The 230686-nt window shown below is 44.8% G+C and carries 227 protein-coding genes, 11 tRNA genes and 3 pseudogenes (1 of these 241 cut by a window edge); 93 read left to right on the forward strand and 148 right to left on the reverse strand.

From position 1 onward, the window contains the following. Window positions 1-306: 306 nt before the first annotated feature. Genes B9T34_RS09975 through B9T34_RS09985 form a run of 3 tightly spaced genes read right to left on the reverse strand, consistent with a single transcriptional unit; the run spans window position 307 to window position 3139 of the window. Entirely contained in the window at window positions 307-1380 is a 1074-nt protein-coding gene (locus tag B9T34_RS09975) for a DUF6670 family protein (protein ID WP_086213008.1), read from the reverse strand. A gap of 18 nt (window positions 1381-1398) precedes the next feature. Further along, on the reverse strand, window positions 1399-2232 hold the full coding sequence (gene pssA / locus B9T34_RS09980) for a CDP-diacylglycerol--serine O-phosphatidyltransferase (RefSeq protein WP_086213009.1): 834 nt from the start codon (window positions 2230-2232) through the stop codon (window positions 1399-1401). A gap of 49 nt (window positions 2233-2281) precedes the next feature. Beyond that, window positions 2282-3139 carry a 23S rRNA (adenine(2030)-N(6))-methyltransferase RlmJ gene (locus tag B9T34_RS09985; protein ID WP_086213010.1) on the reverse strand — a complete coding sequence of 286 codons (858 nt, stop codon included), beginning with the start codon at window positions 3137-3139 and terminating at the stop codon, window positions 2282-2284. Between the two features lie 114 nt (window positions 3140-3253). On the opposite strand from B9T34_RS09985, the gene B9T34_RS09990 reads away from it, so the two are divergent. Together B9T34_RS09990 and B9T34_RS09995 are read left to right on the forward strand one after the other, a co-directional pair. Further along, complete coding sequence (locus tag B9T34_RS09990; protein WP_086213011.1) at window positions 3254-3856, forward strand: 2OG-Fe(II) oxygenase; 603 nt, start codon at window positions 3254-3256, stop codon at window positions 3854-3856. 58 nt (window positions 3857-3914) lie between these two features. Next, window positions 3915-4442: a hypothetical protein gene (locus tag B9T34_RS09995; protein WP_086213012.1), complete on the forward strand. Its 528-nt coding sequence runs from the start codon at window positions 3915-3917 to the stop codon at window positions 4440-4442. Between the two features lie 92 nt (window positions 4443-4534). Here B9T34_RS09995 and B9T34_RS10000 read toward each other — a convergent pair whose 3' ends face one another. From B9T34_RS10000 to B9T34_RS10020, 5 genes are all read right to left on the reverse strand, one after another. Further along, window positions 4535-4792 carry a DUF2789 family protein gene (locus tag B9T34_RS10000; protein WP_086213013.1) on the reverse strand — a complete coding sequence of 86 codons (258 nt, stop codon included), beginning with the start codon at window positions 4790-4792 and terminating at the stop codon, window positions 4535-4537. A 106-nt stretch (window positions 4793-4898) separates the two neighbouring features. After that, window positions 4899-5159, reverse strand: coding sequence for a DUF2789 family protein (locus B9T34_RS10005; protein WP_086213014.1), 261 nt, complete (start codon window positions 5157-5159; stop codon window positions 4899-4901). Between the two features lie 215 nt (window positions 5160-5374). Continuing rightward, window positions 5375-6361 (reverse strand): malate dehydrogenase, encoded by a 987-nt coding sequence (locus B9T34_RS10010; protein ID WP_005012874.1) that lies wholly within the window; start codon window positions 6359-6361, stop codon window positions 5375-5377. Between the two features lie 169 nt (window positions 6362-6530). Next, window positions 6531-7181 (reverse strand): ribonuclease T2 family protein, encoded by a 651-nt coding sequence (locus B9T34_RS10015; protein WP_086213015.1) that lies wholly within the window; start codon window positions 7179-7181, stop codon window positions 6531-6533. Window positions 7182-7225: 44 nt separating this feature from the next. Then, on the reverse strand, window positions 7226-9184 hold the full coding sequence (locus tag B9T34_RS10020) for a lytic transglycosylase domain-containing protein (RefSeq protein ID WP_086213016.1): 1959 nt from the start codon (window positions 9182-9184) through the stop codon (window positions 7226-7228). 311 nt (window positions 9185-9495) lie between these two features. On the opposite strand from B9T34_RS10020, the gene miaB reads away from it, so the two are divergent. The 5 genes from miaB (at window position 9496) to B9T34_RS10045 (ending at window position 13623) form a co-directional block, all read left to right on the forward strand. Beyond that, window positions 9496-10953, forward strand: a complete 1458-nt coding sequence (gene miaB / locus B9T34_RS10025; RefSeq protein WP_086213017.1) for a tRNA (N6-isopentenyl adenosine(37)-C2)-methylthiotransferase MiaB — start codon at window positions 9496-9498, stop codon at window positions 10951-10953. A gap of 37 nt (window positions 10954-10990) precedes the next feature. After that, window positions 10991-12079 (forward strand): PhoH family protein, encoded by a 1089-nt coding sequence (locus B9T34_RS10030; RefSeq protein ID WP_086213018.1) that lies wholly within the window; start codon window positions 10991-10993, stop codon window positions 12077-12079. 9 nt (window positions 12080-12088) lie between these two features. After that, complete coding sequence (gene ybeY, locus B9T34_RS10035) at window positions 12089-12574, forward strand: rRNA maturation RNase YbeY (RefSeq protein ID WP_086213019.1); 486 nt, start codon at window positions 12089-12091, stop codon at window positions 12572-12574. Window positions 12575-12675: 101 nt separating this feature from the next. Further along, window positions 12676-13011: an antibiotic biosynthesis monooxygenase family protein gene (locus B9T34_RS10040; protein WP_086213216.1), complete on the forward strand. Its 336-nt coding sequence runs from the start codon at window positions 12676-12678 to the stop codon at window positions 13009-13011. Between the two features lie 195 nt (window positions 13012-13206). Continuing rightward, window positions 13207-13623, forward strand: a complete 417-nt coding sequence (locus B9T34_RS10045; protein ID WP_171265185.1) for a hypothetical protein — start codon at window positions 13207-13209, stop codon at window positions 13621-13623. Between the two features lie 41 nt (window positions 13624-13664). Here the strand turns inward: B9T34_RS10045 and B9T34_RS10050 are convergent, their stop codons facing one another. Next, window positions 13665-14543: an energy transducer TonB gene (locus B9T34_RS10050; protein WP_171265186.1), complete on the reverse strand. Its 879-nt coding sequence runs from the start codon at window positions 14541-14543 to the stop codon at window positions 13665-13667. A 239-nt stretch (window positions 14544-14782) separates the two neighbouring features. Between B9T34_RS10050 and B9T34_RS10055 the strand changes: the two genes are divergently transcribed. From B9T34_RS10055 to B9T34_RS10070, 4 genes are all read left to right on the forward strand, one after another. Next, window positions 14783-15466 (forward strand): hypothetical protein, encoded by a 684-nt coding sequence (locus B9T34_RS10055; RefSeq protein ID WP_086213021.1) that lies wholly within the window; start codon window positions 14783-14785, stop codon window positions 15464-15466. A gap of 184 nt (window positions 15467-15650) precedes the next feature. Beyond that, on the forward strand, window positions 15651-16364 hold the full coding sequence (locus B9T34_RS10060; RefSeq protein WP_086213022.1) for a DUF3108 domain-containing protein: 714 nt from the start codon (window positions 15651-15653) through the stop codon (window positions 16362-16364). A gap of 89 nt (window positions 16365-16453) precedes the next feature. Continuing rightward, window positions 16454-17029: a xanthine phosphoribosyltransferase gene (locus B9T34_RS10065; RefSeq protein WP_086213023.1), complete on the forward strand. Its 576-nt coding sequence runs from the start codon at window positions 16454-16456 to the stop codon at window positions 17027-17029. A gap of 254 nt (window positions 17030-17283) precedes the next feature. Continuing rightward, a complete protein-coding gene (locus tag B9T34_RS10070) occupies window positions 17284-17694 on the forward strand; it encodes a hypothetical protein (protein ID WP_086213024.1) in 411 nt (136 codons plus the stop codon). Between the two features lie 72 nt (window positions 17695-17766). On the opposite strand, the gene B9T34_RS18735 is transcribed toward B9T34_RS10070, so the two are convergent. Continuing rightward, window positions 17767-17946: a hypothetical protein gene (locus B9T34_RS18735; RefSeq protein WP_139841263.1), complete on the reverse strand. Its 180-nt coding sequence runs from the start codon at window positions 17944-17946 to the stop codon at window positions 17767-17769. A 383-nt stretch (window positions 17947-18329) separates the two neighbouring features. After that, window positions 18330-18920 (reverse strand): NAD(P)H:quinone oxidoreductase, encoded by a 591-nt coding sequence (wrbA, locus tag B9T34_RS10080; protein WP_086213026.1) that lies wholly within the window; start codon window positions 18918-18920, stop codon window positions 18330-18332. Window positions 18921-19035: 115 nt separating this feature from the next. Here wrbA and B9T34_RS10085 point away from each other — a divergent pair, with 115 nt between their 5' ends. Continuing rightward, complete coding sequence (locus B9T34_RS10085; RefSeq protein WP_086213027.1) at window positions 19036-20286, forward strand: YihY family inner membrane protein; 1251 nt, start codon at window positions 19036-19038, stop codon at window positions 20284-20286. A gap of 90 nt (window positions 20287-20376) precedes the next feature. Here B9T34_RS10085 and B9T34_RS10090 read toward each other — a convergent pair whose 3' ends face one another. Both B9T34_RS10090 and B9T34_RS10095 read right to left on the reverse strand, forming a co-directional pair. Then, a complete protein-coding gene (locus B9T34_RS10090; RefSeq protein ID WP_086213218.1) occupies window positions 20377-21303 on the reverse strand; it encodes a DMT family transporter in 927 nt (308 codons plus the stop codon). Between the two features lie 120 nt (window positions 21304-21423). Continuing rightward, window positions 21424-22353 carry a DMT family transporter gene (locus tag B9T34_RS10095; protein ID WP_171265179.1) on the reverse strand — a complete coding sequence of 310 codons (930 nt, stop codon included), beginning with the start codon at window positions 22351-22353 and terminating at the stop codon, window positions 21424-21426. Between the two features lie 102 nt (window positions 22354-22455). On the opposite strand from B9T34_RS10095, the gene B9T34_RS10100 reads away from it, so the two are divergent. Together B9T34_RS10100 and B9T34_RS10105 are read left to right on the forward strand one after the other, a co-directional pair. After that, window positions 22456-23265 carry an AraC family transcriptional regulator gene (locus B9T34_RS10100; RefSeq protein ID WP_086213028.1) on the forward strand — a complete coding sequence of 270 codons (810 nt, stop codon included), beginning with the start codon at window positions 22456-22458 and terminating at the stop codon, window positions 23263-23265. A 77-nt stretch (window positions 23266-23342) separates the two neighbouring features. Further along, window positions 23343-24185 carry a tetratricopeptide repeat protein gene (locus B9T34_RS10105; protein WP_086213029.1) on the forward strand — a complete coding sequence of 281 codons (843 nt, stop codon included), beginning with the start codon at window positions 23343-23345 and terminating at the stop codon, window positions 24183-24185. Window positions 24186-24263: 78 nt separating this feature from the next. Here B9T34_RS10105 and B9T34_RS10110 read toward each other — a convergent pair whose 3' ends face one another. Together B9T34_RS10110 and B9T34_RS10115 are read right to left on the reverse strand one after the other, a co-directional pair. Beyond that, entirely contained in the window at window positions 24264-24902 is a 639-nt protein-coding gene (locus B9T34_RS10110; RefSeq protein WP_086213030.1) for a fumarylacetoacetate hydrolase family protein, read from the reverse strand. 26 nt (window positions 24903-24928) lie between these two features. After that, window positions 24929-25426 carry a YcxB family protein gene (locus tag B9T34_RS10115; RefSeq protein ID WP_086213031.1) on the reverse strand — a complete coding sequence of 166 codons (498 nt, stop codon included), beginning with the start codon at window positions 25424-25426 and terminating at the stop codon, window positions 24929-24931. A 164-nt stretch (window positions 25427-25590) separates the two neighbouring features. On the opposite strand from B9T34_RS10115, the gene B9T34_RS10120 reads away from it, so the two are divergent. After that, entirely contained in the window at window positions 25591-26901 is a 1311-nt protein-coding gene (locus B9T34_RS10120; RefSeq protein ID WP_086213032.1) for a hypothetical protein, read from the forward strand. Between the two features lie 172 nt (window positions 26902-27073). On the opposite strand, the gene B9T34_RS10125 is transcribed toward B9T34_RS10120, so the two are convergent. The 4 genes from B9T34_RS10125 to B9T34_RS10140 form a co-directional block, all read right to left on the reverse strand. Beyond that, a tRNA-Arg gene (locus B9T34_RS10125) sits at window positions 27074-27150 on the reverse strand. Between the two features lie 351 nt (window positions 27151-27501). Next, a tRNA-Arg gene (locus B9T34_RS10130) sits at window positions 27502-27578 on the reverse strand. Between the two features lie 48 nt (window positions 27579-27626). Then, window positions 27627-27703: transfer RNA gene (locus B9T34_RS10135), tRNA-Arg, on the reverse strand. Window positions 27704-27717: 14 nt separating this feature from the next. Then, a tRNA-Ser gene (locus B9T34_RS10140) sits at window positions 27718-27807 on the reverse strand. 265 nt (window positions 27808-28072) lie between these two features. Between B9T34_RS10140 and rnr the strand changes: the two genes are divergently transcribed. The 5 genes from rnr to B9T34_RS10165 all read left to right on the forward strand — a co-directional run bounded on the left by rnr (window position 28073) and on the right by B9T34_RS10165 (window position 34363). Further along, window positions 28073-30505 carry a ribonuclease R gene (rnr, locus tag B9T34_RS10145; protein ID WP_213034161.1) on the forward strand — a complete coding sequence of 811 codons (2433 nt, stop codon included), beginning with the start codon at window positions 28073-28075 and terminating at the stop codon, window positions 30503-30505. Between the two features lie 187 nt (window positions 30506-30692). Then, entirely contained in the window at window positions 30693-32732 is a 2040-nt protein-coding gene (locus tag B9T34_RS10150; RefSeq protein ID WP_086213034.1) for a M3 family metallopeptidase, read from the forward strand. A 40-nt stretch (window positions 32733-32772) separates the two neighbouring features. Beyond that, entirely contained in the window at window positions 32773-32982 is a 210-nt protein-coding gene (locus tag B9T34_RS10155) for a YheV family putative zinc ribbon protein (RefSeq protein WP_171265187.1), read from the forward strand. 15 nt (window positions 32983-32997) lie between these two features. Further along, complete coding sequence (locus tag B9T34_RS10160; protein WP_086213036.1) at window positions 32998-33429, forward strand: hypothetical protein; 432 nt, start codon at window positions 32998-33000, stop codon at window positions 33427-33429. Window positions 33430-33487: 58 nt separating this feature from the next. Then, window positions 33488-34363, forward strand: coding sequence for a DMT family transporter (locus B9T34_RS10165; protein ID WP_086213037.1), 876 nt, complete (start codon window positions 33488-33490; stop codon window positions 34361-34363). A 64-nt stretch (window positions 34364-34427) separates the two neighbouring features. Here B9T34_RS10165 and B9T34_RS10170 read toward each other — a convergent pair whose 3' ends face one another. From B9T34_RS10170 to B9T34_RS10190, 5 genes are all read right to left on the reverse strand, one after another. After that, on the reverse strand, window positions 34428-36626 hold the full coding sequence (locus tag B9T34_RS10170) for a TRAP transporter large permease subunit (RefSeq protein WP_086213038.1): 2199 nt from the start codon (window positions 36624-36626) through the stop codon (window positions 34428-34430). A 226-nt stretch (window positions 36627-36852) separates the two neighbouring features. Beyond that, the gene (rrtA, locus tag B9T34_RS10175) at window positions 36853-37437 is read right to left on the reverse strand and encodes a rhombosortase (RefSeq protein ID WP_086213039.1); all 585 of its coding nucleotides are present in this window, start codon (window positions 37435-37437) and stop codon (window positions 36853-36855) included. A 69-nt stretch (window positions 37438-37506) separates the two neighbouring features. Next, the gene (locus B9T34_RS10180) at window positions 37507-38550 is read right to left on the reverse strand and encodes a hypothetical protein (protein ID WP_086213040.1); all 1044 of its coding nucleotides are present in this window, start codon (window positions 38548-38550) and stop codon (window positions 37507-37509) included. A gap of 518 nt (window positions 38551-39068) precedes the next feature. Beyond that, window positions 39069-39452, reverse strand: coding sequence for a protein YgfX (locus B9T34_RS10185; RefSeq protein WP_086213041.1), 384 nt, complete (start codon window positions 39450-39452; stop codon window positions 39069-39071). Then, a complete protein-coding gene (locus tag B9T34_RS10190; RefSeq protein WP_086213042.1) occupies window positions 39445-39702 on the reverse strand; it encodes a succinate dehydrogenase assembly factor 2 in 258 nt (85 codons plus the stop codon). The genes B9T34_RS10185 and B9T34_RS10190 overlap by 8 nt, the downstream gene beginning before the upstream one ends. Window positions 39703-39888: 186 nt before the next feature. Between B9T34_RS10190 and B9T34_RS10195 the strand changes: the two genes are divergently transcribed. Next, entirely contained in the window at window positions 39889-41061 is a 1173-nt protein-coding gene (locus tag B9T34_RS10195; RefSeq protein WP_086213043.1) for an acyl-CoA dehydrogenase family protein, read from the forward strand. Window positions 41062-41116: 55 nt separating this feature from the next. Here B9T34_RS10195 and B9T34_RS18740 read toward each other — a convergent pair. The 31 genes and pseudogenes from B9T34_RS18740 to B9T34_RS10350 form a co-directional block, all read right to left on the reverse strand. Next, a pseudogene (locus B9T34_RS18740) lies at window positions 41117-41902 on the reverse strand (alpha/beta fold hydrolase). Window positions 41903-42040: 138 nt separating this feature from the next. Continuing rightward, complete coding sequence (locus B9T34_RS10205; RefSeq protein ID WP_086213044.1) at window positions 42041-43531, reverse strand: flavin-containing monooxygenase; 1491 nt, start codon at window positions 43529-43531, stop codon at window positions 42041-42043. Window positions 43532-43730: 199 nt separating this feature from the next. Next, the gene (rplQ, locus tag B9T34_RS10210) at window positions 43731-44096 is read right to left on the reverse strand and encodes a 50S ribosomal protein L17 (protein ID WP_005012953.1); all 366 of its coding nucleotides are present in this window, start codon (window positions 44094-44096) and stop codon (window positions 43731-43733) included. An 18-nt stretch (window positions 44097-44114) separates the two neighbouring features. Beyond that, complete coding sequence (locus B9T34_RS10215; RefSeq protein WP_086213045.1) at window positions 44115-45122, reverse strand: DNA-directed RNA polymerase subunit alpha; 1008 nt, start codon at window positions 45120-45122, stop codon at window positions 44115-44117. Between the two features lie 17 nt (window positions 45123-45139). Further along, entirely contained in the window at window positions 45140-45766 is a 627-nt protein-coding gene (gene rpsD / locus B9T34_RS10220) for a 30S ribosomal protein S4 (RefSeq protein ID WP_086213046.1), read from the reverse strand. Between the two features lie 12 nt (window positions 45767-45778). Beyond that, window positions 45779-46165: a 30S ribosomal protein S11 gene (gene rpsK / locus B9T34_RS10225; RefSeq protein ID WP_001040166.1), complete on the reverse strand. Its 387-nt coding sequence runs from the start codon at window positions 46163-46165 to the stop codon at window positions 45779-45781. Window positions 46166-46184: 19 nt separating this feature from the next. Next, entirely contained in the window at window positions 46185-46541 is a 357-nt protein-coding gene (rpsM, locus tag B9T34_RS10230) for a 30S ribosomal protein S13 (RefSeq protein ID WP_086189595.1), read from the reverse strand. Window positions 46542-46648: 107 nt separating this feature from the next. Next, the gene (gene rpmJ, locus B9T34_RS10235) at window positions 46649-46765 is read right to left on the reverse strand and encodes a 50S ribosomal protein L36 (protein ID WP_000867907.1); all 117 of its coding nucleotides are present in this window, start codon (window positions 46763-46765) and stop codon (window positions 46649-46651) included. A gap of 20 nt (window positions 46766-46785) precedes the next feature. Continuing rightward, on the reverse strand, window positions 46786-48105 hold the full coding sequence (secY, locus tag B9T34_RS10240) for a preprotein translocase subunit SecY (RefSeq protein ID WP_171265189.1): 1320 nt from the start codon (window positions 48103-48105) through the stop codon (window positions 46786-46788). Window positions 48106-48150: 45 nt separating this feature from the next. Continuing rightward, the gene (gene rplO / locus B9T34_RS10245) at window positions 48151-48591 is read right to left on the reverse strand and encodes a 50S ribosomal protein L15 (protein WP_081406805.1); all 441 of its coding nucleotides are present in this window, start codon (window positions 48589-48591) and stop codon (window positions 48151-48153) included. A gap of 3 nt (window positions 48592-48594) precedes the next feature. Then, the gene (gene rpmD, locus B9T34_RS10250; RefSeq protein ID WP_004786899.1) at window positions 48595-48771 is read right to left on the reverse strand and encodes a 50S ribosomal protein L30; all 177 of its coding nucleotides are present in this window, start codon (window positions 48769-48771) and stop codon (window positions 48595-48597) included. A 6-nt stretch (window positions 48772-48777) separates the two neighbouring features. Then, window positions 48778-49275 carry a 30S ribosomal protein S5 gene (rpsE, locus tag B9T34_RS10255; protein ID WP_005012962.1) on the reverse strand — a complete coding sequence of 166 codons (498 nt, stop codon included), beginning with the start codon at window positions 49273-49275 and terminating at the stop codon, window positions 48778-48780. Window positions 49276-49277: 2 nt separating this feature from the next. Then, entirely contained in the window at window positions 49278-49628 is a 351-nt protein-coding gene (gene rplR, locus B9T34_RS10260; protein WP_005012963.1) for a 50S ribosomal protein L18, read from the reverse strand. 14 nt (window positions 49629-49642) lie between these two features. Continuing rightward, the gene (gene rplF / locus B9T34_RS10265) at window positions 49643-50176 is read right to left on the reverse strand and encodes a 50S ribosomal protein L6 (RefSeq protein WP_086213048.1); all 534 of its coding nucleotides are present in this window, start codon (window positions 50174-50176) and stop codon (window positions 49643-49645) included. A gap of 13 nt (window positions 50177-50189) precedes the next feature. Then, window positions 50190-50585 (reverse strand): 30S ribosomal protein S8, encoded by a 396-nt coding sequence (rpsH, locus tag B9T34_RS10270; RefSeq protein WP_078189273.1) that lies wholly within the window; start codon window positions 50583-50585, stop codon window positions 50190-50192. Between the two features lie 12 nt (window positions 50586-50597). Next, the gene (gene rpsN, locus B9T34_RS10275) at window positions 50598-50903 is read right to left on the reverse strand and encodes a 30S ribosomal protein S14 (RefSeq protein WP_086213049.1); all 306 of its coding nucleotides are present in this window, start codon (window positions 50901-50903) and stop codon (window positions 50598-50600) included. Between the two features lie 9 nt (window positions 50904-50912). After that, entirely contained in the window at window positions 50913-51449 is a 537-nt protein-coding gene (gene rplE, locus B9T34_RS10280) for a 50S ribosomal protein L5 (protein ID WP_005012973.1), read from the reverse strand. A gap of 16 nt (window positions 51450-51465) precedes the next feature. Further along, the gene (gene rplX, locus B9T34_RS10285; protein ID WP_086213050.1) at window positions 51466-51783 is read right to left on the reverse strand and encodes a 50S ribosomal protein L24; all 318 of its coding nucleotides are present in this window, start codon (window positions 51781-51783) and stop codon (window positions 51466-51468) included. Window positions 51784-51792: 9 nt separating this feature from the next. After that, the gene (gene rplN, locus B9T34_RS10290) at window positions 51793-52161 is read right to left on the reverse strand and encodes a 50S ribosomal protein L14 (protein WP_004657680.1); all 369 of its coding nucleotides are present in this window, start codon (window positions 52159-52161) and stop codon (window positions 51793-51795) included. Between the two features lie 89 nt (window positions 52162-52250). Beyond that, complete coding sequence (rpsQ, locus tag B9T34_RS10295) at window positions 52251-52508, reverse strand: 30S ribosomal protein S17 (RefSeq protein WP_086213051.1); 258 nt, start codon at window positions 52506-52508, stop codon at window positions 52251-52253. Then, a complete protein-coding gene (gene rpmC, locus B9T34_RS10300) occupies window positions 52505-52702 on the reverse strand; it encodes a 50S ribosomal protein L29 (protein ID WP_004650482.1) in 198 nt (65 codons plus the stop codon). The genes rpsQ and rpmC overlap by 4 nt, the downstream gene beginning before the upstream one ends. After that, window positions 52702-53115, reverse strand: coding sequence for a 50S ribosomal protein L16 (gene rplP, locus B9T34_RS10305; RefSeq protein ID WP_086213052.1), 414 nt, complete (start codon window positions 53113-53115; stop codon window positions 52702-52704). Before rplP ends, rpmC begins: the two co-directional genes overlap by 1 nt. After that, a pseudogene (rpsC, locus tag B9T34_RS10310) lies at window positions 53055-53871 on the reverse strand (30S ribosomal protein S3). Before rpsC ends, rplP begins: the two are co-directional and overlap by 61 nt. Window position 53872: 1 nt before the next feature. Continuing rightward, window positions 53873-54202 (reverse strand): 50S ribosomal protein L22, encoded by a 330-nt coding sequence (rplV, locus tag B9T34_RS10315; protein WP_067762914.1) that lies wholly within the window; start codon window positions 54200-54202, stop codon window positions 53873-53875. Window positions 54203-54211: 9 nt separating this feature from the next. Further along, on the reverse strand, window positions 54212-54487 hold the full coding sequence (gene rpsS / locus B9T34_RS10320) for a 30S ribosomal protein S19 (protein WP_004281508.1): 276 nt from the start codon (window positions 54485-54487) through the stop codon (window positions 54212-54214). A 19-nt stretch (window positions 54488-54506) separates the two neighbouring features. Continuing rightward, the gene (rplB, locus tag B9T34_RS10325) at window positions 54507-55331 is read right to left on the reverse strand and encodes a 50S ribosomal protein L2 (RefSeq protein WP_086213053.1); all 825 of its coding nucleotides are present in this window, start codon (window positions 55329-55331) and stop codon (window positions 54507-54509) included. A gap of 11 nt (window positions 55332-55342) precedes the next feature. After that, on the reverse strand, window positions 55343-55663 hold the full coding sequence (rplW, locus tag B9T34_RS10330; protein ID WP_086213054.1) for a 50S ribosomal protein L23: 321 nt from the start codon (window positions 55661-55663) through the stop codon (window positions 55343-55345). Beyond that, a complete protein-coding gene (gene rplD, locus B9T34_RS10335; RefSeq protein WP_005012993.1) occupies window positions 55660-56262 on the reverse strand; it encodes a 50S ribosomal protein L4 in 603 nt (200 codons plus the stop codon). The genes rplW and rplD overlap by 4 nt, the downstream gene beginning before the upstream one ends. 11 nt (window positions 56263-56273) lie before the next feature. Next, window positions 56274-56912, reverse strand: a complete 639-nt coding sequence (gene rplC / locus B9T34_RS10340) for a 50S ribosomal protein L3 (RefSeq protein ID WP_086213055.1) — start codon at window positions 56910-56912, stop codon at window positions 56274-56276. Window positions 56913-56976: 64 nt separating this feature from the next. Then, window positions 56977-57288 (reverse strand): 30S ribosomal protein S10, encoded by a 312-nt coding sequence (gene rpsJ, locus B9T34_RS10345; RefSeq protein ID WP_004725677.1) that lies wholly within the window; start codon window positions 57286-57288, stop codon window positions 56977-56979. 270 nt (window positions 57289-57558) lie between these two features. Further along, on the reverse strand, window positions 57559-58296 hold the full coding sequence (locus tag B9T34_RS10350) for a type 1 glutamine amidotransferase (protein WP_086213056.1): 738 nt from the start codon (window positions 58294-58296) through the stop codon (window positions 57559-57561). A gap of 160 nt (window positions 58297-58456) precedes the next feature. On the opposite strand from B9T34_RS10350, the gene B9T34_RS10355 reads away from it, so the two are divergent. The 7 genes from B9T34_RS10355 to B9T34_RS10385 all read left to right on the forward strand — a co-directional run bounded on the left by B9T34_RS10355 (window position 58457) and on the right by B9T34_RS10385 (window position 65349). Continuing rightward, window positions 58457-59659: a PLP-dependent transferase gene (locus B9T34_RS10355; RefSeq protein ID WP_086213057.1), complete on the forward strand. Its 1203-nt coding sequence runs from the start codon at window positions 58457-58459 to the stop codon at window positions 59657-59659. A 22-nt stretch (window positions 59660-59681) separates the two neighbouring features. Beyond that, entirely contained in the window at window positions 59682-61265 is a 1584-nt protein-coding gene (locus tag B9T34_RS10360) for a helicase HerA-like domain-containing protein (protein WP_086213058.1), read from the forward strand. A 145-nt stretch (window positions 61266-61410) separates the two neighbouring features. Further along, the gene (locus B9T34_RS10365) at window positions 61411-62169 is read left to right on the forward strand and encodes a globin domain-containing protein (RefSeq protein ID WP_086213059.1); all 759 of its coding nucleotides are present in this window, start codon (window positions 61411-61413) and stop codon (window positions 62167-62169) included. A gap of 90 nt (window positions 62170-62259) precedes the next feature. Beyond that, complete coding sequence (locus B9T34_RS10370; protein WP_086213060.1) at window positions 62260-62703, forward strand: RrF2 family transcriptional regulator; 444 nt, start codon at window positions 62260-62262, stop codon at window positions 62701-62703. Window positions 62704-62815: 112 nt separating this feature from the next. Further along, window positions 62816-63706 (forward strand): ribosome biogenesis GTP-binding protein YihA/YsxC, encoded by an 891-nt coding sequence (gene yihA / locus B9T34_RS10375; protein WP_086213061.1) that lies wholly within the window; start codon window positions 62816-62818, stop codon window positions 63704-63706. A gap of 140 nt (window positions 63707-63846) precedes the next feature. Next, complete coding sequence (locus B9T34_RS10380) at window positions 63847-64791, forward strand: metal-dependent hydrolase (protein ID WP_086213062.1); 945 nt, start codon at window positions 63847-63849, stop codon at window positions 64789-64791. Window positions 64792-64935: 144 nt separating this feature from the next. Then, window positions 64936-65349, forward strand: a complete 414-nt coding sequence (locus B9T34_RS10385; RefSeq protein WP_086213063.1) for a VOC family protein — start codon at window positions 64936-64938, stop codon at window positions 65347-65349. A gap of 26 nt (window positions 65350-65375) precedes the next feature. Here B9T34_RS10385 and B9T34_RS10390 read toward each other — a convergent pair whose 3' ends face one another. Beyond that, window positions 65376-66623 (reverse strand): dicarboxylate/amino acid:cation symporter, encoded by a 1248-nt coding sequence (locus B9T34_RS10390; RefSeq protein WP_086213064.1) that lies wholly within the window; start codon window positions 66621-66623, stop codon window positions 65376-65378. Window positions 66624-66997: 374 nt separating this feature from the next. After that, window positions 66998-67870 carry an acyl-CoA thioesterase gene (locus tag B9T34_RS10395; RefSeq protein WP_086213065.1) on the reverse strand — a complete coding sequence of 291 codons (873 nt, stop codon included), beginning with the start codon at window positions 67868-67870 and terminating at the stop codon, window positions 66998-67000. 303 nt (window positions 67871-68173) lie between these two features. Here B9T34_RS10395 and plsB point away from each other — a divergent pair, with 303 nt between their 5' ends. Beyond that, complete coding sequence (plsB, locus tag B9T34_RS10400) at window positions 68174-70747, forward strand: glycerol-3-phosphate 1-O-acyltransferase PlsB (protein WP_086213066.1); 2574 nt, start codon at window positions 68174-68176, stop codon at window positions 70745-70747. A gap of 601 nt (window positions 70748-71348) precedes the next feature. Here the strand turns inward: plsB and B9T34_RS10405 are convergent. Next, the gene (locus B9T34_RS10405) at window positions 71349-72122 is read right to left on the reverse strand and encodes an NAD(P)H-binding protein (RefSeq protein ID WP_086213067.1); all 774 of its coding nucleotides are present in this window, start codon (window positions 72120-72122) and stop codon (window positions 71349-71351) included. A gap of 50 nt (window positions 72123-72172) precedes the next feature. Here B9T34_RS10405 and recG point away from each other — a divergent pair, with 50 nt between their 5' ends. Continuing rightward, on the forward strand, window positions 72173-74218 hold the full coding sequence (gene recG, locus B9T34_RS10410; protein WP_086213068.1) for an ATP-dependent DNA helicase RecG: 2046 nt from the start codon (window positions 72173-72175) through the stop codon (window positions 74216-74218). Between the two features lie 21 nt (window positions 74219-74239). Here the strand turns inward: recG and B9T34_RS10415 are convergent, their stop codons facing one another. Beyond that, window positions 74240-75004, reverse strand: coding sequence for a DUF4184 family protein (locus B9T34_RS10415; RefSeq protein WP_086213069.1), 765 nt, complete (start codon window positions 75002-75004; stop codon window positions 74240-74242). 104 nt (window positions 75005-75108) lie between these two features. On the opposite strand from B9T34_RS10415, the gene B9T34_RS10420 reads away from it, so the two are divergent. Beyond that, window positions 75109-75741, forward strand: coding sequence for a ComF family protein (locus B9T34_RS10420; protein ID WP_086213070.1), 633 nt, complete (start codon window positions 75109-75111; stop codon window positions 75739-75741). 25 nt (window positions 75742-75766) lie between these two features. Here B9T34_RS10420 and B9T34_RS10425 read toward each other — a convergent pair whose 3' ends face one another. Then, on the reverse strand, window positions 75767-76162 hold the full coding sequence (locus tag B9T34_RS10425; protein WP_086213071.1) for an NUDIX hydrolase: 396 nt from the start codon (window positions 76160-76162) through the stop codon (window positions 75767-75769). Then, window positions 76159-76758, reverse strand: a complete 600-nt coding sequence (locus B9T34_RS10430; RefSeq protein ID WP_086213072.1) for a TIGR00730 family Rossman fold protein — start codon at window positions 76756-76758, stop codon at window positions 76159-76161. Before B9T34_RS10430 ends, B9T34_RS10425 begins: the two co-directional genes overlap by 4 nt. A gap of 154 nt (window positions 76759-76912) precedes the next feature. Between B9T34_RS10430 and B9T34_RS10435 the strand changes: the two genes are divergently transcribed. Then, entirely contained in the window at window positions 76913-77926 is a 1014-nt protein-coding gene (locus tag B9T34_RS10435) for a CorA family divalent cation transporter (RefSeq protein ID WP_086213073.1), read from the forward strand. Window positions 77927-78154: 228 nt separating this feature from the next. On the opposite strand, the gene B9T34_RS10440 is transcribed toward B9T34_RS10435, so the two are convergent. The 9 genes from B9T34_RS10440 to dxs all read right to left on the reverse strand — a co-directional run bounded on the left by B9T34_RS10440 (window position 78155) and on the right by dxs (window position 87185). After that, entirely contained in the window at window positions 78155-78442 is a 288-nt protein-coding gene (locus tag B9T34_RS10440) for an STAS domain-containing protein (protein WP_086213074.1), read from the reverse strand. Between the two features lie 12 nt (window positions 78443-78454). Further along, window positions 78455-79090: an MlaC/ttg2D family ABC transporter substrate-binding protein gene (locus tag B9T34_RS10445; RefSeq protein WP_086213075.1), complete on the reverse strand. Its 636-nt coding sequence runs from the start codon at window positions 79088-79090 to the stop codon at window positions 78455-78457. 18 nt (window positions 79091-79108) lie between these two features. Next, complete coding sequence (locus tag B9T34_RS10450; protein WP_086213076.1) at window positions 79109-79792, reverse strand: outer membrane lipid asymmetry maintenance protein MlaD; 684 nt, start codon at window positions 79790-79792, stop codon at window positions 79109-79111. Then, complete coding sequence (gene mlaE, locus B9T34_RS10455) at window positions 79792-80571, reverse strand: lipid asymmetry maintenance ABC transporter permease subunit MlaE (protein WP_086213077.1); 780 nt, start codon at window positions 80569-80571, stop codon at window positions 79792-79794. The genes B9T34_RS10450 and mlaE overlap by 1 nt, the downstream gene beginning before the upstream one ends. After that, window positions 80568-81386, reverse strand: coding sequence for an ABC transporter ATP-binding protein (locus tag B9T34_RS10460; protein ID WP_086213078.1), 819 nt, complete (start codon window positions 81384-81386; stop codon window positions 80568-80570). Before B9T34_RS10460 ends, mlaE begins: the two co-directional genes overlap by 4 nt. A gap of 145 nt (window positions 81387-81531) precedes the next feature. After that, window positions 81532-81654 carry a hypothetical protein gene (locus B9T34_RS19145; protein ID WP_265733482.1) on the reverse strand — a complete coding sequence of 41 codons (123 nt, stop codon included), beginning with the start codon at window positions 81652-81654 and terminating at the stop codon, window positions 81532-81534. A 108-nt stretch (window positions 81655-81762) separates the two neighbouring features. Further along, entirely contained in the window at window positions 81763-83658 is a 1896-nt protein-coding gene (locus B9T34_RS10465) for a DEAD/DEAH box helicase (RefSeq protein ID WP_086213079.1), read from the reverse strand. A 672-nt stretch (window positions 83659-84330) separates the two neighbouring features. Beyond that, on the reverse strand, window positions 84331-85161 hold the full coding sequence (locus tag B9T34_RS10470) for an inositol monophosphatase family protein (protein ID WP_086213080.1): 831 nt from the start codon (window positions 85159-85161) through the stop codon (window positions 84331-84333). A gap of 116 nt (window positions 85162-85277) precedes the next feature. After that, window positions 85278-87185: a 1-deoxy-D-xylulose-5-phosphate synthase gene (gene dxs / locus B9T34_RS10475; RefSeq protein WP_086213081.1), complete on the reverse strand. Its 1908-nt coding sequence runs from the start codon at window positions 87183-87185 to the stop codon at window positions 85278-85280. A 308-nt stretch (window positions 87186-87493) separates the two neighbouring features. Here dxs and ribA point away from each other — a divergent pair, with 308 nt between their 5' ends. Continuing rightward, a complete protein-coding gene (ribA, locus tag B9T34_RS10480; protein WP_086213220.1) occupies window positions 87494-88096 on the forward strand; it encodes a GTP cyclohydrolase II in 603 nt (200 codons plus the stop codon). 94 nt (window positions 88097-88190) lie between these two features. On the opposite strand, the gene hemN is transcribed toward ribA, so the two are convergent. Then, window positions 88191-89561, reverse strand: coding sequence for an oxygen-independent coproporphyrinogen III oxidase (gene hemN / locus B9T34_RS10485; RefSeq protein WP_086213082.1), 1371 nt, complete (start codon window positions 89559-89561; stop codon window positions 88191-88193). A 225-nt stretch (window positions 89562-89786) separates the two neighbouring features. Here hemN and hemF point away from each other — a divergent pair, with 225 nt between their 5' ends. From hemF to aroE, 3 genes are all read left to right on the forward strand, one after another. Continuing rightward, complete coding sequence (hemF, locus tag B9T34_RS10490) at window positions 89787-90728, forward strand: oxygen-dependent coproporphyrinogen oxidase (protein WP_086213083.1); 942 nt, start codon at window positions 89787-89789, stop codon at window positions 90726-90728. 373 nt (window positions 90729-91101) lie between these two features. Beyond that, window positions 91102-91308, forward strand: coding sequence for a hypothetical protein (locus B9T34_RS10495; RefSeq protein WP_086213084.1), 207 nt, complete (start codon window positions 91102-91104; stop codon window positions 91306-91308). A 107-nt stretch (window positions 91309-91415) separates the two neighbouring features. After that, window positions 91416-92204 (forward strand): shikimate dehydrogenase, encoded by a 789-nt coding sequence (gene aroE / locus B9T34_RS10500; RefSeq protein ID WP_086213085.1) that lies wholly within the window; start codon window positions 91416-91418, stop codon window positions 92202-92204. Window positions 92205-92272: 68 nt separating this feature from the next. Here the strand turns inward: aroE and B9T34_RS10505 are convergent, their stop codons facing one another. Further along, window positions 92273-94753, reverse strand: coding sequence for a hypothetical protein (locus B9T34_RS10505; RefSeq protein WP_086213086.1), 2481 nt, complete (start codon window positions 94751-94753; stop codon window positions 92273-92275). A gap of 228 nt (window positions 94754-94981) precedes the next feature. Here B9T34_RS10505 and B9T34_RS10510 point away from each other — a divergent pair, with 228 nt between their 5' ends. From B9T34_RS10510 to B9T34_RS10520, 3 genes are all read left to right on the forward strand, one after another. After that, on the forward strand, window positions 94982-96805 hold the full coding sequence (locus B9T34_RS10510) for an acyl-CoA dehydrogenase C-terminal domain-containing protein (RefSeq protein ID WP_086213087.1): 1824 nt from the start codon (window positions 94982-94984) through the stop codon (window positions 96803-96805). Window positions 96806-97095: 290 nt separating this feature from the next. After that, window positions 97096-98142 carry an alpha/beta hydrolase gene (locus B9T34_RS10515; protein ID WP_228147439.1) on the forward strand — a complete coding sequence of 349 codons (1047 nt, stop codon included), beginning with the start codon at window positions 97096-97098 and terminating at the stop codon, window positions 98140-98142. A 186-nt stretch (window positions 98143-98328) separates the two neighbouring features. Continuing rightward, a complete protein-coding gene (locus B9T34_RS10520) occupies window positions 98329-99504 on the forward strand; it encodes a multidrug effflux MFS transporter (RefSeq protein WP_086213089.1) in 1176 nt (391 codons plus the stop codon). A gap of 106 nt (window positions 99505-99610) precedes the next feature. Here B9T34_RS10520 and B9T34_RS10525 read toward each other — a convergent pair whose 3' ends face one another. Continuing rightward, window positions 99611-99985 carry a hypothetical protein gene (locus tag B9T34_RS10525; RefSeq protein ID WP_086213090.1) on the reverse strand — a complete coding sequence of 125 codons (375 nt, stop codon included), beginning with the start codon at window positions 99983-99985 and terminating at the stop codon, window positions 99611-99613. 199 nt (window positions 99986-100184) lie between these two features. After that, a complete protein-coding gene (gene hemW / locus B9T34_RS10530; protein ID WP_086213091.1) occupies window positions 100185-101339 on the reverse strand; it encodes a radical SAM family heme chaperone HemW in 1155 nt (384 codons plus the stop codon). Window positions 101340-101459: 120 nt separating this feature from the next. Between hemW and B9T34_RS10535 the strand changes: the two genes are divergently transcribed. Further along, window positions 101460-101921: a DMT family transporter gene (locus tag B9T34_RS10535; RefSeq protein WP_171265191.1), complete on the forward strand. Its 462-nt coding sequence runs from the start codon at window positions 101460-101462 to the stop codon at window positions 101919-101921. Between the two features lie 98 nt (window positions 101922-102019). Further along, the gene (locus tag B9T34_RS10540) at window positions 102020-103315 is read left to right on the forward strand and encodes an MATE family efflux transporter (protein WP_171265192.1); all 1296 of its coding nucleotides are present in this window, start codon (window positions 102020-102022) and stop codon (window positions 103313-103315) included. Window positions 103316-103400: 85 nt separating this feature from the next. On the opposite strand, the gene B9T34_RS10545 is transcribed toward B9T34_RS10540, so the two are convergent. Next, window positions 103401-103613 (reverse strand): DUF1737 domain-containing protein, encoded by a 213-nt coding sequence (locus B9T34_RS10545; protein ID WP_086213094.1) that lies wholly within the window; start codon window positions 103611-103613, stop codon window positions 103401-103403. A gap of 209 nt (window positions 103614-103822) precedes the next feature. Here B9T34_RS10545 and B9T34_RS10550 point away from each other — a divergent pair, with 209 nt between their 5' ends. Both B9T34_RS10550 and B9T34_RS10555 read left to right on the forward strand, forming a co-directional pair. Continuing rightward, window positions 103823-105121, forward strand: a complete 1299-nt coding sequence (locus B9T34_RS10550) for an ABC1 kinase family protein (protein WP_086213095.1) — start codon at window positions 103823-103825, stop codon at window positions 105119-105121. 109 nt (window positions 105122-105230) lie between these two features. Then, window positions 105231-105485 carry a type B 50S ribosomal protein L31 gene (locus B9T34_RS10555; RefSeq protein ID WP_086213096.1) on the forward strand — a complete coding sequence of 85 codons (255 nt, stop codon included), beginning with the start codon at window positions 105231-105233 and terminating at the stop codon, window positions 105483-105485. Window positions 105486-105641: 156 nt separating this feature from the next. Here B9T34_RS10555 and crcB read toward each other — a convergent pair whose 3' ends face one another. Continuing rightward, window positions 105642-106019 carry a fluoride efflux transporter CrcB gene (gene crcB / locus B9T34_RS10560; protein WP_086213097.1) on the reverse strand — a complete coding sequence of 126 codons (378 nt, stop codon included), beginning with the start codon at window positions 106017-106019 and terminating at the stop codon, window positions 105642-105644. A gap of 155 nt (window positions 106020-106174) precedes the next feature. Between crcB and B9T34_RS10565 the strand changes: the two genes are divergently transcribed. After that, the gene (locus B9T34_RS10565) at window positions 106175-106507 is read left to right on the forward strand and encodes a HopJ type III effector protein (RefSeq protein ID WP_086213098.1); all 333 of its coding nucleotides are present in this window, start codon (window positions 106175-106177) and stop codon (window positions 106505-106507) included. Between the two features lie 235 nt (window positions 106508-106742). Here B9T34_RS10565 and B9T34_RS10570 read toward each other — a convergent pair whose 3' ends face one another. After that, complete coding sequence (locus B9T34_RS10570) at window positions 106743-107144, reverse strand: protease inhibitor I42 family protein (protein WP_228147440.1); 402 nt, start codon at window positions 107142-107144, stop codon at window positions 106743-106745. Between the two features lie 39 nt (window positions 107145-107183). Then, window positions 107184-107744, reverse strand: a complete 561-nt coding sequence (locus B9T34_RS10575) for a hypothetical protein (RefSeq protein ID WP_086213100.1) — start codon at window positions 107742-107744, stop codon at window positions 107184-107186. A gap of 264 nt (window positions 107745-108008) precedes the next feature. Between B9T34_RS10575 and B9T34_RS10580 the strand changes: the two genes are divergently transcribed. Next, window positions 108009-108632 carry a class I SAM-dependent methyltransferase gene (locus B9T34_RS10580; protein ID WP_086213101.1) on the forward strand — a complete coding sequence of 208 codons (624 nt, stop codon included), beginning with the start codon at window positions 108009-108011 and terminating at the stop codon, window positions 108630-108632. A 35-nt stretch (window positions 108633-108667) separates the two neighbouring features. On the opposite strand, the gene B9T34_RS10585 is transcribed toward B9T34_RS10580, so the two are convergent. Both B9T34_RS10585 and B9T34_RS10590 read right to left on the reverse strand, forming a co-directional pair. Next, window positions 108668-109261, reverse strand: a complete 594-nt coding sequence (locus tag B9T34_RS10585) for a hypothetical protein (protein ID WP_086213102.1) — start codon at window positions 109259-109261, stop codon at window positions 108668-108670. Between the two features lie 23 nt (window positions 109262-109284). Further along, window positions 109285-109755, reverse strand: coding sequence for a Holliday junction resolvase-like protein (locus tag B9T34_RS10590; protein ID WP_086213103.1), 471 nt, complete (start codon window positions 109753-109755; stop codon window positions 109285-109287). Window positions 109756-109876: 121 nt separating this feature from the next. Between B9T34_RS10590 and B9T34_RS10595 the strand changes: the two genes are divergently transcribed. The 5 genes from B9T34_RS10595 to B9T34_RS10615 all read left to right on the forward strand — a co-directional run bounded on the left by B9T34_RS10595 (window position 109877) and on the right by B9T34_RS10615 (window position 115293). Then, entirely contained in the window at window positions 109877-110521 is a 645-nt protein-coding gene (locus B9T34_RS10595) for a ParA family protein (RefSeq protein ID WP_086213104.1), read from the forward strand. A gap of 123 nt (window positions 110522-110644) precedes the next feature. Next, window positions 110645-111775, forward strand: a complete 1131-nt coding sequence (locus tag B9T34_RS10600; RefSeq protein WP_416202712.1) for an AI-2E family transporter — start codon at window positions 110645-110647, stop codon at window positions 111773-111775. 112 nt (window positions 111776-111887) lie between these two features. Further along, window positions 111888-112448 (forward strand): superoxide dismutase family protein, encoded by a 561-nt coding sequence (gene sodC / locus B9T34_RS10605; RefSeq protein ID WP_086213106.1) that lies wholly within the window; start codon window positions 111888-111890, stop codon window positions 112446-112448. Window positions 112449-112696: 248 nt separating this feature from the next. Continuing rightward, window positions 112697-114847, forward strand: coding sequence for a YccS family putative transporter (yccS, locus tag B9T34_RS10610; protein WP_086213107.1), 2151 nt, complete (start codon window positions 112697-112699; stop codon window positions 114845-114847). A 146-nt stretch (window positions 114848-114993) separates the two neighbouring features. Next, window positions 114994-115293 carry a DUF3817 domain-containing protein gene (locus B9T34_RS10615; protein ID WP_086213108.1) on the forward strand — a complete coding sequence of 100 codons (300 nt, stop codon included), beginning with the start codon at window positions 114994-114996 and terminating at the stop codon, window positions 115291-115293. A 60-nt stretch (window positions 115294-115353) separates the two neighbouring features. Here the strand turns inward: B9T34_RS10615 and B9T34_RS10620 are convergent, their stop codons facing one another. Together B9T34_RS10620 and B9T34_RS10625 are read right to left on the reverse strand one after the other, a co-directional pair. Further along, on the reverse strand, window positions 115354-116583 hold the full coding sequence (locus tag B9T34_RS10620) for an MFS transporter (RefSeq protein WP_086213109.1): 1230 nt from the start codon (window positions 116581-116583) through the stop codon (window positions 115354-115356). A 250-nt stretch (window positions 116584-116833) separates the two neighbouring features. Continuing rightward, window positions 116834-117730, reverse strand: coding sequence for a pirin family protein (locus tag B9T34_RS10625; RefSeq protein WP_086213110.1), 897 nt, complete (start codon window positions 117728-117730; stop codon window positions 116834-116836). Window positions 117731-117972: 242 nt separating this feature from the next. Here B9T34_RS10625 and B9T34_RS10630 point away from each other — a divergent pair, with 242 nt between their 5' ends. Continuing rightward, window positions 117973-119328: a CAP domain-containing protein gene (locus B9T34_RS10630; RefSeq protein WP_086213111.1), complete on the forward strand. Its 1356-nt coding sequence runs from the start codon at window positions 117973-117975 to the stop codon at window positions 119326-119328. 162 nt (window positions 119329-119490) lie between these two features. On the opposite strand, the pseudogene B9T34_RS10635 reads toward B9T34_RS10630, so the two are convergent. After that, window positions 119491-119715: pseudogene (locus B9T34_RS10635) on the reverse strand (pirin family protein); the annotation flags it as partial. 95 nt (window positions 119716-119810) lie between these two features. Here B9T34_RS10635 and B9T34_RS10640 point away from each other — a divergent pair. Further along, window positions 119811-120662 (forward strand): RNA helicase, encoded by an 852-nt coding sequence (locus B9T34_RS10640; RefSeq protein ID WP_139841265.1) that lies wholly within the window; start codon window positions 119811-119813, stop codon window positions 120660-120662. 84 nt (window positions 120663-120746) lie between these two features. On the opposite strand, the gene B9T34_RS10645 is transcribed toward B9T34_RS10640, so the two are convergent. Both B9T34_RS10645 and B9T34_RS10650 read right to left on the reverse strand, forming a co-directional pair. Then, on the reverse strand, window positions 120747-121118 hold the full coding sequence (locus tag B9T34_RS10645) for a hypothetical protein (protein ID WP_086213114.1): 372 nt from the start codon (window positions 121116-121118) through the stop codon (window positions 120747-120749). A gap of 144 nt (window positions 121119-121262) precedes the next feature. Continuing rightward, window positions 121263-122672, reverse strand: coding sequence for an FAD-binding oxidoreductase (locus B9T34_RS10650; RefSeq protein ID WP_086213115.1), 1410 nt, complete (start codon window positions 122670-122672; stop codon window positions 121263-121265). A gap of 350 nt (window positions 122673-123022) precedes the next feature. Here B9T34_RS10650 and serA point away from each other — a divergent pair, with 350 nt between their 5' ends. Further along, on the forward strand, window positions 123023-124255 hold the full coding sequence (gene serA, locus B9T34_RS10655) for a phosphoglycerate dehydrogenase (protein WP_086213116.1): 1233 nt from the start codon (window positions 123023-123025) through the stop codon (window positions 124253-124255). A 109-nt stretch (window positions 124256-124364) separates the two neighbouring features. Continuing rightward, the gene (locus B9T34_RS10660; RefSeq protein WP_086213117.1) at window positions 124365-125231 is read left to right on the forward strand and encodes an EamA family transporter; all 867 of its coding nucleotides are present in this window, start codon (window positions 124365-124367) and stop codon (window positions 125229-125231) included. A gap of 62 nt (window positions 125232-125293) precedes the next feature. Here the strand turns inward: B9T34_RS10660 and B9T34_RS10665 are convergent, their stop codons facing one another. Continuing rightward, entirely contained in the window at window positions 125294-127090 is a 1797-nt protein-coding gene (locus tag B9T34_RS10665) for a hypothetical protein (protein WP_086213118.1), read from the reverse strand. Window positions 127091-127277: 187 nt separating this feature from the next. Here B9T34_RS10665 and B9T34_RS10670 point away from each other — a divergent pair, with 187 nt between their 5' ends. After that, window positions 127278-128153: an EamA family transporter gene (locus tag B9T34_RS10670; protein WP_086213119.1), complete on the forward strand. Its 876-nt coding sequence runs from the start codon at window positions 127278-127280 to the stop codon at window positions 128151-128153. A gap of 54 nt (window positions 128154-128207) precedes the next feature. On the opposite strand, the gene B9T34_RS10675 is transcribed toward B9T34_RS10670, so the two are convergent. The 3 genes from B9T34_RS10675 to truB all read right to left on the reverse strand — a co-directional run bounded on the left by B9T34_RS10675 (window position 128208) and on the right by truB (window position 130515). Continuing rightward, a complete protein-coding gene (locus tag B9T34_RS10675) occupies window positions 128208-128669 on the reverse strand; it encodes a hemerythrin domain-containing protein (protein ID WP_086213221.1) in 462 nt (153 codons plus the stop codon). Window positions 128670-128796: 127 nt separating this feature from the next. Next, window positions 128797-129570 carry a sulfite exporter TauE/SafE family protein gene (locus B9T34_RS10680; RefSeq protein ID WP_086213120.1) on the reverse strand — a complete coding sequence of 258 codons (774 nt, stop codon included), beginning with the start codon at window positions 129568-129570 and terminating at the stop codon, window positions 128797-128799. Window positions 129571-129609: 39 nt separating this feature from the next. Next, window positions 129610-130515: a tRNA pseudouridine(55) synthase TruB gene (gene truB, locus B9T34_RS10685; protein ID WP_086213222.1), complete on the reverse strand. Its 906-nt coding sequence runs from the start codon at window positions 130513-130515 to the stop codon at window positions 129610-129612. A 140-nt stretch (window positions 130516-130655) separates the two neighbouring features. On the opposite strand from truB, the gene B9T34_RS10690 reads away from it, so the two are divergent. The 3 genes from B9T34_RS10690 to B9T34_RS10700 all read left to right on the forward strand — a co-directional run bounded on the left by B9T34_RS10690 (window position 130656) and on the right by B9T34_RS10700 (window position 134267). Then, the gene (locus B9T34_RS10690; RefSeq protein ID WP_086213121.1) at window positions 130656-131684 is read left to right on the forward strand and encodes a lipase secretion chaperone; all 1029 of its coding nucleotides are present in this window, start codon (window positions 130656-130658) and stop codon (window positions 131682-131684) included. 448 nt (window positions 131685-132132) lie between these two features. Continuing rightward, window positions 132133-133092 (forward strand): esterase/lipase family protein, encoded by a 960-nt coding sequence (locus B9T34_RS10695; RefSeq protein ID WP_086213223.1) that lies wholly within the window; start codon window positions 132133-132135, stop codon window positions 133090-133092. A gap of 206 nt (window positions 133093-133298) precedes the next feature. After that, complete coding sequence (locus B9T34_RS10700) at window positions 133299-134267, forward strand: esterase/lipase family protein (RefSeq protein ID WP_086213122.1); 969 nt, start codon at window positions 133299-133301, stop codon at window positions 134265-134267. Between the two features lie 533 nt (window positions 134268-134800). Here the strand turns inward: B9T34_RS10700 and rplS are convergent. The 12 genes from rplS to ispH all read right to left on the reverse strand — a co-directional run bounded on the left by rplS (window position 134801) and on the right by ispH (window position 146129). Next, a complete protein-coding gene (gene rplS / locus B9T34_RS10705; protein ID WP_086213123.1) occupies window positions 134801-135175 on the reverse strand; it encodes a 50S ribosomal protein L19 in 375 nt (124 codons plus the stop codon). Window positions 135176-135372: 197 nt separating this feature from the next. Further along, on the reverse strand, window positions 135373-136116 hold the full coding sequence (gene trmD, locus B9T34_RS10710) for a tRNA (guanosine(37)-N1)-methyltransferase TrmD (protein WP_086213124.1): 744 nt from the start codon (window positions 136114-136116) through the stop codon (window positions 135373-135375). A gap of 42 nt (window positions 136117-136158) precedes the next feature. Next, window positions 136159-136707 carry a ribosome maturation factor RimM gene (rimM, locus tag B9T34_RS10715; RefSeq protein WP_086213125.1) on the reverse strand — a complete coding sequence of 183 codons (549 nt, stop codon included), beginning with the start codon at window positions 136705-136707 and terminating at the stop codon, window positions 136159-136161. Between the two features lie 30 nt (window positions 136708-136737). Continuing rightward, a complete protein-coding gene (rpsP, locus tag B9T34_RS10720; RefSeq protein WP_086213126.1) occupies window positions 136738-136995 on the reverse strand; it encodes a 30S ribosomal protein S16 in 258 nt (85 codons plus the stop codon). A 138-nt stretch (window positions 136996-137133) separates the two neighbouring features. Then, entirely contained in the window at window positions 137134-137592 is a 459-nt protein-coding gene (locus B9T34_RS10725; RefSeq protein ID WP_086213127.1) for a type IV pilin protein, read from the reverse strand. Between the two features lies 1 nt (window position 137593). Next, a complete protein-coding gene (locus B9T34_RS10730; protein WP_086213128.1) occupies window positions 137594-138094 on the reverse strand; it encodes a type IV pilin protein in 501 nt (166 codons plus the stop codon). 11 nt (window positions 138095-138105) lie between these two features. Continuing rightward, window positions 138106-142215, reverse strand: coding sequence for a PilC/PilY family type IV pilus protein (locus tag B9T34_RS10735; RefSeq protein WP_086213129.1), 4110 nt, complete (start codon window positions 142213-142215; stop codon window positions 138106-138108). 25 nt (window positions 142216-142240) lie between these two features. Next, window positions 142241-143050 carry a hypothetical protein gene (locus B9T34_RS10740; RefSeq protein ID WP_086213130.1) on the reverse strand — a complete coding sequence of 270 codons (810 nt, stop codon included), beginning with the start codon at window positions 143048-143050 and terminating at the stop codon, window positions 142241-142243. Next, window positions 143050-144021, reverse strand: coding sequence for a PilW family protein (locus tag B9T34_RS10745; protein ID WP_086213131.1), 972 nt, complete (start codon window positions 144019-144021; stop codon window positions 143050-143052). Before B9T34_RS10745 ends, B9T34_RS10740 begins: the two co-directional genes overlap by 1 nt. Further along, window positions 144021-144530, reverse strand: a complete 510-nt coding sequence (gene pilV / locus B9T34_RS10750; RefSeq protein ID WP_171265180.1) for a type IV pilus modification protein PilV — start codon at window positions 144528-144530, stop codon at window positions 144021-144023. The genes B9T34_RS10745 and pilV overlap by 1 nt, the downstream gene beginning before the upstream one ends. Beyond that, a complete protein-coding gene (locus B9T34_RS10755; protein WP_086213133.1) occupies window positions 144527-145018 on the reverse strand; it encodes a GspH/FimT family pseudopilin in 492 nt (163 codons plus the stop codon). The genes pilV and B9T34_RS10755 overlap by 4 nt, the downstream gene beginning before the upstream one ends. Before the next feature lie 160 nt (window positions 145019-145178). After that, on the reverse strand, window positions 145179-146129 hold the full coding sequence (gene ispH / locus B9T34_RS10760; RefSeq protein WP_086213134.1) for a 4-hydroxy-3-methylbut-2-enyl diphosphate reductase: 951 nt from the start codon (window positions 146127-146129) through the stop codon (window positions 145179-145181). Between the two features lie 134 nt (window positions 146130-146263). Here ispH and gmk point away from each other — a divergent pair, with 134 nt between their 5' ends. The 8 genes from gmk to B9T34_RS10800 all read left to right on the forward strand — a co-directional run bounded on the left by gmk (window position 146264) and on the right by B9T34_RS10800 (window position 152951). Continuing rightward, the gene (gmk, locus tag B9T34_RS10765; RefSeq protein WP_086213135.1) at window positions 146264-146890 is read left to right on the forward strand and encodes a guanylate kinase; all 627 of its coding nucleotides are present in this window, start codon (window positions 146264-146266) and stop codon (window positions 146888-146890) included. A 76-nt stretch (window positions 146891-146966) separates the two neighbouring features. Further along, window positions 146967-147248: a DNA-directed RNA polymerase subunit omega gene (gene rpoZ / locus B9T34_RS10770; protein WP_004809957.1), complete on the forward strand. Its 282-nt coding sequence runs from the start codon at window positions 146967-146969 to the stop codon at window positions 147246-147248. Between the two features lie 216 nt (window positions 147249-147464). Beyond that, window positions 147465-149570 (forward strand): RelA/SpoT family protein, encoded by a 2106-nt coding sequence (locus tag B9T34_RS10775; RefSeq protein ID WP_086213136.1) that lies wholly within the window; start codon window positions 147465-147467, stop codon window positions 149568-149570. Between the two features lie 71 nt (window positions 149571-149641). After that, window positions 149642-150025 carry a RidA family protein gene (locus tag B9T34_RS10780; RefSeq protein ID WP_086213137.1) on the forward strand — a complete coding sequence of 128 codons (384 nt, stop codon included), beginning with the start codon at window positions 149642-149644 and terminating at the stop codon, window positions 150023-150025. A gap of 156 nt (window positions 150026-150181) precedes the next feature. After that, window positions 150182-150376, forward strand: a complete 195-nt coding sequence (locus tag B9T34_RS10785) for a bacterioferritin-associated ferredoxin (RefSeq protein ID WP_086213138.1) — start codon at window positions 150182-150184, stop codon at window positions 150374-150376. A 232-nt stretch (window positions 150377-150608) separates the two neighbouring features. Continuing rightward, entirely contained in the window at window positions 150609-151073 is a 465-nt protein-coding gene (bfr, locus tag B9T34_RS10790) for a heteropolymeric bacterioferritin subunit Bfr (RefSeq protein WP_086213139.1), read from the forward strand. A 219-nt stretch (window positions 151074-151292) separates the two neighbouring features. Then, window positions 151293-151739: a pilin gene (locus B9T34_RS10795; protein WP_086213140.1), complete on the forward strand. Its 447-nt coding sequence runs from the start codon at window positions 151293-151295 to the stop codon at window positions 151737-151739. Between the two features lie 48 nt (window positions 151740-151787). Further along, entirely contained in the window at window positions 151788-152951 is a 1164-nt protein-coding gene (locus B9T34_RS10800; protein WP_086213141.1) for an O-antigen ligase family protein, read from the forward strand. On the opposite strand, the gene B9T34_RS18940 is transcribed toward B9T34_RS10800, so the two are convergent. From B9T34_RS18940 to B9T34_RS10880, 16 genes are all read right to left on the reverse strand, one after another. Continuing rightward, window positions 152944-154323, reverse strand: coding sequence for a sulfatase-like hydrolase/transferase (locus B9T34_RS18940; RefSeq protein WP_086213142.1), 1380 nt, complete (start codon window positions 154321-154323; stop codon window positions 152944-152946). The genes B9T34_RS10800 and B9T34_RS18940 overlap by 8 nt on opposite strands. A gap of 60 nt (window positions 154324-154383) precedes the next feature. Further along, window positions 154384-154851 carry a pilin gene (locus B9T34_RS10810; RefSeq protein ID WP_086213143.1) on the reverse strand — a complete coding sequence of 156 codons (468 nt, stop codon included), beginning with the start codon at window positions 154849-154851 and terminating at the stop codon, window positions 154384-154386. 202 nt (window positions 154852-155053) lie between these two features. After that, window positions 155054-155614 (reverse strand): TPM domain-containing protein, encoded by a 561-nt coding sequence (locus B9T34_RS10815; protein ID WP_086213144.1) that lies wholly within the window; start codon window positions 155612-155614, stop codon window positions 155054-155056. Beyond that, a complete protein-coding gene (locus B9T34_RS10820) occupies window positions 155608-156615 on the reverse strand; it encodes a TPM domain-containing protein (RefSeq protein ID WP_228147442.1) in 1008 nt (335 codons plus the stop codon). Before B9T34_RS10820 ends, B9T34_RS10815 begins: the two co-directional genes overlap by 7 nt. Window positions 156616-156730: 115 nt before the next feature. After that, window positions 156731-157321, reverse strand: coding sequence for a LemA family protein (locus B9T34_RS10825; protein ID WP_086213146.1), 591 nt, complete (start codon window positions 157319-157321; stop codon window positions 156731-156733). 138 nt (window positions 157322-157459) lie between these two features. Further along, complete coding sequence (locus B9T34_RS10830; protein WP_086213147.1) at window positions 157460-158344, reverse strand: metal-dependent hydrolase; 885 nt, start codon at window positions 158342-158344, stop codon at window positions 157460-157462. A gap of 222 nt (window positions 158345-158566) precedes the next feature. Beyond that, window positions 158567-159988, reverse strand: a complete 1422-nt coding sequence (locus tag B9T34_RS10835; protein ID WP_086213148.1) for an FAD-dependent oxidoreductase — start codon at window positions 159986-159988, stop codon at window positions 158567-158569. A 99-nt stretch (window positions 159989-160087) separates the two neighbouring features. After that, window positions 160088-164563: a glutamate synthase large subunit gene (gene gltB, locus B9T34_RS10840; protein WP_171265181.1), complete on the reverse strand. Its 4476-nt coding sequence runs from the start codon at window positions 164561-164563 to the stop codon at window positions 160088-160090. Between the two features lie 443 nt (window positions 164564-165006). Further along, a complete protein-coding gene (locus B9T34_RS10845; RefSeq protein ID WP_171265195.1) occupies window positions 165007-165852 on the reverse strand; it encodes a hypothetical protein in 846 nt (281 codons plus the stop codon). A gap of 14 nt (window positions 165853-165866) precedes the next feature. Further along, the gene (gene aroB / locus B9T34_RS10850; protein WP_086213151.1) at window positions 165867-166946 is read right to left on the reverse strand and encodes a 3-dehydroquinate synthase; all 1080 of its coding nucleotides are present in this window, start codon (window positions 166944-166946) and stop codon (window positions 165867-165869) included. A gap of 17 nt (window positions 166947-166963) precedes the next feature. Further along, on the reverse strand, window positions 166964-167509 hold the full coding sequence (gene aroK / locus B9T34_RS10855; RefSeq protein ID WP_086213152.1) for a shikimate kinase AroK: 546 nt from the start codon (window positions 167507-167509) through the stop codon (window positions 166964-166966). Between the two features lie 36 nt (window positions 167510-167545). Beyond that, window positions 167546-169657 carry a type IV pilus secretin PilQ family protein gene (gene pilQ / locus B9T34_RS10860; RefSeq protein ID WP_171265197.1) on the reverse strand — a complete coding sequence of 704 codons (2112 nt, stop codon included), beginning with the start codon at window positions 169655-169657 and terminating at the stop codon, window positions 167546-167548. A 67-nt stretch (window positions 169658-169724) separates the two neighbouring features. Next, on the reverse strand, window positions 169725-170252 hold the full coding sequence (locus tag B9T34_RS10865; RefSeq protein ID WP_086213154.1) for a pilus assembly protein PilP: 528 nt from the start codon (window positions 170250-170252) through the stop codon (window positions 169725-169727). Next, window positions 170252-170986, reverse strand: a complete 735-nt coding sequence (locus B9T34_RS10870; protein ID WP_086213155.1) for a type 4a pilus biogenesis protein PilO — start codon at window positions 170984-170986, stop codon at window positions 170252-170254. The genes B9T34_RS10865 and B9T34_RS10870 overlap by 1 nt, the downstream gene beginning before the upstream one ends. Then, the gene (locus B9T34_RS10875; RefSeq protein WP_086213156.1) at window positions 170983-171660 is read right to left on the reverse strand and encodes a PilN domain-containing protein; all 678 of its coding nucleotides are present in this window, start codon (window positions 171658-171660) and stop codon (window positions 170983-170985) included. Before B9T34_RS10875 ends, B9T34_RS10870 begins: the two co-directional genes overlap by 4 nt. Next, on the reverse strand, window positions 171660-172718 hold the full coding sequence (locus tag B9T34_RS10880; RefSeq protein WP_086213157.1) for a pilus assembly protein PilM: 1059 nt from the start codon (window positions 172716-172718) through the stop codon (window positions 171660-171662). Before B9T34_RS10880 ends, B9T34_RS10875 begins: the two co-directional genes overlap by 1 nt. Window positions 172719-172874: 156 nt before the next feature. Here B9T34_RS10880 and ponA point away from each other — a divergent pair, with 156 nt between their 5' ends. Continuing rightward, complete coding sequence (ponA, locus tag B9T34_RS10885) at window positions 172875-175397, forward strand: penicillin-binding protein PBP1a (RefSeq protein ID WP_086213158.1); 2523 nt, start codon at window positions 172875-172877, stop codon at window positions 175395-175397. A gap of 68 nt (window positions 175398-175465) precedes the next feature. Here ponA and B9T34_RS10890 read toward each other — a convergent pair whose 3' ends face one another. The 9 genes from B9T34_RS10890 to B9T34_RS10930 form a co-directional block, all read right to left on the reverse strand. Further along, window positions 175466-176269 carry a putative RNA methyltransferase gene (locus B9T34_RS10890; protein ID WP_086213159.1) on the reverse strand — a complete coding sequence of 268 codons (804 nt, stop codon included), beginning with the start codon at window positions 176267-176269 and terminating at the stop codon, window positions 175466-175468. Window positions 176270-176337: 68 nt separating this feature from the next. Next, window positions 176338-177456 carry a phospho-N-acetylmuramoyl-pentapeptide-transferase gene (gene mraY / locus B9T34_RS10895; RefSeq protein ID WP_086213160.1) on the reverse strand — a complete coding sequence of 373 codons (1119 nt, stop codon included), beginning with the start codon at window positions 177454-177456 and terminating at the stop codon, window positions 176338-176340. Then, window positions 177457-178866 (reverse strand): UDP-N-acetylmuramoyl-tripeptide--D-alanyl-D-alanine ligase, encoded by a 1410-nt coding sequence (locus B9T34_RS10900; RefSeq protein ID WP_086213161.1) that lies wholly within the window; start codon window positions 178864-178866, stop codon window positions 177457-177459. An 8-nt stretch (window positions 178867-178874) separates the two neighbouring features. Further along, entirely contained in the window at window positions 178875-180371 is a 1497-nt protein-coding gene (locus B9T34_RS10905; RefSeq protein ID WP_086213162.1) for a UDP-N-acetylmuramoyl-L-alanyl-D-glutamate--2,6-diaminopimelate ligase, read from the reverse strand. An 11-nt stretch (window positions 180372-180382) separates the two neighbouring features. Beyond that, on the reverse strand, window positions 180383-182209 hold the full coding sequence (gene ftsI, locus B9T34_RS10910; RefSeq protein ID WP_086213163.1) for a penicillin-binding protein PBP3: 1827 nt from the start codon (window positions 182207-182209) through the stop codon (window positions 180383-180385). Between the two features lie 13 nt (window positions 182210-182222). Then, window positions 182223-182555, reverse strand: coding sequence for a cell division protein FtsL (gene ftsL / locus B9T34_RS10915; RefSeq protein ID WP_086213164.1), 333 nt, complete (start codon window positions 182553-182555; stop codon window positions 182223-182225). Window positions 182556-182565: 10 nt separating this feature from the next. Beyond that, window positions 182566-183477 carry a 16S rRNA (cytosine(1402)-N(4))-methyltransferase RsmH gene (gene rsmH / locus B9T34_RS10920; protein WP_086213165.1) on the reverse strand — a complete coding sequence of 304 codons (912 nt, stop codon included), beginning with the start codon at window positions 183475-183477 and terminating at the stop codon, window positions 182566-182568. A 324-nt stretch (window positions 183478-183801) separates the two neighbouring features. After that, on the reverse strand, window positions 183802-184821 hold the full coding sequence (locus tag B9T34_RS10925; RefSeq protein ID WP_086213166.1) for a sulfate ABC transporter substrate-binding protein: 1020 nt from the start codon (window positions 184819-184821) through the stop codon (window positions 183802-183804). Between the two features lie 243 nt (window positions 184822-185064). Next, window positions 185065-186069: a sulfate ABC transporter substrate-binding protein gene (locus tag B9T34_RS10930; protein ID WP_086213167.1), complete on the reverse strand. Its 1005-nt coding sequence runs from the start codon at window positions 186067-186069 to the stop codon at window positions 185065-185067. A gap of 380 nt (window positions 186070-186449) precedes the next feature. Between B9T34_RS10930 and B9T34_RS10935 the strand changes: the two genes are divergently transcribed. The 5 genes from B9T34_RS10935 to B9T34_RS10955 all read left to right on the forward strand — a co-directional run bounded on the left by B9T34_RS10935 (window position 186450) and on the right by B9T34_RS10955 (window position 189140). Next, window positions 186450-186749: a hypothetical protein gene (locus tag B9T34_RS10935; protein WP_086213168.1), complete on the forward strand. Its 300-nt coding sequence runs from the start codon at window positions 186450-186452 to the stop codon at window positions 186747-186749. A gap of 129 nt (window positions 186750-186878) precedes the next feature. Further along, window positions 186879-188387 carry a glutamate--tRNA ligase gene (gene gltX / locus B9T34_RS10940; RefSeq protein WP_086213169.1) on the forward strand — a complete coding sequence of 503 codons (1509 nt, stop codon included), beginning with the start codon at window positions 186879-186881 and terminating at the stop codon, window positions 188385-188387. Window positions 188388-188444: 57 nt separating this feature from the next. Beyond that, a tRNA-Ala gene (locus tag B9T34_RS10945) sits at window positions 188445-188520 on the forward strand. 30 nt (window positions 188521-188550) lie between these two features. Next, window positions 188551-188626: transfer RNA gene (locus tag B9T34_RS10950), tRNA-Glu, on the forward strand. Between the two features lie 172 nt (window positions 188627-188798). After that, window positions 188799-189140 (forward strand): hypothetical protein, encoded by a 342-nt coding sequence (locus B9T34_RS10955; protein WP_086213170.1) that lies wholly within the window; start codon window positions 188799-188801, stop codon window positions 189138-189140. Between the two features lie 28 nt (window positions 189141-189168). Here B9T34_RS10955 and B9T34_RS10960 read toward each other — a convergent pair whose 3' ends face one another. Continuing rightward, complete coding sequence (locus B9T34_RS10960; RefSeq protein ID WP_086213171.1) at window positions 189169-190128, reverse strand: cation diffusion facilitator family transporter; 960 nt, start codon at window positions 190126-190128, stop codon at window positions 189169-189171. Between the two features lie 396 nt (window positions 190129-190524). Here B9T34_RS10960 and B9T34_RS10965 point away from each other — a divergent pair, with 396 nt between their 5' ends. After that, the gene (locus B9T34_RS10965) at window positions 190525-190938 is read left to right on the forward strand and encodes a tetratricopeptide repeat protein (RefSeq protein ID WP_086213172.1); all 414 of its coding nucleotides are present in this window, start codon (window positions 190525-190527) and stop codon (window positions 190936-190938) included. Between the two features lie 59 nt (window positions 190939-190997). Here the strand turns inward: B9T34_RS10965 and ettA are convergent, their stop codons facing one another. Beyond that, complete coding sequence (gene ettA / locus B9T34_RS10970; protein WP_086213173.1) at window positions 190998-192659, reverse strand: energy-dependent translational throttle protein EttA; 1662 nt, start codon at window positions 192657-192659, stop codon at window positions 190998-191000. Between the two features lie 330 nt (window positions 192660-192989). Here ettA and B9T34_RS10975 point away from each other — a divergent pair, with 330 nt between their 5' ends. From B9T34_RS10975 to B9T34_RS11025, 11 genes are all read left to right on the forward strand, one after another. Then, on the forward strand, window positions 192990-194267 hold the full coding sequence (locus B9T34_RS10975) for an O-acetylhomoserine aminocarboxypropyltransferase/cysteine synthase family protein (protein WP_086213174.1): 1278 nt from the start codon (window positions 192990-192992) through the stop codon (window positions 194265-194267). A gap of 310 nt (window positions 194268-194577) precedes the next feature. After that, complete coding sequence (locus B9T34_RS10980; RefSeq protein WP_086213175.1) at window positions 194578-195465, forward strand: SDR family NAD(P)-dependent oxidoreductase; 888 nt, start codon at window positions 194578-194580, stop codon at window positions 195463-195465. A 212-nt stretch (window positions 195466-195677) separates the two neighbouring features. Beyond that, window positions 195678-196460 (forward strand): bifunctional phosphoribosyl-AMP cyclohydrolase/phosphoribosyl-ATP diphosphatase HisIE, encoded by a 783-nt coding sequence (gene hisIE, locus B9T34_RS10985; protein WP_086213224.1) that lies wholly within the window; start codon window positions 195678-195680, stop codon window positions 196458-196460. Window positions 196461-196474: 14 nt separating this feature from the next. Next, entirely contained in the window at window positions 196475-197977 is a 1503-nt protein-coding gene (locus B9T34_RS10990; protein ID WP_086213176.1) for a UvrD-helicase domain-containing protein, read from the forward strand. Window positions 197978-198023: 46 nt separating this feature from the next. Beyond that, window positions 198024-199451, forward strand: a complete 1428-nt coding sequence (locus tag B9T34_RS10995; RefSeq protein WP_086213177.1) for an AAA family ATPase — start codon at window positions 198024-198026, stop codon at window positions 199449-199451. Between the two features lie 318 nt (window positions 199452-199769). Then, window positions 199770-202607, forward strand: a complete 2838-nt coding sequence (locus B9T34_RS11000) for a monovalent cation/H+ antiporter subunit A (protein WP_086213178.1) — start codon at window positions 199770-199772, stop codon at window positions 202605-202607. Window positions 202608-202610: 3 nt separating this feature from the next. Next, window positions 202611-202976 (forward strand): Na+/H+ antiporter subunit C, encoded by a 366-nt coding sequence (locus B9T34_RS11005; RefSeq protein WP_086213179.1) that lies wholly within the window; start codon window positions 202611-202613, stop codon window positions 202974-202976. Next, window positions 202976-204784: a monovalent cation/H+ antiporter subunit D gene (locus B9T34_RS11010; RefSeq protein ID WP_086213180.1), complete on the forward strand. Its 1809-nt coding sequence runs from the start codon at window positions 202976-202978 to the stop codon at window positions 204782-204784. Before B9T34_RS11005 ends, B9T34_RS11010 begins: the two co-directional genes overlap by 1 nt. Continuing rightward, entirely contained in the window at window positions 204785-205306 is a 522-nt protein-coding gene (locus B9T34_RS11015; protein WP_086213181.1) for a Na+/H+ antiporter subunit E, read from the forward strand. It abuts the gene before it with no gap. Next, the gene (locus tag B9T34_RS11020) at window positions 205303-205578 is read left to right on the forward strand and encodes a monovalent cation/H+ antiporter subunit F (RefSeq protein ID WP_086213182.1); all 276 of its coding nucleotides are present in this window, start codon (window positions 205303-205305) and stop codon (window positions 205576-205578) included. Before B9T34_RS11015 ends, B9T34_RS11020 begins: the two co-directional genes overlap by 4 nt. An 11-nt stretch (window positions 205579-205589) precedes the next feature. After that, complete coding sequence (locus tag B9T34_RS11025; RefSeq protein ID WP_086213183.1) at window positions 205590-205988, forward strand: Na+/H+ antiporter subunit G; 399 nt, start codon at window positions 205590-205592, stop codon at window positions 205986-205988. A gap of 70 nt (window positions 205989-206058) precedes the next feature. On the opposite strand, the gene B9T34_RS11030 is transcribed toward B9T34_RS11025, so the two are convergent. From B9T34_RS11030 to tpiA, 11 genes are all read right to left on the reverse strand, one after another. Further along, window positions 206059-206463, reverse strand: a complete 405-nt coding sequence (locus B9T34_RS11030) for a ribosome-binding factor A (protein ID WP_086213184.1) — start codon at window positions 206461-206463, stop codon at window positions 206059-206061. Continuing rightward, entirely contained in the window at window positions 206463-209156 is a 2694-nt protein-coding gene (gene infB, locus B9T34_RS11035; RefSeq protein WP_086213185.1) for a translation initiation factor IF-2, read from the reverse strand. Before infB ends, B9T34_RS11030 begins: the two co-directional genes overlap by 1 nt. Before the next feature lie 10 nt (window positions 209157-209166). Further along, on the reverse strand, window positions 209167-210651 hold the full coding sequence (nusA, locus tag B9T34_RS11040) for a transcription termination factor NusA (RefSeq protein ID WP_086213186.1): 1485 nt from the start codon (window positions 210649-210651) through the stop codon (window positions 209167-209169). Between the two features lie 35 nt (window positions 210652-210686). Next, the gene (rimP, locus tag B9T34_RS11045; RefSeq protein ID WP_086213187.1) at window positions 210687-211211 is read right to left on the reverse strand and encodes a ribosome maturation factor RimP; all 525 of its coding nucleotides are present in this window, start codon (window positions 211209-211211) and stop codon (window positions 210687-210689) included. Window positions 211212-211425: 214 nt separating this feature from the next. Beyond that, a tRNA-Met gene (locus B9T34_RS11050) sits at window positions 211426-211502 on the reverse strand. Window positions 211503-211591: 89 nt separating this feature from the next. Then, a tRNA-Met gene (locus tag B9T34_RS11055) sits at window positions 211592-211668 on the reverse strand. 69 nt (window positions 211669-211737) lie between these two features. After that, window positions 211738-211814: transfer RNA gene (locus B9T34_RS11060), tRNA-Met, on the reverse strand. A 70-nt stretch (window positions 211815-211884) separates the two neighbouring features. Further along, window positions 211885-211961, reverse strand: a tRNA-Met gene (locus B9T34_RS11065). Between the two features lie 48 nt (window positions 211962-212009). Next, window positions 212010-212094, reverse strand: a tRNA-Leu gene (locus B9T34_RS11070). Between the two features lie 53 nt (window positions 212095-212147). Beyond that, on the reverse strand, window positions 212148-212477 hold the full coding sequence (secG, locus tag B9T34_RS11075) for a preprotein translocase subunit SecG (RefSeq protein ID WP_086213188.1): 330 nt from the start codon (window positions 212475-212477) through the stop codon (window positions 212148-212150). A gap of 13 nt (window positions 212478-212490) precedes the next feature. Beyond that, window positions 212491-213282: a triose-phosphate isomerase gene (gene tpiA / locus B9T34_RS11080; protein WP_086213189.1), complete on the reverse strand. Its 792-nt coding sequence runs from the start codon at window positions 213280-213282 to the stop codon at window positions 212491-212493. A 277-nt stretch (window positions 213283-213559) separates the two neighbouring features. Between tpiA and pilB the strand changes: the two genes are divergently transcribed. Genes pilB through coaE form a run of 4 tightly spaced genes read left to right on the forward strand, consistent with a single transcriptional unit; the run spans window position 213560 to window position 218012 of the window. Further along, complete coding sequence (gene pilB / locus B9T34_RS11085; RefSeq protein ID WP_086213190.1) at window positions 213560-215272, forward strand: type IV-A pilus assembly ATPase PilB; 1713 nt, start codon at window positions 213560-213562, stop codon at window positions 215270-215272. 35 nt (window positions 215273-215307) lie between these two features. Continuing rightward, window positions 215308-216534 (forward strand): type II secretion system F family protein, encoded by a 1227-nt coding sequence (locus tag B9T34_RS11090; RefSeq protein WP_086213191.1) that lies wholly within the window; start codon window positions 215308-215310, stop codon window positions 216532-216534. Next, complete coding sequence (locus tag B9T34_RS11095) at window positions 216534-217394, forward strand: prepilin peptidase (RefSeq protein ID WP_086213192.1); 861 nt, start codon at window positions 216534-216536, stop codon at window positions 217392-217394. Before B9T34_RS11090 ends, B9T34_RS11095 begins: the two co-directional genes overlap by 1 nt. A gap of 9 nt (window positions 217395-217403) precedes the next feature. Then, the gene (coaE, locus tag B9T34_RS11100; protein ID WP_086213193.1) at window positions 217404-218012 is read left to right on the forward strand and encodes a dephospho-CoA kinase; all 609 of its coding nucleotides are present in this window, start codon (window positions 217404-217406) and stop codon (window positions 218010-218012) included. A 55-nt stretch (window positions 218013-218067) separates the two neighbouring features. On the opposite strand, the gene B9T34_RS11105 is transcribed toward coaE, so the two are convergent. From B9T34_RS11105 to B9T34_RS11115, 3 genes are all read right to left on the reverse strand, one after another. Further along, window positions 218068-218949, reverse strand: coding sequence for a DMT family transporter (locus B9T34_RS11105; RefSeq protein WP_086213194.1), 882 nt, complete (start codon window positions 218947-218949; stop codon window positions 218068-218070). 28 nt (window positions 218950-218977) lie between these two features. Continuing rightward, window positions 218978-219727: a 23S rRNA (guanosine(2251)-2'-O)-methyltransferase RlmB gene (rlmB, locus tag B9T34_RS11110; protein WP_086213195.1), complete on the reverse strand. Its 750-nt coding sequence runs from the start codon at window positions 219725-219727 to the stop codon at window positions 218978-218980. 140 nt (window positions 219728-219867) lie between these two features. Next, complete coding sequence (locus B9T34_RS11115) at window positions 219868-220191, reverse strand: pyrimidine/purine nucleoside phosphorylase (RefSeq protein ID WP_086213196.1); 324 nt, start codon at window positions 220189-220191, stop codon at window positions 219868-219870. 571 nt (window positions 220192-220762) lie between these two features. Here B9T34_RS11115 and recN point away from each other — a divergent pair. Beyond that, entirely contained in the window at window positions 220763-222430 is a 1668-nt protein-coding gene (gene recN / locus B9T34_RS11120) for a DNA repair protein RecN (protein ID WP_086213197.1), read from the forward strand. A 68-nt stretch (window positions 222431-222498) separates the two neighbouring features. On the opposite strand, the gene B9T34_RS11125 is transcribed toward recN, so the two are convergent. Further along, window positions 222499-222756: a hypothetical protein gene (locus tag B9T34_RS11125; RefSeq protein WP_171265182.1), complete on the reverse strand. Its 258-nt coding sequence runs from the start codon at window positions 222754-222756 to the stop codon at window positions 222499-222501. A gap of 141 nt (window positions 222757-222897) precedes the next feature. Continuing rightward, window positions 222898-223224 carry a hypothetical protein gene (locus B9T34_RS11130; RefSeq protein ID WP_086213199.1) on the reverse strand — a complete coding sequence of 109 codons (327 nt, stop codon included), beginning with the start codon at window positions 223222-223224 and terminating at the stop codon, window positions 222898-222900. A gap of 285 nt (window positions 223225-223509) precedes the next feature. Here B9T34_RS11130 and B9T34_RS11135 point away from each other — a divergent pair, with 285 nt between their 5' ends. Beyond that, a complete protein-coding gene (locus B9T34_RS11135; protein ID WP_086213200.1) occupies window positions 223510-224064 on the forward strand; it encodes a YqgE/AlgH family protein in 555 nt (184 codons plus the stop codon). Next, complete coding sequence (gene ruvX / locus B9T34_RS11140) at window positions 224057-224500, forward strand: Holliday junction resolvase RuvX (protein ID WP_086213201.1); 444 nt, start codon at window positions 224057-224059, stop codon at window positions 224498-224500. The genes B9T34_RS11135 and ruvX overlap by 8 nt, the downstream gene beginning before the upstream one ends. A gap of 77 nt (window positions 224501-224577) precedes the next feature. Here the strand turns inward: ruvX and B9T34_RS11145 are convergent, their stop codons facing one another. From B9T34_RS11145 to B9T34_RS11155, 3 genes are read right to left on the reverse strand one after another with little or no spacing between them, the layout of a single operon-like run. Beyond that, window positions 224578-225585: an HlyD family secretion protein gene (locus tag B9T34_RS11145; RefSeq protein WP_086213202.1), complete on the reverse strand. Its 1008-nt coding sequence runs from the start codon at window positions 225583-225585 to the stop codon at window positions 224578-224580. A gap of 24 nt (window positions 225586-225609) precedes the next feature. Next, complete coding sequence (locus B9T34_RS11150) at window positions 225610-225813, reverse strand: DUF1656 domain-containing protein (RefSeq protein WP_086213203.1); 204 nt, start codon at window positions 225811-225813, stop codon at window positions 225610-225612. Next, a complete protein-coding gene (locus B9T34_RS11155) occupies window positions 225806-227905 on the reverse strand; it encodes an FUSC family protein (RefSeq protein WP_086213204.1) in 2100 nt (699 codons plus the stop codon). The genes B9T34_RS11150 and B9T34_RS11155 overlap by 8 nt, the downstream gene beginning before the upstream one ends. Before the next feature lie 463 nt (window positions 227906-228368). Between B9T34_RS11155 and B9T34_RS11160 the strand changes: the two genes are divergently transcribed. Beyond that, window positions 228369-229163 (forward strand): IclR family transcriptional regulator, encoded by a 795-nt coding sequence (locus tag B9T34_RS11160; protein WP_086213205.1) that lies wholly within the window; start codon window positions 228369-228371, stop codon window positions 229161-229163. A 168-nt stretch (window positions 229164-229331) separates the two neighbouring features. Here B9T34_RS11160 and B9T34_RS11165 read toward each other — a convergent pair whose 3' ends face one another. Further along, entirely contained in the window at window positions 229332-229955 is a 624-nt protein-coding gene (locus tag B9T34_RS11165) for an alpha-ketoglutarate-dependent dioxygenase AlkB family protein (RefSeq protein WP_086213206.1), read from the reverse strand. 133 nt (window positions 229956-230088) lie between these two features. On the opposite strand from B9T34_RS11165, the gene B9T34_RS11170 reads away from it, so the two are divergent. After that, a protein-coding gene (locus tag B9T34_RS11170) for an ABC transporter ATP-binding protein (RefSeq protein WP_086213225.1) crosses the window boundary here: on the forward strand, window positions 230089-230686 show its 5' portion. It continues 1205 nt past the right edge of the window; only the first 598 of its 1803 coding nucleotides appear in the window; it begins with the start codon at window positions 230089-230091; its stop codon lies beyond the right edge, outside the window.

The raw sequence follows: 230686 nt of genomic DNA on the forward strand, positions 1-230686 counted from the left end.
ACACAAGTTGTTCTTCATAATCTCTTAATGATCTTCTTGCTGATTCGTCACCAGCAAGCTAGGTCGGCTATATTACTCTAAATCTCTTCAAAGTCAACTGGTAATTCAAATTATTTTAAACTTTCTTTCTAAAACCCAATCTTAACACTTCGTGCTAAGTTGCTGTTTTATCAGAAGTTTTAATCTTCATCACCGCCGATGGATGTGCATTCTACAGCATTTCACATCAGGCGCAACCCCATTTTATTAATTATTTTAAAATAATGCATCACTTGTTTATTTATTCCTCAAAAATGCTGTTTTTTTCTATTTTTTTAGAAAAATTGGGGCAGAATCATTCAATTCATCAAAGAATTTTTCTTTTTTATTTTTCTCTTGCCAATTTAAAGACCGGCAATCGATATATTCACAATAACCGCTCTCGCCCTCTTCTAATTCATCATTTATTTTGACTTGATAACTGAAACTGCCTGCATAACCCGCCCCTACACCAAATTTATAGTCACCACGGCTTTTGGCTGTAATACAAATTTTAATTTTTTCATTATGAATAATCCATTCAAATTCGCGAGGCAGGTACATTCTTTTGTAATGCGGTGTTGTCACAGCTGGATATAGGCGCTGGATATGAAAATGCACACCTTCATCACTCATCCATACATGCTGTTGCTGCAGATCTTTTAAATACACACGAGATTGCAGGATCCGGTTTAACCGATCTCTAGTTTGCATCACGATCAACTGACGCTTTCCGCTTAGATTAATAATTTGAGCAGTATAAAATGCGATAGGCAAAAAAGAAAAACTCATGACTCGCGCATATTCCAAAGAACCGAGTTGCTGTATATCGCTGCGTTGCCCTTTATACGTTAACTCTCCCGAGCACTCACATAATTGCGACCAGTACTCTGCGAGATTCATGCGCAATTTATTGTAATAGCACAGTGCGCCTGCGCTTTTAATTTGCAAATTAAAACTCAGCTCGCTGTCTATACGCTGCAGGTTAAAATTTGGAAAACTTCCGTTAAACGCTTCCCGATCTTGAAATTGAAATGAGTGTTTTTCGAAAGCGCAATCGCTTGAGATATTATAACTGCTGAATTGGCCCGCCATACGCATACTGCTGCTGCACATGACTATAGCGGTGTCATTGCTGGCTTTTTTATTTTTTTCTGATCCAAATATAGCTGCGCTCGGACAGCCAATAACACTGATAAAGTTTAAATAATGCAGCGGGGCGGGAAGATTTGGGATTTTTAAACCAAGAAGAATGGTTTTATATTGCGAATTTGGCGCATGTAAAGGCAAATTGCATGAAAGCTTGGCTGGAGTTTGATTCAGCTGTTTTGATTGATCTAAGAAACCTTTCAACAACTGCATATCAAACTCCTTACATGATTATGCTGCCGTATGTTTTCGTGCCAAGAAGGTGGTCACAAAACCGGATAAAGCATAAATGATGGACAAGACCAAAATACCGACTGGAATATTGTATGTCACTGCAGCCAAAATAAAGACGATGATCGGCAGTACGGCAAACGGCACACGCTTACGGTCTACAGTTTTAAATGAATAATACTTAATATTGGAAATCATCAATAAACCAACAGCAACGATTACTGCTGCATTGACTGCCTGAATGCCTGCATCTTTTAAATCAAAGACTGCCGGAAAGTCACGCGCAACCAGTACCAATGAAATAATCATGACTGCCGCCAGCGGACTTGCCACACCAATAAAATAGCGCTTATCCACCACACCGATTTGCACATTAAAACGCGCTAAACGAAACGCTGCGCAAGCGGTATAAACAAAACAAGCTGCTAAACCGATACGGCCTAAATCATGCAAGCTCCAGCTGTACATTAAAATCGCAGGCGCCACACCAAAGGCCAGCAAATCTGATAATGAATCAAATTGCTCACCAAAAGGGCTTTGCGCACCAATGGCGCGGGCAACACGGCCATCTAAACCATCAAATAATGCTGCAATAAAGATGGCATAGACCGCTTGGGTATAGTCGCCATTCATACTGGCAATAATCGAATAGAATCCTGACAGCAAGGCTGCTGTCGTGATCAGGTTTGGCCACAGATAGATGCCGCGTCGTTTGACCTTCTGGCCTTCATGGGTATGCTCCTCTTCTTCCACTTCAAAAGTGATGCCATCAAAAGTACTTTCGTCTTTCGATTTAGAAGATACTTCCCCTTCAGGTTTAGTAATATTTGTCATTCTTCGATCCTAACTGTGACCTTTTTTATCTTACTATTTTAAAAACGGCTTATTCGCCAACCAGCCAGCGCACTGCTGCATGTCCGCCATTTTCGTTCATGCGCAAATGCGGGAATAGCCATTGCAATGCTTCATCCGCATCTTCAGAGAACTTCCAAGGCGGGTTGATAACCAATAAACCGCAGCCATTTAGGCCAACTGGAGTATCGTCAGGCCATACGCAGATTTCGCAAACCAATTGACGGCGAATACCCGTCTTGAACATTTTCTTCTCAAAACGCTCAATCATGGCGCGGTCTTTAATTGGATACCAAACTGCAAAAACGCCTGTTGGCCATTTTTTATAAGCCGCTACCAGCAATTCTACCAACTGCGGGAAATCTTTACGTTCCAATTCGTAAGGCGGATCAATCATCACCAAGCCGCGCTTTTCTTTTGGCGGAATCACACCCAGCAAACCTTCATACGCATCACGCTCATGCAGGCCTGCACGCTTGTCAAAAATATTGTGGCGCAATTGCTGAAATACATCGCGCTGCATTTCAAAAATCGTCGCCTTATCAATTTCACGCATGCCTTCTAAAGCAAACCATGGTGAGCCTGGATAAGCGCCCTTACCGAAGTTTTCACGCATTTTTTCAACAATTTTCAGATACTGCTGCACGCCTTCAGGCGCATTGCGCTTAATAGAATCATCTAATTTGACCAATCGATGAATACCGTGCAAAAACTCACCTGACTTTTGCGCTTCTGCGGTAGATAAATCGTATTTACCTGCACCACCATGCGTATCTACATAGCGATATGGTTTATCTTTTGCATTAAGTCGCGCCAATAACTGAAGCAGCAACACGTGCTTCATGACATCGGCAAAGTTGCCTGCATGGAAGTGGTGACGGTAATTCATGTTTCTTTAATTCCTGATATCAACGGCTATTTTAGCATGAAAAATAGTTTCATTCCGATGCTTATCTTGCTCTAGAATAACGGACCTTTTTTCTGTTCTTTTTACGGTTCGTGTATGGATGGTATTTTACTCCCAAAGTCTTGGAACGTTGATCTAATCTTAAATGATTTAGATCAACACGGTTTCGCCATGATTGACGATGCCTATACAGCAGAATATGTGCATACGCTTTCTGAAGAATGCATTTCACATTTAAATCAGTTCCGTGACGCAGCCATTCAAAACGGCGTGGTCAGCAATATCCGAAGCGATCACATTCTTTGGCTCAATGAAGAACTGAATATTGCCCAGCAGCATATCCAATATTTAAACGCCCTTTCAGCACATCTGAATCAGGCGTTTTTTTTGGGCATTCAAGAAGCTGAAGCGCATTTCGCCTGCTATAACGCAGGAGAATTTTATGCCCTGCACCGTGATAATCCGCAAGGCAAAAATGGGCGGATGATTTCCACAGTCTATTATCTGCATGAAGATTGGCAATCCGATTGGGGCGGCCAGCTCAGACTGCAGGATAAAAATGGCGAATGGCATATTATTGAGCCCAAGCCAAACCGTATTGCCATTTTCCAAAGTGATTTGCTGCATGAAGTGCTGCAAGCCAAACATCAGCGCTTATCCATCACCGCTTGGCTGCGCAGCGGAAATTCCATCTGGTAGGCTTTAAATTTCTTTATTCATCCTCATATAACTGTCATTGCAAAAGAGGAAGCCTTTCATGACTGACCGTATCAAACCTATCATCCAGCGTATTGGTGAGACAGATCAGCTGTATTTGCAAGGCAATACTCCTGAATTGGCGCTGGAGCGCGCTGACTTGCGCCTGGAATTAGTGATGCTGAGCCAGTTGCGCCAAGAACAGATTCATTTTCTGCAAGAAGCTGTAGTTCTGCTAGAACAAGGCCGCATTGAATTTGAAGAAATGCCGCTTCGCCTGTATGTGGATTTATCTCTGCATTTGGCCAAAGCCTACATGATTTATTTTGAAATTACCCGTGAAGCGCGATTTGCCACCATCACACAGCAGATTTTAAAGCCTATGACGCATGATGATTTCGGAGATATTTATTTCTTCTTGGCCTATGCATCTGCGGCGAAAAATGAGCCATCACTTGCGCGTCATTGGCTGAAAAAATACAGCGCCACACAAGCTTTTGATTTGCAAATGCTGCGCGGACACTCCGCTTTCTTCGCATACCGCGAAGAGGTTTGGTTTAACAGCATGCTGCACAGCAAACTGCATTAATCGCCACTGCGGAAAGGCGCACAATAAAAATGCCTCTAATAAAGAGGCATTTTTATTGTCTAGTCATTTATACAAAATGAGAAAAAACCGCATTATGCTGTTTGCAACTTATAAGCATCCAAATGCAGCTGCTGATTCAATTCATCAATCCAGATTGCCCAGTCATCATCCTGAACCAAATGACTGATCAGAAAGTCACGCTGCGCTTTATTCCAAAAAGGCGCGTCATGCAAATTTTGACTTGCAGAAAGCTGATGGGTGCGCACATATAATTCGATGGCCGCAGGACTGCTGGCTAACCCCAACTGAGAAAATAATAAAGCTAAGGATGGTGTATTTTGATTGAGCATCTCGCCCTCCTTATCAACTAATTTGTCATATATTATTCAATTAACTTATATGATGTTGATAAAAAAACCTAGCTTTATTTGCTAGGTTTGTTGTTTCAATTTGTGTTTATAAATTACAAGATCCCATCAGCTTATGTTCTTTATGCAACTGCTCATTCAATATATCCACCACCATGGCCCAGTCATCATCTTTTTTCCAATGACTGATAATAAAATCATGCTGTGATTTGCTCCAAAAGGCCGCTTCGTGCAGAGGAATATCCATTGTGAGCTGATGGTTTTCAATAAACTGATCAATGGCTTCGGGGCTGGAATCTAATCCCAGCTGATCAAAAAAAAGTTCTAAGGTCGGTTGCTGATCAAACATGGCATTTCTCCTCAAGCAGGTCTTTTGCAAACAGTTTTTTACAATGCTGGCTGAATCATCTATTTCTTTATCTTTGCCTGAGCGCCTTGCTTTGTCAGTTGCAAGACCATCTCAGCATGTTATTTTTTGTTTATATTTTAATCACTATAATCTATTCAGGCATAAAAAAGCACCCCAAAAGGAGTGCTTTTCAAACTTAATCTAGAAAGATTAAATTATTTGATCATGTCAGCAACTGCTGCACGTTCTTCTTCCAACTCGTTTAGAGTGAAGTTGATACGCTCACGGCTGAATTCGTCGATTTCAAGACCTTGAACGATTTTGTATTCGCCGTTTTCAGTTGTAACAGGGAAACCGAACATAACGCCTTCAGGAATACCGTAAGAACCGTCAGAAGGAATACCCATAGTTACCCATTTGCCGTTCGTGCCAAGAGCCCAATCGCGCATATGGTCGATTGCAGCATTAGCAGCAGACGCAGCAGAAGACAAACCGCGCGCTTCGATGATCGCCGCGCCGCGTTTACCAACTGTAGGAAGGAACACATCTTTGTTCCAAGCTGCATCGTTGATTTTGTCTTTTAAGCTTTCGCCGTTTACAGTCGCGAAACGGTAGTCAGCATACATTGTTGGAGAGTGGTTGCCCCAAACTGTCATCGTTTCGATATCAGAAACTGCAACACCCGCTTTTTGAGCAAGCTGAGTCAACGCACGGTTGTGGTCTAGACGAAGCATAGCTGTGAAGTTTTTCGCTGGAAGATCTGGAGCAGATTTCATAGCGATGTAAGCGTTAGTGTTTGCAGGGTTGCCTACAACAAGAACTTTAACGTCACGGCTAGCAACTTCGTTCAGCGCTTGACCTTGACCAATGAAGATTTCACCATTCACTTTAAGCAAGTCAGCACGTTCCATACCAGGACCGCGTGGACGTGAACCAACCAATAACGCATAGTCAGCATCTTTGAATGCAACTTTAGGATCGTCAGTGCCGATCATGCCTTCCAACAATGGGAATGCGCAGTCGTCAAGTTCCATCATTACGCCTTTAAGCGCAGCTTGAGCTTTCTCAAAAGGAACTTCGAGCAATTGCAAAATAACTGGTTGATCTTTACCTAGCATTTCACCGCTTGCGATACGGAATAATAGGCTGTAACCAATTTGACCTGCGGCGCCAGTAACGGCAACACGAACTGCTTGCTTCATCTAATTATCTCCAATTGAGGATATTCAATGCGATTAAATAGTTAGTCCATTTAATCTAATAATCATAAACGCCGAAGATTGTACTCCAATCCTTTGACACTTGCATGTAAAAGAGAATGCTTTTCAACAAAAGTATGATAGGAAATATAAATAAAATATCTTTAAACGTTCAGAAAGAACCCTTAATTATGAAAGAAGCTGGACAGCTGCCGGTGATATTTGCAGCACATGGCGTGTAAAGGCCATTATTTTTGTAGCAGATTTTAATATCAGTCAAAATATTGCCTGCATAAGAAGACTGGCAGCTGAATTGCACACCATTGACCGGCAACCCTGGATTTAGGCGGATCATTTTGGTTTTTAATGCCACATACTGCATCTGGCGGGTTTCTTGGCTGGTTAATTCTTCTGGAATTTTCAGCTTTTCCGCGTAGTTGATTATGGTTCGGAAATACTGACTGGCGTTCATGGGCACGCAGCCGCCAATTTGGCGCCATAAGGCATTGCGCGCGCTTTCATCTGGCATGACCCGCGCCACAACCTTGGCTTGAATAGGCGATAATTTTACCGAACTGCCGGTGGAGCAATCCTGTTTAGCCGTTTCAGGATAGAGTCCTGTGATATTCAGCGAATAGCCTTCCATGCATTTACGCTTTTTATTGCGCTGCGGGTCTAAAGAACATGCTGCCGGAACCAGCTGCACATTCATCATATAAGCATGCGCAGCTGGTGCAGCATAAACAGCAGATGAAACAAAATTGCCAGCTAGCGCAATACACGGCGCCAGCCATAATGTTTTGATCTTACTCTTCAGCTGCATTCATCATTCCCCAATCATTCACTCAGCAGACAGATGTTTTTCCTTTATTGCGCGTTGCGCATTGGTATCACTTGCATCCGTTTGCCAATAGACTGTGCGCCCTGCCCCAGTAATACCCCATAATGCGTTGCATTGGTCATGACATGTTTCACATAATCACGCGTTTCAGTCAATGGAATTGTTTCAGCATATTGATCTGGATCGATGTTTTGACCTTCCGGCTGCCAGCGGCGCGCGCGGTTTGGACCAGCATTATAGCCAGCAGTTGCCAGCACGGGACTATTGCTGAGCTGGCTTTGAATCATCGATAAATAGTACGTGCCATAGCGGATATTGGTATTCATATCGGAGAGCGCTGCTGGGTTATAAGTTTCACCCATTTGCCGCGCGACCAGTTTTGCAGTATCCGGCATGATCTGCATAAGGCCGCCCGCACCGACATGTGAACGCGCAGTAGTCACAAAACGGCTTTCCTGACGCATTAACCCATAAGCCCAAGCGGGATCTATACCTGCATTTCGGCTATGGCTTACTACATAAGCCTGATGCGGCATGGCATAGCGCAAGCTGTAATTATGCTGTTTGACGGTTCTGTCTGCGGCGTAAATTGCGCGGTCATACCAGCCCATATCTGTTGCACGCTTAGCTGCGGCCAACAGTAAACCATCATCTTTTTTCAGATAAGCCTGACGCACCGCCCAGTTCCATTCACGATTGATATAATTGTCTGGCGCATTCACATCACGCAGGGCAAAAGCGCGGCGGAAATGAATATCCTGGCTTAAACGCTGTGCGTCTGCATTGCTTGGCTGCGCATTATTCGGCACACTGCTGTAACTTTGCCCCAAATGATCTTTGGCAAGCAAATTGTGGTAATCGTCACCTTGCGCCAAACGCTTAAAGATCTCTTGCGCGGTCTTTTGGGACGCCCCATCACTGCGCTTTTCATAGCCGCGCGCCAGCCAATACTGCCAGCGGTCTTCCTGACGCTGCGTCACACTCATGCTGTCAATGGCGCGGATTAAGCTTTCCCAAGAGCTGAAACGAATGGCTTGGCGGGCATAAATTTCCGCCTCTTCAGGACTGAACGGCAAGCCATAGCTGGCATCAAGAAAACTTAACACTTCGCGGTTGAAATTATTCTTCATCACCGTGGTGCCGCCCACATACCCCACTGCCCGATACAGAGCGCGCTGCACATCTGCTGGCACACCGTCCGCTGCACGCTTAGCGGAAGCCATTGCAGAATTTAAATCACTGTCCGCCAAACGGCCTACTGCATAAATCAAATACGCATGGTCTTCCTTGCTGATTTTAGGCGCCGACCATAAATAATTCATGGGATTCGACTGAATGCTGTTCAGCTGCGCCAAGGACAGATTCATATTAATGCTTTGCGCTGTGGCAATGGCTTGACCTGACTGCCCTGCTCGCAATTGTCCCCACAGGCGCATCTGGCGGTCCTGTTCTGTCAGCAAAGGACTGGACAGCATCAGGCGCCCAAGGCCTGTACAGGATTCTGGCTGTGCATTGGTGGTCAGCCAGACTTCTTTATATTCGGCATAAATCAGCGGATCACCCGATTTGGCGCGGACCTGCGCAACGGCGCAATTTTCTGCCTGATCAGCATTGGTCACATACTGCAATACCGGCTGCGCTGATGCGAAATCCGCCATTTTGACTTTTTCTTCGACATAGTCTGCCGCTAATTTTTCCGCCATAGCCGACTGCGGATAACGCTGGGCAAAGTTCACAATCTGAGCAGCGGGCTGTGAACCCAAATTGCTGTTTAATATCCAATACTCGGGGTAATAGCCCAAAGCGTCATTTTGCATAGAATATTGGTACTGCTGCAGCATCGGGATATTGCTGGAATTGGCAGCGCGCAGCGCCTCATTAAATTGTTCATCCCCTGCATGCACTGAATAAGATGCACTGGCAGAAACTGCGCTCAACGCAAGCAGCTGATAATATTTATTGAGTTTCCAGACTTTTTTTAACATCCATTTGCCTTCTTTATTTCACTTTTAGCATTCATTGCAGCACGCCAATCATTATTCAGCTAGTTTAATAACTCTCAGCCAGCTGTATTGTTGTGTTATGTAACCTTATGATTAAACAATATTAATTTTCAAACATTTTTACTTCATAAATCAATCTTTAATGCTTCTCATTTTAGGCTGTAAGTTTATATCGAATTACTGCTAAAATACGCGCCTTCCATAAATTATAGATATTAATTGCTGCAAGTCGCTGCATTTATCGCTTGCCTGCAAAGCAATAATATTTTCCGTTTAATCCTTTAGGAGCCTACATGACGGTTCAAACCTTCATTCCGAATGGTGCCAAAGCTGCCTCAGAAAACACTGTTACCCAGCCACAGCACACCCCTGCCAAAGATGCTGCAGTCAAAAAGCTGTACATCGAAACACAAGGGTGTCAGATGAATGAATATGACAGTCACCGTATGGCAGACCTTTTAGGCGATTCACACGGCTATGTGCTAACCAAAGATCCCAAAGATGCTGATATTCTGCTGATGAATACCTGCTCCATCCGTGAAAAAGCGCAGGAAAAAGTTTTTTCTGAATTGGGCCGCTGGCGCAAGCTGAAAGATAAAAATCCAGACCTGATTATTGGTGTAGGCGGCTGTGTTGCATCACAAGAAGGCGACAATATTCAAAAGCGCGCCAACTATGTTGACATGATTTTTGGCCCGCAAACCCTGCACCGCCTGCCGCAAATGCTGGATCAGCATTTTGAGCAAATTGAAAAACCGAAAAAAGAAAAAATTAAACTGGTGGATATTTCATTCCCGGACATTGAAAAATTCGACTTTTTGCCTGAACCGCGTGTTGAAGGCTATAAAGCGTTTGTTTCAATTATGGAAGGCTGTTCGAAATACTGCTCATTCTGTGTCGTGCCATACACCCGCGGCGAAGAAGTATCGCGCCCGCTGGATGATGTGCTGGCAGAAATTGCAACTTTAGCGGAAAAAGGCGTGCGTGAAATTTCCCTGCTGGGCCAAAACGTAAATGGCTACCGCGGCGAAACTTTTGACGGCGAAATCTGCACTTTTGCCGATCTGCTGCGCTTAGTGGCGGAAATTCCGGGCATTGGCCGCCTGCGCTACACCACGTCTCACCCGCTTGAATTTAACGATGACTTGATTCAATGCTACCGCGACTTGCCGCAAATGGTTTCACATCTGCATCTGCCAGTTCAAAGCGGTTCGAATGATGTGCTGCAGGCGATGAAGCGCAACCACACGATTGATGTCTATATCGAAAAAATTGCAAAACTGCGCAAAGTGCGTCCAGACATGCATTTATCTTCAGATTTCATTATTGGTTTCCCTGGTGAAACTGATGAGAATTTTGAAGAAACCTATCAGTTTATTAAAGATATGGACTTTGACCACTCTTACAGCTTTGTCTATTCAAAACGTCCAGGCACGCCCGCTTCAGAACTTGAAGATACAACACCGGACGATGTGAAAAAAGAACGTTTAGCCAAAGTGCAAAAGTGGATTAAACGCTCAAGCATTGATAAGACTGATGCCATGCTGGGCAGTATCCAGCGCGTACTGGTCGAAAAAGTTTCGGATAAAGATCCAAACCTCTTAGTCGGCACCGCAGACAACACCCGCTATGTCACTTTTGTCGGTGACGCCGATTGGGTTGGACGCTTTGCAGAGATTGAAATCACCGAAATAAAAACTTTGAATTTAGTTTACGGCGAGCTATTGAATCTTGAACCTGACGTGGCGTAATGTAAGAGCTGAACTCAAGACAACTTAAGGAATTCTCTTGACTGCAGCGATTCGGCGTACAGTAACTTTTCCTGGTGTTTCACTTGACCGTTTGCAAAGCATGCTTGGCGCATATAACGGTCATTTGAAACAAATCGAACAACGTTTAGATGTCAAAATTTCCCATCGCGGCGATGCTTTTTTTGTCGATGGTGAAATAGATGCGGTAGAGAGAGCAGAAGGACTTTTGCACCGTCTGCACGAAGAGTCTGAAACCACCAATCAAATCAGCGCGGATACCTTGCACTTAATGATACAAGGCAGCCAGACTGACCGTGAACTGCAGGAAGATGCTGAAGGCCAAGAACATACGGGCTTAGAAGACATTTACCTGCAAACCCGCAAAGGCCGCATTAACCCGCGCGGCGCCAACCAAAAACGCTATGTGCAGCGCATTTTGCAAAGCGATATTTCCTTCGGTATTGGCCCTGCCGGTACAGGTAAAACCTATCTTGCCGTAGCGGCTGCAGTCGATATGCTGGAGCGCAACGAAATTCAGCGCATTCTGCTGGTTCGTCCTGCGGTTGAAGCCGGTGAAAAACTCGGTTTCCTGCCCGGTGATTTAAGCCAGAAAATTGATCCGTATTTGCGTCCGCTATACGACGCTTTATATGAAATGCTCGGTTTTGAAAAAGTTGCTAAGCTGATTGAACGTCAAGTGATTGAGGTTGCACCCCTCGCCTATATGCGCGGACGCACCTTAAACCATTCTTTCGTGATTTTGGATGAAGCGCAGAACACCACACCGGAACAAATGAAAATGTTCCTGACCCGTTTAGGCTTTGGCTCACGTGCAGTCATCACAGGCGATATTACACAGGTCGATTTGCCGCGCGGTCAGCAGTCTGGCTTATCGCATGCCCTGCGTGTGATTGAAAAAATCAAAGAAATCCATATTACCCGTTTCCATTCCCGAGATGTGGTGCGTCATCAGTTGGTACAGAAAATTGTTGAAGCCTATGAGGGATGGGACAGTGAACAGCAGCGTTTAAGCGCTGCAGCCCGTGCAGAACGCAAAGCGCTTCAAGAGGCATTAATTGCCGACAATGATGCAAAAGCCGATGCACAAAATGATGAACAGAATTAAGGATTCATTTTGAAACTGAGCCTCACCCTGCAGCAGGACTTTCAAGCGCCTGAGCTGGTGCTGAAACGCGCCTATATCAAAAAGACGCTGGAAACCGCTTTACGCTATATCGGCACTCAAAGCGACTGCGAAATCGGCATTGCCTGTGTAGGCAATGAAGAAAGTCATAAGCTAAATATGGAATACCGTAAAAAAGACAAGCCGACCAATGTGCTGTCTTTTCCAAGCGATCTTCCAGATGAAATGGCTGAAATTTTAGATGTCTTCCCCATTGGCGATTTAGTGATTTGCATCCCAGTGGTATTGCAGGAAGCGCTTGAACAGCAGAAAACCCCGATTGAGCATTTCACCCACATGCTGGTGCATGGCGCGCTGCATCTGATGGGCTACGATCATGAAACGTCTGAAGAAGATGCCGAAGAAATGGAAGCTCTAGAAATCGAAATTCTAAAGAAACTCGGTTTTGATAACCCCTATACGGTTATAGAAGATTAAAAGCCAAAAATTTAAAAGCGGACTCTGGTCCGCTTTTTTATATCTGTAAAATGTTTAAACAGTATCTTGCTCAACACAATAATCATAACGGTAGATTCATCATGAAATATGTAGTCATTTTCAAAGCCAGAATTAAACACTTTGATGAACACTATGCGCAAACAGCACAATTATTGCGTGAAAAAGCTTTAACAGAATTTCATTGCCAGCACTTTGAGGCACTCTGTGAAAATGATCAAGAAATTGCGCTGTCTTATTGGAATCAGCTGGAAGACATTCAAGCATGGCATGCCGATGCAGAACACATTGCAGCACAGCAGCTGGGCAAAGCGCAATGGTATGCGCATTTCAGTGTAGAGGTCTGTGAAGTACAGCGCCGCTATAGCAGTCCTAGCGCAAAACAATATATAAGCAAATTGAGCACTGGTCATGAATAACGGCAGACCCATTGCAATTAAGCGAACAGACTCAAATGATGCACACATACATTTGCAATTTCATGCTGTTCCGCAGCTGGAATACTCTTACAGCTGGCAGAATTTATGCTAAAAATAGTCAGAACAGCTGCGTGCTAGGAGTAATTCCTGATGAATCGGTTTGTATCAGCAAAAGTATTTGGAGAAAAAGTCAGCCTGAAATACATGCTTGCGCCCCTGCTCTTAACAGCATGCTGTTTTTCTATATCCCTGCATGCAGAAACACCTACACCGTGCCCAGAAACGCCGTTCACGCAAACAGATCAAGCTTGGTCTGGGCATTACTATTTAGAAGGCGTCATGGAAGTCGGTTCTGAACTGCTGCTGGAGCCGAACGGCAAGTTTAAATGGTATTTGGCTGTAGGCGCTTTAGACCAATATGCCGAAGGCACGTGGTGGAAAAATGGGAAGTGTATCGGCTTAAAAGCCGCGCCTAAATTTCTCCCCTATCTACAGATTTTCCCAACTCAGCTTAGTCTTTCAGAAAAAAATCTAGAACCGATTTGGATGGATGGCCGCCAGCAAGGGCGCTATGTGTTAGCCCAGCGTGAAAACGGCGCAGATACTGAATAGTCAGTGCAGCCAGCACAAAGTATAGCTGCAATGTTGTTCTCTTAATGCACCTCAAACTCAGCTTCGGCTGGGTCAAAACGCCAAGTACGCACAATGCGCAGCTCCGAGATATCTTTCATTTTGGCATCAAAGCTGCCAAAAGGCGCAGCTTTGCGGACCGATGTTTTAGCGGCATCATCCAGCATGTCATGCCCAGAGCTTTCAATTAAGCGGATTGCGCGGATACCGCCGCTGCTGTTCAGAATCACCATTAACCTCACTTCGCCTGCTAGACGCTGCTGCTTAGCGGCATCTGGGTAATAGCGGTTGCCGTAAAACTCCACCTTTTGACGGAATTTTTCCATATACGCTGCGGTGTTATCCTGTTTGGCCTGAATACCATCTATGGTCTTTATTTTCTGCTGGCGGCTAAAGTTTTGCTGGCGCTGCAGATACTGCGCTTCAATACTGGCAATCATCGCAGCCTTCGCCTGATATTGACTCTGCATTTCTTCCGCCAGTTTTTTGCGCTGATTTTCCTCCGCCTGCTTTTGCCAGCTCAGCGTGGTCATCAGCACTTTTTCTTCAAAATTCAGCTCGCGCTTTTGCTGCATTTTTTCCAGCGTTTCCTGACGGGCTTCCCCTGTCGAGGTATCAACCATAGGTGCAGGCATATCTGTCGCCATACGGTGCGATTCTCGGAATTTACCAGAACCTTGCTGATCATCCTGCGCTAAAAAATCTGCATGTTCGACTTTGATGTCACTTGGCCGTAAGCTCACCGCGATTTCTTTCGTTGAAATATCGCTTTCCTGCGGCATCGCAAATTGCAGCGTTAAGACAGTCAGATGCAAAACCGCAGCCAAGCCTAATGCACCGGTAAAAATCGGGTCTTTCCACCAGTCTTGTATTAAAGGCTTTAAGGTCATTTTTTTCAGCATCACATTTTTACGACAATTTGCCGAATTCCCCAAACACTCGAAATGAGTATAAAATAAAACACCGTTTTCATTTTTCAACGAAACCGCCAAGTCCATCATTAAATGACTTGGATGCACTTAAAATCCTAAAAATGCTGCAGTTTATTTTGCTAAACTGCAAGCTCAGAACCCTGTATTTTTGCACAATTCGACAAGATACATCAAAATTTTAATTACGCTCTTTTGCTGGGATAGTCTATATGCAAGCGATCATTTCCAATATTTCTAGACGAATCCGTCAAGTCTATCAAAAGGCGGAAGGGTTTATTGAAGATGAACGCGAATTTCCGCTATCTCAAGTTTTCTTAAATGCAACCTTTCAGCGCTTTGTCACCGATAACGTCAAAATGCTGCAGGACCTGCATGCAGACTTGCATGATGACTGGCTGCGCCTCTATGCCACACTGAACTATAACGGTTTGGATATTACACTTTCTGTCGATTTAAAATTGGTGCAGATGGAGTTGAACAAAGATATCCAGCTGATTGTTTTTGAACAAATCAGCGACACGCAGATCATCAATGCCAAATACCCGAATTTCATCTATAAACTAGGGGTAAAACTGGCATTATTCTTCTACCAAAAAATACTCAATGATGATCCGCTGGGCATGATTTTAGAAAAGCTTAAAGTCATTAAAGTTAAAGATGATCTGCTGCATTTAGACCTGAACCGCTGGCTGGGCAAAAATCGCTCTATTATTGACACGCTGAGCAAAGTGCATGTGAACCATGCTGTATTGCGTGAAGCCGAGCTGGTGGTGATGGGCAATGTCAATATTGCCGCACTATTCAGTAAAATGGCGCAGGAAAAAATCGAAGCTTGGGATGACAGCAATTTGGAAGATGATCAAGTTACACCGATTAAACAAAAAAAGAAATAAGCATAAACTGTGCAGAAGATGAAACAGTAAACATAAAAAGCAGCAGTAAATATACATTTACAGGCGCTTTTAAACTTTCATCTTCATAATCTGCGCGCATACTAACAGCCAATGTGAAACAACGCGCTGATGCATACATGCCAGCCGCATAATCTCACAACCACTTCATAGGAATAATGTACTTATGGCTAAATTCGCTATTAAATCACTCGGTTTTGCTGCAGGGGTAAGCACTGCACTGCTGTTTACTGGATTCGCAAGCCAAGCGTTTGCCATGAGTCCATTCCAAGCAAATTACCAGTTTAGCTACAACGGTAAAAATATGGGTTCTGCAACCCGGACTTTAAGCAAATCCGGCAATAACTGGTCTTATGTTTTTGTCGCTAAAGCCGGCGGTATTGCTTCAGCAACGGAAAGCAGTAATTTCAGCCTGAACGGCAGCAATATTACGTCTGGCAGCTTTAAACGCACCAGCAAGATTTTAGTGCATAACAACACCATGAGCATTAACTTCAACCCAAGCGCAAAAACCATCAATACCAAAAAAGATGACAAAGCGCGTTCATTTGCATGGAAAGCAGGTGTATTGGATGAACTGAATGCTGAATTGCAAATTCGTGAAGATTTGAAAAATGGCGGACTAAAAGCCAATTATGCGATTGCTGACGCCAAAGAAGTCGAAGCGCGCAAATTTGTCAAACAAGGCGCAGAAAAGGTTAAAACCAGCTACGGTACCTTTGACACTGTAAAAGTAGTCATGAAGCATGATAAACCAGGCCGTGAAACAGTGTTCTGGCTTGCGCCTAAATTGGATTATGCGCCAGTCAAAGTCAGCCATCTTGACGGTAAAACCTCTTATGGCTTGCTCTTAACGGGCTATAAAGGTGCAACAAATTAATTGATTTGATCAATTTCGCTTGCATTTTTCTCGGTGCTTTTTAAAATACGCCTTTGCTTTAAAAAGCACCTGCCCTTGAGGATTCTCCCGTGTACGCACTAGAACAGAAAATCTTAGCTGAAGGTATCGTTCTATCTGAAGAAGTTCTGAAAGTCGATTCTTTCTTAAACCACCAAATTGATCCCGTAATGATGCAGCAAATTGGTCAAGAATTTGCGCGCCTTTTTAAAGATGCTGGCATCACTAAAATTATTACCATTGAAGCGTCGGGTATTGCGCCTGCGGTCATGGCTGGTTTAGAACTTGGCGTTCCGGTAATTTTCGCCCGTAAATATCAATCTTTGACTTTAAAAGATGATTTGTACCGCTCAAAAGTATTTTCGTTCACGAAGCAAATTGAAAGCACGATTGCCATTTCTAAAAAGCACATCGATGCATCAGACAAAGTTTTAGTGATTGATGACTTCTTAGCCAATGGTCAAGCAGCTTTGGGCTTAGCAGACCTCATTCATCAAGCAGAAGCGAGCGTGATCGGTATTGGCATCGTGATTGAAAAATCATTCCAGCCAGGCCGTCAAATCTTGCTAGATAAAGGTTACCGCGTTGAATCATTAGCGCGTGTTAAATCTTTAGAAAATAAAACTGTTGAATTTGTCCGTGACTAAGGGCAAATCCGCAGTCAAAAAAGAGCGCACATGCGCTCTTTTTTTAGGCCTTAAAATTGCTTAAGCGCCATTAACATCGGACACATGCTGTGCATAATCATTTGAAAATTTTAAATTAGGTAAAATTATTACAAAAATGTCATCTTTCAGCACTTCTGTTTAAAGCAAAAAACGTTAAGGTACAGACATCATCGGCAATAAAGCTTAATCTTGAACAGCTTTATGCGATTTTTCCCAAGGACAGGCAACAGTCTATGACTACACATTCTTCAATTGCACCCCAAAATATCATTTGCCCGAAATGCGGTTCTGCAGAAGTTGTAAAACGCGACCATGAGCAAAACCTGCAAAAAATTGGCGGGGTCCTGCTCAGCGGCGCAGGTACAGCGGCAGGCACGGTCGGCGGTGCGGCATCTGGCGCTTCTATTGGCGCAATGATTGGCGCAGCAGCTGGGCCGCTCGGTGTGATTATGGGCGGTACAGTCGGCACTTTTGTCGGTGCAATCAGCGTGGGCATAACTGGCGGTTTTTTAGGGCACCGTTTTGGTAAAAAAGCAGGTGTCATTGTCGACCAAAATGTCTTCTTAGATTACCAATGCCAAAAATGCAAACACCGTTTTAATGAACAGCACGGCGCTGAAAATAATACAGAGCAGCAAAAATAACTCTGTAGGTCTTCTTCGACCCTCATAAAAAAGAGCGCATCAGCGCTCTTTTTTCATCTTAAACTTCAAGCACTATTGCGCATTGAGTGCAGCAAATTTTTCAGCAGCTTCCACTCTTTCCTTTTGCATAGACATTTCCTGCTTTTTCTCTTGAGGAAAATCTACCGTGTGCATTACAGGCATACTAAAGCCCGCTGAAGACATCATGATAGCGCCGCAAACCATAACCGTACGAAATTTTAAAGAAACCATCTATTACCCCTTCGGAAAAATAAAAAAAACAGAATCATCCGCACACACAAAATGGATGATTCCTAAAAAAGCAGCCTCTGAGGACTGTAAAAAAAGCGTGACCATTAAAATTGAAATCGAAGCTTTTGAATATCACTGTAAATTGGTATTTTTTTGATCAAACCATTTAATTTAATATTTTTAATCATATATTTAGCATTATCCAAAAACATAAAAAAAAGCGGGAAAAGTACAAAGTTATGCACTTTTCCCGCTCATTCCCTGCAAAGTTTGAACTGCGGCCCGAGGTGACAGCTAAAAACTCAAAATCAGCATCTGGATTGTTCTGCATTGAGCAATCTATAAAAATTATGTTTTAGGCACTATTGTTCCGCCGTAGCTATTCAATTCAGCTTTTGCACCAGCTCAGCCAAGCGTTTGCCCTGCGCTTCACAGAGTATTTTTTCATCCTGACTCAAAGACAGATCATGGCGCGGACCGCTGACATGGCTGGCGCCATAGGGCGTACCGCCGCTTTTCGTATTGGACAGCGCCGGCACTGCATTGCTTAGCCCCATAATCATCATGCCGTGATGAAACAGCGGCGGCAGCATCGTCAGCAGCGTGCTTTCCTGCCCGCCATGCATTGAACCTGACGCTGTGAATACACAGGCAGGCTTGCCATGCAAAGCGCCATTCAACCATAAACTGGTGGTCTGATCTAAAAAGTATTTCATTTCAGAGGCCATATTGCCAAACCGGGTTGGCGAGCCTAAAGCCAAGCCAGCGCAATTGCCCAGATCATCCAAAGTGCAGTAAATATCGCCGTCTTCTGGAATGCTGGGCGCCGCTTCAGTCACAACAGCAGCAATATTGGGCACTGTTCTGATTTTGACTGCAACACCTGCGGCTTCCACACCATTGGCAATCAAATGCGCCATTTCTTTGGTCGAACCATATTTGCTGTAATAAAGTACAAGAACGTAAGGCTGCATCATTTTGAATAAATAATATGAAAAAAGAAAACTATACGGTATTTTTCCGTTTTTTTGGGTAAGCTAGGTCAGGAAAATTGAGAAAAGATGATTAAAAGAATAGAGACATACACGCATGATAGAAACCTATTTAAGAAAACTCCCCTTTTATGACAAAAAATGGTTTCAGTTTGTCTTATTTGTTATTCGACGTTTTGAGACTGACCGCTGCCGTGAACAGGCTGGTTCATTAACCTATACCACCCTATTTGCTGTCGTTCCGATGCTGACGGTATTTTTGGTCATCATCTCATCAATCAAAGCGCTGGAACCCGCCCGCCAGCAATTGCAGCAGCTGATTTACAGTAATTTCCTGCCTAAGACCACCATTGCCTTTGATAAAGCCCTGAATGCATTTACCGACAAATCCAGCAATTTAACTGTCATTGGTGTTTTGTTCCTGTTCATTACCACGGTGATGATGCTGACCAGTATTGAAACCGTTTTCAACCGGATTTGGCGGGTCACAGAAACCCGCGGCGGCATCCTTGGCTTTATGCGCTATTGGACCATTATTTCCTTAGGCCCAATCCTGCTGGGCAGCGCTTTTGTCATTTCTTCGGCTGTGGCCTCTTTAAATGTGCTGAGCAATAACTTTGCCGGCTATGAGCTGGACGGCGCTTTCATCTTTTGGCTGATTTCTTTTTCACTGACCGTACTGGGCTTTTTCATTCTGAACTGGACCATTCCCAACCGTGAAGTTCCAATCAAAGCTGCTTTTTTGGCAGGCCTCTTCAGCGCCACGGTCTTTGAAATGCTGAAGCACCTGTTCAGTTTTGTCATGTCTAATTTTACCAGCTATGAAATTGTATACGGCGCATTTGCTGCCGTGCCGATTTTCCTGCTGTGGATTTTCCTATCGTGGAATATTGTCCTGATTGGCGTTGAGATCAGTTTTGCGCTCACTGCATTTAATGCCGACACCCATATGCGCCGCAAACGCCATGCCGTGATCATGCTGCTAGACTTGCTGGAGCTGTTCTATCAAAAGCAGCAAAATGGCCAAACCGTAACGGAAGCTGAGGCTTTAGATGTACTGGGACGTGAAGAAATCGGCCGCTGGCCTTCTTATGTGCAGCTGCTGGAAAAGCAGAGTTTAATTAAGCGCACCGATGACAACAATTACGTGCTGCTGCGCAATTTGGCACAAGTCGATTTTTGGAGCTTCTATATTCAGCTGCCCTATACTTTACCGCGCCGTGATGACGTCAATCACGCTGCGGATGATAAATGGCTGGAACGGATTGGCCCTGCGCTGATTGAATCAGATGATTATCTCGCCGCTAAACTGGCCATTCCGCTCGCGAATATTTTTGAAGGAAAATAAGCGCGCTTTTGAATCAGCAGCGCAATATTTATAAAAGGTCATGCAGTCATGGCCTTTTATTTTAATCCAGCGTTAATGGCGGTTTTAGGTCTAGGCTTTTTGAATTAATGCTTTTTTAGATTTACGGCCTGAAAGGCTGACCACCAGCACACCCGCCATCACCATGATGGTTCCAATCATAAAATTGCGCTCAATTGGGTCATTTAAAATCAGCACGCCAAACGCTATACCAAACAGCGGCGTCAAAAAGGAAAAAACACCTAAACGTGAAGCTAAATAGCGCTTTAACAGCCAAAACCAGATTAAATAACTGGCAAATGAAATCAGTACCGCATGAAACACTAAGCTGGCAATCGTTACAGCAGTCCAATGAATTTCACTCTGCCCCATCAAAAAAGCCATGGGCAGTAAAAAAATAAAGCCGCCCATCAGCTGGTAAAACAAGGTCTGTGTTGCGGGCGCTTCTGAAAGATTGGTCATGCGGACCGCCAGCGTGGTGGCCGCCCAAAAAACACCCGCACCCAATGCCAGCATATCTCCGAGCAGCATGCTGTTTAAGTCTTGCGCGGCATGGCTGCCCCGTCCAGCAAAAGTCACCACAATGCCTAAGAAAGCCAAAAAGATTCCGCTCCACTGCATGAGCGTCAAACGTTCTGCTGGCAATTTCCAATGCAGGCCCAAAGCCACAAAAATGGGCGCGGTGTACAGCAGCACAACCGTATGTGAAGCGGAGGTAAAGCGCAGCGCTTCACCGATTAAATAAAATTCCAAAGCAAACAGCACCGCCACCAAACCGCCAGAAAAACGGTACTGACGGCCCCACAGCGACTGGCCTTGCGCCAATTTAATCAGCGGAAAGACCAACAATGCAGATAAGCCTGAACGCAGCGCCAATTGCATAATAGGAGCAATATCTGCCGCCGCGAGTTTAATAACAACTTGCTGCAGCCCCCATAGAATGCATAAAAAGAACATAATTGAGGATGCTTTTGCATCCAGCGCCTGCCGAGTCTGCACCTGATTCACACTGCAATTTTTCAAAAACGCTACCTTAGCATTTTGCTGTGGAAAACACTTGAGTTATCCACAATTTTAAGCATCATTTTTAGTGCGAAAGCAGAAGGCGAAAATAAAATATTAGATCGATTCAGGCCAATGCAACAGCCGCTTAATCCACAGATGCAGACTAACTATCATCACCCCTGCCATCACCAATGCAGTGCCGAAAATGAAATTCAGTTCAATCTGCTCATTCAGAAAAATGACACCAAAGGCCATGCCAAAAATTGGGGTTAAAAAAGAAAACACCCCTAAGCCATTGGCCAAATATTTACGCAGCAGCCAGAACCACAACATGAGACTGAAAAAAGACATGATCAGCACATGAAATACCATGCTGCCAATAGCGACAGCAGTCCAGTGGATTACGGTCTGTCCTGTAAAATAGGCAACAGGCATCAAAAACAAAAAACCGCCTGCCAATTGATAAAAGAGGGTTTGCGTGGCTGGCGCATCGGATAGTTTCGTTAAGCGCAATGAAATAGTGGTCAGCGCCCACATTACACCTGCCAGCAAGGCCAAAAGATCGCCCCACAGCGCCTGTGAAATCCAAGGGCCTGCCTGCTGTTCACGCCCCATAAAGGACAGCACGATACCGCAAAAAGCGATCGCAATTCCCAACCATTGCACGGCATACAACTTTTCTGATGGCAGCTTCCAATGCAGCCCTAAAGCCACAAAAATGGGGGCGGTATACAGCAGCACAACGGTATGAAATGCCGTGGTATAGCGCAGCGCTTCCGCCACACATAAAAATTCAGCCGAAAATAAAAAGGCCAGCCAAATGCCCGGCAGCAAATAATCCTTGCTGTATAAATGCGAACCTTTGACCAGCTGTATCAGCGGCAGCACCAAAATAGCCGACAGCCCAGAGCGGATGGCAATCTGCATGACAGGTGATATATCAGGCGCAGCCAATTTCAACACCACCTGCTGTATGCCCCAAATCATGCACAAAATAATCATTAAACCAGATGCCTGCACATCCAGCGCCTTACGCTGCTCCACAATATGTACTCTGCCCTAAATCGAAAGCACACTATAAAACTGGCATAAATGAAAGATATAATTTAAAACAGACAAAAGGTCTTTTTATTCAGGCAAAATATCATGCCGCATCATCTTAAACACGGCGCTGTACAGCTGACACAGCTGCCAACCAATGACGATATTGTCCGTCCGCTTTGGATCAGTTTCAGAGATGATCCAGCGTTGTCGGTCTATCCCGAACATGGACATGCTTGGGGCGAGTTTATTTATGCATTTAACGGCGTGATGGAAGTGAATATTAATGACATCGACTATTTAACTCCGCCGCCTTACGGCATTTGGCTGCCGCCCAATCTGCAGCACAGCGGTTTGAACCGTACAGCCGTTTCACATGGCACCTTGTATATTCACGAACAGCTGTGCAGCCAAATGCCTCAACAGGCGGGTATTTTACTCAGCTCCAACTTAGTCAAAGCCATCTTTGAACATTTGCAGCAGCAGACCTTTCCTGAAGATTCGCCTGAGCATCAGCGCCTGCTGCAAGTCCTGCTCGATCAGCTGCAGCAGGCACAGCTGGTCAGCAGTTATTTGCCGCATGCCAACCACCCTGCTTTGGTGCAAATCTTGGACTATTTACATCAGAATCCAGCGGACAACAGTGCGCTGCATGTCCTTGCACTGCAGGCCAATATGTCTGAACGCACATTGGCGCGTTATTGTCTAAAAGAACTGGGGATGTCACTGAATGAATGGCGCCAGCGCCTAAAAGTGATTAAAGCCATGAGCATGCTGACTGAAGGAAAAAAAGTCGAAAGTATTGCGCTGGATTTAGGCTATGCCAATGCTTCAGCGTTTATTAATATGTTTAAGCGCTGGATGAACCTGACACCGGACCAGTTTAGGAAACTAAATCAACCATTAAATTGCTGATATTGAAATAATAATTTTATTGACAGTAAGCTAAGAAAAAATATGATACTTAGATAGACTCATATCCCAGATAAATAATGATTAATAATAAAAATTCAGCATTCAATTTAGGCATGCTTTTTATATTCCTGTATGTTTTAACTGCTTGCAGTTCAGTTGAAGAGCAGGCTTTTAAAACAGCTCTCAAAGAAGCTAAAGCTGGACAGGATACAGCTCAACTTCAGCTCGCCCAATATTATCAATCAGGTCAAGGTACAGAAAAAAATCCCGCTCAAAGCCTATATTGGTATGAGCAAGCCGCCTTACAGGGTAATGCCAATGCTTTTCAACAATTAAGACAGCTTGCATTAGCTGGAAACCATGCAGCAGATCTTTTTCTGTCTGATTTACTGGATAATGGCAATGCCTTGCTGGCCAATTGGATTTATCAGCAGGCATTAGCGGGCGACTCCCAAGCTCAATATGCTTTAGCCTGGATGTATGATATGGGAATAGGCCGGATTGAAGATCCATATTTAGCCATGAAATGGTATGAAAAATCAGCAGCGCAGCAAAATTCTCTAGCGGAATATATTTATAAAAAACGTTTAAAGCGCGGTACAGTGTTGCCTCATCATAAATACCCAAATACCATTTACGGTGGAGTAAAACCTTACCCTATCTTTTCTAGCAAAATTGAGAATGCTTACCTGTACCATATTAATGATAGCGCTGTAAAAACACCGCGTGCATGGGATATTTCCGGCGCCTATATCAGCAACAAACATTTGATTAAAAATGATAAAACACTATATTTAACGCCTGACGAATATGCAGATATGTTTGGCAGAGCATCTGACAGCAACCCAGCACGTCAAACCAGCACCACACGGCATGTCAATGTGCATCAAGCTGGTACTGATTCTGCATCGTTACACTAATAGTATTAGTTTCTAAATTCATTGCATAAAAAAAGACCACCTTAGGGCAGTCTTTTAAAATCTTAGATGAGCTTGTTCTTACTTCACAAAAGTGGTCCAAACATAGTCCTGATTTTTACCTTTAAGGGTCATTTTCAGCTGTTCACCTGACTGCAATGCTGCAACGCCCGCTGGCGTACCTGTCATCACGACATCACCCGCTTCTAAGGTGAATGATTGACTGATGTCCGCCAGCAGATAGCCGATGTCAAAAATCAAATGAGAGGTATCCCCCGTTTGACGCAGCGCATCGTTCACATGCAGCGTGTAATGCACATCATTCCAATCACTGACCACATCTTCCGTGTTAATCCAATCCGACAAAATACATGAACCGTCATAGGCTTTTGAACGTTCCCACGGCTGGCCTTTTTTCTTCAAGTCATCCTGCTGATCACGCAAAGTCAAATCTAAACCGAGAGTCACAGCACCCACAGCCTGCAATGCCTTCTGCGAGTCAGTCTCGGCCTTTAATCGCTGGTCAATGCGCAGGCATAATTCACTTTCATAATGGCAGCTGCCAAGCGCTTTGTTCCAGTCTATGCCTTCTGCCAAAGTCGTCAGCGCACTAGGCGGCTTAATAAATAATACAGGACGATCCGGGATCGCATTGCCCAGTTCTCTCGCATGGTCAGCATAGCTGCGGCCCACACATACAATTTTAGATGGACGTGTCATGGTCTTCCTTTCCTGTCTTATTCAAATTACTTTTTAAATGTATTTTCAAATACCGCCTGATCTGCAGGATTTTCAAAAGCGCGCTTAGGCACAATGACCACCGTGCGGTTTTTCATTTCCAGCATATAGGTCAATTTGCCTGCAGCAAATTTTGCTACATCAGCATAACTAAACACGTTTGTACGGCCATTGGCATGCAGTTCACCGTGATCCTGATACAGATCAATCCCCTGCTCACTTTTACCAAATTGATATTTTACAAATTGACGCTTAAACATCATTGGCAAGAACCAATAGCGCATCAAAATCTGCATAATCAGGAAAAAGGCGCCCAGCCCAACGTAATAGCGGCCAACGCTGTCAAAACCTAAGGAAAAACCCCAGATAATCAGTGCAATACTAATGGCAGGTGTAATAAATCGGGAAAATTGCTTTTTGCCAAAGGTCGCAAGCGCAAAGCCATCCTGCGATTCTTCTAAATTTAAAAAATAACGCAGCGATAATGCAGGTTGAGTGTCAGACATACGCGTAGTAGCACATCATTGATATAAATTGAGCTAAATCTTACACCAAAATCCGCCATTTCCTTATTCTTTTTCCGTTGCCGTTTAACACATTTGAGCTATCTATTGCTCAGAAAATCAGCTACAAATGCAGCAAATAAAAAAATGCATAAACAGGATGTGATATGTGCAGAGCAATAAAAACAATATTGGCTTATTTGACTGTACTCAGCTTCTGCAGCCTAGGCATGACTTTAGAGGCCAGCTTTGTACAATGGAATCCGCAAATTCCCAGCAGCATTAGCCCATTTCAAAACAATCCGCAGCGCTTAGCCGCCTTTACCGGCAATAATATTGCTATTTATGCGCATCCTGCCCAGTCTATTTACCTGCCGACCATGAAAGCCAATTGGAAAGTGACAGGAAAATACTATAGCGCTGCCGTTGTTGTTCCCACCAATAGCAAAAATGTGGCGCGCTTACTGCAGAATTACACGAATTACGCAGGTTTATTTCCCACTTTAAAGCAAGCCAAAATCTTGGAGCAGCAAGGCAATCTGTCTAAAGTCAAATATTCCATTCATATTCCCACACCCATTCCAGTACTGAATTTCCGTGAATCGGTCACAATGCAGCATCAGCAAGACGGCAACAGCATCAGCACTTTAGTTCTGGATGCGCCTATTCCGTTTGGTTCTGGCAAATGGGAGTGGTTTGATCTGGGTGATAATCAAACACTGATCACCATTACCCAATGGGGCGACCTGAATCAGCCCAAAGGTTTTTTATTCAAGAAAATACTCGGCGCTTTGCCTGAAGCTAAACTCGGCATGCCTGCAGGCACCAATGGGTTCTTGCTTGAAGCCCTGCAGCGCCGCTTTAAAAGCAGTGCGGCCCAGTCCGCATCATCCGCTTTGCCCGCGACCAGCTTATCTTCAGAACAAATACAGCAAGTCACAGCGCTCAGCCAAAAATCACATGAACCCGTCAGCTTTATTTTGCCTGCGCAAAAAATTCAATATGCCAACAAATATGAAGTGATGCGTTTCAGCACCAGCTATCAATACTACACGCAAACGCCGGAGCAGCTGCAGCAATGGCTGGCAGCACCTGCATTTCAGAAGCTATTTCCCAATCAAATCAAAGCATTCACGATTAAAAAACTGAATCAGCGCCAATTGGATGCCGACTACCGCATTTCGGTGGGCTTAGGCGTGATTAATATTCCTTTCGATTTTAAAATGCGCTTCGATTATCCCAATGCCCAGCAAACACAGTTTTATGCCACAGGCGGCGATTTAAAATTAATGCGCGGCGCGATGTCTCTGAGCGCGCTTAAACAAGGCAGCCTGCTGAATATTACCAGCGCCATGAAAATAGATGACGATGCGCCCCTGCTGCTGCGGGCTATGCGCAGTATGCCCTATCACGAAATGCTGCCCGCAGTTGGCGGCAATACGGTCTTTGCATTAAAGGTAAAACAAAAAGCTGGATAACTGGATAACTGGATAACTGGATAACTGGATAACTGGATAACTGGATAACTGGATAACTGGATAACTGGATAACTGGATAACTGGATAACTTTAATATTTATTTTCGATAGCTCCAGTAAATTTCAGACACAAAAAAACCGCAGCATGTGCGGTTTTTCAGTCTTAATCAAGTTGGTGCGCTCAGAGAGATTCGAACTCCCGACCCCTTAGTTCGTAGCCAAGTGCTCTATCCAGCTGAGCTATGAGCGCGACGTCTTGATGGAGTGCATTATACGTGATTTATATTTTTTGTTAAGTACTTATTTTGATATTTCTAATCAAGCGGACAGTATTTAAACATATTGAGTATTGCTTGCTGTTTTAAGCATCAATTTCACTATTATTTGCCTTGATCCGCTGTATTAATAGCTTATTTATCTAAATCATCCCAGAGCCAAAGCCGCACTTTTCAATATTTGATTCAGATCAAATGCAAAGCTCACCTGCATTCAGCACATCGCTGTGTTAACAAGAATAGTCTTACTTATCCAAAAATTTATTGCAAAGCCGCTGAATTTCAGGCACAAAAAAACCGCAGCATGTGCGGTTAATTGTTCAAGTTGGTGCGCTCAGAGAGATTCGAACTCCCGACCCCTTAGTTCGTAGCCAAGTGCTCTATCCAGCTGAGCTATGAGCGCATTACTTGTGTGCCAATTCAGGCGATACGTTACATACAGTTTACTTATTGGTGCGCTCAGAGAGATTCGAACTCCCGACCCCTTAGTTCGTAGCCAAGTGCTCTATCCAGCTGAGCTATGAGCGCGACATAAGTAAAGTTGGCGGTGAGAGAGGGATTCGAACCCTCGATACAGTTACCCGTATGCGTCCTTAGCAGGGACGTGGTTTCAGCCACTCACCCATCTCACCGTAACGTGCCGCCATAATACAAACTTAACTGCAGTGGTGCAAGCAATGCCTATGGTTTTTTTTCATTTTTTTGTTCAATTAAATACTTTTTAAACGATTTCCCTGAACTTTGAGCATAAATAGAGAAAAAACACATATTTGCCGTCTATTAATTCAGCAATCGTCGTAAAATCTAAGCTTAAAACACAATATTGCAATCATTTACGTGCAGTCTGTGACTGCATGTCTTATGCTAAACCTAATCTTCTGACTTGAAGCCAAAGACATTATGAAAAATTGGGTCGATCCTGAAGCAAAAGCTGAAGCCGAACGTTACGAAAATCCAATTCCCAGCCGCAAGCTGATTTTGGAAACCATTGAACAGCGTGAAACTGCGCTGTCGCATGCTGATCTTGTCGAACTTTTTGAAATTGCCGATCAAAAAAGCATTGATGCCCTGAGCCATCGCTTAATTGCGATGGTGCGTGACGGACAGCTGATGAAAGACGGCTTTAAATTTCAGTTGGCTGAAGAGCAGCCGACCCATGAAGCAACGGTTTACATTAATAGTAAAGGTTTAGGGACAGCCAATATTTCAGGTCAAGATGATCTGCTGCTGCCTGAACGAGAGTTGCGTCAAGTCTTCAATGGCGACCGCGTCAAAGTCCGTAAAACCTCTGTCGACCGTAAAGGCAAAGCATGGGGCTTCATTACCGAAGTGCTGCAGCACCGTGTAAAAGAAATTATCGGCAAAGTGTCGGAGCATGAAGGTGAATACTTTATTCAGCCCTCCAATCCCAATGCCCATCAGCCCATTACTCTAGAAAAAGAGCTGATTGAGCATGCCAAAGTCAATTTGGGTGATTCCATCCGCGTGGCGATTGACACCTACCCAACCAAAGATGAATTTGCAGCTGGCCACATTGTGCAGTCGATGGCGGATAAAGCCGATACCGAAATTATTATTCCGCAAACCATCTTAGAATTTGGTTTGCCTTATGAGTTTCCAGAAGCGGTCACAAAAGAAGCCGAAAGCTTTAAAGAGCCTTCTGAAAAAGACCGCGAAGGCCGCATCGATTTACGCGACTTGCCTTTAGTCACGATTGATGGTGAAGATGCCCGCGACTTTGATGATGCAGTTTATGCAGAAAAACGTGCAGGCGGCGGATACCGTGTGGTAGTTGCCATTGCCGATGTCAGCCATTATGTTCGCGTGGGCAAGCCTTTGGATGATGAAGCGCAAGACCGCGGTACATCGGTATATTTCCCGCATTTTGTCCTGCCGATGCTGCCGGAAGCGCTCTCTAATGGCTTATGTTCTCTAAATCCGCACCTTGACCGTCTGTGTATGGTGTGCGATTTGAAACTCTCACGCGCTGGCCGTGTGACAAGTTTTGAATTCTACCCTTCAGTCATGCATTCCAAAGCGCGTCTGACCTATACCCAAGTTGCACAGTATTTTGACGGTGACAGCCAAGCAGTGCCTGAAGACCGCGATGTGCGTAAGTCACTGAATACGCTGTTCCAGCTGTATCAAGTGCTGAAAGGCTTGCGTGCAGAACGTCATGCCATGGAATTTGAAACTGTTGAAACCTACATGACTTTTGATGAACTGGGCGGAATTAAAGAAATTCTGCCGCGTTCACGCAATGAAGCGCATAAGCTGATTGAAGAGTGCATGCTGCTGGCCAATGTCGCTGCTGCGGAATATGCATTGAAAAATGAAATTCCAATGCTGTACCGTGTGCATGAGCCGCCAGAGTTTTCACGCATTCAAAAAGTCCGTGATTTTGTCAAGCTGCTGGGCATGAATTTCCCAGAACAGCCTACACAGGCAGATTATCAAGCCGTTATTGAAGCAACCAAAGACCGCATTGATGCGCCAAGCATTCATGCAGTGCTATTGCGTTCAATGATGCAGGCCTATTACGGCGCCAACAATGCAGGCCACTTTGGCTTGGCCTATGAAGCGTATACGCACTTTACCTCGCCAATCCGCCGCTACCCAGATTTACTGCTGCACCGTGCGATTAAAGCGCAGCTGCAGAAAAAGCCTTATCCACTGTCTGGCGCATCGCTGGATGATGCCGGCCAGCATTTCTCTGCGACTGAACGCCGTGCAGATGAAGCATCGCGCTCCGTGACTGCATGGCTAAAATGCCATTATATGAAGCAGCATTTGGGCGAAGAATTTGTCGGCACCATTTCAGCTGTAGCTGAATTTGGCTTATTCGTGACCTTAAAAGACTTGTATGTAGACGGCATGGTGCATGTCAGCCAATTAGGCGATGACTTCTTTGTCTTTGACCAAGCAAGCCAAAGCTTAGTCGGTCAAAATCACGGCCAGACGTTCAGCTTAGGTGATGAAGTCAAAGTAAAAGTCGCTGCGGTTAATCTTGAAGAGCGCAAAATTGACTTTGAACTGCTGCAGCAGCTGACACATGCAGGCCGCGCAGTGCGCAGCCGCGCTCCGCGTGTGGCGAAGCCTGTACAGCGTGAAGCGAAGGATGAGGTTTACGCTGAGCGTGAAAAAAGCAAAAGCAGCGAAGATGGAGAACGTCCCAATCGAAAGAAAAAGTCAAAATCCAGCCCCAGCGCCTACGGTGCAAAGTCTACTAAAAAACCTGCAGCAAAATCTGAAGCAAAGGCTAAAGATAAGCTAAAGAAAAAAGCCAAACTGAAAAAGAAAAAGGCGAATGCAAAAGCCAAGACTGAGTAATTGCTATCACCTTTAAAAGAGCGCTTCGGCGCTCTTTTTTTGTCGCGGCAATAAATTCCAGCCCCAATCAATATCGATAAACCTAAACATAGGCTCCTTCTACGTTTAATTTGTACCTTTCCCTTGATTTCCTAGCCTTTCAGCCTTACATCTACAGATAACATAGGAAATTTACGGCATTACAATCATGACATTAGAAAAGGCAACACTGCCTGTTCCCCAGTTTGATCAAATCACATTAGAAAAGCTGAAAATACAAATTGAACAAGCCATTGCTCAAGGTGAAGCATTCCTTAAAGCATTGACTGCTGTCCCTGATAGCATTCAGGCCCAGCTGCATACTCTAGAAACAGTAGATACACTCGAAAATAATATGAGTGAATCCTGGGGCGTGCTGTCACATCTAAATGCCGTCATGAACAATGCAGAGACGCGTGAAGTGCATCAAGCGCTTTTGCCAGCGCTCAGTGAATACTACACAGCGCTTGGCCAGCACGCTGCACTGTATCAAACTTATCAGCAGGTGCATGACAACAGTATTTTCAGCACCCTGCCAGCAGCACAGCAAAGCGCCGTTAAACTCGCACTGCGTGACTTTAAATTGTCTGGCGTTGCCTTAGAAGGCGAAACCAAAAAGCGCTATGCGGAGATTTCTTCACGCTTATCTCAATTGTCTTCTGACTTTTCCAATCATGTTTTAGATGCAACACAAGCCTATTTCAAACCTTTGAATGAAGAACAGCTCGCGGGCTTACCGCAAAGCAGCATCGACCTGTTAAAACAATACGGCCAGCAGCGCGAATTGCAGCAGCCTGTTGCCACCTTAGACATTCCGTCGTATTTGGCCATTCTGACCTATGCAGCCGACCGTGAACTGCGTGAAGAACTGTATAAAGCCTATACTACCAAAGCGTCTGAATTGGGCGGACATCCTGAATTTGACAACACAGCAGTGATGGAAGAAATTTTAAGCCTGCGTCAGGAAATGGCTCAGCTGCTTGGTTTCAATAACTATGCAGAATTGTCACTGGCCAGCAAAATGGCGCCCGATGTAGAGACTGTCAGCCAATTCCTTGTAGATTTGGCAGAACATGCACGCGCCCCAGCAGAACAAGAAATTGCAGAATTGAAAGCGATTGCCGCGGCAGATGGCATCAATGAATTGCAGCCATGGGATACAGGCTACTACAGCGAAAAGCTGAAAATGCAGCAGTTCAATCTATCTCAAGAAGCTTTAAAACCGTATTTTCCAGCACCCAAAATCCTGCAAGGCCTGTTCAGCATTGTAAACCGCTTATATGGCATCAATATTGTGGAACGTGAAGCGCCTGTGTGGCATTCAGATGCCCGCTATTTCGAACTAGAAGATCAAGGCACAGTCGTCGGCGGTTTTTACTTTGACCTGTATGCGCGCAGTGGAAAACGCGGCGGCGCATGGATGAGCGGCTTCCGTTCACGCATGCAGACAGCCAGCGGCCTGCAAAAACCGATTTGCTATATGGTCTGCAACTTTACTCCGCCTGTGGGCGATCAGCCTGCACTGCTCACACACGATGAAGTCAACACCCTGTTCCATGAGTTTGGCCATGGCTTGCACCATATGCTGACCGAAGTCGATAACATTGCCGTAGCTGGAACGCATGGCGTAGCTTGGGATGCAGTAGAACTTCCGAGCCAGTTTATGGAATTTTGGACTTGGGATAAAGACAGCCTTGACCTCTTGAGTGAGCATATTGAAAGCAAGCAGCCGTTGCCGAATGATCTGCTCAAAGCGCTGCTGGATGCGCGCCATTTCCAATCCGGCATGCAAAGCCTGCGTCAAATTGAATTTGCCTTGTTTGATTTGAATATTCACAAGAAAACACCCGCTTTAAATGCCCTTCAGATTCAAGCGGAACTGAATGATATTCGTGAAAAATATGCGGTAGCGCCAAATGTCAGCTACAACCGTTTCCAGCATGGCTTCAGCCATATTTTCGCAGGCGGCTATGCTGCAGGCTATTATTCTTACAAATGGGCAGAAGTTTTAGCGAGCGATGCCTTCGACCGTTTTGAAAAGGAAGGCATCTTCAATACACAGACAGGAAAAGAGTTTCGGCAGTTTATTCTAGCAGTTGGCGGAAAAGATACAGCGCTTGACGCATTTATCAATTTCCGCGGACGCGAGCCAAAAATAGATGCGTTACTTCGTCATCAAGGTTGGACGAACCCCTCAAAAAACGTCTAAACTAGGAGCCTTAGTTTGATTTAGGGTAAGTATGATGACCATAAAACGCCGTTTCATTGCTGGTGCAAAATGTCCAAAATGTCAGGCGTTAGATCGAGTTGTTATGCTGACCTCAGGTGACGATGAGTGGATTGAATGCATCGACTGCGGTTATAGTGAAAACCGCCCGACGCATGTGGAAGAGCCGGAAGTTCCAGCTGTGCCAGATGATATCGGTGTCATTCAGTTCAAGCCGCGTCAGCAGAAATAACGCCAAGGCTTTTATATGACTGAAGATCAAAGACGCAACCCCAAAATTATGGTTGGGATTGCTGGGGGACTCATTGCTGTTATTGCACTGTTCTTAGTTTATCAGTGGATGATTGCATCCAATGCTGAGAATTCTGCACAGCCTCAGGCTGAACCCGTACCTGTTCAGGCGGCCGCGCCAGCAGAAACAGCGGCTCCGCCTGCAGCGCCGTCGGAAGCATCTACCTCAGTTGCGCCCAAATTGGTCGAAGACAATATTATTGATACGCCAGTTCCTGAGGAGTCTTCTTTGGCTAAAGAAGAAATTGCGAAGCTCGATGACATTCAAACACAGTTGAATGAACAGGAAAATACGCTGAAAGCGCAGCATGCAGACGCTGATCAGTTGATTAAACTGAAAGAAGAGCAAATTAAAACGCTCGAAGCGCAAATGGCGGCACAGCAATAAGGTTTTAAATTCAAAATAGGCTAGAATATCCACAGATTTCTAGCCTATTTTTTTTCGTATGCAGCCTGCTTCAGACCAGATTCATCTCCCCAAAGCGATCGCCTTTCTCACCTTGTCTGCACTGCTGTTTTCGATTATGGGTGTTTGCATCCGTCTGGCATCGCATACGGTAGATAATGCAACCATCGTGTTTTTCCGCAATTTTGTTGGCCTTTTCATTTTCTTGCCGTTCATTTTCCAAAAAGGCACAGCTTTTTTTAAAACAGATAAGCTTTGGATGCATACTTGGCGCGCCATTGTCGGCTTAGTGGCAATGTACGGCTTTTTCTATGCGATAGCTCACCTGAAGCTCTCCAATGCCATGGTGTTCACCTACTCTTCCCCCATCTTTATTCCCTTGATTGCCTGGCTATTTTTAAAAGAAAAAATTACCCGCTCAATGCTGCTGGCAGCCGGCATCGGACTTATTGGGGTGCTCTGTGTCGCTAAACCGGATGCAGGTTTATTTAATCTACTGTCTGCCATTGGCTTAGGCGCAAGCTTTTTAGCCGCCATGGTTTTTGTCACGGTTCGCGCCTTAACATCGAGCGAACCGCCTGAACGCATTGTGTTTTATTTCTGCTTTTTTGGCACACTGATTTCAATGATCCCTATGTTCTGGTCATGGCGGATCTTTACATGGTCCGAACTAGGACTGCTCATCAGTGCAGGCGTACTGGCGAATATCAGCCAACTGTTCATGTCCAATGCCTACAAACTTGCTCCTGCAGGGCAAATTGGCCCAGTCAACTATATTGCGATTATTTTTGCGGGCACATGGGGCTATCTGATGTGGCATGAAATTCCAGATACTTACAGCCTTATTGGCTTTAGCTTTATTTTAGGCGCCATCCTGCTATGCAGCCCGATGCTGCAAAAGCGTTTAAATGGCTAAACACCAAAGCGGTATCCTGCATAAAAAAAGCGCCCGGAGGCGCTTTTCATGTTTAGATCAGAGCTTAATGGTACCAGCCGAACATTTTAAAAATATACGGCGCGTAGGTCACAACCAGCAGCGATGGGAACAGAACCAAAATTGGCAGAATCCAGCGCTCATAACGGTAGTAGAAGTTGGTATACATTTCCTTCGCTTCTGCATCTGCCGCACGGACTTCTTCGTCCCCCACCGATAAACGCGTCAGCAAGTGATTCAGCGCAACTGGCGGCGACACATAGCCCAACTCGAATGCAACCAATACGATCATCCAGAAATGAATTGGATGTATGCCGTTTTCGTAAGCCACTGGCGCAATCGTTGCCGCGACAAGAATAACCGCGCCAAATGGATCTGTGGTCATACCGACAATTGCCAGCAGCAAAGCAATAAATGCCAAGGAAATATAAATATTGCCCAAATGCGTCGGCAGCAATTCCACCACTTCCGTGCGCTCAATTAAGCCGCCCACACTCGCTGACAATGCCATCAGGATAATCAGCGCGCCAATATGGCCGACAGTTTCAGAAGAAGCGAACCAAATTGAACTGCCAAATCCGCGGCGGTTTGCGCCATGCCCGCCATGACTGCGCATAAACTCAGAGCTGGCTTCGTGCTGCAGCGTAATGGCAGCATGCCTATCAATCGGCTCTTTGCTGAAACGGTCTGCAAACCAGCGGTCAAACAAAATATAGACAATCAGCAGAATCGGCAGAATCACTGGCGCTGTGAATTCATCCATTTTGGTGTCTAGGCCATACTGGTAAAAAGCAATCACAATGAATGTCAGAACAATATAGGGAATGACTGGAATAAATGCTTTCAGCATGCCCGGCACAGCCACTTTCGGTGAATTCACGCGGAAGCGCGTTTCTGCCAAAAACAGTGAAATCCCTAAGAAAATAAATGCAGTGAGCCAGAAGACATAAATACCGTGGTCGAACAGCTCATCAGAAGTGACATGGCGGCTGTCCAACATCGAGATCAAAATAATCAACAAACATGGGCGGATCACCACACCTAAAGAGCCAGACATCGCAGACACAGCCAAAGCAAACTGGCGGCGCGAGCCTGAGTTCCACACTTCCTTATAGATAATGGCGCCAGCAGCAACAACGAAGATACCCGATGCACCTGTGTACGCCGTCGGTATGGCAGCTGCGATCAAAATCAGCCAAGTCAGCGTTTCAGGCGCCAGATTCCAAGGGCGCAGAATTCCTAGGAATAAATCCATAATGCGCGTTTGCGTCAGCAGCATACCCGCCCAGATAAACAGCGCCAAGTTCAAGAAGATGCCTGAGAACTCAACCAGCTGTCCAAGGTAGATCCCTTGCCCCATTGGATAATCCATGAAGAAGGTAAATGCCACGCCCGTAATGATCGCCATATACGCATACAAGGGTACGCTCAGCAGCGCCAGTCCAATATTGCCAGATCCTTCCTGTTTGACTGCCGGCGTTCTGAAAAACTGCACAATACTGATCAGCATGACAATACTGAACAAGGCCAGCCATAGCCAGTAGACCGCCAATGTTTCAGTGGTCGACTTCACTCCGGAATTCAATACAGAGTTAAATTGGCTGTAAACAGAATAGGTCAGCAGTCCATTACCAATCGCCATGAACAGCGCATAAACCCGAAAGTCCAGCTTACTGGTTGGCGCGCGCAGGCCAATATGGTGAAATTTGACAGATGCTGTGATTGCGGAGAATAAGACCATCACCAGCAGAATCAGCACTCGGTTTTCAGAACCGAATTTAAAGATGCCGAAGAAGGTTGTTTCTACTGTACGGTAAGTCCGGATACTCGGATGATCATCCAAATATTTTTTGGCTTTATCGTAGAACTGGAATTTTTCTTCACATTGCTGCACGCCTGCCATCACTGAGGCGCGAACATCGGCTTCAGAGGACGTCCCGAAAATATCGGAAAATTCATCATTGGCATTCTGTTTCATTTGTGTCTGCACCAGCGCATCTACATTGGGATGGCGGTCACATTCAGGCTTGGCAGGTTCTGCACGCAGGAAGGAATATTGCATGCCTATCGCTTCATTGCCGTACAGGCGTTCACCTGTCCGCAAAAGCTGGCCATGAATCATCTCACCCGTGCCAATAATGAGCGTCAGCAGCAATAAAATTAAAACTACGAAGGTCGAAATCCACTCGTTCCATATGTAACTTAACAGACCTAGCCCGGATCTGCTGTGTTCATTATTTTGCATGAGTTGTCCTATTTTTATTTTTGGATACAACACTCTTAACAGCGCCGCATCCTTGTCCTATCGGCTGGAAAAGATCCTTTCTTCTCGCCTCTTACATTCTTATTCCTAGCAATTTGCATTACTTTCATGTTTTTGAACATGACAATATGTATTTTCTTTTTGGTTTTAAATGTCAACTTAGTCAAATAACATAAGAAAACATACAATAATTTATACACTTAAAATTTTATTGCTGCACATAGTGCCCTGCACAATAATCAATCAGCAAATACAGCCCTGCTGCGCCAATCCCCCAAATCACCCCCAGCAAATGCGCTTCGACCAGTACTGGGCTACCAATCAGCTGCGCTGTGCCCATGCTGCCGACTGTATTCTCCCAAATCAGTTTGGATAAAATCAGAAACAGCACCAGGGCTGCAAAATTGCGCTCCCGCTTATACATTAAATGCACGCAGGCAACAGCGGTATATATGCCGTGCAAAACGCCAGACAACCCCGCATAGGCCTCAATATCCGGTAAAAAATAATAAAAACTGAGACTGATTAAAGGCGGCAGAACCAGCAATAACGCTGTGAAATGCCATATGGATGCGCGGGGAAAAATGAATGGCAGGCACATAAAGGCCAGCATATTTAAAAAATAATGAATCCAGCCGACATGCACCCAATGCCCTGTCCATAACCGCCATGGCTCCGCGAATAAAACAGGATGCAGATAAAAAAAGGATTCTTTGTACACTTGCAGGCAAGCGCATATGGAGAAAACTGCAGCTAAAAAAACGATTTTTCGAATCAGATAGTGATCTTTCATACGCACTCCCTGTGTGCGGCCCGATGCTGCATGCCTAAATCAAATCCTCAAGCATGCAGCAGCACGGGTTTATTCACTCTTTCCGTCAAATAGCTCATCCAGATCAGATGAATTGCTGGACTCATCCCAGAACTGCTCCATACCGTCATCTGCGGTGCGCACGCCTGTATGTTCGGTCCAGTAGCGGTCAGAAATACCTTTCACCATGGATGCCGCCATGCTGTCAATTAACTTGAATTGCGGATTCACGGGCTTTTCTTCGCTGCGCGCTTGAGCAAAGGTTCTTAAAGCATCACGGATTTTGGCATCATCCCCGCTGGCTTGCGCTGCGACGGCATACATGGCATGAGACAGACGTACCCCTTTTTTCTCACCAATTTGCGTAGACTGCTTCAGCGTTTGATATGGATCTGGCTTACCGTCTCCAGCGCCTGGCAGCAGGGTCCAAATGACGGCACGGGTCGCCTCAGGAGCGCCCCAGAATTTTTCATTGTTCAGGCAGGTCATGCCGCGTTCTACAACAGCAGCAATGTCTTTTGGCACATTGACTGCACCGCCTGAATTAATATCATTGGTCATGGCTTGCAGGCCGCTGAGCATGCCAAGCAAGTACACGGTCTGCTCAATATCACTGTTCATTTTCGGGCAGCTTTCACCTAAGCCTTTTTTATATTTCTTTTCATAGCGGCTTTGGAACAGCTGGTAGCCTGCATATTGGCGCTCAGAAGCTAAAGCGGCCCAGCGTTTCTGTTCAATGCGGGCATCTTGAGCCTCAGACACTTGGTTGGCTTTAGATGCGCGTAAATAGCGCAGCTCTGCATCCAACGCTTTTTGCTCGGCGCAAATGCCGGCAGCTGAATACATCAGCACGGCTACACGGGTCGGATCTGCCCCCATATCTTTGGTCGCCATAATGGCTGGGGTTAAAGATGTTCCTGAGTTGCACACCATTTCAGCATCTTCCATCGCTAAAATTGGCGGCACAATATGGTTCTCTGTAAATCCTAGCGCGACATTAGCGCCTGTTTTCACAACTTGCGAACATCCGCTTAATAATGTTGTTGTTATTGCTATTGCTGCCACACCTTGGCATATTTTTTGGACGCTCGACATTTTCCTGTCCTCTATAATTGTGTTTATGTCCATGCTGACAAACATATCAGAAGCAATTTCTGAATTAAAGAGCATTTACTCTATTTTCAGTCTGAACTTTGCCATGTATTTGAACAGGTGAAATTGACTGTATTTGAGGAATTGCCAAATTTTGGGCAAAAAAAAGCAGCATTGCGACGGTTCGGCACATGCTGCTTATTAACTGGGTAAGTGTGCAAACACTTAGTGATTCTGTGCAATTTTTTCCTTCAGCACTGTTCCTAGCCGTCCTACAACAATCGCTAAAATGATTGCTGCTACCAGAAACATCCAAGTTGGGTAATCCATCTCGATCTCCGCTTGCTGTTGGTAGAGTTAATGTACCGAAAAGATTTTATCCGCTGCTTAAATATTGTCTAACAATCGATACTTTTTGCCAATAATAATGATTTTTGTCTGACAAAGGATTTAGTAATACACCCTATCCATTTGTTTATTATTATTTTTATAATTTTACTTTTATTTGAAGTGTTAGACAATCAGATCATTTTTGCCAACACTTTAAACGATTTCCATTGCCGGAACGGCATTTGATCGCACCAGACAATGATCGGCTTGGTCCGCGCATGCTGGAAATACACCACAATATACGCCTGATGATCAATGATGTGGCTGATTTGCACTCGGTGCTTTGCGCCCGATGCAGACAGCGTCCATTCTTTGCCGTCTAAATAATCCAAACTGCTGATCTGCGGTTTTTTTCGATAAAACAGCGCATAGATGATACAGCCCAAACAGAAGAAAACACCCCAAAGCGCTAAAGGCAGCAGCGCATACAAGACTGCCATCAGCACAGCAAATACACATAAATGGAACATTAATGCTAAATAACTGTGCTTTAGCTGAAAACTGCTCTTATCCATGTACGTAGTGCTTTAACTTCTGGATAAAAGTCTTTAATTCAGGACGCGGCGGTTCGCTAACTTCCATAAACCAATCCAGCAGATCAGGATCTTCCTGCTCTACCAGCTCTGCAAACATTTGTTTTTCAGCAGCATCTGCCTGTAAATAATAATTTTTTACATAGGGATCAAAATATACATCAATTTCTTTTAAACCGCGGCGTGCGCGATAGACCACCTTGCGTTCTTCTAAAGTGATTTCGTCACTCATTGCATACCCCAATTATTTTAAATCTCACACATTTTACCCGATCCTGAGCCTGCATTGTTAGCCTCTATAAGGCAAATTGGCGAAATCCTTCAGCAATTCTGCGCGTTTTGAACGTTCAGCTCATTGCTGCGTTCTTGAACATCTTATAATTTAACAATATATCTATAATAACCAAGGAAGATCACCATGCAGTCAGGCGCGATTCGCCCTATTCCCAATATGCTGCCGCGTAAATTATTTAATCAGGAACATGACGCATTCCGCGAAACTGTACGCAAATTTTATGAAAAAGAAGTCGTACCCAATATTGCGAAATATGAAACACAGCAGCATGTAGACCGTAATTTATGGAATAAGGCTGGAGAATTGGGCTTACTTTGCAGCACCATGCCTGAAGCCTATGGCGGCTATGGGGTAGACCGCTTATACAGCATGATTCTGATTGAAGAACAAGCCTATGCCATGGACTCAGCAACCGGTTTTTCTCTGCATTCAGATATTGTCGCAAATTACATCAACAACTTTGGCAATGAACAGCAAAAACAGCATTGGCTGCCCAAAATGGCATCCGGCGAAGCGGTCACCGCCATTGCCATGACCGAACCAGGTACAGGCTCCGACCTGCAAGCTGTGCGCACCACTGCTGTGTTAGAGGGTGATGATTATGTGATTAACGGCTCTAAAATTTTCATTACCAATGGCTATCTATGCGATATGGCGATTGTGGTCTGTAAAACAGGCAATAATGAAAAAGGCTCTGCGAATTTATCCCTGATCATTGTAGAGGCTGACCGTGCAGGGTTTAGCAAAGGGAAACCGCTGAATAAAATTGGCATGAAAGGCCAAGATACCTGCGAATTATTTTTCGACAATGTCCGTGTTCCGAAAGAAAATCTTTTGGGCATGGAAGGTATGGGCTTTATGATGCTGATGAAAGAGCTGGCTTGGGAGCGCATGCTGGTCGCCATTATCTGCCAAGCGGGTGCAGAAGCCGCTTTTGCGCATACCGTGCAATACACCAAAGACCGCAAGGCTTTTGGTAAAAGTGTAGCCAGTTTTCAAAATACCCGCTTCAAGCTGGCGGAACTGCGCACAGAAATTGATTTCTGCCGCTGCTACCTTGACCGCTGTATGGAGCTGCAGCTGAGTGACAGTTTGGGCATTGATGCCGCCGCCGCAGCCAAGTATAAAATTTCAGACATGTTTTCAAAAGTGGTCGATGAATGCCTTCAGCTGCATGGCGGTTATGGCTATATGCTGGAATACCCTATTGCCCGTGCTTATATCGATAACCGTGCAAACCGTATTTATGCCGGCACCAATGAAATTATGAAAGAACTGATTTCTCGAAGTTTATAAAACTGCCGCTTTAAATTCTAAAAGCCTTCATTCGAAGGCTTTTTTTACATCACAATTATCGCAGATGTGCTAAAAACTCAGCAATGTGCTGAAGAACCAATTCAGGATTTTCTTTATGCGGCATGTGGTGCAATCCAGCCAAAATATGCAGTTCAGATTTGCCATGTGTTTGCTCAGAAAAAGCCCGTGCTTGCGATTCCGTTGCATATTCATCCAGCTCACCATGCAAGACTAAATTCGGACATTTAACACGAGATAGCTGCTCGCTGAGATTCCATGCTGCAAATTGAGAATCGCACCACGTTTCAGTCCAAGCATCGAGTACCCACTGCGCTTTAGCCCCATGATATTTCTCTAAACGCGCCAATTGACCGGGTGCTTTAAACGCTTCTTTCGCCTCGCGTATCCCCAGCACAGTGAGATCTTCCAGCATAGACTGCGCCGAAATAGTCACCAGCCCTTTACATGTTGCATAATCCGCTGCGATACAAGCAGACATGCCGCCACCCACACTATGCCCCATAACAATAAATTGATCGATCGCCAATAATTCAAACACAGCCGCAAACACGGTTTGAGACTCTTGCGCAATGAAATCCAAAGATGGCAGCTAAGTCAACGCAGAAGATTGGCCAAAACCAGCACGGTCATATGCGTGAACAGTACGGCCCGTTGCCTGCGCCAGCTGTTCTGGGAAATCCCGCCACAAATCCACACTGCCTAATGAATCATGCAGCAAAATGATGGGCGCCTGCTCAGCATGCGGCAGAATCCAAGATTTTAAATAAATATCGCCATAAGCTGTATGCAACACAGAAGACTCAATCCTTAATGTCATCATATTTCCCTAATCAAAGCGATGTTCAATAGCACAAACATTCTGACAAATTCGAAGCATAAATACCTGACCTGCAGGGTCATATATTTTAATTCTATAAATAAAAAAGGGAGCCGAAGCTCCCTTAAAAAAGAATCAAGATTAAGACGCTAGTCGAGGCTTAGCAGCAGCCTTAGAAGACTTTTTTTTGAATTTCAAAATTGCATCCTCAAAACTGGCCTTTTTCAGATTTTTACGGTCAGCCAAATAGTTATTGGTTACATGCCAAGGACCGCTTCTGCCCTGCTTTGGCATAACATCGGCAGCACGTGCAATATAGCCTGAACTTAAGCTGCCCATTACCGTGTCTTGCTCAATTTGTGTCGCATCACCTTCAGCAAGCACTTCATCATATTGATTTGCATCCATATGGTTCAGCAAGCGGCAAATATATTCTGAAGCAATATCCACTTTGAGCGTCCAAGATGCATTGATGTAGCCAATAATCATTGCCATATTTGGAACATCACTCACCATAATGCCTTGATACAGCATATGCTTGGAAGTATTTAATGGCTTACCATCTACCGTACCTTGAATGCCGCCAAGAATTTGAATATTCAGACCTGTTGCAGAGACAATAATATCTGCTTCTAAATGCTTGCCTGATTTCAGCTGAATTCCATTTTCAGTAAAACGTTCAATTTGATCTGTTTCAACACTGGCGCGGCCTTCACGCAGAATCTTAAATAAATCGCCATCTGGCACTACACAAAGACGCTGATCCCATGGATTGTAGCTAGGCGTAAAATGCTTCATATCCACTTTACCTTTCAGCTGCATTTCTATGGATTTAAGCAGAAATTTACGCAGCAATTTCGGCTGTTTTTGCGCCACAGCATAAACCGCGCGCTGTACACCAATGTTGCGTGCACGCGTTAATTTATAAGCAACATCTTCAGGAAGCACTTTACGCATCTTATCGTAAATCATATCTACAGATGGAATCGATGCAATGTAGGTTGGCGAACGCTGCAGCATGGTCACATGCCCTGCCCCGCCCTTAGCTAATGCGGGCACCAGAGTAATCGCCGTTGCGCCACTGCCAATAATGACTACTTTCTTGCCGCTGTAGTCTAAATTTTCAGGCCAATGCTGAGGGTGAATAAATTGACCCTTAAATTCTGACTGATTTGAAAATTCAGGCTGGAAACCTTGATCATAATTATAATAGCCAGTACAGCCCACAACGAAATTCGCTAGCCATGTTTCTTGTTCTTGTCTGCTGTTCTCGATGACAACCTGCCATTTACGGCTTTTAGAATCATAATTTGCTGAAAGTACACGATGCTGAAAATGAATTTTACTCTTAAGCTGGAACTCATCGACCACCTCAGCTAAATAGCCTTTAATAGATGCACCGTCAGCCAATACGCTGGCTTTTTGCCAAGGCTTAAAGTTAAAGCCAAAAGTCGACATATCCGAATCAGAACGGATACCCGGATATTTAAATAAATCCCAAGTCCCGCCAAAACTTTCGCGGCGTTCAATAATCTCAAAAGATCTTTGCGGACAATTTTTAGAAAGATGAGCCGCAATACCAATACCCGATATGCCGGCGCCTACAATAAGAATATCAACGTTCTTTTCCATGTTGTTCTTTTAACCTGCTTCAAATTCATGAAATTATTAAAACACAAATTTGACAATACACAATGTCAAGTTTGCATTAATCAGATCAAAATTCTTGTCATCTGAGGACAATTTCTTAAATTGTCTAACAATCAGGCATTAAAAAAGGCTGGTTTTTCAACCAGCCTTTTAGAACAACAAATGTCATTCTTGAGCGAAATTAGTTAACTTCGCGATCTACAAGCTCAACGTAAGCCATCGGCGCAGCATCACCTGCACGGAAGCCCGCTTTAAGAACACGTAGATAACCGCCGTTACGTTCTTTGTAACGAGGGCCAAGAACGGTAAATAATTTACCGACAGTTGCTGCTGAACGAGTACGAGCAAACGCTAAACGGCGGTTTGCTACAGAATCGACTTTAGCTAAAGTGATTAAAGGCTCAGCTACACGACGCAACTCTTTTGCTTTAGGCACAGTTGTTTTAATCAACTCGTGCTCGAACAAAGAGTTAGCCATGTTTTGGAACATCGCTTTACGATGACTGCTTGTACGGCCTAATTTCACACCACTATTACGATGACGCATGGTGATAGTCCTACTTAATTAACGGCTGCGGTAGGCAAAGCGGTCGTCCATGCGTAAACTAGCTGGTGGCCAGTTCTCTAAACGCATGCCGAGCTGCAAGCCCTTCGAAGCTAGAACATCTTTAATCTCAGTCAACGATTTTTTACCTAGGTTAGGAGTTTTTAACAACTCAACTTCAGTACGCTGAACAAGATCGCCAATGTAGTAAATATTTTCTGCTTTCAAACAGTTAGCAGAACGAACAGTAAGCTCTAGATCATCTACTGGACGAAGCAAGATTGGGTCAACTTCTTCACGAGGTTCTTGAGCAACTGGCGCTTGATCTTTCTGAAGGTCAACGAAGATCGCAATTTGCTGCTGCAAAATAGTAGCAGCTTTGCGGATCGCTTCTTCAGGATCTACAGTACCGTTTGTTTCAAGATCAATGACCAATTTGTCAAGGTCAGTACGCTGTTCAACACGAGCATTTTCAACTGTGTAAGAAACGCGTTTGATTGGGCTGTAAGACGCATCCAACTGCAGGCGGCCCACTGGGCGAGTTTCGCCCTCTGGGAAGCGTGAGTCAGAAGTCTCATAGCCGCGGCCTTGAGCAACTTTCAGGCGCATCTTAAGATTGCCTGAAGCACTTAACGTGCCGATCACATGTTCAGGGTTAACCACTTCAACATTATGCGGTAAACGAAGGTCAGCGGCAGTTACATCGCCAGGACCTTGTTTTTCCAATGTCAAATAAGCTTCATTTTGATCGAACAGCTTAATAGACAATCCTTTCAGGTTCAGCAAGAGCTCGACGATGTCCTGCTGCAAGCCTTCCAAAGTACTGTACTCGTGCTCGACACCTTCAATTTCAACTTCAACCACGGCAGCGCCAGGTAAAGAAGAAAGTAGGATGCGACGTAAAGCATTACCTAGAGTATGACCAAAGCCACGCTCTAAAGGTTCTAGAATAACTTTTGCCGAGGTCCCGCTTGCCGCTTCGACTTTAATCGCTTGCGGTGTTAGAAACTCATTTGCAGTACGCGTCATTATTGCTACCTCAAGGATTATTTAGAATACAATTCTACAATCAAGCTTTCGTTGATTTCAGCAGGTAAATCAGAACGATCTGGTGCAGCTTTAAATGTACCTTCCAATTTAGAATGGTCAATTTCCATCCAAGAAGGAATCCCACGTTGAGCAGCTAATTCAATAGCGTTTTTGATACGCAATTGTTGTTTAGCGCCTTCGTGAACTGCAATCACGTCACCAGCTTTAACTTGGATAGACGCGATGTTAACGCGACGGCCATTTAAAGTGATAGAACGGTGAGATACAAGCTGACGAGCTTCTGCACGTGTAGAACCAAAACCCATGCGATAAACAACGTTATCTAGGCGGCTTTCAAGCAATTTCAACAGGTTCTCACCAGTTGCGCCTTTAACACGAGCAGCTTCTTTATAGTAGTTACTAAATTGACGTTCTAAAACACCGTACATACGACGTACTTTTTGTTTTTCACGTAATTGTAGTGAATACTCAGATTGTTTACCACCACGAGCTCCGCCGTGTTGGCCAGGAGCTTTAGCAGCTTTTTTAGTTTTGACGTCAAATGGTTTAACGCCAGATTTTAATTGCAGGTCTGTCCCTTCGCGGCGAGAGAGTTTGCATTTTGGACCAATATAACGAGCCATGAATGTTTCTCCTTACACGCGACGTTTTTTAGGTGGACGGCAACCGTTGTGCGGGATTGGCGTCACATCGGTAATGCTGTTAATTTTATAACCCACTGCACCTAAAGCACGAACCGCAGATTCACGACCTGGACCAGGACCTTTTACAAGGACGTCCAAGTTTTTCAAACCGTAGTCTAAAGCAGCTTTACCAGCAACTTCAGCAGCTACCTGAGCAGCAAACGGAGTTGATTTACGTGATCCACGGAAGCCTTGTCCACCAGAGGTAGCCCAAGCCAGTGCATTACCTTGACGATCGGTAATAGTCACAATGGTGTTATTAAAAGAAGCGTGAATGTGTGCAACACCTTCAGAGACGGTACGAGTGACCTTCTTGCGTGTGCGAGTATCTTTAGCCATCTTTTAGCTTCCAGAAATCTTATTTCTTAATTGGTTTGCGCGGACCTTTACGGGTACGTGCGTTAGTTTTGGTGCGTTGACCGCGGACAGGCAAGCTGCGACGATGACGAAGACCGCGGTAGCAGCCTAAATCCATTAAACGTTTAATGTTCATGGAAATTTCGCGACGTAAGTCACCTTCGGTAGGAACCTTAGCAACTTCTGCACGAATCGCATCAAGCTGAGCGTCATCTAGTTCACGGATCTTAGTAGTAGTAGCGATACCTACAGCAGCTAAGATATTCTTAGCAGTGTGGCGGCCAACACCAAAGATGTACGTGAGAGAGATAACAGCATGCTTGTTATCCGGAATGTTTACACCGGCAATACGAGCCATTCAATTTTCTCCAAAAAGGCAGTTAAGACAATCAACCGCCCCACAAAAATCTTGAGGGGCGGATAATAACCTAATTAGCCTACTGAAATCAACAGGTCTTGATCAGATTAACCTTGACGCTGCTTATGACGAGGTTCTGCGCTGCAAATTACGCGAATAACCCCATTACGACGGATAACTTTACAGCTACCACAAATTTTCTTTACAGAAGCTTGTACTTTCATGATGAAACCTCTAAGTGCGCTTATCCCTTAGGATGAGCAGTCGTTTTTCTCATTAATGATTGATTGTCATATTGATGCGAAGTCAAATGGGCTTGAAGCTGAGCCATAAAGTCCATTACAACTACCACAACGATCAGTAAAGATGTTCCGCCCAAGCTGAATGGAATCCCAAACGAGCTTTGCAGAATCATCGGCATTAAACAGATGATTGTGATATAAATCGCGCCGATAAACGTCAAACGATTGAGAATATGATCTAAGTAACGAGCAGTTTGCTCTCCTGGACGAATACCTGGCACATATGCTCCGCTGCGTTTAAGATTTTCTGATACTTCTTTCGGGCTGAAAACCAGCGCAGTATAGAAATAACAGAAGAAAATAATCAACGCACCGAACAGCACCAAATATAAAGGCTGACCAGGTGACAATACGAGTGCCAAATCTTGCAGGCCACGCTTAATAAAACCAGCATTCGGATCAGCGCTTCCCACCCATTGACCTAAGCTCGCAGGGAACAAAAGCAATGAGCTGGCAAAAATTGCCGGAATTACACCCGCCATATTAATTTTTAATGGCAAATGTGACTGCTGAGCTGAAAACACGCGGCGGCCTTGCTGTTTTTGCGCATAATTTACTGGAATACGACGCTGCGCTTTCTCAATAAATACAATGGCAGCCAAAACAGCTAAAGATAATAAGCCAAAGATTGCCAAGCCGATTAAGCTTGTTTGGCCATTATCTGTAGATGATAAAGATTGCAGAACCAAGTTCGGCAAACCAGCAACAATACCGGCAAAGATGATCATGGAAATACCATTACCCACTCCGCGCTCAGTAATTTGCTCACCCAGCCACATCAGAAACATCGTACCTGCAACCAGTGAAGTAACAGCCGGAACGTAAAAAGCCAGACCAGAACTCAGAGTAATCCCCTGACTGATAAGGCCTGCACACATCCCTACTGCCTGCACCAATGCAAGAAACAGTGTACCTTGACGCGTATACTGATTAATTTTGCGCTTGCCTTGCTCACCCTCTTTTTTCAAAGCTTCGAGTGAAGGAACAACTGTAGACATCAGCTGTACAATAATAGACGCTGAAATATACGGCATGATCCCGAGTGCAAGAATCGACATGCGCTCTAATGCACCGCCGGAAAACATGTTAAACAAACCAAGGATTGTACCTTGGTTTGCATTAAACAAGTTTTCAAGGGCCGCATTATTAATGCCCGGTACCGGAATATGCGCTCCTAGCCGAAAAACCAGCAATGCACCAATGAGAAACATCATTCGGCGAATTATTTCACGGTATTTCACATGAAATGGCTGGCCTTTCATCATATTAACATGACCTGTAGAACTAGGAGTCATAGACACTGGGGATTACTCCTCGACTTTACCGCCAGCAGCTTCAACAGCAGCTTTAGCGCCTTTAGTCAATGCAACACCTTGAACAGTGAAAGCACGAGTAATTTCACCAGAAAGTACGATACGCGCACGCAACATATCTTTACGTACAACGTTAGCAGCTTTTAAAGTTTCAAGTGAAACAATATCACCTTCAACTTTAGCAAGTTCTGATAAACGTACTTCAGCAGTTTTCAAAGCCAACTGGCTAGTGAAACCGAATTTAGGCAAACGGCGATATAGCGCAGTTTGACCGCCTTCGAAACCAGGACGTGTACCACCGCTCTTACGTGAGTTTTGACCTTTGACACCACGGCCACCAGTCTTACCAACGCCAGAACCGATACCACGGCCTAGACGAAGGTTGTCACGCTTAGCGCCTTCTGCTGGCGCAATTGTATTTAAACGCAGAGTCATGGCTTATTCCTCTACACTAACCATATAGTAGACTTGGTTGATCATACCGCGGTTAGAAGGTGTATCTTGAACTTCTACAGTATGACCAATACGACGCAGACCTAAACCTTTAAGGCTAAGCTTGTGATTTTTCAAGCGGTGCGATGCAGATTTAGTCTGGGTAACTTTAATCGTTTTCATGATTGATTACCCTTGAATTTGTTCTACAGAAAGACCGCGTTTAGCAGCAACTTTCTCTGGAGAAGTCATATCGCGCAGACCGTTAAAAGTCGCGTTTACAACGTTCGCAGCGTTTGTAGAACCATAACATTTTGTCAACACGTTACGCACGCCAACAGCTTCTAAAACTGCACGCATAGCGCCACCAGCGATTACACCAGTACCTTCAGAAGCAGGCTGCATGTAAACACGGCTAGCACCGTGACGAGCATTGATAGGATGCTGAACAGTACCGTCAACAAGATCAACAGTAATCATGTTGCGACGAGCAGCTTCAAGCGCTTTAGAAATAGCAGCTGGAACTTCACGCGCTTTACCGCGACCAAAACCTACGCGACCATTACCGTCACCCACAACAGTCAATGCTGTGAAAGAGAAGATACGACCACCCTTAACAACTTTGGCTACACGATCAACGGCAACCAGCTTTTCAACAAGACCTTCGTTTTGTTCAACTTTAGCCATGATTAGAACTCCAAGCCGTTTTCACGAGCAGCATCAGCCAAGGCTTTGATACGACCATGATATTTAAAACCAGAACGGTCAAATGCAACTTTAGTAACGCCAGCTGCTTTAGCACGTTCTGCGATTAAAGCACCTACTTTTTGAGCTGCTTCAACATTACCAGTTGTACCAGCACGTAGAGTAGCGTCTAAAGTAGAAGCTTGCGCTAATACTTTGCCACCATCTGCTGAAATAACTTGAGCATAGATGTGACGCGGAGTGCGGTTTACACACAAACGAGTCGCACCCAATGCACGGATGTGCAAGCGTGTGCTTTTCGCACGACGCAAACGGGTTTGTTTCTTTTCGTTCATAAGAACCTCGCGCCTTATTTCTTCTTAGCTTCTTTACGAAGTACAACTTCGTCAGAATAACGAACACCTTTGCCTTTATACGGCTCTGGCGGACGGTAACCACGGATTTCTGCAGCAACTTGACCTAATTTAGCTTTATCAGCTGATTTAAGTACAATTTCAGTTGCAGTTGGAGTTTCAGCAGTTACACCTTCAGGAAGGTTGTAGTCAATTGGATGTGAAAAACCAAGGTTAAGGTTAACAATGTTACCTTTAACCGCAGCTTTATAACCAACACCAATCAGTTGCAACTTACGTTCGAAACCTTCACTAACACCTTTCACAAGGTTGTTAAGAACAGCGCGAGCAGTACCAGCTTGCATCCAAGAATCGCGAGATTCTTTTACAGGAGCAATTTGAAGATTACCTTCTTCCTGTTTTAGCTCGACCAGCGCATGCAGGTTGAAAGACAAAGTACCTTTACTGCCTTTCACTTCGACCTGCCGGCCGTTCTGAGTAACTGTTACACCATTAGGTACAGTTACTGGGGCTTTAGCCACACGAGACATGAGGAATCACCTATTAAGAAACAAAAGCAATAACTTCACCACCGATACCTGCAGCACGTGCAGCGCGATCAGTCATGATGCCTTTGCTTGTAGAAACAATTGCAATACCCAAACCTTGCTTAACGCTAGGAAGTGCATCTTTACCGCGGTATTGGCGAAGGCCTGGACGGCTAACGCGTTTAACGGTATCGATTACTGGCTTGCCTTCGAAATATTTTAAAGTAATCGTTAAAGTCGCTTTGCCTTCATTGTCAGCAACAGCTACATCAGCGATATAACCTTCTTGTTGAAGAACGTTTGCAATAGCAACCTTCAACTTAGAATTAGGCATAGAAACTGTTTGTTTCTTTGCCATTTGTGCGTTACGAACACGTGTTAGCATGTCGGCAACGGTATCTTGCATACTCATCTATAGCGCTCCTTACCAGCTTGCCTTAACAACGCCCGGTACATCACCTTGCATTACTGTTTCACGTAATTTGTTACGGCTTAGGCCGAACTTACGGAAGTAACCATGTGGACGACCAGTTAGACCGCAACGGTTACGCAGACGTACTGGAGATGCATTACGCGGTAATGCTTGAAATTTCATCATCGCTTCGAAACGTTCTTCGTCTGATGCATTTACATTTGCAATCGTTGCTTTTAATTCAGCACGTTTTGCAGCGTATTTAGCAACAGTTTTTTCGCGTTTCAATTCGCGATTAATCATGCCTTTCTTAGCCATATCGACCTCTTATTTGAACGGGAAGCCGAATGCACGCATAAGCGCACGGCCTTCGTCATCGGTGCGAGCAGTCGTAGTAATGGTAATATCCATACCACGAATACGATCAATCTTATCAAAATCGATTTCAGGGAACATGATCTGTTCCTTCAAACCCATTGAGTAGTTACCACGGCCATCAAATGATTTCGCAGAAAAACCGCGGAAGTCACGAATACGTGGGATCGCAATAGAGATCAAACGATCTAAGAATTCATACATACGTTCGCCACGTAAAGTAACTTTACAGCCGATCGGCCAACCATCACGGATTTTAAAACCAGCGATAGATTTGCGAGCTAATGTAAGAACTGGTTTTTGACCAGCAATCGCTTGCATATCAGCAAGAGCACCATCAAGGAGTTTTTTGTCAGCAGAAGCTGCGCCAACACCCATGTTGATCGTGATTTTAGTGATGCGAGGAATCTCCATCACATTTTTAACGGCTAAAGTCTCTTGTAACTGAGCTTTTAGTTCGTCGTTGTAACGTGTTTTAAGTCTGGCCATTGCCTATTTCAACCTATTACTTCGCTACCGCCACTGATTCACCATTTGATTTGTAAACGCGAGTTTTCACGCCTTCAATCGTCTGGTAACCAACACGGTCAGCCTTTTGGGTTGCAGCATTAAAAATTGCCACGTTTGAGATGTGAAGCGAAGCTTCTTGTGTAACTACAGCGCCTTCAGCACCTGTTGCACGGTTCGGCTTTTGATGCTTCTTAACTAAGTTCAAGCCTTCAACAAGAACTCGGTCATTAGAAACAGACAAAACAGTACCTTGTTTGCCTTTTTCTTTACCTGCGATCACAATTACTTGATCGCCCTTTTTAATCTTAGCCATGATCGCCTCTTATAGAACTTCAGGAGCCAGTGAAATAATTTTCATGAACTGTTCAGTACGAAGTTCACGAGTCACAGGTCCGAAAATACGAGTTGCAATCGGCGCTTTGTTGTTGTTCAAAATAACAGCTGCGTTATCGTCGAAACGGATAACAGAACCATCTGGACGACGGATGCCGAACTTTGTACGTACAACAACAGCATTCATCACGTCACCTTTTTTAACACGTGCGCGTGGAATAGCTTCTTTTACAGTAACTTTAATAATGTCGCCAACAGAAGCATAACGACGATGTGAGCCACCAAGTACTTTAATACATTGTACGCGGCGGGCACCACTGTTGTCTGCTACGTCGAGCATACTTTCGGTTTGAATCATTGCCCTACTCCAAAACCGAGCATCACCGGTCGCAATTTCGAAAGGCTCAAAGAGTACTCGAAATTAACCGATGATGCAAGAACGTTTAATTACTCAGCAGCTGCTTCAACAACTTCAACTAATGTCCAAGACTTAGTTTTAGAAATTGGGCGGCTTTCTTTGATAGTTACAACATCGCCAGTTTTAGCTGTGTTGTTCTCATCATGAGCGTGTAATTTAGTTGAACGGCGGATTAATTTGCCATACAACGGGTGTTGAACTCGGCGTTCGATAAGCACAACAATAGACTTGTCCATTTTGTCGCTTACTACTTTGCCGGTTAACGTGCGGACTGTATTTTCACTCATTGTCCGTTCCCCTGTTTTTCGGTAAGGAGGGTCTTAATACGAGCAATAGTTTTGCGAGTAAGCGCAACTTCGTGCGATTTACCCAATTGACCAGTTGCTTTCGCCATACGAAGACGGAATTGGTTTAGCTGTTGCTCATCAAGCAAAGCTGTCAACTCTTCTACCGACTTTTCACGTAGATCTTTAGTTTTCATTACATTACCGTCCGAGTCACGATAGTGGTTTTAAACGGAAGTTTAGCAGCTGCAAGCGTAAACGCTTCACGAGCCAATTCTTCGTTAACACCATCAATTTCGTACAAGACTTTACCTGGTTTGATTTGGCAAACCCAGTATTCCACAGAACCTTTACCTTTACCCATACGAACTTCTAATGGTTTAGCAGTAATTGGCTTGTCTGGGAAAACACGGATAAAGATCTTACCACCACGTTTAATACGACGGCTGATTGTACGACGCGCTGCTTCAATTTGACGCGCTGTCATTTGACCGCGCTCAAGTGATTTAAGAGCAATAGTACCGAAAGATACTGAGCTGCCGCGATGCGCTAGGCCAGTGTTACGGCCTTTTTGCACTTTACGGAATTTAGTACGCTTAGGTTGCAACATGGATTATTCTCCTTTTTCAGCAGAACGATCATTGCGACGACCACGACGCTCTTGACCTTCACCACGACCGCGACCGCGTTTAGCTGGACGTTCTTCAGCAGGAGCAGGGTTCATGACTTGTTTCATGCCACCTAGTATCTCGCCACGGAATACCCAAACTTTAACACCGATCGTACCGTAAGTAGTTTCAGCACGCATAGTAGCATAGTCGATATCAGCACGAAGCGTATGAAGAGGCACACGGCCTTCACGATACCACTCAGTACGAGCAATCTCAGCACCGCCAAGACGGCCTGAAACTTCAACTTTAATACCTTTTGCACCAGCACGCATAGAGTTTTGTACCGCACGCTTCATAGCGCGACGGAACATAACGCGTTTTTCCAATTGAGAAGCAATAGCCTCAGCAACTAGACGAGCGTCCAAGTCAGGGCGATCAATTTCATTGATGCTAACTTGCGCAGGGACACCCATAATGGCTGTTAATTCGCGTTGTAATTTCTCAATGTCTTCGCCTTTTTTACCGATAACGATACCAGGACGAGCAGTGCTAATTGTAATTTTAGCAGCGCCAGTAGGACGTTCGATAAGAATATTGCTGATCATTGCGTTCTTAAGTTTTTTAGTTAAAAACTCACGAACTTGCAAATCTTTAAGCAAGTATTCAGCGTATTGTTTCGGACTCGCATACCAGTTGGCGTTATGACGTTTTACAACACCAAGGCGGATACCGATTGGATGAACCTTCTGACCCATATCAAACCCCTACCTTAACGGTAATGTGACAAGTACGCTTAGTAATACGATCTGCACGGCCTTTAGCACGCGGCAAAATACGTTTAAGGCTAGTGCCTTCATCAACGTAGATCGTAGAAACTTTAAGGTCGTCTACATCTAAACTGTTATTATGTTCAGCGTTTGCAATCGCAGATTCCAATGCTTTTTTTACCAAAACTGCAGCTTTTTTATTGCTGAAATTTAGGATGTTAAGCGCGTGAGCAACTGATTTGCCACGGATTAAATCTGCAACCAAACGAGTTTTTTGTGCCGAGATAGCGGCACCGCGTAATTTAGCAGTAACTTCCATCATAGCACCTTAACGTTTAGACTTCTTGTCAACACCGTGACCACGATAGGTACGAGTTGGCGCGAATTCACCTAGTTTATGACCAACCATATGTTCAGATACGATCACTGGAACATGGTTACGGCCATTATGGACAGAAATTGTTAAACCAACAAAATCCGGGAGGATCATCGAACGACGCGACCAAGTTTTGATCGGCTTACGGTTATTAGCCGCGATAGCCGCTTCAACCTTAGCGAACAAGTGCGCATCGACGAATGGGCCTTTTTTCAGAGAACGAGGCATTGTCAGATTCCTTTACTTGTTACTTAACGCGACGGTCGCGAATGATCATCTTAGTCGTACGCTTATTGGTACGTGTCTTGTACCCTTTAGCTTTTTGACCCCATGGACTTACAGGTTGAATACCTTTATTACGCCCTTCACCACCACCATGTGGATGGTCAACTGGGTTCATTGCCATACCGCGAACAGTAGGACGAACGCCACGCCAGCGTGATGCACCTGCTTTACCAAGTGAACGAAGGTTGCTTTCTGAGTTAGAAACTTCGCCTAACACAGCACGGCATTCAACGTGTACTTTACGCATTTCGCCTGAACGCAGACGAATAATTGCATAAGAACCGTCACGACCCAACAATTGAGCAGAAGTACCAGCAGAACGTACTAATTGTGCGCCTTTACCGATTTTAAGCTCGATGTTGTGAAGAGTAGAACCGATCGGCATATTGCGAAGTGGCAAGCAGTTACCTGGACGAATTGGAGCATCGTTACCAGACTGAACTGAATCACCAGCGCGAAGGCCTTTAGGTGCAATAATATAGCGACGCTCACCGTCAGCATAAAGCACAAGTGCGATATGTGAAGTACGGTTAGGATCGTATTCAATACGTTCAACTACAGCAGGGATGCCGTCTTTGTTACGTTTGAAGTCAACGATACGGTAGTGCTGTTTATGACCACCACCAACGTGACGAGTCGTAATGTGACCATTGTTATTACGGCCGCCAGTACGCTTTTTAGCTTCAACCAACGGAGAGTACGGTGCGCCTTTGTGAAGATGGTCGTGAACGACTTTCTCTACAAAGCGGCGGCCCGGAGACGTTGGCTTACATTTTTGAATAGGCATAATTTCCGTCCTTATTCCGCTGCGTTTTCAGCGGTATCGCCCAAGTCAGCCATTTCAACATCTTGGCCAGCTTTCAGGGTGACGTATGCTTTTTTAACATCAGAACGGCGTCCTAATGTTTTACCAAAGCGCTTAGTCTTACCTTTAGTGATCGTTGTGTTAACTTTAACAACTTGAACACCAAACAGTTGCTCTACTGCTTTTTTGATTTCAAGCTTGTTTGCATCAAGTGCAACTTTAAAAACTTGAACACCAGCAGCTTCGCCTAAAACTTGTGCTTTCTCTGAGAATACAGGTCCTTGCAGGACTTGATAGATACGTTCGTTGTTCATCCGAGTTCTACCTCAATTTTCTTAGCAGCAGCTACAGACATAACAACTTTGTCAAACGCAATCAAGCTAACAGGATCAATTGCAGCAGCATCAACCACATCAACGTGTGGAATGTTGCGAGCAGCAAGATACAAGTTCTCATCAACAGCATCTGTAACGATTAATGCGCGAGTGGCATTTAAGTCGTTAAGTTTTGCAAGCAATTCTTTAGTTTTTGGAGCTGCAACAGCAAACTCTTCAACTAAAACTAAGCGATCTTGACGAACAAGTTCAGCTAGGATGCATTGCATAGCACCGCGGTACATTTTACGGTTAACTTTTTGAGACCAGTCTTGTGGACGAGCAGCAAAAGTTTTACCGCCGCCAACCCAGATTGGGCTACGAATAGAACCAGCACGTGCGCGGCCAGTACCTTTTTGACGGAATGGCTTTTTGCCGCCGCCAGATACATCGCCACGAGATTTTTGAGCTTTAGAACCTTGACGACCGCCAGCTAAGTAAGCTGTAACAACTTGGTGTACAAGAGCTTCGTTAAACTCACGCCCGAAAGCAACTTCAGACAATTCAACAGCAGAGCCGGAAACAGTATTTAAATTCACGTTATTTCCCCTCAGGCCTTGATCGTAGGACGAACAGTTACGTCACCACCGGTAGCACCAGGAACTGCGCCTTTAACAACAAGAACTGAACGTTCTGCGTCAATAGAAACAATCTCAAGACCCTGTGTAGTTACGCGTTCAGCACCTAAATGGCCAGCCATTTTTTTGCCTTTAAATACGCGACCAGGAGTCTGGTTTTGACCAGTAGAACCTAAAACACGGTGAGAAAGTGAGTTACCGTGAGTAGCATCTTGAGTACGGAAGTTCCAACGCTTAACACCGCCTTGAAAACCTTTACCTTTAGATGTACCAGTTACGTCAACAATTTGACCAACTGTGAACAAGTCAACAGTTAAAGTACCACCAACTTCACGACCTTCAAGATCAGCTTCTGTAGCGCGGAATTCTTGAACTAAACGGCCAGCAGCAACACCAGCTTTCGCAAAGTGGCCTTTCTGAGCGTTAGTTACGCGAGATTCGCGACGTTCACCAGTAGTGATTTGAATTGCTTGATAACCATCAGTTTCAAGCGTTTTGATTTGAGTGATGCGGTTTGGATCAACCTCAATCACTGTAACAGGTACAGAAACACCAGCATCTGTAAAGATACGTGTCATACCGCACTTGCGACCGACTAAACCAATAGCCATGTGCATAAACCTCTAAAAAAGCGACTTAATTAACTTTTAAAGTTCGTTAATTAACCCGAAAGCCTTAACCCAATGCGATCTGAACATCAACACCAGCTGCAAGATCCAACTTCATCAACGCATCTACAGTTTTGTCTGTAGGTTGAACGATGTCGATCAAACGCTTGTAAGTACGGATTTCGTACTGGTCACGCGCATCTTTGTTTACGTGTGGTGATGTTAAAACGTTAAAACGCTCGATGCGAGTTGGCATCGGGATTGGACCGCAAACTTGTGCGCCAGTGCGTTTTGCTGTTTCTACGATTTCTTGAGAAGATTGATCAATTAAACGGTGATCAAAAGACTTAAGACGGATACGAATTCTCTGGTTAGACATACCAGTTAACTCCAAGCCAAAATATAAAGAATCACTCATGACGCATCCCACCCCACCAAATATGGAGCAAGTGTCAAGAGCAGTGAAATATCACTAAGGTCATGATCGATGCCACGACTGTCACGATAGTTAAGCTGCTTACTCGCAGTTAACCCCCTTTCAATAAAGGGTCGCTCATTATATCCATTGTTTAATGCATAAGCAAATATCTTTTCTTTTTTTTAGCCTTTTTTTGTATTTGCTCACGCCTCAACATTGTTTGCTTTTTGATCAATACGCCGTTTTCCTTAAAACGTACTCAATTGCATTATTGAGCAATTGATTTCCCTGCAAAAATTTCTCCTTTGGCGTCTTCTTCAGCTCCGCTTCATTCTGCACATGCGCCCCGTTAAATAGCGCCAACTCTTCATCATCCTCTAAGAATAGGGCAAGGCTTTCTGGGGTGATTTCAGGATGAAACTGGAATCCCAATACATTTTTGCCGATTTGATACATTTGATTGCGGCAGACCTCATTCTCTGCCAAATGGACCGCCCCTTTGGGAATTTCAAAGGTTTCTGAATGCCACTGCATCACATTGAAATGCTCGGGCAGTTCAAAGCAGCCGTCAGGGATATAATTCATTTTGCGCACTGACGTCCACCCCAGCTCCTGCTGCGCATTTTTACTGACTGCCGCTCCCAATGCATTGGCAATCATCTGTCCGCCCAAGCATAAGCCAATCGCAGGCTTCCCCAATGCCAAATACCGCCTGAGCCAGCGCTTTTCAATTTTCAGCCATGGATAGTTGGCTTCATCATTTACACTCATTGTCCCGCCCATAATAATCAAAAGATCTACATCTTCCACATTTGGCAATGCTTCTATGTCGAGGGCTAAATCCAAAGGCAATGCAAAAAACTCTGTTGCTGTAATTTGCGCATTCATTTCTTTTAAATATGCAAAACAGCTTCCGAACCCTTCACCAGCAATATGCTGAAAATAATGCACTTTCAAATGCGACTTCATGCGCCATACCTATTGTTGTAGCTATAGCCATGCTTTTGCAAAATTGAAGCCAACTTTGCGTTTTGCATACCTCTATTAAACAATTCATACAATTTGTGGCGAAATACAGCGCAATAACTTAATCTTCAACTCAAGATAGACCCCATTTTAGAGCTTTGCTGTGAAAAAAAACCGCCAAACCGCATTGATTCATGCACCACGAAAAGCCCCTCAATATATATCGACTGTTCAGCCTCCCTTATTTCGTGCATCAACCATTATTTTTGAAAGTACTGATGCCCTATTTAATCGCCATTGGACAGACCGCTACGACTACAGCTACGGAACACATGGCACACCCACAACCTTCACTTTAGGCGATCAAATTGCGCAGCTGGAAGGCGGTGAATACAGCCTGCTGGCGCCCAGCGGCTTGTCTGCTATCAATCTGGTGAATTCATGCCTTTTAGCGCATGGCGATGAAGTTTGGGTTGCAAACAATATTTATGGGCCAAACATGGAGCATTTGCGCAACCTGCAAACGCGTTACGGCATAGACGTGAAGGTATATAACCCTATTGATGCCTCCACTTTCCAGCCTTCTGATAAAGCCAAATTGATTTGGCTGGAAGCTGCAGGCTCAATCACGCTAGAGTTTCCTGACCTGACACAATTGGTGAAGAAAGCGCAGGCACATCAGGTTTTAACAGTCTTAGATAATACTTGGGGCGCTGGCCTAGCTTTTAATGCCTTCGATTTTGGCGCCGAACATTTAAGCGTCGATATTACGGTTCATGCGCTGACCAAATATCCAAGCGGCGGCGGCGACATCCTGATGGGTTCAGTGGTCACCCGCGATCAAAAACTGCATCATCAATTATTCCGCATGCATGCCATTCAAGGCATTGCTATTTCTGGCGACGATGCCGCACAAGTGCAGCGCAGCCTAGCCTCTATGCAAGTCCGTTATGAACATCAATCTCAAAGCGCTTTGACGCTTATGCAATGGCTGAAGCAGCAGCCCGAATTCGCTCAGGTGCTGCATCCAGCTGATTCTGCTTCTGCGGGCCATACCTATTGGGAAGAGATTTGTACAAATGGCCACAGCGCTGGCTTGGTCAGCGTGATTTTCCAGCCTGAATATGACCTAAAAGCCGTCCGCGCTTTCTGCGACCGTTTAAGTTTATTTAAACTGGGTTTCAGCTGGGGCGGGCCTATCAGCCTCGTTATGCTCTACGATTTAAAAGGCATGCGCGCACTGGAGCATACACATTTACAACAAGGATTATTGGTCCGCTTCTGCATAGGGCTGGAACATCCACAAGATTTAATTCAAGATATAGAAAACGCGTTAAAACAATTGAAAATACTGCAAAACGAATAAATCAGAAAGAATAGGAAAATTTATGGGCACACCAATCGTCATTGCCAAAAAGACCGCCAATACGCAGCAGGATATTGTGCTGCATTCACAATTTGCCAACCGTCACGGCCTGATTGCCGGCGCAACGGGAACGGGGAAAACCGTGACCTTAAAAGTATTGGCGGAAAGTTTTTCCCGCATTGGTGTGCCCGTGTTTTTAGCCGATGCCAAAGGCGATGTGTCCAGTCTTGCGAAGGCAGGTGAAAGCAATGCTAAATTTGATGAGCGTATTAAAAGCTTAAATATAGAGTCCATTCCCTTTGCCGCCTCTCCCGTGGTGTTTTGGGATTTATTTGGACAGCAGGGTCATCCGATTCGCACCACAGTCTCTGAAATTGGGCCGCTGCTTCTGGCGCAAATGCTGAATCTGAATGATACGCAGGAAGGCGTGCTGTCTGCAGTGTTCCGTATTGCGGATGATCAAGGGCTTTTGCTGATTGACTTTAAAGATTTAAAAGCCATGATCAGCTATGTAACTGAGCATGCCGCAGAATTTAAAGCGGAATACGGCAACCTGTCTCCCGCCAGTTTGGGCGCCATTCAGCGCAATTTATTGGCGCTGGCAGATCAAGGCGGCGACCAGTTCTTTGGCGAACCCAGCTTAAATATTCTTGATTTTATTCAAACCGATAGCCAAGGCCGCGGCAACATTAACCTGCTTGCGGCAGATAAGCTGATGAACACACCAAAACTGTATGCCACTTTTTTGCTGTGGATGCTGTCAGAACTGTTTGAACAGCTGCCGGAAGTCGGCGATATGGACAAACCTAAATTGGTCTTTTTCTTTGATGAAGCGCATTTGCTGTTTGACAATGCCAGCGCAGCACTGCAGGAAAAAATTGAACAGGTGGTGCGTCTAATTCGCTCTAAAGGCGTCGGTATTTATTTTGTCACGCAAAACCCGCTGGATTTACCGGAAAGTGTTTTAGGTCAGCTGGGTAACCGTGTGCAGCATGCGCTGCGTGCATTTACACCTAAAGATCAAAAAGCAGTAAAAATTGCAGCAGACACCTTCCGCGCCAATCCTGAATTTAAGGTCGATCAGGCCATTACCGAACTGGGTGTGGGTGAAGCTCTAATCAGCTGTCTAGATGAACAAGGCACACCGCAAATCGTAGAACGCGGATGGGTCATGCCGCCCTACTCTTCATTTAGCCCCATCACACTAGAAGAGCGCAAAGCTTTAATGGCGCAAAGCATTGTTGCTGGAATTTATGAGCAGCACTTAGACCGTGAGAGCGCCTTTGAACTGCTGCAGCAAAAAGTCGCTGACCGGCAGCAGCAAGCGGTTCAAGCCGAACAAGATAAAGTGCAGGCCAAAGAGCAAGAAATTTTCGCAAAACAGCAGGCCAAAGAACAAGCCGCACTCGAAAAAGCCCAAGCCAAGGAACAGGAGCGCATTGCGCGTGAACAGGCCAAAGAAGCTGAACGTTCGGCTAAGCAGCGCGAAAAGCTGATTCAGGATACCGTTGGCACTTTTGCCAAAAGCGCTGCCCGCAGCTTAGGCGGCAGTACAGGTCAAAAAATTGTCCGCGGATTGCTCGGTTCACTGTTCGGCAGCAAATAATCTAAAAGTTCAATCAATTTGATTAAAATTATGGGATATTTTTATATCCCATAATTTTTTTAAGGTTTTATTAAAAGATGTATTGTGAATACACATTTAAAGATGTATTTTAAATACATCTTATAGCTTACATAGAAGTTTCAGCATGACTCCTCAACACATCGAACTTGTTAAATCGACCGTTCCTGTACTGCGTGAAAATGGCGTTGCATTAACCAGCTATTTCTACAACCGTATGCTGAACAATAATCCAGATCTTAAAAACGTGTTCAACCTTGACCACCAAAGCACTGGACGTCAGCCGCGCGCGCTGGCTGCCGCAGTTTTAGCATATGCTGAACACATTGAAAATCCAAGCGTATTGGCAAAAGCGATCGAACACATCACCACTAAACATGTAAGCTTGGACATTAAGCCTGAGCAATATTCAATTGTTGGCGAGAACCTGCTGCACTCGATCAGCGAAGTGCTGAATGTACCGATGGAATCAGATTTAATTGCAGCCTGGAAAGCGGCTTACCTTCAGCTGGCAGATATTTTGATTGGTGTTGAAAAAGCCAAATACGAAGCGCTTGCTGCTGAAAATGGCGGCTGGGCTGGCTGGCGCGGGTTCAGCATCAGCAATGTTGAAGAAACTGAAGCTGGCAAACGCTTCACACTGGCAGCACAAGATGGTCAAGCGGTAACTGCTGCAGAGGCAGGTCAATATATTTCAGTAAAAGTGAAAGTACCGGGCCACGGCATTGAACAGCCGCAGCAATATAAATTCGCTGCAGCGCAAGGCAACAACCAGTTTGTTTTTGATGTTAAACCTGAAGAAAACCATACTGAATACTCTGTATCCAACATTCTGCTCAGCCACTATAAAGCAGGCGATGCCGTTCAGGTTTCTGCACCGCTTTAAACTGAATGACAGGCGTCTGTGTAGCTTGAACGTTCCTTTCAAGGCACTTTCAAGCTACACTAAACGCCTGTTCCCAGCATTATTTCAAACATGCAGCTGAATAAATTTACCGATTATGCCCTGCGTCTGCTGATGTACATTGCTCAGCCTAAAGCGCTGCCCTACACCATTGCAGAAATTGCAGAAGATCTACAGGTCTCGCAAAATCATTTGGTGAAAATTGTGCATTTTATGGCAAAGCAGGATTGGCTGATTACCACTCGCGGCAAAGGCGGCGGCATTCGTCTTAATCCGCAAGCGCTGAATTATAAATTAGGGGAAATTGTGCGCATTTTACAGCGCGAAACTCCAATCGTAGAATGTAACACCCCACCCTGTGTATTGCGCAGCAACTGCGGACTGAAAGGCATTTTAGACCAAGCGGTAGAACAGTTTTATCAAAGCCTTGACCAATATACGCTGGCTGATGTGCTGAGCACGCCGCCATCATCAAAATACACCACACAATCCCCCATTCAGATGATCAATCTCTAAATCCGCAGCGCGCATTTTCCGAATGTTCTGCCGATCTGAACGATCAAAGTTCGCTTGCCCGAACGACTTCCTTTATAATAGCTGCTTGTAGATCAGTCATTGAAGTTAAGTTATGCATCAGCACAGAGGAAAATCTCGAAACAGTAAAACGGCCAACGCGCCAAAGCAAAAGATCAGCTATGAGAAAAAAGTTGATCCTGCTATTACTGAATACTCTGTACGCGCATTAAACTGGTTGCGCAGAGCTGAGTTCTTAATGAGTGCGCCAAAACTTAATTTGTGCGTCGAAGATACCGGTTATGAAATTGCCTTTGCCGGACGTTCAAATGCAGGAAAGTCCAGCGCAATTAATGCCTTGACCAACCAAAAGCAATTGGCTCGCGCGTCTAAACGCCCTGGCCGCACCCAAATGATCAACTTTTTCAGCTTAGGCAATCCAGATCAGCGCTTGGTCGATTTACCAGGCTATGGCTATGCCGCCGTGCCGGAAGCCATGAAAATTGTTTGGCAAAAAGAGCTGGAAAATTACCTGATTCACCGTGAAAGCCTGCAAGGCCTCGTCCTGCTCATGGATATCCGCCATCCCTTGCAGCACTTTGACATTATGATGCTGGAATGGGCGTATTCACGTAAATTGTTCGTGCATGTGCTGCTGACTAAATCAGACAAGCTAAACCGCGGACCTGCATCTAAAGCGCTGCAGGAAGTGAAAGCGCAGCTGAAAAAAATGAAACTGCAGTTTTCCATTCAGCTGTTTTCATCGCTGAATAAAGAAGGCTTACAGGAACTGGCCAGCGTAATGGGCGGACGCCTCAATTTCACGCTGGAACAAGCTGTACAGTTCGATTTGGACAGCATTCCTGATGCTGAAGCGGATGATGACGATACTGACGAGTTTGATGCTGATGCTGAACTTTTTGATTCCGAAGAAGCCTTGGATTTTGAAGACGCTGCGCCGCTGGAAACAGGAAATTCAGCTGAGCCCAACGAAGGCAAATCTTGATGTGATGTGTTTTGTCAGACAAAAAGCATCATGAAAAGATAGTGAAATGTCCTGTATTGCTAATCACAATGCAGGATTTTTTTTCCATACTGATCCTATGAAAAATGTGAATTGACTCGCACAACAATAAGGACAGTATGATGACGCTTCTCTCCCGCCTAAAAAAATCTAAAATCGGCTCATCTATCCGCTACAGCATTCGGCCGCGAAAAGTAAAATTTGAATGGACAGACACCCCGATTGACTGGGTGCCTAATCAGCCTTTTGTCAGCTATTTCATTAATGAAATTAATATGATTTTGCCTGCAGGCGAATTTTGGTTTTGCCGTCTGTACAACAAGGTGCTGCCGCAAATCAGCGATGAAAAGCTCAAAGAAGATGTGCAGGCGTTTATCCGTCAGGAAGCCATGCATGCGCAGGCACATAACTCCGCCAACAAAGAATATTTAACTGTGCGTGACATTGATGTGCAGCGCAACTTAGACCTCATGAATTTTCTGTTTAACAAAATGCTGGCAGATGAACCGCTGGGCCTAAAAATCCCCAAAGCGCTGGATCATCAATGGGATTTATTCCGCTTAGGCATTATTGCCACGGTTGAGCATATGACTTGTGTGATGGGAAAATATGCGCTGTATAACACCGAATGGGAAAAATTAGGCGCTGATCCCGCCATGCTGGATCTAGTGAAATGGCACGGCGCAGAAGAAATTGAACACCGCACCGTAGCGTTTGATTTATATCGCCATTTAGGCGGCGGTTACTTAGCCCGCTATTATCTGAGTGTGGTGGTGATTATTGCCGTCCTTGGCTTATGGGTAGATGGCGCAGCGCATATTATGAAACAGGACCCGCGCTTTAAGTCGATGCAGCCAGCGGTATATAAGCCATGGATCTGGCGTGAATGGTATGCCGTCGCTCAGCGTGACAATAAGTTGCTGCCTAGCCCGCTATGGCTTGTTTCACAGCAGCTGGGCTACCTAATGCCTTGGTATGACCCTGTACACGAAGCAAAAACAGAAGATGCTGTTGCCTACTTAGATAACTCTCCGGCGGCCAAACGCGCCGCGCTGAAAGTCGCTTAAGCCTCTACGGACTAATTTAAAAAGCAGGATTAAACCCTGCTTTTTTTGTACTTGAATCATCCATAAAATTTGAAACAGACTCAGTGCAACAGGTTTGCCTAAACCCGCTATGATGGCGTATTAAATAAAAATCAAGGAGCGCCCATGCACCCGCACATCACCGTCATTACCCTTGCTGTTCAGGACTTGAATGCCGCATATCATTTTTATCATCATGGGCTAGGACTGGCGAGCCAAGGCATTATTGGGACAGAGTTTGAATACGGCGCGGTGGCCTTTTTTGATTTGCAGCAGGGTTTAAAACTGGCACTTTGGCCGCAGAACAGCTTGAGCCATGATACTGGTTTAGTGGCAACCGCTTTTTGTAGCACACAAATGTCTTTGGGCCATAATGTTGCAAGTCCTGCCGAAGTTGATCAGCTTATGCAGCAAGCAATACAGGCAGGGGCTAAAGCAATAAAACCTGCACAGCACACCTTCTATGGCGGCTATGCAGGCTACTTTCAGGACTTAGACGGGCACCTTTGGGAAATTACCTACAATCCACAATTCGATTAAAGGCCTGAGCTCAATTAAAAATGCATTTAATCCGACAAAACAGGTTCATCTAAATCTTTGGTATGGCGGTCCACCACCACACTAATCATCATATCGCCCTGCACATTCACCACGGTCCGCACAGTATCCAGCAGACGGTCAATCGGCAGTAAAATCGCAATGGCTTCGGCTGGCAAGCCCACAGACTGAAGCACCATAATCATGGTGACCATGCCTGCACTTGGAATACCCGGCGCGCCCAGTGAGGCAATCATGGCTGTGGCGCAAACCACCAGCTGCTGACCCAAGCTTAAATCCAAGCCCATTAAATTGGCAATAAACAGCGCAGCGGCCGCTTCATACAGCGCCGTGCCATCCATGTTCAGCTGTGTGCCCAGCGGAATCACAAAACCTGCAGTTTGCGGGCGCACACCTAGGTTTTCCTGTGCGCATTTCATCGACAGCGGCATCGTGGCTGAGCTGGAACTGGTGGCAAATGCAGTGATGAGCGCCGCACGTGTGCCTTTAAAGAAAGTGATTGGATTCATTTTGCCAAAAATCCACAGCAGCAGCGGCAGTACCACGACTCCATGAAAAATTGTGGTTCCCGTGACCACGGCAGCAAACTCCGCCAAGCGGCTGAGCACCGTAATGTCTTCAGTGGCAATCAGCTTGGCCAGCAAGGCAAAAATACCCAGCGGCGCCAGCTTCATCACCCAGCCAATCATCAGCATCATAATGTCGAAGAACTGCTGGCTCAGTTTGCGCACGCTGCGGAATTTATCTCCACCCTTCACCAGCGCCGCGCCAATGAATAAAGCAAAGACCACCACCGCCAGCACATTGCCTTCTGCGAAAGCCTTAAATGGATTAATTAAGGTATTTTGAATAAAATTGGTAAAAAACGAGGCTGGCGTTAAGGTATCAGGCGTTTGATGCTGGTTCATTGCATCCTGAAACATCACAATATCCACACCCTTCCCGACTTGAAAGAGATGTGCGCAGGCAAGGCCAAGAATCAACGCCAATGTAGTGGTGGTAACACAGCAGGCTAAGGTAATTTTCCATGTGCGGCTCAGCTGACCGCCCGCCTGCAAATTGGATACCCCGACTACAATCGAACTGAAAATCAGCGGAATCAGCAGCATTTTCAACAGGCCAATAAAGACACTGCTGACGATGCCTATACCATACAGGCTGGCATCAAAGAACTGTGTTTGCGGAAAAAGATTCAGTAAAAAACCGAAGGCCACACCCAAGATTGCGGCAATTAAAATCTGTGTATTCAAGCTCATGGCAAACTGCTTTTTATGTCTTCCTGCAGGCACTATGCCATGCCAAACCTGCAGAATCGAGATTTTTTTGTCACATGCTCTGCATTAATCACGCAAAGCAAATCACCGCAATGGATTTAATTTAGCCAATTCGAATTCTAAATGGCATAAAACCTGCTTTTAAAATACCATCCATGTTCAATAGAAAAGGCTTTTCATGGCAAAAATCGCACTCGCGCTGGCATTGCTCAATATAGGCGCAATCATTAAATATACCGGCTGGCTGTCATAACGCTTCAGTCCAAATCGCTTTGTTCCAAATACTGATATAGATTCAAGCCATAAAAAAGCCGAAATCTTTTCCGGCTTTTCATTTACAAATGAAGGATTTGGCTTTATTGGGTTTCAATCTCACGCAGACGGATTAAGCCTTCCTGTGTGGTGCTGCAGACCAATTCGCCATTTTGCCACATCCTGCCAAAATTCAGGCCGCGTGAATTTACACTCACTGTAGCATCCATGTCATACAGCATCCACTCATCTACACGGAATGGCTTATGAAAATACATGGCATGGTCAATACTGGCGCATTGCAGGCTTGGCGATAAATAGCTTAGGCCATGCGGACGCAATGCTGTGGTCATGAGGGTAAAGTCTGAATAAAATGCAGCGATCGCCTGATGCAGGGAAACGTCATCCACTTCTGGCGCAATCGCATCATGCGTACGCAGGTAGTGCGCATAGTTGGGCGCTTCCGGCTGCGGCTGATACGGGTTGCTTGGATCAATCGGACGGATTTCAATATGACGGTCACGCATGAAACTGGCGCGGACATTTTCCGGCACAAAAGACATGATCTGCTGCTTTAATTCCGCCTCATTTTTCAATGTTTCCGGTGCAGGCAATTCAGGTTCTGAAATTTGATAATTCAGCCCCTCTTCCGGCCCCGCAAAGGAAATCATTGCGGTAAAAATCGTGCGGCCATGCTGAATAGCGCGAACCTGACGGCTGGCGAAGCTTTTGCCATCGCGCAGGCGCTCTACTTCATAGATAATCGGTGCATTAATATCGCCACCAAACAAGAAATAGGCATGCAGTGAATGTGCTGGACGGTCCGTGGTATAAGATGCAGCTCTTAAGGCCTGCCCGAGCACCTGACCGCCAAAAACACGCTTGCCGACTAAATTGCGGCTTTGCCCGCGGAAAATATTTTCCTCCAGCTTCTCTAAGCTGAGTAACTCGACCAGTTCCTGTGTTAAGGCGTTCATAAGCAACCTATTTCAATGAATGTGGGATAGCCCGAAGCAGGCAGAAAGTGCAGAAATGCAGGATCAGAATTTCTAAATGCAATTATAATGCATAAATCTTGACTAAATCCCTAAAGTTTTACTGACTGGCCTGTCACGGCGCATTTTTTGAAAAAATTGCTCAAAAAATGCTTTTTAACGATAAAATCTTACACTTAAGCAGTGATTTGTCAGAAAATGACTGGCTGTTTTTCAGTACAATTACACAAAATAACCGGCTGCCAGATTTGCAAATACATTTAGGCCGTTTCATTAGGAGTTTGTATGTCCAAAAGTGGTTTTGGTCAAATATATAGAAAGCTTTCCAGCAAGCTGCTTGACCTTGTCGTAACACCGCACGTTCTGGGAGAAGTTCCTGCTGAACCGGCAGTCATTACTCAGAGCGATGACCATACAAGCTGTCCTCATAAAATTGTGTGCTATGTACTGCTGAACCATTCACGCAGCAATGCTTTGGTGGTCGATGGCGAAACCCGCCGCTTAAAACTTCATCCGGCATTGAATGCGCTGAATTTAGGCCAGCATAGCGAAAAAGCTTCCGTGCTTTTTTTACAGCACCGTGATGAAAACAATCTGCTGAATCCGCCGCCGCATGCCTTTCCGCCGCGTTTATTGCGCCTGATTGAAGCCCTAGAAAAGCAGCCTGAATTAGATATTGAACTGATTCCAGTGACCCTGCTGTGGGGCCGTGATCCTGAAAAAGAAGATTCTTGGCTCAAACTGCTGTTTACCGACACCTGGTCTACACCAAGCAAAATTAAACAGCTGGTGAATATTGGCCTGCATGGCCGCCAAACTTATATTGAGTTTCACCAAGGCCAGTCCTTACGCGACCTCATTGCATTTGCCAAAAATACGCATCCAAATTCATCGCCTGCAACCTATATTGCCAGCACATTGAATGACTACTTAGATGCACAACGCGAAGTGGTCTTGGGTCCGGATTTATCTGACCGCCGCAATGTCATGCATGGCCTGATCAAAGCGCCCGATGTGCAGGATTCGATCCGCCGTGAAAGTATCCGCAGCAAAATCAGCATGGTCGAAGCAGAGCGTCGCGCGATTGGCTATTTGAACGAAATTGTTTCAGATTATTCGCACTCTACCGTGCGCTTTGCCGATGTGGCCCTGACCCGCTTATGGACGCAGCTGTATGACGGCGTCGAAGTGCATAACTTCAGCACCGTGCGTGAGCTGGCCAAAGATTACGAGATTATCTATACCCCATGCCACCGCAGCCATATTGACTATTTATTGCTGTCTTATGTGATTTATAAACGCGGCCTCATGGTGCCGTACATTGCGGCAGGCGATAACCTGAATATGCCATTCGTGGGGCAAATCCTTCGCGGTGGCGGCGCGTTCTTTATCCGCAGGACGTTCCGCGGTAATGGCCTATACACCACAGTGTTTAAAGAATATCTGTACAGCATTTTGTCGCGCAACACGCCGATTGAATACTTCATTGAGGGCGGACGCTCGCGTACTGGCCGTCTATTGCCGCCCAAAACCGGCATGCTGGCCATGACTGTACACGGCCACCTGCGCGGCCGCGCTAAACCGATTGTGTTCCTGCCAACCTATGTGGGCTATGAACGCTTGATGGAAGGCGCAACCTATGTCGGCGAAATGAACGGCAAACCTAAAGAAGGCGAATCAGTTTTTGGCATTTTGAAAACCTTGCGTAAAATCGAGCGCATTTTTGGCAAAGTGCATGTGAACTTTGGCGAACCGGTATTTTTAGATGACATGCTGAAACAGCATGGTGCAGAAAACATTACGGTAGAAAGCAACGATGCGCCGATTCCGCAGGAAGTTTCTGATGCAGTCAACAGCTCAGCGCATGCGATTTTAGAAAACATTAACCGCGCAGCTGTAATCAATCCGGTTTCTTTATTGTCGCTCATATTATTGGCAACACCAAAGCATACGCTGGATGAAGAAATCTGTGTGAAACAGCTGGACACTTACCGCAATCTATTGACTGCCCTGCCGTATGATGCACGCATGCAAGTAACGCCGTTATCGGGCAAAGAAATTATTGCCTATGGCTTGAAGCTGAAACTGATTAAGCGTGTGAAGCATGTCTTGGGCGATATTATTGCCATTGCTGATAATCAAGCCATTTTGCTGACCTATTTCCGCAACAACATTCTGCATGCATTTGTATTGCCATCATTAATTGCTGCTTTGGTTGAACATAACGGTACGATCAGCCGCGGCGATTTGATCAATGTGATCCGCACACTGTATCCATTCTTAAAAGCAGAACTGTTCTTAAAATGGAAAGATGATGAGCTGAAAGATCAGATCTGCGCTTATGCCAATGCTTTGGTTCAAGCCAAGCTGATTTCTGAAGATGCTGAAGGCAATCTGCTGTCACCTTTGCCGAACAGTGAAAATCACAATCAGCTGGTGGTGCTGGCAGCACCTGTAATGCAAAGCCTAGAGCGTTACTACATGACACTGGCGCTTATTACCCAGCGCGGTTCAGGCAATATCTCGACCCGTCAGGTCGAAGAGCTCAGCCATTTAGTCGGTCAGCGCCTCTCTGTGCTGTATGAGTTCAACTCACCAGAATTCTTTGATAAAGCACTGTTCCAAAGCTTTATTAAAGTACTGACTGAGCAAGGCTACATTAGCAAAAATGAAGAAGGCTCGATTGTTTTTGATGACAGCTTTAAAAACGTTGCGCAATACGCCAACTTGGTCTTGGATGATGTGACGCTGCAAATGCTGCAGCACATTACCACTTTCAGTGATGAAGAGCTGAAAGAGACTTTAGATAAAGTGGCCGCGGAACAAGCTAAGAAACGTTTAAAGCGTAAGAAGAAGTAATCGTAAAACCCTTCCTTCTTGCGTATCTGATGCAGGAAGAAGGTTAAAATGAGGGGCGAGTTTTTAACTTGCCCCTTTTTATTTACTTGGAAGGAAATGGATATTTCTATTTTGGATTTACATAGGGATTTCGTATAAAGATTTTATGCTAAATAATTAAACATTTCCTATGCCATAGCTTTTATCAAAGAATGAAAACTTTGTTCTATATTTTCTATTTCGAATGGAAAAGAAAGACAAATAAAAATTCGATCTTCTTTAGCCGAATCAAAAGCTTTGATGGATACAGTTCTTGTTGAATAATAATCCACAATCCCTTCTTTATTATTAATTTCTATAGCAAATCGAACTCAATTTCCAAAGTCTGAATTTTAAAAAAAGGATGTAGTAATATTTGAGCTTTTAGGTAATTGAAATTTAACTTTTTCCTCGAAATATACAATCCAGTTAATCATTCTCTTGTCTTCGTACTGATTCGGTTCTAACAACCTATTTTGTTCATTTCAAATCCATAATTTATATAAATCCAGTTCAGCGTTAGCCGCACTGGAACGAGGCATATATAAATTTTTTGCTGTACCCCTAATTTTTACAGCACATATCAAAAACAATCATGCTCTAACTGAAAGCCAGTTTCCAGCATGCGCTCCGCAAAAATCCGTTTCCCTGTTTCGCTATTACTTTGCAGCACCAACTCAGGCAAACCTAACTCACGTTGCAGCTCTAAAATCCGCTCATGAAGCGGCTGCGGATAATTATTGGTACAAATATATGATTTTTCTGTATGTTCCACGTGAAGCATAAATACCAAGAAACGCGCCAAATCGTCTATATGTATGCGGTTTGACCATTGAATATTCGGATAGCTTTTTGTCATCTCTGCCAGCTTCTGCATTCGGGCTGATGCACTGCTATAAATCCCAGTCGGGCGGATAATCACGCACTGTGCAGGAAAAGCGGTTTGATATAGCTGCTCCATCTGCAACAGCAGCCTGCCCTGCTCATCACTTGGCAAAGCTACCGTGTCATCATCCACACGCTCACCGGCATTTTCACCATAGACCCGCGTAGACGACACCACTATTATTCTTCGAATCGGATGCGTTTTTAAAGCTTGAGCAATAGGCTGAACGCTATCCACATAGGTCTGCTGATATGCCTCGACAGTGGACTCATTGGGCGATAGCAATACATACACTGCATCTACAGGCGCTATGCCGCTTAAATCCAGCTGATGCACGTCCTGAATCAGATGATTGGCATACGCATCGGTTTTTGGGCTTTGACTGATTGTGGTAATTTGGTGCCCTGCTGCAAATAACAGTTTTGCCGCGCGCTGAGATGTTTTACCATAACCTATAAATAAAATATGCATTTAGCACCTAATCACAGACTTAACATCTGTCCAAAACAGACTGAGGGGAAATGGCTGCCGTTCATCAACTGCAAGGCGTAGGAAACGCTGCTGCCGCATTGCTTGAAAAACTGAATGTTTTCACCACCGACGACTTACTGTTTCATTTGCCGCGTGACTATGAAGACCGCAGCACCATTATACCCATGAATCAGCTGACCGTTGGTCGCAGTTATTTGCTCGAAGGCATTGTCAAAGGTGTCGACTTTCCGCCGGGTAAACGCAAATCGATGGCCGTGCTGCTGGATGACGACACAGGCAAAGTCACCTTGCGTTTTTACCATATTTATAAAGGGATTACCGACCGTGCCAAACTGGGCGCCCGCCTGCGGGTGTTTGGTGAAGTCCGTGTCGGTGCGCGCGGGCTGGAAATGTACCATCCTGAACTGCAGCTGATTACAGAACACACGCCGCTGCCGCAAACCCAGCTGACTGCAATCTACCCAGCAACCGACGGACTCACCCAGCCTAAACTGCGTGAATATGTGAAGCAGGCTTTAGAAAATCACAGTGATGACCTGCCTGAACTGCTGCCGCAAAAATTTACCAATGGCTATGCGCTGAAACAAGCGCTGGACTATATTCACCATCCGCCTGTAAATGCCAATATGCTGCAGCTGACGCAAGGCTCACACCCTGCCCAGCAGCGTTTAATTTTTGAAGAATTGGTCGCGCATCAAGTGAGTTTACTCACCCGCCGCGCTTATATTCAGCAAATAGAAGCGCCTTCATTCAGCCCCAGTAAAACTTTCGCCAAAGCCCTGCTTGGCAGCCTGCCCTTTGAAATGACCGGCGCGCAAAAGCGGGTTTCAAAAGAAATCGCCAAAGATTTAAAACAAAACAAACCTATGCTGCGTTTAGTTCAAGGTGATGTTGGCGCGGGTAAAACACTGGTTGCAGGTGTGGCTGCCTGTCATGCCTTAGAGGAAGGCTGGCAAGTCGCACTGATGGCCCCCACTGAAATTTTGGCGGAGCAGCATTATCTGAATTTTAAAAAATGGTTTGAGCCTTTGGGCCTGACGGTGTCTTGGCTTTCAGGAAAGCAAAAAGGCAAAGCCCGAACCGCCGCTGAGCAGAGCATACAAGACGGCAGCGCGAATTTAGTGGTCGGAACCCACGCGCTGTTTCAAGAGAATGTCGCTTTTGCCAAACTTGGCTTAGTGATTATTGATGAACAGCACCGCTTTGGTGTCGATCAGCGTTTGGCGCTGCGCAATAAAGGCCTCAACGGCATGACGCCGCATCAGCTGGTCATGACCGCAACCCCAATTCCCCGCACACTGGCCATGTCAGCTTATGGCGATCTTGATACTTCGGTGGTTGATGAACTGCCGCCGGGCCGTACCCCCATTCAAACCGTGACTATTCCGTTAGACCGCCGTGAAGAAGTTCTACAGCGCATTGCCACCAACTGTGCCGAAGACAAACAGGCTTATTGGGTCTGTACCTTGGTCGAACAATCAGAAACCTTAGATGCTCAGGCAGCAGAAGCCACTTTTGCCGAAATTAAAGAACGCTTCCCAGAACTGAATATTGGACTGGTGCACGGCAAAATGAAGGCGGATGAAAAGCAGGCCGTGATGCAGCAGTTTAAAAATAATGAACTGCAATTATTGATTGCGACCACCGTGATTGAAGTGGGAGTAGATGTGCCCAATGCATCCATTATGGTGATTGAAAACGCTGAACGTTTGGGCTTGTCTCAGCTGCATCAGCTGCGGGGTCGCGTGGGACGGGGCGCCAAAGCCAGCTTCTGTGCCCTGCTGTATAAAAGCCCGCTGTCGCAAAATGGGCAGGAACGCCTGCGCATCATGCGCGAAACCAATGACGGATTTATCATTGCTGAAAAAGATTTGGAAATCCGCGGCCCCGGTGAGCTGCTTGGAACCAAGCAAACTGGTGATATGGGCTTTCGAGTGGCTAAGCTTGAACGTGATGATCATCTGCTGAATCAAGCGCATTTTGTGGCGCAGCAAATTTTAAAGGAATACCCGAAAAATGCTGATGCCCTGCTGAAACGCTGGCTGCCGGAAGCGCCAAGATATGCGTATGTGTAAAAGAAGATCAGCTTTAATATATTAGGGCTTTAATTTCATCACTTTAAAGCCCAAAGATACAGCCAATATACTCCAGAACAAACAGGCAATCCCAACAACAAGATAATGGATGAGCGATTGAATTGAGATGGCATCAAACTGCACTTTCCAGCCAAATAACCCTATAAAACACAATAAAGTCATTCCCCAATATAGAATCATTCGCTGAAGTTGATGCTGCTGTTCATTTTGACAATTTGGAGATGGATGTTTAGGCAGTTTATAAATGCAAATCATCACAATCAGCAGACCCAGCACTCCACTCAAATATTGCAAAATCTTGAATACTGGAATATTGAATTGACCGAAATGAATGACTTGCTGTAATAAAGGGCTAAGCTGCACAACAAATCCCGACTTGTGCGTAAATGCATCCCAGAGAATATGCGTCAAAATACCCAAAATTAAAGAAACGACCACCTTCCAAAAATTATTGAGCAGATACTTCAACCCATTGAGGTTTTGAAAAACGATGAAGCGCTGCTTGAGAAAGCGAGGCAGATATTCAATGAATGGATCACGAATTACTGTATGGATCAAAAAGGCTAAAATAAGCCCCAAAGGAACATCAACCAAAAATATGCCAATAAAATGATGCCCCATATCGCCTTGCATATTCATTCTTAAAAAATATTCAAAATCAGGCGCCATACATCCTAAAATTAAGCCTGTATAAGATAACTTTTGTTCCTTTAACCATGGTTTAAAGAGCAATGTCGCGGCGGTATGAGAAAAAGTAAAAGGCATGGTCTGGTTTTACACGTTTAATTAAATTGTTTTTTATAAGGAATTAATTGATCTCACGATCACACTATGCAACATTAATATCAAAATTAAAATAAGAATAAAATATGCGCCAATTGATCCATCAGCTCACCCAAAAAGGCTTACAGTACATTTCACCCTGCGTGCTCTGCGGCATCGATGCTCAGCGAAATTACAGCTTATGTAAAGACTGCTGGAATAACCTGCCTTGGATGAAAGAGCCTGTGCTGAGGCAAGAGATGCAAATTTTATCCGCCTGCCGCTATGACTATCCCCTAGACCGCATCATCCAGCAGTTTAAGTATCAGCAGCAATTGCAGTATCAAACTGCGCTGACAGGCCTGCTATGTAGATTGAAATATCCAAAAGTGCAAGCCATTGTCCCCATGCCCATCTCTTTGGAAAAACTGGCTGAACGAGGCTACAATCAATCATTGCAGATTGCCAAAGGTTTAGCTGCGCATTTGCAGCTTCCTATTTGGCAGCCTGTACAGCGGCTGAAACAGTATTCACAAAAAGGCCTCAGCCGTTTAGAACGCCTGCAGGATATCGATCAGCAGTTTGTGCCGCGTGATGATCTTAAAATCCGTTACCGCAAAGTGCTGATTGTCGATGATGTGGTGACCACGGGCAGCTCTATTCATGCTTTAAAGCAATGCTTAGAGCAGCTGGGCTGCAGGCAGATCTATGCGGTTTGCCTAGCTGCCGCCCAAAACTAAAGCAGAAAACCGAAACGGCGGCTATCTACGCGGTCAGATTTGCCTTGCACCACGGAATAACCACTTCCGTCGTCAGCGGCGCCAAAGCGGTTTCTGCATCATCCAAGTCGACCCATTTCATTTCCGCAATTTCCGCCTGTACAGCAGGCGCACGATCCAAAGTGACATGGTAGACATAGCTCACCAGCAGATGATCTGGCTCATTTGCAGTCCGCGTTTCAAAACGGCCTAAGTAATGCTGAATTGTTGCGGTACAGCCAATCTCTTCCTCAATTTCCCGCAAAATAGTCTGTTCAGGCGGCTCATTGAGTTCCAGCTTGCCGCCCACTTGCATAAAACATGCGGTATTACGCTTACGCACCACAAGCATCTGCTGCTGTTCATTCACTACAATGCCTGCAGCCACGGTAATCACTTTCATATATTTTTCACTAAAGTCTGCTTTTCTTGCGCCATTCCCCATTTTGGCTGCGGCGGCACATAGGTTTCGAATTGCGACAGAATATCGTCCAAATCATTCGATGCAATGAGACTGCTGCTGAAACGCTGATGCGTAAAACCTTTGTCTGCAGTCAACTGAATAAACTTGAGCAAATCATCATAAAAACCTGCGACATTAAAAAAAGCGCAAGGCTTCAAATGGATGCCCAGCTGCGCCCATGTCCACTGCTCAAAAATTTCTTCCAGTGTGCCTGCGCCGCCTGGAATCGCAATAAAGCCATCGGACAACTCAGACATTTTGGTTTTACGGTCATGCATATCATCCACAATATGCAATTCAGTCAAATGCGGATGCGCCAGCTCACGGTCGACCAGCTGCTTAGGAATTACGCCAATCACCTTGCCGCCCGCCTGCAGCGCGCTGTCAGCGACCATACCCATCAAGCCTGAACGGCCGCCGCCATAGACCAATGTGATTTGATGTTTTGCCAGTGTCTGGCCTACTAATTCAGCTGTTTTTAAAAAAATGGGATCTGTTCCTAAGGCAGAACCGCAGAAAATAGCTATAGATTTCATGTTCAATTACCCTGTTATTCAATTGTCATGCCGCTAAAATAAACTACATCAAGTTTTTTTAATAAATTAACCATTCGAACAGTGTATTTATTGAAATCCTTGTCTAAAATACACGCATTCATTTACACATACTGCGCAAAGGAGAAAAGACGGCATGCTTGAAGCCTTTTACGCCACAGAGCGCGGTAGCTTAGAAGATGCCACCATTAATGGTGATTTTGATTTACATCCTGAATTGGTCTGGCTCGATCTCATTGCGCCCTCTCAAGAAGAACAGCAATGGATTCTGGACGCCTATGATCAAAATCTGCCAACATTAAAATCACTGGAAGACATTTCGTCTTCAGCACGATTCTACCGTGATGATGACGGCATTTTGCATATCAGTACGTATTTTTTAACGAAAAATAAAAACTTTCAGGTCGATGGCGAAACAGAAGAAAATTCCAGCATTCTTGCCACGGTGCAAACAGTTGCATTCATTCTGCATAAAGAGCGCTTATTTACCCTGCGCGGTGAAAAGCTGGTGGCTTTCCGCGCCTTTCGCGCGCGCGCGCGCCGCAATGACTATGAAATTGACTATAAAGATCCAACCTGGATTTTGCTTGGCCTGCTGGAAGCTAAACTGGATGAGCTTGCGGATATCTTAGAAGATGTCCACAAGGACTTAGAAAAATACTCTACAGAAGTGCTGAACAACCGCCACCGTGAAATGATTTTAGATTTGGATGACATGATCACGCGCCTTGCGCAATTGGAAGATATGCTCGGTAAAGCGCAGCTGTGTCTGATTGACTTGCGCCGCGTGCTGACCTTCCTGTCGCGTCCGCGCGCTTTAGGCAGCCATATTTTCGATGCAGATATTCGAGAGCTCAGTGAAGATGTGCGCTCACTGGTCGAACATGACGCCTTCTTGTTCCAAAAAGTGCGATTCCTGCTGGATACAACCTCAGGCTTCATTAATACCGAACAGAACGATACGATCCGCCGATTCTCTATTTTGCCCAGCATGCTTGCGCCGCCGATGCTGATTGCCAGTATCTATGGCATGAACACGGACGTGCTCCCCTTTGCGCATGGCACCACCAGCTTTATTATTGTCAGCTTGATTCTCATCGCATTCTTGGTGGGGCCAATGGTTTATTTCCGCTGGAAAAAATGGATTTGAATTGGGTTTGAACACCACCTTCTACCCAATTCCAGAACCGTGTTGATTCTATGGTAGTAGATCAGCTTTACTAGGGTAATAAATTCTATCCCAATACGCTGAAACCGAAATACCAGTAAAAACTTTGCTATACACAACCTCTCCCTAACCCTCTCCTAAAAGGAGAGGGAAATTTTGGAGTAATAAAAAAGCGCCCGAAGGCGCTTTCTTTTACAGACAACAATTATATTAAATCAGCTGCAGGTCATGTTCTAAGTGGCAAGCTTGAATGATCTTCATCATTTTTTCAGGCACCGCCTTAAACTGCAGCCCTTGTGCATTTGGCGTCTGGCGCAGCCAGCGCACCAGTACCGCCAGTGCCAGCGTACTGCCTTGCTCCAATTGCGCTAAATTCACCACAATTGGAAATTGCTGCTGAGCCTGAATGGCCTTCAAACCGCTCTGGTAGTACTGCTCAGCATTGCTGTAATCAATTTTTCCAGAAAGCTGCAATTCCTGCTGATCAAATTTAATCATATAAGGCCTGTCTTATTTTTTCTTATCAACCGCTGCTTCAGCATCCGGTTTGAAGTTTGCAATCGCTTTGTCTAAGTTGCCGCCGTTGCGTTTAACTGTCGCGGCGAACTGGTTGCGGAACTGCAAGCCAAGATCAATCCCAGACACGTTAATGTTGCGGATTTTCCACTGTGAACCTTTATCTGCCAACTGGAAAGATACTGGAATTTTTTCGCCATTGTTGTTGAAATCAATGGTCACAACAGGGTTTTTGCTGCCCGTGTCTTTATAAGGACGCATGCTGTAAGTTTGATTGCTGAACTTCGCAAATGCGCTGCCGTAATTTTCAATTAAAGTTTCACGGAAGTTCTTTTCAAACTGAGCGCGCTGCGCCGCTGAGCTGTATTGGTTCGTCGCATAAGTGCCCATCACAATGCGGGTAAATGCTTGCGAATCAATATACGGATCAAGGTTTTGACGAATAATCGCTTTTACCGCAGCAGGGTTATTCTGCAGTTTATTATGGTCTGCTTTCAGGCGTGAAATTAAGCCATCCGCCACTTTTTTAACAAAAGCCGGAGGTGCTTCAGACGGTGCAGCGAATGCAGTACCTGCAATCATTGTTGAAAGGATGCTTGCTGTAAGCGTCTGTTTAAATAAAGTATTCACGCAAAATCTCCTCAAAAATTATTCAGTAAATGCAGGTTCTGCATCTGCTGGCGCTGCAGATGCTTCGTCAGATTGCTCTGATGCACTGCTGTTATTTTCTGACGATTTGCCGGCACCACCCGTTACAAATTTCGTCACTAAATCTTCAATTTCCATCGTACCTTGGGTATTGGCTATGCGGTCACCGCGTTTTAGATAATTCAAGCCGCCGCCCGGTATGATTTTTAAATATTTCTCGCCCAATAAGCCATTGGTCGCAACCATAATGTAAGCATCTTCATCAATGTTAGTGATGGATTTCATGTTATCTAATAGCTGCTTTTCCATTGCTTTTTGTTGCGCTGGATCTGCTGCAGTATAGTCACTGCTGTAGCGCAGTTCTTCTAATGCATCTTTCTGAACTTGCTTCAATTGTTCGGGATTAAATGTGGTCAGCCCGCCATCTAATGAAATATGCACCGTTGCTAAACGGGTCACTGGATCTAAAGTAATCGCATCGACCTGCCCGATTTTCACACCGCTCATCGCCACTTTCGCACGCGGCTTAATGCCGTTGACATTTTCAAATACGGCTGTCATTTCATACGGGTCTTTCATGGTGTTGCCCACTAAGCCGCTGACGCGCATTGCTAAGAAAAACAATGCAATACCGAATAAGATTACGAATATACCGACGGCCAGTTCACTTGCACGTGATTTCATTAAACACCTCCAAACATGACCGCAGTCAACACAAAATCAAAACCTAATACACACAGCGACGAATACACCACAGTCCGAGTGGTTGATGTCGCAATTCCTTCAGAGGTCGGCTCACAGGCATAGCCTTGATAGACCGCGATCCCCGTGCAAATAAATGCAAACACAAAACTTTTAATAATGGTGCCGTTAAACACATCTTTATAAAACTGTACGGCATTTTCCATGCCGCTCCAGTAAGAGCCTTCATCTGCGCCAAGGAAATCCACCCCGACCATTTTGCCGCCCATAATGCCTACCGCAGCAAAAATCACTGACAGCATCGGCAAGCTGAAAATACCTGCCCATAAACGCGGTGAAATCACCCGTTTTAATGGATCGACACCAATCATCTCCATACTGGACAGCTGCTCAGTTGCTTTCATTAAGCCAATTTCAGCAGTCAAAGCGGAACCGGCACGGCCAGCGAAAAGCAAAGCCGCAACAACAGGCGCCAACTCACGCAGCAAGGTTAATGACACCGCAGCGCCCAGCATCGCTTCACTGCCAAAGGTCACCAAAATGCTGTACATCTGCAGGCCCAGCACCGCGCCAATAAATAAGCCTGACACCACAATAATCAGCAGTGACATCACACCGACACGATACATCTGGTAAATGAACAGCTGAACACCCAGCCAAGTTGGCAAAGAAAACAGCACCTGCAGCAGCATCAGCGCTGCTGTGCCTATACCGCGCACGCGCTCTATCACGCGGCGGCCTAATGAAGCAATCGCATTCATTGATTCACCTCATGACTTAAATACGGCTGATGACTGAATTGATAATCGACAGGGCCTTCAACTGAACCCGTCAGGAATTGGCGGACAAATGGCGAAGCATGTGTTTTCAGCTGTTCAGGCGTACCTTCACCCTGCACTTTGCCTTCGGCAACCACATAGATATAGTCTGCAATTGACAATGTTTCCGCCACATCATGCGAAACAATAATGGTGGTTAAGTCCAAAGCTTCACGCAACGAACGGATCAGGCGGGTTAATACCCCCATCACGATCGGGTCTTGTCCGGCAAAGGGCTCATCATACATAATCAGTTCTGGATCCAATGCAATTGCACGCGCCAAAGCGACCCGGCGGTTCATCCCGCCTGACAGCTCAGAAGGCATCATTTGCTCTGAACCGCGCAATCCGACTGATTCCAGTTTCAGCGCCACCATCTCGGCAATTAAATGCTCTGGGAGTTTAGTGTGCGCGCGTATTGGAAAAGCGACATTTTCATAAACAGACATATCGGTAAACAAAGCGCCGCTTTGAAACAGCATGCCCATTCGCGCGCGCGCGGCAAAAAGTTCTGCACGCGACATCAATGCAATGTTTTTTCCATCCAGCAGTATTTCACCCTGATCAGGGGTCAGTTGACCGCCAATCAAACGCAATAAAGTCGTTTTACCTGTACCGGAAGGTCCCATTATGGCCGTAATCTGTCCGCGGCGGATTGTTAAACTGACATTGTCGTAAATGACGCGCTCGCCCCGCTTAAAGCTCAAATTTTTCACTTCAATCAGTGATTGAGCCTGCTGGGGTATTTGGTTATTCATAGCTGAGCGTTTTCCTGCATTTTTTCAGCATGCATACTATAAAGGATTAGCGTATAAAATGTTACCACCGCAAACGATAAGTTGCGCTGGAATGCGGCTGTATTTTGTTTATTTTTTCCGCAGAATTTAATACTTTATATGAAGTTCAGTTAAAGTTGTTATACAGGTAATAAATAATATTGCAAATCAGCAGCGCCAAACCAATACAGCGCAGCGCCAGCGAAATACCTGTTTTTTTTAATTCAATAGATTCAGTATCCATAATCATCAAAAAACTCAAAAAATATGAACCAGTATACATTTTATTCTATAAAGTGTGCAATAAAAAAAGCCAGTGTTTCCACTGGCTTTTTTACTTTAAAGCTAAATTCTAGACTTAGTCATTAAATTTACGGCGCGGACGGTCCGCATTGAATTCACGCTTTGGACGGTCTTCGCCGCCAAAAGTACGCTTCGGACGATCTTCACCGCCAAAAGTACGTTTTGGACGATCATCAAAAGAACGCTGCGGACGGTCACCGAAACCGCCTTCACGGCGCGGAGCTGGACGGTCGCCAAAATCACGCTTTGGACGGTCGCCGAAGCTGCCTTCACGGCGCGGTTTGTAATCTACGCTGTTGCCACGGTTGTCATCATTCGAATTAAAACGCGGTTTATCGTTGAACCCACCTTCACGGCGCGGCGCTGGACGGTCACCGAAATCACGCTTTGGACGGTCATCGAAAGAACGCTGCGGACGGTCACCAAAACCGCCTTCACGGCGCGGAGCTGGACGGTCGCCAAAATCACGCTTTGGACGGTCATCGAAAGAGCGTTGCGGACGGTCACCGAAACCGCCTTCACGGCGCGGACGATCTGAATTAAATTCGCGGCGCGGACGATCTTCGCCACCACCAAATGATGGACGATCACCACGAGGTTTATCATCGTAGCTGCGACGTGGACGATCATCACCGCCTTCACGGCGTTTGAAGTTTGATTCACCTTCAAAACGACGACCGCCGCCAAAACCGCCACGACCGCCATCACGACCACCGCCGTTACGACCACGACCACCGCCATCACGACCGCGACCGCCGCCATCACGACTACCGCGTGCAGGAGGTGGAGATGGCTCAAGGCCTTCAATTTCAGATACTTCTAAACGAGCATCTAGGTAATCTTCTAGCGCACGGATTTTACCGCGTTCACGGTAAGTCGCTAAAGTGATTGCTTTACCAGTACGGCCAGCACGGCCAGTACGGCCAATACGGTGTACGTAGTCTTCGTTCTTCATTGGAAGGCCGAAGTTAATTACGTGAGAGATCGTTGGTACGTCAAGACCACGTGCAGCTACGTCAGTAGCAACAAGGATTTTTGCGCGGCCTTCACGGATGCTGCGTAAACGGCGGTTACGTACAGTTTGCGGCATAGCACCGTGAAGCGCTACAACAGAAAGACCAGCTTCTGCAAGCTCTTCAGCCAGCATGTCTGTATCTTCTTGAGTTGAAGCGAATACAACTGCTTGATCTACGTCTTCTTCATTCAACCAATGCGTCAGCAATTTTTTCTTGTGCTCGAAACCATCAGTCCAATGCAAAGTTTGCGTAATATCAGTATTTGTAGAATGACCAGTTTCGATCGCAATACGTTCTGGATCATTCATCATGCGTTCAGCAAGATTAATAATACGCGGCGCAAAAGTTGCAGAGAACATTAAAGTTTGCTTGCGGTTTGCAGCCAAATCGCTGATTGCTTCAAGGTCTTCAGAGAAACCTAGGTCAAGCATGCGGTCAGCTTCATCCACGATCAAAGCATCAACATTGTCTAGCTTGATTTGACGGCGGTTTACAAGGTCAAGTAAACGGCCTGGAGTCGCAACAACAACTTGCGCGCCTTTTAATTGTTGGATTTGCTTACCAAAAGGCATACCGCCCATGATTGCAGCAACACGAACACCTTTCATGTGACGTACAAGAGCGATTGCATCTTGACATACTTGCTGTGCAAGTTCACGAGTAGGAGAAATAACAAGAATATTCGGTTGAGTTACTGCTTTCATACGGTCTTTAAATGAAACCAAAGTTTCTTGGCCAGCTAAACCGTTTAAAGTTGGAAGTAAGAAAGCAGCTGTTTTACCAGAACCTGTTTGGCTTGATACAAGAAGGTCTTTACCTTCTAAAGCAGCAGGAATTGACTGCTCTTGAACAGGAGTGGGAGCGGTAAAACCTAGCGTCTCAAGTGCTTGTTGAAGAGACAGGTCTAAAGAAAAATCAGCAAAAGTTTTGCTCATAGAGATATTCACCCTAATGTGGGTGCTCCATTAAATATATGGTCTGATGGACATCGGCAAAAAGCGGCACAGCAATAAACGCTGAAAATATAGAGTCAGCGGCGATCCGAGAACGACGATGCGTATAACGCACACATGATTACAGCCGCAACCTGAAGGAATCGCTTAAGCGATTGGGTGGGGCGCGAAAAATTGTCCTCTCTTTGGACCGGACGCGCATACACAATATAGAAGAGAATGTTCAGGTAATGAACGAATTAAGTGCGTGGGCGGATTATAGCAGGATATTTAATAATGTCACGAAGTTTTATTGTTTTTTCCTGTTTCTATCCTAAACAGGCGTGCGATTGCATGATAAATAGCTAAAAGACCTCATTATTTTATAATTCCATTATTTTTTATTATCCTCAAGAAGCATCCGTCCCGACATCGCATAGCCATATAGAAAATAACATTTGAGCCAGCAATACTTTTAGCGCAGGCTGCTAAATGAATGATCACGCTGCATCCAGATCATATAAATGACTGACTGCGTCAATTAAAACCCCTGCTGGTCCTGAATTAGGATTCGAGTTAATACACTCCGCCTATACAATAATTATGTTCAATAGCATAAAAAACCCTCAATAATGAGGGTTCCTTATAAACTCGAACTGCGTCGCAGGCAAAGGCTTATTTAGCCGCTTCGCCCCAAGCAGGTACAACTGCTTGCATTAACGGTTTCAGCATTTTCATAGAACAAGCGATCACTTGACCGTTTTCCATAGAATCTGAACCGCCGCGCGCATCAACCACTGTACCGCCCGCTTCTTTCACGATTAATTCGCCCGCTGCGATATCCCAAGGCTTTAAGCCAAGTTCAAAGTAGCCATCTAAACGGCCCGCTGCAACATAAGCCAAATCCAGCGCTGCAGAACCTGAACGGCGGTATTGCGCGCCTGCTTCAGTAACATTCAGCAATGAATTAAAATGATTTTTTGCATAAGAGACAACTTCACCATTGCGCACTTTACGGAACGCATGGCCTACACCCATAAAGGTATTGTCTAAGCTGTCTTTAACATTCACACGAATACGGCGCTGGTTCAACATTGCACCGCGGCCGCGGCTTGCAGAGAATAATTCATCTTTTACAGGGTCATAAATGACACCGTGCTGTGTTACACCTTTGTGCTGTACAGCAATAGATACGCAGAAATGAGGGAAACCATTAATAAAGTTCAGTGTGCCATCAAGCGGATCGATCACCCAGCACCAATCTGCATCATGACCTTTGCCTTCTTGAAAACCAAACTCTTCGCCTAGGAAGCTGTGGTTTTTATAGCTTTTGCGCAGTGTATCGATTGTCAGCTGCTCAATGTAGCGGTCTACACGAGTGACTGGGCCATCGATACCTTTTTCTTCGACTTGCAGATCGAGTTTATGACGATTTTGATGCGCTTTTAAAAGCTCTTGACCAACTAATTGAGCCGCACGCGCAGCCATCACCACCATAGGTTCCATTGAACACCCACTACAAATTTGAAGACACTGATAAAGAATAATGCATAAAAGCCCAGATATTTTAGCAAATATCTGGGCTTTTAGGGAAAAAAATGTTTCTAAAATTTATGGCCAGCTTAGCGCGCGATGTGCAGCGCCTTTTGCCAAGCCTGTTCGATTGAATTTTCAATGCCTTTAGCATCCAATCCTGCTTGCTGCAGCATCTGTCCATGCGTCGCCTGATGCAGGAACTCATCGTTCAAGCCTAAATTGCACATTGGCTTCACAATTTGCGCTTTGGCTAAATATTCATTCACCGCACTGCCCGCGCCGCCCATCACTGCATGTTCTTCTACAGTAATAAATAGCACAGTGCTGTCCGCAATCGATTCAATCAACTGCTCATCCAAGGGTTTGACGTAGCGCATATTTACCACGCGCACCGCTACATCATGCTGAGCCGCAAAGGCTTCAGCCGCCTGCAGCGATGCTTGAACACGGCTGCCAAAGGCCAACACAGATACATATTCATCATGCTGTTCATTGAATACAGCAATGGTTTCCGCTTTACCAATTTCCATCGCTGTCATTTGGTTTTGGATTATCACACCTAAGCCATTGCCTCGCGGATAGCGCACAGCTGCTGGCCCCTTATGCAAATATGCGGTATGCAGCATTTGGCGGCATTCATTCTCGTCTTTTGGCGCCATAATCACAATATTGGGAATCGTGCGCATGTAAGCATAATCATAAGCGCCAGCATGCGTTGGCCCGTCTTCACCGACCAGTCCAGCACGGTCAATACCGAAAGTGACATCCAGATTCTGCAAAGCGACATCATGCACAAGCTGATCATAGCCGCGCTGCAGGAAGGTTGAATAAATCGCAACAACAGGTTTTAGACCTTCACATGCCATCCCCGCTGCCAAAGTCACCGCATGCTGTTCTGCAATCGCCACATCAAAATAGCGTTCAGGGAATTGCTGAGCAAACTTTACCATGCCTGAGCCTTCGCACATGGCCGGGGTAATCGCAATTAAACGCTCGTCTTGCGCCGCTTCATCACATAGCCACTGACCAAATACATCTGAATATTTAGGCGCAGTATTGACTGCTGCAGGCGCATTGATTTTGCTGATGGCGTGATATTTGATTTGATCTGCTTCGGCTGGCGCAAAGCCTTTGCCTTTTTTGGTATAAATATGAATTAAACGCGGGCCTGAACGCTTTTTCAGCGCCTCAAAAACTTGTGTCAGCTGGCGTACATCGTGACCGTCAAATGGCCCGAAATAATCAAAGCCCACTGCTTTAAATAAGTTATCTGCCGCATCAGTCGCAGAACTGTGCAGGCGGGAATTATAATTCCACTCCGGATAAGGCTGAACAAAAGCTTCACCATCTTCAGAGATATTAATCGATTCACCGCGCTCCCACAGCGCAGCCAAGTGCTTCGCAAAACCGCCAGTGCTGCATGAAATCGACATATCATTGTCGTTCAGCACCACCATCAAGTCTGCATTGTGCGCAACAGCATCGTTCATCGCCTCAAAAGCCATGCCTGCGGTCATTGCGCCGTCACCGACAATCGCAACTACATCGCATGGGTCTTTTTGATAACGGCGCGCAAGAGACATGCCTAGACCAGCAGAAATAGCAGTCGACGAATGGCCAACACCAAAAGTGTCAAATTCTGATTCTTCACGTGCTGGGAATGCAGCTAAACCATCTTTAGAGCGGATGGTTACCAGCTGTTCACGGCGCCCAGTCAGCGCTTTATGCGGATAAGCCTGATGACCCACATCCCAAATTAATCGGTCATGCGGGGTATTAAAGCTATAGTGCAAAGCGACGGTCAGCTCAATCACGCCAAGGTTGGCGCCAAAGTGCCCGCCGCTTTGTCCAGCTGCATACAAAATGAATTGACGCAGTTCATCCGCCACCTGCTCAAGCTGGCTGCGCTCAAGCAAACGGAGCTGCTGCGGATGATCAATCGTATCCAGCAGCGGTGTATTCGGACGATGAGACGGTATTTCTGTATACAGCATAATATGGCAAAGCCTTCTAAAGCCTGGCAATTCCTAAGCTAGGTCAAATGGATATCCGATCATACTGTCGGATTGTATCACCTGCAATCAGCCATATTTCTAGCGTTGCAATTTTGAACAGCAGTCAAAACTGGGTGTTTGTAGAGTGTTGCAGATTATCCTGAATAATCTGACTATTTATCAACTATTATCGTTCGCTTTATACAAAAAAGAAAATGTTCTGCATAAATTCATCGTTGCTATTCTACCAATGTCCAAGCATTACGCTATACTTTAGTCAATTTATGAACGAAGAAACGGGTTTAACAGTGCCTATAGAGTTTGTCGCAACATCGAGATTACCTACTGCATTTGGCGAATTTAACATTACAGTATTCCAAGATCCTGAAACTGGCGAAGAACATGTGGCACTCTCTAAAGGTCTGGAAAAAGCCCCAGAAGGCCCTGTCTTGGTCCGCATTCACTCGGAATGCTTGACTGGCGATGCCTTTGCATCATTAAAATGCGACTGCGGTCCGCAATTGCAGGCCACGCAAAAACTGATTAATGAAGCAGGACAAGGCGTAATTTTATACCTGCGCCAAGAAGGCCGAGGCATTGGTTTAACCAATAAAATCCGCGCTTATGCTTTGCAGGATCAGGGCCATGATACCGTGGACGCCAACTTAATGCTGAACCTGCCAGCTGATGCGCGCCGCTATGATATGTGCAATATCATGCTGGATCATTTGCACATTAAAGACGTTCGCCTGATTACCAACAATCCCCTAAAGATTAAAGCGCTGACTGATCTGGGTGTAAATGTTGTAGATCGCGTTGCCTTGACCGTTGGTCTAAATCCATTCAATGAAGCCTATTTAAAAACCAAACATGAGCGCATGTCGCATATGTATGATAAGGATGATTTTTAAAAGTCCTCGAAATTCTCCATAAATTAATCCCTCCAAACCTCCCTTTACAAAGGGAGGCTTTTCCCCTCTTTGATAAAGAGGGGTTCGGGGAGATTCAAATCGTCATAGAAAAAATCCGGCTCTGCGGCATTTTACGTTTTAAATGCAAGTCAAACGCCATGCAGGTATTGCGTACAAACGGTTTGCCCTGTTCAGTCACCTGAATATTTTTCTCATGAATCTGCAGCAAACCATCCTGCTGCATCTCTGCCAGCTGTTCCAGCACTTGCCCTAATTCAGGGAAAGCCTGCGATGGCTCATGCCATGACGTTTGAAAGCTGCACATCAAATTTAAAATATGCTTACGGATCACCAAGTCTTCTGCAGACAACACATGCCCGCGGTAGACCGGGATTTCGTTCTGCTCCAAACGCACATAATAATCTTCTAATTTCTTTTCATTTTGTGCAAAACTGTACCAGCTGTCGCTGATGGATGACATGCCCAGCCCAATCATTACTTGAGTTTTTGAGGCGGTATAACCCATAAAGTTGCGGTGCAGGCTGCCCTCTGCAAAGGCTTTGGCCATTTCGTCGGATGGCAGCGCAAAATGATCCATCCCAATTTCATGGTAGCCATGCGCCAGCAGCTGCGCTTTGCCCTCTTCATAGCATTGGCGTTTCATTTCATCTTTAGGCACATCGGCATCTTTAAAGCCGCGCTGGCCATTGCCTTTGATCCACGGCACATGTGCATAGCTGTAAAAGGCCAAGCGGTCTGGCATCAGACGCTTGGTCTGATCAATGGTGTGCAGCACATCCTGCAAGCTTTGAAATGGCAAGCCAAAGACTAAATCATGCGAAATAGAGGTATAGCCAATTTCGCGCGCCCACTGCGTTACGCGCTCTACATTGTCATAAGGCTGAATGCGGTGAATGGCTTTTTGCACCGTTTCATTGTAGTCCTGCACCCCATAACTGACACGGCGGAAACCCAAGTCGTACAGCGCCTGCAAATGCTCACGGCTGGTATTATTGGGATGCCCCTCAAAACTAAATTCATGCTGCGGCGCAACTTCGGCTTTGCTCAGAATGCCTTGAATCAGCTGGGTTAAGTGCTCTGGTGCAAAAAAGGTTGGCGTGCCGCCGCCCAGATGAATTTCTTTAATCACCGGCGTGTCTTGCAGTAGCTCACAATACAGCTGCCATTCTTTTAACACGGCCTGAATATAGGGCTGCTCCATGTCATGCTTTTTGGTGACTTTTTTATGGCAGCCGCAAAAGGTGCAGAGGCTTTCACAAAATGGCAGATGAATATACAGACTAATGCCTTCACTGCGGTTAGATTCATTAAAAGAGCGTTTCAGCGTCTGCTTCCAAATATCCAAAGAAAAGGATTGTTCGTCCCAATACGGCACAGTCGGATAACTGGTATAGCGCGGTCCCGGCACATTGTACTTTTGAATAAGCGATTTTGCCTGCTGCATACGCACTGCCCCATCTGCATTAAATGATCAATTGCCTGCTATTTTGCGGAGCTTCAATTTTGAATTCAACCTAGCCTTTTGGTCGGGATACTTCCAAAGTTGCTTCCCAATTGATACAGGCCGCATAAAAAAGCCAATGATGGCGATCGGGAAAAATCCCTTAAGTTTTTACAAAATCTATGCTTTGATGGACACAGTTTTGATTTTTCTTTTTTGCAGGTTCAAATGCAGCACCCGACTTCAGCTGATATTCAGCGCGTTCACGACTTTCTCACAGATTTGCAGGCCCGTATTTGCGCCGCGCTGGAACAGCAGGAACGTGCAGGCGGCGGCACAGCCGAATTTATCATTGATGACTGGGAGCGCCCGGAAGGCGGCGGCGGACGTTCACGTGTGCTGCAAAACGGCACAGTGATTGAAAAAGGCGGCGTGATGTTTTCGCACATCAACATTTCAAAATTACCAGCCTCGGCCACAGCGCGCCACCCGAATATTGCCGGCGCTAAAGCGCAGGCTATGGGTGTATCACTGGTCATTCATCCGAAAAATCCGAATGTACCCACCTCACATGCCAATGTGCGTTTATTTGTGGCAGAAAAAGAAGGCCAAGACCCAATCTGGTGGTTTGGCGGCGGTTTCGATTTAACGCCTTTTTACCCGAATGATGAAGATGTGCTTTCATGGCATCAAACGGCGCATGATCTCTGTGCCCCGTTTGGCCATGAAGTCTATGCAGAACATAAAAAATGGTGTGATGACTACTTTTATTTAAAGCACCGCGATGAGCAGCGCGGCATTGGCGGCTTATTTTTTGATGATTTGAATCAGTGGGATTTTGAAACCTGCTTTAAATATATGCAGGCGGTAGGCAATGGTTATTTAGAGGCTATATTGCCTATTTTCCAGCGCAATCAGGACAAGCCATACAGCGAAGCACAGCGTGACTTCCAGCTGTACCGCCGCGGCCGCTATGTCGAATACAATTTAGTGTATGACCGCGGCACCTTATTCGGCCTGCAAACAGGCGGACGCATTGAATCCATTTTAGTCAGTATGCCGCCGCTGGCGGGCTGGTCTTACCGTCCTGAGTGGGATGCGCAATCGGCAGAGAAAAAACTGACTGATTATTATCTCAAACCGCTGGATTGGCTGAAGGAACTAAAATAAGCCGTCAATTCATTTTGGGATTATGTTCTCTATATTTAAAAAGCCTTCTTCTGGAGGCTTTTATTTTGCGAGAAGCTTTAATGTTATGTGACTAAAAATTGACATCAGACTCTCCGGCCTCATCCATCAAGCAATTTAATTTTTCAATTGATCCAGCACTTTAGCGCCTATTGCATAGCGTCACATTTTAATCAATGATTGAGAAATCCATTTGCAAAACTTAACGTCTCCTGACATTTATATGACTTGATAGCTTATTAATTTTTCAAGAAATTTACCCTTTACGCCATGGGTCGTGTAAGATCATTACAGCCGCAGAAAGAACATCTGCACTCTGCAAATTCCCTCTTGAAAGCCAATGAGGTGCAAGCCCATGAATACTCAAAAAATTAGCCTGACAGCACTGCTATTTTGGAGCTTCGCCGCTACTTTACTGGGTGCAATCAGCACAGCAGTTTTTTCAGAAACCGCATTTAATGATAATTTTGCGTTCAGCATGATGGTGCTGGCTTGCGCAGGTATTGTCATCAGCACCGCACTGCTCATGGTGGATGCCGTACTGGCTGTATGCAATCCCTAATCGCAGCTCAAACTCAAAAATTCCCCGCCTTAATTTTAGATTAGCGCTTTAGAGCACCCGCAATTTGCCGTATATTGATGCACATTTCTCCACATGGAACTTGTGCGATGAGCAAGCAATTTGCCGTAATAGGCAACCCCATTGAACAATCCCGCTCTCCTGAACTGCACCACGCTTTTGCAGCCAAAACCGGCATTGATTTGAACTACAGCAAACGCTTAGCGCCCATCGATGGCTTTGATGCCAGCATGCAGGAATTCTTTGCCCAAGGCGGCTCAGGCATGAATGTCACAGTTCCCTTCAAAGAACAAGCGTTTGCTGCCTGTGCGGTACTGACAGAACGGGCTAAAATTGCCAAAGCTGTAAATACCCTGTGGATGCAGGATGGACAGCTGCATGGCGACAATACTGATGGGCAAGGTCTGGTCGAAGCCATTCAAGCGCTGGACTGGAATCTCAGTCAAACCGATATTTTGATTATTGGCGCTGGCGGTGCGACCCGCGGTGTGATTTATCCACTAGTCAAAGCGGGCGCAAAAAAAATTGTGATTGCCAACCGTACCCTTGCCCGTGCTGAACAGCTGGTTGCAGATTTAAAAGATGCTGTTCCAGAGGCAGAACTTAGCGCTATTGGGCTTAATGAGCTGCAAGGCAATTTTGACATTGTCATTAATGCCACATCTGCCAGCTTAAGCGGAGATGCACTAGAACTGCCTATTGCCTTACAGTTTAAACAGGCCTATGAAATGGCTTATGGCAAACCTTCCAGCTTTTTAGATCAAGCCAAAGCGCGTGCTGTACCGACCTCAGAAGGCTTTGGCATGCTGGTTGGTCAAGCCATTGAATCTTTCCGAATCTGGAATGGTGTCAAACCCAATTTAAAAGAGTTCCTTTAAGTCTAGCCATAAAAAAAGAACCTCCGAGAAGGTTCTTTTTTATTTCAAAATATTGAAACCATGCCCAGTTATTTCGGCATATGTGTCAGCACATCGCGATACACAATACGGTAAATAGACTGATCAAATAACTCCGTATCATCTGCACTCAGATTACGCAGAGACTGCTCAGATAATTTATTATTTAGATCATCTGTAAATGCCTGCGCCACAATCTGTGCAGCTTTCGGCAGCTGCTGTTTCTGCTCAGCGCTGAGCTCATATTCATCAGCAAAACGCTCTGCATAATACACAGCAAATACCGCCTGACGGGTTTTATGCTGTTTAATGTGCTTGGTCCAATCACGCTGCTCTAAATAGTCTTCCGTTGCGTCATCAACAATCTGCTTTACCGCATAGCCCATAGACGCAAAACTGTCACTATTTTTCAGCTGATGCTTATCCGCCAGCTGATTTAAACGCACCAAGGCAGCGCCCTTCGGCTTGCTCAAGTCTTCATTAAAATGATAGGCAGACAATTCTGCAATTTCATTCAATTCAGCTGCCGTATAGTGCTTGCCCAGCTCTGTTTGTTTAACAACTGCATATAGACCAAACACAGCTTGATAAGTTTTGAGCCAAGAATCCGTTTTCTGATACGTGTCCAGTGCGATTTGACTTAATAGCTCATCCGCTGTTTTCTGCTCCTGCATTTTCTGCACAGTTTCAACCGCGGCATCAGCAGATGAACTTGCACCTAACGTCCCCAGCAGATCTTTAGACAGGCGTTCTAGCAATGAACCTTTAGAGGCCTCTTCAATTGATTTAGCATTTTTCATCAGCTGGCGGTCAATGGCTTTGGCATGCCCATAATTACTGATTTGGTTGGTGCTGCTGAAACGGAATTCGCCAAATCGATCATCCTGTTTCACTACAGCATAATCGAGACTCAATAAACGTCCGGCCTGATCTAGGCCGACATCGATAGTCAGTGGAATGCTATATTCCTGATCCTTTTTCAGCGCTAGCTGAATTTCTGCCTGATGCTTCTGCCACAGCTCTTTAAAGCCCTGAGCATCCGTCAATTGCTGTGACTGCGCTGCCAAAAACAATGGCTTCAGCTGTTCAAAAGCGGACAATTGCGCCGCATCTGCAACAGCGCCTTCACGTAATGCATCACCTTCAGCCGCAGCTGGCTTTTTAAATAGGTCAATCCCATACCACTCACGGCAAAGCGTAAAGTATCCTGCCGGCACTTTAGCCGCGTTTACCAAAGCCTTGCAGGCTACATCAGAAATCCCGCCAGCTTCCTGATCAGTTTCTTCTGCTTCAGCTGCAGCATCCACGGGACCGTTTTTAGACTCAGAACTGCTGTAAGCATCGCATTCATCTGCTGCGCAAGCAGCTGCAGCAGCGGCATCGGCTGCGGTATATCCCTCGCCTGCATCTTCAGCTTCTACTACGTCCTCAGCCTCTGCTTCCTGCTCGTCACTGTGGTACATATCTGCGTGCGCTTTCATTTGCACCAGCTCATCTACACGCGCTGCAGACTTATAGGCTGCAATCTCCAGCTGCTCCTCGGCAGATCCGGTTTCGACGTCAGCATCTTCACTGGCAGGCGCTGGAGCTTCTTCTGCATATTCCGCCTGAACTGCGCCTGCATCCTGCTGGCTGAATTTCTGACCTTTCACTTGCTCCGTATAATAGGGTTCGTTTACCACATCAAACAGGCCCATTTGCAAGAATACATTCTGCAATGTGCCCTGATAACGGATTTTACGCGTCAGCCCCTGCTGCTGATCCTGTGCCGTCAAGGGCAAGAGACTGAGCTGATTGCTTTCTGCCAATGCATAAGGCACGGCATTCATTTGCTTTAAATAGACGGCTAGGTTTTTAAAATTAATCTGATTAAATTCATCTTTATATTTAGACAAATCCACATAAGCGTAGGAAGACTGGCTTTCACGGTTCACTAAAAAAGGCATAAACGCAAAATAATTGGTATACAGCTTCAATTCATTAAAATCGACAATAAATGGCAGCTGCGCCTGCACTTGCAGCGTCGGTTTCAAATATTTTAAATTAAAATTCAGGGCAGCCAATTTTTGGCGGTAATTCACCGAACCGTCATAACTGAACTGCACATCATTCAGCACAGCAAAAATGCTTTCTCCTGCACTGGCGCTTGAACTTTCACGCGCTCCAAGAAAATAACCATAAGGATCCAGCTCCATAGCCACGGCATCATACAGCTGATTTTTTTCTTTCTGGCTCAGCTGGACTTTGCTGACTTTCAGCGCCTGATCAATCTGTTTTTTCTGATCCGCATTTAAGCTCTTCGCGGCCTGCTTTTTAGCTGGTGTATCCGCTTCCATTTTTTGATGCTGTGTGGTCTGCAACGAAAATTGACCCGCCATATCATAGCTGGATGTCTCCAGTATGGCATTTATGCCATTGGCCGCCGATGCTCCCAGCTGTTCGCTGCTGGCTGGAGTGGACTTTATGACATGTTGTGTGCAAGCGCTTAAGCTCAAACCGAGCAGGCAAAGAGTTAAATATTTCAGACGCATAATTTGTTTTAACACCCAGTTTATTTATAGTTTAATTGTAAAAATTGATCTAAAGACCTACATTGAATTTATCAGATAATGATGAAAAATCAGATTGCTTTAAATTCCAAATTCGCATTTCTGACATTTTTCTCAGGCTGTGCTATCAATGTAATTTGATCATTATTGTGAATAATCAAATCATCGACCCGAATAATCCAAAACTATTTTTAAATTAGGATTAACACTATGCCTGCTTATAAAGCTCCTTTACACGACATTCGTTTTTTAATGAATGAAGTGCTTGATTACCCTGCGCATTACGCAACTTTATCAAACGGTGATGCTGCTGACGCCGATACTGTCGACATGATTTTGGAAGGCGCAGCGGATTTTTGTGAAAATATTCTGTCTCCGCTGAATCAAACTGGCGATGAAGAAGGCTGCCAATTTGACAATGGCGATGTAAAAACGCCAAAAGGTTTTAAGGAAGCATATGACCAGTTCGTGCAAGGCGGCTGGCAAGGTCTTTCTTTCCCTGAAGAGTTTGGCGGTCAAAACCTGCCGCAATCGCTGAACCTGATTAAATCAGAAATGATGGGTACAGCAAACTGGTCATTCCAGATGTACCCGGGCCTCAGCGTAGGCTGTATTAACACCATCATGCAGTTTGGTACAGATGAGCAAAAAAATCTGTATTTGCCTAATCTGGTTGCAGGTACGTGGTCTGGCACCATGTGCTTAACTGAACCTCAGTGCGGTACAGACTTAGGCCAAGTCAAATCTAAAGCGGAAGCCAATGTTGACGGCACATATGCAATCAGCGGCACAAAAATCTTCATCTCTGCGGGTGAGCACGACTTAACAGACAATATTATTCATATTGTCCTTGCACGCCTTCCAGATGCGCCTGCCGGCACCAAAGGCATTTCATTGTTTATCGTTCCGAAATTCAATGTCAATGCTGACGGTTCAATTGGCGAACGCAACCCAGTGACTTGCGGTTCAATCGAACACAAAATGGGGATCCGCGCGTCTGCAACTGCAGTGCTGAACTTTGACGGTGCGAAAGGCTTCCTGATTGGCGAGCCGAACAAAGGCCTGCACGCGATGTTCACATTTATGAACACTGCGCGTATTGGTACTGCAATTCAAGGAATCGCGCATGCTGAATTGGCATTCCAAGGCGCATTGCCTTATGCCAAAGACCGCATGTCTATGCGCGCGCTGTCTGGTAAAAAAGATCCAGATAAAGTTGCAGATGCCATTATTCACCATGCTGACGTACGCCGCATGCTGTTAACTCAAAAAGCGATCGCTGAAGGCGGCCGTTCAATGATTTATTATGCAGCGCAAATTGCCGACAAAATGGCGGATGCTTTAACCCGCGGCGATACCGCTGCATTTGAAGCGCACGATGACCACTTAGGCTTCTATACCCCAATCCTGAAAGGCTTCTTAACGGAGCTGGGCTACGAAGCTGCCAACCACGGCATGCAGGTTTACGGCGGCCACGGCTACATTAAAGAATGGGGTATGGAACAAATTGTTCGTGACTCTCGCATCTCTACACTGTACGAAGGCACCACAGGCGTACAAGCACTGGATTTAATTGGCCGTAAAGTATTACTCAGCTCTAAAGGCAAAGTGATCCGTGATTACACAGCAGAAATTTTAAAATTCTGCGGACAGCATGCACGCAACAAATATATGCGCCGTTTTGCATGGGATTTAACAAAACTTTGCGCACAGTGGAATGCACTGACTGTCCGCATTATGCTGGCTGCACGTAAAGACCGTGACATCGTGTCTTCTGCTTCTGTCGATTTCTTAATGTTCTCTGGCTACGTGATGATGGCTTACTTCTGGGCGCAGCAAGCAGCTGTAGCTTCTGCCAGATTGGCGGCCGGCGAAGGTCAGGAAACACCAGAGTTCTACAAGGCAAAAATTAAAGTGGCTGATTTCTACTTTGAACGTATGCTGCCGCGCACTCAAGGCCATGCGGAAGCTATGGTCAATCCATCAAAGACCATGACCTCTTTGGCGCCTGAGCATTTCAGCTTTGATTACTAAGTTTGAATTAAATTAAAGAGCGCTTCGGCGCTCTTTTTTGGTCTGATTCATACATGACATTCAAACTTTCATACTGACAAGACCACAGCCTAACCCTATCCAAACTGCACCATCACATTTTAATTTAGACTTGGTCCTACAGCAGCCCATTGACCAAAAATACTCAAAAAATTGTCCGTATGCATCATGGTATGCTGTGTTGACGCGTCCTAATATAAATTCACTTCTGCTAAAAAAAATAAAGGCCAGAAATGAGTTTTAATCAACACCTATCCGCAGTCAGCGGCCTAATGAGGTTTTTACATAAATTCGGCATCACAATATTCTTTGCGGTCGTTGCGCTGATCAGTCTGACAAAAACGGTGAAAGCTAAAAACATCATCACCAGCTATCAAGACCAGCAGGCTTGGCGGGACATTGAACAGTATTTACCGCCAGAGTTTCATATTGCACCTGAGCAGCTGCCGCAGGAAGAGTGGATGCCATGGCGTGGACACCAACTGCATTTAGATACTTACCGCAACCCGCAAGCGAAAATCAAAGTCATTTTGTTTCATGGCGTAGGCACCAATGGCCGTCAAATGACCATGATTTTAGGCAAACCCTTGGCTGACCGCGGATATGAAACTATTGCTGTGGATCTGCCGGGCTATGGCCTGACGCAAATCGCCAAAGACCGCCCGATCCGCTATGAAGACTGGGTACAGGCGGGCAGCGATTTAATCGACCAAGAACTGCAGCGCGATACACGCCCCATTGTACTGTATGGCCTAAGCGCAGGCGGCATGCTGAGCTATCATATTGCAGCCAAAAATCGAAAGGTAAAGGCCATAAGCGGTATGACTTTTTTAGACACCCGCAATTCTAATGTTAGAGACATCGTCGCCAGAAACTTGTTCATAAGCCGTGTTGGCACGCCCGTAACACATCTGGCTGCCAAAACACCTTTGGCTTCGATTCGCATCCCTATGCATTTGGCCAGCAAGATGAATACCTTGGTCAACAACAAGCAGGCTTTAAAAGTCTTTTTAAAAGATAAAAGTTCAGCGGGAAATTCAGTGTCCTTAAGCTTTTTAGATTCTTATCTGCACTATCAACCAGAGCTGGAGGCTGCCGATTTTAATGTGTGCCCTATCCTACTCACCCAGCCCGAACAAGACCGCTGGACACCGCTGTCCTTAAGTACGCCTTTTTTAAACCGTATTCAGCATGTGCCAGTCACAACCGTGATACTGCAAAATGCGGGTCATTACCCTTTAGAACTGCCCGGACTGGCTCAAATGGTTGATGCTATAGATAGCTTTTACCGCAGCAGTGTCAATTCAGCTGAAAAATAATCTTTAATTCTATGCCCGCCTGAACTGGAGCTTTGGGCTGGAAAATTGGCTTCCTCCATACTGCAAACACTAATTAAGATATATCTTAATAGCTCTTAATTATGCTAAAATATATCCATTCTTCATGTGTATTGACACATAAAGCGCAATGTTCTCCCCACCAGTGCTTAAACGGTAGCCGGCAAGATGGTCTCAAAATCTCAAAGTACACTCATTATTGCAGTGCTCGCTCTGCTTTCAATTTTCCCGCCTTTGGCGACTGATATGTATTTGCCTGCATTGGGCGCAGTTGCGTCGGATTTAAATACCAATGCCGCTTCTGCTGAATTGTCTTTATCTATTTTCTTTTTAGGTTTAGCCATTGGTCAACTGATTATGGGGCCGTTAATTGATGGCTACGGCCGTAAAATTCCACTGTTGCTGGGAACTTTGGTCTTTGTCATCACCTCAATAGTTTTAATTTTTACTCATGATATTCATGCCTTTAATGCCTTACGTTTTTTACAGGCTTTAGGCGCGTGCGCTGGCATGGTGATCAGCCGCGCCATTGTGACTGATTTGTATGAAGGTCAGGAAGCGGCCAAAAATATGACGGTTTTAGTCATGCTGATGACCATTGGCCCGATTATATCTCCTACTCTTGGCAGCCTGATTTATGCAGGATTCGGCTGGCGGACTATTTTTAGCTTAATGACTGTGATTGGCCTGATTGCGTTACTGCTGTCACAAGTGTTTATTCCAGAAACTTTAAGCACTGAAAAAAGAACACAAAAACCGTTTAAGGAAGCACTGCAAAATGCATCCCTTCTAATCCGTCAACGACGCTTTATTATTCCAGTCCTGACTGCAAGCTTTGTGCAGGCAGGCATGTTTGCTTTTATCACGGGTTCATCAGGCGTATTTCAGGGCATTTATGGCTTAAATGCGCTTAATTATGGCTTAGCCTTTGCCGTTATTGCCTTATCGCTGTTTATTTTTGGCAGTATCAATAAAAAACTGCTGGATCATTACCGCCCTGCAAAAATTTTAAGCCTTGGACTGCCTATTTATGCGGTCATGGCCTGCATCACAGCTGCCGTATCGGGCTCAGAAAATATTTGGATATTCACCATTCCGCTCTGGTTTACCATCGGTTTTGTCAGCCTGCTGTCTTCCAATGCAATCGCTCTAGCGATGGGCGCTGCTGCAGAGCGCGCTGGCGCTGGTTCAGCTGTATTTGGCGTATTCCAATTTGGTATTGCATTTATTGTATCGGGCTGTGTGGCTGTTGGCGGCTCAAGCAGTGCGTTGCCTATGAGTTTAGGCATCCTGCTGCCAGCCATTCTTGCCTTAATCGTTTGGTCGCTTAAACGTCCTGATTAAGTAAAGTGCTACAAACGGGCTTTCACCGCATACCAAACGAATAAAATAAAAGACCGCAATCGCAGTCTTTTATTGAATGAAACAAACTTTTTAAAATCCCTGCGCCTCAGCACATTGTTTCAGCTGTGTTTTCAAAAATAGACGCAACGCTTTCAAATGGCTTTGAACACGCCAGCTGTTGATTTTCACATGCGTAGGTATTCACTTCTTTTTCGAGTATTTGTAAAAACGCATTATAGCGCTGCTCAAAATCTGGCAAATCGCTCCAATCGATACGTTTACTTTCAATGCAGCGGTGCTGGCTAATAAAATCCAGCAGCAGTTTTTGAATTTTCGCATTGGTATAATAAATCAGATACGTCGCCGCCGAACCGCAATGCTGACATCCCTCTTCTAGATAGACCTCTTCATTATTCAGCCAGCGGCACTGTAAAGTGAAATATGCGCGAATCGCTTCTGTCGCTAATGTGGACTGCGTCATTTTTTCAACCTTTATAGTTATTGCAATTGATAATTATTATCAATTAATAGATTTAAAAAGTCCATCCCTAATGCTCAAACAGCCCATATTGTTTTTTAAGCAGCTGAATAAATTAAAATTTAGCGTAAAAAAATAAGCGCACCTAAAAGTGCGCTAATGCTATTGAATTGCAATCTTAAGGCGATGCGCCTGATGGATCTTATAAAAACTCTTCCAGCACCGAGTTTAAAAAGATATGCCCCTGCGCTGTACACGAAATACGGTTTGGATTGTCTACCATCAATTGACGCTGACGCAGCGAAGCCAATAGATCCTCTAAAGCATCCAAACTTAGGCCGGTACGCTCTGCATAGAGGTGTGCGTCTACCCCATGATTCAGGCGCAGCGCATTCATCATAAATTCAAAAGGCATATCTGCGGCTTCAATTTTTTTGAATTGCAAATGCTCGGCTGGCACTTTGGCCAAATAATCTTTAGGCAAGCGGGTTTTTTGAAAACGGTACACACCATCTGGCTGGGTCACTTTGCCATGCGCGCCCGCGCCAATCGCTAAGTAATCGCCAAACTGCCAGTAATTCAAATTATGCGCCGACGGCTTTTCTTTTCGCCAAGCCGATACTTCATAATTAACAAAACCCTGCGCGGTTAAATACGCTTCGCCCTGTTCCTGAATCTCTTCCAGTACATCATCTACAGGTAAAATAGGCTGGGTGCGGAAAAAGACCGTGTTCGGTTCAATGGTCAGCTGATACCAAGACACATGCGTCGCGCCATTTTCCACCGCCAGTTTTAAATCCAGCAGCGCCTGCTCTAAAGTCTGCTCGGGCAAGCCGTGCATCAAATCGACATTCACCCGCTCAAAACCAGCTTCCCGCGCATGCTGTATCGCAGAAATCGCATCATTATTGGAATGAATGCGGCCCAGTTTTTTCAACTGATCGCTATTGAAGCTCTGCACACCAATGGACAGGCGGTTAATCCCTGCCTCTAAATAGCCGGCAAACGGATCATGCTCCACTGTGCCCGGATTGGCTTCCAGCGTAATTTCACAATCCGCCTCAAACGGCAGCAGCGCTTTAAGCTCTGCAAACAGCCATTGATAGCCTTTGGCAGAGATCAGCGATGGTGTGCCGCCACCGATAAATACACTGTGAATGGCGCGGCCTTGAGCGAAATCGAGCTGGGTTTTAAAATCTTCGACCAGCGCCTGTAAATATTCCTGTTCCAAATCCAATGACAGTTTTCCATCAGGCACAGCATGCGAATTGAAATCGCAATACGGGCATTTGCGTACGCACCATGGCATATGAATGTATAAGGAAAGTGGAACCAGTGCAGGATTTAATTCAGACAAGGACAGCGCTCAAAAGAGAAAGATAGTCAGCCTGCATTTTAACATGACTGCGTCACAGACTAATGCATTCTGCAGCCCAATCCGCTAAACTGAAAAAAATTGAACAAAAAAAGCGCAGATATAATGAAGATAAGCACGCAACTGCTGATGCTGCTTCCGCTCGCAATGGGAATCGGAATCGCCATGACCTTCCAAACTGCAATCAATAGCCAATTACGTGAATATTTATATTCTCCGCTGCAAGCTGCCCTTTTATCCTTTTTGGTTGGTACAATAGCGCTGGCTGTCTTGGTGTTTTTTCAGCCTGTAGAAAAGCCGAACCTCGAAATGCTGAAACAGATTCCGTGGTTTTTATGGCTTGGCGGGTTTTTAGGCGTCTATGCCATCAGCTTCAGTATTTATACAGCGCCAAAGCTGGGCTTTTTAACCCTATCGGGTCTGATTATTTTTGGGCAAATCGTGATGTCTATGATTATTGACCAATTTGGCTTGCTCGGCACCGAAAAAACTTCCATCAACTGGCAGCGCCTGTTAGGCGGCGTAGTGATTTTTACGGGTGTGCTTCTCACTTTACAACGCTGAACCATCATTCTAAGCACATGATGAAATGAGTAATTTTTGTGTCCAATGCAGCAACTGCAGCAAGCAATTCTTTTGAATTAAAAAAGCTGTTTCACCTCATGATTCCTATCTTGGTCACTCAGTTTGCCCAAGCGGGTTTTGGCCTGATTGACACCATCATGGCAGGGCATCTCTCCGCCAATGATCTAGCAGCCATTGCTGTCGGGGTCGGGCTGTGGATTCCTATTATGCTGCTGTTCAGCGGCATCATGATTGCCACCACACCGCTGGTTGCCGAAGCCAATGGCGCGCGCACCCCTGAAAAAATCGCAATCATTGCCCGCCAATCCCTGTGGGTGGCTTTAATTCTCGGCATTATTGCCTGCCTTATTTTACAAATAGCGCCATTCCTGCTGCCCATCTTGGGCGTGCCTGAAGCCTTGCTGCCCAAAGCCAGCCTGTTTTTACATGCCATCGGTTTTGGCATGCCGGCAGTCACCATGTATGCGGCTTTGCGAGGTTATTCAGAAGCCTTGGGTTATCCACGTCCCGTCACTGCTATCAGTCTGATTGCACTGCTGGCGCTGATTCCACTGAATTTTATTTTTATGTACGGCTTAGGTCCAATTCCAGAATTAGGCTCAGCGGGCTGCGGCTTTGCAACTGCCATTCTGCAATGGCTCATGTTCTTTGCTTTGGCTTTCTATATTTTAAAAAGCCCAGCCTATGCCGCGACGCAGCCGCTTAAAAGCTTTGAGCGTATTAATGGCGTGTGGGTAAAGCGTATTCTTAAATTGGGCCTACCCATTGGCTTGGCTATTTTCTTTGAAGTCAGTGTGTTCAGCACCGCTGCTATTATTCTCAGCCCGCTGGGTGAGATTACTGTAGCTGCGCATCAAATTGCAATTTCAATTACCTCTCAGCTGTTTATGATCCCCATGTCTTTAGCCATTGCTTTGACCATTCGGGTCGGGACTTATTATGGCGAGCAAAACTGGGCGGCAATGCGTAAAGTCCAGCATTTAGGCCTGCTGACTGCAACCGTGCTGGCATTGGCAACAATGACCCTGCTCTGGCTGCTTCGCCATGACATTGTTTCACTGTATACAGGTGACTATGATGTTGCCGTTGTGGCGGTGTATTTGGTGCTGTTTGCCATTGGCTACCAGCTGATGGACGCTTGGCAAGTCAGCGCGGCAGGCTGCCTGCGCGGCATGCAGGACACCAAAGGCCCAATGTGGATTACCATGCTGGCCTATTGGGTGATTGCCTTCCCTGTAGGGATTTATTTGTCGCGCTATACCGATATGGGCGCTGCAGGTGTCTGGGTTGGCTTGATCGTTGGACTAAGTGTGGCTTGTGTACTGCTGCTGACCCGCCTATTTATGATGAATAAACGCCTCAGCCTTCAATAAAGCTGAACCGAAGGGGGCTGAATATTCAGCCCCCTTTTTTTACTTCAAGATTGCAGCTGATGTTTATTCAGCTGTTTCAATCAGATTAAGGAAGCTGTGCTAGCGCTTGTTTTAGTCCTTGCGGAAGTTCTGATTCATCAGCAGCCTCTTTGGTAATCACCTGCCCCACAATGACATCCGTACCATTAAAAGTCATGGTGGGCGAACCATACAATTCATAACCCTCATTGAGCGCTTTGGTCACTCTGGCGCAAAAATTCACGTCATCTTTCCCTGTTAAATATTTATAGATTTTCATCTGTCATTCACTTGCTGCATGCTGATGTTTATTTTAGGCCAGAATCCAACATCAAATCATGAAAAATATGCAGTACAGAACTGAAAAAACTTAATCTGCGCACAAAGAACCAAATAGAAACATAGATTTAACATTTTAAAGTAGGCAGCTGAACAATAAGCGCCTATGATCAGATGCAGAGATTAAAATTCAAACTTGAGGCATCACCCATGGCAAAAACGGCAAGTACACCCGGCCGCCGCTTTATGAAACTTGCCAGTATGACAGCAAGTATTGCAAGCAAGACTGTTTCCAATTCCATTAAAAACTTAACTGCCGATGAAGAGCAGAAAAACGCCTCTCGCAGCAAGCTGTTTCAAGACATTGGCCTGCAAATTGCCGATACCTTAGGTGAAATGAAAGGCGCTGTCATGAAAGTCGGACAGATTGCCTCACAGTACAAAGATATTTTCCCGCCAGAAGTGGCTAAAGCCATTGGCAAACTGCAGCGCCAAGCGCCGCCAATGCCTTTTGCAGAAATTAAAGCCCAAGTTGAAAAAGAACTCGGTCAGCCGCTGCTGAATATTTTTAAAAGTTTTGATGAAACTCCTTTTGCAGCAGCATCGATAGGTCAAGTGCATAAAGCCGTTTTGCCTAACGGCCAGCAAGTGGTCGTCAAAGTGCAATATCCAGGTGTCGATGAAGCCTGTGAAAGCGACCTCAAGCAAGTGCGTCTGGCGCTGCGCCTGATGGGGGTTTTAAAAATTGACCGCAAGCTGCAAGACCGCTTATTTAATGAAATTCAGGAAAGTTTGGACAATGAACTGAATTATCAAATCGAAGCGCAAAACTTAGAAGTCGCGCGCGCATTCCATGAAAAGCTCGACTCTAAAATTATTATTCCTCAAGTGTTTAAGGAATATTCTTCACGCCATGTGCTTGCGCTCAGCCTCGAACAAGGCGAAAGCATTGAAACCGCCAGCAAGTGGCCTTTGGAAACCCGCAATGCCTTAGGGCGAAGGCTGTTCCGCGCAATGGGACAAGAAATCTTTTTCCTCAAACGCTTTCACTGTGACCCGCATCCCGGCAACTTCGCATTTCGGGAAGACGGCACCGTGATTATTTACGATTTTGGCGGCGTAAAAACCCTGTCCAATGAGATTGTGCACCACTTTAAAGAGTTGATTCATGCAGCCCGCGCCAGTGATATTGCTGAAATGGAAAATCAGCTGGATGCACTGCATTCCATGTCTGAAAAAGGCAAGTTCCCCGCAGAGCTGTATGAAGCTTGGCTAGAAGTGCTGATGCGCCCGCTGACTACCCATTATGATTTTGCCGAAAACTCCGCACACCATGACGGCGTTGTTTTGGTGAAATCGTCATTAAAATACTGGGATGTGTTTAAGCCTTCGCCAGATACGCTAATGGTCAACCGTACCGTGTCAGGACATTACTGGAACATGATTCATTTAAAAATGCAGGATAACCTTTCCGATATTTTTGAAGAGCTGATTCCGCCGCGTTCATAAAAATGGATTTGATTGATGCCCAGTTACAGAAAATGTACTGGGCAAAATTTGCATTTCCAATTGTTATATTATAACATTTCATTTATGCAAAATAATTAGGAGAATTCACATGCGTCCAAACATTCATCCGAACTATCGTGAAGTCCTGTTTCATGACACCAATGCCAATGCATTCTTTGTTATTGGCAGCACCTTAGAAACGGCGCAGACCCGTGAGCATGAAGGCAAAACTTATCCTTATGTGACTTTGGATATTTCCAGTGCTTCACATCCGTTTTATACCGGTGAACAGCGTCAAGCCAGCAATGAAGGCCGTGTAGCAAGTTTCAATAAACGCTTCGCACGTTTCAAACGCTCACAATAAGTTCATTTTCAGTTAAGGTTTTGCTTTTAAAGTAAAACGATTGAGAAGCCTAAGACCCCCTCCTCCAGCTTAGGCTTCTTTTTTTATGCCAATTTTATTCTTTTAGGTCGTTAAGGCCTGAGGCATGTGCATTTAAAAAATGGCATAGCTTTTGTTTTAATTTTTCAATATAGCCTGAAAGAGATAAAACCCGAGACTTAACACAATGACGCCGACCATGAGGCTGGAAAAGGCATAACTCAGTGCCAAGCCATTTTGCCCCTGCCGCAGCAATTGGAAAGTTTCCAAGCCAAAACTGGAAAAGGTGGTAAATCCACCTAAAATACCCACCATTAAAAATAATCGAGCTTCCTGCTGCAGCACGGGATATTTTTGAGTAAATGCAAAGAAAATACCCGCCAGAAAACAGCCTAGGATATTCACCCACCAAGTGGTCCACGGAAACAGTCCGCTTGGCTTAAGCAGCCAAACGCTTGCGCTATAGCGGAAACACGCGCCAATTGCGCCGCCGCACGCCACCAAAAGCCAATTCATGCAGATTCCAATTTCTCAATAAAATTATTGCGCCCAGCTTGCAGGCTTTGCCTCACTATAACGCAAAAAATCATCATATTTCTAATGAATCTCAAGGCTAAAACTTGCTATATTGCCTGCGTTTTCACTTTTTTATTCTATGGATTGAGAAACTCATGGCTCAAGAATTATTGAACCAGCTTCAAGCAGGCGAAGCTAAATTTGCAGATGTGATTGCATTTATTGAAGCACGTTATACACATACGCCTACAGCATTCAAAAATGGCCAGCAAGCCAATGGCGCCAATGAAAACCAAGGCAGCGCAAAAGTGTTTTCTTTTGCTCAATTGAATGATCTAGACCAAGCGCAGACTTTAAGTTTATTTGCAGAACACTATGCGTCAGTGTTGGCAACACCAGACGCTGCGGATCATCAAAATATCCGTCAATTTATGCAAAATGGCTGGGATGGCATTCAATTTGAAGGTCAAGCGCTGACAGCGAAGTAATAGCCTGTTCAATCTAAAAATCTCATATGCAGAATATTGCTTTTTAGATTGGCACAGCCTCAATGGACGTGCTCAGTAATATGGCATTGCTTACTTTTGACTAGGCAAAAGTAAGCAAAACCCCCTTCTTTCCTGATGATGCATCCCTGCATCACAGGAAAAGGCCAGCGTCCTGCTGGCCTACTCGTCCCAAATACCTAACGTTAAATTTAAAATGCTTTCCCAACAAAAAGCATTAAGAAATTCGAACGCGGCATTTCCACTCATCAATTGCGGTATTTTCCCAAGCGCGCGCATGCTTCAAATGCAGCTGCTCTTGGCCCGCCTGCAAAGCTGTAAAGCGGTAAATTTTCTGACCGCCTTTGCCTACCGTCGGCACTTCAGTTTTAGACTGATCTGACTCGTAAATTTCTTCAATCTTAAACAGTTTTGGATTCTCCGCCACAGTCCAAACATAGCCTGTACTCGGGTTCTCATCCAAAATCACTTCAAGGGTCTGGCCGCGGTCCATTTCCAGCAGTGCAGGACAGGTTTGATTGCCGACAAAAATATGTGTTTTTCCATCGACCGTAGAATTCATACTGCTGCATCCGCTAAGCCCTAAACCCAAAAGGAGTGCACACCCTAATACTTTCATCTTCATCCTTTTAACCTAAATGTCTTCAGTTCCTATTGCTTAGCTTTTTACACGCTCAATCCATTGGATTGAATCTACACGGAATACTTCACATGCGCCATCGCCAGTATCTGTGGGCGTCAATGACGAGGTCCACACCAAATCTTTGTCCTTAATTTCGACTAAACTGCCTTGCAAACGCACTAAATCACCGCGTTTTACGGTTTTAATCTGCTTCGCAATTTTAGGGTTAGATGGAATCATGTGCATATTGGAAACCATCATCATCGCCTGCTTTTCCGGTACAGGCACTTTATCCATTTTCCAGTTTAAATAGCGGTCATATTGATTCACGCTAATGTGGCGGGCAATTTCAGGTTCTGCAAATAAGCCCCAGCTCACGGCATAATCGATCGGGGAAAATTTAGCCTGCTCATCATCTGAGTATTCTTTCGAGCCTAAAATGCGGAAATCGCCTTTAAAGGGCTGCAATACAGAAATCGACTGATCTTTGGCCGTTGGCGCCAAACCTTTTGCAATATTGTAGTCTGCCGATGCATGTGCTCCCGCATTCAGCAGCGCCGCAGCAGCCACCGCACTGAGTAAAATACGCTTAATCATCGGCTTACCTCTTTCTTTGTATGTATTTAAATGCAGCTTTAAGCATTGCTGTGTACTGGGAACCGCATTTTGACCCAGCCTATCTCTGCAAAATTAAATACAGCTTAAATAAATTATTTCGACAGTTGTAACCCTATATTACGCAAGAAATCTGAAGAAACCTTAGCGTCTTGGTAACAAAGACCGATCATCTGTCCGTTCAACACTTAACCTTAAGGCCCTGTTCAGTTAAGCTGTGGCAAACAGCAATAAAAATTGAAATGAATGATTTATAAGTTTTATCAGCAGCGTATTTTTCCGCATCTGCTGAATCAAGTGATGCAAACCCCGAGTCTTATGGACAAACGCCGAGAACTGCTGCTGCCCATTTCAGGCGAAGCATTGGAAATAGGTTTTGGCACCGGGCTGAATCTGCCCTTTTATCAGCAAGTCGATACCCTCTATGCCTTAGAGCCTAATCCAGATATTTACCATTTGGCTGTACAGAGAGTGCATGAAGCGCCTTTTCTTGTTCAGCACATTCAAGCCAGCGCAGAAAAACTGCCTTTTGCAGACAGCAGCCTCGACCATATTGTCAGTACATGGACACTCTGCAGCATTGCACAGCTGGATCAAGCGCTAGATGAGGTTTACCGTGTGCTGAAAGTCGGCGGCACTTTTCATGTGGTTGAGCATGTGCTGCATAATGAAAAGCCATCCATACAGCGGCTGCAGAGTCTGCTGACTCCGATTCAAAAGCGTTTGGCAGATGGCTGCCACCTCAACCGCAATATTGAACGCGCCTTAAAAGATGCAGAATTGGAATTAATTGAAGCAGAATATTTTGATGCAGAAGGTATTCCTAGCATTGGCCAGCGCATGCTGCTGGCACGGGCCGTTAAGCGCTAAGGTGCATATCTGAGTGCCTTACGCTCAATCTTGGTCTACGATAAAACCTGTATAAATTTGATTTGTACAATAGCGCACTGCGGTCTAGGCTGTGGAATGCTCATGCCAGTAACAAAATGCTTTTGCGTTTTCAGTTGCAGGACATCGACATATTGCCCCTGCAGCTCTACACGCTGCCCTGCCTTTAAACGGCGCAGCTGTTTTGCAATCTGCGCATTTGGCGCAATCGCGCTAATATTGATGCTGTCTGCACGAACCGCCTCCGCATTCAGGCTGGAATTGGGCTGCAGCTGAAATTCATAGCAGCGGCTGTGCTGGTCAAAACTTACCTGCTTCAAGCGCTGAGGATCGGCCAGTTCGCCTTGAGCCAGCAATACATCGACGTTGCTTAAATAAGCCAAATCATTAAATTCGCCCACCCACGCAGAGGCCCTAAACAGCACGCTGCTTTGCGGCGTATAAAAGCGTTCTGCGGCAACCGTAAAGTGCCCTGAAAATTCACGGCGCGTGTCAACTTTAAAGTTTTTTAAAACACCAGCCTGCTCCAAATGCGGAATTTCTCTGAAATACTCTTTCCACCCCCAAATCAGCAGCGCTAAAGCGGCAAATGTTAAAATTAAGGGTTTCATTTCAACAGTCTCCGCTTTAAATATTAAACATCATCAAAATCTATACGGATGGTTTCAAAACGCAGCCGCCCTTCCGAGATAGCCTGCGCAATCGCCTGCTGGCCTTTGGTCAAACGCGCGCCGCCGCTTTTAATATCAATCAGCACCACTTCAATATCTTCTGCTAAACCATCTCCATCGCGGTAATCGGTATAGCCGTCAAAGACAATATAATCCACAGGATCGCCTAAAAACTTGGCATCACTCGGCAAGTACTGAAACTCCGGCAAAATCGGCGCCAGCTGCTCGGCCATTTTGCCTTTCAGCACGGCGCGGCTGGTGTTGACACTGCGTTTTTGCGCGGCACTCAAACTCTGCTGATGCTCCAGCTCCAGCTCTGCAATATACTTTTCATACTCTGCCCGGATACGCCCATTTCGAGTATTGCTCAGCACCATTGTCGTCAGCACCACACCTATGCATGCGCCGATCAGCATTGCCATCCATACAGACATTCAATCTTCCTAAGTTAAAGCGGGCGTCTTTTAATTTGCGCTGCGACTTTTGTTTTGAGCCCTATTCAGCGCAGAAAAGAATGATATGCTAGGGACGAGCAGAATAAAATCATTTAGGGTCATGAAAACAATTTTAGTTGCCAATCAAAAAGGCGGATGCGGTAAAACGATTACAGCCATTAATTTGGCTTCTGCGCTGGCGCAAAAAGGCTACAAAGTCGCTTTGGCCGATGCAGATACTCAAAAATCTGCTTTACAGTGGCTGAAACAGCGCCCTGCTTCAGCTGCGCCTATTCAAAGTTTGGATTGGCGCCATGAAAAATCCATTGGCGACGCTTCGAAAAATACTGAATATTTAATTATCGATGCGCCTGGCGCGCTTTCAGGCGAACACGCTGAACAGCTGATCAGTGAAGCGCATGCCATTATTACCCCGCTGCAGCCGTCTTTTTTTGATATTGATTCGACCCGCCGTTTCCTGAAGCATTTGCAAGATATTAAGCGCATCCGCAAAGGCAAAGTGCAGATTTTACTGCTGGCCAACCGCGTCAAGCCGAACTCGTCCAGTTCTAAAGATATTCAGGACTTCTTTAATAAAATTGAACAGGAACCTGCGGCATGGATTTCTGAACGTACAGCCTATGGACAGCTGGCCATGCAGGGCTTAAGTGTCTTTGATAAAACCCAGAAAAATTATCTGGGCATGCAAACACAATGGCAGCCGCTTTTAAATGCGATTATTGACGACCCAAGCAATTGGTTTTAATGAACATTTAAACTGCATAAAAAAAGTTGCGCAATTCATTCAATACTTACTAAGCTTGCATGTTCGCCTGCTTAAATTTCAGTTAATATGGCTTAACAGCCCCGATCAGTGACCATGAATTCAGTGCATCAGTACGCGCCTACTTTACAGAAAGTCTTATTATTCGGGCTGTTTTTCGCCCTATTATTTCTGAGCTTCAGCGTTCTGAAATACTTTATTGTGCCTGTGGTTTGGGCGGCTATTATTGCCTATATGACATGGCCGCTGTATCAGCGCGTGCAGCGTATGTGCAATAACCGTTCAACACTCAGCGCAACACTGATGATTATGTCCGTGATGCTGATCATTGGCCTGCCGCTCATTTTTGCGATTTTCCTGCTGCAGCATGAAGGGCGAAATTTATATTATGAACTGCAAAAGCAGGTCTTTTCTGGCCATGTCAATGTCCCTGATTTTATCCGCCAGCTGCCCTTTATCGGCAAAGAAGTGTCTCGCACTTTACGCGAACTGAATAATGATCCAAACAGTATTATCCAGTCGATTCAAATTTGGATTCAAGGCCATTTAAACTATGGCAAAATTTTACTGAATGAAATCAGTAAGAATATTTTTAAGCTGTGCTTTGCCGTCATGTCGCTGTTCTTCTTTTACCGTGACGGACCAACCATTTTAAGCCAAGTCAGCAAAGCGCTGGAAATGGTGATTGGGCCTCGCGTACACCATTATTTATCCACCATTTCCGACACAACCCGCGCAGTGGTTTATGGCGTCGGCTTAACTGCAATCGCGCAAGCAGCATTGGCTGGCATCAGCTATTTTGTCGCTGGCGTGCCTAATCCAATGCTGCTGACCATTGTCACCTTTATTTTGGCCTTAATTCCCTTTGGCCCTCCCATCGCTTACACCTCAATCTCGCTTTGGCTGTTTTCGCAAGGTCAAACCATTGAAGCCATTGGCGTCATGGCTTGGGGCGTTTGTGTAGTCAGCACAGCTGACAACGTGATCCGCCCGCTGGTGATCTCTGGCGCAACTCAAATTCCGTTCCTGCTGATCATGTTTGGTGTACTCGGCGGCTTGGCAAGTTTTGGCATGGTTGGCTTATTTGTCGGTCCCGTGATTCTTGCGGTACTGCTGGCCATTTGGCGTGAATGGCTGCATGAAACCCAGATAGAACCCGTGATGATGCCAAAAGCCTCTATGGTGCATGACTTAGGGCCAGATTCAGACGATACAGACGCGCAACCGAAGATGTAAACCCATCGCAGCAAAAGCCAGCATCGAGTTACAAAGCACCGACCTAAAGCTGCTGGCAATACGATTTTCTATCTGTTTCAATAATTTAGTTCAAACAGATAGGATGCATAAAATGACAAACTCATTGCAAAAGCTAACGCTAAGTGCGGCCTGCACCCTGACAGCGCTCTTTGCTGCAGGATGTTCAACGACTGGAACATTGCCAAGCACGGGTAATGAACAAACCATTAAAGTGAATGCCGTCAGCGCTGCAGGTGTAGGCGCGGAGATCGGTACAATCGCTTTTCGTGACAGCGCTGCAGGTCTCGTGATCAGCACCCATTTAAGTCAGCTGCCGCCTGGCCCGCACGGCTTCCATATTCATGAAAAAGGCTCATGCGACCCTGCTGAAAAAGATGGCAAGATGGGTGCAGCCCTTGCTGCTGGCAGCCATTACAATCCTAATCAAGCGCCGCACCATGGCACACCGCTTACTGGACACTTAGGCGACCTGCCATTATTGAATGTTGCAGCAGACGGCACGGCTAAAGTGACGATGATTGCGCCGCGTGTAAAAGCGGCAGATATACAAAACCTTGCCATTATGGTGCATGCAGGCAGTGACAACTATTCAGATGATCCAAAACCGCTTGGCGGCGGCGGTGACCGTATTGCGTGCGGCATCATTAAATAACATTGTGGAAAACAATATTGTGGAAAACTACAAAAACTGTGGATAAGTCTTGGCTTATGCACAGTTATGCGTAATTATCCGCAGCGCTCAGCAGATGCTATTCTGCTGGGCTTTTATCCTAAAGTACGGCTCAATCCATACATAAAAAAATACACGCTTAATCCACTTTTCAAGCGCCTCAAATTGACAGCTTTGTAAAAAAAGTTCAGGCTAAACCTATAATTAAAACTCGGCTTCAATTCGCCTTTATGAACAGTTTGCGCCAGTGGTTTCAGCCTTTCCAATCCAATGCCATTGCCATTTATTGCCTGCAAATATGTATCGTCTTGAGCGGCACAACGCTCGGACTGTATTTTTTAGGCTTTGATCAGCTGATTGTCCCTGCAACATTGGGCGCGATTGCCACCGCTCTGACTGATTTTGATGACCGGCTCAGCATCCGGCTGCGTAATTTGGCCTATGTCTGCGTGCTGTTTTTCGGTGTCAGCAGTATTTTAGATTTTCTGCATCCTTATAAATTCTTTTTTATTTTATATTTATCACTGTCCAGCGCCTGCTTTATTTTAATGGGCGCATTAGGCCAGCGCTATGCAGCCATTTCATTCGGCACAATTTTACTGTCTATTTACACTATGTTTGGCCTAGGCGAATATGATCACTGGTATTTTCAGCCCAGCTGCTTTGTCTTGGGCGCACTTTGGTACGGCGCAACCGCCATCCTGTTTTATCTGATCAAACCCACACTGGCTGTACAGGACAATTTGTCGCGCAGCTTTATGCACATTGCCGATCTGTTGAATGCCAAAGCCCGGCTGTTTGATCCAGACAATCAAGACAATGTCGAAACCCTGCTTTATGATTTATCCATTCAGAACAGCACAGTGGTGCAAAGCTTTAACCTCACTAAAGCGTCTCTGCTGACTCGTTTAAAAGCTTCACGCGCCAATCACCACACCATTTACTGGCTGAATCTGTATTTTCTGGCGCAGGATATTCACGAACAGGCCAGCGCGAATTATTTGCATTATGAAAAGGTTCATCAAAATTTCAGCCGCACCGATTTGATATTCCGCATTCAGAAAAATCTGCGCCTGCAGGCCCTTGCCTGCCAAACACTGGCGCAGTGCATTTTACGCAATGAAATTTATCAGCCCAGCGCCTCGTCCACGCATGCGCTAGACAATCTGCACAGCTCCATGCAAGATTGGGTGCATGACAATCCACACAATATGGATGTGAAAAATCTGCAGCTGATTGTGCGCAATCTGGACAGTGTGCATGAACGCTTATTGCATCTGAATGAGCTGCAGAACCGTCAGGAACAGCGCTATCAGCAGCATATCGATAATCTGAATTTATACGATGACGACATTCACGGCTGGCATGATTTATGGCTGAAACTGCAGCAGCATCTGACACCGCAGTCAGCCCTATTCCGCCATGCAGTTCGCATTGCCTTTGTTTTTGCTGTGGGCTATGGCATTTCCTTGCTGCCCTTTGCCAAAAACGGCTACTGGATTTTGCTGACCAGTTTATTTGTCTGCCAGATGCGTTATTTTGCCACCAAAAGCCGCTTAAAAATGCGGACTTTGGGCACAGTGCTCGGTGTGATTTTAGGTGTGCCAATTTTATATTTTGTGCCCAGCATTGAAGGCCAGCTGCTTCTGACCGTGATTTTTGGCGTGTGCTTTTTTTACCTCAGCGCCAAAAAATACGCCATGGCAACACTGATGGCCACCTTAATGGTGCTGCTGATTTTTAATTTAAAAGGCGCAGGCTACGCCATTATTTTACCGCGCATTATGGACACACTGTTAGGCTGCCTGATTGCATGGTTTGCGGTCAGCTTTATTTGGCCTGATTGGGACTTCCGCAATATTTCCGCCACCATTAAAAAAAGCGCCAATGCAACGCTCAATTATTTTGATGCAGTCACAGAACAATACCTGCATGGGCAGGACAACAGCATTGATTACCGCCGTGCACGTCGGGCTGCGCATAATGCGCAAACTGAACTGGCCAGCATGATTTCCAGCCTGAGTACAGAGCCTAATCCCAACCCTGAGCTGATCCATCATGCCTTCCGCTATTTGGTTTATAGCCATAGCCAGCTCAGCTATATTTCCGCTTTGGGCAGTCACCGCACGCAAGTACAGGACACTCAAGTTCTAGAGCTTCTACTGTGGTGTAAAAACACCTTAATTCAGGTTTTGAAGGATCAACTTCCTCTGCCCGAACAGGAAATTCAGCAAAAACTGCTCGAGATTCAGAATCTGAATACGCAGGAACAGCTGGGCAGCCACTTGCAGCTGGTGCTCAAACAAATCAGCCTATTATTGGAAACCCTGCCTGAGTTGCTGCTGTTGCGTACAGCATTGCTGCGGCAGGACATAAAATAGCAAAGATTCGAGTGCTATATAATTAAAACCAAGTTAAAGACTTGGTTTTAACCTTTGATTTTATTATCTTTTAATTACACATTTAGTTTATTTTTCCATCTGGATTTCAGGTACACTCTCCCATCATTCTCATTGAAACAGTGACCATGACTATTCAAAATTTACGCCTTGTGGGCGCCCTTGAAGGCCTTTCTTTTCTCCTGCTGCTTTTTGTCGCCATGCCAATGAAGTACATTTTAGGCAATCCTATTCTGGTCAAATATGTCGGCATGGGACACGGCGTTTTATTTATCGCCTTTTTAGTGGTGCTGTTTGTGGTCTGTGAAAAGCAAAAATGGTCTTTGACAATGTTTTTAATGGGCTTGATCGCATCAATCCTGCCTTTCGGCCCATTTATCTTTGATGCCAAACTGAAAAAGATGCAAGCGCCTGCACTTCAGTCTTAAAGTACATATCCAATAAAAATCCCCCAAAAGATGGGGGATTTTTATGTCTTAAACATTCACTCAAAATTCGCCTGCATTTTTTCTTTGCTGCAAAATCGACTGCAGCGTACTGCGGGGAAAGCTGAACCAGAGCGCAATTAAGGCGAAGCACGACAGCGCAAAAGCCCATAAATGAAAATATTCATACAGTATACGCACCGCTTCAAGGATGAAGAAAAAGCTGAACATCATCAAAATTGATACCGAAGCCGCCACAGTGCCTTTAGAGACTTCAGAGGACATTAAGGCAAAACGGTACAGCACTGAAAAGCTGATGCCTTCACCAAAACTCACCAGCGTCATACCGGCAATCAGGCAAATCAGATAATAGCTTTGAATAAAAGTGCCCAGCAGCACCAGTCCTGTACCTGCCAGCATTAAAGGCAGCCCGATCAGCACAGTTTTGCCCAAAGGCAATTTATCAATAATTTTCAGCAGTACAATATTGCCGAGAATTAAGCCGCCAAGCACAGGAAACTGCGCCAAACCATATTGCATGCTGCTCAGGCCCAGCTCTTCAATCAGCAGCACAGGCGACAGCGCAATCCACAGCATCAGCGGCATCGCCACCATAGGCAAGCCCAAGGTCAGGGCTAAAAAGCGCGGATTTTTAAAGACCTGTTTAAAATCATGCCAAATATAGCTAATCGGCTGTTTGGGTATACTGCGCCGCTGCACTGGCATTTTGGCTTTCAGTCCAAACCAGCTGAGACCAGACAGCAAAGCAATGCCAATAAAGCCCCAATGCCATGACACATGGTCAATCAAAAATGCGCCGAGCACAGGGCCAAGCAGCGGCGCCAGCAGAGAAATATTCGCCATCAGCGCCATCACTTTAATGGCGTCACGCTCTTCAAAAGTTTCCTGAATCGCGGCATAGCCCACTGCCGAAATAACCGACAGGCCAAAGCCCTGTAAAAAACGTAACGTGAGGAAGGACTCAATGTTTTTCGTCAGCAGAATAGCCAAACAGCACAACGTAAAAAAGATAACGCCGCCCAATAGAACTTTTTTGCGGCCTAGGCGGTCTGACAATGGCCCAAGTATCGCTGCCACGCAGGCGCCGCCCAGCAAATAAAAGGACATGGACGATGGTGCCCAAGCGCTGCTGACGCCAAATTCTTTGGTAATGGCCAGCATGGCTGGCTGAACCAGATCATTGCCGATATAAACAGAAAATTCGAATAGCACCAGCGCCAAAGGAAACATGAGTGTCGCGCGGCTGAGCTTTTCAGTTTGTATGTTTTGCATGATGGCCTACGCAAGAGCGCTATAGAGTTGAGCTGTATCTGCAGATGCAGAGAAACACAGCAGCCCAAAATCAGCACTGTAAATAATAAATTTTAATAAAATAAAATGCGCCGTATGCACTCGGCGCACATGAGCATAATGCGGATGAATTAAAATAATGAAGAGGCGTTAAGCCATGTACAGCTTATTTTAGCAAGCTTGCAGCCGCTTGTATTGCTGCTTTATGCGACACGGCGCGGCAATTAAAATTTTACAGTTCAGTTTCTGACCCCTCTTCCTGCGCGGCGCTTTGGATAAATGTGCCATTTTTTAAGTCTTCATAGGCTTGCATAACTTCATCGTAATGATTCATCACAAAATAGCCACGCCCATATAAAGGCTCTGCAAATGGCGCAGCGCTTAGATATAAAATGGAGCAGTCCTGCAGCGCCGTCAGTTCAACATCATCGCCAAAACTGGACATCACAGCCAAACCTGAATCCTGCAGCTGCTCATCGTCTGGCTGAAAAGCGGCGCGGCCTGAACGCATATATATGAGTGTGGTATCGCCAGATTGTGCAGGCAATTGCACCGTATGGCCCTGCGCCATAAACACATCATAAACCTGCATAGGAGAATGCACTTTGGCTGGCCCAGTATGCCCGAGATACTCCCCCGCAATGACTCTCAGCCATCCCGCATCCTGCGCTAAATTAATTTTCGGTATGCTGCCAGCGCGCAGGCTTTGATAGCGCGGCGCATTCATTTTATCCTTAGCCGGCAAATTCACCCACAGCTGCAGCATCTCAAAAGGGCCGCCTGTTTCTGAAAATGCCTGACTGAACACTTCTTTATGCAAAATCCCAGAGGCTGCGGTCATCCACTGCACATCACCAGCTGCAATAATCCCGCCGCCGCCCGTCGAATCAATATGCTCCAGCTCACCTTTAAACATCATGGTCACGGTTTCAAAACCGCGGTGCGGGTGTTCATCAACTCCTTTGCGCAATTTTGACGGCTTTAAGATGCCTGGCCCTAAATGATCCAGCAGCAAAAACGGCGACACGGTATTGCCCAATTCATAATGTGAAAACACGGAAGTTACAGGCGCAAAGTCCCCTACTGCCGTTTGCGTACTATTACTATGAATAAAAGCCAGAGTTTTCATTACCGTTTTTCCCGAGCCAATGGATGGATTTGTTAATATTTTAAATAGTTGAAAAATAACTTTTTATTTTTTGATTTTTAATTTATAAAATTAATGTAAAATCAATAAGATATATGCACTTTAGACCGTTATGCACACCTCAAAAAAGAGGAATTTAATGACATAACGCATAGAAACGATCATTTTTTTACACTCTACACTACGGGCATAGTGCATGAGTATATTTTTATTTGGGGAAATGCATGGCGCAGACAATATTAAGTTCGGGTTTTAAGCTGTCCTGTTTATTCAGCAGTATTTTACTGATAACTGCATGCGGCGGCGGAAGCGGCAGTGATTCCGCGGCTAATCCGCCTGCTGATGCTGCAAATAATCCAGCCACTCCAGCAGAACCTTCTACACCTGTCGTTCCTGCAGATCCGGAAGAGGCTGCACCTCCTCCAGCGGCAGAAAAACCGCCCGCAGATGCCTGCGCTGCAAATCCTGCATCTTGTGAAACCCGCGCCAAGCAAACTATTCCTGCACTATATACACGCTATATGGTGATAGGGAATCTTTACGACTTAGAATTCAAATCTTCTGCAAATTTAGCAGTCTCAATTAAAAGTTTGAGTCCAACCATCTGCAGTGTGTCGGGCATTGAAATTCAAGCGCTGAATAATGGCAGCTGTACCTTAGAATTTAGCCAAGCAGGCAATACGACTTATGCGCCTGTAGCAGAAAATAAAACTATTCCTGTCTATACCGCTGAACAGGCGGCTCAAACCAATATTAATACCTGTCAGGCGGGTGTATTAGCGCAAAAATACAAAACTGAGGCGCTGAATACACTGAATGATATACGGGCGCTGCATGGGCTAAAGCCTGTGGCCTATGACTACACACGTGATGATGAAGTCATGCAGGCAGCGCTCATTACAGCGGCAAACCCGAAAAATGACCTAACGCATTATCCTGAAAAAACCCTGCCTTGCTATACAGAAGCTGGGGACAAAGCATCTCAGACCAGTAATATTGGCCTGCGCTGGAGCTCAAGTCAGATTGTATGGAAAAATGACTTCAGCGATATTCAAAATGTAGTGATTAGCGCCATGACGGAGAAATATTCTTCAAGTATTGGCCACCGCCGCTGGCTGCTGAACCCTTTCTTAACCAAGGTTGCCGTAGGTGCAGTCATAAGTTCAAGCAGTCCTTTTAAGGAAGGTTCGGCGATGAAAGTGATTTATCCATCGGATAGCATAAAAGCCACCACCAATACGACTGGACTGATTGCTTATCCTTATCAGAATTATCCAGCAAAATATTTTGAGAAAAATGTACCGCTTTCAATGTCTATTTTCTATGATCAGAAAGCGCTATGGAACAACAGCAATGTGGACTACTCTCAAGCAACACTACAGGTGACAGAACGCAGCTCTAGCGCGCTGCAAACCATTACCAAAGTTGCCTTTGATAATAAAGGTTCTGGCTTGCCAAACAGCATCCAGTTTAACTTTGATACTTTAAGCTATAACACGACCTATGATGTGAAAGTCAGCAACGTGAAGGTTAAAGGTGTTGCGACGAACTATAATTATTGGTTTAAAGTGACTGAATAATTATTAATACTTCCTGACAGGATTTAAAATTCTGTCAGGAAGTATTCAAATATTGAAAATATAAATGTCCAATTTAGCATTTCAATAATTTTATCATTTCTGCCTTTGTACGTCACCCTATAGGATCACCCCATCACCTGTTTCGTCTTGATATTCTATTCAGCCTTTAAACATAATAGTGACGGTTTCAAAACCGCGGTGTGGGTGTTCGTCTACACCTTTACCCAGCTGGGTGGGTTTGAGTATTCCGGGGCCTAGATGGTCGAGCAGTAGAAATGGTGAAACGGTATTTCCCAGTTCATAGTGAGAAAATACGGCGGTGACTGGGGAAAAGTCACCTACAGCGGATTGGAATGTGGTTTTATAGATAAAAGCTAGTGTTTTCAATATTCTAACCCATCATTTAATTTCTGTTTTACTTGCCATTTTATTATTTTTTAGACAATAATTAGCCAATAATTTTTTAAAATTAGTACATTAAAATGAATAAAGAAAACTCTTTGGTCTGTGGAATTATTATGCCAATTGCATCAATGGGTTCAGAATATCCTGAGCAACATTGGGTAGATATACGTTCAATAATAAATCGGGCAGTTGAAAGAGCTGGCTTTACCCCGCGAATGGTTAGTGAATCAGACGATGCAACTATCATTCATAAATCAATTATTCAAAATATTTATAATAATCCTATTACTATTTGCGATGTAAGTGGAAAAAATGCCAATGTAATGTTTGAACTAGGAATGAGGCTTGCATTTAATAAACCTGTAGTCATTATAAAAGATGATTTAACAAGCTATTCATTTGATACTTCCAATATTGAGCATATTGGATACCGTAAAGATTTGAGATTTAACACTATTGAAACCTTTATAAACTCTTTAGCTCAAAAAATTAAAGCAACTTATGAAAAATCAATATCAGATAATTACCAACCCTTTTTGAGCCACTTTGGCAGTTTTACAATTTCTTCAATAGATAATCAAACCATTGGTTCAACTGAGGCACTTGAAAAACTCCTCGATAAAGTAAGCATCTTAAATGAAAATTTAGATGATCAAAAATTGCTTACTTTGAACAAAATAAATAACTCCACAAACTATTCAACGGTAAAATTTTCAAAAGAATTAAACTTTTCCGACCAAGAGGAAATTGCTAGAAATACATGGAGAAACTACCAAAATGATGTTGAAAGAATTTCCTTTACAAGAGATTCATTCAACATTAAATGGGAGCCAATGCTGTCATTTGAAGATAGAACTGCAATTTTCCATGAGATTGAATTATTTATTGAAAATCAAATAAATAACCTTGATAATGGATTGCCATTTTAATTATTCCCAATAAAAAAGCGCATCAATCGATACGCTTTTTATGAGGCATCACTGCCTAAATTACAATCATAAATCAAAGATTTATTAAGAACATTTCGCTGTTTGGAAAGTCTTGGTATTTTTACCGCGCTGGCACATATATTCTTTTTGTGTAGTGGTACGTTCCCAGTCACCATCGACCTGCTTAAAGCGGTATACGGTGCGGATTGAACGAACCGAATCATCCAGCAAGCCTGTTTCAGTCACTTTTACTTCTGCTGCTGTCGGTGACTCTACACTGTTAAAGTACTGGCGGATTTCAACTGTTGCCAAGTCCTTGCGCAAATCTGGGCGCTCGTGCAGTACCTGCGCCAGCGGTGTTTCTGAACGGCCAACTTTATTCACAATTTTCTGTGTCGTGGCACAGCCAGACAAAACACCTGCGCATACAGCTGCGGCAGCAATCATACGGAACATAATCCTGATCCAAACTTCTAAAATACTGTGCATATATTGCCTTTTTTGAATGCTTAACACTATTTAGCAAATGTAAGTCTTAGAGCGTCAGATATAAAAAACGCATCCGAAGATGCGTTTTTAAAATCTTAAATCGTTTGAAAATTAAAGATCAAACAATTTGCCAGGGTTCATAATGCCTTGCGGGTCAAATACTTGCTTAAGCGCTTTCATGTATTCAATTTCTTCTGCAGAACGCGTGTAATCCAAATACGGTTTTTTGGTCATGCCCACACCGTGCTCAGCAGAGATCGAACCGTCATATTTTTTAACAGTTTCAAATACGTATTTATTCACCACTTGGCATTTAGCAAAAAACTCATCTTTGCTTAAGTCCGCAGGTTTTAAAATATTTAAATGCAGGTTGCCGTCGCCAATATGGCCAAACCAGCAGATATCAAAATCTGGGTAGTTGTCTGCCACAATCGTATCAATTTCTTTAATAAACGCAGGAACATGCGTAATTAATACTGAAATGTCATTTTTATACGGCGTAAATGGCGCAATTGATTCCGAAATATCTTCACGCAGGCGCCATAAGCTTTCAACTTGCTCAAGGCTTTGGCTTAACACGCCGTCCAGCACCCAGCCCTGCTCCATGCAGTGCTCAAAAATTTCCATCGCCTTGTCCATAATCGGTTCAAATGGCGCTTCAAATTCAAGCAATACGTAGAATGGGCATGCCGTTTCAAACGGACGCTGTACATGGCCATTGGCCAAGACTTTCTGCATCGCCAATTCACCAAAGAACTCAAATGCAGTCAGGTCAATTTTCGCTTGGAACGCATGCAGCACAGGCATGATGACATCAAAATCAGGAACGCCTAAAACCATCACTTGCAAGTCTTGCGGCTGGCGCTCTAATTTAATTTCCGCTTCGGTAACTAAACCTAAAGTGCCTTCACCGCCAATGAATAAATGCTGCAGCGCATAGCCCGTTGCATTTTTAATCATGCCTTTGTTTAAACGCAATACATCGCCTTTGCCTGTAACAACAGTTAAACCCAGCACCCAGTTGCGGGTCATGCCGTATTTAATGACTTTAATACCGCCAGCATTGGTGCCAATGTTGCCGCCAATTTGTGATGAACCTGCAGATGCGAAATCGACTGGGTAATACATACCCTGTTCTTCTGCATAATTTTGCAGCTGTTCAGTCACCACACCCGCCTGTACGCGCACCATGCGGTCTGCAGGGAAGAACTCCAGAATCTGGTTCATCTTGTCCATGCTCACCACGATTTCACCGTTGGCTGCTACTGCGCCAGCAGATAAGCCAGTACGGCCGCCAGAAGGTGTGATGGCTACATTAAATTGGTTCGCAAGCTGAACAATGGCTTGCACTTGCTCAGTCGATGATGGGAAAACGATGACCGACGGGTTTGGATCGAAGTGCTTGGTATGGTCACGTCCCCAATTTTCTAGGCTGTCCGCATCGGTTTTAATACGGTTTTCACCGACGATAGCGGTCAATTGGGTTAATAACTCTGGGGTTAAAGCGACTGGAGCATTCATCGTTTTCAGACCTTGCAAGAAGTAAACAAGTTGTAAATAGCCTATAAATCATTCGTTTGCGCATAGCTTGGCGCATGAATAAATTCAGGCAGGCGTGAAGATAAAAGAATCAGACTAGAGATCTTTTTTCACGGATGGATATTATAAAGTATTTTTAGGCAAAACCCGCAGAAAATCCTGTTTTTACAATCATCCGTTTGAAATTGCGGACTTAATTAAACCCCTAATGAATCATGCTGCACCATATTTTGCAAAAATACCTTACTCTGCTGTCATAAAGGAAATGTATATCGCCTGTACTCCTATGCTATTATATGCGCACTAAATTTGGCCTTTGTAGCGGAGCCGTAATGAGCCAACATCTTTCACTGCCTAAAGATAAAATTCGTTTCTTGTTGTTAGAAGGCGTTCACCAGAACGCAGTCGACACTTTAAATGCTGCCGGATACACCAACATCGATTACCGTAAAACAGCGCTGGAAGGCGAAGCGCTGCTAGAAGCGGTTAAAGATGCGCACTTCATCGGTATTCGTTCGCGCACTCAACTCACTGAAGAAGTGTTTGAAGCAGCGAACAAACTGATTGCAGTGGGCTGTTTCTGTATTGGTACAAACCAAGTGAACTTAAATGCTGCGATGATCCGCGGTATTCCTGTATTTAACGCGCCATACTCTAATACCCGTTCGGTAGCTGAGTTAGTGCTTGCTGAAGCGATCCTTCTTCTGCGCCGTGTACCTGAAAAATCTACAGATACACATGCGGGCGGCTGGAACAAATCTGCAGTGGGTTCATTCGAAACACGCGGTAAAGTTTTAGGTATCGTCGGTTACGGTTCTATCGGTTCTCAACTTTCTGTTCTTGCTGAAAGCATGGGCATGCAAGTGATTTACTATGATGCAGTGACTAAACTGCCGCTAGGCAATGCGCGTCAAGTGGGTTCTTTAAATGAACTGCTTGCCAATGCTGACGTCGTCTCTATTCACGTTCCAGATGTACCGTCTACTCGCAACTTCATGGGCAAAGATCAATTTGCTCAAATGAAAGAAGGTTCGATCTTCATTAATGCAGCGCGCGGCACATGCGTTCTGATTGATGATCTTGCAGATGCAATCAAATCTGGCCACATTGCTGGCGCAGCGGTTGACGTATTCCCTAAAGAGCCAAAAGCGAATGGTGAAGAATTTGTTTCTGCACTGCGCAACCTTCCAAACGTGATTTTAACACCTCACGTTGGCGGTTCGACTATGGAAGCGCAAGCAAACATCGGCCTAGAAGTAGGCGAAAAATTTGTTGCTTACTCAGATAAAGGTATGACTTTATCTGCTGTGAACTTCCCAGAAATCGCGCTTCCTTTAACTGAAGGCAAGCACCGTTTACTGCACATTCACAAAAACATTCCAGGTGTATTGTCTAAAATCAATAACCTGTTTGCAGAGCACGGCATCAACATTTCTGGCCAGTCTTTAATGACTAAAGGCGATGTGGGCTACTTGGTTATGGATGTAGACGCTACTGCATCTCAAGAAGCGCTAGACACTTTGCATGCAGTTGAAGGTACAATCCGCGTACGCGTATTGTTCTAAGTACTGCGCTAAAAGCCACGGGCTGCGGCCTGTGGCTTTTTTGTTTTTTAAGCTTCTGCTTTACTCTCCCGCTATCGAGAAATCGAAACAAATTTAGTATATTCAGCGCATGCCGAATTTAAAAAATACGCCCCATGTGCACGCCCTGTTGCTGCTGCTGATTGCAATGATCAGTATGCAAAGCAGCGGCTCGCTGGCCAAAATCCTCTTCAATCAATTTCCGATTCTGACCGTATCCAGCTTACGCCTTTTGCTGGGCTCACTGATTTTGGCGGTGATTTTCCGTATTTGGCAGGTCAATTTCAAACAGGTGAGATGGAAAGCGATTGCCAGTTACGGTATCGCCTTAGCAGGCATGAATGCGCTGTTTTATTTATCCATTAATCGGCTGCCGCTCGGGATTGCGGTATCTTTTGAATTTATTGGGCCACTCAGTGTCGCACTGTTTTATGCGCGGCAAAAATTTGATTTTATTTGGGTCGGCTTAGCCATTTTAGGCTTGGTGCTGCTGTTCCCATTTGATCAAGCCTCTGCACGTTTAGACCCAATTGGCATTGCATTTGCGCTAGGCGCAGGCGCCTGCTGGGCGCTGTATATTGTGGCAGGTCAGAAACCGTCTGGTGTGTCGGGCAACCATACCGTTTGCCTCGGCATGTTTGTCGGCATGCTCTGCCTGATGCCGCTTGCGCTGCTGATTGGCATGCCTACCTCAGCCTTTGAGCCATCGAATTTTATTTACTTTATTGCGCTGGCAGTCTTGGCCAGCGCCCTGCCCTTTACTCTAGAAATGATTGCGCTGCGCAATTTATCTGCCTTGAGTTTTGGCACATTGATGAGTGTAGAACCCGCCATTGCCGCGCTGTCTGGATTTGTATTTTTAGGCGAGCAATTGCTGTGGACACAGTGGCTGGCGCTGGCGGTGATTATTACAGCATCCATCGGCTGTACTGTCACCACGCAGAAAGCGAGAAAGTAATTGATTCATATGAAATAAAAAACCGCACCAAAGTGCGGTTTTTTATTTATTTAGCTGATTGATTAGGAGACTATCCAGCAAGTTGGATACATTAATGCAGGCGGATTGTTTGGATCAATTTCAACATTATTCATTGATGCATCACACCAATCAATTTGATCGAAATCAAATTCAATTAAGCTGCTGTCATAAATATTTTCCGAAGACCAATAGTCTGGTTTCTGCAGATCACCTTTCTCCAGTACCCCATCTGCACTCACCCATGCCCAATCTGTTTCAGCCTGAGGAGGGATTGGAAGATATGCGCTGAAGGTTTGGTTTAACGGCAAACGGTATTGTTTATAAAATGACGGCTGCTCAGTCTGGGTATTTACCCGCGCGTAGTTTCCTCGTAAATACACCATGCAATACGACGGATCAGCTTCTGAAGACTTACAGCGCAGATTCACCTGATGCTGATCAAACAGCTTCGTCACGCTGCTGAGTTTAATCGTGACATTGCCTGTCAAGCCCGATGTCATTGTACCAGTCGCTTGATACACAGCATTGCCCTGTTCATATTGAGCACTGGCCGCGACCCAAGTTAAGTGCGCCGCATTTTTCAAGCCTGAAATAATTCGGCCGCCTTCTTCAGGCACCGCAAAGGATACGCCATTAAATTGCCCGGAACAGGCCACTGCCTTATTGTCAACGGTTACACATTTCACAAAGTTATTGGTCGTTGGCGCACCTAAATCAATCACCACATTCTTGTCATTTGGCAGCATCGACGTTTTTGAGCCGATTAAAGTGCCAGAGCTATCTTTTGCAGTCCATTGAATCTGCCCCTCAGAAGGCATATTAATAATATCTACACCAGCTGCTGAAATCGCATTGGTTTTGGTTAAAACAGAGAGGTCTTTCAATATAACCTGTGCGGTGATGTTGCAAGGTACAAAAACATTGGCCGACTGGCATTTCACATTGACTGAACCTGGATTTTCAAATTTGAAATCCCAGTTCCAAGTCGAAAAATGCGATACTGTTGCATGCACTGCAAGACCTACAGGAGAGCTTAGAGACGAAATCACTTGTCCTTCACCTTCTTCTACCCATAAGCCCTTGGCTTCATCAAAATGCCACATTGGAATTTTAAATCCAGCGCTTAAAATTTGGTTATTAATACTATCGACCGGCAAATCCATTTGAATATCAGCTGTTTTTCCTTTAGCGAGCTGTAAATGCTCGCCAGCCGCATTCTTAAAGGTCGCTGTAATCATCCCCACGCTGATGAGATTGGTGATTTGACCATTGGCTGTCATTGCAACGCCATTTGCAGGCATGGCATTTAAATCACTGCTTTGAATATCCCACGGACTGAACTCCACAGTGACCGCACCTGTGGCAGGCTGGCCATTGGGCAATACAAATGCATTTGCCGGAATGGTGATTTTTGCATGGCTATAAGCAGATTCAATAACTTGCGCATTTTCAATTTGAGCAACATTCACCACTTGCTTAATATCGAGCATATTTGCCGTGATATTTGCTAAGTCTTTAACATTAATGCTAACAGACTGGTTAATAAATCCTGAACGGCTTAAACGCACGGCTACAGAACTAGCAGATGCAGGAATTTTCACCTTAAAAGAAGCCAAACCATTACTGTCTGTTTTAAAGGTCTGGCCTGCTATCATGATGGTTACATCTGCCAGAGCAGTGCCTTGAGCGCTCTGAACATAAGCAGACACTGCTTTTTCAACCGTAACTTCTGTTTGTGAGGGCTGAGTATTGGAGTCATTGCCCGATCCGCATCCAATCAGCGGCACTGTTAAAACACATGCGGCAAGCATGGCCTGAAACTGTTGTTTTAATATCATTATTATTACTCTTTATTAAAATAAGACGCACCAAAAGCCGCACATTATTGTTTTTATTTATATTGAGATCAAATACAGCGCACTATTCACATGAACAGCAAGGCATGAATGCGCTGCCAAACACTGTTCATTCAGCAAGTGCGCTATAATTCAGCACATTGCCCATTTAAATCCTGCTGTCTATTTTATGCCGAATGCTCAAGCGCTTGCCGTGCTGTATATGATCCTGTCCATGGTGTCATATCAAATCAGCGCATCTTTTGCCAAACAGCTGTTTACTGTACTGGATCCGCTGAGCGTGACCATTCTGCGCTTGAGCTTTGCAGCGGTTATTGTCTGCCTGATGTTCCGGTCTTGGCAAATTGTCAAACGGCTGCCCTATTTAAGATGGCGTGAGCTGCTATGTTACAGCGCTTCACTGTGCCTCATGAATGTGCTGTTCTATATGTCTTTGGGTAAATTGCCGCAAGGTATTGCAGTGGGATTGGAATTTATTGGCCCCTTGGGCTTAGCCTTATTGTCCATTCAGCGGCGCAGCGATTACGTCTGGGTACTGCTGGCGATCGCAGGCATCGCCTTGATGGTGCCTTGGGGACAAACCGCCAGCGCTGAGTTTTCAATGATAGGCGCTGCCTGTGCGCTGGGCGCAGGTCTGTGCTGGGCATTTTATATTTATTTCGGGCAAAAGGTGGTGCATCAAAATATCGGCATGCATGCGCTGACCATTGCCATTACGCTCTCGGCACTGACCTTGCTGCCGATCGGGCTCTACCGTGATGCACCCGCACTGCTGCACACTGAGTATTGGGGCAAAGCCCTTACGATTGCTATTTTAGCCACAGCCATTCCCTATGCTTTAGATTTAAAAGCGCTGAAACAGCTGAATAAACTCAGCTACGGCACTTTATCCAGCCTTTCTCCTGCACTGGCAGCGCTGACAGGGCTGGTCTTGCTGGGCGAACAAATTGGCCTACTGCAATGGGCTGCGCTGTTCTGCGTCATGGTTGCATCTATAGGTGTGACCTTAAAGTCATCGCAGGATTCATCCGCAAAATCGGCTTAGACCTTGAGCAAGCATAGAGTCACGCAGCTCTGCATCTTCAAAAATCAAGACAGCCTATTCCACCAAGCTGTCTTTTTCTTTGCGTTTATATTTTGTGTATTCAGCCAAATATTGCTGAGCTAACTCCGACTTTTGCGCTTGCGTTAAAATTTTTCCCGCTTGCTGAAAAAAACCGTGCTCCTCTTCTTTTAAATGATGATGTACCGTTTCTGACAATTTTTTAGCAATCGCCAGCCAGCCTGGATTGCTGAATTCAGTCTCAGTCAGCTGCTCCAGCAGCTCATCCATTTTATGATGTTCAGCTAATGCATGACGGGTGATATTCAGCCCCGAATCCGTCATCATGAGTGGAATATATAAATAGCGGTCTTCACCCACGGCATGCGCGAATAATTCATTTTTCAGCAATTCAAATAAATTTCTGCGGTCTGGCGTATCACCTGAAGTATTCAGCAGCTGCGCTGCAAGTTCCCGCTGTTTCTCGTGACTCTGGCGTAAAGCTTCAAAGATATTCATCATGGCCTCTAAATGCTTGAGCTGGATAGACATCAAACTTACCCTATTTTTCTAAAAAATAAGTTTGGCTGTGTTTCAGCCTATCGCAATCAGCATTAGAGCGCTATAACACTCTGTTAAATTTTGTTCAGCTCTGCCCTGTAATGGTTTGATAACCCAAGCGGATAATCAGCACACTGACCAAAATTAAAAACAAAATACGGATAAAGCCGCTGCCGTATTTCAAAGCAGCCTTCACCCCAACAATTGAACCGACAATATTCGCTACAGCCATCATGCCGCCAATGGCAAACAGGACATGTCCGGTCGGGGCAAAAAAGCTCAATGCCGCTAAATTTGTAGTGAGATTGGCAATTTTAGACAACGCAGAAGCATGCAGAAAGTCTGCTTTTAAATAGCGGATAAAAAAGAAAATGAAAAAACTGCCCGTACCGGGTCCAAAAATACCGTCATAAAAACCAATGGCCAGACTGCCTGCTGCCGCCAGCAGTAAAATCTTTGGCGTCAGCTCTTGGCGGATATGCACCTGTCCAAACTGCTTCTTCATAAAGGTATAAATCGCAATGACGATCAGCATGACCAGTACGAAGGGCCGCAAGACTTCTTTTGGCACCATCGACACACAGGCAGCGCCTGCAAATGAAGCCACAAACGCACAGGCAGCAATGACTGCCAGCAGCTTCCAGCGCAGTTTGACTTGGCGTAAAAAAGAATAAGAAGCCGAAGCTGTACCAAAAATGGAAGACAGTTTATTGGTGCCGAATACTGTCGCCGGCGACAGCTGCGGCATGGCATTCATAATGGCTGGAATTTGAATCAGCCCGCCGCCGCCTACTGCAGCATCAATCGCCCCAGCAAAGAAAGCAAAAAACAGCAGGCTTAAGATAATTTCAATTTCCACAGTACGGGCCTTAAATGAATGAAAGTTTAAGAATCGGGATTAAAGATTTAAAACACGTTTCGGCACCAGACGTTTATGCTCAGTGATTTCCGCCAAGCCTAAACATTTCTCGCCATCAAAGACCAACGCTTCCGGCACTGCGTCATGCTCAATATTGCTTTCCATACCGCGGCTGAAAAATTCAGCTCGGCCTTCCGGCACTTGCACTTTGGGAAAGTGATCAATCGGAGCATAGACCGGCAGTAATAGCGCTTCTCGCTCTGGCTCCGTTAGACTTTCCAAATATTCAATGGTATGGCTTGGAATCAGCTGAAACTGCCCCGTTTGAATCCGGTGCAAATAGGTCAAATGCCCATAGCTGCCCAGCGCTTTAGCAATATCTTCACCTAGAACTCGAATATACGTGCCTTTTGAACAGGTCACATCCAGCGTAATGCTATTTTCTGTAAAAGACAGCAATTGAATGGCTTCAATAGTGATCGGACGCGCTTCACGCTCAATCTCAATGCCTTTGCGCGCCAACTCATAGAGCGGACGGCCTTCTTTTTTCAACGCTGAATACATTGGCGGCACTTGCAGAATATCGCCGGTAAATTGCTGCAGCACTTCTAAAATTTTAGCCTCATTCAGCACAGGAACCGTTTGCTCCATCAGCATTTCACCTTCAGTGTCACCCGTGGTTGTGCTGTGCCCTAAAAAAACCGTCGTTTCATAACGCTTTACAGAATCTAATAAATAATGCGAAAACTTAGTCGCTTCACCTAAGCAAATCGGCAGCAAGCCTGAAGCCAAAGGATCTAAGGCGCCGGTATGCCCTGCCTTTTGCGCGCGGAATAGCCAGCGCACTTTTTGCAAAGCACCGTTAGAACTGATGCCTAGCGGTTTATTTAATAAAAAAACACCGCTAATATGACGGCGCTGAATTTTTTTGGCAGATGGTTTCATAGCAAAAATAAGCAAAAGAATACTGCGCAATGGTAACTGAATCTTTACAACTTTTCTGTGATTTTGTCTTTCAGCTGTGGCATATTCAGACCCATTGCATCATTGATAACAAATAAAATCTAAAAAAGGCGCATGAGGATATGCAGAAAAACAAACTATGGATCTTAGCCGCTGCAGTCATTATCGCGATTGGCGCATTAATTTTTTGGCTGTCACCCAATAAAGGCAGCACGCCTGCTGCAGAAAATACTGATCAGCAAAGCACTCTGGCCGCTGGCGAAATGGCGTCATCACAGGCCGCCAGCACTGGCGGAACTTCTTTCAGCAGCCGAAGCCAGCAAGATACGGAAATCAACTGCCAAATGAAGCTGGACAGCTCCAACCGCTTAATTGTGAATGAACAAACTCGAAACTGTTTTGAGTATTTCATTACCCAATACGGCGAAAAATCAATTGAACAGATCAGGAAAGATTTTAAAACCTATATTGATGAAGACTACAAAGAACCTGCGCTGTCACAGATTCTAGACTTGTGGAACCGCTATATGGACTATCGTGAAAAGCTGGGCAGCTTGCAAGCGCCTAACTTGAGTCAGGATGATCCTCAATACTACCGCTCAGTGTTTAACAGCACTCAAAATATACGTAAGCAATTCTTTTCAGATTATGAAATTGAAGGCTTATTTGGCGCGGAAAACACTTATCACATTTATACCTTAAAACGCCTAGACGTGATTAATGATAAATCCCTGAGCGAACAGGAAAAGGCGCAAAAATTAAAAGCGCTGTTTGATGAACTGCCAGCAGAATGGAAAGAAAACTTAGAGCAAATTAATAAACTGGAAGATTTACGCAAACTCACAGCAGACATAAAAGCTCGCGGCGGCTCAGCAGAAGAAATTCATCAAATGCGTACAAATTTGGTTGGACCTGAAGCAACGCAGCGTTTAGAAAAGCTCGATACACAGCGCGCTGACTGGAAGAGCAATGTAAACAGCTATTTATCAGAACGTGACAGCATCATGAAAAGCGGCATGGGTGATGATGCAAAACAAAAAGCAGTCAATCAGCTTCGCGGACAATATTTTAAAGCCAAAGAAGATCAGCTGCGGGTCAATACCTTTGAGACGCTGCATGATCAAGGTGAAAAACTGCCCTTCAGTGAATAAAACCAGCTAAGGCAGCATGCATTTTTACTGCTGTGTAAAGACCTGAGTAATTTAATGATCTGTTTCACATTTAAAGGACGCCTAAGCGTCCTTTAATATTTTATCACTCAAAAAAAATCAAAATTCAGCATCCGTCCACGTTACACTTTTAGTCATTTTTTAAACTCAAAAGGCGGTTAAATTACAAATTAGTGACATTCTTTGATGGTTGGTGGCCTGAAATGACATGGAAATAAACATGTGTCATGAAAAAATACTTGGGCATCTGCTTTATTTTCACTCTCTAAACTACAACATGGATATTTCTTCAGGGAACTATTGAATATTCACACAAAGATGCACCGGAGAGTTTGCTTTACCTTAAAAAAACAGTAATAAAAACAAACCAAACAAAGGAATGCATATGCGTACTTTAACAACCAAAGTCAAAACTGCCGCTCTCGGCGTTATGGCTTGCTTAGCGATTGGATTATCGGCAAGCACTCAGGCTGGTGTTTTAAAAGTCACAGAAACTGCAAAAAGTGATTATGCTAAAACCAAGTACCCGATTTTGATGGTACACGGATGGTTAGGCTGGTCACGTATCGGCAATGAATCGCTGAACATTGACTATTGGTACCAAATTTTGCCGGATATGGCGCGCAATGGTTCAACGGTGTTTGCTGCTCAGCTCTCACCGGCAAATACCACTGCCTACCGCGGCGAGCAGCTGATTACTCAAGTTGAAGAAGTTCTTGCCTTAACGGGCAAAGACAAAGTGAACTTGATCGGCCATTCACACGGCGGCCCGACAGTACTTTATGTCGCATCAACCAAACCTCAATATTTAGCGTCAATTACAGGTGTTGCAGGCACTTACCACGGTTCAAAAGTAGCGGATGATATCCAAAACAATAAATTGACTAAAACGGCATTCAATATTTTAGGCGATTATATTATTGGGCCATTAATTGCTTTGGCGCAGGCAAAACCAGAATTGGGCATTGATTTTGACGCTTCGATGAAGTCTTTATCTCAAACAGGTTCTGCCAATTTCAATGCTACCGTTGCTAAAACTGCCGTGAAAGACGGCGTTCTTGCGGCAACAGAAAACTGCAGCAAGAGCTTAAAATCAACTGACAGCAAAGGCATCCGCTACTTCTCTTGGACTGGCGTAGCGCAAACCACGAACTTGCTGGATATCGACACGATCCTCATGCAGTTAGGCCCATTATCTTATGGCAATAAAGACAATGACGGCATGGTGTCACGCTGCAGCGCGTACATGGGGCAAGTGATCCGTGACGACTACAAACTGAACCATACCGACTTAGCAAACATGATGTTTGGCTTGACAGGCATATTTGCACAGGACCCTGTTGCACTTTACCGCCAGCATGCAAACCGCTTAAAGCTTCAAGGACTGTAACCCGTCCAGCCCATAAGCCTAAGCTTATGGGTTTTTTATGCCTGTTTTTTAAAGCAGCTTACACTCTGCTACAATAACAATATTTGTTACATATCGCACAGATACTAATCACTTATTGATTGTATTCACTCTTTCCTCAGCAATAATAGAGATGACAACTTATATTGTCAGTACAAAAAAAACGATATAAAAACTGAGGAATCAACATGAAATACGGACTATTTACAGCCGCATTATTGGGCTTCTGCACACTCGCTTCAGCACAGGCCGCAACTCAAGCCGAACAAGTCAAAAAAACAGCTATAAGCACTTATGCTAAAACCAAATACCCAGTGGTTTTTGCACACGGCATGGCAGGTTTCATCACGGTTGGTACAGATACCCTCGGTTTAGATTACTGGTATCAAATTTTGCCGGATTTAGCGCGTAATGGCGCCAATGTCTGGGCAACCCGCGTTTCTCCATTTAATTCAAGTGAAATCCGCGGTGAACAGCTGCTGCAGCAAGTTTTGGAAATCCGCGCTTTAACAGGAACGAGCAAAGTCAATTTAATTGGCCATTCACACGGCGGCCCAACAATCCGCTATGTTGCAGGAGTCCGTCCTGATGTTGTCGCATCATTAACCAGTGTTGGCGGTCCAAACAAAGGCTCACCTGTTGCTGACCTGATCTTAAAAGCTGAAGGCACATTTGTTGAAGGCCCGCTTGTTGGCTTGGTGAACTTTGTTTCCAAAGCGATTACCTGGGCGCAAGGTCTAGATCCGAACAGCTATCCGCATGATGCCTTGGCAGGCGGTAAAAGCCTGACCTTAGCCGGCTCGGCGCTTTACAATGCCAAATTCCCGCTCGGCATGCCAACAACTGCCTGCGGTGATGGTCCAGCAGTAGATCAAGGCGTTTACAACTATTCATTTACTGGCGTAGGTCAAATTACCAATGTTCTGGATTTGGATTCTGCACTTAAAGTCACTGCCCTGCTGATTGATGGCGGCAAAAATAACGATGGCCTTGTACCGAAATGCAGCGCAAAATTCGGCAAAACCATCCGCGATGATTACAACTGGAACCACCTCGATGAAGTCAACCAAGTCCTTGGCTTGAAAGCTTTATTTGCGCCAGACCCTGTTGATGTTTATCGTCAGCACGCCAACCGTTTAAAACTTCAAGGTTTATAATTTTTTTCAGTTCCTGTCATTAAGCTGTATGACAGGAACTGACGAACCCATTGAATGCAGCTTTGCTCATCATATAAGCCCTCTATTCAGTCATTTATATACAAACACCAATGATGCCGCAGCATCATTCACTTCTATTCCAGAACAGAGAACACTAACAGTACAAATTGACTTGTCCGAATATAGTTTTCACAGCAAAGAAGAGTATTGCTTTCAGTGAGCAGCCAAATGATGGTTTAGCCAGAAAATGCAGTGCTAAGCTTAAGCTGACCATCCATAAGGATTACAAATGAAACCGTATTGAATAAGTTACCCAATTGTCTGGTCTAAAGAGCTTTTTAGCGCTGGAGCTTGTTGCTGTCTTTAGAAAGACAGCCAATCGAGTAAGGCAGCAAGATGTATCAACAGCAGATTATCTATATGTCAAGATTTTATCTTTGATAGATTCTGATTCTTCAGCTATAAACCAATAAATTTCAGCTATAAAAAATGCGCCATAAGGCGCATTTTTTAACTCGAGTAAAAACTTAAAATTAAGCTTTAACTTTACGAGCTGGCAATTTTTCACGGATACGTGCAGCTTTACCAGACAATTCGCGTAGGTAGTAAAGTTTAGCGCGGCGAACATCACCACGGCGTTTAACTTCAACTTTAGCTACGATTGGAGAATGTGTTTGGAAAACACGTTCAACACCAACACCGCTAGAAATTTTACGAACTGTAAACGCAGAGTTTAAACCGCGGTTTTTAATCGCAATTACAACACCTTCAAAAGCCTGAAGACGCTCACGGTCGCCCTCTTTAACTTTTACAGAAACAATTACTGTATCACCAGGTGCAAACGCAGGTAGATCAGTTCTTAATTGTGCATTTTCAACAGCTTGTACTAAAGGATGCTTACCGCTCATGGGGTATCTCCAAAATGCGAGTCAGAAGAGGTCTGAATATCGCAGGGTATAGAGGCTAAAGCGCATACACCCGATTATCTTTCTTTTTACGATTGACCACTTCAATGCATAAAAAGCCTATTAAAGAATACTTAACATAAAATTAAGTACCGATTCGAAGCTAAGCCTCGAATTTTGCTTAGAAAATAATATAAATATTATTTCCCTTGCGAATCTTTAAGCCATTTTTTCTGCTGCTTAGTCAGCTCGACTTTTTCGACCAGCTCAGGCCGGCGTGCTAAAGTGCGCTGATAACGCTGCAAAAACCGCCATTTTTCAATATTTGCATGATGCCCTGTTTTTAAAATTTCAGGCACATCCAAATCTTCAAAATGATCTGGCTTGGTATATTGCGGGCAGTCTAAAAGACCATCCACAAATGAGTCTTGCACATGTGACTGCTCATCAGACATCGCACCCGGAAGCCTCCGAATAATACTGTCTAAGAGAACCATCGCAGGAAGCTCGCCACCCGATAATACGTAATCTCCAATTGACCATTCCTGATCAACATATTTCTGGATCAAACGCTCATCAACACCTTCATAACGCCCGCACAGTACAATCAGTCCGTCATATTCGACAAATTGCTGTACCGCCGGTTCATTTAAGGTCTTTCCTTGCGGTGACATATACACCACTGGAACATGAACTGCACCTGCTTGCTGTGCAAGCTGTTTGGCATGGTTAATTGCTTTCGCCAAAGGCTCAGCCATCATGACCATACCGGGGCCACCGCCGAATGGACGTTCATCCACCCGTCTGTAGTTGCCCTCAGCAAAATCTCGAGGATTGATGCAGCTAAGCTGCATCAACTCTTTTTTTGCCGCGCGCCCGCTAATACCGTAGGCTGTAATCGCTTCAAACATTTCAGGAAAAAGCGTTATGACTGCAAAAAACACCGCAGACTCCTCTATTTTCCTGCTGCGTTAACCCTGAAAGGATTAATAATCTACGCCCCAATTCACGTAGATACGACCAGCTTCGAGATCAACACGCTGTACCACATCTTTATGCCATGGAATCATCCGCTCTTCGCCATCAACGCTGTCAGCGGTAGCGCGAACCACCATCACGTCATTAGCGCCTGTTTCAAACAGTTCATGGATTTGACCGAGATTCACTTCCTGTTCTTCATCATTCAGACCTAACACTGTTAAGCCTTTCAAATCTGTCCAGTAATACTCGTCCACGCCCGGTTGAGGCAGCTGCGATTTAGATATCCATACATTGGCGCCGACCAGCTGATCTGCTGCAGTACGGTCAATGACCCCCTTCAGCGCGACAACCAAGCCTTTGCCATGCGGTTTCCAGCGTTTTACATCTGTTGTTTGCCAACCTGCTTTGGTCTCAATGTACCAAGGCAGATAGTCAAAGATGTTGCTCATAGGTTCTGTATTGGAATAGACCCAGAGCCACCCATTTAATCCATATGCTGAACGCAGCTGTCCAATCTGAATTCGATCTTCGGGCACATTCTGTGTTGGTGTCATGGGTTGCCTGCTACTTTAATTTTCAAAAAATTATGCAGCAACTGCAGCTTTTTTAGCTTGAGTAGCCAAAGAAGCAACACGTTCAGAAGGTTGAGCACCTTGTGCAACCCAATGAGCAAAACGGTCAGCGTCTAAACGAAGTTTTTCTGCCTTACCTTGAGCTGTTGGGTTAAAGAAACCGATACGTTCGATGAAACGACCATCACGCGCATTGCGGCTATCAGTCACAATGATTTGATAGAATGGACGTTTTTTAGCACCACCGCGTGCAAGACGAATAACAACCATGATAGAACCTTATAGTTTTTACGGATTATCCCTGTACCGACCATCGATACATTTCAAACCCCTTTCATAGAGGGCAATATTTTACGTGAAATTTGCCCCGAATGAAAGATCAAAAATTGTTTATCCACATTTTTGAATTTATTTTTCGGCCCAGCTTAAACAACTGCCGGTAGCATCATCTTTTTTAAACCAACACTGTGTTCCAGAATGTGTCAAAGTCAGAGCTCCGTTACTTTTCTGCATTCCTGTTGATATAGGTGTTGCTATCATTGTCCAAGATGCATTTGGAGAAGCTGTTATCGTTAAATTGTACAATGCAGGACCACTTCTTGGGGATACCGTTTGCCCATAAATAGCTGGATTTTTTAATGGGTTAGTCGCATAACTCGACGTAGAATTACTTACCCCATAATCTCCATTGGCCAACTTATAGGACTGCAGCCTTTGTGCAATTTCCATCATTGTACTTTGAGTCTCTACGCGATTTTTTCTTTTCACATAACTTTGATATGAAGGCAATGCGACTGCTGCTAATATTCCGATAATAACAACGACAATCAGCAACTCTACAAGAGTAAATCCTTTAAATCCTCTCATACTATCTCCAATCTTCCCCATTCGTGCAGCTGGTGCTGGAAACTGTTAATGCATCTTTAGTCATGCATTTCACCCCGCGAGAATCCAATAATAAATATTGAGAAGCTCTCAGTGCATTTCCTTTTAATTGATTTGGAACCGCAATCATTTTCCACCCTTGTCCAACAGCAGAATCTTCCAAGGCAATGGTTGAATCATTAATATCGACTAATTTGATTTGATAATCAAAATCAGTTCCTGAATCATATGGAATATTAATTTCACCCTTATTCGCTGTTTGATGCTCTGGAACATAGCCTGCATAACTTAATTGCTTGCCTTTATAATTTTCCAGCCGTTCAGCAATTTTGAGCATTTCTGACTGTGCTTTTGATTTATGCGCTCTAGCAACATATGCTTGATAACTGGGTATAGCGATAGCTGCAAAAATTGCAACTATCACCACAACAACCATCAATTCAAGCAAGGTAAAGCCTGCTGTATTTTTTTGAATTTTGCCCATACATGCTTCCCTTACCACTCAAACCAGCGGACAGGCTTAATCTTACGTGCCTGACTATATGTATACAGATTTTTATTGGTTAAAACTGTATTTGCAGTTGGGCAATTTCCCACACAAGCTTCTTGTGTCTCCGCAACAGGTCCAACCAACATGGTTGTTCTTGGATCTGTAGATGATACTGCGCCAAAGGCAGGGCCATTAATACCTTGATAGCTGGTTTTGACATATGCTGCACAGTCACCATACGGCATGCAAATACGGTGAGTCGTAGAAATACCTGTCACGCCGCCACCACAGCCGCTCACGGTTCCAGTTAATGTCGCTTTCGGATCATACAAGCTCACATATAAATCACCAGTGATGAGCTGCGACTCTTCAAATGCACGCGCATAATTTCCAGAGTCCACAGAGCGAAGTTCAAAGCTCCAACCTCGAAGCATCGTATTGCCTGTTGTTAACTTCATCTTAGCAATGTCGGCAGCAGAAATTTGCTTAGTAACCGTTTTACCCAGTATGCCTGAATTAGCCAAATTCGCTGGCAAAATAGTCGCAGCAGATGTAAAACTCGATTTTTCCAAACCATTGGCTGCTGCATCACGGTCAATTAAACCGTAGATTTTGTTTTTTCCGCCAACTTCTGCTTCCAAAGGAAAACTGCGATTACCAGAACCCGCTGTCACCAATACAAAGCGGTTTTGCCCATCATCAAAGACAGCCGTAGATAAACGGTCATAAAAACGCGGTACAAATGTACCATCTTTCAACTTCGCTAAGGTTTTCACACGCACTGCAATATTCGTATTTGTTGTTGCAGACATTTGATTATTGTTATTCAAATCTACACGGAAAACCTGTCCGCCCAAATCTGCAAAATAAATCATGTCTGCAAGGCCGTCCGCATCATAATCCCGCACTACAGGCTGCCCTACAACACTGTAATTCATATCGCTATTTACAGTCTGTTTGTGACTATTCGCAGTAGAAACACCTGAAGTATCAGAACTGCTCATCCAAATCAAATTACCCGTTGCAGCCTCTACAACGTATAAAGCATTGCCATAAGTTGAGCTTGGATTTGCAGCATTCGCTTGCTCATATGCCGCCGCATCGTAACCGCCGCCAAAAATTAAGACTTTTTTACGTTCGCCTTTGACACGAATTTCAGCAATAGTCGGTTTAGCCCAGATTTGAGCCATGCGCTGAAATTCATTCGTTGTTGTTGGCTTAATTTGGAATAACAGCTTCGGACTTGCTGGATTAAGTATATCCAATCCATAAAGTCCACTTCCGCCCATACGCAAACCGCCAAAAATATTCATTTTATTGGCAACATATTTTGTGGTTGCAGTCGTACCAGACTTAGTAATTTGCACCTTAAAGGTATTGTCCGCTACCCATGGCGCATCTACACCATAAGCTATACCCGACAGACTACCCACCCCTTTTGAATCTTTACCAGCCAACGTGTCATATTGATTAGAAATAATTTCTGGCGGCACAAATACTGACTGCTCTTTACCTGTCGAAGCATCCACAATATGCAAGCCGCCATCCATTGAGCCATAAACAGTGTATTCATCACGAGTACCTGCTGCGTTAGCTCCGCTTACTGTCGCTTCTTTAGTCAACATTAAAGGTGTTGAATGTACAACCCCGCCAAGGAATCTATATGGGCTAGCTGGATTTACTGCAAGCGTATTAATTTCTGTAGAAGTTAAAGTTGTTTGAGTCGTTGCTGCAGGGAATACAGTTTTATAACCCATATAATTCAACAAAGCTAAGCGCTGATTAATTGTGTAAGTCCCGCTCAGTGCATCTGTACCAGTAGTATCCGTTGCCAGATTTGTCTTAGTCACTTTCTTTAAAGAACTGCCATCTAAGATGTAGACTTTACGCTCGCTATCTACATTGCTGATTGAGTCTGCTGCAGCCAAAGCTGTAGATGGAACAGGAATTTTATTCCATGCACCACCGCTATTAATTAATGAATGATCTGAACCAGCAGCTGCGTTTGACCATAAATCTTTTGCGGATGAGTTAATAATCTGCTGATTGTTTTCAATTTTATAAATCGCATTATTGCTGCTGTCTTTTAGCGTACCGCCCAGAATTTTATATTTCTTTAAGTTTCCTGTCCATGTACGGAAGGTAGAATCTTCCATTGGCATAATCATTGGAAAAAACCCTTCAGTCATAGATTTTGTCTGATCTAATGGATCGCGCGGCACAGAGATTGCGCCTAAACTTGACGGAGTAAAACCCACTGACACATCGTTAACAAATTTTCTAATGCTGTTTTTAATATCTGCTGAGTTTTCTGCATAATAGAAACCGCCATCTCCATATGCTTTACTCCCCCACAAACACGCATTTTTAGCATCATCATTTGGTGCGCTCGCACAATTATATGTACCATCTGTATTCTTAGTTAAACCTGCAAAAGAAGCGCCAAAACCAACAACCGCTGTTTTAATATTCATATCAGCAGGGTTCTTTTGCGTATCAGATTCTTCTGTTCTATTACGCACTTTTTTGGCATATTCACCAATATATTCCCAGCCGCCGGTTTCGCCTGCAAATAAATCAGACTTTAAAGTCGGTGAAACTAAAACTCCCGTACCAGTTGGCTTTGCCGAAAATTTATAAGTATCCGTTAATGAGCGGTTTAAGATTGTTCTCGCCATGTCATCTTTAGTCGAGTTTGGCGCACCATCCGTTAAGAAATAAATACCGTTCCCATCACAGCTATTCGTTGAACCACCAGCTATATAGTTGTTGCCATTCTTCGATTCAGCCACTGAATACGCAAAACCGCCAACCGTATTGTCATTTGTCCCATCCAGTGAAAAAGGATTAGTACGATACGAAACCAAACCATTAATACTATCAGGATAACCCCAAACCGTACCAACAACCGGTTCAATATCCAATGGTTCTGTAGGCACTTTAACCCAACCGTCAAAGCGCCAGCCAACAGGAAGTTTTTTATACGCATCCCATAGCGATGACATTCCGCCGCCAACTTCTGTCTTAAAGCTACTAAAGCTCACCGTACACCAGTTTTGATTAGGTGAGTTTGCCTTAGTGCATGAGCCATCATAAGGTTTGTAAATAGTTGTGCCTTGAACTGTCTTGTCACTATTGTTCCATTCAGGCCAATCGCTTGGGCACTGTTTTACAGTTGCACCTAATGCTGAGGTTGTCCCGCCTCCAGAAGTCGCACAAAGTAAATAAACCTGTTCCGAGCCTTTTTGCTTCAACATATAGCCATCATAAATATAGCCAACTTTACTACTGGATGTTGCACTTCCCCCAGTATTTGTACCCATCATATATGCCGCCGCTTCTGCATAAGCATGCGCTGTTGGCGTACCGCTGGCTGCCTTAATTACATCTGGATAGGTTTGACTGGAAATCTTTAAATTAGTATTAGAGGTTCCATCTTCATTTGTTGATGTATCAATGGATTTAATTGCTGCTAAAGCTTGAGCTATTTTTATACGCTGCGCTGTTGTCAACGGAGCATTTGGCACAACAATTCTGCCTGAATGACCATCGACTAATTTTGTAGGCACATTACCAATAGTCAACTCTGTTCTAGATGAAAACTGTCCTAGTCCCATAACTACACTATCAGACAATCCTGTTGTTGGACTTTCTGCCAACAAGGGTAAAATCGCATCCTTGAGGCGAGATAGTCGATCGTATTGAGTTACACCGTTACTAGTACATCCGCGAACGTAGTAAGTTATGGTAGTCGTACCAATAGTCACTGATTTTTGGATTGATGTTCTATTAGTTGCAGTATCTCTTAAATTATAGGCCCACTCTTTAAAGTTGACTGCCGTGGAGTCCTTGTAATCATTTTTAAATTCTTTTACATCAACTTGTGAACACAAAGAGCTATCAACATCACCTGGGCTGCCATAAGTATTATTTTTCGGCAGTACAAGCGAACTAATTCCCATACTTCCTGATGTATCCAGCATTAACAGAATAGACGTCTTTCCAGTCGTATTTCCTCTATACAGGCTCAAGTCACTCGCAAGGACTGCTGTACTTGTTGGCACCGCCATCACTGGAAGCAAGGCCATCATTATTACAAGGGTTTTTAATCTCATTTCTCTTCTCCCGATCTTCCAGTGCTTAATTTTTTTCTTCAGTTAAGCGGACTACATATTCTGCAACTTGCGTATTCAGCGGCACACCCAGCTGATTTAGGCATTCATGCAAAGTCTCTACCTTAACTTGGCCTGTAGAACTATTTGCACGGTTCTTCAATAGCAAATCATCCATTACACGCCCGCTCAAACACGTATTCATATCCGATAAAGTGACAGACGGCGCCATAGCAGGAGCAAACGATGTTGCAACCACACGGATACGTTTCGTATCCACATCAGCCTTTAAATCTGTATTTTTATTGGTCAATTCAAATTTGCGCATTTCCACTGCAGGATCATCTGGATTAACTACAGAAACCTGCGTCACAATCGCTTTACGGCTGATAGAAAACATCGTCGCTGGATTACAAACCGCATCAATATCCCCTGAAAGGGCCGCGCTCACACCAGTTGCCGCAGTTGCTGACGCCCGTTCAATAATTCGAAAGTCGCCAAGATTAAAGAACATGTTATTTTTAGCCGCACTGCTTTCTATTTCTGTTGGTTTAAAACAAAACTGCAGCTCCTTACCTTGGTTGCCATCTAATAAAACTTGCCCAATTGGTGTACCCGCTAAATTCGTGCTTTCATTGGCATTAAAGTTTTTTTCTAAATGATCCAATGCCACGTCAGAAGTTTGCATTAATAAGGTTTGTACCTGAGCATTTGTCGCCAGCTTTAAGCTAAAAATACTGTTGCGGATAGCATACAAACCAACAACTGTGATTAATATCAGTAAAATCAATACTGTAATAAGGGTTACACCCTGTTGGTGTTTTGAATGATTTATCATTAGATATCCCCCAATCCACCATTACGGATTGCAATTGTTGTGGTGTAAACCTGACGCATGTAACCGTCTTTTGCCGCAGTAATTGTCTGATCTAAAACTTTGAATTCTGTTTTTTCAGCCATTGCGACCTTTTCTGAAGAACGTACAAGCCAGCCTAAATTCACACCAATTACCGCTGGGCGCGGCAATGTCGTAATTGCTTTATAGTCATTCACACCTAAAGTACGTGTAGTACCATTGGTATTACGAACAACCAATTGCACTCGCATATACTCAATATTTTTTGCAATAATTTCGCCAGCATTCGCTGCATAGCTTGTTGTCAGTGTATTTACAGCAACAATAGTTTGAGACTCATAAGTCTGTGGAACAGTTTCACCATCTGCAATAAACATGCTGGATGAGCAATTCAGATTTGCTTCACTTTTAGTACTATCCTTACTAATGTAATAACGCTCAATGACATACCAGCCTTTGGCATAAGTGGTACTGGTTTTTATTGGCCCTCGTACTTTTTTACCATCACATGTGAAAGTATCCATAGGCGCTTGATACATAATGACCAGCTGATCACTTTTTGGAAAAGTACTAAATGCACTGTCATTATTCACACTTGCTGATACTAAGTTATTACCCGTCAGCAAGGCAGTTCCAATTTTCAAACCTTTTAAATTACCATCTGCAGGAGGAGTAGCTGAGCTGCTTGTTTGATTGCTTAACACAATACCGCCATACAATGATGCATCATTAATAATGCTGGCATTGCCATGGTTTGCTAAACGAATATTTTTCGTGACGTAATTAATCCCAAATAAACCGCTATCCTGCAAAGATGCAGCGGAAGATTGAATCCGATAGTTTTGCTGCCCACTGACAAGCATTTGAATTGCCACAGCAACCAATATCAGGCCCAATGTGATTGCAATCATTAACTCAATAAGTGTAAAACCAGCCTGTTTAAATGTTTTCATTAATATGCCTCCAGCACCAAGCAACTAGAATCATCGACATATTTACCATCTGCTTTTAAACATGCATTTTGAACTGCGGGAGCATCTGGAGTAGCTTTAGCATCAGTAATTGGCTGTGTTTCTCCCCAAGCAGCAATTAAACATAATCGCTCCTGACTAGCCGAAGTATTCAAACAATTCTTTACGCCAACTTTCATCCCTTTTGATACCGCAACATCACTGTATTGTTTTAAGTCATAAAGCGCCTGATTCGCCGCATTACAGCCGCTATCACAGTTAGGCAAAGAACTCGGTACAGCTGCCTTATAATCACCTGTCGGATTTAGCCTTACTTTTTCTGCAAGTCCATTCAATAAAATAAGTGCATCAGCCCTTTTAATTGATTCTTCTGTCGCTGCAGTTGCTCTGACTTGCAGCGCCGCATAGCCCAAGATTGCGATAGCAAGGATTAACATCGCAACCAAAACCTCCATCAACCCAACGCCTTTTTGGCTGGAAACACCAATCATGAGCAGACTCCCCCTTGTGTAATTTCAACTGTTCCAGGGATGCCAACCGTTAAAATATATGATCCAGTAGAAGAGCAAAAAGTGATTGTTTGCGCAGCCGTTAAATTTCCGCGAGGAGAAAATACAAAACTGTCACTCGACGTGCCTTTAACACTTATTTTTTTTTCAACATTTACAATAAAGACACTATCGTTTTTTAATGAAGTCGACATAGTCGTTACATAGTTTGTCAAATTGGCACCGCACCCATCTTGAGTTACAGCAGATGCAGACTTACTCAGCGAGGTGCATACTACAGTAGATGCGCGATTCAGCAATGCTCTGCTGCGGGCCTCTTTTAAAGTGTCCCGCATATTAAAAGCCGTAGTTTTAAGATTCTCTTTAATCAATAAATTGCTAAAAGAAGGCGCAGCTAAAGTTACAACAATTGCCAGCACAGCAATCGTCACCATAAGCTCAATTAATGTGAATCCATTACCCCTACGCATACTGCCTCCCCAAAACAGACTTTTCCTATTTAAAATAATATCTACAATTCTTACAAAACAAACACAATTAGAGATAAAAGGTATAAAAAAACAGATAATTGCCAAAAAGCAATTATCTGTCAAATTTTTAAAAATATCAGAATGTTAAGCAATCAACACTTTATGCCTGAGTTACGGGAATACGTAACTCTTTTGGCAAACTGAATGTGATATTTTCTTCACGCCCTGCCAACTCCTGCGGCGCCGCAGCCCCCCAATCCTGTAAACGCTGAATGACTTGCTTAATTAAAATTTCGGGTGCAGAAGCGCCAGCGGTCACTCCAATTTTTGCATCTTCATTGAACCATACCTGTTCCAGCTGATCTGCATTATCGACCAAATACGCATGTTTCCCCATGCGTTCCGCCAATTCTCGCAGACGGTTTGAATTTGATGAGTTTGGCGACCCCACTACCAATACAACATCGCATTGCGCAGCCAAATCACGTACAGCATCCTGACGGTTTTGCGTGGCATAGCAAATATCATCTTTGCGCGGGCCCTGAATTAATGGAAACTTCTGGCGCAGCGCATCAATCACTTTGGCAGTATCATCAATCGATAAAGTGGTTTGCGTAACAAAAGCCACTTGCTCAGGATTATGCACAGTCAGCCCAGCAACATCCTCCTCATCTTCCACCAAATAAATAGAGCCGCCGCTTTTGGTGTCATACTGCCCCATTGTGCCTTCTACTTCTGGATGGCCTTCATGGCCAATTAAAATTGCTTCGACACCTTCACGCGCATATTTAGTCACTTCGATATGCACCTTCGTTACCAAAGGACAAGTCGCATCAAAAACCTTTAACCCGCGGCGTTCAGCTTCCTGCTGCACAGCTTTAGAAACGCCATGCGCGCTGAAAATCACAATATTGTCATCTGGCACTTCATCCAGCTCATCGACAAAAATCGCGCCGCGCTGACGCAGATCATCCACCACAAATTTATTGTGCACCACTTCATGACGCACATAAATCGGGGGATTAAAGCACTCAAGGGCGCGATTCACAATCGCAATAGCACGGTCTACCCCTGCACAAAAACCACGTGGATTGGCCAATACAATTTCCATAGCGCCCTCGGAATATTCATGGAAAACAGCAGACGATTTAAAATAAATGCCACAAAAAAGACACTTGGCTATTTTGTTTGCGGGTCGTCTGCTCTAAAATAGAGAAGATATTTTATCATATCAGGAAAAATATCATGTCGGGTCTCTTGTTTGTCGTTTCTGCAGCATCAGGAACAGGCAAAACATCACTTGTTAAAGCCCTACTTGAACGTGTTAACAATTTACATGTTTCTGTTTCCCATACGACTCGCGGCCAGCGGCCTGGCGAACTCGACGGCGTTCACTATCATTTTTCCCCAAAAGAAGACTTTCTGGCTTTGGTCCAAGAAGGCGGTTTTATTGAATACGCAGAAGTTTTCGGCAACTATTACGGCACTGCGCAGCGTACGGTAAAAGAACAGCTGGCCAAAGGTCATGATGTGCTGCTAGAAATTGACTGGCAAGGCGCACAGCAAGTCCGCAAACTTTTTCCTGAATCAAAACAAATTTTCATTTTACCGCCAAGCCAGTTTGACTTACGTCAACGCCTGTCTAACCGCGGTACAGATACCGTAGAGGTCATTGAACACCGCCTAAGCTGCGCTGTTGAAGACATGCAGCAGTATGTGAATTTTGATTTTGTGATTATCAATGATGACTTCAATAAAGCGCTGCATGACCTTGAAGCGGTGATTATTGCCAACCGCCTCGTGCTGAAACAGCAAGCTGATCGCCATCAGGATTTGATCCAGAAATTAATTACCCCGACCAATGTTTTGTGATTAAAACTTGAGTCTGCAGGCAAAGCCTTTTATACTGTGCAGTCTGTTAAAATTTACTATTCAAACGAGAATTCTTATGGCACGCGTAACCGTTGAAGATTGTTTAGACCATGTAGACAACCGCTTTGAGCTTGTACTAGTGGCAAGCAAACGCGCGCGTCAATTGGCACGTCAAGGCATTGAACCAACTGTAGAGTGGGACAATGACAAGCCTACAGTGGTTGCATTGCGTGAAATTGCTGAAGGTCATGTATCTAAAGATATCTTAAAGCAGCGCGATCAAGACTACCAAACTTCTAGCTTAGATCTTGCTCTTTCTGCAAACAATTTGAACTTAGACGGTTTCTCTTTTCAATAATTGAAACCGCAATAAAAAGCCTAGTTTTAAGACTAGGCTTTTTTATTGCCCAGACTATTATTTTTATGTCAAAAAAGTTATAAAGTAGAGCAGAATCTGGTTTTCTTACTAATTTTTTTTCACTTTTTTAAATGAAAAATTTGACAAGTCATGCAATATGCATTTCATTAGAGGATTACCCGTTTAATTTGTAATTCCAGCAGTAAAAGGTGTTCTATGCCAGGCCCAGAGGTCAGTCAAGCCAAGCAGCAGCTCAAAATTATTATCGACGCTTATCTAACCGAAAGCGATGTTGAACGTGTGCTTGACGCTTGTGACTATGCCGATGTCGCGCATGACGGCATTACCCGTAAAAGCGGTGAACCCTACATTTTGCATCCGATTGCAGTCAGCTGCATTTTGGCGCATATGCGCTTGGACGCAGAAACGCTCATGGCAGCCCTGCTGCATGATGTCATTGAAGATACCGAATTCAGTAAAGAAGATATTAGCGATAAATTTGGCAAAACAGTTGCGGAGCTGGTGGATGGCGTAACCAAACTCAGCCACTCCAGTGATAAAGAATATAATAAAGCCGCATCCTTCCGAAAAATCCTGCAGGCGACTCTACAGGACCCGCGTGTCATTATTATTAAATTAGCCGACCGCTACCACAATATGACGACACTGGATGCGCTGCGCCCAGACAAACGCGCCCGCATCGCTCAGGAAACTTTTGAAATTTTTGTCCCTATGGCGCGCTTAGTCGGCATGAATGAAATGGGCGACAACCTTGAGCATCTGTGCTATCAAAATCTTGATTTAGACATGTATAACAATGTTCAAGATGCACTCAAGCAAACCAAGCCTAAACGCTGTGAATATCAAACCAAGTGGGAAAACAACCTCACTGCCCTGCTGCAAGAAAATAAAATCGCCGGCCGCATCAAAAAGAAAGACAACAATATTGAACTGCTGCGCCACTTCGTAAAAAACAATATCGACCTGCAAGAACTCACACACAGCCACGCCTTTGAAATTATTCTGCAGAGCATTGCCGACTGTGACCGCCTTGCGGATATTCTGAGTGGCAGCTTCCAAATACAGCATTATGAAGATCATATCCGCCGGCCTCTGCCGGGCGGCAATCAATCTCTGATGATGCGCTTAAAAGGTGAAAAAACCACACTGTCGCTGACCATCCAGACCGAATTAATGCGCAAAGCTGCGCGCTTTGGGGTGGTCTTGGGCGAAAATGCGCCTCAAGCCTGCCGCTCCGCCATTCAAGCTTCCATGCAGAATTTAAACGTATTGATTGACGGCGAATGCGCCAAAACCACGTTTAATGAATTGCTGGATTATCTGCATCAAGAAAAAATTTGGGTCTACACCCCGCACGGGCATTTACACGAACTGCCGCAGGGCGCAACAGCTGTAGATTTTGCCTATTCCGCCAGTTTATTTTTAGGCAACCATGCCGTTGGCGCAAAAATTAATGGCGAAACAAAACCCTTGTCCACACCACTTCAAAGCGGGCAAGTCATCGAAATCATCACCGATGTTCTGGCAACTCCAAATCCAGACTGGCTCAGCTTCATCAATACGCAAAAAGCGCGGCGCGCACTGCAGAACATCCTGCGCGAACAGGATATCGATGAACAGCGTCTTGTCGGCCAGCAAGCCCTAAACCGCGCGTTAAAGCTCTTTAACCGATCTGTGAAGGATCTAACCCCAGCGCATTGGCAAACAGTCTTAGAATGGCGCCATATCAACTCTGCGAACAATCTATATGAACAGATTGCTGTGGGTGATTTACTGCCGCAACTGGTAGCCAATCACTTATTCGCTCAAGATGCGCCGCAGGAAGCTGTGCAGTCGGATCGATTGATTCAGGGTACTGAAGGTGTCGATGTAAAATATGCGCACTGCTGCAATCCTGTGTTGGGAGATGCCATCCAAGGCCACTTATCACGCCGCGGTTTAATCGTACACCGTTCTCGCTGCCATAACCTTTTGCACGAACAGCATTTGCATCCCGAAAACATCATGCCCCTACATTGGAATGATGAAGATACGGATGAAATCAGTTTCAGCGCTTACCTCTGCCTGAATCTCAGCCTGAATGATGAACAGGTATCTGAGCTGATCTATCAATGCCGTAAAGAGAAAGTCGGCGTTGAGTCCGTGCGCTCGCATGAGAACAAAACTTATGTCAGCATCGTGGTACATAACCGCAAACAGATTGCAGAAGTGATCCGCAATCTGCGCATGCACTTCGGCTTCCCGCGCATTACCCGCCTTGCTCAGCCGCTGAATACCGCTGAAGCGCCTATTGCCAGTTAATTATTTCGATAAAACATACCGGATGTCCTGAGATCAGGTATGATATTGAAATAAGATAAAAGGAGAAATCAATGCCACGTCAAGTGATCCACACTGAAAATGCGCCAGCTGCAATCGGTACATATTCTCAAGCAATTTTAGTTGGCAATACACTGTATCTTTCAGGCCAAATTGGTTTAGACCCATACAGCATGGAACTTGTTGAAGGTATTGAAGCTCAAATCCGCCGTGTTTTTGATAATTTAAAAGCTGTTTGTGAAGCTGCAGGCGGCACATTGGCAGATATCGCAAAACTCAATATTTTCCTCACAGATTTATCGAACTTTCAGCTTGTTAACCAAATTATGGGCGAATATTTTGCCCAGCCATACCCTGCTCGCGCAGCATTAGGGGTTGCCAGCCTGCCAAAAGGCGCTTTGGTTGAAATGGATGGCATTGTCATTATTAATCAATAATTTATAGAACTTCATTAAGCACCGTCGATTAGACGGTGTTTTTTTATTCAATATTCCAATTATAATTAAAGCTAATTTAAATGATTTTTATTGACAAACGATAATAATTATCAATAATATCACTTATCGTATTTAAACTTTTTTGGCTGTAAATCCATGTACGTTTGCTTGTGCCGCGGTATTACTGATCAAGACATTAAAGATGCTATTGCCAATGGCGCTGAAAGCTACCGCGAAGTCCGCGATATGCTGGATCTAGGCACATGCTGTGGCCGCTGCGCTCCAGAAGCGCGTGCAATTATCAGTGAAGAAGTATCACAACTGGCAGCACGCCTTGCGATTGCCGCTTAAATAAATTTTTAAAAATAACCATAATGATAAAACCAATGGCCTGATGGCCATTCCTCCTCCCCCGCTTCGACTCTAAGCGGGTTTTTATTGTCTGCGTTTCAAGTGTATTTGATTGCGATTTTCATTTGCTGTTCAAGAAATTACTCGCTATACGCGGCTATCTTGTTTAAGATATTTTTAATACTTTTTTATTGCCTGTATTTTTAGGCAAGTTTGTTGATGGAGCAATGCAATGAAAGGCAATCGTGATGTAATTAATCAGTTAAATCAGGTGCTTTATCATCATTTAACTGCAATCAACCAATATTTTCTGCATTCACGCATGTTTAATGACTGGGGCATTGAGAAGCTCGGCTCTGCCGAATATAAAGAATCAATCCGTCAAATGAAGCATGCAGATAAAATCATTGAACGTATTTTGTTTTTAGAAGGACTGCCTAATCTGCAGCATCTAGGTAAGCTCTATATTGGTCAGCATACGCTTGAAGTTTTAAACTGTGATATACGTAAGGTCAAAGAGAACATAGAAGCCATTCAGAAAGCTGTGGCGCTTGCTGAAGAGCAGCTTGACTACGTTACCCGTGATTTAGTCCAAGAAATTTTAGAGAAAGAAGAAGAGTACTTAGACTGGACAACAACACAGCTGGATCTAGCTGCAACTGTAGGTGTTGAGAATTATATTCAGAGTCAGATTTAAAAACAGATGTAATAAAAAACCCGCAGATGCGGGTTTTTTATCTCTAAACCATCTATAGTTTTGAAAATTTTAGAACTTTAAAATATTACATCTTTAGGATAAACTTAACAAAAATTGTCACCCTGAATAAATGAATAAATATAAATATATGTTTTTATTAAAAAAATATAGTGGCATGAGATTTGCTTATACAATATAAGTTATTCAGGAGTAACAATCATGCAAAAAGGTTTCACATTAATAGAGCTGATGATCGTCGTAGCAATTATTAGCATCCTTGCAGCAATTGCTATTCCTGCTTATCAAGACTATATCGCCAGAGCTCAAGTATCAGAAGCAATGATCCTATCATCACAGTATAAAATTGCGATCAGTCAGACATACAGTCAAAGTAGCAGCTGCCCAACCTTAGCAGAATTAGGGCTATCATCCCCAACAGCAGCAAGTGGGAAGTATGTAGGGTCAGTTGATATAGCTACTCCAACAGGGGCTATATGCGCTGTTGAATTAACATTTAAAAGTTCTGGTATATCTCAAGGCTTACAAGGTAAACATTTAGCAATTGCCTTGATTAGCCAAACTGCCAATTTAGGCTCAGCAAATTGGCGTTGTTCTTCAACGGATATAAAGCAAAAATATCTACCTAAATCTTGTATTGGAATATAAATTAATTGCTATAATATAAAGAAATATATATTTAAATATCATAAATCCATGTTAAATTCATTAAAAATAAAACTGTCCAATGATGATTTATATTTTTTTATATTTTGTATTTGCACATTTTTTTTATCATTTGGAAGCTCAGGAGCTTCCATCGAAAATAGCATTCAAGGAATTTTTTATTTACTATTCTCCATTCCTATTATATTAAGAAATATAAAAAAAATTAAATTCCACAAAAACTACACACTTATTTTATTAGGTTTATTTTTTTGCATATCAACAGTATATTCAATTACATATTATTATATTGAGAGCTGGTTAAGAGTAGTAAATTTAACAAGTCTACTATTACTTTACTGCTCCATATTCTTGTTCTTTAGATCAAAAAAAGAATATATTATTATTTTTTTCAATATTCTTATATTTATTGGATTAATACATATTTTTTCAATTATTACTGATATAATTATCTTCAATAGGATAGAAAACACTAATCTTTCAACAAGTTTCCCTTTCGGAAATATAAGACATATTAGTAGCTTCTTAACAGTTATTTTTATCATATCGTTATATTTAAGCTTAAACTCAAAACAAAAAATAAATATTTTTTACAAATTTACAGCCATAATTTTCCTAAGCTTTATTTTATGGAGTGGTAGTCGTTCTTCATATATAAGTCTGTTTATTGTACTTTTATATCTTTTTTATTTTTCTGAAGAAAAAATTCAATATATAAGTAATACTACACAAATTCTCTTAAGCTCAATAGCAATATCTTTACTATTATCAGTTAAAAATAATATTTTTGGAGTTCAGAGAATTCAAAACTATTCAAGCTCAGGTAGAACAGAAATATGGTTAGAAACCATAAATCATATTATAAATAAACCTTTTATAGGCTACGGCGCTGATTCTTTTAGTCTAATAATGAATAATTATGGAAGAAACTACTATCAGGCTCATAATTTTATTTTACAGATTTTAATTGAGTTTGGAGTTATCGGCTTTATTCTAATTATTTTTAATTTATATAAATACGGAAAAAACATAAACACCAACATTAATTCTGACCAAAAATTATTTATTGCAATTTTAATTAACTATTTTCTCATAGGACTATTTGATGGAGTTGTATATTACACATTTTCCCTATTTTTTATCGGATTTTCATTTTCAATTTTAAGAATTAACTATACTGAAAAAATTATTTAATCTTAAAATGTATCCAAGCTACATCTGTATTTTTATAACTAAAAAAGTTCTCACCAATATCAAAAATTGGTGGCGAGTGATCACCAGCAACGTATACTTCTACACCTGACATTTTTGGATCATCAATCAGGGTAGCTAAAGAATAAAAAAATTGATACTGAAGACGAAAATTTTTACACGTCTCTGTACCAGCTTTAATTCCATGATACTTGCAATTAAACCCTTCATAAAATATTCTATCATCATATGGTGCATGTGAATTTAATGTAAGCCAATAAACAAAACTTTTATCGCTATTTAATAAAAAACTCTTTATATAAGGAATAATTTTAATATCGCAGCGTCCTGAAAACGAAAAACATACTCCTGCATTGTTTAATTGCTCAAAAGAATAAAATTGATCAAATCCAGCTTTAGGATACCAGCTAGATCGATCATACATAATACTCATCGCACCATGTACTGCATATGTTTTATACCCTATTCGCTTCAATTTATTTGGCAAACAATCTTTAAACTCTTCATTATTTACATCTTTTAAATTAAACGTACTAGACTGTTTTTGACATAACTCTCTTAACTCCCCTGCAACAGTTGCTCCTATAAAATTAAAAGCTCCTTGATTAATATATTCCAATTTTTCTTTTCTACTGTATATTGGACTTAAAATGGCCATTTGGTGTTCTGAATTAGCCGTCTCCCCCCAGGACTCATTAACAATCATTAAAATTTTTTTCGTGGTCGTCTTTGATTCATTTAATTGAGAAAACAATTGAAGTGTCGCATTTTTATAATGCGTATGTTCCAATTTAGTTACATCTTTTCCTGCCGCTTGTACAAATGTAGATTGATGATTTTTTATGAAGAAAAGTACTTGACTGCCTACCAACTCTTCGTTAATACGAGCATGAACTGCCCCCTTAACTTGGGACGGCAAAAATTGATTTGCAATTAACGTAAAGACGACTATTAAAACGATATAGAAATAATGTTTTATTTTTAAATTTATATTGTTAAAAAAATAATTTTTAATTAAAAATACATTAATTAAAGCATTAACTAAAACAACCCACAATAAAATCCTATATAAAACAGGACCATAAAATACAAAATTACTTAAATATACTATATCCATTAGGCGTACAAATGGAAAAATTTGAATTACTACAAGCAGAATATCTACAAAATAAATAAATAAATAACTAACAACCAACAAAATAGATGTAAAAATATTTTTAGGAATACAACAAAAAATGAGCAGAAATAAATAGTCTAAATTTAGGAACTGGTGCCCCAAACCAAAATAAAATGATGAAATAAATAAGAAAAGATTTATATATAAAAAATATACCAGCACATATCTATAATTCATTTTATCTATTCATATTAACAAATAAAAAGAGAGCATATGCTCTCTTTTTATTTTAAAAAATTAAGTACCAGAACCAATGCAAGATTTTGGTAAATATTTTTGTGCAGCATTAGAAGTACATGCCCAATTATTAGCACCAGTATCTGCACCAGACAATGTTAATGTCAATGTTTTACCTGATAAGCCTTTTGAAACACCCGATGTTTTCATTGTCGCAACAATTGTACAAGCACCTTGTGCTGTTGCTGTACCAGCTGTTTCAACATTCGCTACGTATTTACCAGTGATACCTGTTTTAACAGCAATACCATTTGTTGCTGCTGTACCATTAGCAGGGCATGTTCCGTCTTGTGCAAACACTTCAGAAACCGCACCTTTGACACCGCTAGTCAAAGTCATTGCTTCTGACATTTGAGCACGAGCAATGTAGTCTTGGTAAGCAGGAATCGCAATCGCAGCAAGAATACCGATAATTGCAACAACGATCATTAATTCGATAAGGGTGAAACCCTTTTGAACTGATTTCATAACATTCTCCACAAATGTTTATTTCATTTAATTATTAAGCTTTCAGCTTGTTTTATAAATAGCACTTATCATGCCAAGATTTATTATATTTATTTTGTGAAAAAAAACAGCACTTTAAAAAAATATTTTTATTTTTATGTGCTTTATGTTTCTTTTTGTGCTTAAAAGTGACGATTAGTGTCACTTATTTCCCAAGCATTTACTAATCTAAAATGACCGGCGCATTACTTAATTCATTTTTAGAATCATGCATCACATTCTGGTAGAAGCCGGTCAATACCTTACCCACCTCAAACACACCCTGAACTACAGCTTGACGGTACGCTTGCTGCTGCATCAATTGGATAACATTCGCACAAATCGCATCCCATACCACTTGCTGTGTTGCTCCCTTAATCCCTCGATCAATCACAATCTCAACCTTACGCTCACAGAGATTTAAATACAGCAGCACACCGCTGTTAAATTCCGTATCCCACACACCCAATTCTGCAAACAGCTGCTGCGCTCGCCCCTGCGTATTTTGATAATAAGCTTGATTGGCTGGAATATGCCCTTCTATGACCACTTGAATTTCACCTACATGCCCTTGCTCAGCTTGAGCAACGGCATGTGCAATCGCCTGCTGATCCTGTTTATTAAAATAACGTCTAGCTGCAGGTAAATGTAAAAAATGCTTTAGCCAGCGCTTAAAACTCGGCTGATTGATTTCACTCAATTTAGGCTGTGTCAAAATTTCTGTTGTTTCAGATTTCGTTACCATGAGCCTGATGCGCCTCCCCCGCCAAAACCACCACCGCCGCCGCTATATCCACCACCCGAACCTCCACCACGGCCCCCGCCTGACAAGAGTGCCTGAAAGATAACTTGCGCTAAAGCTGTAATCAATAAAAAGAAAATTCCGCAACCTATCAATAAACTGGTGATTAGACCCGCACCGTTGACCAACCCTGCTACTGTACCCGCTACAGCAGCAGTCGCAGCGCTTAAACGGTTACCAACAACATAAGAACCAATAATGCCAGCAACCAAAATAATGAGTGCTGTCGTCATGGTTTTTTGCTTGGCTTGCTGTTCATGCAAGGCCTGCTCTTGACGCTCTTTAAGCTCCTGTGCTGCTTTGGCTGCGACTTCAGGATCCATATTTAAGATCCTTTCAATTTCACTCAGTCCCGCCTGTACACCTTGTGCATATTGGTTCTGTTTAAAATAGGGTGTGATTTGATTGCGGATAATCCGGCTGAGCACAATATCAGGCAATACACCTTCCAGACCATAACCGCTCAGGATTTGAATACGGCGATCATTCACAGCAACTGCCATCAGCAAGCCATTGTCCTGTTTTGCCGATCCCAGCTTCCATTGTTCTGCCGCACGCATAGCAAAACCAAAGATATCTTCCTGCCCTGTGGTCGGCACAATAATAACGCCTATTTGCGCTTTGCCTGTTTCATGCAATTTTAATATTTGCTGACTGATTGACTGTTTCTCTGCAGGACTCAACAAATTCGCCTGATCAACTACAGGCTCATTTAATGTTGGCAAGCTGCGTATAGATTCACCATCAGCGAGATCATTTGCTACCTCTGGCGCGGGTTTAGCTCCCACCGCAATATCAGAAGAAGTTGAAGTATGGCTGGCTTGTGTATTTTGTTGCTGATCTTGAATAATTTTACCGGCAACAATAATTTCTGCATCATCTGAAGCTGTCGCAGTTTCACTTCTGACATGCGCACTTAACAGTAAAATGCTGATGCTGAGCATAAACAATAGACACAGCTGTACCCACTTCTTAGAAATGCCAGAATCATCTGTATGACGCAATTTAAGCAATGAAAGCATCAGTATTCCCTCTCCTTTTCAGAATCAGGGTATTCAATCAGTTAAAGGAAACTTTCGGTGCTGTTTGAGCACCCTGCTCCGCACTAAAGTTTGGTTTAGTATCCATGCCAATCACTTTAGCGGTCATCACTTGCGGGAATTGGCGTGCATAACTATTAAAGTCCTGTACGCTGGCAATATAACGGTTACGCGCAACAGCAATACGGTTTTCAGTGCCTTCTAATTGCACTTGCAGTTCTTTGAACTGTTCATTGGCTTTTAAATCAGGATAATTTTCCGAAACAGCAATTAAGCGGGACAGCGCGCTGGTCATCTGCGCTTGCGCTTCCTGATATTTTTGGAATAAAGCTGGATCTTCCAAGACGGCTTTATCAACTTTTAATCCTGCAACATTGGCGCGCGCTTGAGTGACTTCAGTCAGCACCTGCTCTTCATGCTTGGCATAGCCTTTCACTACATTAACTAAATTTGGCACTAAATCCGCGCGGCGCTGATATTGGTTCTGCACTTCAGACCATGATGCCGTAACCGCTTCATCCTTGACTTGTAAGGTATTATAACCACAGCCTGTAAGGCTTAGCGTGCTTGCTAAAGCGATAGCCAATGCACTGTTTTTCATAAAGTTCATCTGTTCTACCCTCGAGTATTTATTTGTATTTGTTTATGTATTTTTTCATTCTAACGGCATTTTCTTGAAAATATGTATCTTTTTGATAATTTTCCAGCCATAAAAAAAGCCCACTTTATTGGACTTTTTACACAGGTATCAGCTATACAGCGCAGGCATTAATTCCTTTTGAAAACTATCCAGCTGATAATCCTCAGCCAAACGCACTTTCCAATATTGCACAATCTCTGTGTAGTCAACGTCTGAAGGATGAAAATCTTTTTTATAATAAGACAAATATTCTGGCAGCATCTGAAACAACATTTTTGCCAACAAATAGCCGCCAAATAAGTTTCCGCCTACTTTAGGCAGGCTTTTTTTCCGATCCTGCATAAAGAGCCGTGAGGCCGAATAAAAAGTCAGACTGGCAAAACCCGTCGTCACGCTGCGCATAATCATTTTACGGATTTTGTCATCACCATAGACCGCCTGATAGACATCAAATGCCACTGAACGGTGCTCTATCTCTTCTATGGCATGCCACACCCAGAGTTTGACCGCATCATCATCCAAGGTGCTCAGCACTTCAGGATGACGCAAAATATAGCCGCCCAATAATGCCGTAAAATGTTCAAATGCACAGGTAATGGCCAGCTGTATCTTAGGATGCAGGTTTTTCACATAATGGTCTTTACGCCCTAGCCAAGCTTGAAAGCGGTCAAGATTGTAATCCTCCTTACGCCATGCATCATTAAATTCGGCATGCGCTTTAGAATGCATGGCTTCTTGACCAATAAAAGCCGCAATCTGCGCCTGCAACTTTTCATCCTTCACTTTATCGCGGACATTACGCACACTATGCACAAAAAATTGTTCACCAATGGGAAATGTCGAAGATAAAGCGGTCAATAAATGCGACATGACTGGTGAATTGGCAAAATAATGCCGGCGGATCGCTTTCGGATTGAATTGCGGCCTGCGCACAGTAATGCCAATGGCTTTGGGACGATTTTGATATGTTTTTTCTGCCGTCACGTGAGTCATCTGAGTATCTCTTGCCTAAAATACAGATGCTCAGTATGGACAGGAATAATACAAGCACCCATGGCAATTGTGCTTAGCAGGCTTGCATAATCATTCATTTTTGCGCGTTGTCTTACCATAAATCAGACTCTTTATCTGCAAATGCATCATTCTTGTCATTTAAGGATAGTGCAGGCCATAAAAAAACCCGCCGAAGCGGGTTTTTTACAGCATCATCAAGACTTAGATATCTAAGTAATCCAAGATGCCTTCAGCAGCTTGACGGCCTTCCCAAATCGCAGTGACCACAAGGTCAGAACCGCGCACCATGTCGCCGCCCGCAAAGATTTTTGGATTCGATGTTTGGAATTTATACTCTTGCTGTTCTGGCGCAACAACACGGCCCGAACCATCCAAGTTAATTTTCACATCATTAAACCAATCTGCAGGGCTGGTACGGAAACCGAATGCCAAAAGAACTGCATCTGCAGGAAGCACTTCCTCAGAACCTGGAATGGGCTCTGGGCTGCGGCGGCCGCGGCTGTCCGGTTCGCTCAATTGAGTCGTTACGAATTTAACGCCAGTTACTTTGCCGTTTTCACCCACAATTTCAATTGGCTGACGGTTGAACTGGAATTCAACGCCTTCTTCACGCGCGTTTTTCACTTCGCGGCGCGAACCCGGCATGTTTTCTTCATCACGGCGGTAGGCGCAAACTACAGATTCTGCACCTTGACGGATTGAGGTACGGTTACAGTCCATTGCTGTATCGCCGCCGCCCAATACAATCACTTTTTTGCCTTCCATGCTGATGTAATCAGCTGGATCTTTTTCCCAACCTTGGGTACGGTTGACATTGGCAATCAAGAAATCTAGCGCATCAACTACACCATTCAGATCTTCACCCGCAAAACCGCCCTTCATGTAAGTATAAGTACCCATACCCATGAACACAGCATCGTAGTCTGCAAGCAATTGATCAATAGTAACGTCTGTACCGATTTCAGTGTTTAGACGGAATTCAATGCCCATGCCTGTGAAAATTTCACGGCGGCGTTTCATCACGTCTTTTTCCATTTTGAATTCTGGAATACCAAAAGTCAGCAAACCGCCAATTTCAGGACGCTTATCAAATACAACGGGTTTAACACCATTACGCACAAGAATATCCGCACAGCCTAAACCTGCAGGGCCCGCACCAATGATGGCAACTTTTTTGTCTGTCCATTTCACAGAAGACATATCTGGACGCCAGCCTAAAGCAAAAGCGGTATCGTTGATATATTTCTCTGCATTACCAATGGTCACTGCGCCAAAACCGTCATTCAGCGTACACGCGCCTTCACACAAACGGTCTTGCGGACATACACGGCCACAGACTTCAGGCAATGTATTGGTCTGATGGCAAAGTTCTGCCGCTTGGAAAATGCGGCCTTCAGCAATCAGTTTCAGCCAGTTCGGAATGTAGTTGTGCACTGGGCATTTCCATTCACAGTACGGGTTGCCGCAGCCCAAACAGCGGTGTGTTTGGTTGGCTGCAATTTCAGCTGTAAATGGCTTATAAATTTCCACAAACTCAGCTTTGCGGACAGTGAGATCTTTTTTCTCTGGATCTTGGCGTGCTACATCCAGAAATTGAAAGTCATTGTTTAGGCGTTCTGCCATGTCTCTCTCCGTGGGTGAGCGTGGATAACCTTTATCTCTTGATCAACTTGTGCATAAGTTGAAAGTTATCCACACCTACCTAAAATATGAGTAGTGGAATTATTGAGGATCAGCTTGAGTTGTTTTCAACAAAGTCTGCAAATTCGCAGCTTTTGGTTTCACCAGCCAGAATTTACGGCTGTAGAAATCAAACTCATTACGGATCTTATACGCCCAAGCACTACCTGTTTCTTGAATATGCTCATCGAGGATACGGCACAAGAATTCTTTGTGCTCTTCCATCGCTTCAGTTGAAATACGGTTCAGCTCGATCAATTCGTGGTTGTAGTAGTCAACGAAGTCGTTATCTAAATCCAGTACATAAGCAAAACCACCTGTCATGCCTGCACCGAAATTGTGGCCTACTTTACCAAGAACCGTCACAATACCGCCAGTCATATATTCACAGCAGTGATCGCCTGCGCCTTCAATAACCGCAAACGCGCCAGAGTTACGAACCGCGAAACGTTCACCCGCAGTACCTGCAGCGAAGAGCTTACCGCCAGTCGCACCGTACAAGCATGTGTTACCGATGATTGCAGTATTTTGCGTTTGGAAAGGTGAACCTTTCGGCGGGAAGATCGAGATACGGCCGCCAGCCATACCTTTACCTACGTAGTCGTTTGCATCGCCTTCAAGACTGATATGCAAGCCGCCTGCGTTCCACACACCCAGTGACTGACCGGCAGTACCATTCAAGTTCACTTTTACAGGATGCGCTTCCATGCTCAAGTTGCCATAGCGTTTTGCAATTTCACCTGAGATACGCGCGCCGATTGAACGGTCACAGTTGCCAATATTGAAGCTGTATTCACCGCTCGTACCCGCTTCAATGGCTGGCAGCATTTCTGCAACCATTTTTTCAGCCAGCAGGCCTTTGTCAAACGGCGCATTGCCTTCAACTTGACAGTATTGCGCTTTGCCTTCTGCAGATGGATGTGACTGCAGCAATGCACTGAGATCAAGATGCGCATGCTTTTCAGTTTCACCCGGCAGCATTTCCAGTAAATCTGTGCGGCCAATCAAATCTTTCAGGCTTGATACACCGAGTGCAGCCAGCCATTCACGCGTTTCTTCCGCAATGAAGTGGAAGAAGTTGATCAGCATTTCAGGCTCACCAATATAGTGTTCCTGACGCAAGTGATCTTGCTGTGTCGCAACACCGGTCGCACAGTTGTTCAAGTGGCAAATACGCAGGTATTTACAGCCCAATGCGATCATTGGTGTAGAACCGAAGCCGAAGCTTTCTGCACCTAAGATTGCTGCTTTCACAACATCTAAACCCGTTTTTAAGCCGCCGTCCGTTTGAACACGCACTTTACCGCGCAGGTCATTCACACGAAGCGCTTGATGCGCTTCAGACAAGCCAAGCTCCCAAGGAGAACCAGCATGGTGAATAGAAGAAAGTGGAGAAGCCGCTGTACCGCCATCATAACCAGAAATGGTAATGAAGTCGGCATACGCTTTGGCTACACCTGCCGCAATCGTACCGACACCCGGCTCAGAAACCAGCTTAACTGACACCATCGCCTGTGGGTTAACCTGTTTCAAGTCAAAGATTAACTGTGATAAATCTTCAATTGAGTAGATGTCGTGATGCGGCGGCGGAGAAATCAGCGTTACGCCCGGTACAGAGTAACGTAAACGCGCAATTAAGCCATTCACTTTACCGCCCGGCAACTGACCACCTTCACCTGGTTTTGCACCTTGCGCCACTTTAATTTGAAGCACTTCTGCTGAAGTTAAGTACGCAGGAGTAACACCAAAACGGCCAGATGCAATTTGTTTGATTTTCGAGTTACGAATTGTACCGTAACGCGCAGGATCTTCACCGCCCTCACCAGAGTTTGAACGGCCGCCGATCGTATTCATGGCAATCGCAATCGCTTCATGCGCTTCAGGAGACAAAGCACCCAAAGACATGCCCGCAGAGTCAAAGCGCGGCAGAATTGCTTCTACAGACTCAACTTCTTCCAATGCGATTGAATTATCAGTTTTCAGTTTAAGTAAATCACGGATTGTCGCGATAGGACGGTGATTCACCAATTCTGCATATTCTTTAAAGTCTGCAAAATTGCCAGAACGGACTGCTTTATGCAGCGCGTTAATCACATCTGGGTTAAATGCATGGTATTCCTTGCCGAATACAAATTTCAGCATACCGCCTTGATCGATCGGCTTGCGGTTTTTCCACGCAAAATCAGCCAATTTTTTCAAGTCATTTTCAAGGTCATCGAATGTCGCGCCTTTAATACGGCTTGGAACGCCAGTAAAGCATTTGCCAACGACTTCGTCAGACAAGCCCACAGCTTCAAATAATTGGCCGCCGCGGTAAGACGCTACAGTAGAGATACCCATTTTAGAAAGCACTTTAAGCAAGCCTTTCTCGATACCTTTACGGAAGTTTGCTTGTGCATGAATTGGGTCGCCCAGCAATTCACCTTTTGCGATTAAGTCATTGATGACATCGTATGCCAAGTATGGGTAGATCGCTGTCGCACCAAAGCCAAGAATCACGGCAAATTGATGCGCATCACGGGCAAGGCCGGTCTCTACAATAATATTGGCATCTGTACGCAGGCCAGCATTGATCAAATGGTGATGCACTGCTCCAGTCGCCATTAATGCATTTGCAGGCAGGTAACCTTCACGGATTTTCTTATCGGACAGCACCAGCAATGTTTTGCCGTCTCGGATCGCTTGCGCAGCTTCTTCACAGATACGGCTAATTGCAGCTTCAAGACCTTCAGCTTCTGCATAATTCAGATCAATATCCGCCATCTCGTAGCCTTTACGGCCAATCGTGCGGATTTGATGCATTTTTGAATTAGACAGTACTGGGCTAGACACGATCAAACGGTCAGCATGCTCTGGACTTTGTTCAAACACGTTTTGCTCGCGGCCAAAACATGTTTCCAAAGACATTACAATGGATTCGCGCAATGGATCGATTGGCGGATTCGTTACCTGAGCAAACTGCTGACGGAAGTAGTCAGAGACATGGCGCACTTGACGAGACAAGACTGCCATTGGGGTATCATCCCCCATTGAACCGACTGCTTCCTGACCGCTTTCAGCGATTGGGCGAAGCAATTGGTCACGCTCTTCAAAAGTCACCAAGAACATTTTTTGCGCAGCTTTCAGGTCATCGCCTTTCAAGCCCTGCTCACATAAATATTCTTCCAGCTCTGGGCTGCCTTGAATGCGTACTGAGTTTTCACGCAGCCATTCACGGTATGGGCGCATACGTTTCAGGTGGTTGCTGACATCATTGGTGTCCAGCATTTTACCTGTGTGCGTATCAATCACCAGAATTTGACCTGGACCTACACGGCCTTTAGACACTACATCTTCAGGCTCATAGCCCCATACGCCAATTTCAGACGCTAAAGTGATATAGCCATTTTTAGTGATCACCCAGCGCGCAGGACGCAAGCCGTTACGGTCAAGCATACAGATCGCATGGCGGCCGTCTTGAATTACAAGGCCTGCAGGGCCATCCCAAGCTTCCATATGCTTAGAGTTGAACTCATAGAATGCGCGCAAGTCGGCATCCAAAGTTTCAACGTTCTGCCATGCTGGCGGAACCAGCATACGCAGCGCGCGGAATAAGTCCATGCCGCCGCCAACCAGCAATTCAAGCATGTTGTCTAAGCTTGAAGAGTCAGAGCCTGTGCGGTTCACAATTGGGTTAAGTTCTGTTACACCCGGCAGTAACGGGTTTTCAAATTTTGGCGTACGCGCCATTGCCCAGTTGCGGTTCGCAGTAATGGTGTTGATTTCACCATTGTGCGCCAAGTAACGGAACGGCTGCGCTAAAGGCCAGCGCGGCAATGTATTAGTAGAGAAACGCTGATGGAAAACCACAATATGCGATTCTAAGCGCTCATCAGCCAAGTCTGTATAGAAGTCTGCAATATATGCAGGCATCATCAGGCCTTTGTAGCTGATCACAGTTGAGCACAAAGTCGTTACATAGAAGTACGGGTCAGCAGTCAGCTGCTCTTCTGCACGGCGGCGGGCCATAACCAGTTTGCGGTTGAATTCAACCTCGGTCACGCCCATTGGACAATTGACAATAATCTGTTCAAAGCCAGGCAGTGACTGCATCGCAATTGAACCTAAAGCGCCGTTATTGGTCGGCACGACGCGCCAGCCCAAGACTTTACAGCCTTCAGCTTCAATTTCTTTGCTTAAAATTTGTTTTGAGTGTGCGGCAATCGCTGGATCAAGGTTCAGGAAAATCGTACCGACAGCAAAAACTTCGCTTAAGGTAATATCACTGATCTTCTTCGCTTCTTCACGGAAGAATTGCTTAGGCATAGCCAAAAGCAGGCCGCATCCATCCCCCGTTTTACCGTCGGCAGCAATACCGCCGCGGTGGGTCATACAGCTCAAGCTGTGAATAGCGGTCTTCAGCAGATCATGGCTTGCATCACCCTGCATATGGGCGATTAAACCGAAACCACAGTTATCTTTAAACTCATCCGGTTGGTATAAACCTTGAGCGGGAGCTACAGTATTAGGCGATGGCATGTGCATAGCGTACCCTTCTTTTCTACACTGCTCTTTCGAGCCACTAACAAACTAATTTCTTTTGCGATTTAGTCTTAATCCACTCACATGAATTGTGATACTGAGCAAATAATTCCTTTTCTTCGCACACCTAAGATAAACCTAATTTACCTTTTGTGCTTGAATATCAAGAAACAAATTGCTTCTGTCAAAGTTCAGTCTCACTGCATGACTGTTTCGCACACTCATCGAATCATTTTCGCGCCAAAATAGGGAGATCAATTCAATTCACGCACCACTTAAGCAAAAATCATGCCATCGCATCTTTAGTTCATATTAAATTAATGTTTTATAATAAATTTATCATTATTTATCTTGATCAACACCTGAATCAGCACATAAAAATCGCACCATAATGGTTCAATGCAGCCACAGCCCCACAAAAGTGCTTTATTTTGGACCAATCAGTTAAATGGATCCGTCACTTCTGGCTGTGCTGCAGGTGTTTTTTGCTGTACGCCATCTGCATTGCTTTGTGATTGCTGAACATTCACAACATTGCCTTCCGCATCACGGCGCGTCACTGTTGTTGTCGTTGTAGACGCTTTTGGCAGCTCAGCCTGCCTTGCCTGAGCCTCTGCACGCTTCGCTGCAATTTGCGCCTCATCCACTCTAGGCAGCGGCACTGTTTTTAAATGAACTGCATACAATTTTGCATTCATGTTTAGTTCGTCAGAGCCTAAATCATTGACATAGGGCTGATATTCGCCTATTTCAACCGCTTGAGGCTTTACAGAAGGCGGCAATGCAATTTTCAAATCTGCCAATGCTTGTTTTGCGTCAGAAGCGTTTCTATACAGTCCGTAAAGCAGCACATATTGCTCTGGAAAATCCTCTCCAGACAATCTCAGATACCTCAACTTAGATTTATCTGCCTGTTTCTTTAAAAAATTCTTTAAAATCGCCTCGTCTGAAACCCGAAACAGTTCCAGCGCATATGCATTTTTTTCATCAGCAATAAATTTGCTGCCCCGAAATTCAGACTCATGCTGAGCAGTAACCACAGCGCGTGTCATCATATCTAAAGGTTTGACTTCACCCAATAATGCACCAAGATGGTTCATTGTTGAAAGTTTCTCTGGCTGAATTTGCAGCTCGACCTCTGTTTCCGCCTTTTTTTCGACCTCAACCAGATCTTCCTGCTTATCTGTAATTGCCCAAAAAACCAAAGCGCCAAATAGACAGGCACCACCGAACACAAGCCAAATATAACTTTTTATCTGCTGCCAATGCGAACGGTGAGCCACAATCTATTCCTTCTTCATTACTGTTGATTGGCTAAAATTGCCTGTTTCATCAACTCGACATCAAACTCTTTGGTAATCACAGCTTGGCCCAATTGTTTCATTAGGACTAGTCTCAATTGACCATTGAGTACTTTTTTGTCGTGCGCCATATAAGCCAAGAAATCTTCTAGTGGAATTTTAGGACAACTGATTGGCAAATTGGCGCGTAAAATGATTTTTTTTGTACGTTCCAGATCTTCTAGCGAAATCCAGCCCATGCGCTGCGATAAATCAGCAGCCATCACCATGCCAGTTGCTACAGCTTCACCATGCAGCCATACACCATATCCCATATAAGATTCAATGGCATGACCAAAAGTATGGCCTAGATTCAACAGCGCACGCTCCCCCTGCTCTTTTTCATCATTGGCAACAATGCGTGCTTTGTGCGCACAAGAACGGTAAACCGCTTCTGCCAGCAAAGCAGGATCACGCTGAACAAGACCATCCATGTTGTCTTCAAGCCAGCTTAAAAAGTCAATATCCCCCAGCAAAGCGTATTTAATTACTTCGGATAAGCCGGCAGACAGCTCACGCTCTGGCAAACTATTCAGCTGCACCATATCTGCCAACACCACCTGCGGCTGCTGGAAGGCGCCAATCATATTTTTACCCAAGGGGTGGTTAATCCCTGTTTTGCCGCCGACACTGGAATCTACCTGGGAAAGCAATGTGGTTGGGACTTGAATAAAATAAACACCGCGCTGAAAACACGCTGAGGCAAAGCCAGCCATATCCCCAATTACACCGCCGCCCAAAGCCAAAACCGTACAGTCCCGGTTAAATCCAGCTTTAAGCAATGCATCAAAAATCAAATTCAAATGCTCAATATTTTTATATTTTTCGCCATCCGGCAAACTGCAAACTGCAACTGCTTTCCCCAGCGCCTCTATAGCGCGCTGATAATTCGCTAAATACAATGGAGCAACCGTTTCATTGGTCACAATCATGACTTGTTTGCCATGAATATATGGCGCTAAAAGCGCTTGAGGGTCCAATTGACTGCCAATAAAAATAGGATAACGGCGATCACCGAGTTCAACATGAAGGGTTTGCATGACTTTAACCAGTGTATTTACTTTTGAACATTTTGCGAAATAATCAAATTGAGGATTTTTTGCGCCAAATCACGCGCCGCGCCTTGATTGGTTTCAATGATATGATCTGCAACTTCACGATAAAGCGGATCACGGATGTCGAGCAAGTCTTTTAATTTTTTTTCTGGATTTTCGACTTGTAAAAGAGGACGGTTTTTATCTCGGTAGGTACGCTGAAGCTGAATTTCTACTGGAGTATATAAATAAACAACAATGCCGCGCTGTTTTAAAAACTCTCGGTTAGGGGCCTGAGTAACCGCACCGCCGCCAGTTGCTAAAACCAGCTGTGTCCGTGCAGTCAACTCATCAATCACAATAGTTTCACGGCTGCGGAATCCTTGCTCACCTTCTTTCTCAAAGATCCAAGGAATCGTAGCGCCTGTTTTACGTTCAATTTCATGATCGCTGTCAAGAAATTCACGTCCTAACAACTCAGCCAAATGCCGACCTACTGTTGTTTTACCAGCCCCCATCGGCCCTACCAAATAAATATTTGGCAGGGTTTCAAACTCTTTGCTTGGCAAGGAGTCACCTATTTATTTTGTTAAATTCAAAATATATTAATGATTTCTGGTAACACTGTCATTAACAATTCGTGGTGTAACAAAAATTAGCAACTCGCTCTTATTCTCAGACTTCACATCTTTACGGAATAAACGGCCAATGTATGGAATATCCCCTAAGAATGGAACCTTTGTTTGCATATTCGTCGACTGCTGTTCAAAAATTCCGCCCAAAACAACTGTCTCACCATTATCCACTAACACATCAGTATTGATTTCATTTTTATTCAAAATGATCTCACCATTCGGCGCAGTGCCTGCACGCGAATCGCTCTTAATATTCAGCTTCATCTGAACTTTACCGTCTGGTGTTATGCTCGGTGTTACATCCAAACTGAGCAATGCATCCTTAAATTCCGTGGTTGCTGTTGCAGTGCCGCCAGCTGTCGAAGTCGTTTGATACGGAATTTGTTGACCTGACGCAACTTTTGCTGGCTGTTTATCTGCAGTTAAGACTTTTGGTGTTGAAATTACTTCACCATAGCCATCAGACTGCAAAGCAGAGAGCTCAAGGTCCAGCATAAAGTCAGATAGACTGATCAGGCCAAAAGCAATTCTGCTCGCGCCAGCTGAAGTTACGCCCAAATCAACATTCAGGTTATCAGGGCGCTGAATCGTATATTTACCCTCATCATCAGGATCGCGTAAATCCCATAATGTCGTATCACTGCCGCCAACCAATAAGTTATTATTATTGGTTATACCTTGTGACAGAACACCCCACTTAACCCCCATCTCTTTGGTAAAGTCTGTTGTTGCACGAACAATCCGCGCCTCAACCATGACCTGCTTGACTGAAACATCCAGCAAATCAATCATTTTACGGACTTTATCAATATTTTGAGCCGTATCGTTCACGATTAATGTATTTGTTCTTGTATCTGATACTGCACTGCCGCGGGGGCTCAGTAAGCTTTCTAATGCCAATGAGTTTGTTCCAGCGGTTCCATTCGCTTCAGCACCTTTGCTGTTGCGAGAATCTTCCAGCAGTTTCAGCACATCCGCAGATTTTGCATAACTTAATTGAATGTATTCTGTTTGGATCGGCGCCAATTTAACACTTTGCGCAATAGCCTTAGCTTCTTCCTCTTCAGCCTTAATCAGCTCACTCACTGGCGCAATCCAAATCACATTGCCATTGCGGCGCTTATCCAGGTTTTTCGTTTTTAGAACAATATCCAGCGCTTGATCCCAAGGTACATCTTTTAAGCGCAGCGTGATATTGCCTTGCACAGTATCTGCCGCCACCATATTGATGCCAGTAAAATCAGCCAGCAATTGAAGTACACGGCGTACTTCAATATCTTGGAAATCTAGTGAAATCTTTTTGCCTGTATAATGATTGGATGCTTTTGGGCGTAAAGGATTCTTATCTTCAGGACGCTTAAGACTAACAGTCAGCTTATTATCCGTCTGATAAGCCATATATTCAAAATTGCCTGACGATTGAATCGTAATCACACCATTCGTGCCGTCATTATGGGCATCTACGGTTGAAACAGGTGTTGCAAAATCATTGACATTTAAGCGGCGAGTTAAATGTGAAGGCACTTTATTGCCTAAAGTACGGATCACAATTTTACTGCCCTGCTGCTGTACATCGACAGGCGTATTGCCGCCAAGCAGATCTACGACAACCTGCCCCTCACCATTTGAACCGCGATTAAAACCAATGTTAGAAATTCCCTGTACAGGCGCCTGAATGGCTGGCTGAGCTACAGAATTTCCAGCAGAATTAATTTTCAGAATAAAGGTATTGCCTTCAACACGTGTAGTAAATGTACCAGCGCTTGCTAGATTTACAGTCAAACGTGAACGCTGAGCATCTGAACTAAGATCAACTGAAGTCGCTTCATCAGTCGCAACTGGAATTGAGCTCTGTTTAATTTTTTGATCTGCTTTATCAAAATCCAGAACCAAGCGGGAAGGCTGCTCTAATTGATAAGCCTGCGGCTGTGGCGGCAAACCATTAAACATCACACGAATTTCAGTACCCTGACCAGGGATCTGCATAGGCACGATATTGGTCATACTCACTTGCGCACTTGCAACCTGCATAACAGCCATTGCAACGGCACCCATTGAAAACTGACGAAATACTTGATTCATTGTATTGCCATCCCCAAAAATATAATCATTTACACTATTACTATTTTTCATTTTTATTCCTTTAAACTTAAGGTGCTGGCCCAATTAATATAAGACTTCTAGGACGCTCAACATAACCTTCTCGCCCATCTGGAATAATCTCCACTACATCAATTTGTGTCGGTGAAATTCTCACAATGCGGCCTTGATTCAAGCCCATATAGTTTCCTACCTGTACACGTTCAACCTGCCCATCAGGTGTCTGGATCAACGCCATAATCTTGCCGGATTGATTCAGTAAACTGCCTTTCATATTTAAGTTTTCAATTGGAAAACTCTCTAATGGCTGAGACTGACGATTGAAGTTCGGATAAACCCGCTTGCCCGCCATAATTTTCAGTTCAGACGCAAGTGAACCTGGCATGAAAGGGCTTCTCAGCTGCTGAGCGCCATAATTAAATGACTCTACAGGCACAAAATCTGGTGCAGGCTCAATTGGAACCGGCGGCTGGTTGCGGATATTTGCCATTTCCTGATTCACGACATCAATTCGTGATTCACACCCAGCTAAAGCAACGCCCAACATTACAAACAAAGAAAGCTTTTGCATTTTCATTAGTTTGCCCCTCCAGCTGATGCTGCCTGATTCTCTTGAGCGCCTTCTGCGCCAGCAGCAGCTGCATCACTATTTCCAACATAACGGTATGTTTTTGCTTTTAAGCTGTAATCCACCTTTGGAATGTCGCTCTTATCATCTTTACTGTCGCTTGCAATGATTTCAAAGTCATGCAGTGTCACAATTCGTGAAAGGCCAGCAATACCGCTGACAAAAGCGCCAAATGAGTGATAATCGCCAGTTGCATCAATCGCGATCGGCTGCTCAATAAAGAACTCTTGCTTAACTTCAGGCTCTAAACGAATATTTTTAAATTTCAGACCTGAATTTACCCCTGTTAAGTTGATATCTTCAACCAAACCAGGAATTTCTGTTTCTTTTGGCAATTGTTCCAGTTGCTGATTAAAACGCGCTTCCATTTCTTGTAGCTGTATTTGGTATTGCTGCAGATTACGAAGCTTTGAATCTTTCTCGCGGAATTCATTCAGCAAATTCTGTTCTTGCGCATTGGCATTGGCAATGTCATCCATCTTGCCTTTGATCGCCAGAAAATAGCCTGCAGCCAGTACAAAAATAATAATAAAAAGCCAGCACGTAATTTTTACCGATAAAGGCCAGCTGCCGTAGTTATTGGTATCCAGCGTATTGAATTGCTGCAGGAATTTATCCAAAGTCATTTTTTTCTTTGGTGCCACAGCGACTTCATTTAATTCTTCAAATTCTTCACGACTCATTTTGCAGCCTCCGGTGCAGAAGTTGCAGGAGCATTTTGATTCGCAGCATCAGCAGTTTGCGCAGCAGGATCTTTTGCACCTGTTAACTCTGGCTGCGCGATAGCATCCAGATCAGCAGTAACTGTAAACGTCCCATAGCCATCTTCAACACGCGGTACGATAGAGCTTGGCGTTTGGTCTTTTTTCTCTTCAGTTGCCAAGAATGAACTCATAAACGCGTTGCGGTACCATGGGGAAGCTTCCAAATTACGCAGCAGCTCGGCGACAGTATTTGGACTCTCAGCTTTACCTTCCAGCGTAAATTTATCGCCTGCGCGGCTGAACTTCGTAATGTACATCTGATCAGGCATAACCCGCACAAGCTCTTCAACCAGATGCACCGCAATTGGACGCTGCCCTTGCAAGCCCTGGATCAGCTTCATACGCTCAACAATCGCATTGCGCTGTTCTTGCAGACCTTCTAATGACTTAAGCTGAACATCCAGATTTTGATTGGTGCTGACAATAAGCTGGTTCGCTTGCTCTTGGTCTTGAAATTTATTATCAAAATACAGCCAAGTTAAGCCAACGCCTAAAACCCCAATAAGAAATGCCCCAATGCAAATTGCAATAAATTCTTTTTTTCGTTTCTCTCTTAGCCCATCGCGCCAAGGGAGTAAGTTAATCTTTGCCATTAATCAAAACTCCTCAATGCTAAACCGCATGCCACCAAGAGCGATGAAGCGTCATTTTCAATTTTTTTAATATCTATTTGAGGTGAAAAACCCATTTGCAGGAATGGATTGGCAATAGTGACCCGATAACCCAGCTTTTGCTGCAGTAATTTTGCCAGACCTGGGATATTGGCATTACCGCCAGCCAGCAGGATATGGTCAATTTCATTAAACTGAGAGGATGAGAAGAAGAATTGCAGTGAACGTGCCGCCTGCTGCACAACCGCCTCTAAAAACGGCTCCAGCACTTCAATATCATAATCATCAGGTAAAGCGCGGGTTTTCTTTGCTCGGCCAGCTTCTTCAAAAGACAAACCATAGCGGTTTTGAATTTCCTGTGTCAGCTGCTTGCCGCCAAAAACCTGTTCACGCGTATAAATCACTTTATTATTTTGCATGACTGACAAGGTTGTCATGCTGTGGCCGATATCTAAGATACCGACTGTTTTCACACCCATCGGCAACGTATCGGAAAAGACTTTAAATGCATTTTCTAAAGCAAAGCTTTCAACGTCAGCAATTTTAGGCGATAAGCCCGCTAACTCTAAAACTTCTGAACGCGCTTCTACGTTTTCAATGCGCGTTGCCACGAGCAGCACATTAACACGGTTTGGATTAGACAAACGGTCTGGGAGAACTTCAAAATCTAGACTCGCTTCGTCTAGCGGGAAAGGAATATATTGCTCCGCATCCATACGAATCTGAACTTCACGCTCATCACTCGTCATATCTGCATCCATCTCAATGGTTTTTGTAATCACCATCGAGGTTGGAATCGCTAAGGCTGAATTCACTGTTTGAGTATTGGCTAAATTAATCGCACGCTCTAATGAATCGCTTACAGCTTCAGGATTTAATATGTTTTTTTCAACAACGCTTCCTTCCGGCAAAGGCACCAAAGCATAGCTTTCTACCCAATACCGTCCACTTTTTACAGAAAGTTCCAAAACCTTAACAGAAGTCGAACTAATATCAACTCCCACTAACCCCTTATTTGGCTTACGATATAACCTGAGCACAATATAATTCCTATTATTTTTTTATCCCCAAAAAGTAACTCACTAATTAGAATAGGTCTATAATTTTATACAGATACCATATAACAATCTGCACGTCTTAAGGATATACTGACCGCTAATTAGTTTGCCATTAGCTCTTATTAAAACTTACTTGTTATGAAAAAGCTATCTTGTTCGGGCCTAGTTCATCCATTTTTTTTGATCCTAATTATTATTTTAGTCTCAATTCCTATGGGTTTCTATGGCATGTATCTCTATATTGCGCCATCTTTGCCTGAAATGTCCACTTTAAAAAAGGCTCCTTTATTGAAGCCTTTACAAGTATACAGTGCAGATAATGAACTGATTGCCGAGTATGGCGGCAAATTGTCTGTGCCTGTTGAGTACAGTCAGATACCGCAAACCTTTATTCATGGTTTTCTGGCGGCAGAAGACTCGTCGTTCTTTGAGCATAGCGGCATCAGCTTTAAAGGCATTGGCCGGGCTGTCAGTGAAAGCATTACGGGTTCAGATGTGCAAACGGGCGGGTCCACCATTACGATGCAGGTGGCGAAGAACTATTATTTAAGCCCGGAACGGACTTTAAAGCGCAAACTGACAGAAATTTTCTTAGCCCGAAAGATTGAAGAAAATCTAACAAAAGAAGAAATTTTAACGTTATATGTCAATAAAATTTTCTTAGGTAAAAATGCCTATGGCATCGCGGCGGCAGCTAAAATTTATTACAACAAAAATTTAGATGAGCTGACCACTGCGCAAATGGCCATGATTGCAGGTCTACCGAAAGCGCCGTCTAAATACAATCCTGTCGCCAATCCTAAGCGCGCGCTTGAGCGCCGCAACTGGATTTTAGGCCGCATGCTGCAGCTCGGCTATATTTCTCAAGCTGAATATCAAAAAGCCATTGCAGAACCGATTAATCTGGATATGCCCGAACGCGGGGTCAGCACTCAATATCCCTATGTAGGTGAAATGGTGCGCAGTGAACTGGTGCAAACCTTAGGTGAACAAGCCATTGATTCCGGCTATAAGGTTTACACCACCATTAATAGCCGCCGCCAAGCTTATGCTGAAGATGCCGTTAGAGAAGGTTTAGAAGATTATGACCGCCGCCACGGCTGGCGAGGTGCAGAAGCGCATGACAAACCGCTCTCTGACTTTATGGCCTATGCCAATACCTTCCCAGCAGAAGTTACCAAAGTAAATCCTTCCAGTTTTGAAGCTTTGATGCAGGATGGCACAACAGTCACCGTTCCTTGGTCTGGCATGGCTTGGGCCCGCCCCTACCGCAGCGCCAACAGTGTAGGCAATGCACCGTCAAAAGCTTCACAAATTGTCAAAGTTAAAGATATTATCCGTTTGCGTCCAAATCAGGACAGAACCTCTTGGGCCTTGATTCAAATTCCTAAAGCGCAAGGCCAGCTCATTGCCTTAAACCCAAACAATGGCGCAATTGAAGCAATTGTGGGCGGCTATAACTTTTATCAGTCTAAATTTAACCGCGCATTGCAAGGCTGGCGCCAGCCTGGCTCTACGATCAAGCCTTTTGTTTATGCTTTAGCATTAGAGCGCGGCATGACTCCTTTCAGCATGGTCAACGACAGTCCAATTACCATTGGCAAATGGACACCCAAAAACTCTGATGGCCGCTATTTAGGCATGATTCCATTGCGCCGTGCGCTGTACTTATCCCGTAACACGGTATCTGTACGTCTGCTGCAAATGGTGGGCATTGAGCGTACCCGTCAGCTGTTTATGGATTTTGGCCTGCAGGAAAATCAAATTCCGCGCAACTACACCATTGCTTTAGGAACGCCGCAAGTCTTGCCGGTACAGATGGCAACGGGCTATGCAGCCTTCGCCAATGGCGGCTACCGCATTCAGCCGCATTTTATTGACCGCATTGAAGATGCTTATGGCAAAGTGATTTATCAATCCAATCCAGACTATGCGTGTATCCCATGCATCAATGAAGAAGAGCAGCCAATGGATGCAGGAGCGCCTGCTACACCGGATGATGAAGCATTCCTTATGACCGGCATGTCAAAAATGCAGACAGATGAAAATATTGATACGGCGGATTACCGTCAAGCTACACGTATTTTAAAATCCAGCTCAGCTTTTGACATGGCAAATATCTTGCGTGATGTGATTCAGCATGGTACAGGCCGTGCAGCCTTAAGAATTGGCCGCAATGATATTGGCGGCAAAACAGGTACAACTAACGATGCGAAAGATGCATGGTTTGCAGGCTTTAATGGAAAACTGGTTGCCATTGCATGGGTCGGCTTTGACCAGCCGTCTACACTGGGGCGCCGAGAATACGGCGGTGTCGCAGCCCTGCCCGTGTGGACCAATTTTATGGCGAATGCGCTGAAAGACACACCGGAGTCTTGGGTGCGTTTAGACAAAAATGCCAAAGCGCCGCTAGACCGCAATCAAGCCAACCCAGCAGCTGAAGAAACTCAGCCTTTACGTGACCGTGCCTCGCCTCCGCTGGCGCAGCCGATTTACCGCCCTGCACCGCCAGCGCCAATCACCCGTCCTGCACAAAATGACTTTGAAGATTTGCCTGGTGAGGACATCTTAGTCCCAGCAAGCAATACACCTCCTTCAATGCAGCCCGCAGCCAAACCGCAGCCAGACGCTCTGAGCAGCCTCATTGAACAGGTGGAATAGTGAGGCTGCATTAAATCAGCAATAAAAAAAGCCCTCTAAAGAGGGCTTTTTTTATTGCTTGAATCGATTTATTTCTTTTTAAACACAAAAATTTGAAATTGCGCTGTCAATTCAAAGTGCGCCTTTTCTTCCAATGCACTTCTACGCTCCTGTTTTGCTTTATAAGCATACGGCGTCATTGCAATGAGATCTTTCAGCTCTTGCTGCGAAAGCGTTAAAGGTGCATCAATCAGCAACTCCTCCGACAGCTCAAATGCATCCTCAAGCTGCTGCACAAATTTATGCGGCTCGTGCGCCTGCACTTCTTCAAAAAGCGCCTCACGCATCGCAAACAAATGCTGCGGGCCTGGGGTTACCACCATAAGATAACCCTGCGGCTTCAGCACACGCAGAATTTCCGCTTTTGGAATCGGGCTGAATAAACTGGTGCATAAATCAATGGAATGATCCAGCACAGGCAAAGTTGAACCTGTACCCACAACCCAAGTGACTTTCTGATTGGTTTTAGATGCTGCCTGTACCGCATTTTTGGCAATATCTACGCCCACACACTGCAATACTTCATTGCTCATCGCAGTGGTGTAGTATCCTTCACCGCAGCCGATATCCAATAGATTTTCAATACGCAGCTCGCGGATTTTCTGCACTGCAGCCTGCTGTAAAGGCGCATAATGGCCCGCACTTAAAAATGCGCGGCGCGCCTGCACCGATTCAGGCGTATCTCCCGGATTTTTACTGTGCTTATGCTGCACCACATGCAAATTGACATAGCCCTGCTTCGCCACATCATAACTATGATTATTCTCACAGCGCCAAGTTTTATCCTTAAGCTGCAATTGCTCATGGCAAACTGGACACATCAGCAGATTCATCTTTTTCTCCAAAGCCATTCAGGCATTAAAAAAGCCGGCAAACGACCGGCTTTTCATTTCAATTTTGCTTAACGCAATTTTAAAGTCATTAGACCTAAAACTACCAGCATAATTGTAATAATCCAGAAACGGATGACGACCTGAGTTTCGCGCCAGCCTTTTTTCTCATAATGGTGGTGCAATGGCGCCATCAGGAATACACGCTTGTTGCGCATGCGCAGTGAACCAATTTGCAGGAAGACCGAAATCGCTTCCACTACAAACACACCGCCCATAATCGCAAATACGATTTCCTGACGGACCATCACCGCAATTGTACCCAGCATAGCGCCCAAAGACAGTGCGCCGACATCACCCATGAATACTTGCGCGGGATGCGCGTTGTACCACAGGAAAGCCAAGCCCGCGCCAATCATCGCCGCGCAGATCACCACCAACTCAGAAGCATATTTGACATATGGAATATGCAGGTAATTGGCAAAGCGCACATCACCGCCCAAATACGCAAATACGCCTAGACCTGCCGCAACCAATACAATCGGCATAATGGCCAAGCCATCTAAACCATCAGTTAAATTCACGGCATTGGATGCGCCATTAATCACCAAATACGTGAAAATAATGAAGCCGATGCCCAGCGGGATAGCCGAAAGCGGAATACTGATTTCTTTAAAGAATGGAATCAGCACATCCAGCATATCTGCCGTATGCATTGGATTAACCTGCTGTTTTGCAATCACATACAGCGCAATGCCTGCGCCGATTGAACCGACAGACGTCCAAAAGAATTTTTTCTTGGCGGGCAGGCCTGCATTGTCTTTATAGCGGATTTTGATCCAGTCATCCGCCCAGCCAACCATGCCGAAGATGACCATTACAGCCAATACAATCCATACATAAGGATTGGATAAATCTGCCCACAGCAAAGTCGATATGCCAATAGACAGCAGGATTAAAATCCCGCCCATGGTTGGCGTACCCATTTTTTTGGCATGGTTTTCAGGCGCATAAGAGCTGACTGCCTGACCGTATTTTAACGCTTGCAGCTTGCGGATCATGACTGGGCCAAGCGCCAAGCCGATCGTAAGTGCAGTGAGTACACTCAGCAGCGAGCGCAATGTTAAATAACGAACAACTTGGAACGAACTGTGATAGCCCGCAAGTTGCTCAAATAACCATAACAACATTTAGAGTTTCTCCATCAAGTCAGCCATCAGAGTTTCCATGTGGGTATAACGAGAACCTTTAAACAGGAAACTCATGGACTGAGGCTGATGTGTTTCGACTAGACTTAATAAAAGCGGCAAGGCCTGATCTTGGTTTAAAAACGCCTGCAATTTTTTGCCGTATTGCGTGCTGCGCGCACCTTCCTGCACTGCAGGTGAAAACTCACCCACTGCCACAACAAAGTTTACACCTTTTACAGAGACAAGATCACGGCCCAGCATATAATGCTGCTGCGCTGCGCTGTCGCCCAGCTCACCGATATCCCCCATCACCATGACTTTAATACCGTCCTGCTGCGCCAGCACTTCAGCTGCTGCACGCATGGAGGTTGGATTGGCATTATAAGTATCGTCAATCAATAAGTGATTTTTATGCTGAATAAAGTTTAAGCGGCCTTTAGCGCCTTGAGCGTGTTCAAGCCCAACAACAATATCATCCAGCGCTACGCCAATGGACAGAGCAAAAGCTGCGGCCGCTGAGGCATTTTGCACATTATGTTCGCCTGCAAAAGGCAAATCGACATGGCGTGCACCATCCGGCGTATTCAGCGTAAAGCTTGAAGACTGTGGATGCAGCGCAACATCAGTCGCAAATACATCGCCGCCTGCGCCAAAGCTCATGACCTTTTCAGTCTGCACAGCACTGCGGATGGCTTCACTGAAATCATCTGCAGCAGGCAGAATTGAGGTGCCGTTTTCAGCAATATGTGCATAAATTTCCGACTTGGCGCGGCAAATACCGTCACGACCGCCAAACTCACCCATATGCGCAGTACCAATATTGATAATGCCTGCGACATGCGGCTGCACTAAATTTGAGGTGTAATCAATTTCACCTTGATGGCTGGCGCCCAATTCCATCACCGCATATTGATGCTCAGCGCGAAGCTCCAGCAGCATCATTGGCACACCTAAATCATTATTCAGGTTGCCGCGGGTGATTAAGGTCGGCGCAAGGCGGGATAAAATACTGCCCAGCATTTCTTTGGTGGTGGTTTTACCGCTGCTGCCAGTCAATGCAATCACTTTCAATTGCGGATGGGCTGCGCGGCGGTAAGCGCCTAAATGACCTAAAGCTAAGCGGGTATCTTTCACCACCAGCTGGCAAATATCGGCATCGACAGGATGACTGACAATCGCCACTTCACAGCCATTTGCCGCAACTTGCGCAATAAAGTCATGCGCATCGAAACGCTCACCTTTCAGCGCCAAAAATGCATCGCCTGTTTCGGCATGGCGCGAATCGCTTAAAATTCGCTTAATACTGCTTTGCGGCGCTTTGCCTTGATGCCACTGGCCTTGGGTGGCCTCTGCCAATTGTTCTGCTGTCCAAGGCTCTAGAGGCACCGTACTGGTTGTAGAGGTATGCATGTTGTTTCCTATTGCGCTGGATAAGCTGAATCTGTGCTGTGATGCTGTGCGGTTAATGCAGATTGAACCTCAACAACATCATCAAACCAATGGCGTACACCATCAATTTCCTGATAATTTTCATGACCTTTGCCTGCAATCACAACAATATCGCCATTTACAGCCTGCGCTGCGGCAAATTTAATCGCTTCACGGCGGTCATGAATTTCATGCACTGGATGCTGAGCAAAATCAACACCCGCTTTCATGTCGGCAAAAATCTGTTCTGGATTTTCTGTGCGCGGGTTATCTGATGTAATCAGCGCAATATCTGCATGATCCAAAGCCGCCTGTGTCATCAGCGGGCGCTTGCCGCGGTCACGGTCTCCGCCGCAGCCAAATACAGCCCATAGATTATGTGAGACATGACGCTTCAAAGTTTGCAGCACCTGAATTAATGCATCAGGGGTATGTGCATAATCAACAATGAATAAGCGTTCTGCATCACGGATGACTTGCATGCGGCCCGGCGCGCCTTTCAGCTGCGGCGCAGTCTGGATTAAATCCTGCAACGCAAAACCTGCCTGCTCGGCAGCAATCAGGCTGGCCACAATATTTTCGACATTAAAATGGCCCAGCAACGGACTGCAGACATTAAATTCGCCTTGCGCTGTCTGCAATGTAAACTGTGCGCCATCCAGACTGTACTGAATATTCTGAACACGATAATCCGCTGGCTGCGTTGTCGAGTAGGTTAAAATTTTCGGCTGTGCAGGATTGGCTTGAGCCGCTTTCAGCATCATTTCAGCATATTCATCATCAATATTGATAATGGCCGATTTCAATGACGCAAACTGAAACAAACGTGATTTTGCTTCGGCATAAGCTTCTAGTGTTTTGTGATAATCCAAATGATCACGGCTCAGATTGCTGTAGGCTGCAATTTCAATCGCGCAGCCATTTAAGCGGCCCTGCTCCAAACCATGAGAACTGGCTTCAATCGACGCAAATTCTGCGCCTTGCTGCGCATACTGATGCAGTGCATTTTGCATATGCAGCGCATCCAATGTGGTATGCGAAGACGATTCTAAATTCGGTAAAATACCATTGCCTGTAGTGCCCATCACTGCGCAGTTTTTGCCTTGCAGCATCAGCAGCTCTGCAATTAAACGCGAAATGGTGGTTTTACCGTTGGTGCCTGTCACTGCAATAATTCGGGCAGCCTGCACAGGCTCAGCAGCCTGTAAATACTGTTTCTGCCATTGCCCCATCACATGGCGGACATTGGCAACGGTAAAGCTTTGTTCTAAATCGAGATCAGTTTCAGAAATCACACCCAGCGCGCCGCGCTCTAACGCTGCTTGCGCAAATTGAATTGTTTTTTCAGGCTGGGAAAATGAAGTCAGGGCAATAAAAATTTGCCCTGCTGTCACGTTTCGGCTATCCAGATTGAACCCGCTGAAGGACTGTGACATCCATTCAGCCGGCTGTTCAACGGTGTAGAGATCTTGAAATGTAATGGACATTCATCACCTATTTACTGGACATTCGGAGTATCTAAAGGTTTATCTAAAGGCACGTTCATCAGACGCAGAGATTCCTGCATCACCCGTGCAAACACAGGAGCAGACACTGTACCGCCAAAATAGGCGCCTTTCGGGTTTTCGACCACAACCACCATTGCAATTCGCGGATCGCTCACTGGCGCAACCCCTGCAAACAGCGCACGGTATTCTGTGGTTGAATAACCCTTGCGGTCTGGGCGCAGCTTATGCGCTGTACCCGTTTTACCCGCCACACGGTAGCCTGAGACATTCGCTCGGGTTGCCGTACCGCCTGGCATGGTTGCAGACTCCATCATCAGCAGCACTTGGTCTGCAATTTTTGGATCAATCATCTGTTCGCCTTTGGGCTGATCTTCCAGCTTATACAGGCTTAATGGCATTTTAACGCCTTTATTGGCAATCATGGCATAGGCATCTGCAACTTGCAGTACAGTGGCATTCAAGCCATAGCCATAGGCCATGGTTGCAACTTCAGACACATTCCATTTGTTTTTAGGCAAAATCAAGCCGGCACTTTCACCGGGGAATTTCACCGCAGAACGCTGGCCAAAACCTAGACGCTGATAGAAAGTCGGTAAAGTTGCATATGGAAGCGACAGCGCAATTTTCGCCACACCTACGTTTGATGATTTTTGAATAATGCCGCCCAACGTCAGCGCGCCATAGTTGTGGGTATCACGGATGGTGTGGTTGCCGACGCGCATTGACCCCGGTGACGTATTCACCACGGTATTTGGCATGTATTTGCCACTTTCCAGCGCCATAGAGACGGTCAACGGCTTCATGGTTGAACCCGGCTCAAAAGAGTCGACCGCACCGCGGTTACGCATGGCATCTTTATTGCCCAAACTGTTTTTGTCATTTGGGTTATACGACGGCCAGCTGGTCATCGCTAAAATTTCACCCGTTTTCACATCTACCGCTAAAGCTGTGGCTGAACGCGCGTTATTCGCTACGCCTGCGGCAGTCAGCTCACGGTACATAATATATTGCAGGCGCGAATCAATACTCAGGGTAATATTTTCACCCGGTTCTACCGCTTTCACGACTTCCGGATCTTTCACCCGATTGCCTTTTTTGTCCCGGACAATTTGCTGTTCGCCATCAATGCCCGCTAAACGGTTGTTCAGCTGCATTTCCAAGCCTTCAATTCCCATGCCCTCACTATTGGTCAAGCCAATAATTTGCGAGTTGGGCTGAGGCTGAGGATAGTAGCGCTTATAGTTTTTTTCTAAGTACACGCCTTGAAAATCACGTTTCAGAATCAATTCAGCCTGCTGCGGCGGAATTTCTTTCTGCAGCACCAAATAGCGCGAACGCGGGCGGTCGTTTAATTTTTTACGCAGATCACCGCGGTCTATCCCGACTGCATCTGCAAGTTCATCTAAATTCAGGTTTTTATCCGGCAGCTGGCGTTTCAGCTTGCGGTTATTTGGCTCTTTTTCCAGCTGCGCACTGACTTCTTCATAGAGTTTTTTATTGTCAAAATAATCGCGCGGATCCATCACCACTTTCATGACGGGTGTACTGATGGCCAAAGGCACCCCATGACGGTCGTAAATTACGCCGCGCATGGCTTTTACTTTTTCAGTTCTTAAAATATTGGCATTGGCTTTGTTCTGCAAAAAGTCTTTATTGATGACCTGCACATAAAAAGCGCGCCCCACCAAGGCCACAAAGCACAGCAGCACCACACCCCACATGAGGTAAAAGCGCCACATTTCAACACTAATGACATTTCGCTCTGTCACTGACTGCTGCTTTTTCCGTACTGTTTGCTTAATTTTCTTATCAACCATGGTACAGCTAGCCTTATTTTTTCTCTTCTGAAGTCTGCGGTAAAGAAATCACAACCGTTTGCGCCACAGGCGGTGAGTACATCCGCAGCTGCGTCACCGCACGTGTGCCAATTTGCGCTGTTGCGCCAAAAGTCTGCTGTTCAATCAGCAAGCGGCCCCACTCTGCGTTCAGGTCATCCCGTTCACGCACATAGGTACTCAGCTTGCGGTAATCCTGACGGTATTCAAAGACTTGAAACACCACAAAAACTGCGCTTAAGAACACCAGCGCGAGTAAAATGGCATAAGTCACAGCTTTTTTCAGTTTTAAATTATCTGGCGCTTTTTCAGTTGCTTCGGTTTTCATTATTCGCCTATTAAGCTAAACGTTCCGCTACGCGAAGCCAAGCACTGCGTGAACGCGGATTGGCTTTCACTTCCTCTTCACTGGCGCGGACGCGGTCAATCTTTTTCAGTCTGCGGGTATCTTCCCGTTTTTGCGGCAAGCCCCAGCCAGTGTCTTCAGCTAAGGTAGATTCTTTTTGGATAAATTGTTTAATTAATCGATCCTCCAGCGAGTGGAAACTGATCACCGCCAAAGTTCCCTTCGGCTTCAGCACCTCCACAGCTTGAGGCAAGAAAGCTTCAATATCATCTAATTCTTTGTTAATGGCAATACGAATTGCCTGAAATGTACGGGTTGCAGCATGTTTATTTTTTTCCCATTTCGGGTGCGCGACTTTTACAATTTCCGCCAATTGCGCTGTTGTATCAATATAGCCCGCATTTTTGATCGCTTTGGCAATACGGCGGCTGTAACGCTCTTCACCATATTTAAAGATGATATTCGCTAAATCTTCTTCGCCAATATCGACCAGCCATTGTGCAGCAGTCGGCCCTTGCGAGTTATCCATGCGCATATCCAGCGGACCATCTTTCATAAAGCTGAAACCGCGCTCTGCCTGATCCAATTGCGGAGAAGATACACCTAAATCCGCCATGACGCCGTCAACCAGTTCAATGCCTCGCGCATTCAGCTCATGCTGCATATCTGCAAAGCTGGCATGAATAATGGTGAACCGTGAATCTTCCGCTTCTAAAACGGCTGCTGTTTCTAAAGCTTGCGGGTCTTTATCGAAAGCATAAACATGTGAATTTTCATCTAACTTTGAGAGCAATAAGCGCGTATGCCCGCCGCGGCCAAAAGTTCCATCGATATAAATTCCTGTATTCCGCCCTGCAAGCAAGGCATCAATGGTTTCATTAAGTAATACAGAAATATGCGACATATAGAGGGTTTCAGCACGTAAAAAAGTAACTGCATATTATTACCTTGTTTTAATAAAGCTCCAAACGACTTTTTGTTGGAAAATATTATTTTTCATGGGGAAAACCGTTTTTATGATCAACGGCACCGCATTATCGTCATTTGAGATTTATAAAGTATGCATGATGCCGAAATTTCAATTCTGACTGCAGTTCGTAATCACTGCCTTTCCAACATTAAAGAATTGCACCACTGCATATCCCCGCAAGTGCAATTCAGAAAATCAGCAATATTTTCTGATACAAAAAAAGCCAATCCGAAGATTGGCTTTTCACATAATTTGCGATTAACGCTTTGTGTTATAAATCTGATCAAAAGTCGCGCCATTTACGAAATGCGTTTGCTGCGCTTTGGCCCAGCCGCCAAACACTTCATCAATGGTAAAGGTCTTTAATGGCGGGAACTGCGCTTTATATTTTTCCAAAACGGCTGCATTACGCGGACGGTAGAAATGTTTAGCTGCCATTTCCTGACCTAAAGGCGAATATAAATAGTTGATATAGCCTTTTGCCAGCCATTTATTGCCATCTTTTTCAACCGTTTTATCCACAATTGCCACCGATGGTTCTGTCAAAATAGACATAGAAGGATACACAATATCAAATTTGCCTTTGCCCAGTGTTTTTTGTGTCACTAAAGCTTCATTTTCCCAAGTCAAAAGTACATCGCCAATGCCGCGCTCTGCAAACGTTGTCATCGATGCGCGGGCTGCCGAGTCCATCACTTTCACGTTATGGTACATTTTGCCGACAAAATCTTTGGCTTTCGCATCATTGCCGCCCGGCTGCTTCAATGCATAGCCCCATGCAGACAGATACACCCAGCGCGGCAAACCGCCCGTTTTCGGGTTAGGTGTAATAATCTGCACACCCGGCTTGGTTAAATCTGACCAATCTTTAATGTGCTTAGGATTGCCTTTGCGCACCATAAATACAATTGTCGAGGTATACGGCGCAGAGTTATGCGGAAACTCTTTTTGCCAGCCCGGCTGAATTTGACCAGATTTCACGATCTCATCAATATCATTGGCCAGCGCCAAAGTCACGACATCTGCTTTTAAGCCATCCACAACTGAGCGGGCCTGCTTGCCTGAACCGCCATGTGACTGTTTAAAGTCCACAGTTTTACCTGTACGCGCTTTCCAGTACGCGCCAAATGATTTGTTGAATTCATCGTAAAATTCACGCGTTGCATCATAAGAGACATTTAAGAATTCACGGTCTGCCGCATGCGCAGCACCCGAGCTGAGTGCAAAACCTGCTGACAGCACCGCAGCGCTGAAGAATACTTTCAATTGTTTTTTCATAGCCGTACAAAACATTTATCATTAATACTGCTAAATATATAAAAGAAAGCGTTAAAGCTCAATCCACTCAATGCCAGACCAAGTACAGCAAAATCAACCACATCAAATTTAATACATTGTTTTATTAAATAAAATATCAAAACAGTTTACTTTTTCTTTATATATCCGGTTTTATTCTTTATATATCACAAAAATGGATAACCTAAATTATCCACCTTGCACGCTACTTCACATAAAGCAATTTTAATTATTCTTTTCACTGTAAATTTGGTCAAAGACAGCGCCATTCACAAAATGGGTTTTCTGCGCTTTGGCCCAGCCGCCAAACACTTGATCTATCGTAAACGTTTTCACTTTTGGAAATTGCGCAGCATATTTAGCAGCGGCCTTGGAGTCACGCGGACGGAAATGGTATTTTGCAGCCAGCTCCTGCCCTTTAGGCGAATACAAATAATTCAAATAGCCTTTAGCTAAATTGCGATTGCCATTTTTATCGACGGTTTTGTCTACAATAGCCACTGACGGCTCTGCCAAAATTGAAATTGATGGATACACCACATCAAATTTATCTTTGCCTAGGCCCTGTGTCGCCAGCAAAGCTTCATTCTCCCAAGACAGCAGCACGTCGCCAATGCCGCGTTCAGCAAATGTCGTCAATGATCCGCGCGCGCCTGAATCCAGCACTTTGACATTGCCATACAGTTTTTTAACCAGCGCTTTGGCTTTGGCATCATTGCCGCCCGGCTGTTTTAAAGCATAGCCCCAAGCCGATAGATAAATCCAGCGCGGCGCGCCGCCTGTTTTCGGATTTGGGGTAATAATTTCTACGCCCGGCTTGGTCAAATCATTCCAGTCTTTTATATTTTTAGGATTGCCTTTACGCACCAAAAACACAATGGTCGAGGTATAAGGCGCAGAATGATTCGGAAATTCTTTTTGCCAGTTTTTATCAATCTGACCGCTATTTACAATTTCATCAATATCATTGGCCAGCGCCAAAGTCACCACATCGGCCTGCAAACCTGTCGCTACCGCCCTTGCCTGCTTGCCCGAACCGCCATGTGACTGCTTAAAATCGACCTCTTGACCCGTACGCTGTTTCCAAAAAGCGCCAAAGGCTTGGTTATATTCCTGATAAAATTCACGTGTAGGGTCATACGATACATTTAAAAATTCTTTGGCCGCATAAGCCTGTGCCCCTGCACCCGCCAAAAGCGCCAAAATTCCAGCTGATATTGTTTTTTTCATGCTATTTGCTCAAATAGTTTATTAAATGCACTATATAAAGCAAAAATATATTTAACAATCAGTTGCTTATAATATTAAATCCAGTGCATATCTCTTTTAAAGATATGCAGAAATTACTGCACATTTGCCGGTTTTCTGCTAAACCCCGTGCTAATAAGCGCTTCTCCATGCTGTCTCCACAGTTATTTGTTACAAATACTGTCAAGTAAGGACAAATCTGACCAATTTGGTATACTCAAGTTGAAGGTTATTTATATTTTTTGTAAAAAGTGTGACGCAGTTCTACTTTTTTATTGCAAAAGATGGTTTAATCGTTGTACAAATATTAAAAACAACCAAACTAGAATGGTTTTAATATCAATTCAGGGGGAAGTTTGAACATGAAATCACCTTTAATTCAAGCATTGTGCTTAAGCATTGGCTTAGCATTTACAGTGCAGTCAGGACATTCAGCCGCTATTAGCAAACCAGCCAATGGCAAGGTAACAATGCCGGCAGACAAAAAGTCGCCAATTGAAAAAGCGCTGAACCAGCAAAAAAATGAAAATAAATTGCAGTCAGATGACAATTTAAAAGTCTTAACATCTATTAAGGCTGAACCGACCCAAAATTTCTTTGCATCACAAAACCAAAGCTTTACGCGCTTTATTCAATCGCTGTTTATGCAAAACCAATCTTGATCCGCAGCAGGCTTCACCCCCTATTTGAAGCCTGAACACAGCCCAATCACCGAATGTTGAATTAAGCATTAAGTGATTGGGCTTTTTCGTTATAATAGTTCCAATTTACATTCTGAATAATATCCAGTTATGACAGTCCGTACCCGTATTGCACCTTCTCCTACTGGCTTTCCTCATGTAGGAACTGCCTATATCGCCCTGTTTAACCTTTGCTTTGCAAAGCAGCATGGCGGCGAATTCATCCTTCGTATTGAAGATACAGATCAGCTGCGTTCTACGCCTGAATCTGAAAAAATGATTTTAGATTCTTTACGCTGGTTAGGCCTGAACTGGTCTGAAGGTCCAGACGTGGGCGGCCCGCATGCGCCTTACCGCCAATCTGAACGTATGGGCATTTACAAGCAATATGCTTTAGAACTGGTTGCAAAAGGCCATGCATTTTACTGTTTCGCAACCGCTGAAGAGTTGGATCAGATGCGTGTAGAACAGCAAGCGCGCGGTGAAACACCGCGTTATGACGGCCGCGGCTTATTACTGTCAGAAGAAGAAGTACAGCGCCGCCTTGCTGCTGGCGAAGCGCATGTTATCCGCATGAAAGTGCCAACTGAAGGTATTTGCACATTTGAAGATATGCTGCGCGGTGAAGTTGAAATTCCTTGGGCGCAAGTCGATATGCAAATTCTGTTAAAAACAGACGGCTTGCCAACATATCACCTAGCGAACGTTGTTGATGACCATTTGATGGAAATTACCCACGTGATCCGCGGTGAAGAATGGATTCCTTCTGCGCCGAAGCACCAATTGCTGTACCAATACTTTGGCTGGAACATGCCAGTACTGTGCCACATGCCATTACTGCGCAACCCGGATAAATCAAAACTGTCAAAACGCAAAAATCCAACTTCTATTAACTATTATAAAGACATCGGTGTGCTGCCTGAAGCTTTGCTGAACTACTTAGGCCGCATGGGCTGGTCAATGCCGGATGAAAGCGAGAAGTTTACGCTGGCTGAAATGATCGAAAACTTCAACATTAAGCGTGTTTCTCTTGGCGGTCCAATTTTTGATGTTGAAAAACTCAATTGGTTAAACGGTCAATGGATTAAAGGCTTAACGCCTGGCCAACTGCTCGACACCTTATTGGCATGGAAAGCAGACCGTCAAACCCTTGAAGAAATTGCTGCTGCTATTCAGCCGCGTATTAACTTGCTGTCTGAAGCAGTGAATTGGGCTGGATTCTATTTCAATCAGTTCCCAAGCTTGAGCAAAGAACAATTTGAAAGTAAGAAATTGACTGAAGAACAAGTTCGTCAAAGCCTTCAATTTGCAATCTGGCGCCTTGAAAGCATGTTCACTTGGAATAATGATACGGTAAGCCAAACTTTAATGGACTTGGCGAATCAAATGGAAATTAAACTCCGTGACTTCATGCCTACCTTCTTTATTGCGATTGCTGGTTCAACATCATCTACCCCAGTCATGCAGTCGATGGTCACCATTGGCCCTGATTTGACCTTTGCTCGCTTGCGCCATGCGCTGGAAATTGTCGGCGGACCAAGCAAGAAAGAAACAAAAGTGTGGGAAAAACTCAACGAAAGCCTAAAATTGCCGAAAAATGATGCAGTTGATGAGGCTTAACTGATTTTTTAGTTGACGTGCGGGTGTTATATCCATAATATAGCGCTCACACAGACTGGGGTCATAGCTCAGTTGGTAGAGCGCTACAATGGCATTGTAGAGGTCAGGAGTTCGATCCTCCTTGACTCCACCAAATTTCGTTTTACCTGTGTATGCCTCACTTGTCCCTATCGTCTAGAGGCCTAGGACATCGCCCTTTCACGGCGGTAACCGGGGTTCGAATCCCCGTAGGGACGCCATATTCCATATGGCTTCAAGCTATATGATAAAAAACCCAAGCATTATGACTTGGGTTTTTTATTGCCTGCACATTCATCGTCTTGCATAAAAACAGCACTTTAACTCAGCTTACTTTTGCATTCTGCGCTATTCAGATTAAAATACCCCATAGATTAAAATTATGGAGTTGCAATGCAATACCGCTGCCCAAAATGCCAAAGCCCTAAAATAATGCCTGTTGCTCAAGCAGGTGAACCTGCAGCGCGTCCAGTAGTACCTAAAAGCCTTGTTCTACTTATTCCCGCTGTTTTTATTCTGCTGCTTTTAGTCATTATCAGCATTGCAATGTGGATTTTTGGTGATGGCGCAGGCACAGCACTGCAAACCGCAACAGTTGCCGTATTTGTCGTATGTGTGATTGCAGGATTTCTGTTCTACCGCGATCTGCCAGATTTTAAAATTTCTATGCAGGGCTTTATGCAATCGCAAAAAAAATGGAAATGCCGTGAATGCAGTCACGAATGGGAAATCTAATTCCTGCACACCCTCGCGCTCAGCCTGTTTAATGCTGATGTGAACGGCTATGATGATGCGGATGCGCATCATCATGCCCTTCGTCTTGATGCTCATGAGAATGTTCATGCGCAATACAGGCATCGTCTTCAATCTGCAGCGTCATCTCGCGAATGCCATGTACATGGCTCAGCATCTCCAAAGCCTCTTGATATAAGACATTGCGGTCAGCATCTGGGGCAAGCAAATGCACAGTCAGATGAATATTCTTTGAGGTAATTGCCCAGACTTTTAATTGGTGAATACTCTCCACCCCTTTTAAAACCAATAAATCATTGCGCAATTTTTCAATATCAATCTCTTCCGGAACACCTTCCAGCAAAATATTGATACTTTGCTTCAGCAGAATCCATGTCCTCGGCAGCACCCAAAAACCAATCAGCACCGCAATAACCGTATCCACCCACATCCAGCCAGTAAAATAGATCAGCACAGCACCTATAATGACTCCAACTGAACCCAAAGCATCACTCAGCACTTCCAAATACGCGCCTTTCACATTTAAGCTGTCTTGCGAACTGGAAAAGAGGATACGCATGGAAATTAAATTAATGATCAGCCCGATCACCGCGACAATCAGCATGCCCATGCTTTGAATTTCAGGCGGATGGCTAAAGCGCTGATAAGCTTCATACAGAATATAAATGGCCACCATGAACAGCATCGAAGCATTAAACAACGCAGCTAATATTTCAAAGCGCTGATAGCCGAAGGTGCGCTTGTCATCGGCTGGCAATTTGCCGATTTTAATAGCAGCCAAAGCAATCGCTAAAGCGGCGGCATCGGTAAACATATGCGCCGCATCTGACAATAAGGCCAGACTTTGTGTCATAAAGCCCGCAATCACCTCAATCACTAAAAATGCAACGGTCAGCATTAATGCGAAACTTAGCTTTTTACTATTGCCCTCAGTCACAACTGCGTGGCTGTGGTCATGGCCCTCACCCATATTCACCTCAATACTTGAAACAGAATTGATTTATTTTTCAGTTTAGTAGGAAATTAATGTCTCTTAAGAAAATTACATTGCGCGCTCAATCACGACCGTTTTCAACATCAATTACAAAAAATCACATTAGTATTTTTTATTTTTTCACAATCTAACAAACCGGCCTACACCATGAAAATCGACAACTTATTCAATTAAATGCTTATATAGCACTGTTTTCACAATTATTAATCTAAGAAAAAACATTCCGCCAGACTTACTTTATTATTTTATTCATGTTAGTTTTCATGAATAATACTTACCCGTTTTAACAAAAAATAAACGGGAAAGTGTTATACAAATCACTATAAAATTAATATTGCCAGCAAAAGTACACCCACTGTAAAGGAGTACAAGATGATCACACAAATTATAAAAATGATCAGTTCTGCTTTATCTAAACTTTCTGACCAGAGTGCATATGGAACGCACTCGCTTATTCAGGAAGCAAACAACAACTATGCGCAGGGAGAATACTTCGCACACTTGGCAGCACAGCACCATCAAGAGTTCCTATTACACCATTCAGATGGGCTTGCCGACTCATCTCTGGTCGATAGCCGCAACGCAATGTGGAGTTTTTTAAACGCCGCGGTCAGGGGGCACCGTGAGGCGCAATACAAGCTTGGGGTAGCCTATTTAAATGGTGAATTTGGCTTAGAGCGGAACTTTAGTCAAGCTGAAGCATGGTTAAAAAAAGCCGCGGCTCAAGGGCATCCTTTAGCAAGCAATACGCTTAATCAGGCTTATCAGCAAATCGCCTTTTCATAAAACATAAGATATAAAAAAACCAGCTCAAAAGCTGGTTTTTTTCACATCATGATTGGAGATTAAGCACCAATTTTGCGGTATTTTTGACGCTTAGCAACCAAATCATCACCATCACGCTTACGGCGATATTCTTCAAACTCAGTATAGTTACCGTCGAAGAATTCAGGTGTTTCACCTTCAAATGACAAGATATGCGTTGCAATACGGTCTAGGAACCAACGGTCATGCGAAATCACCATCACTGTACCTGGGAAGACCAGAATTGCATCCTCAAGTGCACGTAAAGTTTCGATGTCCAAGTCGTTTGACGGTTCATCGAGCAAGATTACGTTTGCACCCAATTGCAGTATTTTCGCCAGCTGTAAACGGTTACGCTCACCGCCTGACAACTGACCTACACGTTTTTGCTGATCTTGGCCTTTAAAGTTAAAGCGGCCGATGTACGCACGAGATGCGATTTCGTATTCGCCAATCTTTAAGATATCTAAACCGCCAGAAACTTCTTCCCAAACCGTTTTGTTGTTATCTAATGTGTCACGAATCTGACCAACATACGCCACTTTAACCGACTCACCCAGTACGACAGTACCTGTATCCGGCTGTAAATCGCCTGTCATCATACGGAAGAGCGTGGTTTTACCTGCACCGTTCTCACCGACAATACCTACAATCGCTGTTGGCGGTACAACGAATGATAAATCTTTATACAAGGTGCGGCCATCAAACGATTTGCTGATGCCTTCAACCTCTACAACCTTGTTGCCTAGACGCGGGCCAGGTGGAATGTAGATTTCTGAAGTTTCGTTACGCTGTTGGAATTCGCGCGAGTTAAGCTCTTCAAAACGCTCCATACGCGCTTTGTTTTTCTTTTGCTGACCTTTCGCATTAGAACGAACCCACTCAAGTTCTTTCTTCAATGCTTTCGCAAAAGATTCTTCTTGCTTGTTCTCTTGCTCTAAGCGGGCATTTTTCTGTTCTAACCAAGAAGAGTAGTTGCCTTGGTAAGGAATACCCATGCCGCGGTCAAGCTCAAGAATCCACTCTGCAACGTTATCCAAGAAATAACGGTCATGCGTAATCGCAACGATTGTACCTGCAAAGTCTTTCAAGAAGCGTTCTAACCAAGCCACAGATGAAGCATCTAAATGGTTCGTCGGTTCATCAAGAAGCAACATATCTGGTTTAGAAAGCAATAAACGGCACAATGCGACACGGCGGCGTTCACCACCTGAAAGCAAAGTTACATCTGCATCCCAAGCTGGAAGATTAAGCGCCGCAGCAGCTTGATCCATTTGGTTCACAATGTTGTGCGCATCCCAAGCATGGATGATACCTTCAAGCTTTTCCTGCTCTTTTGCAAGCGCATCAAAGTCAGCATCTTCAGCAGCATACTCAGCAAATACTTCGTCCAAACGCGCTAAAGCATCTAGGGGTTCACGCAAGCCGTCTTCAACGTTGCCGCGAACGTCTTTATTCGGATCCAGCGGCGGTTCCTGCTCTAGATAACCGATCTTAATACCCGGCTGTGCACGAGCTTCACCAGAGAAATCTTTATCTACGCCAGCCATAATACGAAGCAGGGTCGATTTACCCGCACCGTTTAAACCAAGCACACCAATTTTTGCGCCTGGAAAGAATGATAAAGAGATGTCTTTCAAGATTTCGCGTTTAGGCGGAACCATCTTCGACACACGGTTCATCGTGTAAATATATTGGGCCACGCAGGACTCCTCAATAGAAAAAGCAGATGCGGGGCATGACCAGCATGCCCCAGCTCAAATGAGCAAAAAAACAATCGGGGCATTATACGATAAAAGCGCCGAAAACATAAGAAATGCTGAAGAACTTCCATAGTTTGTTACAACTAAGGCCGTGTTTATTTTTCAACCACTGCATTACACAATTAAATGGCGCTGATTTAAGATAATTCAACAGTGCATATATGAAGAAAATAGAATTGTTTTTTATAAATATTCACTTTTATTCATATTCAAAAATGATAGAGTGATTAAATAACCACCTTAAAATTAACGAATATAGTTGAAGCAAAAATGACTTACAAAGATGAAACTTTAGCGATTCACGCGGGGTACAGTCCTGAAGCAACCACGAAGGCTGTTGCAGTTCCGATATACCAAACCACGTCTTATGCTTTTGACAATACACAGCACGGCGCGGATTTATTTGATTTAAAAGTTCAAGGCAACATTTATACCCGCATTATGAACCCAACCACCGCCGTGCTGGAACAGCGCTTAGCTGCGCTGGAAGGCGGTATCGGCGCTTTGGCGCTCGCATCAGGTATGGCGGCGATTACCTATTCAATTCAAACCATTGCAGAGGCAGGTGACAATATTGCATCGGTTTCAACGCTATATGGCGGCACATATAACTTATTTGCCCATACATTGCCGAAGCAAGGCATTGAAGTGCGTTTTTTCGACTATCAACATCCTGAAGCATTACGTAATTTAATTGATGAAAAAACCAAACTGGTTTTTGTGGAATCCATTGGCAACCCTCTAGGCAATATTATTGATTTAGAGGCCATTGCTAAAATTGCTCATGAATATGGCGTACCGGTCATTGTCGATAATACCGTTGCTACGCCTGCCCTGCTCAAGCCTTTTGAGCATGGCGCAGATATTGTGGTGCACTCCCTCACCAAATACATCGGCGGTCACGGCAACTCGATTGGCGGGGCCATCGTCGACAGCGGCAAATTCCCTTGGGGTAAATATCCTGAACGCTTTAAAGTATTAAATACTCCGGATCCAAGCTACCACGGCGTCAATTATGTTGAAGCTCTGGGTGAAGCGGCTTATATCGCGCGCGCCCGCGTTGTGCCCCTGCGCAATACCGGCGCTGCGATCAGCCCGCTCAGTGTATTCCTGATCCTGCAAGGCTTGGAAACACTCAATCTGCGTATGGAGCGCCATACCTATAATGCGCAGAAAGTGGCGGAATATCTGCAGGCGCACCCCAAAGTCAAATGGGTCAACTATGCAGGTTTAAAAGATCACCCACAGCATGCTTTGGCGCAAAAATATGTCAAAGGCACACCGTCCGCAATTTTATCTTTTGGCGTACAGGATGGCCGTGAAGGCGGCACCCGCTTTATTGATGCCCTGCAGCTGTTTACCCGTTTGGTCAATATTGGCGATGCCAAAAGCTTAGCGTGCCACCCCGCTACCACCACACACCGCCAGCTGAATGAAGCAGAGCTGAAAACTGCCGGCGTCAGCCTAGATATGGTCCGTTTATCCGTAGGCATTGAACATATTGATGATTTGATCGCAGACTTGGAACAGGCCTTAGCTGCTGTTTAACGTTAAATTCCGCTCCCCCTTACAAAGCCTTCTGTTTCATTGCGAAGGCTTTTTTATTGGCCAATTTTTTTCTTAAGCATTCCCTTGCTTTATTTTTTATTCATGGTAAAAATTAACTATGCAGACCATTTAATTTTAGAGCTTTTACTCTAAAATAATTTTTAATTTCAATAAGTTAATTTATAGATTTTCCCATCAAATACGCTATCATAACCATGCTGAATACGGCTGACTTTCACTCCGTGAATATCAAGCTGATGAATAAAAACAAACGCACTGAATCACCTTCATTCAGATCAGGGAACGCACCGTGAAACAAAGATTAGAAAAACGCTTTCAAGAAAAAGTGAATGGCAAAGTCGTCCTCATTACTGGCGCTTCCAGCGGCATTGGCTTAACTGCAGCCCACCGCCTTGCGGATGCTGGCGCGCATGTACTGCTGGTGGCCCGCACCAAAGAAACTTTAGACGAAGTCAAAGCGGAAATTGAAGCCAAAGGCGGACAAGCCTCAGTGTTTCCATGCGACTTGAATGATATGGATTCGATTGATGAAGTGTCTAAACAGATCCTGGCTTCTGTAGATCATATTGACATCCTCATCAACAATGCCGGCCGCTCAATCCGCCGCGCAGTGCATGAATCCACAGACCGTTTCCATGACTTTGAACGCACGATGCAGCTGAATTACTTCGGCGCGATCCGTTTAGTCATGAATATTTTGCCGCAAATGATGATTCGCCGTGACGGCCACATCATCAATATCAGCTCAATTGGCGTATTGGCGAATGCGACGCGCTTCTCTGCCTATGTGGCATCTAAAGCTGCATTAGACGCCTTTAGCCGCTGTTTATCTGCAGAAGTGCATTCGCATAAAATTGCCATTACCTCTGTTTATATGCCTTTGGTGCGCACCCCGATGATTGCGCCGACCAAAATCTACAAATACGTGCCAACACTGTCGCCAGAGCAGGCTGCAGACCTCATTGCTTACGCGATTGTGAAGCGCCCGAAAAAAGTCGCAACCAATTTGGGCCGCCTTGCGTCTATCACCTATTCTATTGCGCCAGACATCAATAACAAACTGATGTCGATTGGCTACAACCTGTTCCCAAGCTCTTCTGCCTCTGTCGGGCAGCAGCAAAAACTGAACTGGGTACAGAAAGCCTATGCCCGCCTGTTCCCAGGTGAGCATTGGTGATAAACACACAATACTCCAAATGAAAATAAGCCCTTTGCCGGGCTTATTTTTTTATGGCTTGAAAAATTCAAAGCAAACGGTACAGGCCATTGAACGTGCCTTTCATAAATTTGCTTAAGATTTAGTTCCTCTATTCCAGCCTGATGCCGTACACTATGACTTGCAGTTTCAGCTGCAATTTTTTTTATGAACAAATTTTGGGTGCAATCCACATGAACAATCTGCAATGGCTCGATGAAGTAAAATTTAACGAACAAGGCTTAGTGCCTGCTATTGCACAGCATCATCAAACAGGCCGTATTTTGATGGTAGCGTGGATGAACCGTGAAGCTTTAGCCCTGACTGCGGAAAAAAATCAGGCGGTTTACTTCTCGCGCTCGCGTCAAAAACTGTGGCACAAAGGCGAAGAATCAGGCCACTTTCAAACTGTGCATGAAATCCGTCTGGACTGCGATGCAGACGTAATTGTGCTGCAGATTGAACAGCATGGCGGCATTGCCTGCCATACAGGCCGTGAGTCGTGCTTCTACCGTAAACTTACCCCAAATGGCTGGGAAATTGTGGATGCACAGCTCAAAGATCCATCTGCAATTTACGGCGAAAAATCGACAAACTCACACACAGCAGCCATGAATGCTTCAAATGCTCAATCTGAACAAGTTGAAGTGCTGGACTATCTCGGCAAGATGATGGCTGAACGTAAAGTGGCAGATCCTGAATCATCATATGTGGCAAAGCTTTACCACAAAGGCCTCAATAAAATTTTAGAAAAAATTGGCGAAGAAGGCGTTGAAACCATTATTGCAGCCAAAGATTTTGACAACGAAGCCAATGAAGACAACAAAAACGATTTAATTTACGAAGTGGCTGATCTATGGTTCCATACCATTGTGATGCTAGGCTATTTCGACCTAGACCCACAGTTGGTATTGAATGAGCTGGCACGCCGTCAAGGTTTGTCTGGCTTAGTTGAAAAAGCCAACCGTACGCATTAAGCCAGCACACAGCAGTGACTGATCAGAAAAAACCGAACGCAACCTATGAGCAGGCCACTGCCATCGATAACGCTCGCCTAGGCAAATCTTTTAAAGTCATTGCCTATGCAGGCACCGGTAAAACCACGACCCTGCAAATGATCAGCGATGCCATGCCTCAGCGCCGCGGCATGTATCTGGCATTTAACAAAGCCATTGCCTCTGAAGCGCAGCAGCGATTTCACGGCAATGTAGACTGTCGGACATTCCACTCGCTGGCTTACCGCAGCGTTCCACGTGGAGTCACAGACAAGCTGCGCCTGCCAAGGCTCAGCCCGAGCTTCATGGCCAAAGAATACCGCTTAACGCCCATTACATTGCGCCGCATGATGGGCGGGCGCTATGAACAATATGTCCTGATGCCGTCACGCTTGGCCAGCCTCGTGGCCAATGCCGTCAGCTACTTCTGTTCAACAAATTCACAATACCCTGCCCCTCGCCATTTACAGGCGCCCAGCTGGCTGCATCCTGACGATATCGATTCGTTGCAAAAACATCTTTACCCCTCAATTGAGCGCCGCTGGCTGGAATCCATTGACCCGCATCATCAAGCAGGTATCGGACATGACATCTATCTCAAACTGTGGGCGCTGTCTGAACCGAATATTCCAGCCGATTATGTGCTGTTTGATGAAGCGCAGGATGCTGATCCGCTGATGCTGGGCATTTTGCTGAAACAGCGCAGCACGCAAGTCATTTATGTCGGCGATGCGCATCAGCAGATTTATGCTTGGCGCGGTGCAGTCAACGCCATGCAGCAGCTGCCTTTGCCTGAATCACGCCTCACCACCTCTTTCCGTTTTGGTGAAGAAATTGCGCTGAACGCCAATGCCATTTTGGGCGCTCTGAATGAAACCGTGCCGCTGCTGGGCAATCCGCTGATGAATTCCAAGGTGGTGAATAAACCGCATACCAAGCAGCGTGACGCCATTTTATGCCGCACCAATGCACGCGCTATGGAGCTGCTGCTATCAGGTTTAGTGCAGGGCGACAAAGTCAGCCTGCAGGCGGATCATGCAAAACTCAACCGCTTTGTTGATGCCGCATCCATGCTGAAACAAGGCAAGCGCGTGACCGATGTGCCGGAACTGGCTTGGTTTAACTCTTGGCATGATGTGCATGAATATTGTGAAACCAATGACGGCAGCGACATTAAGCCGCTGGTGAAACTGGTGGATGATCACGGCACCGATCCACTCAAGCGCGCGCTGGCCAAAATCACCCCGATTGATCAAGCCGACTACATCATTTCCACTGCACATAAGGCCAAAGGCTTGGAATGGGAACGCGTGCACATTGAAGATGATTACCAATTCAGACTGAACGAGAAAGACTATAAGATTAGTGACGAAGAGTTACGATTGCTTTACGTGGCCTGCACACGTGCTAAAGTAAGTTTAAATATCCATCATATTTATGATTTGATGCAGCAGCTCAAACGTGAAATGCCGCAGTCATTGCGCAAAGCGGTGAGTTGAACCGTTCACCCAATTCATTAGAAAAATATCAGGCTGAAGGTGAGTTATGAAAGTCGAATCAATCCAGCTAAAACATACCTTGCACTTCACAGACCTGCATGCAGAATTCAATTATCAAAATGCGCCCATCACCCTGATTTTAGGCGATCAAAGCACAGGGAAAACATCCATCCTGCGCTTTACTTATCAAGCGCTGACTTGGTTTGCCGCCCGCTACAAAGACTTGCGTACCGCAGGTGTCGTCATGCTGGACCACGACATTATGCTGAACCGCCTGCAGTCTAAAATTGATATACGCATCAGCTACCCAGCAGAAATTGGCGTCTTGTCCAGCAAGAAAGAAACCGCCTCAGAAGAAATGCCGCAGCAGACCGATGTTCAGGCGGAAAGCTATCAATGCGCTTGGCAACTTTATAAAACCCTGAATGCGCAAGGCATGGGCATCAGCAAAGCCGAAACACAGCAGCTTGAAGAGTTAACTGCACGCTATCAGCGCGCCTTAACTGATGATCCCTTGATGGGCATGCCTTTGATTGCCTATTATCCTGCAGAACGCTTCGTCAATGAAGTCAATGTACTGAATAAGAATAACCCTGCCATTTTCCAGCCCGCCTATGCTTACGAGATTTCAGCCATTCCTTTCACCACCTTTAGCCGGTTTTTTGAATGGTTCCGCGAAGTCTGCGATATTGAAAATGCGCAAAGCGCCGAGCTGATTCAAGAAATCCTGCATAAAAACAAACTGGCCTCAGAACAGAAGACAGCGGACTTTCTCAGCAGCCGCATTGCTCAGGCTCATGCGCACATTCACGCCCCTGCGCTCAAATCCTTAAAACGCGCGCTGGCCATTGTGCTGCCGGAGTTCAGCAATATTTTCCTGCAGTATCATCCTAAACTGATGCTGATGGTGACCTATCAGGGTCAGACCATGCAGTTTATGCAGCTGTCCAACAGTATCCGCAATCTGGCGGCGCTCATTGGCGATATTGTGCGGCGCATGTGCCTGCTCAATCCAGCCAGCCTATATCCTTGCGAAGAAGGTGAAGGTGTATTGCTGATTGATGCCATTGATCATCAATTAGATCAAACTATGGCGCAAGACATTCTGCCTCGCCTGCATCAGGCTTTTCCGCAATTGCAGATTCTTGCCACAGGCAACCGCAGTGAGCTGCTGGATCGTGCAGCCGAATATCAGTGCCTGCAGCTGGAAAATAAGCAGCTGACCCCGATACTGCCTGATTCAGTCCAAATGCAGTTTGATGAAATTTACGCAGCGCTATACAGCGCAGATCAGGATTTGACAGCGGAGACCGAGTCGCAGCCTGCCCTATTGCAGGAACCCGTCAACGACGCACCAACAGCAGAAACACTGCTTCAACAGATTCAAGCACAGCTGAGTGAAACGCAGCAGCAGGAGCTGATTCAGCTGCTGAATGAAAATCATCCAAATCAAAGCCCGAATCACTTACTCTAAGCAGACCTGCCTAATCAATTGAGGAATGCATGCTCAGGCGATCCAAGACTGAAATACCTGCGCTCTTGCCGCAGGCGTATAATGTCCGCTAAATGTACAAAAAAGATTGATGTTGCGCCTTGCCTGTAATATGATCGGTTTTATTTGCAATTTTCTTAATAAAATCGGATTTTGCAATCACATACATGCTGCGCAACACAGCTGTTTTTTATTTAAAACACATTGGCTTTCAAGATTGAACATTTTGGATGGCTCCTTGCTGTCCTCTAATCCTTGAAAGATAAAGATTCACTCTAGGCGCAGAGCCTAATCACGACAATGGATACGAGTGTGCTGCCGATAATTATCTTCTTACCGCTGGTGCTTGGGACTTTTCTAGTCTCTTGGCTCAAGCAGTTCTCTCGCGGAGCAACCGCCTTAGGGGCGATTGGAGTCAGCATCAGCAGTCTAGCCCTGCTTCTGACTCAAGCAAAAGAGGTCTTTAATGGTCATACAGTCATACAAACGTGGACTTGGCTTCCTCAGCTGGGCCTAGACTTCAGCTTCCGCCTCGATGCGCTTGGCCTACTGTTTGCACTGCTGATCAGCGGTATCGGCACACTGATTTACATCTACGCGTACTTTTATCTCAGCCCTAAAAATTCACTCAGCAAACTGTATTTTCTGCTGATGCTGTTTATGGCCGCCATGCTCGGCATCTCCTTATCCAATAATTTAATGCTGCTGTTGGTATTTTGGGAGCTCACCAGTATTTCGTCTTTCCTGCTGGTCGGCTATTGGAGCAATTACGAAGCGGCACAGCGCGGCTCACGCATGGCGCTGACCATTACCGGCATGGGCGGGCTTTGCCTGCTGGGCGCATTCATTCTGCTTGGACAAGTCACTGGCACCTATCAAATAGACCAGATTTTGGGCATGCGCGAACAGATCCAAAGCCATGCTTTATTTGTTCCAATTTTACTGCTCACCCTCATGGGCGCATTTACCAAAAGCGCGCAGTTCCCCTTTCATTTCTGGCTGCCCAATGCGATGGCCGCGCCAACCCCCGTATCGGCTTATTTGCACTCTGCGACCATGGTCAAAGCAGGCATTTTCCTGCTGGCGCGCTTACTGCCGATTTTTGCCGGCGCAGCGCTTTATCATAATATTGTGACTTTTGTCGGCCTGTTTACCTTATGCATGGCAGCTTTCTTTGCCATTTTTAAAGAAGATTTAAAAGGCTTATTGGCCTATTCCACCATCAGCCATTTGGGCTTAATTGTCTGCTTGCTGGGGATCGGTTCACCGCTGGCGGTTGCCGCAGCAATCTTCCACATCATTAACCATGCAACCTTTAAAGCTGCGCTGTTTATGATTGCCGGGATTATTGACCATGAGTCAGGTACACGCGACCTGCGCAAGCTCAGCGGACTTTGGCAGCTGCTGCCGTTTACCGCTACGCTGACCATGATCACCGCTGCCTCGATGGCTGGCGTACCGCTGACCAATGGTTTTCTCTCCAAAGAAATGTTCTTTACCGAGTTACTGGCCAATCTCAGTGGACCCGTGATGATCGGCGCAGCCGTGACCGCAACTTTTGCCGGCATTTTTGCAGTGGCTTATTCTATCCGCTTGGTGCATGGCGTGTTTTTTGATGGCCCGATCGGTAAAGATGTGCCCAATAAAGATGCGCATGAACCGCCTTTCGGCATGCGTGCGCCAGCTGCATTGCTGGCGGTACTGTGCATTCTAGTCGGCATATTGCCTGCCCTGCTGATTGAAAAGATTGTCAACAGCACGACGCAGGCCAGCACGCAAAACTTTGCTTTCGAAGGCGTGCATATTGCGCTTTGGCATGGCTTTAATCTTCCGCTGCTGATGAGCGCGATTGCGCTGCTGGGCGGTATCGCTTTCTATTTTTCACTCGCCAAAGGCAGCCGCATCCGCCATATTGATTTAGATCCTGTTCTTGGAAAGTTTCAAGGCCGGATTTTATTTGACCTGTTCTTAAAGCACCTGCTGCTGAATTCTCGAAAATTCAAACGCGCAACCGAAAATGGCTCGCTGCAAAGTTATCTGATGTGGATTGTCCTGTTCAGCATCGCCCTCACTGCATGGCCTTTAGCCTCCCAAGGCATAGGAACAGGCACTCGTGAACTGACGCATGCGCCAGCAATGGCTATCGTTTTATGGCTGCTGCTGTTCTCTGCCTGCTGGATGATGCTGTGGTTCCATCATGAACGCATTAAAGCCGTCCTGATCAGCGGCGCGGTCGGCCTTGTGGTCACCATGGTGTTCATCTGTTTCTCTGCGCCAGACTTAGCCTTAACGCAAATTACAGTCGATGTCGTAACAACGGTGCTGCTGCTGATGAGCCTGTCATTATTGCCTCAGCTCACCCCGTATGAATCCAGCATTTCTCGGCGCTGGCGCGATGCTTTAATCGCGATTGCTGGCGGCGCTGGCATTGCTTGGATTACTTGGCTGATTTTGACCCGTGACCATAATTCCATTTCATGGTTCTTTTTACAGCAGTCCATTCCGCTGGGCGGCGGCACCAATGTCGTGAATGTGATTCTGGTGGATTTCCGCGGATTCGATACCTTTGGTGAAATTACCGTACTGGGCATTGCTGCCATTGGCGCACTCTGCATGATGGATGGCATGCGCGCGCATGGCACCACCATTACCCAAGGGCTGACTTACCGCTTTAACCCGTCTCCGCTCATGTTCCGAATCACTGCGTCGTGGGTATTGCCTTTGGCGCTGGTGGTCAGTCTTTACATTTTCCTGCGCGGTCACAACTTGCCAGGCGGCGGATTCATCGCAGGCTTAATTACCTCCTTGGCGCTGGTCATTCAATATATCGCGCTCGGTCAAGATCAAGCAGAACGCCTGCTGCGCGCAAAATCTGGCCGCCTATATGAAATCTGGATTGGCACAGGCTTAGTCATTGCCGGCTTAACAGGCTTAGGTTCATGGTTCTGGGGCCGACCATTTCTCACCAGCGCGCATATTCACATGCATCTGCCCATTTTAGGAGATATGCATTTGGCCAGCGCGGCGCTGTTTGATGTCGGGGTGTATGTGACTGTAGTCGGTGCAACCATGCTGATGATTTCAGTTTTAGGTGACTCCCGCCATACCAGCATGTCTGGCCCAGTACCAAGAGGATAAGCCATGATCAGTATCGAATTATTATTGACCACTGCCATTGGCCTGCTGACTGCAACAGGCATCTACTTGATCCTGCGTGCGCGTACCTTCCCGGTCGTGCTTGGCTTAGCGATGATCGGCTATGCGGTGAATCTATTTTTATTTGCCATGGGCCGCATTCAAATCAATGCGCCAGCAGTCTTAACAGAAACGGCCAAAACAACCGATCCGCTGCCGCAAGCGCTGGTGCTGACCGCCATTGTGATTGGTTTTGCCACTACAGCCTTTATTGTACAGCTGGCTTTACGCAGCCGTTTTGAATCTGGAACAGATCACGTGGACTCAAAAGAAGAAATACCGCAGATTGACCCGCGGGAGGATGAGCCATAATGAATGATTTCATCCAATTTTGGACACAGCATACGCCCATTTTCAGTATTTTAATTCCTGCACTCACTGCATTTATTTTGGTGCTGCTGGGCAATCCCGGCTCTGGCTCCTTAGCGCATGACTGGCGTCAGCCTTGGCGGCGCGGCATCAGTTTTGTATCTTCCCTGCTGGGCCTGGGCACAGCAGTCAGCTACCTGATTTTTGCCAGTTCAGGGCAAATCAGTGTCTACAATCTGAGTGAATGGGCAGCGCCTTTCGGCATTGTTTTAGTGCTGGATCGACTCTCAGCGTTCATGCTGGTGCTGACCTATGGCTTGGCAGTGCCCATTATGTGGTATGCCAGCAAAGAATGGGATGAACGCGGGCGCTACTTCCATGCCATGTTCCATTTTTTACTGATGGGGCTGTGCGGCGCATTCTTAACAGGTGACTTATTTAACCTGTTCGTATTCTTTGAAATTCTGTTGATGGCCTCTTATGTCCTGCTGCTGCATGGTCAAGGCAAAGCGCGCTTTCAGCTCGGCATTCATTATGTCACGATCAATCTTGTCGCCTCTGCGCTCTTCCTGATTGGCCTCGGTCTTATTTACGGCAGTGTCGGCAGCCTGAATATGGCGGATGTCGCGCGCCTGATGCCGCTGCTGGAAGCAGATCAGCACCGCTTAGCGGTTGCAGGCGGACTCTTGCTGTTCGTGGTGTTTGGCATTAAGGCTGCTATGCTGCCTGTCGGCTTTTGGCTGCCCAAAACCTATGCAGTCGCAACCACGCCAGTTGCAGCCATCTTTACCATCATGACCAAAGTCGGCATTTACGCTATCCTGCGCATCAATGGTACAGTGTTTGATGATACGGTCAGCCGTGAAATCTTGCAAAGCTGGCTGCTTCCGATTGGCTTAATTACCTCTGTATATGGCGTGATTGGCGCGATCGGTGCAGAACGCCTGCGCCGTTTTGTCGGCTTTATGATCCTGTCATCCATCGGTACCATTTTAATTGCGATTTCGCTGTTCAATGCTCAGGCATGGGCAGCTGGCCTATATTATTTAGTCCACAGTACTGTCGCAGGCGCAGCCTTTTATATCCTGTGCGGCTGGATCACTTCACAGCGCGGTGAATTTAAAGACCACTTTAAAGCTGCACCGCAAATGAAGCAGCATAAAACCGTTGCGATCACTTATTTTATTATTGCTTTGATGATGGCAGGCTTGCCGCCGTTCAGCGGCTTTCTGGGTAAAGTCTTCATCTTGCAGGCAACATCATCATCTCCTTACCAGCTGCTGATTATTTTAACGGTTTTAGCCGTGAGCCTGCTCAGCATTATTGCCATGACACGGGTTGGCTTTATTCTGTTTTGGCGCGCCACTCGGCCGGAAGATAATCCTGAAACGCAAGAATATGCACGCTATCAGGCATTGCCGGCCACTGCCCCCAAGCGCAATGACACAGTCATTTATTTATTGCTGACTGGGCTGATCGCCTATATGGCCTTTGCTGCACCCATTTACAGCTACGTCTCCAGTACAGCTGTGCAAATTCAAAACAATGCGCTGTATGAAGACACCCTGCTGAAAAAAGATGAAGATGGCACTATTATCAGTGTTCAGCCATTTGATTCTGCTTATTTGCCAGAAACCAAATATGGCGGCGAAACCGCCGATCAAAATGCGCATCTTATTCCTCAGCTGATTGCGCCTGAGACACTGAATGGCGAACATATCTCTGACTATAAAAAACGTCAGATTCAGATGCAGAGCCTTGAGGAGCAGTCCAATTCAGACACTCAACTGAAACCTGTGCAGGAGCCTTAAATGAAAGTTGCATCTCTTTTAGAGCGCTGGTTCCCTCATCCCCTGGTTTCAGTCATTGTCGGAGCCAGCTGGCTGATGCTGGGCCATAGTTTAGACTCTGGCTCCATCATAATGGCGCTCATTCTGGCCGTATTTATTCCGCGTCTCGTGCGCCCTTTTATTGAGCGCACACCAAATATTGACTGGAAACCTGCAGTCAGCTTATTTTTTTCAGTACTGTGGGACATCATTGTCTGCAATATACAAGTGGCTAAACTGGTTTTAGGACCGACGCATAAGCTGCATCCAAAATGGTTCCGCGTGCCTTTAGATACGCAGCATGAAGAAGTGAATACCCTGCTTGCGATGATCATTACCACGACACCAGGCACAGTCTCTGCAGGTATCGATCAAGACCGCGGTGACATTCTGGTTCATGCTTTAAATATTGAAGACACTGAAGCGGAAATTCAAAACATTAAAAACCGCTATGAAAAACCGCTGATGCAGATCTTTGGTGTTCAATCAGGAGCGCAATCATGACTATCTTGCCTTATGCTCTGGCACTCTGTTTGGGCGCCGTTACTATTTCTATGATCTTGTGCCTCATACGCCTGATTATCGGCCCATCGATTGTAGACCGCTTGCTGGCTTTAGATACCCTGTTTTTAAATGCCACCTGCCTTGTGGTTATTTTAGGGATTTACTGGGCAAGCACCGCAATGTTTGAAGGCGCTTTACTGGTGGCCATGCTGGGCTTTGTGTCGACAGCCGCTCTTGCGCGCTACTTCACCACCGGCCATGTGATTGATTAGGAGAATTTACAATGCAGCTTGCTATGGAAATTGCCGTTTCAATTTTCCTCATCATCGGCGCCTTTTTTATGCTGGTCGGCGGAATTGGCATGGTGCGCTTGCCAGATTTATTCATGCGCCTGCATGCGCCGACTAAATCCAGCACTTTAGGCTTAGGCAGCTTTTTGATCGCTTCCATCATCTACTCAGCTTTTCAGGGGCGCTTTGGCTTTGCCGAACTGCTGCTGACACTTTTAGCATTCATTACCGCCCCAGTATCAGCTAATTTAATTGCGCAAGCCGCACTGCACCTGCGCTTACGCTCTATTAGCGGTGAAGTGCCTGAAACGCTGAACCGCCCTTTACCTTGGCAGCGCACCCGCCGCCGAGCTTTTTATCAAAAGCGTGAAGATACGGATAAACAGCTCTAATCCAGACTATTTACTATTTCCAGCAAAAAAAAGCCACCCGAAGGTGGCTTTTTTAATGTCCAGTCAGGACTTATTCATCATCTTTTTTTGCTTCTTCAGGAGGTAAATCCTTCACTGCTTCAGCAATCAGGCCAAACATATAGTTGCCATACGCATTGGTCTTGTCATAGTGGAAACGCAAACGCGGCGTTATGCGTGTCTTAATGCGGCGGCCAAGCTCATGACGCAGGAAACCAGAAGCCTTATTCAAGACCTCCAAAGTTTCCTTATTCGCCGCTTCGCTTTGCTCATCGCCTAATTCACGCCCCATTACAGTGACATAAACTTCAGCATAGCCTAAATCTGGGCTGACTTTCACCGCAGAGATGGTCACCAGACCACCTAAACGCGGATCTTTAAGCTCCTGACGGATCAGTTCAGACAACTCGCGCTGAACTGTATCTGCCATACGCTTAAGACGCTGACTACCCGCCATTAAAGACTCCGTTTAATCAATTGAACATCATAAACTTCGATCTTGTCTTTCGCTTTGATGTCTTTATAGCCTTTCACTGCCAGACCACATTCCATGCCGGCGCGAACGTCTTCAACCACTTCTTTATAGCGGCGAAGTGATTCAAGTTCACCTTGGAAGACAACTACATCTTCACGCAATACACGGATTGGTTTGTTGCGGTGCAATACACCTTCCAGAACCATACAGCCTGCTGCAGCGCCAAATTTGCTTGAGTGGAATACTTCACGCACTTCAGCAACACCCAGAATTGTTTCACGGTGTTCTGGCGCAAGCTTGCCGCTCATTGCCGCTTTCACGTCATCAATCAGTTCATAAATTACTGAGTAGTAACGGATATCAATGCCATCTGCATCAGCTTTTTGACGCGCTGCGGTATCCGCACGAACGTTAAAGCCTAGAAGCACCGCTTCTGAAGATTCTGCAAGAATCACGTCAGATTCAGTGATCGCACCAACACCTGAACTGATTACGCGCACTTTAACTTCATCAGTTGCAAGCTCTGCAAGCGCAACATGCAATGCTTCTAAAGTACCGCGTACATCTGTTTTAAGCACAACGTTCACAATCGGAACATCTTTCTTGCCCATAGATGCCATTAAGTTCTCTAGACGCATAGCGCTTTGACGTTCAAGACGTTTTTGACGCTCACGATCCATACGCGCATCAGCAACTTCACGCGCTTTTTTCTCGTCATCAACAACAAGAACTTCATCACCTGCCATTGGCGCTTCTGGAAGACCCAGAATTTCCACAGGAATTGAAGGGCCCGCAGATTTGATACGCTGACCATTTTCATCAGTCATCGCACGTACACGGCCGTAAGATGCACCTGCAAGAACAAGATCACCTACTTTCAATGTACCGTTTTGAACAAGAATCGAAGTAACAGCACCGCGGCCTTTGTCAACACGCGCTTCAATTACAACACCTTGAGCCGCACCTTCTTCAGACGCTTTCAGCTCAAGCATTTCCGCTTGAATTGAAATCAAATCAAGAAGTTCATCGATACCTTGACCAGAGTGCGCTGAAACCATTGCAACTGGTACGTCACCGCCCCATTGTTCAGGAACGATTTCTTTGGTTGTCAATTCATTCAATACGCGGTCTGGATCAGCAGATTCTTTATCCATTTTGTTGATCGCAACAATAATTGGCGTACCTGCTGCACGTGCATGGTCAATTGCTTCTGCAGTTTGCGGCATTACACCGTCATCTGCTGCAACAACCAATACCACGATATCTGTCGCTTTTGCACCGCGTGAACGCATTGCAGTAAACGCTGCGTGTCCCGGAGTATCCAAGAAAGTAATAATGCCTTTCTCAGTTTTCACATGGTAAGCGCCGATATGCTGCGTAATGCCGCCCGCTTCGCCTTGTGCAACTTTCGCACGGCGGATACGGTCAAGAAGCGATGTTTTACCATGGTCTACGTGACCCATGATTGTAACAACTGGCGGACGCGTTGTTTGTGCGCCGCGCGCTTCTTCAGCCGCTTCCAGCAGGTTATCTTCCGCTTGAGTTTCAGATACCAATACTGGGTTATGGCCCATTTCTTCAACAACAAGCGCAGCAATTTCCTGCTCAATCGCTTGGTTCTGAGTAACCAATTCACCCATTTTCATCAGTGATTTGATCACTTCACGAACTTTAATCGCCATTTTTGCAGCTAAGTCAGCCACAATAATCGTTTCACCGATTTCCACATCATAAACTTGTTTTTTAACAGGTTTTTCGAAGCCATGTTTGTTCGATTGACTTGTTTTTAAACCGCGTTTATGTGAGTTATCACGGAATGACTGTTCTTCACCGCGACGGCCGCCCTTCTTAGATGACCGCGTATTCGGGGTATTTGTACCACGTTTAATTTCACGGTCTTCTTTTGCAAACGAGTCTTCATACGCCTGGCCAACTAGACCAGCTGCCAATGGAGAATCATCAACAACACGAATTGTCGCTGTCGTATCTTCAGAAGAATACTTAGACGCCATTTGACGCATTTGCTCAAGCGTACGCTGCTGCGCTTCTTCAGCGGCCTTGCGGCGCACTGCTTCTTCAGTCGCTTTTAATTGCGCTGCTTGCGCTTCACGCACTTTTTTCTGTTCAGCGGTTTCAACCACTTTAACCGTTTGCTTCACAATCGGCTTATTGGTTGATTTACGCTTCACTACAACGGCAGCTTTTGGCACTTCCTGCTTAGCAGTTTCTTGCTTAGCAGCTGCGCGCATTGCATCTAAAGCTTGCTTCGCTTTAGAGTCGCCTTGAACTGGCGCTTGAGCTGGCTTATCACCCGCTTCACGCGCTTTTTGATCCGCTTGAGCTTTCGCTAAAGCTTCAGCTTTAATCTGTTCTGGATCTGGCTTAGTAAACGTATGCTTCTTGCGAACTTCTACGTTAATAGTCTTAGCCTTACCTGATGTACTTGCTACTTTAGCTGTACTGGTCGTTTTACGTTTCAACGTGATCTTTCCTGCATGTGCATCATCTTGACCATGAATTTTTTTCAAATGGTTGACGAGCACATTTTGTTGTTCGGCGGTAATAATGTCGTCAGCTTTACCTTGCGGCAAACCTGCATCACGAACCTGTTCCAGCAGCTTCTCAACCGGGGTACCCACGTTGAGCGCCAACTCTTTAATCGACTTGTCCGTCATATATTACCTCCTAGTTAAACCATGATTCGCGCGCTTTCATAATCAGTTGACCTGCTTTTTCTGTACCCAAACCTTCGATATCTGCGATATCGTCAGTCGCTTGGTCAGCCAAGTCGTCTACTGTAATCACACCGCGGGCAGCTAGTGCATACGCGATCTCTTGAGTCATACCTTCCATTGCAGCAAGTTCAGGACTCGGCTCTTGAATATTTTCCTGCTGTTTCAACGCATCTGCCAATGCAACTTCTTTTGCACGGCCTTGAAGCGCTTCTACAGTTTCCGCATCCAACTCGATTTCATCGAATGTTTCTGCAGGAACATAAGCAATTTCTTCTACTGATGTGAAGCCCATTTCAACCAATGCCATCGCAAGGTCTTCTTCAATATCCAGACGTGAAACAAACAGGTCTAAATATTGCTGTGCTTCGTTTTGCTGACGTGCATGATACTCATCTTCAAGCATCATGTTCAGTTTATAACCAGTCAATTCAGAAGCAAGACGTACGTTTTGGCCCTGAGAGCCAATTGCACGCGCCAATTGATCGCTGGTTGCGAAGATAATGTCAGCTGTACGCTCTTCTTCATCAATCACAATGCCAGATACATCAGCAGGCTCTAATGCGCTTGCGATATATTGTGCTGGATCATCAGACCAAACCACAACATCAATGCGCTCGCCATTCAGTTCTTGCTGTACCGCTTGGATACGCGTACCGCGCATACCGATACAAGCGCCTACTGGATCAATACGGTGATCGTTCGTTTTCACTGCAATTTTAGCACGCACACCCGGTTGACGGGCAGCAGCTTTAATTTCAATGATTTCTTCTGAGATTTCTGGAATCTCTTTTTTCATCAATGCAATCAGCATTTCAGATTTAGCGCGGGAAAGCTGCAATTGAGCGCCGCGGCCTTCGCGATTGACATTGAAAAGAATGGCATTTACACGCTGTTTAGGACGCAAAATTTCTTTTGCAATCATTTCTTCACGTGCAAGATACGCTTCAGCATTATCACCTAAGTCAATGATAAAGCCGTCTTTTGTTTGCTTCTTCACTTCACCGTAAATCAGCTCACCCACTTTAGACTCATAGGCATCAGCGATTAAAGCGCGTTCAGCTTCACGAATCTTTTGCACGATGACTTGCTTCGCAATTTGCGCAGCAATACGGCCGAAGTCGATTGATTCAACTTCAAGTTCACGGATATCGCCAATTGACCATTTCGCAGGATCAACATCAGAGATCGCATCCTGACAAGCAGGCATTTCGTGATCTTCATCTGCAACCACTTCCCATTGACGGAAAGTCGCGTAATCACCTGTACGGCGGTCGATTTCCACACGAAGGCGCGCTTCTTCAGAATTTGTGCCCTCGTAGAATTTCTTTTTAGTCGCAGCAACGAGAGCTTGTTCAAGCGCTTCAAAAATTGCGTCGCGAGGTACACCTTTCTCGTTACTAACCGTTTCTACTACGGTAAGAATTTCACGTGCCATAAGTCACCTATTCGTCAAGATTCTTATTTATTGAATTAATCTTGGAAGATTAAATTTGCTTTATCAATATTGTGACTGTCGATTTCCAGTACTTGCTGCTTTTCAACTTCAACCTGAATGATTTCATTTTCAAGATCTACTGCAACCAGTTTTGCCTGGAATTTACGGCGGTTATCTACAGCACTGATAAGGCGCAATGCAACTTGCTGGCCGACATAGCCAGACATTTGATCCAGTGTATAAAACGGACGGTCCCAGCCAGGAGACGACACTTCCAGCGCATATTCACCTGAGATCGGGTCATGTACGTCTAAAATCGCGCCAACCTGCTGTGTTACACGCACACAGTCCTGCACGCCAATACCGCGGCCCTGCTCTTCTTCACCATCTTGATTGATGACTGGCGCTGCGTTTTCGCCTACCGGTTTGTCGATATAAATACGCAATAGCGAACGCTTGCCTTGAGGCACAAAATCAATACCCCAAAGATCCACATTACATGCCTGCACAGCCGGTGCAATTAAGTCCTGAAGTGCTTGAGTTTTATTTGATAGCTTCATTTACTCTCGTCAAAATTATGAGATTTGATGGCCGAAATGACCACTACAGACCAATGTCAACTATTGTAGTAGTGAAACATGACGATTTGACCAAATTTATGCCGACACTACACGATAGCCAATAAAAAAGGGCGTAATCGCCCCAATTATGCACAGAAAACCATAGTCCACTGTGCAAAAAGGCCCACCTAGTTGTGAGCCTCTTTTAGAAACTTGGTAGCGGGAGCTGGATTTGAACCAACGACCTTCGGGTTATGAGCCCGACGAGCTACCAGACTGCTCCATCCCGCATCAACGTGCAAAAATTATATACAAAATGCTAATCACTTTCAATGAAAACTGATCAACTGTACCTGATTAAGTTGCACCTTAATCAGAATTGGTAGCGGGAGCTGGATTTGAACCAACGACCTTCGGGTTATGAGCCCGACGAGCTACCAGACTGCTCCATCCCGCATCAATATTGCAAAATGATCTCAGCTTCAAAAAAACTGTTTATTTAAGTTGCATCTTAAATAAAGTTGATTGGTAGCGGGAGCTGGATTTGAACCAACGACCTTCGGGTTATGAGCCCGACGAGCTACCAGACTGCTCCATCCCGCATCAACAGTGCAAATTTATCTCAGCTTTTTTCAAAACTGTTTATTTAAGTTGCATCTTAAATAAAGTTGATTGGTAGCGGGAGCTGGATTTGAACCAACGACCTTCGGGTTATGAGCCCGACGAGCTACCAGACTGCTCCATCCCGCATCAACAGATTTGCCGCTAACACCAACTTATATTTTCTGGATAACAAGTTGGTGCGGAAGGGGGGACTTGAACCCCCACGCCCGAAAGCACTACCACCTCAAGGTAGCGTGTCTACCAATTCCACCACCACCGCAGCAGTGACGCATTCTAGACGCACAGTCCAAAAAAAGAAAGAGCTAAATAATATTATTCGGCTGTTTTAGGTGCGGTTGGCGAAGTTTCAGCCGCTTTTACAGGAACTGCAGGCGCTGAAGAAATCGATTTCAAGCTGTATGCATCTGTCGTTTGCTTCTTCGCATACACGGCCAGCGTTAAGCTGGTCACAAAGAATAAAGCTGTCAGCACCGCGGTTAAACGGGTTAAGAAATTAGCTGAACCCGAGGCGCCAAACACTGTTGCCGCGCCGCCGCCGCCAAAAGATGCGCCCGCATCCGCCCCTTTGCCATGCTGAACTAAAATCAGAACAATCATCAAAACGGCTAAGATAATATGTACTACCAGCACAAAAGTTTGCATGCTGCACTCCTAATTATTTTGTATTCGCAAATGCTTGAGCAATTTTATAGAACGACTCTGCATTTAATGATGCACCGCCAACCAATGCACCATTGATGTCTGGACAGGCTGCTAACTCTACTGCATTTTCAGGCTTTACACTACCGCCATATAAAATAGCCATGGTTTTGCCAGCAGGGGTGATTTGACTCAGGCCTTCACGGATTTTAGCATGCATCGCCTGCGCATCTTCCGGAGACGCGGTTTTGCCTGTACCAATCGCCCAAATCGGCTCATAAGCAACGATAATATTGTTCCATTGCTCAGCTTGTACAACTGCAGCAATATCACAGATTTGCTGAAGCACCGTAAGCTCAGCCTGTCCGTTTTCACGCTGTTCCAAGCTTTCACCTACGCAATAAATGACTTTTAAATTGGCATTTAATGCATTTTTAATTTTTTCATTTAATATCGCTGGCGTATCAGCAAAATATTCACGGCGTTCAGAATGACCAACCAGTACAAAGCCGATTCCGCTGTCCTGCAGCAATTCAGCGCTGATTTCACCTGTATATGCCCCTGTGCCTGCAAAACGGGAAACATCCTGCGCTACGGTATAAACTGTACGGCTGCTGTCATGCAATTGCGCACGTATATCGGTCAATGCCAAAGCAATTGGCGCGACACCCATATGACAATCTGATTCTTCAATATTTTGATTTTGAAGCAATTGTTTTAATTCTTGCACTAACTGTTTGGCACTTGCCTGCATTGGGTTCATTTTCCAATTGCCCACAACCCAAGGTGTAATCGCCGGAACCGACATAAATAACCTGCAGAAACTAATAGATGAAAACCGGCACATTCTACACGCAATTGAAAATTTTGATGATAGTTTTCCTCATGCTATTTTCAATATAAAAAGGCTGAATTCTTTTTTTAATAGCTTTTTTCAAAAAATTCCTGATGATTTAAGGACTAGTTCAAAGTTTTGATCAATACTTAGGTAGTGACAACATTTTAAGATATGGTATTTTTAAATAACAAAAGTATAATTTTAGCATACCAATTATAAACAAATTGACGCATAGGCATATTGAAGCATGACAGCACTACAAGGTTCTCCAAGATTTACAGGATTTATTCGGCGCCTGGTCGAAGAAGGACAGGTATCTGCCGATAAAATGCGCGATGCGATTTTAAATGCAAAAAAGGCCAATCAAGATATCGTCGCCTACCTGATCAACGAGATGAAATTATCCTCATTGACGATTGCGGAAACAATTTCTGCAGAATTCGGCGAACCGATTTTTGATATTGCTGCCTATGACGCAAATCTCATTGTTCGTGAAGATATAGATGAAAAGCTGATTACGCGCTATCGCGTTCTGCCGATTTTCAAACACTCGAATGTGCTGTATGTTGCCACCAGCAACCCGACCAATATTGAAGCCGTCGATGCGATTCGTTTCAGCAGTAAAATGAACACTGAGACAATCATTGTTGAATACAATAAGCTTGAAAAGCTGATTGAACAGCAGTTTGCGGAAGAAAGCACTTTCGATTTTGATGATGACTTTGATCTCGATATTGAAACCGCCTCAGACCCCTCTTCAAATAATGACGACAGTGAAGAGGAAAAAGGTGAAGAAGCGCCAATTGTCAAATACATCAATAAACTGCTGGTTGACGCCATCCGCATGGGCGCATCGGACTTGCATTTTGAACCTTATGAAAAAAGCTACCGCGTCCGTTACCGTGTCGATGGTGTATTGCGTACAATTGCCAATCCGCCGCTGCAGCTGGCAAACCGCTTAGCTTCACGCCTAAAAGTCATGTCACAAATGGATATTTCTGAAAAACGCGTTCCGCAGGATGGCCGTATCAAGCTTAAACTGTCAAAAAGCAAAGCGATCGATTTCCGTGTCAACTCACTGCCTACCTTATTTGGCGAAAAACTCGTACTGCGTATCCTGGATCCTTCCAGCGCCATGCTCGGCATTGATGCGCTCGGCTATGAGCCTGCACAAAAAGAATTATTTATGCAGGCCTTAGACAAACCGCAAGGCATGCTGCTGATCACAGGCCCGACCGGTTCTGGTAAAACGGTATCGCTGTATACTGGCTTGAATATTCTGAACCGTGAAGACACCAACATTTCAACAGCAGAAGATCCTGTCGAAATCAACTTGGAAGGCATCAATCAGGTGAACGTCAACAATAAAGTCGGCCTGACTTTTGCCGCAGCGCTGAAATCGTTCCTGCGCCAAGACCCTGATATTGTCATGGTGGGTGAGATTCGAGATTTGGAAACTGCTGAAATTGCCATTAAAGCGGCTCAAACCGGTCATATGGTGATGTCTACCCTGCATACCAACAGTGCGCCGGAAACATTGACCCGTTTACGCAACATGGGCGTGCCTTCTTTCAATATTGCAACATCGGTAAATCTTGTCATTGCGCAGCGCTTAGCTCGACGTTTATGCGCGCTGTGTAAAGAAGCTGTTGAAGTTCCGCAGCAAAGCCTGCTGGAAATGGGTTTTACCGAAGAAGATATGCAGAATCCAGACTTCCAAATTTATCAGCCTGTAGGCTGCGCAGAATGCCGCGAAGGCTATAAAGGCCGAGTCGGTATTTATGAAGTGATGAAAGTGACGCCAGAAATTTCCCGTATTATCATGGAAGATGGCAACGCGATTCAGATTGCAGATGCTTCAGATAGAGCTGGGTTTAACAATTTACGCCGTTCTGGCTTAGTTAAGGTTATGCAGGGGGTGACTTCTTTACAGGAAGTCAATCGTGTAACCAGTGAATAATTGCAGTATTTCATATTTAAAATAAGGATAAATTCATGGCTGTCAAAAAAGCGCAGATGATGCCAACCTTCAGTTATGAAGGCGTTGACCGTAAAGGGGCTAAACTTAAAGGGGAAATGCCGGCGCGCAACATGGCGCTTGCAAAGGTCACTTTGCGTAAGCAAGGCATTACCATCAAGACCATACGGGAAAAACGCAAAAATATTCTCGAAGGCTTCATGAAGAAAAAAGTGACCACTTTAGATATCACTATTTTCACGCGCCAATTGGCAACAATGATGAAAGCAGGTGTACCTTTGGTGCAGGGTTTTGAAATTGTTGCTGAGGGCTTGGAAAATCCATCTATGCGTGAAGTTGTACTAGGTATTAAGGGTGAAGTAGAAGGCGGCAATACCTTTGCTGGCGCACTGCGTAAATATCCTCAGTATTTTGATAACTTATTTTGCTCATTGGTTGAATCAGGCGAACAGTCAGGTGCACTGGAAACCATGCTGGACCGCGTGGCTATCTATAAAGAAAAAAGTGAGTTATTAAAGCAAAAAATTAAAAAGGCCATGAAATATCCAGCAACGGTTATTGTGGTTGCCATTATTGTGACCATTATTTTGATGGTTAAAGTTGTGCCTGTTTTCCAAGACTTATTCTCTTCCTTTGGAGCCGATCTGCCAGCATTCACTCAAATGGTTGTTAATATGTCGAATTGGATGCAGCAATATTGGTTTATCTTGATTATCGGAATTGCTATCGCGATCGCAGGCTTTTTAGAAGCAAAAAAACGCAGTAAAAAGTTCCAAGATTTCCTAGACAAAGCAGCTCTTAAGGCACCGATTTTTGGTGATTTGGTCTATAAAGCTATTATTGCCCGCTACAGCCGTACATTAGCAACTACCTTTGCCGCTGGTGTTCCGCTGATTGATGCACTGGAATCTACTGCAGGCGCGACGAATAATGTGGTGTATGAAACTGCAGTCATGAAAATTCGTGAAGATGTAGCTACAGGTCAACAGCTGCAATTTGCAATGCGTGTCACCAATAAATTTCCATCTATGGCCGTGCAAATGGTCGCCATTGGCGAAGAGTCTGGTGCTCTAGATGCAATGTTAGACAAAGTTGCAACGCATTATGAAAACGAAGTAGATAATGCTGTAGATGGTTTAACTTCAATGATGGAACCCCTGATCATGGCTATCTTAGGTGTGCTTGTAGGCGGCCTAGTTGTTGCAATGTACCTGCCAATTTTCCAAATGGGTTCTGTTGTTTAATGCTCGAACTAATTCAATATTTAATCCAAAATCCAACAGCGCATTATATGGCTGTTGGATTAATCAGCCTGTGCATCGGCAGTTTTCTCAACGTCGTCATTTACAGAACGCCTAAAATGATGGAGCAGGAATGGCGCACTGATTGCCAATTTCTGCTTCATCCTGAGCAGCCGATTATCGATGAATCCAAAATCACGCTGAGCAAACCAGATTCTGCCTGCCCTAAATGCAGCACCCCTATCCGCTGGTACCAAAATATTCCTGTCATCAGCTGGGTGCTGTTGCGAGGCAAATGTGGCAGCTGTCAAAATCCAATCAGCATCCGCTACCCTTTAATTGAATTATTGACTGCAGTCTGCTCTTTGATTATCGTGGCCGTTTTTGGCCCTACAGTACAAATGCTCTTCGGCTTAGTCCTGACTTGGATCTTAATCGCACTGACTTTTATTGACTTCGATACTCAGTTATTGCCAGACCGCTATACGCTGCCTTTGGCTGCCTTAGGCTTAGGCATCAACAGCTATGCTGTTTACACCAGCCCGACAGCATCCATCTGGGGCTATATCATCGGCTTCCTCTGCCTTTGGATTGTCTATTACATTTTCAAAATTGTGACAGGCAAAGAAGGCATGGGCTATGGTGACTTTAAGCTGCTCGCAGCCTTAGGCGCATGGATGGGTCCAATGCTGTTGCCTTTGATTGTACTATTGTCATCATTGGTCGGTGCAATTATCGGCATTATTTTGCTCAGGATCCGTAAGGAAAATCAGCCTTTCGCTTTTGGCCCTTATATTGCTATTGCTGGCTGGATCGCCTTCCTATGGGGTGATCAAATTATGAAGATTTATTTAGGGCAATAAGGAATCAGCATGGATTTTGTAGTGGGATTAACGGGCGGTATTGGCAGCGGAAAATCTGCGGCCAGTGCTTGGTTTGAATCTCAAGGCATTGTCGTAGTCGATGCAGATATCGTCGCCCGTGAAGTGGTGCAAAAAGGCCAGGCAGCGTTAGATCAAATTCAGCAGGCCTTTGGCGACTGGGTTTTACTCCCTGACGGTGAGTTAAACCGCCGCGCTTTACGGGAACATATTTTTAAAGTGCCTGAAGCCCGTAAAACATTAGAACACATTACCCACCCTGCTATCCGCAATTCAATTATTCAGCAGCTGGCACAAGCCAAAAGCGCTTATGCAATTTTAGTTTCTCCCCTGCTGTTTGAAACGAATCAGCATGAGCTGACACAGCGTACTTTGCTGATCGATGCCTCCGAAGAATTGCAAATCCAGCGCGCCTCACAACGTGATGGACAAAATGCCGATCAAATTAAAACAATTATTGCAGCGCAGATGCCGCGTATTGAAAAACAGCGAATGGCGGATGATATTGTGCTGAATGACGGCTATCTAGATCATCTCTACCAGCATTTGATGCCGCTGCATAAGCAGTATTTAAGTTTTGCACACGAATCCAGCATATAAATTTGATGCATAAAAAAGCAGCCTCATAAAGACTGCTTTTTTTATTCAATAACTGCTATGAAGACTGCGGCGTGAACCAGCGCCATGGCTGCAGCGCGCCAACCCCCATACCAATCAATCCGCACACAATCGCAAAATTCAGCGGCTCATTCAGCAGCGGCACCGCAATAATGGCGGCAATAAATGGCGCCAAAGTGACAATACTGCCTGTTTTAAATGCGCCTAAACGTTTAATGGCTTCAACATAGGTCAAAGTCGCAATAATCACCACAAATATGCCATGAAAAAGAACCTGCGAAATTAAATGCACAGGATCTGGCTCAGTGAAATGTTTGGGAAGAAAGAGCAGATAAATCGGTATATAGATTATTGCGGACCAAATCGCAACACCTGCCATAGCATGCCATGCAGAAAGCTTCCAAAAGCGCAGTAAAACCGTAAAAATTCCCCACCAGATTGCGCTGAGGAAAAACAGTAAATCACCCAAGCCCAAAGCCTGCCCTGTCTGCTGATACATTAAGTAGCACATCGCAGCCAAGGAAAACAGCATGATGCCTAAGCTAAGCCAAGTATGACGGTCAAAGGCGTGCTGAAACAGCAGATAGGCCGCCACAGCAGTACACAAAGGAATACACCCATTCAGAAAAATGGCCGCATGCGCTGCTGGCGCATAGTGAAAAGCGCTATAGGCGGTCAAGCAATAGATTACTCCACCGATCAGCCCCAAAATCAAGGGCTCTTTTTTCCACAAAAATGCCGTATCTTTCTTATAAATCAGAATCGGCATCAAGATAAAAAACGCCAATACAAAACGTAAGGCCGTCAAATCCCAAGCGCTGATCCCCCAATTGGCACTCAGCCGTGCGGTAAGGGTAAACCCGCCCCAAATACACATGGTAATGAGGACATAAAGATAACCTTGCTGCTTTGGAGACATTACACTCAGCTTATGGGTAAATTAAAAATTATTGATTGCGCTGACGGCAAGCTTCATACAATGCCATGCCTGTCGCCACGCTGACATTTAAGCTTTGCAGGTTACCCGCCATAGGGATATACACTTTCTGATCGCACTGCGCTTGGGTAATTGGACGCAAACCTGTATCTTCGGCTCCCATCACCATACAGATGGCGCAGCCGGTAAAATCAAATTTCTGAATAGGCAAAGCCTGTTCATCCAGCATAGTGCCAACCACCTGAACATTAAACTGGTCTTTAATTTGGCCTAATGTACGCGCCAAGTTGGTTACTTGAATGAATTTAACCTTCTCCGCACCGCCAGCAGCCACTTTACGTGCTGTCGGGGTCAAGCTTGCAGAACGGTCACGCGGTACAATCACGGCTTCTACGCCCATAGCCGCTGCTGTACGAATACATGCGCCAAGGTTATGCGGATCTGTCACCTGATCTAAAGCCAGCAATAAAGGCTGACTTGAAGCACTCAATAATTCTTCTAAATCTTTTTCATTCAATGTTGGATGCGGACGCACCGCTGCAACCACCCCTTGGTGAAAGGGTAAGCCCGCCAGCTTTTCCAAAGTATCGCGGCTGGCTTTTTGAATGCTGACACCAAATGGTTCTGCCAGTTCAAAAATACGCTGTAAACGCTGATCTTCACGGCCTTTTAAAGCAAATAAAGTTAAAACACGCTCAGGTTCAAGTTCCAATAATGACTCTACAGAATGTACGCCATAAAAATATTCAGGTTTTGCCATGAACGGCCTCTAACTTCAGTGGATTTTTCAAAAGAAAAATCCTGTAAAGCAGACTTTACAGGATTGATGCTTAATGCTTAGTTTAACTGATTTAGACAGAAAATTCTTGGCCTAAAAAACAGTTCACTACTTAGACCTTATTAGCCTTCAAAATGGCAAACATAGTCCAGCACTTCATCTGTTTCAATTTTAAAGCGGCTGCTGCCTGGCACATAGAAAGATTGGCCTGCGCGGAACAGTTCGCTTTCTGTGCTGTCGCCAATTTGTACGCGGCATTCACCAGAAATAATTTCCATGCGCTCAGGAACATGTGTTTCAAAAGTTAAAGGCTTTTCCGTTGGAAGTAAAATACCCAATGTTTTTTTAGTTCCATCTTCAAATTGAACTGTATGGCTAATGCAAAGACCGCCAAAATATACATTTGACTTTTTGATGACTGATACATGATCAAACTGAGCTGACATGCGTATTTTCTCCAGATAAAGCGTATTTATAGTATTTGCTTGAAGCAGTTTAATAGCGCTGCCTCAACTAATCAATCTATGTTTTGCACAGATCGACCAAAGATTAAGAAGCCCCGATGGCATCACAAAAATGCCGTTTTTTTAGGCATTTTATTCCCCGTGGCGATTGAGTCTAAATCAAGTTTTTAGCCAGTACAAATTTCTTTTGGCTTCAGCTCAAAAATTCAGGAAAAGCTTGAAAATATTCAAACTCTGTACCGCTAAACAACCGCTATTCAGTATGCAAAAACAGTGCCTCACGCTGCTCAATAATGATTTTTGATACAGGCTCGGAGGGGGCATACTGCAGAACAGAACTGACAATGGATATTAAAAAATAAATCCTGCTTTTAACAAGCTGGTCGGCTCCCACTTCTGATAACTTTTCCATAGAATGCGCTGAATTGTATTTTTCTTGAAAAATTGCGCTAGAATGACTCTAATTTCGGTGATTTAAAAATAAAAACCGTCTTGTGGCAAAAACAAAACTTGTCTATCTTAAACTCGAACTTCTCGCAGCTTGGATGCGTTTATGCTGACACATTTAACTCTGATCAATTTTGCCTTAGCCGAACACCTAGCCATTGATATAGAACAAGGTTTCAACGTTTTAACCGGCGAAACCGGCGCAGGTAAATCTTTGCTGCTGGATGCGCTTTCAGCCTGCTTAGGCGAACGTACCGATACCAATTACGTACGCTTCGGATCAGAAAAGGCAGACGTCACTGCCACATTCAGCTATCAGCCCAATTCTCCTGAAGCGCTGTGGCTCAAAGAACAGGAACTGGACGATGAATCTGGCGAGCTGCTGCTGCGCCGCGTGGTTTTTGCAACAGGCCGCAGTAAAGCTTGGATTAATGGCCGTCCGAGCAGTTTAGCGGAGTTAAAAGAAATTGGCCGTTTGCTGGTTCAGCTCTATAGTCAGCATAGCCAGCAGCAGCTGCTTGAACCACCCTATCCTAAACGCTGGATAGACCGCTACAGCAACTTTTATGCGCCTGCACAAGCAGTCCGTGACGCTTACAGCAAATGGCAAAAAGATATCCGCCAGCATCAGGCAGCATTGGATGCCCAAGCCACCCGCAAACAGCGTATTGACACACTGGAACTGCAGCTGGAAGAACTCGAACCAATGGTTCAAATGGACTATAAAGACATTGAGCAAGAGTTTGACCGCCTCAGCCATCATGAACACATCATGCAGGATTGCAGCTACAGCTTAGGCGCGCTGGATGATGCTGAACAGAATATTAACCAGGAACTATCATCCATTTTACGGCGCATCGAGTCGCATGCCGGACGCAGTGAACAGCTGTCTGAAATTTACACCTCCATGCTGAATGCACAAAGCGAATTAGAAGATGCTACTGCCAATTTGCGGCAATTTATGGATCGTCAAAGCTTTGATCCTGAACGCATGGAAGATCTGAATTCGCAATTGGAAGTCTTCCACCGCCTAGCGCGCAAATACCGCACCCAGCCCGAAGCGCTGAAAGCAGAATATGAAACATGGCAGGCTGAACTGCAGCAGCTGCATGAATTGGAAGATCCTGAAACACTGGCGGAACAAGTTGAAGTTTCACATCAGGACTTCTTAGCAAAAGCGCAGCATTTGGATCATATCCGCCGTGAAGCAGCCGCACCGCTAGCCAAACAGCTGACCGAACAGGTGAAACAGCTCGCACTGCCAGAAGCGTACTTCGAATTTAAATTTGAGCCTTTGGATGAAGTATCCAGCGAAGGTCTGAGCTTTATTCAGCTTTTATTCACTGCCAATAAAGGCATTCCTGCGCAGCCACTGGCGCGTGTCGCCTCTGGCGGTGAGCTGTCGCGTATTGCCTTGGTGATGCAAGTGATGAATGCTGAAAAAACCGATGCCGAAGTCATTGTATTTGACGAAATTGATGTCGGCATCAGCGGCGGCACGGCAGAAATTGTTGGCCGTTTGCTGGCAGGCCTGGCGGAACATGTGCAGATTCTCTGCATTACCCATCAGGCGCAAGTTGCAGCGCAATCGGATCAGCATTTGCTTGTGCAAAAGAAACAGACTGATCCAGCCAGCAGCACTATTTTTGAATTGGCAGAAGATGGCCGTATTCAGGAACTGGCACGCATGACTGGCGGTGTTGAGATTAATGAAACGACGCTGCAGCATGCGCGTCAGCTGCGCCAACTGAAATTCCAGCATGCTAAGGCCTAAAACATTAAAGCCTTTGAGCCACTCAAAGGCTTTTTTAAGCGTGTCATATTGATTTTGATTACCTGCAACTATTTTACGATGCCTTGGTATACAAAACCTTTTGCACCTAAGGCATAGCGCAAGTATTTATTTTGCGGCCGATACTGCGCATTTAAAAGCATGACATCGACATGTTTAGGCCCAACTTTTAAGTAATTTTGACTAGCGCTGCGGTCTATATCGTCATGGCAATCATAATCGACCGAAATTTCATCCAGCTTCTTTTGTTTGTTTTGAAATATATAAGATTTGAGTAATTGCTTCGGGCCAACTTCAACTGCACGCACCTGATGCATCCCCGTGCAGCTATCCCCTTTGTAATAACTGCGCACTAAATACACTGTTTTATTTTGGATGCGAACGGGCTGAATTTGGTTAATCCAGCCTGAATTAAATTCATCAAAATGTTGAGTTTGGCCTGTGTAATATTACACATAGCTGTCCCACTCGCCCATCGTACCGCCACCAGAAACATCAAAGCTATAAAACTTCAATTTCTTGTCAGGTGAATACTGCACGTGTACATAGCCTTGTTTGACTAAAGCGGGAAAATTATAGTTAAAGCTGTTTTTATCATTCGAAATAATGTCTACAACTGCATTTTCAATATCGCTATTTACCTCATAAAAATTCTGCTGTTTGAATTTTTGCAGTATCTGGATTTCTTGTTGCTCTAACTGCTGTACATTCGCAAAACTTAAAGGAGAAGCCGCACCAATCAGGATCATCACGATTAATTTATAGGTGTTTTTCATTTTTATCCTTGATCATTATGCTTTTTTTTAAGACTTAAGTAATTTTAGCAAAATTTTATCTTTAGAAATAAGCACATTCTATTCAAATCCCAACAGCGTCTTGTATCCAATAAAGTTCAATATTGAGCATGAGCGATATGCTCAACGCTGCCCCCAATAAAGTGAGGATGAAGTCAAATGTATCTTTTTGCATAAAAACTCATTGTTGAATCAGATTTTGTTTAGTATGTTGATAAATACATAATTATTAATATTCATCCGTTTAAGATAAGGAGAGAGGCCTAGGTGTCTAAACAATATTTGACGCATCGCTGCCTGATTGCTCCGCCTGATATGCAAGATGACTTTTTTGCAAATACCGTCATTTATTTGGCCCGCCATGACCATGACGGCGCGCAAGGCATTATCATTAACCGGCCTTCAGGCATCCAAATTAAAGAATTGCTCAACGACCTTGAAATTGATGCGGACAATGTCAACCCGCATGCAGTCCTGCAGGGCGGCCCTTTGCGCCCAGAAGCAGGCTTCGTGCTGCATACTGGACAGCCCACTTGGCATTCCTCTATTGCTGTTGGTGAAAATGTCTGCATTACCACGTCTAAAGATATTTTAGATGCCATTGCGCATAATGAAGGCGTAGGCCGCTATCAAGTGGCGCTTGGCTATGCCAGCTGGGATAAAAATCAGCTGGAAGCTGAAATTTCGCGCGGAGATTGGCTGATTTGCGATGCAGACATGGATTTGATTTTTAATTTGCCTTACGATGCCCGCTGGGATGCCGCCTATAAAAAAATGGGGGTAGACCGTATTTGGTTATCTTCAGAGATTGGACATGCCTGATTTAAATTCGCCTCAAATGATTATGGCATTTGACTTTGGCACACAGAAAATGGGCATGGCCGTGGGCCAGTCCATGATTGAAAGCGCAAATCCGCTGGCGCTGTTTCCGATGAAAGATGGCATTCCCAACTGGGATGAACTGCTGAAAATCGTGAAACAGTATCAGCCAAACCTGTTTTTGGTGGGACTGCCACTGAACATGGATGATACAGAATCTGAACTTTCTGCCCGCTCACGCAAATTTGCCCGCCGCCTGCGCCATCAGACCAATATTGAAACACTCATGGTCGATGAGCGCCTCACTACACGTGAAGCCCGCGGTGAACTGGAACAATATCAGTCTCAGGGCCGAGGAAAAAAATTGGCAGCGGACAGTATCGCTGCGGCTTTATTTATCGAAAGCTGGTACCGTAATCCGGAAGGTATAACTCCTTAGGCTTGACATTACAGATCTATAAAAAATAAAAGCATCCACAGGGATGCTTTTATTTTTTTGAAATGCTGAGTCCTAGGCTATTTTTTCTCTGCTTCAATATGCACTGTTGCTGTTCGCCCAGCCACAAAGGCCAACTGATTCTTTGGCACTTCATCCAGTATAATTTTTACAGGTACACGCTGCGCCAAACGCACCCAGCTAAAAGTTGGACTCACATTGGCCAGCAATCCAGTCGTAGATGTCCGTTCACGGTCTTCAATACCAGAAGCTACACCCTGCACATGGCCTTTTATTTTTTCTGAACTGCCCATCAGCTGAATCGTTGCAGGGGCGCCTACATCAATTTTATCCAACTTGGTTTCTTCAAAATAGCCAACGATATACAATTTTTGACGGTCCACTAAGGCCGCAACAGCTTGGCCTACTTTGACATAGTTGCCTTCCTGCAATTCAAAATTAGATAAAGTGCCGTCAGCAGGAGCAACCACTGCTGAACGGTGCAAATTCAGCTGTGCCAAATGCAGATTGCTGTTGGCAGCCTGAATCAATGCTTTTTGCTGCACAATATTGGCTTGAGCTTGCTCAATCGCCGCACCCATTTGCTGATGCTCTGCATGAGATTCATCACGCGCCGCAAACATCTGGTCTTGTTCTTGTTTAGAAATCGCGCCATCCATTAAGTTTGCATAGCGGGCCGCATTTTTATCTGCCAAGTTAATATTGGCCTGTGATTTCACCAAATTGGCTTTAGACTGCGCCAATGCGGCTTCAGCCTCAGCTAAACCTGCTTTTGCTTTAAATAAATCTGATTTTGCCTGCTCCACATCTAAAGCCTGGCGCGCCACATCAATTTTAAACAGCACCTGTCCTTTTTTTACCGTTTGGTTATCTTGCACCAGCACGTCTGTCACCAAACCAGAAACATCCGATGAAACTTGGATCACATCACCGCGCACACGTCCATCACGAGTCCAAGGCTCAGAATTGTAGTAATTCCAAATATGGCGCACCACGAGCAGCACCACGATCGCCACAGCTAGAAGAAAGATAGGCCGAACATATTTACGCGCATCAGCAGATGTCATTTTTCACCTCAACATTTCAAATAATTAAAGCACAGCGGCATACAGCCAATGCCCGCAGCCCAGCAGAATGATGTATAGACACAGATAAAACACACTTGGCATGGCAATCCAGCCCTGCTCTACCCAGCGGTCTAAAAACAGCATCAGCACGCGCAACGCTGCATATGCCGCAACAGCCAACACCAGCAGCATGGGCACATACACGCCATAAACATTCATTTCACCCATGCTGAACTCCCGCCGTGACACACGCAGGCTCAGAAACATCCGCTGGCGCATGGCATAAACTGCTTCGAATATTATTTAAGGAGATGCGAAGACGCTGCGCCAATTCAGCATTCTCTAGTTCGCTGCTCTGCTGCATCAGCAGCGCGATAGCCTGCAGAATATCTGCCTGAAGCGTATGTTCTGGCTGCTGCAGCTCTTTGGCACGGAAATAATCATCCAGCAGCTGCATCAGCGTCTCCAACTGTTCTAGTGCACCAGCCTGCTCAGGCAATTTCTGCATCAGCTCCTGCAAACGGGTTAAATCCACTGCAGCGCTGGCTTCAATCAGCGCCAAATTAATTTTGTGTTTTAAACTTTCAGACTGCACCGCCTTAGAATTTAAAATACCAATCCGATCCAGCATACTGCTTAGATGAATACGGAAAGCTACGCCATAAGGAATATAAAGTGCTTGGCGGATGGCTTTATAATGCAAGGACAAGATGCGCTGCACCGTTATTTCAGGTGACATTGCACGCACCAAATGAATCACATACACCGAAATGATCGGGCCGATCACCGTGCCAATCGAAGCGTCAAAAAACATGATTTGATCTAGGTTAAAACGGTTCTGCAAATTCAGCCCCATAACCGTTCCCATCAGCAGCGGCAAGCCAATGCCCACCAAAGGCGGATGTAAAAACAGCATCAGGCAGTACATGACAAAAGGCGCCAGCACCAGCCCTAGTTGCCAAAATTCAGTTACATGCGGGAAAATGCCATAGGCATAAATAAATACAGCCACTGCCGCATAAATATTGGCGCGGATAAACATTTTTAAGGCAGGTACAGGATTATCCAGTGACGTCAAAATACAGGCGCTGATGGCCGCCATCTCTGCCATCATAAAGCCGGCCTTCCAGCCGCTGAGTATCCAAAAGCCTGTCGCAATCAAAATAATGAAAAATGCCGATATCCCCCCGCGCACTGCAACGCCATGATCTCGATGCAAATTGGGATAATTGGTGGTTAATGGCGTAACCGCTTCCGGCAAAGACGCATCGCCATGATTGATGCGCTGCCAAATTAATTTAATGGCGCGGATATTCTGAATAAAATGCCGGATATCCATTTTCAAACCAGCCAAAACCGTGCGCTGATCCTGTGCCGCAGATTGGATCAGCGCCTCAAAATCTGCATCAAACTCGGCTGGCAGCAGATTGAGATCCGACTCCTGAATTTCCCGATAATCTTTGATGAATGCATAGATGTGTTCATGCAAAAGCATAATCTTGTGTTGAAAGCGCTCATCTTTGCTGCACTGACTCAGCTGATTCATCCGTTCTGACATCGCCACCAAATTACTCAGCAGCATGGTCATTTGATGCAGCATTTCCTGCAGCGGCTTGGTCATGCCTTTTAAAGTCGACTTTTCATAGCTCAGATGCACAGCCATCACATGAATATCCGCAATATCACGCGCCAGATTTCCCAATGACTGGGCATAATCGTTTTGATGTTTTTCTTCTAATAAGATTTGATTGAAAATCTTCTGCGTGTCCTGAAAGGTTTTATTGACCTGCACTTTAACGGCTGGGCCGATATGCATTGGAAAGACCGTTGTGGTCACAATCGCACTGCAGACCACCCCCACAGTAATTTCCAGAAAGCGGCCGACCGCCATATCAAAAATAGACACCGTGTCGATATAGTAAACCGCGTTATAGGCAATAATGACGGTGGTATAGCCTGCCAGCATGAATACATAGCTGCGCGGTGTACGGTCCAGCAGCGATAAATAAAGACACCAGCCCACCCAAGCCGCCAAAAACAAGGTAAACAGCCAAGGCGTATTCATCAGTGCGGGGGTCGCAATGACTGATACGATCGCGCCAATCAATGTCCCCAAAACACGATAAATACTTTTGGATGAAGTCATGCCTGAATATGGATTGGCGATCACAAAAACTGTGCCGATCGCCCAAATGGGATAGGCCAGATTCAACTCAAACGCCACATACAGCGCCAGCAGTCCAGCTGCAAATGTTTTAGATGCAAAAATCCAATCCATCTTATTTGGACGAAATGCGAGTAAAGGCTTAATCAGCAGCATGCAGTGTCTCTGGAATCAATAAATACTTTTTTTGGGATGACTTCAGCGCGCCATGAACGAACGTTTACGGCGGATGCATTCTCTATCAGCGAAGAAAAAAGACATTCAAACAGCAAAGATGGAGGCTTTAGGCCGCATCACGTCAACGCGGCGCTTAGAGCGGCTACTTCGGCAAAATTAAAATCAAAAATATTTGACTGTTTATTCACCATTGGATATTTATTATGGTAATTTTTCCAAAAAAAACACTTTATGTCAACCTTAATATCCATATATGATAATTTTAATATAAATATTATTAAGGGTGTTCATTTTTTTGAGCGCTTTATCATTTTTTGTTGCTCACTAAATGCCGAGATTTGCAACACTAAGCCTATAAAAACTCTGCAGAATCCTCTGCATTTTGTTATAAAGTAACTCTACATTTAGTTTTCTGAACTTCAGTTTATCCAAGCAGGTTTCTATGGCGCTCTCCAGTTTCGGTAAAATTCTCACAGTGCTCGATTTATTTTCGGTATCACGCCCTGTGATCAATGTAGATACCATCAGTGAAGAACTGGGTTTATCCAAACCGACAAGTTACCGCTATCTCAAAGAACTGGTTTCTGCAGAACTGCTGCAGCGCCTCAGCGGCACATCTGGTGACTATACGCTGGGCTCTAAAATTGCAGTGCTCGACTACATTTCCCGCACCACCGATCCGCTGGTGCAGATCAGCATTCCCTTTATGCAGGAAATTGTCGAACGTACAGAGTTTTCTTGCCTGCTGACACATCTGAATCACGATTCCTGTATCGACCTGCATGATGAAGTCTTTAAGAATACGCTCCTGCTTTCTTATGGCCGCGGCTGCCCGCGCCCTGTATTTGTCGGTTCCTCGGCAAAGATCATGATGTCTTATCTGCCGAAACAGCAAATTCTAGACTACTACCAGCGTTATGCACCGCAGCTTAAAGACGTTGGCTTTGCCGATGATGAAGCTGATTTCTTAGTCAAAATGAAAAAAATTAAGAAGCAAGGCTATTATTTCTCAAATGGTGAATTAGACCCGAATATTGCTGGCGTATCTGTTCCAGTCAAATTTTCCAGCAAAGAACCGCCTCTAGCGCTGACCCTGCTGGCTTCTAAAAACCGCTTTGAATTCGTTAACTTGCAAAAACTAATTGAAATTTTGCAGGAAAATGCAGCGTTAATAGAAAAGAAATTTATGACTCTGTCTGAAGATGAAGATGCTGAAATAGCCCGCAGCATAGATTAAAGCCATCGCAAAAATGCATTGTGTTTTTATTTAAATTCTCATAATATGATTATTGTTCTTCGATACCATTGTGTTCCATGACATGCTGGCAACGACACGAAGACAGCCCTCAGAAGGTAAAAGCTCATGTATTTCATGGGCTTTTTTCTTGTCCGAAATTTGCTGTTTTCAGGCTGGGGAAAAATAACGGAAAGTCAGATTAACTCTTGGTTCTAAAATTTTGGCAGATTTGGTAATGCAGTGTTTCCAGTATTTTTGCGTTTGTCCGCGCATCACAATCAGCTGACCGCTTTGCAGCATCACATCCGCTTTAAGCGCCAGCCGTTTATGCTTAAAACTCATTTTCCGTGTTGCACCAAAGCTTAAAGACGCGATCACGGTTTCATATCCGTCTCTAGAGACCAATGAAGGCTCATCATCACTGTGCCAGCCCACTGCCTGCTGACCATTTTCATACAGATTGGCAAGGCAGGAATTAAACGGATGACCCGCTACCTGTTCAATATGCTGTTTAAGCCGAAATAGGCCTGAATTCCACACATGCGCCTGCTTTAAACTGCCTGAGTAACGGTATTGATAATTTTCATCGCCATACCACACCACTTTACGCTCGGTAATATAGTACTGACCATGCAGCACGACCTCATCGGGCTGCCAAGCCAAATGCTGCAAAAAATAACGCAGGTATTGATCACTTTGAGCTGCATTCAAAATTAAGCCGCAATTCTGAACTACACCGTCGCAAGGCAGCAGATTGTCTTGGCTTTCAGGTTCAAACAGCTCTAAGGTCATTGGGATTTCTCCATTCATCTATGCCAGTGTAGCGAAAATTCCAGCTTCACAAATCAATACAATGCCACAGCTTGTCGCATGAATTTTTCAGGCTTAGACTCAGATACAACTTTCACAATAAAAATAAATGCTTATGAATTTATGGCATGTCTTCCAAAAGCTGCGCCCCTTTGTCCGCCCCTATCGGCTGCTAGTCATCGCAACTTTAATTTTGACTTTAATCGGTTCCTTAACCGCTCAGGTCAATGCACTAACCCTGCAATATGCCGTCGACAGCATCAATAAACTGGTCGAAGCGGGTCAAGGCCTCTCTGCCGGCTGGCACATTCTCATCACCATTTCCGCGATTTTGCTGGGCAAAGAAATCCTCAACGCCTTTGTGCAATTTGGACAAAAATTTTACGGCGAAAAACTGCGGATTTTTGTTTCGCAAGATTTGGCGCAAGGCATTATTGAAAAATTCCTCACTTACCGCCTGAGTTTTTTTAATGAAGAAAATAACCAAGCGGGCAAACTGCAGACGCGGATCGACCGCGGCATCGGTTCTTTAACCCGCTTAGTACAGATCTTTTTTATTGATATTTTACCGCTCTTTACCAGCGCGCTTGTGGCGCTGGGCCTGATGTTCTACGCCAATTTCTATGTCGGTTTGGTGGCGCTATGCATTGTGCCCATTTACTTTTGGCTGACCTATAAGCAGGCGCAAAAACTGGGCGGCTGGCGCAGAAATC

Source organism: Acinetobacter sp. ANC 3813 (genome assembly GCF_002135435.1).
Classification (GTDB): Bacteria; Pseudomonadota; Gammaproteobacteria; order Pseudomonadales; family Moraxellaceae; genus Acinetobacter.

Coding starts and splice junctions, on each gene's coding strand:
- B9T34_RS09975 (WP_086213008.1), bottom strand. CDS start 1,380: ATGCAGTTGTTGAAAGGTTTCTTAGATCAATCAAAACAGCTGAATCAA.
- pssA (WP_086213009.1), bottom strand. CDS start 2,232: ATGACAAATATTACTAAACCTGAAGGGGAAGTATCTTCTAAATCGAAA.
- B9T34_RS09985 (WP_086213010.1), bottom strand. CDS start 3,139: ATGAATTACCGTCACCACTTCCATGCAGGCAACTTTGCCGATGTCATG.
- B9T34_RS09990 (WP_086213011.1), top strand. CDS start 3,254: ATGGATGGTATTTTACTCCCAAAGTCTTGGAACGTTGATCTAATCTTA.
- B9T34_RS09995 (WP_086213012.1), top strand. CDS start 3,915: ATGACTGACCGTATCAAACCTATCATCCAGCGTATTGGTGAGACAGAT.
- B9T34_RS10000 (WP_086213013.1), bottom strand. CDS start 4,792: ATGCTCAATCAAAATACACCATCCTTAGCTTTATTATTTTCTCAGTTG.
- B9T34_RS10005 (WP_086213014.1), bottom strand. CDS start 5,159: ATGTTTGATCAGCAACCGACCTTAGAACTTTTTTTTGATCAGCTGGGA.
- B9T34_RS10010 (WP_005012874.1), bottom strand. CDS start 6,361: ATGAAGCAAGCAGTTCGTGTTGCCGTTACTGGCGCCGCAGGTCAAATT.
- B9T34_RS10015 (WP_086213015.1), bottom strand. CDS start 7,181: ATGCAGCTGAAGAGTAAGATCAAAACATTATGGCTGGCGCCGTGTATT.
- B9T34_RS10020 (WP_086213016.1), bottom strand. CDS start 9,184: ATGTTAAAAAAAGTCTGGAAACTCAATAAATATTATCAGCTGCTTGCG.
- miaB (WP_086213017.1), top strand. CDS start 9,496: ATGACGGTTCAAACCTTCATTCCGAATGGTGCCAAAGCTGCCTCAGAA.
- B9T34_RS10040 (WP_086213216.1), top strand. CDS start 12,676: ATGAAATATGTAGTCATTTTCAAAGCCAGAATTAAACACTTTGATGAA.
- B9T34_RS10050 (WP_171265186.1), bottom strand. CDS start 14,543: ATGCTGAAAAAAATGACCTTAAAGCCTTTAATACAAGACTGGTGGAAA.
- B9T34_RS10055 (WP_086213021.1), top strand. CDS start 14,783: ATGCAAGCGATCATTTCCAATATTTCTAGACGAATCCGTCAAGTCTAT.
- B9T34_RS10060 (WP_086213022.1), top strand. CDS start 15,651: ATGGCTAAATTCGCTATTAAATCACTCGGTTTTGCTGCAGGGGTAAGC.
- B9T34_RS10070 (WP_086213024.1), top strand. CDS start 17,284: ATGACTACACATTCTTCAATTGCACCCCAAAATATCATTTGCCCGAAA.
- B9T34_RS18735 (WP_139841263.1), bottom strand. CDS start 17,946: ATGGTTTCTTTAAAATTTCGTACGGTTATGGTTTGCGGCGCTATCATG.
- wrbA (WP_086213026.1), bottom strand. CDS start 18,920: ATGCAGCCTTACGTTCTTGTACTTTATTACAGCAAATATGGTTCGACC.
- B9T34_RS10085 (WP_086213027.1), top strand. CDS start 19,036: ATGATAGAAACCTATTTAAGAAAACTCCCCTTTTATGACAAAAAATGG.
- B9T34_RS10100 (WP_086213028.1), top strand. CDS start 22,456: ATGCCGCATCATCTTAAACACGGCGCTGTACAGCTGACACAGCTGCCA.
- B9T34_RS10105 (WP_086213029.1), top strand. CDS start 23,343: ATGATTAATAATAAAAATTCAGCATTCAATTTAGGCATGCTTTTTATA.
- B9T34_RS10110 (WP_086213030.1), bottom strand. CDS start 24,902: ATGACACGTCCATCTAAAATTGTATGTGTGGGCCGCAGCTATGCTGAC.
- B9T34_RS10115 (WP_086213031.1), bottom strand. CDS start 25,426: ATGTCTGACACTCAACCTGCATTATCGCTGCGTTATTTTTTAAATTTA.
- B9T34_RS10120 (WP_086213032.1), top strand. CDS start 25,591: ATGTGCAGAGCAATAAAAACAATATTGGCTTATTTGACTGTACTCAGC.
- B9T34_RS10150 (WP_086213034.1), top strand. CDS start 30,693: ATGACATTAGAAAAGGCAACACTGCCTGTTCCCCAGTTTGATCAAATC.
- B9T34_RS10160 (WP_086213036.1), top strand. CDS start 32,998: ATGACTGAAGATCAAAGACGCAACCCCAAAATTATGGTTGGGATTGCT.
- B9T34_RS10165 (WP_086213037.1), top strand. CDS start 33,488: ATGCAGCCTGCTTCAGACCAGATTCATCTCCCCAAAGCGATCGCCTTT.
- B9T34_RS10170 (WP_086213038.1), bottom strand. CDS start 36,626: ATGCAAAATAATGAACACAGCAGATCCGGGCTAGGTCTGTTAAGTTAC.
- rrtA (WP_086213039.1), bottom strand. CDS start 37,437: ATGAAAGATCACTATCTGATTCGAAAAATCGTTTTTTTAGCTGCAGTT.
- B9T34_RS10180 (WP_086213040.1), bottom strand. CDS start 38,550: ATGTCGAGCGTCCAAAAAATATGCCAAGGTGTGGCAGCAATAGCAATA.
- B9T34_RS10185 (WP_086213041.1), bottom strand. CDS start 39,452: ATGGATAAGAGCAGTTTTCAGCTAAAGCACAGTTATTTAGCATTAATG.
- B9T34_RS10190 (WP_086213042.1), bottom strand. CDS start 39,702: ATGAGTGACGAAATCACTTTAGAAGAACGCAAGGTGGTCTATCGCGCA.
- B9T34_RS10195 (WP_086213043.1), top strand. CDS start 39,889: ATGCAGTCAGGCGCGATTCGCCCTATTCCCAATATGCTGCCGCGTAAA.
- B9T34_RS10205 (WP_086213044.1), bottom strand. CDS start 43,531: ATGGAAAAGAACGTTGATATTCTTATTGTAGGCGCCGGCATATCGGGT.
- rplQ (WP_005012953.1), bottom strand. CDS start 44,096: ATGCGTCATCGTAATAGTGGTGTGAAATTAGGCCGTACAAGCAGTCAT.
- B9T34_RS10215 (WP_086213045.1), bottom strand. CDS start 45,122: ATGACGCGTACTGCAAATGAGTTTCTAACACCGCAAGCGATTAAAGTC.
- rpsD (WP_086213046.1), bottom strand. CDS start 45,766: ATGGCTCGTTATATTGGTCCAAAATGCAAACTCTCTCGCCGCGAAGGG.
- rpsK (WP_001040166.1), bottom strand. CDS start 46,165: ATGGCTAAAGATACTCGCACACGCAAGAAGGTCACTCGTACCGTCTCT.
- rpsM (WP_086189595.1), bottom strand. CDS start 46,541: ATGGCTCGTATTGCCGGTGTAAACATTCCGGATAACAAGCATGCTGTT.
- rpmJ (WP_000867907.1), bottom strand. CDS start 46,765: ATGAAAGTACAAGCTTCTGTAAAGAAAATTTGTGGTAGCTGTAAAGTT.
- secY (WP_171265189.1), bottom strand. CDS start 48,105: ATGAAAGGCCAGCCATTTCATGTGAAATACCGTGAAATAATTCGCCGA.
- rplO (WP_081406805.1), bottom strand. CDS start 48,591: ATGACTCTGCGTTTAAATACAATTGCGCCAGCAGAAGGCGCTAAGCGT.
- rpmD (WP_004786899.1), bottom strand. CDS start 48,771: ATGAAAACGATTAAAGTTACCCAGACTAAATCTGCATCGCACCGCTTG.
- rpsE (WP_005012962.1), bottom strand. CDS start 49,275: ATGGCTAAAGTTGAACAAAACGAAGGTCTTGTTGAAAAGCTGGTTGCC.
- rplR (WP_005012963.1), bottom strand. CDS start 49,628: ATGAACGAAAAGAAACAAACCCGTTTGCGTCGTGCGAAAAGCACACGC.
- rplF (WP_086213048.1), bottom strand. CDS start 50,176: ATGTCTCGTGTGGCTAAAGCCCCAGTAACTGTACCTAATGGTGTAACA.
- rpsH (WP_078189273.1), bottom strand. CDS start 50,585: ATGAGTATGCAAGATACCGTTGCCGACATGCTAACACGTGTTCGTAAC.
- rpsN (WP_086213049.1), bottom strand. CDS start 50,903: ATGGCTAAGAAAGGCATGATTAATCGCGAATTGAAACGCGAAAAAACT.
- rplE (WP_005012973.1), bottom strand. CDS start 51,449: ATGGCCAGACTTAAAACACGTTACAACGACGAACTAAAAGCTCAGTTA.
- rplX (WP_086213050.1), bottom strand. CDS start 51,783: ATGGCTAAGATTAAAAAGGGCGATCAAGTAATTGTGATCGCAGGTAAA.
- rplN (WP_004657680.1), bottom strand. CDS start 52,161: ATGATTCAAACCGAAAGTATGCTCGACGTAGCAGACAACAGTGGTGCC.
- rpsQ (WP_086213051.1), bottom strand. CDS start 52,508: ATGAGTGAAAATACAGTCCGCACGTTAACCGGCAAAGTAGTAAGCGAC.
- rpmC (WP_004650482.1), bottom strand. CDS start 52,702: ATGAAAACTAAAGATCTACGTGAAAAGTCGGTAGAAGAGTTGACAGCT.
- rplP (WP_086213052.1), bottom strand. CDS start 53,115: ATGTTGCAACCTAAGCGTACTAAATTCCGTAAAGTGCAAAAAGGCCGT.
- rplV (WP_067762914.1), bottom strand. CDS start 54,202: ATGGAAGTTACTGCTAAATTACGCGGTGCCGCTATCTCGGCACAAAAA.
- rpsS (WP_004281508.1), bottom strand. CDS start 54,487: ATGCCTCGTTCTCTGAAAAAAGGCCCATTCGTCGATGCGCACTTGTTC.
- rplB (WP_086213053.1), bottom strand. CDS start 55,331: ATGCCTATTCAAAAATGTAAGCCAACGTCTCCGGGCCGCCGCTTTGTA.
- rplW (WP_086213054.1), bottom strand. CDS start 55,663: ATGAACAACGAACGTATCTATCAAGTCCTGCAAGGACCTGTATTCTCA.
- rplC (WP_086213055.1), bottom strand. CDS start 56,912: ATGGCTATTGGTTTAGTCGGTCGCAAGTGCGGTATGACACGTATCTTT.
- rpsJ (WP_004725677.1), bottom strand. CDS start 57,288: ATGTCTAACCAGAGAATTCGTATCCGTCTTAAGTCTTTTGATCACCGT.
- B9T34_RS10350 (WP_086213056.1), bottom strand. CDS start 58,296: ATGAAGTCGCATTTGAAAGTGCATTATTTTCAGCATATTGCTGGTGAA.
- B9T34_RS10360 (WP_086213058.1), top strand. CDS start 59,682: ATGGGCACACCAATCGTCATTGCCAAAAAGACCGCCAATACGCAGCAG.
- B9T34_RS10365 (WP_086213059.1), top strand. CDS start 61,411: ATGACTCCTCAACACATCGAACTTGTTAAATCGACCGTTCCTGTACTG.
- B9T34_RS10370 (WP_086213060.1), top strand. CDS start 62,260: ATGCAGCTGAATAAATTTACCGATTATGCCCTGCGTCTGCTGATGTAC.
- yihA (WP_086213061.1), top strand. CDS start 62,816: ATGCATCAGCACAGAGGAAAATCTCGAAACAGTAAAACGGCCAACGCG.
- B9T34_RS10380 (WP_086213062.1), top strand. CDS start 63,847: ATGACGCTTCTCTCCCGCCTAAAAAAATCTAAAATCGGCTCATCTATC.
- B9T34_RS10385 (WP_086213063.1), top strand. CDS start 64,936: ATGCACCCGCACATCACCGTCATTACCCTTGCTGTTCAGGACTTGAAT.
- B9T34_RS10390 (WP_086213064.1), bottom strand. CDS start 66,623: ATGAGCTTGAATACACAGATTTTAATTGCCGCAATCTTGGGTGTGGCC.
- B9T34_RS10395 (WP_086213065.1), bottom strand. CDS start 67,870: ATGAACGCCTTAACACAGGAACTGGTCGAGTTACTCAGCTTAGAGAAG.
- plsB (WP_086213066.1), top strand. CDS start 68,174: ATGTCCAAAAGTGGTTTTGGTCAAATATATAGAAAGCTTTCCAGCAAG.
- B9T34_RS10405 (WP_086213067.1), bottom strand. CDS start 72,122: ATGCATATTTTATTTATAGGTTATGGTAAAACATCTCAGCGCGCGGCA.
- recG (WP_086213068.1), top strand. CDS start 72,173: ATGGCTGCCGTTCATCAACTGCAAGGCGTAGGAAACGCTGCTGCCGCA.
- B9T34_RS10415 (WP_086213069.1), bottom strand. CDS start 75,004: ATGCCTTTTACTTTTTCTCATACCGCCGCGACATTGCTCTTTAAACCA.
- B9T34_RS10420 (WP_086213070.1), top strand. CDS start 75,109: ATGCGCCAATTGATCCATCAGCTCACCCAAAAAGGCTTACAGTACATT.
- B9T34_RS10425 (WP_086213071.1), bottom strand. CDS start 76,162: ATGAAAGTGATTACCGTGGCTGCAGGCATTGTAGTGAATGAACAGCAG.
- B9T34_RS10430 (WP_086213072.1), bottom strand. CDS start 76,758: ATGAAATCTATAGCTATTTTCTGCGGTTCTGCCTTAGGAACAGATCCC.
- B9T34_RS10435 (WP_086213073.1), top strand. CDS start 76,913: ATGCTTGAAGCCTTTTACGCCACAGAGCGCGGTAGCTTAGAAGATGCC.
- B9T34_RS10440 (WP_086213074.1), bottom strand. CDS start 78,442: ATGATTAAATTTGATCAGCAGGAATTGCAGCTTTCTGGAAAAATTGAT.
- B9T34_RS10450 (WP_086213076.1), bottom strand. CDS start 79,792: ATGAAATCACGTGCAAGTGAACTGGCCGTCGGTATATTCGTAATCTTA.
- mlaE (WP_086213077.1), bottom strand. CDS start 80,571: ATGAATGCGATTGCTTCATTAGGCCGCCGCGTGATAGAGCGCGTGCGC.
- B9T34_RS10460 (WP_086213078.1), bottom strand. CDS start 81,386: ATGAATAACCAAATACCCCAGCAGGCTCAATCACTGATTGAAGTGAAA.
- B9T34_RS19145 (WP_265733482.1), bottom strand. CDS start 81,654: ATGATTATGGATACTGAATCTATTGAATTAAAAAAAACAGGTATTTCG.
- B9T34_RS10465 (WP_086213079.1), bottom strand. CDS start 83,658: ATGAGCAAAACTTTTGCTGATTTTTCTTTAGACCTGTCTCTTCAACAA.
- B9T34_RS10470 (WP_086213080.1), bottom strand. CDS start 85,161: ATGGAACCTATGGTGGTGATGGCTGCGCGTGCGGCTCAATTAGTTGGT.
- dxs (WP_086213081.1), bottom strand. CDS start 87,185: ATGCTGTATACAGAAATACCGTCTCATCGTCCGAATACACCGCTGCTG.
- hemN (WP_086213082.1), bottom strand. CDS start 89,561: ATGCAGCAGGCAAAATCGCTTATTCAAAAGTACAATGTGCCGGGACCG.
- hemF (WP_086213083.1), top strand. CDS start 89,787: ATGCAGCACCCGACTTCAGCTGATATTCAGCGCGTTCACGACTTTCTC.
- B9T34_RS10495 (WP_086213084.1), top strand. CDS start 91,102: ATGAATACTCAAAAAATTAGCCTGACAGCACTGCTATTTTGGAGCTTC.
- aroE (WP_086213085.1), top strand. CDS start 91,416: ATGAGCAAGCAATTTGCCGTAATAGGCAACCCCATTGAACAATCCCGC.
- B9T34_RS10505 (WP_086213086.1), bottom strand. CDS start 94,753: ATGCGTCTGAAATATTTAACTCTTTGCCTGCTCGGTTTGAGCTTAAGC.
- B9T34_RS10510 (WP_086213087.1), top strand. CDS start 94,982: ATGCCTGCTTATAAAGCTCCTTTACACGACATTCGTTTTTTAATGAAT.
- B9T34_RS10515 (WP_228147439.1), top strand. CDS start 97,096: ATGAGGTTTTTACATAAATTCGGCATCACAATATTCTTTGCGGTCGTT.
- B9T34_RS10520 (WP_086213089.1), top strand. CDS start 98,329: ATGGTCTCAAAATCTCAAAGTACACTCATTATTGCAGTGCTCGCTCTG.
- B9T34_RS10525 (WP_086213090.1), bottom strand. CDS start 99,985: ATGACGCAGTCCACATTAGCGACAGAAGCGATTCGCGCATATTTCACT.
- B9T34_RS10540 (WP_171265192.1), top strand. CDS start 102,020: ATGATTCCTATCTTGGTCACTCAGTTTGCCCAAGCGGGTTTTGGCCTG.
- B9T34_RS10545 (WP_086213094.1), bottom strand. CDS start 103,613: ATGAAAATCTATAAATATTTAACAGGGAAAGATGACGTGAATTTTTGC.
- B9T34_RS10550 (WP_086213095.1), top strand. CDS start 103,823: ATGGCAAAAACGGCAAGTACACCCGGCCGCCGCTTTATGAAACTTGCC.
- B9T34_RS10555 (WP_086213096.1), top strand. CDS start 105,231: ATGCGTCCAAACATTCATCCGAACTATCGTGAAGTCCTGTTTCATGAC.
- crcB (WP_086213097.1), bottom strand. CDS start 106,019: ATGAATTGGCTTTTGGTGGCGTGCGGCGGCGCAATTGGCGCGTGTTTC.
- B9T34_RS10565 (WP_086213098.1), top strand. CDS start 106,175: ATGGCTCAAGAATTATTGAACCAGCTTCAAGCAGGCGAAGCTAAATTT.
- B9T34_RS10570 (WP_228147440.1), bottom strand. CDS start 107,144: ATGAAAGTATTAGGGTGTGCACTCCTTTTGGGTTTAGGGCTTAGCGGA.
- B9T34_RS10575 (WP_086213100.1), bottom strand. CDS start 107,744: ATGATTAAGCGTATTTTACTCAGTGCGGTGGCTGCTGCGGCGCTGCTG.
- B9T34_RS10580 (WP_086213101.1), top strand. CDS start 108,009: ATGATTTATAAGTTTTATCAGCAGCGTATTTTTCCGCATCTGCTGAAT.
- B9T34_RS10585 (WP_086213102.1), bottom strand. CDS start 109,261: ATGAAACCCTTAATTTTAACATTTGCCGCTTTAGCGCTGCTGATTTGG.
- B9T34_RS10590 (WP_086213103.1), bottom strand. CDS start 109,755: ATGTCTGTATGGATGGCAATGCTGATCGGCGCATGCATAGGTGTGGTG.
- B9T34_RS10595 (WP_086213104.1), top strand. CDS start 109,877: ATGAAAACAATTTTAGTTGCCAATCAAAAAGGCGGATGCGGTAAAACG.
- sodC (WP_086213106.1), top strand. CDS start 111,888: ATGACAAACTCATTGCAAAAGCTAACGCTAAGTGCGGCCTGCACCCTG.
- yccS (WP_086213107.1), top strand. CDS start 112,697: ATGAACAGTTTGCGCCAGTGGTTTCAGCCTTTCCAATCCAATGCCATT.
- B9T34_RS10615 (WP_086213108.1), top strand. CDS start 114,994: ATGACTATTCAAAATTTACGCCTTGTGGGCGCCCTTGAAGGCCTTTCT.
- B9T34_RS10620 (WP_086213109.1), bottom strand. CDS start 116,583: ATGCAAAACATACAAACTGAAAAGCTCAGCCGCGCGACACTCATGTTT.
- B9T34_RS10625 (WP_086213110.1), bottom strand. CDS start 117,730: ATGAAAACTCTGGCTTTTATTCATAGTAATAGTACGCAAACGGCAGTA.
- B9T34_RS10630 (WP_086213111.1), top strand. CDS start 117,973: ATGGCGCAGACAATATTAAGTTCGGGTTTTAAGCTGTCCTGTTTATTC.
- B9T34_RS10640 (WP_139841265.1), top strand. CDS start 119,811: ATGAATAAAGAAAACTCTTTGGTCTGTGGAATTATTATGCCAATTGCA.
- B9T34_RS10645 (WP_086213114.1), bottom strand. CDS start 121,118: ATGTTCCGTATGATTGCTGCCGCAGCTGTATGCGCAGGTGTTTTGTCT.
- B9T34_RS10650 (WP_086213115.1), bottom strand. CDS start 122,672: ATGAATGCTCCAGTCGCTTTAACCCCAGAGTTATTAACCCAATTGACC.
- serA (WP_086213116.1), top strand. CDS start 123,023: ATGAGCCAACATCTTTCACTGCCTAAAGATAAAATTCGTTTCTTGTTG.
- B9T34_RS10660 (WP_086213117.1), top strand. CDS start 124,365: ATGCCGAATTTAAAAAATACGCCCCATGTGCACGCCCTGTTGCTGCTG.
- B9T34_RS10665 (WP_086213118.1), bottom strand. CDS start 127,090: ATGATATTAAAACAACAGTTTCAGGCCATGCTTGCCGCATGTGTTTTA.
- B9T34_RS10670 (WP_086213119.1), top strand. CDS start 127,278: ATGCCGAATGCTCAAGCGCTTGCCGTGCTGTATATGATCCTGTCCATG.
- B9T34_RS10675 (WP_086213221.1), bottom strand. CDS start 128,669: ATGAATATCTTTGAAGCTTTACGCCAGAGTCACGAGAAACAGCGGGAA.
- truB (WP_086213222.1), bottom strand. CDS start 130,515: ATGAAACCATCTGCCAAAAAAATTCAGCGCCGTCATATTAGCGGTGTT.
- B9T34_RS10690 (WP_086213121.1), top strand. CDS start 130,656: ATGCAGAAAAACAAACTATGGATCTTAGCCGCTGCAGTCATTATCGCG.
- B9T34_RS10695 (WP_086213223.1), top strand. CDS start 132,133: ATGGCTTGCTTAGCGATTGGATTATCGGCAAGCACTCAGGCTGGTGTT.
- B9T34_RS10700 (WP_086213122.1), top strand. CDS start 133,299: ATGAAATACGGACTATTTACAGCCGCATTATTGGGCTTCTGCACACTC.
- rplS (WP_086213123.1), bottom strand. CDS start 135,175: ATGAGCGGTAAGCATCCTTTAGTACAAGCTGTTGAAAATGCACAATTA.
- rimM (WP_086213125.1), bottom strand. CDS start 136,707: ATGACACCAACACAGAATGTGCCCGAAGATCGAATTCAGATTGGACAG.
- rpsP (WP_086213126.1), bottom strand. CDS start 136,995: ATGGTTGTTATTCGTCTTGCACGCGGTGGTGCTAAAAAACGTCCATTC.
- B9T34_RS10725 (WP_086213127.1), bottom strand. CDS start 137,592: ATGAGAGGATTTAAAGGATTTACTCTTGTAGAGTTGCTGATTGTCGTT.
- B9T34_RS10730 (WP_086213128.1), bottom strand. CDS start 138,094: ATGGGCAAAATTCAAAAAAATACAGCAGGCTTTACCTTGCTTGAATTG.
- B9T34_RS10735 (WP_086213129.1), bottom strand. CDS start 142,215: ATGAGATTAAAAACCCTTGTAATAATGATGGCCTTGCTTCCAGTGATG.
- B9T34_RS10740 (WP_086213130.1), bottom strand. CDS start 143,050: ATGATAAATCATTCAAAACACCAACAGGGTGTAACCCTTATTACAGTA.
- B9T34_RS10745 (WP_086213131.1), bottom strand. CDS start 144,021: ATGAAAACATTTAAACAGGCTGGTTTTACACTTATTGAGTTAATGATT.
- pilV (WP_171265180.1), bottom strand. CDS start 144,530: ATGATTGGTGTTTCCAGCCAAAAAGGCGTTGGGTTGATGGAGGTTTTG.
- B9T34_RS10755 (WP_086213133.1), bottom strand. CDS start 145,018: ATGCGTAGGGGTAATGGATTCACATTAATTGAGCTTATGGTGACGATT.
- ispH (WP_086213134.1), bottom strand. CDS start 146,129: ATGGAAATTGTATTGGCCAATCCACGTGGTTTTTGTGCAGGGGTAGAC.
- gmk (WP_086213135.1), top strand. CDS start 146,264: ATGTCGGGTCTCTTGTTTGTCGTTTCTGCAGCATCAGGAACAGGCAAA.
- rpoZ (WP_004809957.1), top strand. CDS start 146,967: ATGGCACGCGTAACCGTTGAAGATTGTTTAGACCATGTAGACAACCGC.
- B9T34_RS10775 (WP_086213136.1), top strand. CDS start 147,465: ATGCCAGGCCCAGAGGTCAGTCAAGCCAAGCAGCAGCTCAAAATTATT.
- B9T34_RS10780 (WP_086213137.1), top strand. CDS start 149,642: ATGCCACGTCAAGTGATCCACACTGAAAATGCGCCAGCTGCAATCGGT.
- B9T34_RS10785 (WP_086213138.1), top strand. CDS start 150,182: ATGTACGTTTGCTTGTGCCGCGGTATTACTGATCAAGACATTAAAGAT.
- bfr (WP_086213139.1), top strand. CDS start 150,609: ATGAAAGGCAATCGTGATGTAATTAATCAGTTAAATCAGGTGCTTTAT.
- B9T34_RS10795 (WP_086213140.1), top strand. CDS start 151,293: ATGCAAAAAGGTTTCACATTAATAGAGCTGATGATCGTCGTAGCAATT.
- B9T34_RS10800 (WP_086213141.1), top strand. CDS start 151,788: ATGTTAAATTCATTAAAAATAAAACTGTCCAATGATGATTTATATTTT.
- B9T34_RS18940 (WP_086213142.1), bottom strand. CDS start 154,323: ATGAATTATAGATATGTGCTGGTATATTTTTTATATATAAATCTTTTC.
- B9T34_RS10810 (WP_086213143.1), bottom strand. CDS start 154,851: ATGAAATCAGTTCAAAAGGGTTTCACCCTTATCGAATTAATGATCGTT.
- B9T34_RS10815 (WP_086213144.1), bottom strand. CDS start 155,614: ATGGTAACGAAATCTGAAACAACAGAAATTTTGACACAGCCTAAATTG.
- B9T34_RS10820 (WP_228147442.1), bottom strand. CDS start 156,615: ATGCTCAGCATCAGCATTTTACTGTTAAGTGCGCATGTCAGAAGTGAA.
- B9T34_RS10825 (WP_086213146.1), bottom strand. CDS start 157,321: ATGAACTTTATGAAAAACAGTGCATTGGCTATCGCTTTAGCAAGCACG.
- B9T34_RS10830 (WP_086213147.1), bottom strand. CDS start 158,344: ATGACTCACGTGACGGCAGAAAAAACATATCAAAATCGTCCCAAAGCC.
- B9T34_RS10835 (WP_086213148.1), bottom strand. CDS start 159,988: ATGGCAGAACGCCTAAACAATGACTTTCAATTTCTGGATGTAGCACGC.
- gltB (WP_171265181.1), bottom strand. CDS start 164,563: ATGCCATCGCCTAATACTGTAGCTCCCGCTCAAGGTTTATACCAACCG.
- aroB (WP_086213151.1), bottom strand. CDS start 166,946: ATGCAAACCCTTCATGTTGAACTCGGTGATCGCCGTTATCCTATTTTT.
- pilQ (WP_171265197.1), bottom strand. CDS start 169,657: ATGAATCAAGTATTTCGTCAGTTTTCAATGGGTGCCGTTGCAATGGCT.
- B9T34_RS10865 (WP_086213154.1), bottom strand. CDS start 170,252: ATGAAAATGCAAAAGCTTTCTTTGTTTGTAATGTTGGGCGTTGCTTTA.
- B9T34_RS10870 (WP_086213155.1), bottom strand. CDS start 170,986: ATGAGTCGTGAAGAATTTGAAGAATTAAATGAAGTCGCTGTGGCACCA.
- B9T34_RS10875 (WP_086213156.1), bottom strand. CDS start 171,660: ATGGCAAAGATTAACTTACTCCCTTGGCGCGATGGGCTAAGAGAGAAA.
- ponA (WP_086213158.1), top strand. CDS start 172,875: ATGAAAAAGCTATCTTGTTCGGGCCTAGTTCATCCATTTTTTTTGATC.
- B9T34_RS10890 (WP_086213159.1), bottom strand. CDS start 176,269: ATGAATCTGCTGATGTGTCCAGTTTGCCATGAGCAATTGCAGCTTAAG.
- mraY (WP_086213160.1), bottom strand. CDS start 177,456: ATGTTGTTATGGTTATTTGAGCAACTTGCGGGCTATCACAGTTCGTTC.
- B9T34_RS10900 (WP_086213161.1), bottom strand. CDS start 178,866: ATGCATACCTCTACAACCAGTACGGTGCCTCTAGAGCCTTGGACAGCA.
- B9T34_RS10905 (WP_086213162.1), bottom strand. CDS start 180,371: ATGTCCATTACATTTCAAGATCTCTACACCGTTGAACAGCCGGCTGAA.
- ftsI (WP_086213163.1), bottom strand. CDS start 182,209: ATGGTTGATAAGAAAATTAAGCAAACAGTACGGAAAAAGCAGCAGTCA.
- ftsL (WP_086213164.1), bottom strand. CDS start 182,555: ATGAAAACCGAAGCAACTGAAAAAGCGCCAGATAATTTAAAACTGAAA.
- rsmH (WP_086213165.1), bottom strand. CDS start 183,477: ATGTCGCATATTTCTGTATTACTTAATGAAACCATTGATGCCTTGCTT.
- B9T34_RS10925 (WP_086213166.1), bottom strand. CDS start 184,821: ATGAAAAAACAATTGAAAGTATTCTTCAGCGCTGCGGTGCTGTCAGCA.
- B9T34_RS10930 (WP_086213167.1), bottom strand. CDS start 186,069: ATGAAAAAAACAATATCAGCTGGAATTTTGGCGCTTTTGGCGGGTGCA.
- B9T34_RS10935 (WP_086213168.1), top strand. CDS start 186,450: ATGAAATCACCTTTAATTCAAGCATTGTGCTTAAGCATTGGCTTAGCA.
- gltX (WP_086213169.1), top strand. CDS start 186,879: ATGACAGTCCGTACCCGTATTGCACCTTCTCCTACTGGCTTTCCTCAT.
- B9T34_RS10955 (WP_086213170.1), top strand. CDS start 188,799: ATGCAATACCGCTGCCCAAAATGCCAAAGCCCTAAAATAATGCCTGTT.
- B9T34_RS10960 (WP_086213171.1), bottom strand. CDS start 190,128: ATGGGTGAGGGCCATGACCACAGCCACGCAGTTGTGACTGAGGGCAAT.
- B9T34_RS10965 (WP_086213172.1), top strand. CDS start 190,525: ATGATCACACAAATTATAAAAATGATCAGTTCTGCTTTATCTAAACTT.
- B9T34_RS10975 (WP_086213174.1), top strand. CDS start 192,990: ATGACTTACAAAGATGAAACTTTAGCGATTCACGCGGGGTACAGTCCT.
- hisIE (WP_086213224.1), top strand. CDS start 195,678: ATGAACAATCTGCAATGGCTCGATGAAGTAAAATTTAACGAACAAGGC.
- B9T34_RS10995 (WP_086213177.1), top strand. CDS start 198,024: ATGAAAGTCGAATCAATCCAGCTAAAACATACCTTGCACTTCACAGAC.
- B9T34_RS11000 (WP_086213178.1), top strand. CDS start 199,770: ATGGATACGAGTGTGCTGCCGATAATTATCTTCTTACCGCTGGTGCTT.
- B9T34_RS11005 (WP_086213179.1), top strand. CDS start 202,611: ATGATCAGTATCGAATTATTATTGACCACTGCCATTGGCCTGCTGACT.
- B9T34_RS11010 (WP_086213180.1), top strand. CDS start 202,976: ATGAATGATTTCATCCAATTTTGGACACAGCATACGCCCATTTTCAGT.
- B9T34_RS11015 (WP_086213181.1), top strand. CDS start 204,785: ATGAAAGTTGCATCTCTTTTAGAGCGCTGGTTCCCTCATCCCCTGGTT.
- B9T34_RS11020 (WP_086213182.1), top strand. CDS start 205,303: ATGACTATCTTGCCTTATGCTCTGGCACTCTGTTTGGGCGCCGTTACT.
- B9T34_RS11025 (WP_086213183.1), top strand. CDS start 205,590: ATGCAGCTTGCTATGGAAATTGCCGTTTCAATTTTCCTCATCATCGGC.
- B9T34_RS11030 (WP_086213184.1), bottom strand. CDS start 206,463: ATGGCGGGTAGTCAGCGTCTTAAGCGTATGGCAGATACAGTTCAGCGC.
- infB (WP_086213185.1), bottom strand. CDS start 209,156: ATGACGGACAAGTCGATTAAAGAGTTGGCGCTCAACGTGGGTACCCCG.
- nusA (WP_086213186.1), bottom strand. CDS start 210,651: ATGGCACGTGAAATTCTTACCGTAGTAGAAACGGTTAGTAACGAGAAA.
- rimP (WP_086213187.1), bottom strand. CDS start 211,211: ATGAAGCTATCAAATAAAACTCAAGCACTTCAGGACTTAATTGCACCG.
- secG (WP_086213188.1), bottom strand. CDS start 212,477: ATGCAAACTTTTGTGCTGGTAGTACATATTATCTTAGCCGTTTTGATG.
- tpiA (WP_086213189.1), bottom strand. CDS start 213,282: ATGTCGGTTCCGGCGATTACACCTTGGGTTGTGGGCAATTGGAAAATG.
- pilB (WP_086213190.1), top strand. CDS start 213,560: ATGACAGCACTACAAGGTTCTCCAAGATTTACAGGATTTATTCGGCGC.
- B9T34_RS11090 (WP_086213191.1), top strand. CDS start 215,308: ATGGCTGTCAAAAAAGCGCAGATGATGCCAACCTTCAGTTATGAAGGC.
- B9T34_RS11095 (WP_086213192.1), top strand. CDS start 216,534: ATGCTCGAACTAATTCAATATTTAATCCAAAATCCAACAGCGCATTAT.
- coaE (WP_086213193.1), top strand. CDS start 217,404: ATGGATTTTGTAGTGGGATTAACGGGCGGTATTGGCAGCGGAAAATCT.
- B9T34_RS11105 (WP_086213194.1), bottom strand. CDS start 218,949: ATGTCTCCAAAGCAGCAAGGTTATCTTTATGTCCTCATTACCATGTGT.
- rlmB (WP_086213195.1), bottom strand. CDS start 219,727: ATGGCAAAACCTGAATATTTTTATGGCGTACATTCTGTAGAGTCATTA.
- B9T34_RS11115 (WP_086213196.1), bottom strand. CDS start 220,191: ATGTCAGCTCAGTTTGATCATGTATCAGTCATCAAAAAGTCAAATGTA.
- recN (WP_086213197.1), top strand. CDS start 220,763: ATGCTGACACATTTAACTCTGATCAATTTTGCCTTAGCCGAACACCTA.
- B9T34_RS11130 (WP_086213199.1), bottom strand. CDS start 223,224: ATGAAAAACACCTATAAATTAATCGTGATGATCCTGATTGGTGCGGCT.
- ruvX (WP_086213201.1), top strand. CDS start 224,057: ATGCCTGATTTAAATTCGCCTCAAATGATTATGGCATTTGACTTTGGC.
- B9T34_RS11145 (WP_086213202.1), bottom strand. CDS start 225,585: ATGACATCTGCTGATGCGCGTAAATATGTTCGGCCTATCTTTCTTCTA.
- B9T34_RS11150 (WP_086213203.1), bottom strand. CDS start 225,813: ATGGGTGAAATGAATGTTTATGGCGTGTATGTGCCCATGCTGCTGGTG.
- B9T34_RS11155 (WP_086213204.1), bottom strand. CDS start 227,905: ATGCTGCTGATTAAGCCTTTACTCGCATTTCGTCCAAATAAGATGGAT.
- B9T34_RS11160 (WP_086213205.1), top strand. CDS start 228,369: ATGGCGCTCTCCAGTTTCGGTAAAATTCTCACAGTGCTCGATTTATTT.
- B9T34_RS11165 (WP_086213206.1), bottom strand. CDS start 229,955: ATGACCTTAGAGCTGTTTGAACCTGAAAGCCAAGACAATCTGCTGCCT.